224 protein-coding genes, 1 tRNA gene, 1 pseudogene and 1 riboswitch (2 of these 227 cut by a window edge) are annotated in these 230,686 nt (G+C 62.7%); of the genes and pseudogenes, 107 read left to right on the top strand and 119 right to left on the bottom strand.

Annotated elements, in window-relative coordinates:
• On the bottom strand, nt 1–314 hold the 5' portion of the coding sequence (locus G9U53_RS20545; RefSeq protein ID WP_007727618.1) for an FAD:protein FMN transferase. 499 nt of this gene lie to the left of the window's left edge; only the first 314 of its 813 coding nucleotides appear in the window; the start codon lies at nt 312–314; its stop codon lies beyond the left edge, outside the window.
• Nucleotides 315–523: 209 nt separating this feature from the next.
• Here G9U53_RS20545 and G9U53_RS20540 point away from each other — a divergent pair, with 209 nt between their 5' ends.
• Together G9U53_RS20540 and G9U53_RS20535 are read left to right on the top strand one after the other, a co-directional pair.
• Complete coding sequence (locus tag G9U53_RS20540; protein WP_156423122.1) at nt 524–670, top strand: hypothetical protein; 147 nt, start codon at nt 524–526, stop codon at nt 668–670.
• Between the two features lie 566 nt (nt 671–1,236).
• Nucleotides 1,237–1,680 (top strand): helix-turn-helix transcriptional regulator, encoded by a 444-nt coding sequence (locus G9U53_RS20535; protein ID WP_003946341.1) that lies wholly within the window; start codon nt 1,237–1,239, stop codon nt 1,678–1,680.
• Between the two features lie 26 nt (nt 1,681–1,706).
• Here G9U53_RS20535 and G9U53_RS20530 read toward each other — a convergent pair whose 3' ends face one another.
• From G9U53_RS20530 to G9U53_RS20520, 3 genes and pseudogenes are all read right to left on the bottom strand, one after another.
• Nucleotides 1,707–2,525: an ABC transporter permease gene (locus G9U53_RS20530; RefSeq protein WP_058037875.1), complete on the bottom strand. Its 819-nt coding sequence runs from the start codon at nt 2,523–2,525 to the stop codon at nt 1,707–1,709.
• A pseudogene (locus G9U53_RS20525) lies at nt 2,485–3,334 on the bottom strand (ATP-binding cassette domain-containing protein). Before G9U53_RS20525 ends, G9U53_RS20530 begins: the two are co-directional and overlap by 41 nt.
• Before the next feature lies 1 nt (nt 3,335).
• Nucleotides 3,336–3,806, bottom strand: a complete 471-nt coding sequence (locus G9U53_RS20520) for a MarR family transcriptional regulator (RefSeq protein ID WP_058037873.1) — start codon at nt 3,804–3,806, stop codon at nt 3,336–3,338.
• Between the two features lie 125 nt (nt 3,807–3,931).
• Between G9U53_RS20520 and G9U53_RS20515 the strand changes: the two genes are divergently transcribed.
• Nucleotides 3,932–4,435 (top strand): hypothetical protein, encoded by a 504-nt coding sequence (locus tag G9U53_RS20515; protein WP_007727629.1) that lies wholly within the window; start codon nt 3,932–3,934, stop codon nt 4,433–4,435.
• 3 nt (nt 4,436–4,438) lie between these two features.
• On the opposite strand, the gene G9U53_RS20510 is transcribed toward G9U53_RS20515, so the two are convergent.
• On the bottom strand, nt 4,439–5,761 hold the full coding sequence (locus G9U53_RS20510; RefSeq protein WP_003946361.1) for an NAD(P)/FAD-dependent oxidoreductase: 1,323 nt from the start codon (nt 5,759–5,761) through the stop codon (nt 4,439–4,441).
• Nucleotides 5,761–6,513 (bottom strand): SDR family oxidoreductase, encoded by a 753-nt coding sequence (locus tag G9U53_RS20505; protein ID WP_019744767.1) that lies wholly within the window; start codon nt 6,511–6,513, stop codon nt 5,761–5,763. Before G9U53_RS20505 ends, G9U53_RS20510 begins: the two co-directional genes overlap by 1 nt.
• 82 nt (nt 6,514–6,595) lie before the next feature.
• On the opposite strand from G9U53_RS20505, the gene G9U53_RS20500 reads away from it, so the two are divergent.
• The 3 genes from G9U53_RS20500 to G9U53_RS20490 are packed head-to-tail and all read left to right on the top strand — an operon-like array spanning nt 6,596 to nt 11,033.
• A complete protein-coding gene (locus tag G9U53_RS20500) occupies nt 6,596–8,005 on the top strand; it encodes an NAD(P)/FAD-dependent oxidoreductase (RefSeq protein WP_042449247.1) in 1,410 nt (469 codons plus the stop codon).
• A gap of 29 nt (nt 8,006–8,034) precedes the next feature.
• Entirely contained in the window at nt 8,035–9,564 is a 1,530-nt protein-coding gene (locus tag G9U53_RS20495; protein WP_058037872.1) for a carboxylesterase/lipase family protein, read from the top strand.
• Nucleotides 9,561–11,033, top strand: a complete 1,473-nt coding sequence (locus G9U53_RS20490) for a carboxylesterase/lipase family protein (RefSeq protein WP_058037871.1) — start codon at nt 9,561–9,563, stop codon at nt 11,031–11,033. Before G9U53_RS20495 ends, G9U53_RS20490 begins: the two co-directional genes overlap by 4 nt.
• 7 nt (nt 11,034–11,040) lie before the next feature.
• On the opposite strand, the gene G9U53_RS20485 is transcribed toward G9U53_RS20490, so the two are convergent.
• Together G9U53_RS20485 and G9U53_RS20480 are read right to left on the bottom strand one after the other, a co-directional pair.
• Nucleotides 11,041–11,466, bottom strand: a complete 426-nt coding sequence (locus G9U53_RS20485; protein WP_003946354.1) for a hypothetical protein — start codon at nt 11,464–11,466, stop codon at nt 11,041–11,043.
• Nucleotides 11,463–12,053, bottom strand: coding sequence for an XRE family transcriptional regulator (locus G9U53_RS20480; protein WP_003946400.1), 591 nt, complete (start codon nt 12,051–12,053; stop codon nt 11,463–11,465). The genes G9U53_RS20485 and G9U53_RS20480 overlap by 4 nt, the downstream gene beginning before the upstream one ends.
• A gap of 166 nt (nt 12,054–12,219) precedes the next feature.
• On the opposite strand from G9U53_RS20480, the gene G9U53_RS20475 reads away from it, so the two are divergent.
• The 6 genes from G9U53_RS20475 to G9U53_RS20450 all read left to right on the top strand — a co-directional run bounded on the left by G9U53_RS20475 (nt 12,220) and on the right by G9U53_RS20450 (nt 18,182).
• Entirely contained in the window at nt 12,220–13,005 is a 786-nt protein-coding gene (locus G9U53_RS20475; protein ID WP_030534888.1) for an aldolase, read from the top strand.
• Between the two features lie 33 nt (nt 13,006–13,038).
• Entirely contained in the window at nt 13,039–13,941 is a 903-nt protein-coding gene (locus tag G9U53_RS20470) for a dihydrodipicolinate synthase family protein (protein WP_058037870.1), read from the top strand.
• Between the two features lie 59 nt (nt 13,942–14,000).
• Nucleotides 14,001–14,861 carry an SDR family oxidoreductase gene (locus G9U53_RS20465; protein WP_058037869.1) on the top strand — a complete coding sequence of 287 codons (861 nt, stop codon included), beginning with the start codon at nt 14,001–14,003 and terminating at the stop codon, nt 14,859–14,861.
• Nucleotides 14,861–16,669 (top strand): DEAD/DEAH box helicase family protein, encoded by a 1,809-nt coding sequence (locus tag G9U53_RS20460; protein WP_058037868.1) that lies wholly within the window; start codon nt 14,861–14,863, stop codon nt 16,667–16,669. Before G9U53_RS20465 ends, G9U53_RS20460 begins: the two co-directional genes overlap by 1 nt.
• Before the next feature lie 199 nt (nt 16,670–16,868).
• Nucleotides 16,869–17,345, top strand: coding sequence for a nitroreductase/quinone reductase family protein (locus G9U53_RS20455; RefSeq protein WP_003946395.1), 477 nt, complete (start codon nt 16,869–16,871; stop codon nt 17,343–17,345).
• Nucleotides 17,346–17,402: 57 nt separating this feature from the next.
• Nucleotides 17,403–18,182 (top strand): DUF427 domain-containing protein, encoded by a 780-nt coding sequence (locus G9U53_RS20450; protein WP_047272578.1) that lies wholly within the window; start codon nt 17,403–17,405, stop codon nt 18,180–18,182.
• A 30-nt stretch (nt 18,183–18,212) separates the two neighbouring features.
• Here the strand turns inward: G9U53_RS20450 and G9U53_RS20445 are convergent, their stop codons facing one another.
• On the bottom strand, nt 18,213–19,445 hold the full coding sequence (locus tag G9U53_RS20445; protein ID WP_165639119.1) for an MFS transporter: 1,233 nt from the start codon (nt 19,443–19,445) through the stop codon (nt 18,213–18,215).
• Nucleotides 19,446–19,517: 72 nt separating this feature from the next.
• Between G9U53_RS20445 and G9U53_RS20440 the strand changes: the two genes are divergently transcribed.
• Nucleotides 19,518–20,393: a LysR family transcriptional regulator gene (locus G9U53_RS20440; protein ID WP_007727651.1), complete on the top strand. Its 876-nt coding sequence runs from the start codon at nt 19,518–19,520 to the stop codon at nt 20,391–20,393.
• Here the strand turns inward: G9U53_RS20440 and G9U53_RS20435 are convergent.
• The 4 genes from G9U53_RS20435 to cobF all read right to left on the bottom strand — a co-directional run bounded on the left by G9U53_RS20435 (nt 20,386) and on the right by cobF (nt 24,495).
• Nucleotides 20,386–21,252, bottom strand: coding sequence for a DNA-formamidopyrimidine glycosylase family protein (locus tag G9U53_RS20435; RefSeq protein WP_050655571.1), 867 nt, complete (start codon nt 21,250–21,252; stop codon nt 20,386–20,388). The genes G9U53_RS20440 and G9U53_RS20435 overlap by 8 nt on opposite strands.
• A 40-nt stretch (nt 21,253–21,292) precedes the next feature.
• Nucleotides 21,293–22,468, bottom strand: a complete 1,176-nt coding sequence (locus tag G9U53_RS20430; protein ID WP_007727655.1) for a GGDEF domain-containing protein — start codon at nt 22,466–22,468, stop codon at nt 21,293–21,295.
• 43 nt (nt 22,469–22,511) lie between these two features.
• Nucleotides 22,512–23,678 (bottom strand): GGDEF domain-containing protein, encoded by a 1,167-nt coding sequence (locus tag G9U53_RS20425; protein ID WP_223304416.1) that lies wholly within the window; start codon nt 23,676–23,678, stop codon nt 22,512–22,514.
• Nucleotides 23,679–23,754: 76 nt separating this feature from the next.
• Nucleotides 23,755–24,495, bottom strand: a complete 741-nt coding sequence (gene cobF, locus G9U53_RS20420) for a precorrin-6A synthase (deacetylating) (RefSeq protein ID WP_003946376.1) — start codon at nt 24,493–24,495, stop codon at nt 23,755–23,757.
• An 86-nt stretch (nt 24,496–24,581) separates the two neighbouring features.
• On the opposite strand from cobF, the gene G9U53_RS20415 reads away from it, so the two are divergent.
• The 5 genes from G9U53_RS20415 to G9U53_RS20395 all read left to right on the top strand — a co-directional run bounded on the left by G9U53_RS20415 (nt 24,582) and on the right by G9U53_RS20395 (nt 28,727).
• The gene (locus G9U53_RS20415) at nt 24,582–25,382 is read left to right on the top strand and encodes a thymidylate synthase (RefSeq protein WP_003946427.1); all 801 of its coding nucleotides are present in this window, start codon (nt 24,582–24,584) and stop codon (nt 25,380–25,382) included.
• 2 nt (nt 25,383–25,384) lie between these two features.
• Nucleotides 25,385–25,876, top strand: a complete 492-nt coding sequence (locus tag G9U53_RS20410) for a dihydrofolate reductase (RefSeq protein ID WP_003946393.1) — start codon at nt 25,385–25,387, stop codon at nt 25,874–25,876.
• A gap of 84 nt (nt 25,877–25,960) precedes the next feature.
• Entirely contained in the window at nt 25,961–26,293 is a 333-nt protein-coding gene (locus G9U53_RS20405; protein ID WP_003946336.1) for a cupin domain-containing protein, read from the top strand.
• A 19-nt stretch (nt 26,294–26,312) separates the two neighbouring features.
• Nucleotides 26,313–27,008 carry a hypothetical protein gene (locus G9U53_RS20400; protein WP_165639118.1) on the top strand — a complete coding sequence of 232 codons (696 nt, stop codon included), beginning with the start codon at nt 26,313–26,315 and terminating at the stop codon, nt 27,006–27,008.
• Nucleotides 27,009–27,035: 27 nt separating this feature from the next.
• Entirely contained in the window at nt 27,036–28,727 is a 1,692-nt protein-coding gene (locus G9U53_RS20395) for a GAF domain-containing protein (RefSeq protein WP_042921348.1), read from the top strand.
• Nucleotides 28,728–28,730: 3 nt separating this feature from the next.
• Here the strand turns inward: G9U53_RS20395 and G9U53_RS20390 are convergent, their stop codons facing one another.
• The 7 genes from G9U53_RS20390 to cycA form a co-directional block, all read right to left on the bottom strand.
• Entirely contained in the window at nt 28,731–29,369 is a 639-nt protein-coding gene (locus tag G9U53_RS20390; protein WP_003946380.1) for a response regulator transcription factor, read from the bottom strand.
• A gap of 76 nt (nt 29,370–29,445) precedes the next feature.
• Entirely contained in the window at nt 29,446–30,339 is an 894-nt protein-coding gene (locus G9U53_RS20385; RefSeq protein WP_003946389.1) for a universal stress protein, read from the bottom strand.
• Nucleotides 30,340–30,697: 358 nt separating this feature from the next.
• On the bottom strand, nt 30,698–31,738 hold the full coding sequence (locus tag G9U53_RS20380) for an LLM class F420-dependent oxidoreductase (RefSeq protein WP_007727670.1): 1,041 nt from the start codon (nt 31,736–31,738) through the stop codon (nt 30,698–30,700).
• A 176-nt stretch (nt 31,739–31,914) separates the two neighbouring features.
• Nucleotides 31,915–32,808, bottom strand: a complete 894-nt coding sequence (locus G9U53_RS20375; RefSeq protein ID WP_007727672.1) for a universal stress protein — start codon at nt 32,806–32,808, stop codon at nt 31,915–31,917.
• 141 nt (nt 32,809–32,949) lie between these two features.
• Nucleotides 32,950–34,455, bottom strand: coding sequence for a glutamate-cysteine ligase family protein (locus G9U53_RS20370; RefSeq protein ID WP_165639117.1), 1,506 nt, complete (start codon nt 34,453–34,455; stop codon nt 32,950–32,952).
• Nucleotides 34,456–34,580: 125 nt separating this feature from the next.
• Nucleotides 34,581–35,351: a M23 family metallopeptidase gene (locus G9U53_RS20365; protein ID WP_003946431.1), complete on the bottom strand. Its 771-nt coding sequence runs from the start codon at nt 35,349–35,351 to the stop codon at nt 34,581–34,583.
• Between the two features lie 122 nt (nt 35,352–35,473).
• Nucleotides 35,474–36,937 (bottom strand): D-serine/D-alanine/glycine transporter, encoded by a 1,464-nt coding sequence (cycA, locus tag G9U53_RS20360; protein WP_165639116.1) that lies wholly within the window; start codon nt 36,935–36,937, stop codon nt 35,474–35,476.
• Between the two features lie 142 nt (nt 36,938–37,079).
• Between cycA and G9U53_RS20355 the strand changes: the two genes are divergently transcribed.
• A complete protein-coding gene (locus G9U53_RS20355) occupies nt 37,080–37,796 on the top strand; it encodes an HAD family hydrolase (protein WP_165639115.1) in 717 nt (238 codons plus the stop codon).
• A gap of 7 nt (nt 37,797–37,803) precedes the next feature.
• On the opposite strand, the gene xylB is transcribed toward G9U53_RS20355, so the two are convergent.
• From xylB to G9U53_RS20340, 3 genes are all read right to left on the bottom strand, one after another.
• Complete coding sequence (xylB, locus tag G9U53_RS20350) at nt 37,804–39,201, bottom strand: xylulokinase (protein WP_047272588.1); 1,398 nt, start codon at nt 39,199–39,201, stop codon at nt 37,804–37,806.
• A 24-nt stretch (nt 39,202–39,225) separates the two neighbouring features.
• A complete protein-coding gene (locus tag G9U53_RS20345; RefSeq protein ID WP_003946343.1) occupies nt 39,226–39,543 on the bottom strand; it encodes a WhiB family transcriptional regulator in 318 nt (105 codons plus the stop codon).
• A gap of 69 nt (nt 39,544–39,612) precedes the next feature.
• Complete coding sequence (locus tag G9U53_RS20340; protein ID WP_030534904.1) at nt 39,613–39,843, bottom strand: DUF3263 domain-containing protein; 231 nt, start codon at nt 39,841–39,843, stop codon at nt 39,613–39,615.
• Between the two features lie 194 nt (nt 39,844–40,037).
• Here G9U53_RS20340 and G9U53_RS20335 point away from each other — a divergent pair, with 194 nt between their 5' ends.
• Together G9U53_RS20335 and G9U53_RS20330 are read left to right on the top strand one after the other, a co-directional pair.
• Nucleotides 40,038–41,225: an ROK family transcriptional regulator gene (locus G9U53_RS20335; protein ID WP_003946405.1), complete on the top strand. Its 1,188-nt coding sequence runs from the start codon at nt 40,038–40,040 to the stop codon at nt 41,223–41,225.
• Between the two features lie 267 nt (nt 41,226–41,492).
• Nucleotides 41,493–42,794: an MFS transporter gene (locus tag G9U53_RS20330; protein WP_007727683.1), complete on the top strand. Its 1,302-nt coding sequence runs from the start codon at nt 41,493–41,495 to the stop codon at nt 42,792–42,794.
• A 46-nt stretch (nt 42,795–42,840) separates the two neighbouring features.
• On the opposite strand, the gene G9U53_RS20325 is transcribed toward G9U53_RS20330, so the two are convergent.
• From G9U53_RS20325 to G9U53_RS20285, 9 genes are all read right to left on the bottom strand, one after another.
• On the bottom strand, nt 42,841–43,641 hold the full coding sequence (locus tag G9U53_RS20325) for a crotonase/enoyl-CoA hydratase family protein (RefSeq protein ID WP_037125543.1): 801 nt from the start codon (nt 43,639–43,641) through the stop codon (nt 42,841–42,843).
• A gap of 65 nt (nt 43,642–43,706) precedes the next feature.
• Nucleotides 43,707–44,711 (bottom strand): LLM class F420-dependent oxidoreductase, encoded by a 1,005-nt coding sequence (locus G9U53_RS20320; protein ID WP_231917386.1) that lies wholly within the window; start codon nt 44,709–44,711, stop codon nt 43,707–43,709.
• Nucleotides 44,692–45,093, bottom strand: coding sequence for a nuclear transport factor 2 family protein (locus G9U53_RS20315; protein WP_021345212.1), 402 nt, complete (start codon nt 45,091–45,093; stop codon nt 44,692–44,694). The genes G9U53_RS20320 and G9U53_RS20315 overlap by 20 nt, the downstream gene beginning before the upstream one ends.
• The gene (locus tag G9U53_RS20310; RefSeq protein WP_030534908.1) at nt 45,090–46,811 is read right to left on the bottom strand and encodes a class I adenylate-forming enzyme family protein; all 1,722 of its coding nucleotides are present in this window, start codon (nt 46,809–46,811) and stop codon (nt 45,090–45,092) included. The genes G9U53_RS20315 and G9U53_RS20310 overlap by 4 nt, the downstream gene beginning before the upstream one ends.
• 13 nt (nt 46,812–46,824) lie before the next feature.
• The gene (locus tag G9U53_RS20305) at nt 46,825–48,108 is read right to left on the bottom strand and encodes an ABC transporter substrate-binding protein (protein ID WP_003939841.1); all 1,284 of its coding nucleotides are present in this window, start codon (nt 48,106–48,108) and stop codon (nt 46,825–46,827) included.
• Between the two features lie 58 nt (nt 48,109–48,166).
• Entirely contained in the window at nt 48,167–49,255 is a 1,089-nt protein-coding gene (locus G9U53_RS20300; protein ID WP_030534909.1) for a branched-chain amino acid ABC transporter permease, read from the bottom strand.
• On the bottom strand, nt 49,252–50,148 hold the full coding sequence (locus G9U53_RS20295) for a branched-chain amino acid ABC transporter permease (RefSeq protein WP_165639114.1): 897 nt from the start codon (nt 50,146–50,148) through the stop codon (nt 49,252–49,254). Before G9U53_RS20295 ends, G9U53_RS20300 begins: the two co-directional genes overlap by 4 nt.
• A gap of 3 nt (nt 50,149–50,151) precedes the next feature.
• Nucleotides 50,152–50,865, bottom strand: a complete 714-nt coding sequence (locus G9U53_RS20290; RefSeq protein ID WP_003939931.1) for an ABC transporter ATP-binding protein — start codon at nt 50,863–50,865, stop codon at nt 50,152–50,154.
• Nucleotides 50,862–51,665: an ABC transporter ATP-binding protein gene (locus G9U53_RS20285; protein ID WP_003940309.1), complete on the bottom strand. Its 804-nt coding sequence runs from the start codon at nt 51,663–51,665 to the stop codon at nt 50,862–50,864. The genes G9U53_RS20290 and G9U53_RS20285 overlap by 4 nt, the downstream gene beginning before the upstream one ends.
• 114 nt (nt 51,666–51,779) lie before the next feature.
• On the opposite strand from G9U53_RS20285, the gene G9U53_RS20280 reads away from it, so the two are divergent.
• From G9U53_RS20280 to G9U53_RS20265, 4 genes are read left to right on the top strand one after another with little or no spacing between them, the layout of a single operon-like run.
• Nucleotides 51,780–52,367: a nuclear transport factor 2 family protein gene (locus tag G9U53_RS20280; RefSeq protein WP_042451074.1), complete on the top strand. Its 588-nt coding sequence runs from the start codon at nt 51,780–51,782 to the stop codon at nt 52,365–52,367.
• Nucleotides 52,364–53,134 (top strand): SDR family oxidoreductase, encoded by a 771-nt coding sequence (locus G9U53_RS20275; protein ID WP_042451076.1) that lies wholly within the window; start codon nt 52,364–52,366, stop codon nt 53,132–53,134. The genes G9U53_RS20280 and G9U53_RS20275 overlap by 4 nt, the downstream gene beginning before the upstream one ends.
• Entirely contained in the window at nt 53,131–54,186 is a 1,056-nt protein-coding gene (locus G9U53_RS20270) for a dihydrodipicolinate reductase (protein WP_058037864.1), read from the top strand. Before G9U53_RS20275 ends, G9U53_RS20270 begins: the two co-directional genes overlap by 4 nt.
• Complete coding sequence (locus tag G9U53_RS20265) at nt 54,183–55,841, top strand: long-chain-fatty-acid--CoA ligase (protein ID WP_058037863.1); 1,659 nt, start codon at nt 54,183–54,185, stop codon at nt 55,839–55,841. The genes G9U53_RS20270 and G9U53_RS20265 overlap by 4 nt, the downstream gene beginning before the upstream one ends.
• Before the next feature lie 74 nt (nt 55,842–55,915).
• On the opposite strand, the gene G9U53_RS20260 is transcribed toward G9U53_RS20265, so the two are convergent.
• Genes G9U53_RS20260 through G9U53_RS20250 form a run of 3 tightly spaced genes read right to left on the bottom strand, consistent with a single transcriptional unit; the run spans nt 55,916 to nt 59,442 of the window.
• Nucleotides 55,916–56,647: a hypothetical protein gene (locus G9U53_RS20260; RefSeq protein ID WP_136470733.1), complete on the bottom strand. Its 732-nt coding sequence runs from the start codon at nt 56,645–56,647 to the stop codon at nt 55,916–55,918.
• Nucleotides 56,644–58,161 carry a carotenoid oxygenase family protein gene (locus tag G9U53_RS20255; RefSeq protein WP_165639113.1) on the bottom strand — a complete coding sequence of 506 codons (1,518 nt, stop codon included), beginning with the start codon at nt 58,159–58,161 and terminating at the stop codon, nt 56,644–56,646. The genes G9U53_RS20260 and G9U53_RS20255 overlap by 4 nt, the downstream gene beginning before the upstream one ends.
• A gap of 48 nt (nt 58,162–58,209) precedes the next feature.
• Entirely contained in the window at nt 58,210–59,442 is a 1,233-nt protein-coding gene (locus tag G9U53_RS20250; protein WP_030534916.1) for an acetyl-CoA acetyltransferase, read from the bottom strand.
• Between the two features lie 123 nt (nt 59,443–59,565).
• Here G9U53_RS20250 and G9U53_RS20245 point away from each other — a divergent pair, with 123 nt between their 5' ends.
• From G9U53_RS20245 to G9U53_RS20225, 5 genes are all read left to right on the top strand, one after another.
• Nucleotides 59,566–60,777, top strand: a complete 1,212-nt coding sequence (locus G9U53_RS20245) for an acetyl-CoA C-acyltransferase (RefSeq protein WP_081558258.1) — start codon at nt 59,566–59,568, stop codon at nt 60,775–60,777.
• The gene (locus G9U53_RS20240) at nt 60,774–61,697 is read left to right on the top strand and encodes an SDR family NAD(P)-dependent oxidoreductase (RefSeq protein WP_058037860.1); all 924 of its coding nucleotides are present in this window, start codon (nt 60,774–60,776) and stop codon (nt 61,695–61,697) included. Before G9U53_RS20245 ends, G9U53_RS20240 begins: the two co-directional genes overlap by 4 nt.
• Nucleotides 61,694–62,518, top strand: a complete 825-nt coding sequence (locus G9U53_RS20235) for a DUF1295 domain-containing protein (protein ID WP_081558259.1) — start codon at nt 61,694–61,696, stop codon at nt 62,516–62,518. The genes G9U53_RS20240 and G9U53_RS20235 overlap by 4 nt, the downstream gene beginning before the upstream one ends.
• Nucleotides 62,515–63,381 carry an acyl-CoA thioesterase domain-containing protein gene (locus G9U53_RS20230; RefSeq protein ID WP_054827295.1) on the top strand — a complete coding sequence of 289 codons (867 nt, stop codon included), beginning with the start codon at nt 62,515–62,517 and terminating at the stop codon, nt 63,379–63,381. The genes G9U53_RS20235 and G9U53_RS20230 overlap by 4 nt, the downstream gene beginning before the upstream one ends.
• A 72-nt stretch (nt 63,382–63,453) precedes the next feature.
• Complete coding sequence (locus G9U53_RS20225; protein WP_223304418.1) at nt 63,454–64,461, top strand: helix-turn-helix domain-containing protein; 1,008 nt, start codon at nt 63,454–63,456, stop codon at nt 64,459–64,461.
• Between the two features lie 9 nt (nt 64,462–64,470).
• Here the strand turns inward: G9U53_RS20225 and G9U53_RS20220 are convergent, their stop codons facing one another.
• Nucleotides 64,471–65,850: an LLM class flavin-dependent oxidoreductase gene (locus G9U53_RS20220; protein ID WP_165639134.1), complete on the bottom strand. Its 1,380-nt coding sequence runs from the start codon at nt 65,848–65,850 to the stop codon at nt 64,471–64,473.
• Nucleotides 65,851–66,092: 242 nt separating this feature from the next.
• Here G9U53_RS20220 and G9U53_RS20215 point away from each other — a divergent pair.
• A tRNA-Arg gene (locus G9U53_RS20215) sits at nt 66,093–66,168 on the top strand.
• A gap of 49 nt (nt 66,169–66,217) precedes the next feature.
• Entirely contained in the window at nt 66,218–67,180 is a 963-nt protein-coding gene (locus G9U53_RS20210; protein WP_165639112.1) for a formylglycine-generating enzyme family protein, read from the top strand.
• A gap of 1 nt (nt 67,181) precedes the next feature.
• On the opposite strand, the gene G9U53_RS20205 is transcribed toward G9U53_RS20210, so the two are convergent.
• Both G9U53_RS20205 and G9U53_RS20200 read right to left on the bottom strand, forming a co-directional pair.
• Nucleotides 67,182–68,099, bottom strand: a complete 918-nt coding sequence (locus G9U53_RS20205; RefSeq protein ID WP_165639111.1) for a TauD/TfdA family dioxygenase — start codon at nt 68,097–68,099, stop codon at nt 67,182–67,184.
• A 30-nt stretch (nt 68,100–68,129) separates the two neighbouring features.
• A complete protein-coding gene (locus G9U53_RS20200) occupies nt 68,130–68,798 on the bottom strand; it encodes a TetR family transcriptional regulator (RefSeq protein ID WP_030534932.1) in 669 nt (222 codons plus the stop codon).
• Between the two features lie 205 nt (nt 68,799–69,003).
• Between G9U53_RS20200 and G9U53_RS20195 the strand changes: the two genes are divergently transcribed.
• Complete coding sequence (locus G9U53_RS20195; protein WP_165639110.1) at nt 69,004–71,340, top strand: arylsulfatase; 2,337 nt, start codon at nt 69,004–69,006, stop codon at nt 71,338–71,340.
• Between the two features lie 73 nt (nt 71,341–71,413).
• On the opposite strand, the gene G9U53_RS20190 is transcribed toward G9U53_RS20195, so the two are convergent.
• The 4 genes from G9U53_RS20190 to G9U53_RS20175 all read right to left on the bottom strand — a co-directional run bounded on the left by G9U53_RS20190 (nt 71,414) and on the right by G9U53_RS20175 (nt 75,302).
• Complete coding sequence (locus G9U53_RS20190) at nt 71,414–72,916, bottom strand: DUF4173 domain-containing protein (protein ID WP_347570819.1); 1,503 nt, start codon at nt 72,914–72,916, stop codon at nt 71,414–71,416.
• Between the two features lie 108 nt (nt 72,917–73,024).
• A complete protein-coding gene (locus G9U53_RS20185) occupies nt 73,025–74,020 on the bottom strand; it encodes a HAMP domain-containing sensor histidine kinase (protein WP_050654680.1) in 996 nt (331 codons plus the stop codon).
• Nucleotides 74,017–74,703, bottom strand: coding sequence for a response regulator transcription factor (locus G9U53_RS20180; protein WP_003940586.1), 687 nt, complete (start codon nt 74,701–74,703; stop codon nt 74,017–74,019). Before G9U53_RS20180 ends, G9U53_RS20185 begins: the two co-directional genes overlap by 4 nt.
• A 65-nt stretch (nt 74,704–74,768) precedes the next feature.
• The gene (locus tag G9U53_RS20175) at nt 74,769–75,302 is read right to left on the bottom strand and encodes an NlpC/P60 family protein (protein ID WP_020970417.1); all 534 of its coding nucleotides are present in this window, start codon (nt 75,300–75,302) and stop codon (nt 74,769–74,771) included.
• A 250-nt stretch (nt 75,303–75,552) separates the two neighbouring features.
• Between G9U53_RS20175 and G9U53_RS20170 the strand changes: the two genes are divergently transcribed.
• Nucleotides 75,553–76,662: a serine hydrolase domain-containing protein gene (locus G9U53_RS20170; RefSeq protein ID WP_165639109.1), complete on the top strand. Its 1,110-nt coding sequence runs from the start codon at nt 75,553–75,555 to the stop codon at nt 76,660–76,662.
• Between the two features lie 5 nt (nt 76,663–76,667).
• Here the strand turns inward: G9U53_RS20170 and G9U53_RS20165 are convergent, their stop codons facing one another.
• Complete coding sequence (locus G9U53_RS20165) at nt 76,668–77,891, bottom strand: erythromycin esterase family protein (RefSeq protein WP_165639108.1); 1,224 nt, start codon at nt 77,889–77,891, stop codon at nt 76,668–76,670.
• A gap of 108 nt (nt 77,892–77,999) precedes the next feature.
• On the opposite strand from G9U53_RS20165, the gene G9U53_RS20160 reads away from it, so the two are divergent.
• On the top strand, nt 78,000–78,722 hold the full coding sequence (locus G9U53_RS20160; RefSeq protein ID WP_064443874.1) for a MerR family transcriptional regulator: 723 nt from the start codon (nt 78,000–78,002) through the stop codon (nt 78,720–78,722).
• 4 nt (nt 78,723–78,726) lie between these two features.
• Here the strand turns inward: G9U53_RS20160 and G9U53_RS20155 are convergent, their stop codons facing one another.
• Nucleotides 78,727–79,374 (bottom strand): TetR/AcrR family transcriptional regulator, encoded by a 648-nt coding sequence (locus G9U53_RS20155; RefSeq protein ID WP_165639107.1) that lies wholly within the window; start codon nt 79,372–79,374, stop codon nt 78,727–78,729.
• Between the two features lie 80 nt (nt 79,375–79,454).
• Here G9U53_RS20155 and G9U53_RS20150 point away from each other — a divergent pair, with 80 nt between their 5' ends.
• Nucleotides 79,455–80,993, top strand: a complete 1,539-nt coding sequence (locus tag G9U53_RS20150; RefSeq protein ID WP_242692603.1) for an MFS transporter — start codon at nt 79,455–79,457, stop codon at nt 80,991–80,993.
• On the opposite strand, the gene G9U53_RS20145 is transcribed toward G9U53_RS20150, so the two are convergent.
• Nucleotides 80,893–83,175, bottom strand: a complete 2,283-nt coding sequence (locus tag G9U53_RS20145; protein WP_003940540.1) for an ATP-dependent DNA ligase — start codon at nt 83,173–83,175, stop codon at nt 80,893–80,895. The two genes, G9U53_RS20150 and G9U53_RS20145, sit on opposite strands and share 101 nt — an antisense overlap.
• Before the next feature lie 131 nt (nt 83,176–83,306).
• Between G9U53_RS20145 and G9U53_RS20140 the strand changes: the two genes are divergently transcribed.
• Together G9U53_RS20140 and G9U53_RS20135 are read left to right on the top strand one after the other, a co-directional pair.
• Nucleotides 83,307–83,579, top strand: a complete 273-nt coding sequence (locus G9U53_RS20140; RefSeq protein WP_050654722.1) for a WhiB family transcriptional regulator — start codon at nt 83,307–83,309, stop codon at nt 83,577–83,579.
• 65 nt (nt 83,580–83,644) lie between these two features.
• Nucleotides 83,645–84,550 (top strand): transporter substrate-binding domain-containing protein, encoded by a 906-nt coding sequence (locus G9U53_RS20135; RefSeq protein WP_165639106.1) that lies wholly within the window; start codon nt 83,645–83,647, stop codon nt 84,548–84,550.
• Between the two features lies 1 nt (nt 84,551).
• Here the strand turns inward: G9U53_RS20135 and G9U53_RS20130 are convergent, their stop codons facing one another.
• From G9U53_RS20130 to G9U53_RS20075, 12 genes are all read right to left on the bottom strand, one after another.
• Complete coding sequence (locus G9U53_RS20130) at nt 84,552–86,207, bottom strand: substrate-binding domain-containing protein (RefSeq protein WP_165639105.1); 1,656 nt, start codon at nt 86,205–86,207, stop codon at nt 84,552–84,554.
• Nucleotides 86,208–86,326: 119 nt separating this feature from the next.
• Nucleotides 86,327–86,758, bottom strand: coding sequence for an SRPBCC family protein (locus G9U53_RS20125; RefSeq protein WP_003939735.1), 432 nt, complete (start codon nt 86,756–86,758; stop codon nt 86,327–86,329).
• Nucleotides 86,759–86,831: 73 nt separating this feature from the next.
• Entirely contained in the window at nt 86,832–88,469 is a 1,638-nt protein-coding gene (locus tag G9U53_RS20120; protein ID WP_007727752.1) for a cation acetate symporter, read from the bottom strand.
• Complete coding sequence (locus G9U53_RS20115; RefSeq protein ID WP_003939976.1) at nt 88,466–88,828, bottom strand: DUF485 domain-containing protein; 363 nt, start codon at nt 88,826–88,828, stop codon at nt 88,466–88,468. Before G9U53_RS20115 ends, G9U53_RS20120 begins: the two co-directional genes overlap by 4 nt.
• Before the next feature lie 162 nt (nt 88,829–88,990).
• Nucleotides 88,991–90,742: a cation acetate symporter gene (locus G9U53_RS20110; RefSeq protein WP_165639104.1), complete on the bottom strand. Its 1,752-nt coding sequence runs from the start codon at nt 90,740–90,742 to the stop codon at nt 88,991–88,993.
• A 10-nt stretch (nt 90,743–90,752) separates the two neighbouring features.
• The gene (locus tag G9U53_RS20105) at nt 90,753–91,124 is read right to left on the bottom strand and encodes a membrane protein (protein WP_003939880.1); all 372 of its coding nucleotides are present in this window, start codon (nt 91,122–91,124) and stop codon (nt 90,753–90,755) included.
• Complete coding sequence (locus tag G9U53_RS20100) at nt 91,121–91,951, bottom strand: LytTR family DNA-binding domain-containing protein (RefSeq protein WP_202425847.1); 831 nt, start codon at nt 91,949–91,951, stop codon at nt 91,121–91,123. The genes G9U53_RS20105 and G9U53_RS20100 overlap by 4 nt, the downstream gene beginning before the upstream one ends.
• A gap of 12 nt (nt 91,952–91,963) precedes the next feature.
• Nucleotides 91,964–93,181, bottom strand: coding sequence for a histidine kinase (locus G9U53_RS20095; protein WP_165639103.1), 1,218 nt, complete (start codon nt 93,179–93,181; stop codon nt 91,964–91,966).
• Nucleotides 93,178–93,564 (bottom strand): MmcQ/YjbR family DNA-binding protein, encoded by a 387-nt coding sequence (locus G9U53_RS20090; protein ID WP_165639102.1) that lies wholly within the window; start codon nt 93,562–93,564, stop codon nt 93,178–93,180. The genes G9U53_RS20095 and G9U53_RS20090 overlap by 4 nt, the downstream gene beginning before the upstream one ends.
• A 4-nt stretch (nt 93,565–93,568) precedes the next feature.
• Entirely contained in the window at nt 93,569–94,786 is a 1,218-nt protein-coding gene (locus G9U53_RS20085; protein WP_030534944.1) for a lipase family protein, read from the bottom strand.
• A 15-nt stretch (nt 94,787–94,801) separates the two neighbouring features.
• The gene (locus G9U53_RS20080; RefSeq protein WP_003939739.1) at nt 94,802–96,448 is read right to left on the bottom strand and encodes a Na+/H+ antiporter; all 1,647 of its coding nucleotides are present in this window, start codon (nt 96,446–96,448) and stop codon (nt 94,802–94,804) included.
• 121 nt (nt 96,449–96,569) lie between these two features.
• Complete coding sequence (locus tag G9U53_RS20075; protein WP_003940164.1) at nt 96,570–96,761, bottom strand: antitoxin; 192 nt, start codon at nt 96,759–96,761, stop codon at nt 96,570–96,572.
• A 180-nt stretch (nt 96,762–96,941) separates the two neighbouring features.
• Between G9U53_RS20075 and G9U53_RS20070 the strand changes: the two genes are divergently transcribed.
• Nucleotides 96,942–98,084 carry a GGDEF domain-containing protein gene (locus G9U53_RS20070; protein WP_003940053.1) on the top strand — a complete coding sequence of 381 codons (1,143 nt, stop codon included), beginning with the start codon at nt 96,942–96,944 and terminating at the stop codon, nt 98,082–98,084.
• Between the two features lie 6 nt (nt 98,085–98,090).
• On the opposite strand, the gene G9U53_RS20065 is transcribed toward G9U53_RS20070, so the two are convergent.
• From G9U53_RS20065 to G9U53_RS20055, 3 genes are all read right to left on the bottom strand, one after another.
• A complete protein-coding gene (locus G9U53_RS20065; protein WP_003940410.1) occupies nt 98,091–100,595 on the bottom strand; it encodes a cation-translocating P-type ATPase in 2,505 nt (834 codons plus the stop codon).
• A 76-nt stretch (nt 100,596–100,671) separates the two neighbouring features.
• Nucleotides 100,672–101,787 carry an MBL fold metallo-hydrolase gene (locus G9U53_RS20060; RefSeq protein WP_030534946.1) on the bottom strand — a complete coding sequence of 372 codons (1,116 nt, stop codon included), beginning with the start codon at nt 101,785–101,787 and terminating at the stop codon, nt 100,672–100,674.
• 62 nt (nt 101,788–101,849) lie between these two features.
• Nucleotides 101,850–102,581, bottom strand: a complete 732-nt coding sequence (locus G9U53_RS20055; RefSeq protein WP_003940192.1) for an enoyl-CoA hydratase — start codon at nt 102,579–102,581, stop codon at nt 101,850–101,852.
• Nucleotides 102,582–102,693: 112 nt separating this feature from the next.
• On the opposite strand from G9U53_RS20055, the gene G9U53_RS20050 reads away from it, so the two are divergent.
• Together G9U53_RS20050 and G9U53_RS20045 are read left to right on the top strand one after the other, a co-directional pair.
• Nucleotides 102,694–103,797 carry an NAD(P)-binding domain-containing protein gene (locus tag G9U53_RS20050; protein ID WP_083056939.1) on the top strand — a complete coding sequence of 368 codons (1,104 nt, stop codon included), beginning with the start codon at nt 102,694–102,696 and terminating at the stop codon, nt 103,795–103,797.
• The gene (locus tag G9U53_RS20045; RefSeq protein WP_063315929.1) at nt 103,794–105,236 is read left to right on the top strand and encodes a phospholipase D-like domain-containing protein; all 1,443 of its coding nucleotides are present in this window, start codon (nt 103,794–103,796) and stop codon (nt 105,234–105,236) included. Before G9U53_RS20050 ends, G9U53_RS20045 begins: the two co-directional genes overlap by 4 nt.
• Before the next feature lie 4 nt (nt 105,237–105,240).
• On the opposite strand, the gene G9U53_RS20040 is transcribed toward G9U53_RS20045, so the two are convergent.
• Nucleotides 105,241–105,750, bottom strand: coding sequence for a hypothetical protein (locus G9U53_RS20040; protein ID WP_083056934.1), 510 nt, complete (start codon nt 105,748–105,750; stop codon nt 105,241–105,243).
• A 378-nt stretch (nt 105,751–106,128) separates the two neighbouring features.
• Here G9U53_RS20040 and G9U53_RS20035 point away from each other — a divergent pair, with 378 nt between their 5' ends.
• The 6 genes from G9U53_RS20035 to G9U53_RS20010 are packed head-to-tail and all read left to right on the top strand — an operon-like array spanning nt 106,129 to nt 111,761.
• Entirely contained in the window at nt 106,129–108,975 is a 2,847-nt protein-coding gene (locus G9U53_RS20035; protein ID WP_242692601.1) for an ATP-binding protein, read from the top strand.
• A complete protein-coding gene (locus tag G9U53_RS20030; protein ID WP_083056930.1) occupies nt 108,972–109,388 on the top strand; it encodes a roadblock/LC7 domain-containing protein in 417 nt (138 codons plus the stop codon). The genes G9U53_RS20035 and G9U53_RS20030 overlap by 4 nt, the downstream gene beginning before the upstream one ends.
• Before the next feature lie 5 nt (nt 109,389–109,393).
• Nucleotides 109,394–109,768, top strand: a complete 375-nt coding sequence (locus G9U53_RS20025; protein WP_003939996.1) for a DUF742 domain-containing protein — start codon at nt 109,394–109,396, stop codon at nt 109,766–109,768.
• Entirely contained in the window at nt 109,749–110,336 is a 588-nt protein-coding gene (locus tag G9U53_RS20020; RefSeq protein ID WP_003940118.1) for an ATP/GTP-binding protein, read from the top strand. Before G9U53_RS20025 ends, G9U53_RS20020 begins: the two co-directional genes overlap by 20 nt.
• A gap of 40 nt (nt 110,337–110,376) precedes the next feature.
• Nucleotides 110,377–111,171 (top strand): MHYT domain-containing protein, encoded by a 795-nt coding sequence (locus G9U53_RS20015; protein ID WP_003939865.1) that lies wholly within the window; start codon nt 110,377–110,379, stop codon nt 111,169–111,171.
• A 53-nt stretch (nt 111,172–111,224) separates the two neighbouring features.
• Entirely contained in the window at nt 111,225–111,761 is a 537-nt protein-coding gene (locus G9U53_RS20010) for an AAA family ATPase (protein WP_083056926.1), read from the top strand.
• 12 nt (nt 111,762–111,773) lie between these two features.
• Here the strand turns inward: G9U53_RS20010 and G9U53_RS20005 are convergent, their stop codons facing one another.
• A complete protein-coding gene (locus G9U53_RS20005; RefSeq protein ID WP_042451126.1) occupies nt 111,774–112,232 on the bottom strand; it encodes a GNAT family N-acetyltransferase in 459 nt (152 codons plus the stop codon).
• A gap of 56 nt (nt 112,233–112,288) precedes the next feature.
• Nucleotides 112,289–112,915 carry an XRE family transcriptional regulator gene (locus G9U53_RS20000; protein WP_007727793.1) on the bottom strand — a complete coding sequence of 209 codons (627 nt, stop codon included), beginning with the start codon at nt 112,913–112,915 and terminating at the stop codon, nt 112,289–112,291.
• 39 nt (nt 112,916–112,954) lie between these two features.
• On the opposite strand from G9U53_RS20000, the gene G9U53_RS19995 reads away from it, so the two are divergent.
• Entirely contained in the window at nt 112,955–113,977 is a 1,023-nt protein-coding gene (locus G9U53_RS19995; protein ID WP_242430702.1) for an NAD(P)/FAD-dependent oxidoreductase, read from the top strand.
• A gap of 9 nt (nt 113,978–113,986) precedes the next feature.
• On the opposite strand, the gene G9U53_RS19990 is transcribed toward G9U53_RS19995, so the two are convergent.
• From G9U53_RS19990 to ctaD, 3 genes are read right to left on the bottom strand one after another with little or no spacing between them, the layout of a single operon-like run.
• Nucleotides 113,987–114,427 (bottom strand): DUF5313 family protein, encoded by a 441-nt coding sequence (locus G9U53_RS19990; protein WP_223304421.1) that lies wholly within the window; start codon nt 114,425–114,427, stop codon nt 113,987–113,989.
• 34 nt (nt 114,428–114,461) lie between these two features.
• On the bottom strand, nt 114,462–114,935 hold the full coding sequence (locus G9U53_RS19985; protein ID WP_003939892.1) for a MarR family transcriptional regulator: 474 nt from the start codon (nt 114,933–114,935) through the stop codon (nt 114,462–114,464).
• A 45-nt stretch (nt 114,936–114,980) separates the two neighbouring features.
• Nucleotides 114,981–116,735: a cytochrome c oxidase subunit I gene (gene ctaD / locus G9U53_RS19980; protein WP_046379038.1), complete on the bottom strand. Its 1,755-nt coding sequence runs from the start codon at nt 116,733–116,735 to the stop codon at nt 114,981–114,983.
• Between the two features lie 202 nt (nt 116,736–116,937).
• On the opposite strand from ctaD, the gene G9U53_RS19975 reads away from it, so the two are divergent.
• On the top strand, nt 116,938–118,089 hold the full coding sequence (locus G9U53_RS19975; RefSeq protein WP_007733403.1) for an NADH:flavin oxidoreductase: 1,152 nt from the start codon (nt 116,938–116,940) through the stop codon (nt 118,087–118,089).
• A gap of 64 nt (nt 118,090–118,153) precedes the next feature.
• Here G9U53_RS19975 and G9U53_RS19970 read toward each other — a convergent pair whose 3' ends face one another.
• Nucleotides 118,154–119,002, bottom strand: coding sequence for an aldo/keto reductase (locus G9U53_RS19970; protein ID WP_037128502.1), 849 nt, complete (start codon nt 119,000–119,002; stop codon nt 118,154–118,156).
• Nucleotides 119,003–119,132: 130 nt separating this feature from the next.
• Between G9U53_RS19970 and G9U53_RS19965 the strand changes: the two genes are divergently transcribed.
• The 3 genes from G9U53_RS19965 to G9U53_RS19955 all read left to right on the top strand — a co-directional run bounded on the left by G9U53_RS19965 (nt 119,133) and on the right by G9U53_RS19955 (nt 122,412).
• Nucleotides 119,133–119,729, top strand: coding sequence for a class I SAM-dependent methyltransferase (locus G9U53_RS19965; RefSeq protein WP_064687575.1), 597 nt, complete (start codon nt 119,133–119,135; stop codon nt 119,727–119,729).
• Between the two features lie 66 nt (nt 119,730–119,795).
• Nucleotides 119,796–121,427 (top strand): ABC-F family ATP-binding cassette domain-containing protein, encoded by a 1,632-nt coding sequence (locus G9U53_RS19960; RefSeq protein WP_030535395.1) that lies wholly within the window; start codon nt 119,796–119,798, stop codon nt 121,425–121,427.
• A gap of 145 nt (nt 121,428–121,572) precedes the next feature.
• Entirely contained in the window at nt 121,573–122,412 is an 840-nt protein-coding gene (locus tag G9U53_RS19955) for an aldo/keto reductase (RefSeq protein ID WP_165639100.1), read from the top strand.
• Between the two features lie 12 nt (nt 122,413–122,424).
• Here the strand turns inward: G9U53_RS19955 and G9U53_RS19950 are convergent, their stop codons facing one another.
• The 3 genes from G9U53_RS19950 to G9U53_RS19940 all read right to left on the bottom strand — a co-directional run bounded on the left by G9U53_RS19950 (nt 122,425) and on the right by G9U53_RS19940 (nt 123,905).
• Nucleotides 122,425–123,000 carry a TetR/AcrR family transcriptional regulator gene (locus G9U53_RS19950; protein ID WP_007733408.1) on the bottom strand — a complete coding sequence of 192 codons (576 nt, stop codon included), beginning with the start codon at nt 122,998–123,000 and terminating at the stop codon, nt 122,425–122,427.
• A complete protein-coding gene (locus G9U53_RS19945) occupies nt 123,001–123,414 on the bottom strand; it encodes a VOC family protein (protein WP_064073992.1) in 414 nt (137 codons plus the stop codon).
• A gap of 74 nt (nt 123,415–123,488) precedes the next feature.
• Nucleotides 123,489–123,905: a hypothetical protein gene (locus G9U53_RS19940; RefSeq protein ID WP_083056918.1), complete on the bottom strand. Its 417-nt coding sequence runs from the start codon at nt 123,903–123,905 to the stop codon at nt 123,489–123,491.
• 109 nt (nt 123,906–124,014) lie between these two features.
• Between G9U53_RS19940 and G9U53_RS19935 the strand changes: the two genes are divergently transcribed.
• The 6 genes from G9U53_RS19935 to G9U53_RS19910 all read left to right on the top strand — a co-directional run bounded on the left by G9U53_RS19935 (nt 124,015) and on the right by G9U53_RS19910 (nt 129,625).
• On the top strand, nt 124,015–124,338 hold the full coding sequence (locus G9U53_RS19935) for a helix-turn-helix transcriptional regulator (RefSeq protein WP_003940147.1): 324 nt from the start codon (nt 124,015–124,017) through the stop codon (nt 124,336–124,338).
• Nucleotides 124,331–124,876: a hypothetical protein gene (locus G9U53_RS19930; protein ID WP_003939943.1), complete on the top strand. Its 546-nt coding sequence runs from the start codon at nt 124,331–124,333 to the stop codon at nt 124,874–124,876. Before G9U53_RS19935 ends, G9U53_RS19930 begins: the two co-directional genes overlap by 8 nt.
• A gap of 43 nt (nt 124,877–124,919) precedes the next feature.
• Nucleotides 124,920–125,816, top strand: a complete 897-nt coding sequence (locus G9U53_RS19925) for an ATP-binding cassette domain-containing protein (RefSeq protein ID WP_003939757.1) — start codon at nt 124,920–124,922, stop codon at nt 125,814–125,816.
• Nucleotides 125,813–127,006: an ABC transporter permease gene (locus G9U53_RS19920; RefSeq protein WP_007733417.1), complete on the top strand. Its 1,194-nt coding sequence runs from the start codon at nt 125,813–125,815 to the stop codon at nt 127,004–127,006. Before G9U53_RS19925 ends, G9U53_RS19920 begins: the two co-directional genes overlap by 4 nt.
• A gap of 94 nt (nt 127,007–127,100) precedes the next feature.
• The gene (locus G9U53_RS19915) at nt 127,101–128,588 is read left to right on the top strand and encodes a carboxyl transferase domain-containing protein (protein ID WP_003940141.1); all 1,488 of its coding nucleotides are present in this window, start codon (nt 127,101–127,103) and stop codon (nt 128,586–128,588) included.
• A complete protein-coding gene (locus tag G9U53_RS19910) occupies nt 128,585–129,625 on the top strand; it encodes a hypothetical protein (protein ID WP_054781220.1) in 1,041 nt (346 codons plus the stop codon). Before G9U53_RS19915 ends, G9U53_RS19910 begins: the two co-directional genes overlap by 4 nt.
• A 4-nt stretch (nt 129,626–129,629) precedes the next feature.
• On the opposite strand, the gene G9U53_RS19905 is transcribed toward G9U53_RS19910, so the two are convergent.
• Entirely contained in the window at nt 129,630–130,901 is a 1,272-nt protein-coding gene (locus G9U53_RS19905) for an MFS transporter (RefSeq protein WP_073512675.1), read from the bottom strand.
• A gap of 178 nt (nt 130,902–131,079) precedes the next feature.
• On the opposite strand from G9U53_RS19905, the gene G9U53_RS19900 reads away from it, so the two are divergent.
• The 3 genes from G9U53_RS19900 (at nt 131,080) to G9U53_RS19890 (ending at nt 134,745) form a co-directional block, all read left to right on the top strand.
• Nucleotides 131,080–132,996, top strand: a complete 1,917-nt coding sequence (locus tag G9U53_RS19900; protein ID WP_003940009.1) for a propionyl-CoA synthetase — start codon at nt 131,080–131,082, stop codon at nt 132,994–132,996.
• Nucleotides 132,997–133,088: 92 nt separating this feature from the next.
• Nucleotides 133,089–133,934, top strand: coding sequence for a mycofactocin-coupled SDR family oxidoreductase (locus tag G9U53_RS19895; RefSeq protein ID WP_165639099.1), 846 nt, complete (start codon nt 133,089–133,091; stop codon nt 133,932–133,934).
• Between the two features lie 301 nt (nt 133,935–134,235).
• Nucleotides 134,236–134,745, top strand: a complete 510-nt coding sequence (locus G9U53_RS19890) for a hypothetical protein (RefSeq protein WP_235808376.1) — start codon at nt 134,236–134,238, stop codon at nt 134,743–134,745.
• 7 nt (nt 134,746–134,752) lie between these two features.
• Here G9U53_RS19890 and G9U53_RS19885 read toward each other — a convergent pair whose 3' ends face one another.
• Entirely contained in the window at nt 134,753–135,139 is a 387-nt protein-coding gene (locus G9U53_RS19885; protein WP_003939752.1) for a DUF1304 domain-containing protein, read from the bottom strand.
• Between the two features lie 87 nt (nt 135,140–135,226).
• On the opposite strand from G9U53_RS19885, the gene G9U53_RS19880 reads away from it, so the two are divergent.
• Together G9U53_RS19880 and G9U53_RS19875 are read left to right on the top strand one after the other, a co-directional pair.
• Nucleotides 135,227–135,811, top strand: coding sequence for a TetR/AcrR family transcriptional regulator (locus tag G9U53_RS19880; RefSeq protein WP_165639098.1), 585 nt, complete (start codon nt 135,227–135,229; stop codon nt 135,809–135,811).
• 57 nt (nt 135,812–135,868) lie between these two features.
• Nucleotides 135,869–136,489, top strand: coding sequence for a GNAT family N-acetyltransferase (locus G9U53_RS19875; protein WP_165639097.1), 621 nt, complete (start codon nt 135,869–135,871; stop codon nt 136,487–136,489).
• Here the strand turns inward: G9U53_RS19875 and G9U53_RS19870 are convergent.
• A complete protein-coding gene (locus G9U53_RS19870; RefSeq protein WP_050654696.1) occupies nt 136,447–137,037 on the bottom strand; it encodes a TetR/AcrR family transcriptional regulator in 591 nt (196 codons plus the stop codon). The genes G9U53_RS19875 and G9U53_RS19870 overlap by 43 nt on opposite strands.
• Nucleotides 137,038–137,150: 113 nt before the next feature.
• On the opposite strand from G9U53_RS19870, the gene G9U53_RS19865 reads away from it, so the two are divergent.
• From G9U53_RS19865 to G9U53_RS19855, 3 genes are all read left to right on the top strand, one after another.
• The gene (locus G9U53_RS19865) at nt 137,151–138,389 is read left to right on the top strand and encodes an MFS transporter (RefSeq protein WP_063315920.1); all 1,239 of its coding nucleotides are present in this window, start codon (nt 137,151–137,153) and stop codon (nt 138,387–138,389) included.
• A 134-nt stretch (nt 138,390–138,523) separates the two neighbouring features.
• On the top strand, nt 138,524–138,970 hold the full coding sequence (locus tag G9U53_RS19860) for a hypothetical protein (RefSeq protein ID WP_054800647.1): 447 nt from the start codon (nt 138,524–138,526) through the stop codon (nt 138,968–138,970).
• Between the two features lie 156 nt (nt 138,971–139,126).
• Nucleotides 139,127–139,495: a VOC family protein gene (locus G9U53_RS19855; protein ID WP_003939994.1), complete on the top strand. Its 369-nt coding sequence runs from the start codon at nt 139,127–139,129 to the stop codon at nt 139,493–139,495.
• 4 nt (nt 139,496–139,499) lie between these two features.
• Here G9U53_RS19855 and G9U53_RS19850 read toward each other — a convergent pair whose 3' ends face one another.
• Nucleotides 139,500–140,846: a deoxyribodipyrimidine photo-lyase gene (locus tag G9U53_RS19850; RefSeq protein ID WP_165639096.1), complete on the bottom strand. Its 1,347-nt coding sequence runs from the start codon at nt 140,844–140,846 to the stop codon at nt 139,500–139,502.
• Between the two features lie 10 nt (nt 140,847–140,856).
• Nucleotides 140,857–141,444: a TetR/AcrR family transcriptional regulator gene (locus tag G9U53_RS19845; RefSeq protein WP_064073988.1), complete on the bottom strand. Its 588-nt coding sequence runs from the start codon at nt 141,442–141,444 to the stop codon at nt 140,857–140,859.
• A gap of 76 nt (nt 141,445–141,520) precedes the next feature.
• Between G9U53_RS19845 and G9U53_RS19840 the strand changes: the two genes are divergently transcribed.
• Nucleotides 141,521–141,898, top strand: coding sequence for a DUF952 domain-containing protein (locus G9U53_RS19840; protein WP_064073987.1), 378 nt, complete (start codon nt 141,521–141,523; stop codon nt 141,896–141,898).
• Here the strand turns inward: G9U53_RS19840 and G9U53_RS19835 are convergent.
• Nucleotides 141,895–142,890 (bottom strand): ABC transporter permease, encoded by a 996-nt coding sequence (locus G9U53_RS19835; protein ID WP_165639095.1) that lies wholly within the window; start codon nt 142,888–142,890, stop codon nt 141,895–141,897. The genes G9U53_RS19840 and G9U53_RS19835 overlap by 4 nt on opposite strands.
• A gap of 89 nt (nt 142,891–142,979) precedes the next feature.
• Between G9U53_RS19835 and G9U53_RS19830 the strand changes: the two genes are divergently transcribed.
• From G9U53_RS19830 to G9U53_RS19820, 3 genes are read left to right on the top strand one after another with little or no spacing between them, the layout of a single operon-like run.
• Nucleotides 142,980–143,555, top strand: a complete 576-nt coding sequence (locus G9U53_RS19830) for a TetR/AcrR family transcriptional regulator (RefSeq protein ID WP_007733449.1) — start codon at nt 142,980–142,982, stop codon at nt 143,553–143,555.
• A 40-nt stretch (nt 143,556–143,595) separates the two neighbouring features.
• On the top strand, nt 143,596–144,300 hold the full coding sequence (locus G9U53_RS19825) for a response regulator (RefSeq protein WP_003939853.1): 705 nt from the start codon (nt 143,596–143,598) through the stop codon (nt 144,298–144,300).
• Entirely contained in the window at nt 144,297–145,640 is a 1,344-nt protein-coding gene (locus G9U53_RS19820) for a HAMP domain-containing sensor histidine kinase (RefSeq protein ID WP_003939972.1), read from the top strand. Before G9U53_RS19825 ends, G9U53_RS19820 begins: the two co-directional genes overlap by 4 nt.
• A 4-nt stretch (nt 145,641–145,644) precedes the next feature.
• Here G9U53_RS19820 and G9U53_RS19815 read toward each other — a convergent pair whose 3' ends face one another.
• Complete coding sequence (locus tag G9U53_RS19815) at nt 145,645–147,921, bottom strand: bifunctional SulP family inorganic anion transporter/carbonic anhydrase (RefSeq protein ID WP_064073985.1); 2,277 nt, start codon at nt 147,919–147,921, stop codon at nt 145,645–145,647.
• 324 nt (nt 147,922–148,245) lie between these two features.
• On the opposite strand from G9U53_RS19815, the gene mgrA reads away from it, so the two are divergent.
• The gene (gene mgrA, locus G9U53_RS19810; protein WP_007733451.1) at nt 148,246–149,277 is read left to right on the top strand and encodes an L-glyceraldehyde 3-phosphate reductase; all 1,032 of its coding nucleotides are present in this window, start codon (nt 148,246–148,248) and stop codon (nt 149,275–149,277) included.
• 13 nt (nt 149,278–149,290) lie between these two features.
• Here mgrA and ppk2 read toward each other — a convergent pair whose 3' ends face one another.
• The gene (gene ppk2 / locus G9U53_RS19805) at nt 149,291–150,256 is read right to left on the bottom strand and encodes a polyphosphate kinase 2 (protein ID WP_003940295.1); all 966 of its coding nucleotides are present in this window, start codon (nt 150,254–150,256) and stop codon (nt 149,291–149,293) included.
• A gap of 210 nt (nt 150,257–150,466) precedes the next feature.
• On the opposite strand from ppk2, the gene G9U53_RS19800 reads away from it, so the two are divergent.
• Nucleotides 150,467–152,884: a lysylphosphatidylglycerol synthase transmembrane domain-containing protein gene (locus G9U53_RS19800; protein WP_007733454.1), complete on the top strand. Its 2,418-nt coding sequence runs from the start codon at nt 150,467–150,469 to the stop codon at nt 152,882–152,884.
• Nucleotides 152,885–152,893: 9 nt separating this feature from the next.
• On the opposite strand, the gene G9U53_RS19795 is transcribed toward G9U53_RS19800, so the two are convergent.
• Together G9U53_RS19795 and G9U53_RS19790 are read right to left on the bottom strand one after the other, a co-directional pair.
• Nucleotides 152,894–153,184, bottom strand: coding sequence for a hypothetical protein (locus tag G9U53_RS19795; RefSeq protein ID WP_042451185.1), 291 nt, complete (start codon nt 153,182–153,184; stop codon nt 152,894–152,896).
• A gap of 11 nt (nt 153,185–153,195) precedes the next feature.
• Nucleotides 153,196–153,420 (bottom strand): flavin reductase, encoded by a 225-nt coding sequence (locus G9U53_RS19790; protein ID WP_230587458.1) that lies wholly within the window; start codon nt 153,418–153,420, stop codon nt 153,196–153,198.
• A gap of 192 nt (nt 153,421–153,612) precedes the next feature.
• Here G9U53_RS19790 and G9U53_RS19785 point away from each other — a divergent pair, with 192 nt between their 5' ends.
• Complete coding sequence (locus G9U53_RS19785; protein ID WP_165639094.1) at nt 153,613–154,824, top strand: low temperature requirement protein A; 1,212 nt, start codon at nt 153,613–153,615, stop codon at nt 154,822–154,824.
• A 10-nt stretch (nt 154,825–154,834) separates the two neighbouring features.
• Here the strand turns inward: G9U53_RS19785 and G9U53_RS19780 are convergent, their stop codons facing one another.
• The 7 genes from G9U53_RS19780 to G9U53_RS19750 form a co-directional block, all read right to left on the bottom strand.
• Nucleotides 154,835–156,073, bottom strand: coding sequence for a helix-turn-helix domain-containing protein (locus G9U53_RS19780; protein WP_054188867.1), 1,239 nt, complete (start codon nt 156,071–156,073; stop codon nt 154,835–154,837).
• A 106-nt stretch (nt 156,074–156,179) separates the two neighbouring features.
• Nucleotides 156,180–157,577 (bottom strand): dihydrolipoyl dehydrogenase, encoded by a 1,398-nt coding sequence (gene lpdA, locus G9U53_RS19775; RefSeq protein ID WP_063315914.1) that lies wholly within the window; start codon nt 157,575–157,577, stop codon nt 156,180–156,182.
• A gap of 6 nt (nt 157,578–157,583) precedes the next feature.
• On the bottom strand, nt 157,584–159,101 hold the full coding sequence (locus G9U53_RS19770; protein ID WP_003940555.1) for a 2-oxo acid dehydrogenase subunit E2: 1,518 nt from the start codon (nt 159,099–159,101) through the stop codon (nt 157,584–157,586).
• A 2-nt stretch (nt 159,102–159,103) separates the two neighbouring features.
• Nucleotides 159,104–160,153: an alpha-ketoacid dehydrogenase subunit beta gene (locus G9U53_RS19765; RefSeq protein ID WP_007733466.1), complete on the bottom strand. Its 1,050-nt coding sequence runs from the start codon at nt 160,151–160,153 to the stop codon at nt 159,104–159,106.
• A 10-nt stretch (nt 160,154–160,163) separates the two neighbouring features.
• The gene (locus G9U53_RS19760; RefSeq protein ID WP_042451488.1) at nt 160,164–161,087 is read right to left on the bottom strand and encodes a thiamine pyrophosphate-dependent dehydrogenase E1 component subunit alpha; all 924 of its coding nucleotides are present in this window, start codon (nt 161,085–161,087) and stop codon (nt 160,164–160,166) included.
• A 236-nt stretch (nt 161,088–161,323) separates the two neighbouring features.
• Nucleotides 161,324–161,785, bottom strand: coding sequence for a hypothetical protein (locus tag G9U53_RS19755; RefSeq protein ID WP_003940038.1), 462 nt, complete (start codon nt 161,783–161,785; stop codon nt 161,324–161,326).
• Between the two features lie 63 nt (nt 161,786–161,848).
• Nucleotides 161,849–162,415 carry a hypothetical protein gene (locus tag G9U53_RS19750; RefSeq protein WP_042921673.1) on the bottom strand — a complete coding sequence of 189 codons (567 nt, stop codon included), beginning with the start codon at nt 162,413–162,415 and terminating at the stop codon, nt 161,849–161,851.
• 253 nt (nt 162,416–162,668) lie between these two features.
• Here G9U53_RS19750 and G9U53_RS19745 point away from each other — a divergent pair, with 253 nt between their 5' ends.
• The 4 genes from G9U53_RS19745 to G9U53_RS19730 all read left to right on the top strand — a co-directional run bounded on the left by G9U53_RS19745 (nt 162,669) and on the right by G9U53_RS19730 (nt 165,845).
• Nucleotides 162,669–163,325, top strand: a complete 657-nt coding sequence (locus tag G9U53_RS19745) for a hypothetical protein (RefSeq protein ID WP_003939689.1) — start codon at nt 162,669–162,671, stop codon at nt 163,323–163,325.
• Complete coding sequence (locus tag G9U53_RS19740; RefSeq protein WP_242692600.1) at nt 163,318–163,749, top strand: hypothetical protein; 432 nt, start codon at nt 163,318–163,320, stop codon at nt 163,747–163,749. The genes G9U53_RS19745 and G9U53_RS19740 overlap by 8 nt, the downstream gene beginning before the upstream one ends.
• A 144-nt stretch (nt 163,750–163,893) precedes the next feature.
• Nucleotides 163,894–164,571: a response regulator transcription factor gene (locus G9U53_RS19735; RefSeq protein ID WP_003939990.1), complete on the top strand. Its 678-nt coding sequence runs from the start codon at nt 163,894–163,896 to the stop codon at nt 164,569–164,571.
• Entirely contained in the window at nt 164,568–165,845 is a 1,278-nt protein-coding gene (locus G9U53_RS19730; RefSeq protein WP_065455309.1) for a HAMP domain-containing sensor histidine kinase, read from the top strand. The genes G9U53_RS19735 and G9U53_RS19730 overlap by 4 nt, the downstream gene beginning before the upstream one ends.
• A 64-nt stretch (nt 165,846–165,909) precedes the next feature.
• Here G9U53_RS19730 and G9U53_RS19725 read toward each other — a convergent pair whose 3' ends face one another.
• The 3 genes from G9U53_RS19725 to G9U53_RS19715 all read right to left on the bottom strand — a co-directional run bounded on the left by G9U53_RS19725 (nt 165,910) and on the right by G9U53_RS19715 (nt 170,074).
• Nucleotides 165,910–167,625 carry a glycerol-3-phosphate dehydrogenase/oxidase gene (locus G9U53_RS19725; protein WP_042451209.1) on the bottom strand — a complete coding sequence of 572 codons (1,716 nt, stop codon included), beginning with the start codon at nt 167,623–167,625 and terminating at the stop codon, nt 165,910–165,912.
• 48 nt (nt 167,626–167,673) lie between these two features.
• Nucleotides 167,674–169,182 (bottom strand): glycerol kinase GlpK, encoded by a 1,509-nt coding sequence (glpK, locus tag G9U53_RS19720; protein WP_007733474.1) that lies wholly within the window; start codon nt 169,180–169,182, stop codon nt 167,674–167,676.
• A gap of 64 nt (nt 169,183–169,246) precedes the next feature.
• On the bottom strand, nt 169,247–170,074 hold the full coding sequence (locus tag G9U53_RS19715) for an MIP/aquaporin family protein (protein ID WP_003940085.1): 828 nt from the start codon (nt 170,072–170,074) through the stop codon (nt 169,247–169,249).
• Between the two features lie 239 nt (nt 170,075–170,313).
• Between G9U53_RS19715 and G9U53_RS19710 the strand changes: the two genes are divergently transcribed.
• Nucleotides 170,314–171,297 (top strand): sugar-binding domain-containing protein, encoded by a 984-nt coding sequence (locus G9U53_RS19710; protein ID WP_007733475.1) that lies wholly within the window; start codon nt 170,314–170,316, stop codon nt 171,295–171,297.
• Here G9U53_RS19710 and G9U53_RS19705 read toward each other — a convergent pair.
• Complete coding sequence (locus tag G9U53_RS19705) at nt 171,232–172,035, bottom strand: TetR/AcrR family transcriptional regulator (RefSeq protein WP_165639093.1); 804 nt, start codon at nt 172,033–172,035, stop codon at nt 171,232–171,234. The two genes, G9U53_RS19710 and G9U53_RS19705, sit on opposite strands and share 66 nt — an antisense overlap.
• A gap of 93 nt (nt 172,036–172,128) precedes the next feature.
• On the opposite strand from G9U53_RS19705, the gene G9U53_RS19700 reads away from it, so the two are divergent.
• Nucleotides 172,129–173,082, top strand: a complete 954-nt coding sequence (locus G9U53_RS19700; protein WP_058037822.1) for an ATP-binding cassette domain-containing protein — start codon at nt 172,129–172,131, stop codon at nt 173,080–173,082.
• Nucleotides 173,079–173,840 (top strand): ABC transporter permease, encoded by a 762-nt coding sequence (locus G9U53_RS19695; RefSeq protein WP_165639092.1) that lies wholly within the window; start codon nt 173,079–173,081, stop codon nt 173,838–173,840. The genes G9U53_RS19700 and G9U53_RS19695 overlap by 4 nt, the downstream gene beginning before the upstream one ends.
• Before the next feature lie 92 nt (nt 173,841–173,932).
• Here G9U53_RS19695 and G9U53_RS19690 read toward each other — a convergent pair whose 3' ends face one another.
• The 5 genes from G9U53_RS19690 to pdxH form a co-directional block, all read right to left on the bottom strand.
• Nucleotides 173,933–174,295 (bottom strand): FKBP-type peptidyl-prolyl cis-trans isomerase, encoded by a 363-nt coding sequence (locus G9U53_RS19690; RefSeq protein WP_003940440.1) that lies wholly within the window; start codon nt 174,293–174,295, stop codon nt 173,933–173,935.
• A 70-nt stretch (nt 174,296–174,365) separates the two neighbouring features.
• Entirely contained in the window at nt 174,366–175,664 is a 1,299-nt protein-coding gene (locus tag G9U53_RS19685) for a citrate synthase (protein ID WP_003940509.1), read from the bottom strand.
• Between the two features lie 358 nt (nt 175,665–176,022).
• Nucleotides 176,023–176,970: an aldose 1-epimerase family protein gene (locus tag G9U53_RS19680; RefSeq protein WP_003939677.1), complete on the bottom strand. Its 948-nt coding sequence runs from the start codon at nt 176,968–176,970 to the stop codon at nt 176,023–176,025.
• Nucleotides 176,971–177,011: 41 nt separating this feature from the next.
• Nucleotides 177,012–178,277, bottom strand: a complete 1,266-nt coding sequence (locus G9U53_RS19675; RefSeq protein ID WP_021332219.1) for an MFS transporter — start codon at nt 178,275–178,277, stop codon at nt 177,012–177,014.
• Nucleotides 178,274–178,987 (bottom strand): pyridoxamine 5'-phosphate oxidase, encoded by a 714-nt coding sequence (pdxH, locus tag G9U53_RS19670; RefSeq protein ID WP_007733483.1) that lies wholly within the window; start codon nt 178,985–178,987, stop codon nt 178,274–178,276. Before pdxH ends, G9U53_RS19675 begins: the two co-directional genes overlap by 4 nt.
• A 244-nt stretch (nt 178,988–179,231) precedes the next feature.
• On the opposite strand from pdxH, the gene G9U53_RS19665 reads away from it, so the two are divergent.
• The 4 genes from G9U53_RS19665 (at nt 179,232) to G9U53_RS19650 (ending at nt 183,524) form a co-directional block, all read left to right on the top strand.
• Nucleotides 179,232–180,359, top strand: coding sequence for a citrate synthase 2 (locus G9U53_RS19665; protein WP_003940025.1), 1,128 nt, complete (start codon nt 179,232–179,234; stop codon nt 180,357–180,359).
• Between the two features lie 63 nt (nt 180,360–180,422).
• On the top strand, nt 180,423–181,544 hold the full coding sequence (gene serC / locus G9U53_RS19660; protein WP_007733484.1) for a phosphoserine transaminase: 1,122 nt from the start codon (nt 180,423–180,425) through the stop codon (nt 181,542–181,544).
• A gap of 200 nt (nt 181,545–181,744) precedes the next feature.
• Nucleotides 181,745–182,686, top strand: coding sequence for a septation protein SepH (sepH, locus tag G9U53_RS19655; protein WP_030535368.1), 942 nt, complete (start codon nt 181,745–181,747; stop codon nt 182,684–182,686).
• A gap of 52 nt (nt 182,687–182,738) precedes the next feature.
• On the top strand, nt 182,739–183,524 hold the full coding sequence (locus tag G9U53_RS19650) for a hypothetical protein (RefSeq protein ID WP_165639091.1): 786 nt from the start codon (nt 182,739–182,741) through the stop codon (nt 183,522–183,524).
• A gap of 20 nt (nt 183,525–183,544) precedes the next feature.
• Here G9U53_RS19650 and G9U53_RS19645 read toward each other — a convergent pair whose 3' ends face one another.
• The 3 genes from G9U53_RS19645 to G9U53_RS19635 are packed head-to-tail and all read right to left on the bottom strand — an operon-like array spanning nt 183,545 to nt 185,247.
• On the bottom strand, nt 183,545–183,805 hold the full coding sequence (locus G9U53_RS19645; RefSeq protein WP_030535366.1) for a DUF2537 domain-containing protein: 261 nt from the start codon (nt 183,803–183,805) through the stop codon (nt 183,545–183,547).
• A complete protein-coding gene (locus tag G9U53_RS19640; RefSeq protein ID WP_003939731.1) occupies nt 183,802–184,608 on the bottom strand; it encodes an RNA methyltransferase in 807 nt (268 codons plus the stop codon). The genes G9U53_RS19645 and G9U53_RS19640 overlap by 4 nt, the downstream gene beginning before the upstream one ends.
• A gap of 48 nt (nt 184,609–184,656) precedes the next feature.
• Entirely contained in the window at nt 184,657–185,247 is a 591-nt protein-coding gene (locus tag G9U53_RS19635) for a TetR family transcriptional regulator C-terminal domain-containing protein (protein ID WP_037128521.1), read from the bottom strand.
• A gap of 70 nt (nt 185,248–185,317) precedes the next feature.
• Here G9U53_RS19635 and G9U53_RS19630 point away from each other — a divergent pair, with 70 nt between their 5' ends.
• On the top strand, nt 185,318–185,866 hold the full coding sequence (locus tag G9U53_RS19630) for a hypothetical protein (RefSeq protein ID WP_003940103.1): 549 nt from the start codon (nt 185,318–185,320) through the stop codon (nt 185,864–185,866).
• On the opposite strand, the gene G9U53_RS19625 is transcribed toward G9U53_RS19630, so the two are convergent.
• From G9U53_RS19625 to G9U53_RS19615, 3 genes are all read right to left on the bottom strand, one after another.
• On the bottom strand, nt 185,850–187,157 hold the full coding sequence (locus tag G9U53_RS19625) for an MFS transporter (RefSeq protein ID WP_007733487.1): 1,308 nt from the start codon (nt 187,155–187,157) through the stop codon (nt 185,850–185,852). The two genes, G9U53_RS19630 and G9U53_RS19625, sit on opposite strands and share 17 nt — an antisense overlap.
• Before the next feature lie 104 nt (nt 187,158–187,261).
• Nucleotides 187,262–187,693 (bottom strand): MarR family transcriptional regulator, encoded by a 432-nt coding sequence (locus G9U53_RS19620; RefSeq protein ID WP_003939901.1) that lies wholly within the window; start codon nt 187,691–187,693, stop codon nt 187,262–187,264.
• 65 nt (nt 187,694–187,758) lie between these two features.
• Nucleotides 187,759–189,213 (bottom strand): NCS2 family permease, encoded by a 1,455-nt coding sequence (locus tag G9U53_RS19615; protein WP_003940242.1) that lies wholly within the window; start codon nt 189,211–189,213, stop codon nt 187,759–187,761.
• A 102-nt stretch (nt 189,214–189,315) separates the two neighbouring features.
• On the opposite strand from G9U53_RS19615, the gene G9U53_RS19610 reads away from it, so the two are divergent.
• Together G9U53_RS19610 and G9U53_RS19605 are read left to right on the top strand one after the other, a co-directional pair.
• Entirely contained in the window at nt 189,316–189,573 is a 258-nt protein-coding gene (locus tag G9U53_RS19610; RefSeq protein WP_007733492.1) for a DUF2530 domain-containing protein, read from the top strand.
• A 90-nt stretch (nt 189,574–189,663) separates the two neighbouring features.
• Nucleotides 189,664–190,704, top strand: a complete 1,041-nt coding sequence (locus G9U53_RS19605) for an iron-siderophore ABC transporter substrate-binding protein (RefSeq protein ID WP_165639090.1) — start codon at nt 189,664–189,666, stop codon at nt 190,702–190,704.
• On the opposite strand, the gene G9U53_RS19600 is transcribed toward G9U53_RS19605, so the two are convergent.
• The 3 genes from G9U53_RS19600 to G9U53_RS19590 all read right to left on the bottom strand — a co-directional run bounded on the left by G9U53_RS19600 (nt 190,694) and on the right by G9U53_RS19590 (nt 194,814).
• The gene (locus G9U53_RS19600) at nt 190,694–191,245 is read right to left on the bottom strand and encodes a phosphatase PAP2 family protein (RefSeq protein WP_007733495.1); all 552 of its coding nucleotides are present in this window, start codon (nt 191,243–191,245) and stop codon (nt 190,694–190,696) included. The two genes, G9U53_RS19605 and G9U53_RS19600, sit on opposite strands and share 11 nt — an antisense overlap.
• 6 nt (nt 191,246–191,251) lie before the next feature.
• Nucleotides 191,252–193,924 carry an ATP-binding protein gene (locus tag G9U53_RS19595; protein ID WP_165639089.1) on the bottom strand — a complete coding sequence of 891 codons (2,673 nt, stop codon included), beginning with the start codon at nt 193,922–193,924 and terminating at the stop codon, nt 191,252–191,254.
• Nucleotides 193,925–193,992: 68 nt separating this feature from the next.
• Nucleotides 193,993–194,814, bottom strand: coding sequence for a DUF3027 domain-containing protein (locus G9U53_RS19590; RefSeq protein ID WP_030535360.1), 822 nt, complete (start codon nt 194,812–194,814; stop codon nt 193,993–193,995).
• 38 nt (nt 194,815–194,852) lie between these two features.
• On the opposite strand from G9U53_RS19590, the gene G9U53_RS19585 reads away from it, so the two are divergent.
• The 3 genes from G9U53_RS19585 (at nt 194,853) to G9U53_RS19575 (ending at nt 197,941) form a co-directional block, all read left to right on the top strand.
• Nucleotides 194,853–195,683 (top strand): glutaminyl-peptide cyclotransferase, encoded by an 831-nt coding sequence (locus tag G9U53_RS19585; RefSeq protein ID WP_207624415.1) that lies wholly within the window; start codon nt 194,853–194,855, stop codon nt 195,681–195,683.
• Between the two features lie 69 nt (nt 195,684–195,752).
• A complete protein-coding gene (locus G9U53_RS19580) occupies nt 195,753–197,447 on the top strand; it encodes an MFS transporter (RefSeq protein ID WP_223304424.1) in 1,695 nt (564 codons plus the stop codon).
• A 26-nt stretch (nt 197,448–197,473) separates the two neighbouring features.
• Nucleotides 197,474–197,941, top strand: a complete 468-nt coding sequence (locus G9U53_RS19575; protein ID WP_223304425.1) for a DUF2771 domain-containing protein — start codon at nt 197,474–197,476, stop codon at nt 197,939–197,941.
• A gap of 88 nt (nt 197,942–198,029) precedes the next feature.
• Here the strand turns inward: G9U53_RS19575 and G9U53_RS19570 are convergent, their stop codons facing one another.
• A complete protein-coding gene (locus G9U53_RS19570; protein ID WP_007733502.1) occupies nt 198,030–198,443 on the bottom strand; it encodes a cold-shock protein in 414 nt (137 codons plus the stop codon).
• A gap of 215 nt (nt 198,444–198,658) precedes the next feature.
• Between G9U53_RS19570 and G9U53_RS19565 the strand changes: the two genes are divergently transcribed.
• On the top strand, nt 198,659–198,886 hold the full coding sequence (locus tag G9U53_RS19565; RefSeq protein ID WP_003940194.1) for a hypothetical protein: 228 nt from the start codon (nt 198,659–198,661) through the stop codon (nt 198,884–198,886).
• 33 nt (nt 198,887–198,919) lie between these two features.
• Nucleotides 198,920–199,309: a YccF domain-containing protein gene (locus tag G9U53_RS19560; protein ID WP_003939919.1), complete on the top strand. Its 390-nt coding sequence runs from the start codon at nt 198,920–198,922 to the stop codon at nt 199,307–199,309.
• 94 nt (nt 199,310–199,403) lie between these two features.
• On the opposite strand, the gene G9U53_RS19555 is transcribed toward G9U53_RS19560, so the two are convergent.
• On the bottom strand, nt 199,404–200,801 hold the full coding sequence (locus tag G9U53_RS19555; protein ID WP_058037816.1) for a YncE family protein: 1,398 nt from the start codon (nt 200,799–200,801) through the stop codon (nt 199,404–199,406).
• Between the two features lie 384 nt (nt 200,802–201,185).
• Nucleotides 201,186–201,406: riboswitch (cyclic di-AMP (ydaO/yuaA leader) on the top strand.
• A gap of 8 nt (nt 201,407–201,414) precedes the next feature.
• Between G9U53_RS19555 and G9U53_RS19550 the strand changes: the two genes are divergently transcribed.
• A complete protein-coding gene (locus tag G9U53_RS19550; RefSeq protein ID WP_003939675.1) occupies nt 201,415–201,978 on the top strand; it encodes a transglycosylase family protein in 564 nt (187 codons plus the stop codon).
• An 83-nt stretch (nt 201,979–202,061) separates the two neighbouring features.
• On the opposite strand, the gene G9U53_RS19545 is transcribed toward G9U53_RS19550, so the two are convergent.
• A complete protein-coding gene (locus G9U53_RS19545; protein ID WP_019744939.1) occupies nt 202,062–202,250 on the bottom strand; it encodes a hypothetical protein in 189 nt (62 codons plus the stop codon).
• A gap of 60 nt (nt 202,251–202,310) precedes the next feature.
• Here G9U53_RS19545 and G9U53_RS19540 point away from each other — a divergent pair, with 60 nt between their 5' ends.
• Both G9U53_RS19540 and G9U53_RS33970 read left to right on the top strand, forming a co-directional pair.
• Nucleotides 202,311–204,635, top strand: coding sequence for a helicase-associated domain-containing protein (locus G9U53_RS19540; protein WP_165639088.1), 2,325 nt, complete (start codon nt 202,311–202,313; stop codon nt 204,633–204,635).
• Nucleotides 204,636–204,722: 87 nt separating this feature from the next.
• Nucleotides 204,723–204,848, top strand: a complete 126-nt coding sequence (locus G9U53_RS33970; protein ID WP_007733507.1) for a hypothetical protein — start codon at nt 204,723–204,725, stop codon at nt 204,846–204,848.
• Nucleotides 204,849–205,272: 424 nt separating this feature from the next.
• On the opposite strand, the gene G9U53_RS19530 is transcribed toward G9U53_RS33970, so the two are convergent.
• Together G9U53_RS19530 and G9U53_RS19525 are read right to left on the bottom strand one after the other, a co-directional pair.
• Entirely contained in the window at nt 205,273–205,923 is a 651-nt protein-coding gene (locus G9U53_RS19530) for a TetR/AcrR family transcriptional regulator (RefSeq protein ID WP_165639087.1), read from the bottom strand.
• A 54-nt stretch (nt 205,924–205,977) separates the two neighbouring features.
• Nucleotides 205,978–206,289: a hypothetical protein gene (locus G9U53_RS19525; protein ID WP_003939736.1), complete on the bottom strand. Its 312-nt coding sequence runs from the start codon at nt 206,287–206,289 to the stop codon at nt 205,978–205,980.
• Between the two features lie 242 nt (nt 206,290–206,531).
• Here G9U53_RS19525 and G9U53_RS19520 point away from each other — a divergent pair, with 242 nt between their 5' ends.
• The 5 genes from G9U53_RS19520 (at nt 206,532) to G9U53_RS19500 (ending at nt 213,555) form a co-directional block, all read left to right on the top strand.
• Nucleotides 206,532–207,725, top strand: a complete 1,194-nt coding sequence (locus tag G9U53_RS19520) for an LLM class flavin-dependent oxidoreductase (protein WP_165639086.1) — start codon at nt 206,532–206,534, stop codon at nt 207,723–207,725.
• Nucleotides 207,722–208,798: an alcohol dehydrogenase catalytic domain-containing protein gene (locus tag G9U53_RS19515; RefSeq protein ID WP_030535354.1), complete on the top strand. Its 1,077-nt coding sequence runs from the start codon at nt 207,722–207,724 to the stop codon at nt 208,796–208,798. Before G9U53_RS19520 ends, G9U53_RS19515 begins: the two co-directional genes overlap by 4 nt.
• A 180-nt stretch (nt 208,799–208,978) precedes the next feature.
• A complete protein-coding gene (locus G9U53_RS19510; protein ID WP_003940219.1) occupies nt 208,979–210,637 on the top strand; it encodes a DNA repair helicase XPB in 1,659 nt (552 codons plus the stop codon).
• A 102-nt stretch (nt 210,638–210,739) separates the two neighbouring features.
• Nucleotides 210,740–212,818, top strand: coding sequence for a hypothetical protein (locus G9U53_RS19505; protein ID WP_064687600.1), 2,079 nt, complete (start codon nt 210,740–210,742; stop codon nt 212,816–212,818).
• 74 nt (nt 212,819–212,892) lie between these two features.
• The gene (locus tag G9U53_RS19500) at nt 212,893–213,555 is read left to right on the top strand and encodes a DUF3239 domain-containing protein (RefSeq protein WP_007733514.1); all 663 of its coding nucleotides are present in this window, start codon (nt 212,893–212,895) and stop codon (nt 213,553–213,555) included.
• 9 nt (nt 213,556–213,564) lie between these two features.
• Here G9U53_RS19500 and G9U53_RS19495 read toward each other — a convergent pair whose 3' ends face one another.
• Genes G9U53_RS19495 through G9U53_RS19470 form a run of 6 tightly spaced genes read right to left on the bottom strand, consistent with a single transcriptional unit; the run spans nt 213,565 to nt 219,934 of the window.
• Nucleotides 213,565–214,551, bottom strand: coding sequence for an LLM class F420-dependent oxidoreductase (locus tag G9U53_RS19495; protein WP_165639085.1), 987 nt, complete (start codon nt 214,549–214,551; stop codon nt 213,565–213,567).
• Nucleotides 214,552–214,564: 13 nt separating this feature from the next.
• Nucleotides 214,565–215,797, bottom strand: coding sequence for an MFS transporter (locus tag G9U53_RS19490; protein ID WP_042451237.1), 1,233 nt, complete (start codon nt 215,795–215,797; stop codon nt 214,565–214,567).
• A complete protein-coding gene (locus G9U53_RS19485; protein WP_165639084.1) occupies nt 215,794–217,140 on the bottom strand; it encodes an LLM class flavin-dependent oxidoreductase in 1,347 nt (448 codons plus the stop codon). Before G9U53_RS19485 ends, G9U53_RS19490 begins: the two co-directional genes overlap by 4 nt.
• Nucleotides 217,141–217,171: 31 nt before the next feature.
• A complete protein-coding gene (locus tag G9U53_RS19480; RefSeq protein WP_030535349.1) occupies nt 217,172–218,044 on the bottom strand; it encodes an ABC transporter permease in 873 nt (290 codons plus the stop codon).
• Nucleotides 218,037–218,858: an ABC transporter ATP-binding protein gene (locus tag G9U53_RS19475; RefSeq protein WP_003940477.1), complete on the bottom strand. Its 822-nt coding sequence runs from the start codon at nt 218,856–218,858 to the stop codon at nt 218,037–218,039. Before G9U53_RS19475 ends, G9U53_RS19480 begins: the two co-directional genes overlap by 8 nt.
• On the bottom strand, nt 218,855–219,934 hold the full coding sequence (locus tag G9U53_RS19470) for an ABC transporter substrate-binding protein (RefSeq protein ID WP_099698058.1): 1,080 nt from the start codon (nt 219,932–219,934) through the stop codon (nt 218,855–218,857). The genes G9U53_RS19475 and G9U53_RS19470 overlap by 4 nt, the downstream gene beginning before the upstream one ends.
• A gap of 276 nt (nt 219,935–220,210) precedes the next feature.
• Here G9U53_RS19470 and G9U53_RS19465 point away from each other — a divergent pair, with 276 nt between their 5' ends.
• The gene (locus G9U53_RS19465; protein ID WP_042451242.1) at nt 220,211–221,173 is read left to right on the top strand and encodes a sigma-70 family RNA polymerase sigma factor; all 963 of its coding nucleotides are present in this window, start codon (nt 220,211–220,213) and stop codon (nt 221,171–221,173) included.
• Here G9U53_RS19465 and G9U53_RS34205 read toward each other — a convergent pair.
• Complete coding sequence (locus G9U53_RS34205) at nt 221,149–222,870, bottom strand: FUSC family protein (RefSeq protein WP_165639083.1); 1,722 nt, start codon at nt 222,868–222,870, stop codon at nt 221,149–221,151. The genes G9U53_RS19465 and G9U53_RS34205 overlap by 25 nt on opposite strands.
• Nucleotides 222,871–223,057: 187 nt before the next feature.
• Here G9U53_RS34205 and G9U53_RS19455 point away from each other — a divergent pair, with 187 nt between their 5' ends.
• Nucleotides 223,058–224,236, top strand: a complete 1,179-nt coding sequence (locus G9U53_RS19455) for an acyl-CoA dehydrogenase family protein (RefSeq protein WP_054781686.1) — start codon at nt 223,058–223,060, stop codon at nt 224,234–224,236.
• A gap of 4 nt (nt 224,237–224,240) precedes the next feature.
• Here the strand turns inward: G9U53_RS19455 and G9U53_RS19450 are convergent, their stop codons facing one another.
• Nucleotides 224,241–224,867, bottom strand: coding sequence for a TetR/AcrR family transcriptional regulator (locus G9U53_RS19450; RefSeq protein ID WP_030535343.1), 627 nt, complete (start codon nt 224,865–224,867; stop codon nt 224,241–224,243).
• Nucleotides 224,864–225,520 carry a TetR/AcrR family transcriptional regulator gene (locus G9U53_RS19445; protein WP_007733534.1) on the bottom strand — a complete coding sequence of 219 codons (657 nt, stop codon included), beginning with the start codon at nt 225,518–225,520 and terminating at the stop codon, nt 224,864–224,866. Before G9U53_RS19445 ends, G9U53_RS19450 begins: the two co-directional genes overlap by 4 nt.
• A gap of 183 nt (nt 225,521–225,703) precedes the next feature.
• Between G9U53_RS19445 and G9U53_RS19440 the strand changes: the two genes are divergently transcribed.
• The 5 genes in view from G9U53_RS19440 to G9U53_RS19420 are tightly spaced (each overlapping or abutting the next) and all read left to right on the top strand, a layout consistent with a single transcriptional unit that may run on beyond the window.
• Nucleotides 225,704–227,260: an NAD(P)/FAD-dependent oxidoreductase gene (locus G9U53_RS19440; RefSeq protein WP_165639082.1), complete on the top strand. Its 1,557-nt coding sequence runs from the start codon at nt 225,704–225,706 to the stop codon at nt 227,258–227,260.
• Nucleotides 227,260–228,192 carry a metal-dependent hydrolase gene (locus G9U53_RS19435; protein ID WP_165639081.1) on the top strand — a complete coding sequence of 311 codons (933 nt, stop codon included), beginning with the start codon at nt 227,260–227,262 and terminating at the stop codon, nt 228,190–228,192. The genes G9U53_RS19440 and G9U53_RS19435 overlap by 1 nt, the downstream gene beginning before the upstream one ends.
• A complete protein-coding gene (locus G9U53_RS19430) occupies nt 228,189–229,280 on the top strand; it encodes a PDR/VanB family oxidoreductase (RefSeq protein ID WP_007733536.1) in 1,092 nt (363 codons plus the stop codon). Before G9U53_RS19435 ends, G9U53_RS19430 begins: the two co-directional genes overlap by 4 nt.
• Nucleotides 229,277–229,777: an SRPBCC family protein gene (locus tag G9U53_RS19425; protein ID WP_165639080.1), complete on the top strand. Its 501-nt coding sequence runs from the start codon at nt 229,277–229,279 to the stop codon at nt 229,775–229,777. The genes G9U53_RS19430 and G9U53_RS19425 overlap by 4 nt, the downstream gene beginning before the upstream one ends.
• Nucleotides 229,774–230,686, top strand: the 5' portion of a protein-coding gene (locus G9U53_RS19420) for an aldehyde dehydrogenase family protein (RefSeq protein ID WP_165639079.1). It continues 521 nt past the right edge of the window; 913 of the gene's 1,434 nt are visible here — the first part of the coding sequence; it begins with the start codon at nt 229,774–229,776; its stop codon lies beyond the right edge, outside the window. Before G9U53_RS19425 ends, G9U53_RS19420 begins: the two co-directional genes overlap by 4 nt.

The raw sequence follows: 230,686 nt of genomic DNA, 5'->3' as shown, positions 1-230,686 counted from the left end.
GTCGGGTGCACCGGAGGGATGGATTCGTCCTCGGAGTAGTTGTCGGCAAGCGGATTGACTGCACCGCCGGTCATACGGGCAGCCCACAGCGCCGACCGCAGCAGAGCCGACATACGTCGTGTCACTTTGACCGGAGTTCCCTGAGCGAGGTTGACGGCGTGAATCTCGGCGTCTCCCCGGCGAAGGTCGCAGACCGCTTCGGTTTCGTCGATGGCAGCTGCGATCAACGCGTGCGCAGTAGGCAGCGCAGCGCCCTCGGTGACGTCCACCTCCACGGCGGAATCCCACATCGCCCACTTCTCGACACTGACCATGTCAGTCCTGCCCTTCGAACACACTGTGTTGTAACCAGTATGCGCCGGTCAGCAACCCCCGTGCCATAAAGCGCTTCCGAGGCCGAGGCACACATGCCGCAGGTTGAGCAGCGCACGGCGGGACTGGATGGTAGATCTGTGCGACAGAATTGCCGCCCGGACTGTCGCCCTCCGTGTGCAAGACGTGTAATCCTCCACATGGTTCTGACATGCACCTGACTGCGACGACGTCGACTACTACTGGCGCAGCGGGCAATTCCGATCCGAAAGACGCAGAGTCGACGCTCGACATGTCCGGCCGGGCCGGCTGCGCTTCGAGCCCGGTCCGCCGCAGCAACACGCCCGGGCGGCGCTGATGTCACCGCATGAACCTTATGTCACCGCATGAAAAAGTGGGGACCGACGAGAAGCGCTGTGTTCCAACGTCGATGACATACCAATCGGCCGCTTTCAATGCGCGTCACTTTCGCAGGTGGACACACCTGAGCGCTCACTCTCGAGTGCAGAAAAATACGGGCCCATCACTGCGCGCGAGCGTCGAGCAGAGCACCGAGAAGAAGTCCCGAACACGCGGCGCGCCAACCGCCGGCACGACGACGCCCGGTGCCCGGCGGCAGCGCTTCGCACGTTACAGACCGAGCAGGAATGCATCGACACAAAATGGATAGGACCGGCTGAAAGAACCTGCAGCACAATGGCGTAACCACCACCGTTCGGCTTATACGCTACCGCCGTACACCTTGGCAAAACGAACGGTCAGTACGCGGCGAAAATCACATACTTTACAAAGTCTTTGGAATTTTTCTGCGCCAAATATCCGCAGGTGAAAGGACTTTCGACCAGAGTCCAGAATAACCGTGTCGTCTACTATGTGAAAACTGCGAAGTAGCTGTGACGCTGGGTCACGCTCGAGGGAGGAATTGTGACCGATTCATTCAAGGACCGTTTGAACGCCTTGTACCCGGCCACAGCACCGAGACTCACCAACGCACAAGTTGTGGAAGCCCTTTCGCAACGTGGATGCAAGATTTCGACACCGTACCTCTCGCAACTCCGGAGCGGTGTGCGCACGAATCCATCGGAGCAAGTCGTTTTGGCATTGGCCGATTACTTCGGCGTGGCAGCAGAGTACTTCTTCGGCCCGACACCTCGCCAAGATCCCGAACTGATTCCGGAAGAAGACCGTTCGGTTGTCGAAGAGTTCCACGACAGCGAATTACGTTCTCTGGCCATAAAAGCGGTCGATCTCTCCCCTGAATCGCAGGACTTGCTCTCATCGATTGCGGAGAAACTTCGCTCGTCCGAAGGACTCCCGGCCGTCCCTCCGGATTGCAGCACGTACACCCCACCGTTCACTCGCGACTAGTCCGCAGCGAAGATCAGCGAGTCAGATCAGCTAGTCAAGCGGCCCAATAGTGCCGAAGCTGTGATGATTCCGAGCAGCGCGGCACCGATCAGCACGCCGAAGTCGACGAGGTAGTCGGTCGGCATTCCGATCAGCAGACCGCGCAGCGCTGACACCTCGTAGCTCAGCGGATTGATGCGACTGAGCCACTGAACCCACGTCGGCATGAGTTCGACCGGGTACAGAGCGTTGGACGCGAAGAACAACGGCATGGTGATTGCCTGCCCGATGCCCATCAATCGATCTCGTTTGAGTACGATCCCCGCGATCGCAACCGACAGACAGGCGAAGAACGCCGAGCCGAGGACAACGACAGCCACGACGCCGAGCAGCTTGATCGGGTTCCACGTCATGCTCACGCCCAGCAGCGCCGCTACAACGACTACGACCACGGCCTGGGCGACCGCACGGATACCGGCTGCAAATGCCTTTCCGGTGACCAGCGCGGCTCGTGGCGTCGGCGTCACCATGAGTTTGGTGAGGACTCCCGCGTCACGCTCCCAGATGATCTGGATTCCGTAGAAGATCGCAACAAAAAGCGCGGACTGCGCAATGATGCCCGGCGCGAGAAAGTCGAGATACGGTACGTCGCCAGTCGGGATCGCTCGGATATGACTGAACGTCTGACCGAAGATCACCAACCAGAGGATCGGCTGGATTGCGCGCGTGACCAATTCAGATCGGTCGTGCCGCAACTTCTGAACTTCCACGAGGCGGAATGTGTAAATTCTCGAGAGCAATCGAGCAAGACTGTTGGTAGTGGGATCAGCCCAAGCGGCGCGCTGTGCGACGGGCACTGCGGACATCGTGGAGACCTCCTGACTTGCCGCCGGTGAGGTCGTCGCCGGTGTAGTGACGGAACACGTCTTCGAGAGTGGCCTCCGGCCCCAGTTCGGCGGCCAACGCGCTCGGCTCGCCCACTGCACGAAGTGCACCGTGATGCATCAACGCAACACGATCACACAACTCCTCGGCTTCTTCCATGTAGTGCGTCGTGAGCAGGACGGTCATGCCGTATCGCTTCTGCATCTCCGCCACTCGCTTCCAGACGGATTCGGGCAATGGGATCCAACCCCACCGTCGGTTCGTCGAGCACCAGCAGCGACGGTCGGTTCACCAGTGCCTGCGCAAGTTCGAGCCGTCGCACCATACCGCCGGAGAAGCTCGACGCGAGACGCTCACCTGAATCGAGCAGATCCACCATCTCGAGCGCCTGGTCGACGCGCTCGCGTCGTTCGGACCGCGGAACGTCGTACAGGCGCGCGAACCAGGTCACGTTCTCGCGTGCGGTCAATGCGCTTTCGATCGAGAGCTGTTGTGGCACGTACCCGAGGTAGCGCCGAATGGTCATCGCTTCGCTGCGAACGGAGCGACCGAGAATTCGAATGTCACCCTCTTGCAGAGGAAGTAACGTGTTGAGCAATCTGATCGTCGTCGTCTTTCCTGCACCGTTGGGACCGAGCAGGCCGAAGCATTCCCCCGCGTTGACGACCAGACTCAGGTTGTCCACCGCCCGATGACCGCCGAACTTGTATGTGACCGAGTCGATCTCGACCGCGGGTGCGTCAGGGTCAGGCATGTGCACTGCTCGGCTCCTCCACCACTGCGTCAGCATCTCACTGCCCCCCGCCTTCCGATCCGGCTGCTGCCAGAGCGCTCGCCAATCGAGACAGGGCCGGTAGAGCAGCCTCGATACTTGCCCTGTCCTCTGCGGTCAGAGTCGACAATGCCTGACCGACAATCACACTCCGGCGATCACGCCACACCTCGACGCGGGCGCGCGCCTCGTCCGCGAGCACCAATCGCGCGACGCGGCGGTCGGCCTCGTCGGCAACGCGTTCGATCACTCCATCGTCGACGAGCTGCCGCACCAAGGTGGACACCGTGTTTGCCGCGACACCCAATCGCCCGGCAGCCTCGGCCACCGACAGACCCGGGTTGCGTCGTAGCAGCCTGACGAGTTCGATCTGGGCGCCGGCGAGCGGTCGTTCCGCAAACGGCCGCCCCGACGCCTTCCTCGTGCCCCGGCGCAATTGTCCGAGCGTCTCCAGGACGTCATCCGCAAGATTTGCTCCGCTTCCATCCACAACCTCACAATAGCTCTGTAACAGAGCTATTGTCGAGGAATCCGGACGCCCGGCGTTTTCAGCTCGTCCGCAACGGGTATCCCCGATTGCTTGTCCCGAGCACTCCCGCCCAGAACGGAGACGTCATGCGCAGACAGTGGTTGTTCGCGACAGTTGCGAGTACCGCCCTGATCCTCACCGGTTGCTCGCCCGACGCCCTCGATTCCGGGGACAGCGCAGACAACGTCACTGCCATTTCGACGTCGCTGTCGCCACCCGCCGCCGCTGATGCACCCCTGCTGAAGACCGCCGACTCCCCACTCGGGACGATCGCCGTCGACGGCGAAGGCATGACCGTCTACGTCTACAACCCGGACGAGGAGAACTCACAAGCCGGGTCGTGCGACGAAGCGTGCCTGCGTTACTGGCCGGCGGTCACCTCGGTCACGGATTCGCCGATCGTCGAAGGAATCGACGCTGTCATCGGTACCATCGACGGGCCGGAAGGATCTTTCCAGATCACCGTCAACGGCAAGCCCGTCTATCGGTACCTCGACGACAAGGTTCCCGGCGACATGCTCGGACAGAGCGTCGGCAGCCTGTGGTGGATGATCGACACCGCCGGAAACCCCGTATTCAAGACCGAGTAACCCTCAGTTGTACGGCTGCCGAGCGGTTTCGGGGTCGCCGTACGTGATTGCCCGTTCCCGACGCGTCTTCGACGCCAGGGTTGCGCCCCAGTTCAGCACCGTGCTGGCGCGATTGCGGAACCCCGCGAGGAACGCGATGTGGATGATTCCCCATGACACCCATCCGATGAACCCGGACAACTGGACCGGCCCTGCCTGAAGCAACGCGTGGCGTCGCGAAATGTAGGCCGCGGTTCCAAGATCGCGGTACTTGAACGGTTTTCGGCTGGGCACTCCGTTTTCCACGGTTGCAGCGATCCGGGCACCGGCGTGCCGACCACCCTGCATCGCGACCTCGGCCACCCCGGCAAGTTTGTCCCGCGACATGAGGTCGCCCACCACGTAGACGTTCGGGTGGCCGGGAACGGTCAGATCGGCTTCCACCTCGATGCGGCCACCGCCGACCTGCTTCACACCCAGCGCCGTGGCCAGTGCCTCGGCGAACGGCACTGCTTCGACGCCCGCGGTCCACAGAATCGTGCGGGTCTCGTACTGCCGCTTCTCTTTTGTCTTCTTGTCCGTCGTCTCGATGCTGGTCTCGCACACGTCGGTGACGTGCACGCCGAGGTGAGTCTCGACGCCGATCCCGTCGAGAGTACGTTTGGCGGCGGCCGAGAGCTTGCGACTGAACGAAGGGAGCACCCGATCGTCGCCGTGGAAGAGCAGTACCCTTGCCTCGTCAGGGTCGATGGACCGGAACTCGTTGGTGAGCGCGTGCATCGCCAATTCGCGGATCTGTCCGGCTAATTCGACGCCGGTGGGTCCGCCGCCCGCCACGGCGAATGTCAGCCACGGTCGACGTTCTTCCGCAGTCGGGAGCGATTCGGCCATCTCGAACGCAGCAATGAGACTGCGCCTGATCGCCAAAGCGTCGTCGAGGGTTTTCATGCCGGGCGCCCATTTGATGAACTCGTCCTGGCCGTGGTAGGACTGGCGCATTCCAGCCGCCACGATCAGGTAGTCGTACGGCAATTCGAAGGTCGACCCGTCGAAGCGACTGGCAGTCAGTATCCCGGCGTCGGCGTCCACCGACTTGGCCTCGCCCAGAACGACGTTCGTGTTCTTGTTGTCCTCGAGCAGATGTCGCAGCGGACTTGCGATCTGCCCTTCGGAGAGCAGACCCGTGGCGCACTGGTATAGCAGGGGCTGGAAGACGTGGCTGGTCCCTCGGTCGATCAGAACCACCTCGACGTCGGCCTTCTTGAGCCGTCTCGCTGCGTACAGTCCACCGAAGCCGCCACCGACGATCACTACGCGGGGCTTACCGTTCGAGATGTGGATGCTCATCAGACAAACCTCGCTGTCACGGAGTTGGGCAGGAATCGTAGGGCCGCATCTATCCCTTGCCACTTGAGGCCGGGTAGCGCCGCTCGTGTGGTTTCCTTCTCGATGGCGTCGACCATGGCACTGACGCCTTCGTCCAGACTGGCCATGAGCGCTGCGTCGTCGCCGGCGCCGGCGGACATGTCGGTCTTGATGAAGCCCGGCAGCAGGGTGGTGACCCGAATAGGTGTGCGCGCCAACTCGATACTGAGCGCCTCACCCAGAGCCGCTACCCCGGCCTTGCTTGCCGAATAGGCCGCTTTTGGCCCGGGTAGCCCCCGATCCGCGCTTATCGAGGACACGAGAACCAGGTGTCCGGCGTCCTGCGCGCGGAAGATCTCGAGCGCAGCTTCACACTGCGACAGCGCGCCGACAAAATTCGTCTGCGCTGTTGCAAGATTCGCGTGCGCTTTTCCGGTTCCGATCTTGGCGCCCTTGCCGAGCCCGGCGTTCACGATCACCCGGTCCAGGCCACCCAACTCGTCGCGCAGCTCACCGAAAACCCGGACGACGGAATCGTGTTCGGTCACATCGAGTTCGCGCACTGCGACGCTGATCGACGGGTACTGCGCCACCAACTCCCCTCGCAGCGTGTCGAGACGATCCGTCCGCCGGGCACACAGCGCGAGGTCGCGACCGGCCGCGGCGAATCTCCTGGCCATCTCCTCCCCCAGACCCGAACTGGCACCGGTGATCAAAATCTTCTGCCGCGTCATGGGTGCAACTGTAGCCACCATCGAGCTCTCGTACCCGGCAGTAACCGAGCGAACTCGGACCGATCCGGCATACCGTGGAGCAATGACCGACGAATTCGATGTCATCGTGATCGGCGGTGGGCCCGCCGGCGAGAACGCCGCCGCATACGCCATCGCCGGAAGTAATCGCACCGCCGCAATCGTGGAACACGAACTGGTCGGTGGTGAATGCTCGTATTGGGCCTGTATGCCCAGCAAGGCACTACTGCGCCCGGGGCAGGTCCTCGAGGCGGCCGACGCCTTGCCCGGGATCCCGGCCGGACCGCTGGACGTCGATGCCATTCTGAAACGGCGCGACTCGTTCACCCACAACCACGACGATTCGTCCCAGGTCGACTGGGCAACCTCCGCGGGCATCACCGTGATCAAAGGCCACGGGGTCATCGACGGCGAGCGAGCAGTGACCGTCGACGGGACCCGTAAGCTCCGTGCCCGCCAGGCCGTCGTACTCGCCACGGGAACGACCGCCACCGTCCCGAAGACACCGGGATTGCGCGAGGCACTCCCGTGGACCTCGCGCGACGCCACCAACCTGCACGAGGTTCCGTCGCGAGTGGCGGTCATCGGCGGCGGAGTGGTCGCAACGGAGTGCGCAACGTGGTTGTCGTCGTTCGGCGCTCACGTGACGTTGCTCGTGAGGGGCGATGCTCTGTTGAAATCAGCAGAACCGTTTGCCGGAACGATGGTGGCCGAAGCACTCGGCGCCCGCGGTGTGGACGTTCGACTGAGCACTGCCGTCAACTCGGTCTCACGCCCCGATGCCAAGGACACCGGCGAAGGTCACATCCACGGTGGACCCGTCAGCATCGAGACATCGTCCGGCGTGATCGAAGTCGACGAGGTCATCGTCGCGGCGGGCCGCGGGCCGACATCTGCCGATCTCGGCTTGTCCGTCATCGGCCTCGAGGACGGCAAGTACGTCACCACTGACGATCACCTCTGTGCCCAAGGTGAGTGGCTCTACGCCGTCGGCGACATCAACGGTCGTTCTCCCCTCACCCACATGGGCAAGTATCAGGCGAGAGTCTGCGGAGACGTCATCGCCGCGCGGGCCGAGAGCCGCGGACTCAGGGGACCTCGGTACACGGCGTCGGCGGACAACGGACAGGTCCCCCAGGTGGTGTTCACCTCACCCGAAATCGCCTGGGTGGGACGCACCGAGAAGAAAGCTCGCGACGACGGCTACGACGTCGAAGTCGTGGAGATCGAACTCGCCGTCGCGGGATCTTCGCTGCTGCGCGACGACTACTCGGGGCGCGCGAAGTTGGTGATCGACAAGGCCACCGACGTGATCCTCGGCGCTACCTTCGCCGGGCCCGAAGTATCCGAGCTGGTGCATGCGGCGACAATCGCGGTCGTCGGCGCCGTACCACTGGAAACTCTCTGGCATGCGGTGCCCTCGTATCCGACGGTCAGTGAAGTCTGGCTTCGATTGCTGGAGGCTCGCCGCTGACGCGCTCCCGAAGTACGTATAGTCGCGACATGGCGTCCGACATACTTGTGACCACGGCCGACGGCACCCTGCGCGGCCGCCGGGTGGGAAAACTTCGTGCCTGGCGCGGAATTCCCTACGCCCGGCCGCCGGTCGGAACACTGCGTCTGACGCGACCCCAGCCGGTCACGCCGTGGACCGGAGAACGCGACGCGACCAGGTTCGGCGACGCGTCTGTCCAACACAAGAAGGGGCTGTTGCTCGCGCCCGGGAAGTACCAGCCGAGCAGCGAGGACTGCCTGACGCTCAACGTGCTCGCCCCCGCGAACACCGGCAATACTCCGCGTCCCGTCATGGTTTTCATCCACGGTGGGGCAAACACCATCGGGACCTCGGCCACCGGCTTGTACTCGGGCGTGTCCCTCGTCGAACACGGCGACGTCGTCTACGTCTCGATCAACTACCGACTCGGCGCTCTGGGCTACCTCGATTTCACCCCGTTCTCCACATCCGAGCGCGTATTCGACTCCAACCTCGGACTGCGCGATCAGGTCGCGGCCCTGCAGTGGGTGCAACGCAACATCGCCGCCTTCGGTGGGGATCCTGAAAAAGTCACGATTTTCGGTGAATCCGCCGGAGCCACCGCCGTCACCACCCTGATGGCGACTCCGGCCGCCAAGGGACTCTTCGCCGGCGCTATCGCCGAGAGTTCGGCTCCGGATCTGGTCTCGAGCACGCAGCGATCGCATGCCTGGGGCGCGCGTTTCGTCGAGATCCTCAATTCCGGCCTACCACCCGCGAAGGCCCTGACCTCGGCGACAGCCGTCGAATTGGGCAGAGCCGGAAGCAGACTGGGCGCCGAGGTACTCGCGAACACACCTGGACTACATCCCTTCGGACCGGTCGTCGACGGCGACTTCCTGCCGCGCTCCCCCTTGGACGCATTCAAAGAAGGATCGGCACACCAGGTGCCGATGATCATCGGCACCAACAGACGGGAGGGGACGCTGTTCCCGAAGGTGCTCGACGCACTTCCGACCAACCCGTCGCGCATCGACACCATGTTTGCCCTCACCGATCCCGAGGCCGGGAAGCGCATCCTCGCGACCTATCCCGGCTACCCGGACGAGCAGTCCGCGATCGACGTCGGCGGAGACGTCACGTTCTGGCACCCGTCCGTGGAGTTGATGCAAGCGCACGCACAATCGGCGCCGACGTACGCCTACCGATTCGACTTCGCGCCGACGATGATGCGCTGGCTCGGCCTCGACGCCACACACGGATTCGAGATGTTTGCAGTCTTCGGCATCGGTGACACCCTTGTCGGGCGCGGCCTCACCCTTCCCGGCGGTCGACGCGGACTGCGCGCAGTCACCGAATCTGTTCAGGGACACTGGCTTCACTTCGCCGAGCACGGCTCGCCGCGCGGATCGTGGCCGCGCTACGAGGGGCAGGAGCGTCGGACCATGATCTTCGACGAGATCGTCCGCGTCGAGAACGATCCCAGACGTGAACAACGCTTGGCCTGGGCGGGATACAGCGGTTACCGTAGCCACGGCACCGACATCTCCCTACCGTGACGAGCCCCCTCGAGATCACTCTCGATTCCGGGGTCGTACGCGGGCGCCTCGATCGAGGACTGCGCACCTGGCGAGCAATCCCCTACGCAACGGCCCCGACCGGTCCTCGGAGATTTCGCGCACCGCAGCCGGTCGAGGCTTGGCATGGTGTCCGCCCGGCGGAAGCATTCGGCTCTCCGTCTCCGCAGCGCAAGAGCAATTTCGACGAGAACTCACTCTTCGTCAATGTCGTGGCTCCGCAGGTACCGTCGGATTCGTTGCGACCGGTCATGGTTTTCATTCACGGCGGCGCGTACAACGGCGGGAATCCGTCGACGCCCATGTACCGCGGAACGAGCCTGGTCGAACGTGGCGACATCGTCTACGTCTCGATCCAATATCGTCTCGGCGCGTTGGGCTACCTCGATTTCAGTGAATATTCCACTGCGGAAAGATCATTCGAGACGAACCTCGGATTGCGCGATCAGATCGCCGCGCTGACGTGGGTCCAACGCAACATCGCCGCTTTCGGTGGCGACCCGAACGCCGTCACCGTCTTCGGTGAATCGTCCGGCGCCAACGCGGTCACCACTCTGATGGCAACGCCGGCGGCACGAGGGCTGTTCGCCCAGGCCATCGCTCAAAGTCCGCCGGCTGCTTCGGCATACGGAAAAGAGCGAGCGCACCGTTGGGCACGCGAGTTCCTCGAGATCGCACAGGCTCCGGACGCCGATCCGGCATCGTGGCTGCGCTCCGCTTCGGTGAAGGACCTGGTCGATGCCGGCGAAGAACTTGCGCGCCGCGGCGCGGACGAAGAACCCGGAACGCGGGCATTTGCCCCCGTGGTGGGTGACGACGTCCTTCCCGAACACCCGCTCGACGTGTTCGCCGCCGGACGCGCCCACCCCGTTCCGCTGCTCGTCGGTTCGAATCTCCACGAGGGAAGAATCTTCCCGCGCGTTCTCGACATCTTGCCTACCGACCCGGTTCGGATCGAGAAGATGTTCTCCCACACCACCCCTGAAGTGAAAGCACGTGCGCTCGCGGCGTATCCCACGTATCCGCACCGGTTTGCTGCCGCAGATCTCGGCGGCGACATCACGTTCTGGGAGCCCGCGATACTCTGCGCACAGGGTCATTGCCAGGTAGCTCCTACCTACAGTTACCGCTACGATTTTGCGCCTCGCCTGCTCAGACTCATCGGCATGGGCGCTACCCACGCCACCGAATTGCTTGCGGTCTTCGGGCGTTCGGATGCACTCACCGCGGCCTTGACCGCGGTCGGTGGGCGCCGCGGACTGACTGCGGTGACCTCCACCATGCAGCGCCACTGGATCCATTTCGCCCGCCACGGAGTGCCGGACCGGGATTGGCCCGCCTACTCCGTACCGGAGCGGCAAACAATGATCTTCGACGAGACGTCCCGAGTGGAGAACGACCCGATGGGTGAGCGTCGACGGGCTTGGATCGGCTACGAGCACAGGCGCTGAAGCCCGATCAGAAGAACTGACCTTTCACGAAACCTGCGAGTAGGACGGCAAATCCGCCCACCTCACCGAGGATCAGCAGAAACATCCCGAGGTGCAGGGGCGGACCGGCGGACTCGAACTGATTGTCGGTGTCCTTCATCGCACCGTGAGCGATGTAGCTGAATATCGCTGCGAGAAAGAAGAACACGACCACTGCGGCACTGGTCAGGTTGATCCACGTCGGCCACGCACTGAGTTCGACGAACACCGCGATCAGCAGCGTCGCAAACGAGTACATCAGGGCAGCGCGGTGTGCGATGTCGACATACGGATGGGCGAGGTGATTGTCCGAAGTGGCCATCTGTCGGTATTTCCAGATTCCCAGGCACAGGGAGAGAAGGAAGATCAGACCGGCAGCGAGAAGCGTCAGTGTCGTGTCGATCCCCAGCGTCATCTGCCCACCCCGCAGTGCGTTTCCAGCGAGTCACCGCTGGGTGATCCAGCCGAAGGCTTGTCGTAGACGACAACCAGCACCACCGCACGATCCGCCGACACCGACCGCATCCGGTGCGGCGTATTCGCGTCGAAGTACAAGCTGTCGCCGGCGTCGAGGTGCATCGTCTGCCCGGGGATTTCGAATTCTACGGATCCGGAATGCACGAACACGAACTCCTCTCCCGTGTGGTCCATGAACTTGGGACCCATCACCGAGGCCGGATGAACCACGAACGGCTGCATGGCCTTTCCGACCAGTGAGGGCGCGATCGGATCGTAGACGGAAGACTGCACGGAGTTGGCCGGGTCGATCACGCGGTCCTTCGCGCGCACGATCGTCATGGCATTTCCCTCCATACTGTCCGAGAACAGTTGCCCCACATCGGCGTCGAGCACACGCGCAATCTTGAGTGCCACCGCGATCGACGGGGTACTGATACCCCGCTCGACCTTGGAGAGATAGCTCTTCGTCAGACCGGTCTGCTCGGCCAGGCCCTCGAGCGTCAGACCGGCGCGACGCCGATGTGTTCGCAAAAACGCTGCCATTCGGTTCCCCTCACGAGACTTTGTGTCATCACCTTACCAATACATTGACCTGCGGCGATCAGCGATGCAGGAATCGAAGGTTGCACATTTCCGTCCTATATGACACTTTGTGTCTTATAGGTGACTGAATGTCATTGATTTCCGGGTCCCGAGAAAGGCACACCCCATGACCGACACGATGCATGCGAGCAAGCAGGAACTCATGGCCACCGCCGAGACGAAGATGCTCACCGAAGTAACGACAGGTAGTTGGACTCTTCGACAGAAGATCGCACTGACCTGCCGGGCACTGTCGGACGCCGGCCACGACTCCGGCCTTGCCGGACAGATCTCCGCCCGCGGTGGGCAGCCGGGAACGTTTGTCACACAGCGACTCGGCCTCGGGTTCGACGAGATCACCGAGGACAACCTCCTGCTCGTCAACGAGGATCTCGAAGTCCTCGACGGGGAGGGCATGCCGAACCCCGCCAACAGGTTCCACAGTTGGATCTACCGCGCACGACCCGACGTCAACTGCATCGTCCACACACACCCACTACATGCGACGGCGCTGTCGATGCTCGAGATTCCCCTCGTCGTCTCCCAAATGGACATCGCGCCGCTCTACGACGACTGCGCATTTCTCGCCGACTGGCCCGGGGTTCCCGTGGGAAACGAGGAGGGCGAGATCATTTCGGCTGCACTCGGCGACAAGCGGGCAATTCTGCTCGCCCACCACGGCCAACTCGTCGTCGGCAACACGGTCGAAGAGGCATGCTCTCTCGGGCATCTGATCGAGCGAGCGGCCAGACTGCAGTTGCTGGCGATGGCTGCCGGAGACATCAAGCCGCTACCGCCTCGCCTGGCGAAGGAGGCACACGATTGGACACTGACTCCTCGGCGCAGCGAGGCGAACTTCGCTTACTACGCCCGTCGCGCTCTCCGCAATCATCCCGACACACTGACCAACTGACTTTTGTTTCCCACCAACAGAACTGAGAGCCTCATGAGCAGCACCATCAAGGGAATCGTCGCCTATCCCATCACCCCGTTCGACCGGGACACCGGAGCATTCGACCCCAAGCCGCTACACACGCTCCTCGACAGCATGATCAGCAGTGGTGTCGACGCGATAGCCCCACTCGGCAGTACCGGCGAGAGCGCCTATCTCGACGATGCAGAGTGGGAGACGGTCGCTCGGGAGACTGTCGACTACGTCGACCGCCGAGTCCCCACCGTCGTCGGAGTGTCGGATCTGACGACGGCGGGAGCACTCCGCCGAGCATCGATCGCGGCAGACGCCGGAGCCGACGCAATGATGCTCCTCCCCACGTCGTACTGGCATCTGGGTGAGCAGGAGATTCGTGAACACGTCACCGCGGTGGCCGATTCCGTCGACATTCCCACGATGATCTACAACAATCCGGCCACCACCGGGATCGACATGTCGCCGGAGTTTCTCGTCGATCTCGTCTCCACCGTCGACGGCATCACGATGATCAAGGAATCCACCGGCGACATCACCCGGATGAACCGCATCAACGAACTGAGCGGTGGCACGATCCCCTTCTTCAACGGCAGCAATCCTCTTGCACTGCAATCTTTCTCTGCCGGTGCAAGCGGATGGTGCACGGCAGCCCCGTGTCTGGCCCCCGAACAGGTGGTGCACTTCTGGCGTCTACTCGAATCCGGTGATCGGTCGGGTGCCGCCGCTGTGTTCGAACAGATCGAGCCGCTACTGAAGGTCCTCGTCAGTCGCGGACTGCCGTCGACGGTCAAAGCCGGGTTGGAATCTCTCGGCGTCGACGCCGGCCTTCCCCGCCGGCCCCTGCTGTCCCTCGACGACAACACCAGGACAGCTTTGTCCGACGCTCTGTCGGTGGCTCGCGGTGTAATCGTCGCGTCGTGACCTGACGTGGGAGTGGGTTCCGGCAAGATGGGATGCACACCGACCGAAGGAGGGGCACCATGTCCGTAGATTCACGGTCTGCGAGGATCGCCGTCACCGGCGCGACCGGTCATATCGGCGGACTGGCGGCCCGGTCGTTGGCCGACGCCGGTGTCCCACAGCGGCTGATCGCACGGTCGGTCAACCGATTACCGCAGCTCCCCGGTGCCGATTCGGCCGAGACCACGTACGGGGATCAGAAGCGCGCTCTCGCGGCTCTGGCCGGAATCGACACCCTCTTCATGGTCTCGGCGGCCGAAAGCGCAGATCGTCTGGATCAGCACCGCACCTTCATCGACGCCGCAGCGGAGGCCGGGGTCAGGCACATCGTGTACACGTCTTTCCTCGGCGCTGCTCCGGACGCGACGTTCACGCTCGCTCGCGATCACTGGGTCACCGAAGAACATATCCGCGCTTCCGGGCTCGCATTCACCTTCCTGCGCGACAGCTTCTACCTCGATTTCCTACCCGCTCTCGCCGGTGAAGACGGTGTGATCCGCGGACCCGCAGGGGACGGTCTCGTCGGCGCGGTAGCGCGCTCCGACATTGCTGCCGTCGCTGTGTCGGTTCTGCAGGATCTGGATTCTCATGTCGGACAGACGTACAACCTGACCGGACGGGAGGCACTGACGCTCTCCGAGGCCGCGAGCATCATCACCGAAGTCACCGGCAAGCGGACCACGTACGTCGAGGAAACGCTCGAGGAAGCTTACGAATCGCGGGCGTCGTACAACGCACCCGCTTGGGAACTCGACGCATGGGTGTCGACGTACACCGCAATCGCGCAGGGTGAATTGGCGCTGATCACGGGCACCGTGGAGGACCTTGTCGGCCGGCCTGCGCTCACGCTGCGTGAATTCCTCACAGCAGAAACCGCCTGATGCCACCACGCAAAGCAACCACGGCACGCAAGGCTGCCGCAAAGAAGGCTGCACCGCAGAAGGCTGCACCGAAGAAGGCTGCACCCAAGAGGAACACGACCAGAAAGACCGCCCCGAAGAAGACTGTCGCAAAGAAGAGCTCACGCGCGACGATGCCGGATGTGCCGACTGCCGGCCCTGGTGAGAGAGTCTGGCTCCTCGACGTTCCCTTTCGGACGCCGGCGCCTGGTGCGCAGTTCGTCAAGAAATGGAAGAGCTACGCGTGGGTCGGTGCGGAGTTGCCCGTAGAACTCGCTCCATTCAAGGCACTCCCCTTCTCTTATCAGCAGTGGGTAGAGGACGACATCAATGACAGCACCGGTGAACGTCCCGTTGCTGCACCCAAAATTCCTCGGCCCGAGCAGGTTTCGGGGGCTGCAGCCGTCGTCGATGCCGCTCGCGCCGGCAAACGCGGATTTCTGTTGGCAGACAATGCAGGCCTGGGTAAGACGCTGATCGCAGTGATGTCTGCCAAGACGATTGCCGAGGAGCGCGGCGAAACCAACATCCTCGTCCTCGTCGATCGACCCGCACAGATCACCATTCCGCATTGGCGCTATTCCATCGCCTCGGTGGGCGACGGTGGATTCCGCTGGTTGATCATGTCGCCTGACCAATTGAAGAAGCTGATCGCGCGAAACGGCCGCCCCAAGTACACGTTCGGTGTGGTGATTGCCGACGAGGCCCAGCTGTACAGCAACGACACACAGCGCACGGCGGCATTCGAGAAGGTCGCGCGCTTTTCGAATGCTCACGAGCAAGCGCCGTTCGTCCTGTCCGTGACGGCAACACCGGGACACACGCCGGCCGACCAGCGTTACCTGGCACCGCTTTTCGCGCAGCTGCATTCAGAACCTTCGGAGTACTGGTCCGACCTGGGCGCCAGGCTGGTCGAGTCCGGCCTTCCGCTGGACAAGTCCTACGGGAAGTGGACGTGGAGCGCAGAGGCGAAGGAATCACCTACGCTGCAATCTCGCGCGCTCGAGACCGTGCGTGGGTGGATGTCGAACAGCAAACCGCCCTTGATGATTCATCGACCGACTCCGTGGGGACCTGTTCCGCTCGACGGTATGCCGATCGACCTCACCCATGCCCAGCGCGCCGAGTACGAGACGGAGTGGGCCGAGTACGCCTACGAAATGGGATTGGCCCGCAAGAGTCGCAACATCGCGCGCGGCCGTGCGCTGGTTCTGCGCTACCGACAGAAAGCGGGCATGATCCGCGCCGAGTCGACGGCCCAGTGGGCGCAGGCGCAGGTCAAGGCAGGCAAGCAGGTGTTGGCGGCCGTCGAATTCGTCTCCACGGCAGGTGATCCACTGGTCGAGATGATCGAAGACGCCGGGATCTCGGTGGCAAAACTGTTCGGTGCGGTGCCGGACAAGGAGGGTCAACGTCTGCGGTTTCAACGCGGGGACGCACCGGTCATCGTCTTCAATGTCACGACCTCGATCTCGCTCCATGCCAACGAAGCACTCCCGGACGGCACTCACGCGTCCCCGTTGCCACGGACGGGAATCTTTCATCAACCGCGATACTCAGGGATCGCGGCAGAACAGACGTTCGGTCGGTCGCATCGCGACTACCAGACGTGCCCGTGGGTCATACCCTTCGGCGTGGGCACCAAGGAAGAGGACGTCGCCACGGTCATGTTGCGCAATCTCAATTCGGTCACAGGTCTGAAAGGTGGTGATCGATCCGGTCTGCGGTCGCTGTCCGAACTGCTCGGCGTCGAGTGGCTCGAGCCTGATGTCTTGACCTCGGAGGGTTGATCTTCCAACGACCGTCCAACGCGCACAAACGAACGGTTTCGGCGGTATGCCCCAATTCCACTCCACCAAAACCGAATTCGGCTGACCGCTTCATTCCTTTCGGGACCTTGGGACTCAGGTATCTGTGACCTGACGTGGCAGACTCTTCCGAGTCGAGGTGCACCAGCCTCGAAACAGTGCCGAGAATGCGAGGGGTCCGATGCGCAATATCTACCGGTCATTGATGCGCAATGTCGGCCATACACAATGGTTCTCGGATCTCGGCAAGGATCTGGTTCCGCTCGATCGAGCAGTGCAGAGAGTGTCGGGAGGCAAGCTCTCGCTGGTCGGAGAGAACACCGTGACTCAGCTACTGCTCACCACGACGGGCCGTAAGACCGGCCGTTCTCGCACCACGCCACTCCTGTACGCACCCGACGGCGATGCGTTTGTCGTCGTCGGTTCGAACTGGGGGCAGGATACGCATCCAGCATGGACACTCAATTTGATGGCAAACCCCACCGCGATCGTGACAGTGAAGGGCGTCGAAATACCGGTCGGTGCGAGTCTGGCGGAGGGCGCCACGCGTAAGAAACTGTGGGAGCTCGCGACCACCACGTGGCCGCCGTACGAAACCTACGCCGATCGAGCATTCGGGCGCCAGATCCGCGTATTTCGACTCCAACCTGTCAAATAACTGCTGCCGGGCGCAGGATGGGAAGGACCACCCTGCCGATCTCAGGAGCATTCGCGAATGTCCACAGCACTGACTCACGCAGAAGACACACAGATCACAGCTTCCAACGGGCGGATCGCACTGGAGCCGAACCCCCGCCGAATTCGAGCCTTCTTCGCTGGTCACGCCGTCGCAGACACCACTCGTTCGGTATACCTTTTCGAACGCGGCCGCCTGCCGATGTACTACATCCCCCTCGCGGACGTTCGTACCGAATTCCTCGTCCCGACGTCGACGACCACCCATTGCCCATGGAAAGGTGACGCCACCTACTGGACGATCGAGATCGGGGATCGCCGGGCCGAGGACGCCGTCTGGACCTACCCTGAACAGTTCGACGGTTCCCTGGATCTGAGTGAGTACGTCGCATTCTATTGGGATCGCATGGACGCCTGGTACGAGGAGGATCAACAGGTCTTTGTCCACGCCCGCGATCCATACGTACGTATCGACGCACTCCCCTCGTCCCGCCACGTCCAGGTCTTTGTCGGCGACGTACTGGTCGCCGAGACGAGACGACCCAGACTGCTCTTCGAAACCGGACTGCCCACGCGGTACTACATTCCGAGAATCGACGTTCGCAGCGAGTACTTTGCGCCGTCCCCGACCACCACGGCCTGCCCCTACAAGGGCACTGCGTCGTATCTGTCGTTCACCGGCACAACCGAACTCGCTCCGATCGAGGATCTGGCGTGGTTCTATCCGTTCACTACCGCCGAAGCGTCCGGGATCGACGACCACGTGTCGTTCTATCCCGAACGCGTCGGCAAGATCCTGGTGGACGGTGCCGAAATCTGAAAGGTGCTGGAGCCGAGAAGGTGTGGGTGCCTACCCCACTGCAACAGGGGATTCCGGGATTCGCAGTTCAGCCGTCTCCAGTCGGCGATCATGCACCCACACCATCGCCGTTGCAACGGAGAAGACCAACCAGGCGATGCATACTCCGTTCCAGCCGTACGACTTCCACACCACTGACCCCACCGCCGAGCCCACGGCAGCACCGACGAAGTAGGTGGTCATGTACACGGAATTCACACGCGAACGTGCTTCGGGGACAAGGGCGTAGATCACGTTCTGGTTGCTGACGTGCACTCCCTGCAGCGCGAGGTCGGCAAGGACGATGGCAACGAGAAACCACACCACGTGGGTGGCACCGGCAACAAAGGGAAGCCACGACACCAAGAGAATCGCGATGGCGCCGCCGGTCGCCAGCTGACCCAATCCCCGATCGGCCAGTCTGCCCGCCACCGTCGCCATCAAAGCTCCCGCCACACCGAGTAGTCCGACCAAGCCGATTTGAGTGTCGCTGTAGCCGAATTCGCCGGACAGAAGAAAGGCCATCGTCGTGAAGACGGTGCTGACAGCAGCAAAAGCCAGTCCGCCCATGGCCGATCGGGTTCTCAGGCGCGGCAAGGTCGCAGCCAACTTCCCTACCGAAGCGAGCGTTGCGCGGTAGCTTGCCTTCGGGCGATCTGCGGAATCGGAAGGCAGAGATCGCCACAATGCCACGGCCATCACCACCATCAGCACCGCCGCAACCTTGTATACCGTCGACCAACCTCCCAATCCGGAGAGGACGCCGGCAACGCTGCGCGCCAGCAGGATTCCGATCAGCAGTCCACTCATGATCGTGCCGACCACCTGACCGGACCTCTCAGGTTCGGCCAGCGAGGCGGCAAACGGAATCAGCACCTGGGCGGCGACCGAAAAGACGCCAGCGACAGCGATTCCCACTGCCAGCGTGGCAAAGTTGGGCGCAAATCCGCTGACCGCTTGACCGGTCGCCGCCAGCAGCATGAGCCCTACCGTCAGCTTGCGTCGGTCCACCATGTCGCCCACCGGAACCAGAAGTATCAATCCGAGTGCATACGCGACCTGCGCGATGGTCACCGTCGCGGCCGCTGCGGAGGCCGACACATTCAGGTGATCTGCGATGGAATCGAGGAGTGGCTGGTTGAAATAGTTACCGCCCGCGCACAGGCCCGTCGCTGCAGCCATCAGCAGCACTATCGGTAGTCCGAGCCTCGGACGCGCGTCGCTTGAAATCATGTCGTCAAGCATGACCGCCTACACCGACGCGCGTCCAATAGATAGATATGCATGATCTATCTCCAGAAACGATAGATTGGTGCAATGGAACTACGTCACATCCGCTACGCCCTGGCAGTCGCGGAAGACAGACACTTCAGCCGAGCAGCGTCGCGGTTGCACGTTTCCCAGTCCGCCTTGAGTGCCCAGATCAGAGACCTCGAAAAGGAACTGGGAGTCGAATTGTTCAACCGGAACAGCCGAAACGTCGGCCTGACTGCTGCAGGCGAGGTTTTTGTCGCCCGCTCCCGCGAGGTACTCGGCGCCGTGTCGAGACTCGTCAGTGATGTCTCGGCACGGAGCAACGAGCAAGTGCGGTTGACGGTCGGCACCATCACCTCGGCGGGGCGCGTCGACGTCGGACGCGCGCTGGCAGATCTGACACGGCGCCACCCTGCAATCAACATCACCGCGCGACCGTACGGCAGTGAAGTAGTTATCGAGGGAGTCCGGTCCGGTGCAATCGACGTCGGCATTGTCGGATTGGCCGCAGGTCGCCTACCCAAGAGCTTTGCCGCCGCACCGCTGTGGAGTGAACCCACCGCAGCGTTCGTTGCTCCTGACCATCCCTTCGCCCAGGCTTCGTCGATCAGGCTCGAAGACCTACGCGATCACACTCTCGTGGACTTCGCCTCCGGCAGCGAGGCCCGTGTCCAAACCGACCAAGCCTTCGCCGAATCACAGGTCCCTCGGGGAAAAACACTTGAAGCCAACTCGGTAGACCTGATCTGTTCACTGACCGCCAACGGCCTGGGCGTAGGTTTGCTCCCCCAGTCCATGAGCGCCCTGCACCCCGAATTGGTCTGTATTCCGATCACCGATGCGCCGCATCGGATCGTCCACGCAATCACCGAACCCACCCATTCGTCGGCGCTCGCCCGCGAGTTCGTCGAACTACTCGCAGCGCAGTTCGCTACTTGAGCAGTTTCGACATTCGCCTGTCCGCCAACGGTTTACCGCCGGTCTGGCACGTCGCGCAGTATTGAAAAGAGCGCTCCGCGAACGACACTTCGCGTACGACGTCACCGCACACCGGGCACGGAAGTCCGGTACGAGCATGCACTCGCATCCCCGAGCGTTTCTCACCTTTGAGCCGGGCCGCGTCCTGACCTTCCGAACGCTCGATCGCGTCGGCCAGCGTAGATCGCATCACGGCATACAACGTCGAAATCTGATCCCGCGTCAGCCGCGACGAGGTCGCGAAAGGCGAGAGTTTCGCGGTGTGGAGGATCTCGTCCGAGTAGGCGTTCCCGATACCGGCGATCAACGACTGCTCGACTATCGAGTTCTTGATCCGCGCCGACGTTCCGCCCAGAATCTGTGCGAACTCGGCTTCGGTCACGGCCATCGCGTCCGGCCCCAACCGGGCGATGCCCGGAACCTCCTGCGGATCGTTCACGACCCAGACGGCGAGGCGTTTCTTGGTGCCGGCTTCGGTGAGATCGAATGCCGGCGTCAACCCTTCGGGTGTGAAGAAATGAACGCGCAGCGCCAACGGCCCCTTCCCCGGCTTCGGCGGCGTCGCCGATGGATTGTCCAGCCAGCGCATCCAGCCGGCACGGGAGAGATGCGTGACCAACCACAACCCGTCGCAATCCAGAGCCAGATGCTTCCCGAAGCGGGCGGCGCCCGTGACGTCACGCCCCTGCAGAGCGGTGATCGGCGGATCGAAGGTCTTGAGCACACTCAATGCAGCGATGTCGACGCGTCCCACCACTGCGCCGACCGCGTGCTGACGAAGGAACCCTGCCAGCGCTTCCACCTCGGGTAGTTCAGGCATGGCAACAGACTAACGCCGACCACGGACACTCACAGCGCGCTCAGTCCGTTTCCGTCTGCAGCACCACCGAATGCCCACCGCGTGCCTTCGCGGAGTACATCGCCCGATCCGCTCGCCGCAGCAGAGTCGGGTAGGTGACCAGCGCATCATCCGCTGATTCGAAAGGCCCTGCGATCTTCGCGATTCCGACGCTCATCGCCACCTCGGGATGATCGGGCGAGGTGATCGTCGAACGGAGTAGCTCATGTTCGAGTCGATGGAACGAGCGTTGATCGACCGAATCGACGATGACGAACTCGTCGCCGCCTATCCGTGCGATCAAGGCCGCCGGGCCGGCGCATTCGACCAGTCTCGATCCGACTTTTTCGATCACGGCGTCACCGACGGTATGTCCGTACTCGTCGTTGATGGCCTTGAATCGATTGATGTCGACGGCGGCGACTACCAAGAGCGCCGAGTGCGTGTACGACCGCTCCAGCAACAGTCGCACTTCGTCGGCCAGTCCCCTCCTGTTGAGCAGTCCGGTCAGTGGGTCCAATTGCGAGTTCAACGCGTCGGTGCCGAGGATGGAGAAAATGAACTGACAGGCAAAGGGAATCACGTAGATTGCCGCGCCGACCAGTACTACCAACGCGACCAGAACCGGAGCATCCACATCGTTTTCGACCACCGCCGTACGTGTCACGATGCCGATGACCACGACGAGTACCCACAACATGTGAAGGCTCTGTATTCGAGCATTGTGGAAGAACGCGATGTATCCGCCGATCACCGAGAACATCACGGCGTGTGCCAGTGCTGCAAGTGGATTGGAGTACAGCAGCATTGCGGCCGCTATTCCCACTTCCGAGTAGAGCACAAAGGCGTAAGACCAGGAACGGGAGAGATTGCGCCTCGTCGAGAGGGCGACGGCCATCATCACGGTTATGACCATGATGACTGCGTTCGCGGTGCGCGCGTGCGAAGTGGTCGGTCCCTGTGGACTGAAGCGAGTGAGGAACATGATCACGGTGACCAGCACCAACGAGCAGACGACGAGAAACCGCGAGGCGACGGTCAACCCTTTGTCCGCGAGATAGCGATTGAAGGTGTCGAATTGGTCCGGACGCCGATACCAATCGACAAGTTGAGAAGAGATCAGCCGGAACGCGGGACCCGAGAGCGGTCGTCGAGACGCCACGGCGTCCGAACGCTCAACACTCTCGGCAGATTCCATAGGGTCAGGGTAATCCAGTCAACTCCCCGCAATCAGACAATTTTCACTGTTTGCCGTCCCACATCACAACCTGATCGCCGCCGGCGGCCTTCGCGCGGTACATCGAGGCATCGGCTACTCGAAACAGTTCCGTCAACTCCTCGTCGGAAATAATCGACGACCATTCGGCAGAGGTGATCGCGACTCCGACGCTGGTGGTCACTACCGGATCACGATCGTCGATTCGCAAGTGCCTTCGCAGATTGTCTTCGAACGCAGGCGCTGCGCCGACGTCTATCGTGTCTACCAACACGAACTCGTCCCCACCGAATCTGGCGAAGAGCGCCTTCTCGCCGCCGCACCACCGCAGTCGATCAGCAATCTGGCGAAGTACGAGATCGCCTTCTTCGTGCCCCTGTGAGTCGTTGACGCTCTTGAACGAATCGACATCGACAATCGCGACGACATACGACGACTTGCTCGACGCATGCCCCGTCGCCCCCATTTCGACAACAGCTCGCTGCAGCCCGCGCCGATTCAGAAGCCCTGTCAACGGATCCACGTCCGAACTGTCCGCGTCGGAGCCGAGAAGTGAGAGGACGAACTGGCAGGCGAACGGGATGACCACGATCCCGGTGGCGATGATCAGACACAGTGCGGTGGCCAACGCAGGATCCGCGTAGACCGCAACCTTTCGGCCGACCACTGCCAGAACCACGATGGACAGCGCGATGTGAACCGCCTGGAGTCTCGCGTTGTGAAAGTACGCGATGTAACCACCGATCAGTACGAAGAGCACACACTGGATCAACCCGATGAAAGGGTCGTTGTTCAAGAACACACCGACGAATACGCCGACCTCGCAGTAGGCGACAAAGAAGTACGACCACCGACGCGTGATTTCGGGCAGAAGGCAGAAGAGCACGATCACCGCAATCGTGACGGCGATGATAACGGCGTTGACGACGCTGGTGACGTGGTTGTGCACGCCCGCGTCGCTGAAGCGCAGCAGAGTCATCGCAATGATGACCGTCGTCAGCGAGCCGATGACCAGCAATCGGACAGCTAGCTCCAGGCCCTTCGTGGCGAGGTATCGATTGAAACTGTCGAATTGATCAGGACGCCGATACCACTGAACCAGAAGGTCGAAAGCCGACTTCACAGCTGATTTTTCACGGCCACGCGGCGCGGGCAGAATCGACTGCAGTCGGTCCTGCCCGAACGATGTCATGCGCAGATCATAGGTGCGCAGACCGTCGTTCGGGATCAAGAGTGCAGGATCGAGGCGGCAAATTCAGGGTCGGTTGTCAGCGCCGAACGAGGTACGTATCCATGATCCAACCGTGCTTCTCACGCAACTCCGCCCGGCGAGCGACGATCCGATCTTCGACGTCACGCAGTTTGCCGGAAATCAACTCCTCGTCCGGGGTCCCGAGGTACGCGCCCCACCAGATCTCGGCGTCGTTTTCGCTTACCTGAGTGAAGGTGCAATGCGCGTCGAGCATCACGACGGCATTGTCCACGCCGTCGGGCAATCCCTCGGCCAGTTTGCGGCCGGTCGTGATGTGGATGGGTTCGCCGATTCGGTTCAGGACGATCCGGTGTTGTGCAGCCAGCGACTGCACGCTGGTGATTCCCGGGATGACGGAGTAGTCGAACGAAACTCTCCCGCGAGCGAGCACACGCTCGACGATCCGCAGAGTGCTGTCGTAGAGGGAAGGGTCACCCCAGACGAGAATCGCGCCGACGCCAGGTTCGGCCGCGAATTCCGCTTCGAATTTCGCGGCCCGACGCTCGTGCCAGTCCTCGACAACCCCCTCGTAATCGGTGGGGGTTCGGTCCCGCGGCGGGTCCGTGATCTCGACCACCTTGTAGTCGAGGTGAACGTGCTCGTCGAGAATGCCGGTGCGCAAGTCGACCAGGGCCTGCTTCTCGTCACCCTTTCCGATGATGAAGAAGGTATCGGCCCTGTTCATAGCCTTGATCGCCTGAACCGTCACCTGGTCGGGATCACCAGCACCGATACCGATCACCAAGAGTTCGCGCATGTGCCGAGGCTATATTGCCGTGCGCCTTTATTAACCGCCGGAGGTTAATAAAGGCGCACAGCAGGGCAGGCCCTAGACTGATTCCCGTGACTGTCTCCACTGCTTACGAAGACCTCCTCCGGCTCGTCATGGAGACGGGTACCGCCAAATCCGATCGAACCGGAACCGGCACCCGCAGCATCTTCGGTCACCAGATGCGTTTCGATCTTGCCGACGGCTTTCCGCTCGTCACCACCAAGAAGGTCCACCTCAAGTCGATAGTCAACGAACTCCTGTGGTTCCTGCGCGGCGACTCCAACGTGGCGTGGCTGCACGAGCACGGCGTCTCCATCTGGGACGAGTGGGCCGACGAGAACGGTGAACTCGGCCCCGTCTACGGCGTCCAGTGGCGTAGCTGGCCCACCCCTTCGGGCGAGCACATCGACCAGATCACGCAGACCGTCGAGACTCTGCGCTCCAACCCCGATTCGCGGCGGATCATCGTTTCGGCGTGGAACGTCGCCGACATTCCGCAGATGGCCCTGGCGCCGTGCCACGCTTTCTTCCAGTTCTACGTCGCCGACGGCAAGCTCTCCTGCCAGCTGTACCAGCGCAGCGCCGACATGTTCCTCGGCGTTCCGTTCAACATCGCCAGCTACGCGCTGCTCACCCACATGATGGCCCAGCAGGCCGGACTCGACGTCGGCGAGTTCGTCTGGACCGGCGGCGACTGCCACATCTACGACAATCACGTCGACCAGGTGACCGAGCAGCTCGGCCGCGAACCGCTGCCGTTGCCGACCCTGAAGCTGAACAAGCGCGACTCCATCTTCGACTACACCTTCGAGGACGTGGAGATCGTCGACTACCAGCACCACCCCGCGATCAAAGCCCCGGTAGCGGTCTGACGATGACCGATCGCACAGTCACCCTCATCTGGGCGCAGGCCCACGGCGGCGTCATCGGCGCCGACAACTCGATCCCGTGGCGCGTGTCCGAGGACATGGCTTACTTCAAACGCGTCACCATGGGCCATCCGGTAATCATGGGGCGGCGCACCTGGGACTCCATTCCATCGAAGTTCCGTCCGTTCAGCGGGCGTCGGAACATCGTCGTCACACGCGATCCGCAATGGCACGCCGAAGGCGCCGAGGTGGTCCGCAGTCTGGACGACGCCCTGGCGTTGCCGGACGGTGACGTCTTCGTCGTCGGTGGCGGGCAAATTTATTCGGCTGCACTGCCATTCGCAACGCATCTACTGGTGACCGAGATCGACCTCGACATCGCCGGCGATGCTTTTGCTCCCGAGATCGGCCCCGAATGGAACCTGAAATCCGACGAGCCCTGGCAGACCTCGGAGAAGAGCGGCCTGCGCTTCCGCTGGTTGGAGTACACGCGCTGACCGACTTCCGCCGATAACGAGGCACCTCGCGAGTGAGTCGGTCATACTCCAAGAAGGACATTCACCGCTTCCGAGAGGTCTTCGATGGACAAGAAGTCACTGACCGCTCTCGCTCGCCAACAGTTGAAACTGGCGGGCTCGGCGACCAGCGGTCGCAGTTCACAAACCGTCTACGGCGGCCACCAGCGCAGCCTGCGACAGACGGTGATCGCGCTGAGCGCCGGCAAGAGCCTCGCCGAACACGACAGTCCGGGCGAAGCCACGTTGTTGGTCCTGAGCGGGAAGCTGAATCTTGTGTGTGGGAGTGACCAGTGGAAAGGATCCACGGGTGATTTCCTGACCGTCCCGGCCGACCGGCACAGCGTCGAAGCGCTCGAAGACGTTGCATTTCTACTGACCGTCGCCATGAAGGGCTGAAATCGGTGGTGTCTTCCGCGTGAGCGAAACCGTGATCGAAGTGTCCATCGTCGCAGCCCCGTCCGTACTCTGGCCCGCGCTGCGCGACCCGTCGCTGATTCGACGTTGGTTCGGCTGGGAGTACGACGGACTCGACGACGAAATCAACCAGATCTACTCCACCGCTGAGGCCGACCCCGAAGCGTTGACGCTGAAACTCGGAAACGGTGACCGTTTCTCACTTCGCGAACAGGACGGCAAGACGGTCGTCCGCATCGATCGGCCGGCCAAATCTGCCGACGACGACTGGTACGACGACATCACCGAGGGCTGGACGACATTCCTCCAGCTGCTCAGATTCGCAGTGGAGCACCACGGACTGGCCGAGCGTAAAACCATTTATCTCGACGGCCTTCTGCTCCCCGGTGAGAACGTGGCAAGCGTCCTCGGGCTCACCGAAATCGAATTGGAAGCGGGAAGTCGGTACGCGGTGACAATCGCTCCCGGCGACTATTTCGAAGGCGTCGTCGACTACGTCACCGACCACCAATTCGGGCTGACAGTCGAGGATCTCGGCCCTGGCCTGCTGTCTGTCGCCACCCAGTCGGTGACGGCGCAGCGGCCCGACGGAGGCATGTCCATCCTGCTGACCACCTACGATCTGAGCGATGACGAGTTCGACGAGATCAAGCATCACTGGTCGTCGTGGTGGGAAGGTCGCCGCCAGGAGAGCTGACGTTCGGTGAGGCGATATGCTTCGACCATGGTCGAAGCTTCGGGTCACAGTCCGGCACGTACGTTCGGCGAGTTGCTCGACCGCCTGGGCGATTCCAATGCCGACATACCGACACTCCACCGCCTGCTCGAGGCGGTCCTGGTGGTCGGCTCCGGCCTGGACCTCGACCTGACGCTTCAACGGATCATCACCTCTGCGACAACGGTTCTGGATTGCCGCTACGGCGCCCTGGGGGTCGCGGCGCCGGGGGGCGGGCTCTCGGAATTCGTGTACGAGGGAATCTCCGGGTCCCAACGCGCGACCATGGGACATTTCCCCGAAGGTCATGGCGTGCTGGGTGTTCTGATGAATCACCCGCAGACTTTGCGTGTGGCCCATCTCGGCGACCATCCCGAATCGGTGGGATTCCCCGCAAATCATCCACCGATGGAGAGCTTCCTCGGAGCGCCGATCATGATGCGGGGAAAGGTGTTCGGAAGCATCTACCTGACCGAGAAACGGGGACAGGCCGAGTTCACCCAGGAAGACGAGGTCATTCTCGAAGCCCTCGCCATCGCAGCCGGCATCGCTGTGGAAAACGCCCGACTGTTCGAGCAGTCACGAACTCGTGAAAGATGGCTCACCGCAACATCTGCCATCCGCTCGCGGTTGCTGGCCGGTGACTCGCTCGAGGACGGCCTGCAACTTCTTGCCAGTCGCGTTCGGGACCTGACCGGCGTCGACGACGTGATCGTGGTGATCTGCGAGAACGGCTACGCACAGGTTCACGCCGCGGCCAGCGCTCGGACCACGTCACGTGGAGTCAGAATCCCGGCGACCACTTATCCGTTCGACGTGGTGCGGAGCACTCGAAAGCTACAGGTACTCACCACTTTAGGCGCACTCACCGAACTGGTGCCGTCGGCTGGGAGTGCGGTCGTGGCACCGATGTGCGTCGCCTCGGGTGTAGTCGGCGCGGTCATCGTGGCGTCGAATTCCACCAACACACACTGGGATCACGACGAACTGACCCGGATCGAGTCGATGGCCGAACTCGGCTCCGTTGCAATCGAGTTCGACGAGAAACAAAAGGCGCAACGCCTGTTGTCCGTTCTCGCCGACCGCGACCGCATCGCACGAGACCTGCACGACAACGTCATCCAGCGACTGTTCGCGAGCGGAATGAGCCTGCAGAGCACGCTTCCGGACGAGACCCTCCCGGAGTCGGCGCGCGCGATTGTCAAACGATCTCTCGAACAGCTCGACAAGACAGTCCGCGAGATCCGGACAACCATCTTCGATCTGCAGACTCCGACGGCCACCGATTCGTCGAGCCTGCGCCGACGCCTCCTCGATGTCATCGGCGACGCCACCGCACAGTCCGCGGTGACCCCGAGCGTCCAATTCTCCGGCGCCATCGACACTCTGGTGAATCCCGGGATCCACCAGCACGCCGAAGCCGTGCTGCGTGAGGGGTTGAGCAACGTCCTTCGGCATGCACACGCACGCCACATCACCATCGCTGTCACCGCGGACGTCGAATTTGCGATCACGATCGAGGACGACGGCGTCGGACTCCCCTCCGACTTCCACAAGAGTGGACTGCACAATCTGGAGCGCCGCGCCGAACATTGCGGCGGTACGTGCACGATCGTCAATCACGATCCGAGCGGTGCACGCCTGCTCTGGCGAGTACCGCTCGGTCGCACCAACTCGAATCGACCGAAATCCGGTCGTTAGATCCTAGCGACTGCCGCTACGGATTTCGGTCGCCAGCACCGCAGCCTGAGTACGACGCTGCATGCCCAGCTTCGAGAGCAGACGCGTCACGTAGTTCTTGACCGTCTTCTCCGCGAGGAACAATCGCGCGCCGATCTCCCGGTTGGTGAGCCCCTCTCCGATGAGGTCGAAGACTGCTCGCTCCTGATCGGAAAGTTCGGCCAACGGATCAGCTGTACGGTCGCTGCGGATCCGCTGCATCAGCGCCTCGGTTGCACGACTGTCGAGCAGTGAACCGCCGCGCCCGACTGTGCGGACTGCAGCGACCAGATCGGTTCCGAGAATCTGCTTGAGGACGAATCCCGAGGCGCCCGCCATGATCGCGTCGAGCAACGCCTCGTCGTCGGCGTACGACGTGAGCATCAGGCAGCGGAGGTCGGGAAGCATCGAGCGGAGTTCTCGGCACAGTTCGACGCCGTTGCCGTCAGGCAGGCGTACGTCCAGAACAGCGACGTCGGCGTTGCTCTGCGGTACCGCGGCCAGCGCTTCCCCCACGGACGCCGCCTCGCCCACCACCACGAAGTCCTCGACCCCACCGAGTAGGTCGAACAATCCGCGTCTGACGATCTCGTGATCGTCCACCAGGAATATCCGCGTTGTCATCGAACCCCTCCAAAAGACATCTCACGTCGAACGGTACCGGAGACGGTGGACTCAGAACTCATGGAATGCATTCTCTTCACTTGTTGACGTGCCGGACGATGAGAACCGGGCAATCCGCGGTGTGCAGGAGCGCTCGACTGGTCGATCCGAGGAGCATTCCTGCGAATCCGCCGCGCCCGCGACTGCCGACGACTATCAACTGCGCCGTCTCCGCGTATTCGCTCAGGACTCGGACCGGACGGTCACGCGCGACGACTCTTTCGACGACGACGTCCGGGTAACGCTCGGTGAATCCGGCCAATTGCTCCGCGAGGACAACTTCCTCACCCGTCTGGATGCTGCTCCACAGTGGGTCGTCGGGGGTGGCGCCCAACGAGGGCTGCACACTCACGTCGCTCCACACGTTGACGGCAATCAAGGTGGCGCCCCGCGCGGAGGCCTGCTCGAAAGCGTGCTCGACTGCCTCGATGCTGCTTTCGGATCCATCGACACCGACGACGACGGGGCCCTCGGTCGGCGGCCGACCGTCGAGCGTCCGTCCTCGGACAACTGCAACCGGAGATTCGCCGTGCGAGACAACCGAGACCGTCGCAGAACCGACGACCAATCCGGTGAATTCGCCGTGCCCGCGAGGGCCGAGCGCAATGATGTACGCGCCCTTGGACAATTCGATCAGGCGATCGGAGACGCTGCCGTCGAGTAGTTCGGTGACGATCTCGAGGTCGTCGTCGATGCTTTGCCGCGCGAGAATCTGTGCGCTGTCCAGACGAGCGGTGGCAGTGCGCCGCAGTTCGTCCTTGAAGCTCTCGGCGAGGTAAGGCTCGGAGTAGTAGAAGGCTGGGATGTGCACCACCGTCGCGATGTGGAGCGGTCGACCGAGCGCCACCGCGGTCCTCGCCGCCCAGACGACAGCCGACGACGCCGATTCCGAACCGTCTACCGCTACGACGACGGGTTTGGTTGCACTCATGTTCGTCCCTCCACAATCGACCACAGAATCTCTTCGCCCTCACACTATTGCCCAATGACGGCAAAAAGGATTCATCAGCCGACGCGAGTCCCGAATCGGACATTGGGTGTTCGGGTGGACTGCGGCAACGGCCCCGCCAACATCCCTTTCGGGCGTCAACGAGGCCACCGGTGCCGGATTCGCACGCAAACCCTGGCTACTCGATCCACGTTAGGTGAAGAACCCGACCGGTCAGAAGTGAAAAAAGTCCTGTCAACAAGCGCCCAAAATCGGGTTTCGTACGCAGGAGATCCCGAACCACCTGCTCTGCTGTGCGCCTTTGTTAACCGCCGGCGGTTAATAAAGGCGCACAGCAGGGTCAGTCACAAATCTTGCGGAACTTCTCGATCAGCTGCACTCGGCCGTTGCGGTCGGCCGCCAACGGCGTGACGTTGAGCGTCGTGACACCGGCTTCGGCGAAGGCTGCGACGCGTTCCTTGACGTAGCTCTCGGGACCGATCAACGACACTGCGCGAACCAGTTCGTCCGGCACTGCTGCGGCGGCTTCGTCCTTCTTGCCCGCGAGGTAGAGATCCTGGATCTTCTCGGCGGCCTCTTCGTAGCCGTAGCGCACCGCGAGATCGTTGTAGAAGTTCTTGCCCTTGGCGCCCATGCCACCGATGTAGAGCGCAAGGCTCGGGCGTACCCAGTCGAGCATGTGGTCGACGTCGTCACCGATGGCCAGTGCCGGCGACGCGTACACCTGAAGCTCACCGAGGCTCGGATCGCGCTTGGCCTTGCCCTTGGCGATCGGCTCACCCCACACGCTTGCTGCCTTCTCTGGATGGAAGAAAATAGGTTCCCAGCCTTCGGCGATCTCCGCCGTCAGCTCGACGTTCTTGGGTCCGAGCGAAGCGATCAGGATCGGGATGCGCTCACGCACAGGATGATTGATCAGCTTGAGCGGCTTTCCGAGTCCGGTGCCCTTCTCGGCGGGGAGGGGAACCTGGTAGTACTTGCCCTGGTACTCGACCTTCTCGCGGCGCCATACCTGACGGCAGATCTCGACGACCTCACGTGTGCGTCCCAGCGGAGCGTCGTACTTGACGCCGTGGAACCCCTCGATCACCTGCGGTCCGGAAGCGCCCAGTCCCATCACGAAGCGACCGTTGGAGACGAAGTCCAGGCCAGCCGCCGTCATGGCGGTCAACGAAGGGGTACGGGTGTAGATCTGAAAGATTCCCGAAGCGAGTTCGATGGTCGACGTCTTGGCCGCCAGGTAACCGAGCTGGCTGACGGCGTCGAAGGAATACGCCTCCGGGACGAAGGCGATGTCGAGGCCCGCCTTCTCCAGGTCACCGACCTCTTCGACGGTTTCGGCGAACCCGCCGCTGTAGTTCAAACCCATACCGATACGCACGTTGTAACCCCAATCCTGACGATTGCTGCCGTGTGCGACGCGCACACGAGCAGTGGTACTCCCATCGAACACTTACTCACATCGAACACTACGGAACCTGAGTCCGCATTCATGTGACTACCCCGTTCATATTCGATGACCGAAATGAACGGGGTAATGGGAGAGCCTGTCGAGGGTCAGGATTCTTCGGGGCGAACCACCATGACGGGACACTTGGCCGAAGCGATCAGGGTGTTGCTGGTCGAGCCGAGCAACATGCCGCGGAATCCACCGCGACCACGGCTTCCGACCACGACGAGCTGCGCTTTTGCCGACCAGTCCAGCAGCCGTCCGCGTGGGTTGTCGAGGTATACCTCGCGCCGGACCTTCACGTCCGGGTATTGCTCGGACCATCCGGCCAAGCTCTCGCTGAGTACCGCGTGCTCTTCCTCTTCGAGAGACTGCGGGGCAAGCGCAGCGGCCCTCGGGTCTTCGAATGCCGCACTGCCGAGGTCACTCCACACGTGCAACGCCACCAACTCGACTCCGCGGAACGACGCTTCCTCGAAAGCCGCACCGACGGCCTGGGCGCTCAACGCGCTGCCGTCGACGCCGACCACTACGGGTCCTTCCGAGGGCACCGCACCATCGCGGTCCCGAACGACGATGACCGGACACTTGCCGTGACTGGCCACACCGACCGCGGTATTGCCGAGGACTGCTGTCGCCGCCTTGCCTGACGCCGACGCTCCGACGACTACCCGCCTGGCTTGTGCCGAACTCTCGATCAGCCACTGAGTTGCGCTGCCGATGGCGATTTCGGTGTGAACTTCGAGTTTCGGATCGATCTCACGGGCGAACTGTTCCGCCTCCGCCAAGATCGCTTTTCCGGCCTCTTCGACCCATTCGTACACCCCACCCGCGTCGACGTACGGTCCGCCGAAACCGTAAGGCGCGAAGTCGAGAGCGTGGATGATGTCGAGTCGCAATTCGCGCTGGGCGGCGATTTTCGCGGCCTCGCGGAGCGCTGTGGACGCAGTGTCCGAACCCTCGACTCCGACAACAACACTGTTATGTTCGCGTGAACTCATGTGCCCACCTTCCTGAAGAAGTAACCGAGCCACTTTCACTCTAACCATCCCACTTGTCCGGCTTTTTTGGGGTCGCCCCCTCTTCATTTCGGGGACTTAGGTCCCCGAAACTGTTGACGGATAGGAGAATTAGCAGAGCAATCAGGACCAGGTGTGAACAGGATCTCCCGTCCGCATGTTCTCCACGTAACCGCGGAGCATTCCGGTGAGCGCAGTCGAGCGGTCCGCGCCCGAGGCCTCCGCGTGCGCCACGTGCTCGCGTTGCCAGGCGGCACCGGTCTGCCGATTCATGCACCGCCCTTCGATCACGCCGAGGTACCGATCGCGGGCCGCGGCGGACAATCCGAAGTCGGCCAAACCCTCGTCCGCCAACGGCAGCAGCCTTCGCAGGACCAACTCGTCGGCACCGACCCAACCGATCTCCGGCCAGTACAGGGTGGCGTCGAGTCCGTACTTGGCGCCGATGTGCAGGTTCTCTTCTGCCGCATGGAACGACATGTGCGACCACAGTGGCCGCTCCGCGTTCACCAATGCGCGAACGGTTCCGTAGTAGAAGGCCGCATTGGCCATGATGTCGACGACGGTCGGCCCGGCCGGCAGCACCCGATTCTCGATACGCAAGTGCGGCTTGCCATCCGAGCAGTCGTAGACAGGCCGATTCCAGCGATAGACCGTGCCGTTGTGCATCTGAAGCTCGCTCAACTCCGGAACCCCGCCCGCCGCGAGCACTTCCAGCGGATCGGTGTCCGAGACATCAGGGAGCAGCGCCGGGAAGTACCGTGAATTCTCCTCGAACAGGTCGAGAACCGAATGGATCCACCGCTCACCGAACCACACTCGCGGTCGCACACCTTGGTTCTTGAGCTCGAAAGTTCGGGTGTCCGTTGCCTGTTCGAAGATCGGAATGCGTGATTCGTGCCAAAGCGCCTTCCCTGCCAGGAAAGGAGAATTGGCCGCAAGCGCCACCTGTACTCCGGCCAGACACTGCGCGGCATTCCAGTGCGCTGCGAATTCTTCCGGCGCGACGCGCAGGTGCAACTGCATGGACGTACAAGCCGCCTCCGGCACCACCGAATTGGTGTCGGCCCGAAGGATTTCCACGTCGCCACCGGGTAGCGCGACACCTTCGACGTCGAGTTCGATGTCCTCTCCTCGCGCGGCAAAAATTTGCTCGTTGAGCAATTCGTAGCGCTGGTTGGCGGTGATCCACTCACGATCGAGATGCTCGAGCTGCAGGGTCGGCAGCATCCCGATCATCACCATCTCGGCGTCGTGCGCGTGGATTCGCGCGTCTGCGACGTCGAGGGACGCCCGCAGTTTCTTCTCCAATTCGAAAGTCGCATCACCGGTGAGTGGGCCGGGCTCGACGTTCATCTCGACGTTGAACTGTCCGAGCTCGGTTTGGAAAACCGCAGAGTCGTCGATGGATTCGAGCACTTCACGGTTGGACATCGCGGGCGTCATGTCGCCGGTCACGAGGTTGAACTCGATCTCCATGCCCAACAGCGGAGCGGGCTTGTCGACGGCGTCTCGGAAGTCACCACCGTCGAGCATCTGCTTCATGGCGTCGACGCACGAGCGCACCTTCTTACGAAAGAGCCTACGGTCGGCTCTGGTGAATTCTCGCGCCGTGACCTCTGCACCCATTGCGCATTCCCCCTTCGACGATCAACGTCACTGAAGGCTATCCGTCCGGTGTCACCGACAAACGAGAACTGCGGTGGCACCGGGAAGAATTTCCCGACGCCACCGCAGTTCTCCGAAAGTTTCTTCTACGAGTTGTCGACCCAGGTGACAGCTACGCCGCGAGCCTGCAGCCACGCTGCGGGATCGACCTTTGCGCCGTTCTCGGCAACCTCGAAGTGCAGGTGCGGGCCGGTGGACTGGCCACGGTTACCCACGGTGGCGATCTGCTGGCCGGCGTTGACACGCTGGCCGACGTTGACCTGGTAGTCGTTGACGTGGCCGTACGTGGTGACCGTGCCGTCGTCGTGCTGGACGCGGACCCAGAGGCCGAAACCTGACGCCGGGCCGGCGTCGATGACCTGGCCGTCGGCTGCAGCCAGAATCGGCGTACCGATCGGAGCCGCGATGTCGAGGCCGCCGTGGTGTGCTCCCCAGCGCGAACCGAAGGTGGAGGTCAGCGTTCCGGACACCGGCTGCACGGTACGAGCTGAGGTGCCGGGGTTGATCCCAGCGAGGAACTGCTGTGCCTGCGTGTTGAGGTCGGCAGCAAAATCGGGAAGCTCGGGGATGTCGAGAGCCGGAAGTGCCGCCAATTCAGCCGGAACGACAACGCCCTCGGGAAGCAGACCCTGCGGGATTTCGATGCCGGCGATGGTCTGTGTTGCCGGCGCCGCAGCAGCGGTTCCTGCACCCATCTGGCCTGCACCGACGAGGAGCGCACCGGTAGCCGCAGCTACGACACCTGCCTTGACACCGGCACCAGGGCCAGCCGACGGGGTGCGGTGGCGGCCGCTTGCTGCCTCGGGATCGATCTCGAAGACAACATCGTCATTGCCCGTGCGGTGGTGGTTTCCCACAGTGTGTACTCCGTCAGTCGTCGGCGTGCAGCGTCCTTCTGATGAAGCCCGCTCCTCTGTCTGCCGAAGAATGTAACAGTTTGATCAAGGCGGCCGCCACCGTTACCCGATCTTGACCAAAACTATTTCTCGCCGTTCTGTCGGCTGGCGTCCAGTTCTGACTTGAATGCGTCGTATCGTGCCCGGTGAGCGGGTCGACGCCGGATGATCGCCCATGCGATGCCCAGAACCACGAACCAGATCGGCGTGACGAGAAGTGCCTGCAGGGTGTCGTCCTTGGTTGTCAGTGCCCAGAGGATGAAGACGAAGAACGCGAGCACGACCCAGCACATCACGATGCCGCCGGGCATCTTGAACTTCGACGCCTCGTGCAGGTGCGGACGACGCTTCCGGTACACCATGTAGCTCGCCAGGATGATCGTCCACACGAACATGAACAGCAGCGCCGAAATGGTCGTGACGACGGTGAAGGCCTCGATCACGGAATCGCCCGAGAACAGCAGGATCAACGAAGCCAGCAGGAAGATGCACGAGAACATCAGGGCGTTCGCGGGGACCTTGCGTGAGTTCAGCTTGCCGAGGGCCCTCGGTGCGTCGCCTTCCTGCGCAAGGCCGAACACCATGCGCGAGGTGGAGTAGATACCCGAGTTGGCCGAAGATGCAGCGGAGGTCAGCACGACGAAGTTGATGACAGAAGCAGCGATGCCGAGGCCGGCGAGTGTGAACATGGCGACGAACGGACTCTTGTCTGCGCTGATTTCACGCCACGGAGTCACCGCGATGATCACGGTCAGTGCAACGACGTAGAACAGCAGGACACGAATGGGGATGGAGTTGATGGCCTTCGGCAGGTTCTTCTCCGGGTCCTTCGCCTCGGCTGCCGTCGTACCGACGAGCTCGATACCCACGAAGGCGAACACGGCGATCTGGAAGCCGGCGACGAAGCCCATGAATCCGGTCGGGAACATCCCGCCGTCGTTCCAGAGGTTGTCGATACCGGAGGTGGCACCGTTCGGCGCCGTGAACCCGGAGACGACCATGACGATGCCGACGACGATCAGGCTGACGATGGCGATGATCTTGATCAGCGCGAACCAGAACTCGGTTTCACCGAAGGCGCGAACGGTCGGGAGATTGAGGAGCAACAGCGTCGCGATCGTCAGCAAAGCAGGAATCCACGCCGCGAGCCCTGGCCACCAGTACTTGAAGTACCCGGAAATCGCGATGACGTCCGCGATGCCGGTGACGATCCAGCAGAACCAGTAGGTCCAGCCGGTGAAGAATCCCGCCCAGGGGCCCAGCAGATCCGCGGCGAAGTCGGAGAACGACTTGTACGCCATGTTCGAGAGCAGCAGCTCCCCCATCGCCCGCATGACGAAGAAGAGCATGAATCCGATGATCATGTACACGAAGATCACGGAGGGCCCGGCGAGCGAGATCGTCTTGCCCGATCCCATGAACAGTCCGGTGCCGATGGCACCACCGATGGCGATCAGCTGGATATGCCGGTTGGACAGCTGACGTGAGAGGTGGGGGTCTTCGCCGGACGGCTTCGTCAGGTCTGGTGTATTCGCGTGGTCGGACACGGAGGATCCCCCTCGTCATACGGTTCATCCGGGGCATCGAAATCGTGCCCGTCGGGGGAACCTCGGAAAATGTGCTCTCTCAAAGTACGCGTGCACTGGCTCACATCACGCATCGGAAAGCGGACGCCGATAACCTGTCGAGGTGAACACTGACAGCACGGCCCATCAAGACGGACATATCGCCGCGACGCTGTTCGATTTCTCCGGAACCCTCTTCCGTTTGGAGGAGAGCGACGATTGGACCGAGCACCTCGTCGATCACCAAGGCGATCCGCTCGACGTGCACGCTCAAGCCGAGCTGATGCGTCGGATGACCGCGCCGGTGGGCAGAACCGTGGAGATGGACGAAGCGGGGATCTACGCGTGGGAGAACCGCGACCGGGATCCGAAGTTGCATCGTCAGGCTTACCTCGACGTGTTGAGTAAGTCCGGGGTGCCCGATCCGGTTCGGGCCGAAGCTTTCTACGCCCTGCTGGTCGATCCGGATCAGTGGTCGCCGTACCCGGATACCGGCGAGGTCCTGAAGTCACTGTCGGAGAAGGGCATACGCACTGCCGTCTTGAGCAACATCGTCTTCGACATCCGTCCGGCGTTCGCCGACCGCGGCTGGGACGTCTGGGTCGACGAGTTCGTTCTCTCGTTCGAGGTGGGTGCAGTCAAGCCCGAACCGGCGATCTTCGAGTACGCCCTCGCACAACTCGATGTGGATGCGGCACAGACTCTGATGGTCGGTGACAGCGACATCGCCGACGGCGCTGCCCGTGACGTCGGTTGCCAGTTCGCACTCGTCGATCCCCTGCCGACGACCGAACGCCCGCACGCGCTACTCGACGCAGTGCGGAAGTTCGGGCTTCTGTAGGGAGCGCTCAGACACCTTCGGTGAGTTCGCGCAACGACGCGTAGCGCTCGCGCACGTGGGGAGCTGGTTCGGCGTCGAATCGTCGCTCTTCCGGTTTCGGCCACACCGGCGGCTGCGTGTCCCCGGACAGTGCCCATGCTGCTTGCCTGCATGCCCCTTCGGCGACGTACTCACCCGGAGCAGGGATCACGACCGGCACTCCGAGAATTGCCGGCGCGATCTCACAGAGAGCGCGCGACTTCGCTCCGCCTCCCACGAGGAGAACTCGCTTCACCTCGACGCCTTGACGAACCAGGTCGTCGACGCCGTCGGCCAAGCCGCACAGGAGCCCTTCGATTGCGGCTCGTGCAAAGTGCGCAGGCGTCGAGTTCTGCAGCCGGAATCCGTGCATGGCCCCCGTGGCGTCAGGGCGGTTGGGCGTCCGTTCACCCTCGAAGTACGGAATCATGACCAGCCCGTCGTTTCCGAGGGGCGCCGTCGACGCCAACCGCGACAGTTCGGCGTGATCGACACCGAGAATGGACGCCGTCGCATCAAGAATGCGCGCGCCGTTGAGAGTGCACACCAGCGGCAAGTGCAGGCCGGTTGCGTCCGCGAATCCTGCCACGTTCCCGCCGGGATCGTGCGTGGGGGTGGCCGATACAGCCGAGACGACGCCGGATGTTCCGATCGAGATGATCACGTCACCGGGAACTGCTCCCAAACCCAGTGCGGCTGCGGCATTGTCACCGGTGCCAGGCCCGACAATACCTCCGGAACGTGTACTTCCGATCTTTTCGTTCGGCGATGCAACTCGGGGAACATGCGGGGTTCGACCGCGAAATGCCAACGCCAGCAAATCTTTACGATATTCGCGCGTCGAGGCAGCATAATAGCCGGTTCCACTGGCGTCGCCCGCGTCGGTAACAAGCTCCTCGATCGAGCCGGACCCACCCAACTTCCAGGACAACCAGTCATGCGGAAGACACACCGCGGCAGTGCGATCGGCATTGCCGGGTTCGTGATCTGCCAGCCATCGAAGCTTGCTTGCCGTGACCGCGGCGACCGGAACTACACCAACTGCGTCGGCCCACGCCTTGGGTCCGCCGAACTCTTCGACCAGATCGGTCGCAGCCTTCGCCGACCGAGTGTCGTTCCACAGCAACGCCGGTCTGACAACCTCGCCGCCACTGTCCAGACACACCATGCCGTGCTGTTGAGCTCCGACCGATACGGCTGCGACGTCGCCGAGCCCACCCGCCGCGGCGATTGCACTGTCCATCGCCTCGAGCCAGCATGCCGGATCTATCTCGGTACCGACGGGGTGCGCCGCCCGCCCTTCTCGTACCAGCTCTCCCGAATCGGCATCACGGACAATGACTTTGCACGACTGGGTAGACGAATCGATACCGGCTACGAGGGTCACACTGGCGTCCTTTCCGAAGGACCGTCAGCTCGCGTTGGCGACCGCGGGCATCCGGTTGCTGCGCTTACGCAGCGATCGCACATATTCTGCGCGCTCGGTCTCCGTCATTCCACCCCAGATGCCGTACGGCTCGTGGACGGAGAGTGCGTGTTCGCGGCACTGCTGGAGTACAGGGCACGTCGCGCAGACCTTCTTGGCGTTGCGTTCACGGTTCTCGCGGGCGTGTCCACGCTCGCCGTCCGGATGGAAGTACACCGCGGAATCGTGCCCGCGGCACGCTCCCTGCAGCTGCCAGTCCCACACTTCGGCGGTCGGGTACGGCATCGGAAGGTGCTTGTGCATGATGGCGACCTCAATTCCTTACTCGGGTGACACGGATTCGGGTGACTCTGGGCTGACGCCGGGTCGGACTTATCGACGCCTGACCGATTGGCCGAGTCGATGTGCACAGACCGTTGCGAGTTCGCCGGTGACCGGCGGAGTCAGCGCTACGACGCCGTCGTCGAGAATTGCCTGCAGCCTGCGGAAATACTCGTCCGGGGCGAGGCCGAAGGTTACAAAGATCTCTTCGTCAGGTCCACCGTCGAACTGCTGCCACTTACGTGCGAACTCGACGATCTCTTGTGTATCGGTGCGGCTCATCAGGTTCTCCCCTGTTTGTGCGCCCTGCTTCACAGAAACTGCGACTCGTCTCCTCGGACGCCCGTGGCAGTGAGTCAAGACACAGACTATGCCTACTTCTGCTTTTTCACAAGACCTACTTACGTCTTTTTGTGGACAAAGTATGCGAACTTTCGCACGCTGAAGTTACCGACGAGGAATGCTTGAATAGGACAATGACCCGACCGTCCACGACTCCGGCTACCGCGGGAGAGGTATTCACGCTGATACGCAGCGGTTCCGCGACCACGCGCAGCGAGATCGGGAAGCTCACCGGCCTGTCCAGGACGGCGGTATCGGCCAGGGTTGCAGCACTTCAATCGCTTGGTTTGATCGCCGATGACGACGAGGGCCCGTCGACGGGCGGCCGGCCGCCGTCCACTCTCACCTTCGCGAACTCGTCCGGCGTGGTTCTCGTCGTGGCCATCGGTCGATCGCGGGCACAACTTGCCGTCACCGACCTGGCGGGCACGATCCTCGCGGCAGAAGACATCGACAAGTCGGTCGGGGTCGGCCCCGACGAACTGATGCCCGAAATTGCCGAGCATCTTTCGTCACTACTGGCCCAGGTCCACCGCGCGTCTACCGAGGTCATCGGAATCGGACTGAGCATTCCCGGAACGGTCGACGTCGCCGCGGGAGCAAGCCTCGACTCTCCGATGATGGCGGGATGGGACGGAGTCGCGCTTGCCCCCTATCTGGCATCGGTGACCACGGCTCCGCTGTTCGCGGACAACGATGCCAACGTGATGGCTCTGGCCGAATTGAGCGAGCGACGCGAGAGTGCGCCCAACCTCCTGATGATCAAGGCGTCAACCGGCCTCGGCGCAGGAATCGTCATGGGCGGAGTCCTCCAACGCGGTTCACTCGGAGCGTCCGGCGAGATCGGGCATACCAAAACCGCTGCAGCGCGGGGCATGAAGTGTCGCTGCGGCGACGTCGGCTGCGTCGAAACTGTCGCCAGCGGTTGGGCTCTCGTGCATGCCCTCCGAGATCAGGGCCGAAGCGTCGGTCACGTGCGTGATGTCGTCCGCCTCGCCCTGGACGGCGACAGCGAAGCCCGCCGGCTCATCAGAAGCAGCGGCCGACTGATCGGCGACGTCATTTCCGGCGCGGTCAATCTCCTCAATCCCGAGGTCCTGATCATCGGCGGCGACATGGCCGAGGCGGACGAACTCTTCCTCGCCGGGCTTCGGGAGTCCGTCTACGGCAACGCAACGGCGCTTGCCACCCGAAAGCTTCAGATCGCTTCGGTCAGCCACGGCGCACAATCCGGCATCCTCGGTTGTGCGGTTCTCGTCCTCGACCATCTGCTCAGCGCCAGGGAAATCGATCTGCGGATCGCGGCGTCACTCCACACGTGAGTCGCTGACTTCTCGCACGCTCCGCATCAAACAATCAGACTTTTCCGGCATCGCTTGTGTTGACGCTCACACTTCTGCATAATTCATTACCTACCGATCATTCGGTTGCCGATATCGACGATGAGATCGCGCAGGAACGCTCCGAGTCAGCCAAAAGCATGCACCGAGCACACCGGCAACGTCGCAGATCGAACAGCGTTTCTCCCCTGTTCCGACTTCGCAGTTTCACCGTGTCGGTGAACCACGTGACTGGCAGAAAGTAGCTCGATGACCACAACCAGAACTGGCACCAAGCCCGCCGCGAAGGAATACGACCGCGCCGCGATGGCGTCGATGGTCGGCACCACCGTCGAGTGGTACGACTTCTTCATCTACGCCCAAGCTGCAGCCCTGATCTTTGCCGACCTGTTCTTCAAGCCGATGGGCTCGGCCGGCCAGATCGTCTCCTACGTCACGGTCGGCATCAGCTTTGTCTTCCGTCCTCTCGGTGCCATCGTGGCCGGCTATCTCGGCGACAGGCTCGGCCGCAAACGTGTCCTGGTCGCGACGTTGGCGATGATGGGTGCCGCGACGGTTCTCATCGGCGTGCTGCCGACGTATGCCTCGATCGGAATCTGGGCACCGATCCTGTTGATCCTGCTTCGCGTCGTCCAAGGATTCTCGACGGGCGGCGAATGGGGCGGGGCCGCTCTTCTTGCCGTCGAACACGCACCCACCAAGCGTCGAGGATTCTTCGGAGCGTTCGTACAGATGGGAGTACCGCTCGGAATGTTGCTCGCCACCGGCGTTTTGGCACTGTGCACGTTCACCCTCACGGACGAACAGTTCACCACCTGGGGATGGCGAGTGCCGTTCCTGCTCAGCGTCGTGTTGATCGGCGTCGGCTTCTACATTCGAAGCAAGGTCAGCGAATCACCCGTATTCGCCGAACTCAAGGAACGCCGCACCGAGAGCAACACGCCTATCCGAACTCTGTTCAAGAAACACCCGAAGCAGGTCGTACTCGCGGCGCTGTCCTTCATCGGCACAAACGGCAACGGCTACATGGTGATCGGCGGATTCATCGTCGCGTACGCAACCAAGACCTATGGCCTGGGTAAGACCGAACTACTGATTGCCACGCTCGCAAGTGCCGTCACGTGGGGCGTTTTCACCATGATCGGCGCCTACTGGTCGGATCGACGCGGCCGCACCACGGTGATGAACGTGGGCAACCTCGCAATGGTCCTCTTCGCGGTGCCGTTCTTCCTCCTCATCGACACCGGGAATCTCGGCTGGATCTACGTGGCGATGATCCTGTTCTCGGTCGGACTCGGGCTGTCGTACGGACCTCAACCCGCGTTGTTCGCCGAACTGTTCCCGGCTTCGATCCGTTACAGCGGTGCGTCGATCTCCTATGCGGTAGGCACCATCTTCGGCGGCGCCTTTGCTCCCACCGTCGCACAGTGGCTCCTCGGCAAGACCGGTGGCACCCTTGCCATCTCGATCTACCTCGCCCTGCTGGCGGCGGTCTCGTTCGTCGCCACGATGCTCATCAAGGATCGATCAGGACGAGACCTGATGGTGTGATCGACCTGAATGTGGACGCCCAACGGCGTCGCGATGCCGGAGTTTGTCAGCCGAACTTTCGAAAGGCGAACTCCGGCAACTTCTTCGCAGCATTCGCTGTACGCACGATCTTGTGGTTCTTGCCTCGCATCAGCGCCAGTTGGATCCGCGATTCGATCCAGAACGCGCCGCGAGGCGAGCGGTTCCAGGTCTTGTGCAGCAACGTCTTCGTCGCTGCGACGGCGTCCGGCGAGCGAACCGCGATCTGCGACAGCAGTTCCTGTGCCGGCTTGATCGGATTGTCGCTGACTCCGCTCACGAACCCCCACTCGAGAGCCTGATTTCCGTCGAACAGTTCAGCAGTCATGGCGAGGCGTTTCACGACGTCCATTGCCGCGAGTTCGCGCATCGTGACCGTTCCGGTCATGTCGGGGATCAATCCCCACTTCGCCTCCATCACCGAGAACGTGCAATCGGGGGTGGTGAATCGAAAGTCTGCGGCGAGCGCCAATTGCAGTCCCCCGCCGAAGCAGTGCCCGTGAACGACCGCGATGACCGGCACGGGCAATTCGCGCCACACCCAGCACGCGCGTTGGAAGAGGTTGGTCTTCTGACCGGGAAATTTCGCGAAGGCCTTCGCCATCCGCCTCGGCTGCTTGCCCGCAGAAGCGAAGTCCAACCCGGCCGAGAATGCGTCACCCGCGCCTTGCAGAACCACGCCCCGAATCGAACGATCAGCTTCGATAGTTCGAGCGGCGTCCACCAGGGCGTCGAGCATGTCCAGATCGAGACCGTTGAGTTTCTCCGGTCGGCTGAGCGTCACGTACGCCACCGACTGCACTACCTCGACACGAACGCGATCACTCACGGCTACTCCTTCGGTTAGACATACCCCCGACGAACTTACCTGAGAGTAAGTTCGTCGGGGGTCCGTCATGCCATCTCCGCAAGAAGTTCCATGGTCACTTTGCCGGCAGGATCCGAATCAGTGGATGAAGGCACGGCCACGACGGAGTCCACTCCCGCCGCTCGGTACGCCTCGAGTTGCTCGCGGGCATCGGCCGGAGTCCCGACGATTCCCACCGTTGCCACCATCGCGTCCGAGACCTGGCTCAAGAGCTCGCGCGGCGCGGCCCCGGCCCTGGCTGCCTCGATCACATCAGCGAAGCCCGCGCGGACGAACATGTCCGAGTACCCCGGAGCAGCCAGATACGGTACGAGCCCGCGTCGAAGTTGATCGATCGACACCTGTGACGGTCCATTCTCGGCGACGGCAGCCGGTGCCCACACCGACACGAAAGGCATGCCGGTTTCCAACTCGGCAGCGATTTCCTTGCACCGTGTGATCAGGCGCCCCGCTTGCTCCGGGCTGACCAGATTGAGCACCAGTTCGTCGCCCAACTCCACCGCGGCCCGAAGCGCCTTGTCCCCGAATGCCGCAACGATCAGCCGGCCGCCCGGCGGTTGAAGTCGCAGCCGGTATCCACTGGTCCGCATCACCGTGCCGGCGACTTCACCCCGCTCGCCGTTCATGAGCGCTCGCACACCGCGGGCGGACTCCGCAAGTGCACGTGCCGCCCCGGATCTGCTTCGCCCATGCCATTTCTCGACCACGACAGTGCTGGAAGTACCCAACGCGATCGATACGTCACGCCCGGTCAGGTCGGATACCGACGCCGCCCCGATCGCGATCATCGCCGGATCACGAACCGTCACCGCGAGCGGGCCGACCACTAGTTCGGAGTGCTCGAATCCGGTGCCGACTGACGTCGCCAGAGCAAAGGCGTCGTACGTCGCCATCTCCCCCACCCACACTCGGCCGAACCCGAGTCTGTCGGCGAGGCGTGCAGTAGCGGTCACCTCCTGCGGCGGACGGTCCTGCCACAACCCCAGGGAGATGTCGATGGTCGGCAAACCTCTACTCGAAGTCGGAGACAAGACCCATTCCCTCCAACAGTGTCGGACGGTCGTAGTACTCGAGCCACTCGGTGATCCGTCCGTCTGCCATGCTGAGGATTCCGACAACAGGAACGACGCCATGGGTACCGTCGAAGTGGAAGTCGTCCACTCGCTGCACAAATACCCTTCCGTCGATCACGCCGAGAGACTCGATCTTCAGTGTGATCCGTTCACACTTGCTTGCCAGTAACGCAATTCGGCCCGCAACGGCCTCCTTGCCGACAAGAGGTTCCTGCATGACGCTGTGGAGCACACCGTCCTCGGCGAACAAGTCGACGACGCGTGTCCAGTCCATGACGTCCCACGCCTGGAACATCTCACGCGCCAACGCAAGCTTGTCACTGTCGTTCATCACACTCATGCCACACTCTTCTGTCGAAGCTCACGCTTGAGGATCTTTCCGGTCGAATTGCGCGGCAGTTCTTTCCGAATCTCCAGCCGCTCGGGAAGTTTGTACGACGCAATGCGCTTGTCCTTCAGGAACGCGACCAGAGCGTCCAGCTCGAGTTCCGTCTCGGGCCGCAGCGTGACCACTGCTGCGACGCGCTCACCGAGTACTTCGTCGGGGTCGCCGATGACGGCCACATCCGCGACGGCCGGATGCTCGGCGATCAATCCCTCCAGTTCGGCTGGGGCGATGTTCATTCCGCCGCGGATCACGAGGTCCTTCCCCCGGTCCAGGTAGCGGAGAAACTGCCCGTGATCACCGGCAATCTCGAAGATGTCTCCGGTGCAGAGGAATCCGCGTTCGTCGAACGGAGACGGCCGATCGCCGAGATAGCCGGCAAAGACCGTCGGTCCGCTGATTCGCAACTCACCCGGGTGCCCGACTTCGGTGATGTCCTCGCCGGTGACCACGTCGACCAAGCGCACGTCCATCCAGTCGGAGATTCTGGTGCTCCAGCGAAAGTTCTCGACACCGAAGCGGGGGAAGTACCGTGCGCGGTCGTCCGGATCCGGCATGTCCGCAGGCGAGGAGAGCAGACTGATGCCTTCGTTGGATCCGAAGAAGTTGATGACTCCGATTCCGTATCGCTCCTGCCATCCCCGGACCATCGGAGGTTGCAGTGGCACCGAACCCGAACCGATCCGAGTCAAGCTCGACAGGTCGACCGCCGCGAGCATCGACTCGTCGGCGAGCAGCATCCACAACAGCGCAGGCGGCGCTACCGTGTACGTCACGCGCTCGGCCTCGATCTGCCCGAGGAAAACTCGAAGATCGAACGGGTGGTGCTGTACCAGTACACATCCCGTGCGGAGCCACGGCAGGAACATTCCGTTGATTCCGGCCATGTTGACCATCGGGAACGGGTTCAGCAAGACGTCGCCGACGCCGATGTCGGGAGCGTCGATCGTGGCCCAGCAGATGGCCAGCCACTCGTAGTGCGAACGTGGGACCCCCTTCGGTTCGCTTTCGGTCCCGGAGGTCCAACAGATCGTCATCGCATCGTTGGGGTCGTTGGGATCTTCGGTGATTCGGACATCCAATTCACTGCGCTGTGTTTCGGTGGCCGCCCGAGGACTCAGCCCCACGACACCGGCCGGCAACTGGGCCGGAAGCTCGGATGCGGGAGCGTAGGCGAACACCGATCTCAGAGAGGGAATCCGGGATCTGATTGCAGCGATCTCCGTAGCAGGGAGTCGGTCACCAAAACTGGGTACGGTGACAAATGCTGCAAACGCCGCCTGGTTTGCCATTCCTTCCACTTCACGTTCGCGGTACTGCATGGGCAATGGCGAGACCACGATCCCCAGAGACCACGCTGCAAGGTAGACCTCGACCAATTCGACGGTATTGGGCATCTGCACGCCCAGAACATCTCCCCGGCCCAAACCCACCTCGGAGAAGCCGGCAGCGAGCGCGATGACTTCGCTCTCCAGTTGGTTCCAACTGAGGCGTCGCGGATCTCCGCCGGACAACTCGCTCCGGTTCGCCGGATCAACCACGGCAAGTTCGTCACCGCGTACCCGCACCTGCGCCCGGAACACCTGATCGATCGTCTCGTCGGACCACCACCCCTTCGAGGTGTATTCGTCCACCTTGACGCGAGGGTGCAATCCCCTGTGTGCCTTGTTCATTCGCGTACTCGTTTCAGTTCTCGTAACGGCCGGAAATGTCGATCACGTCGCCTTGCTTCTCGAACGCCTGGGTAGCGGCGTTCCACTCGAACGGCTGGAATGCCAGGATTCCCAATGCATGGTCCGCGGTCATCGTGAATTTGATTCCGTCGATGAACATCGGCGGGTGGTAGTCCTGCGTTCGTGCGGCACTCATGATGCTGGCGCGTGAGAGTCCGTCGGATGACTCAGAGGCCCGAGTGAAGTTGTCCACCAACAGGTCACCGATGGCCCAGCCGTTCACGGTGTAGCTGTTGGTCGGGGAATCGGCACCGTGAGCAGCCGCACCGGCCAGGTAGTCACGTACCGCCGCGTCATCCTTGTAGAGGGCGTTGTTGGGATCCTTGAGCCACACCATCACCTGCTGCCCGTCGGCAGCATCACCGGCGGGCGCATACAGCGTCGCACCGTCGACGCAGTTCGACGGTTGAATCACGGTGTCGGGCTTCCATCCGACACGTCCGATCGCCTGGGTGATCGCGAGGCAATCGGTGGTGACACCGGCCACCACCAATACCTCGGCGCCACTGGCTTTGAGGGTCGATGCCGCCGTCTTGGGGTCGGTCAGCGCCTCTTCGGCTGCGATCTCGAAGTTCGTTCCTTCGATCGCGGACTTGAAGCCGTTGGCGATCCCTTGTCCGGACTCGGTCTGGTTCGTGGCCAAGGCAACCTTGGCGCCGCTCGGATACTTCTTCTTCAGGCTTTCGACCACTACCTCCATCTCGACGCCCGGATCCGGTAGATACTCCGTGGTCCACGGAAAGTCTTCGATCACCCGGAACTCGGGCATGCCTGCCTGCGCGAAGAGCAGTGGAACACAGGCAGTGGTCTGGTCGTCCGCGATGGCGTTCAACTGGCCTGCTCCGAACGTGCCCAGAACGTCGACCTTGTCCTTCTGAATGAACTCTCCGACATTGGCTTTGGCGCGCTCCGGGGAGAAGGCATCGTCCTTGACCACGACGTCGAGCTTGACGCCGCCGACGCCGCCGGCCGCGTTCTCGACCTCGAACCGTGCTCGCATTCCTTCGATCACGTTGCCGACCGCGTCGGCGAGCGGGCCGGACGTCGGCCCACTCCACCCCACCGTGAGTTTGTCGGTGATCGGCGCCGCGGCACCACTGGGATCGCTGCAGTCGTCGACCGATACTGCTCCGGCCGAGGTCGACGTGTTGCTCTCTGCGTCGGAGTTACCTCCGCAGGCCGAAAGGAGTAGTGCCGCAGCGGCGATGACTGCGGGAATCGTGGTCTGCCTTTTCATATCGTCCAGTTCCTTGCTGTGAGTTGAGAGAAACGAGAGTGGGCGAGGGAGACGGCGCTCAGGTGCGGGGTTCACCTTCGCGATACTTGGGATGATCTGCGGGAACCACGAGGACAAACCGTCGGAGAACGCTGTTGATCCGGCCGACGATTCCGTCCGGCATCAAGAACACGATCGCGATCAGCACCGCGCCGAACACCACTCCCGACACGGGGCCGTCGGTGACGCTTCCGGTGTAGTACGGCAGGAACACCACTGCCGTCGCCCCGACGATCGGGCCGAATTGCGTTGCGATTCCGCCCAACACCAGTCCGGTGATGAACTCGATCGACTTCATCAACGAAAAGGACTCGGGTGAGAGCGCGCCGATGTACATCGTGAACAGCGAACCTGCCAGACCGGTGATCGCGCCGGAAAGTCCGAAAGCGAGAATCTTGACCCGCGCGACGTTGATGCCGTTTGCACTCGCCGCAATCTCGTTGTCGCGCACCGCAACCATTGCCAAACCGAATCGACTCTTGACGAGATTGCGGATCAGGAGCATGACCACTGCCAGCGTCACTACCGAAACCCAGAAGATCCAGAGATAGGTGTCCGCGCGGGTCAAACCCGTCCATTTCGGCGGGACCAGAAGATTCGCACGAACGACCATGCCGGCCGCGCCACCGGTGAGATCCCCGGTCTTGCGGATCACTTCGGGAAACGCCACAGCGACGGCGAGGGTAACGAGGGCCAGATACAGCCCTTTGATCCGCAAGGAGGGAAGCCCGACGAGAAGTCCTAGTACGAAACACAATACGACTGCCATCGGGATTGTGGTCAACGGCGAGTATCCGCGATCGACGATCAGAACGCCGGTCGTGTACGCGCCGAGGCCGAAGAAGGCAGAATGGCCGATCGACAGAAGTCCGGTGTACCCGCTGACGATATTCAGTCCGGCGATGGCAATCGCGATGATGAAGACACTCGTGAACTGCCCTACGCGAAACGGCGCGCTCTGCGACACGAGGAGCAGGGCACAGACGGCAGCCACCAGCAGAACCAGTTGGAGTATCCGGTACGACGTCGATCCGGCAACCACCACGCGCGGCTGCCTGACTGCCTTTTCGGCGACCGCGGGTTCATTTCTCTCGGCAAGCGTCGTCATACCCGCTCCAGTTTCTTGGTACCGAACAGTCCATTGGGTCTGACGAAGAGGATCACCACGATGATCAGTAGCGCGGATGTCTGCTGCAGCGAACCGCCGATGACCGAAATGTAGCCGCTGAGCATCGATTCCAGAACACCGATCGTCAACCCACCCACAACTGCGCCGACAAGACTGTCCAGACCGCCGAACAGCGCTGCCGCAGATGCTGCGATGAAGATCGGGAACATGGTCGTGAGGCCGAGTTGTTGCGGCGAGAGCGGAGTGACCAGGACACCGGCCAGTGCGCCGATCGCTGCCGCAACACCCCAGCCGATTGCGAGTATCCGGCTGGTCGGAACTCCGGCGAGAGTGGCAGATTCGGCATTGTCCGCGACGGCACGCATGTGCAGACCGACTCTCGTCTTGCGAAAGAGCAAGGACATCAACACAAGTAGGACAACGAGCGCAACCAGTACGCCCAGTGCGACGCCGTACACGCGCGCGCCGCCCACCGAGATGTAGTCGGTGGGACCGTTGGGAAACGGGCTCGGCATGATCTTCGTTTCGCTCCCCCACAGCATTCCGGCCAACGAGTTGAGCCCGGTGAACAATCCCAGTGCCACTATCAGCACTGCCATGTCACTTCTACGTTGAACCGGCCGGATGAGCAGACGCTCCATCAACGCCCCGAGCAGGAAGCCGAGAGCGAGAGCCGCTCCGATCGCGGCCCAGATCGGCCAGGACATCGTTGTGAGCCACCACGCCACGAAGGTTGTGAACAGGGCCAACTCGCCCTGAGCGAAGTTGATCGTGCCGGTGGCACGGAACACCACCACGAGTGCCAGCGCGAGAATTGCGTAGATCGAGCCGTTGGTCAATCCGGAGATGAGTCGTTCGAGAAAGAGTGTCACCGTTTACTCCTGGTACCCGAGATAGGCGCTGCGCACGACGTCGTCCGAACGAAATTCCTCGGGCGTGCCGGCAGCGACGATGGTGCCTACGTCGAGCAGGAAGACCTTCGACGCGAGTTTCATCGCGAGATCGGCATTCTGTTCCACGATCAGCAGTGCAGTTCCGTCGCTCCGGTTGATCGCACCGAGCGTGTCGAACAATTCGGCGATGACGATGGGCGCCAGACCCAGGCTCGGTTCGTCGCACAAAAGAAGGGTGGGACGGCTCATCAATGCCCGCGCGACCGCGAGCATCTGCTGTTCACCGCCTGACAGCGAACCTGCCAACTGTGTGGACCTCCTCGCGAGCACCGGAAATGTCTCACACCACCGCTCGATGTCGGCCTCGATCTCCGCCTTGTCGTTGCGAAGCGCAGCGCCGACGAGCAGGTTGTCACGTACCGACAGTTGACCGAGAGTTCCACGGCCCTGTGGGACAAGGCTGACGCCGGCGGCCACGGCGCGTTCAGGTTTGGATCCGAGCGGCGAACCGTTGAAGGTGATCGTTCCCTGGTGCGGAATCAATCCGGCAAGCGCGCGCATCATGGTGGTCTTGCCGGCACCGTTCGCGCCGAGAACAACAGCGACCCCGCCGGGTTCCACGTCGAGCGACACCCCGTGCAGTACATTGCCTCGCCCGTAACCGGCATGCAGATCATCGACGCTCAGCAGGCTCATGCCGCTCGCCCCAGATAAGCATTGATCACGGCGTCGTTCTGCTGGATCTCCGCCGGAGTACCTTCAGCGATCTTGTGGCCGAAGTTCAGTGCGACAACGTGATCGGAGATACCCAGCACCAATCCCATGTGGTGTTCGACCAGAAGCGCTCCGAAGCCGAAGTCGTCGCGGAGCGAGACGATCAGTTCTCCCAACTCCTTGACTTCGCTGTGTGTGAGCCCGCCGGCGGGCTCGTCGAGCAGAAGCAGCGAAGGCTCGGACATCAATGCTCGTGCCAGTTCGACGCGCTTGAGTGTTCCGAACGGAAGGCCTGCTGCCGGCGCGTTCGCGACGTCGACGAGTTCGAGGCGTTCGAGCAGGTACCAGGCCTTCTCTCGCAGTTCTCGGACTCGGGCGCGCGCTGGAGGCCAGCCGAGAAGCCCGCTCGCCAGTCCGAAGCGGCCCCGAGACGATCCGCCGACCATGGTGTTGTCGAAGACGCTCATGCCGCTGAACAGTGCGAGATTCTGGAAGGTCCGAGCGATCCCTGCAGATGCCAATGCATAGGGCCGCAATCCCAAGAGGTCGGTTCCTTGCCAGGTGATGACACCGCGACTCGGTTCGTAAATCCTTGTGATGCAGTTGAACAGCGTGGTCTTACCAGCGCCGTTCGGCCCGATGAGTCCGCAGATCTGGCCGGCGTGGACGTCGAAGCCGACGTCGTCGAGAGCCGTGACTCCGCCGAATTCGATCGATACATCGGAGAGCGTGAGTACGACCGGGTCATTCGCAGGTTGTGCGGGTGGTGTGTTTCCAAGCATTGGTTTCACCTCCTCGTGACACTTCAATTAACAGTGTGATAGAGATTACTACAGTAAACAGAGGCACTCCGTCAACGTGCGGCCCCCGATCCGGAGCCGAGAAGGGACATCATCGTGAGGTCCAACAACATTCACGCAGTCGACAGCGGCGGGGGCCCAGACGTCAGGGACTACAGCCGGGTCGACGCTCTCGTCGCCAAGCAGGAAATCTACGAGGTTCTGGCTCGTTTCCTCCGAGCTGCCGATCGCGGAGACGTCGAGGACGCCAGGCGGTGTTATCTACCCGGCGCAACCGAAGACCACGGGGGTGTCTTCACCGGCACCGCCGACGACTACATCGACCACATCGCCGGGGCCATCACTCACCCACGGTCACTGACGACCCACGCAATGACCAACGTCCTGATCGAACTCGACGGGGCCACAGCACACGTCGAGTCCTACGTGCTTGCCTTCGCGCGAATCAAGCACTCGGACGGCATAGCCGACACACTCACCGCGGCGCGCCTGATCGACCGCTTCGGCTACGAGGACGGCAGGTGGGGAATCCGCCACCGCGCACTGCGGTGGGACTGGAACCACGACATGGCCACAGCCGAAGGCTGGATCTTCGGGATGCTCGCGCCTGAAACGTCTTTGAAGAAGAGCAAGAAATTTCCCGACGACCTCATCTACACACGGCAGACACAGGAGCACTCATGACAAGGTTTCGCGGAACGCCGATAGAGGGCGCGACTGTCCTCGTCACCGGCGCCAATCGAGGGCTCGGCTTGGCCTTCGTCCAACAGGCGAAGTCGATGGGTGCCGCCAAAATTTATGCAGGGGTGAGAAATCCCGACGAGGCGCCCGCCGAGCTGCGATCCACCGGAGCACACATCGTCGAACTCGACGTGACCGATCCAGGACTCGTCGATGCAGCGGCCAGGGCGTGCGGTGACACCACAGTGGTCGTCAACAATGCCGGACTGTTCACCGGGAATCGGTTGATCGAGGCCGACGACCAAGCGGCTGCGCGAGCCGAGATGGAGGTCAACTACTTCGGGCCTCTGACGATGATCCGCGCCTTCGCGCCGGTACTCGCCGCCCGCGGCGGAGGATCGATAGTCAACGTCCTGTCGGTGGCCGCAATCGCTCCGACCGCCTTCATGGGTGGCTATTCACCGGCCAAGGCGGCTGCTCTGTCGCTCGGCGGCATCGCTCGCGCCGAACTCGAACCGCACGGCATCACCGTCACGTCGTTGATCGTCGGCAGCGTCGATACCCGCATGGCGTCACATGTTCAGGGCCACAAGGAAAATCCTCTGGACATCGCCGCGACCGGACTCGCCGCCACGCAACGCGGTGAGTGGACGTGCGACACAGATTTCATGGCAATCGATGCCCGTGCGCGTCTGGCACGCGACCCGATTCGGTACGAACGCGGTCTGGGCAAGCTCCTCTTCGCCGGCGAACTGACCACTCGATCATGAGCGATCCGATTCGTGTTGCCCAGTGGGCGACCGGTGCCATCGGCAAGACAGCGCTACGCGGAATCATCGATCGTCCCGACCTCGAGTTGGTCGGCCTGTACGTGTACAGCGACGCCAAGGCGGGTCGAGACGCCGGTGACATCGCCAGACGAGCACCGACGGGGGTGATCGCTACACGCGACGTGGACGAGATCATCCGCTCGCGCCCACAGGTTCTCATCCACAGTCCGCGTTTGCAGATTCCGTACGAACGCCACGACGACGATCTGTGCCGTCTGCTTCGCGCCGGGATCAACGTGATCACGACGGCCGGGCAGCACTTCCCCCGCGCACACGGCACCGAACGCGAGCACATGTTCGCCCAAGCATGCAAGGAAGGCGATTCGACGCTCTACGGGGTCGGCGTGAGCCCAGGTGTCATCGGCGAGCGATTGGCGTTGGCGCTGACGGGAACATCGATCGAACTCGACCGAATTACGATCGACGAGGTGCTCGACGCTCGCGGCATGCCTGACCCCGACTTCGCGTTCACCGTCATGGGAATGGGTTCGCCCCCGGAGGAACTGGACGGAACCGGGCCGTTGCCCTCGCTGTACGCGTCGCTGTACCTCGAGACCATCGCGTTCATGTGCGAGCGCCTGGGCGTCACCTACGACGAGGTCGTGTCCGATCACAGGGTCGTTCCGGCACGTACGGATCTCGACGTCGCCGCCGGACGCATCGCCGCGGGAACCGTCGGAACCACCGAATGGCGCTGGCACGCAATGGTCGACGGAAAGCAGTTCCTCACCCTCGCCATCATCTGGACCATGGAACCTGATCGCGACGAATACGCGGGACGGGACCAATGGGAAGTCCACCTCTTCGGCAAACCCGAGATCGTGATGACCGTCAACCTGGTCGAACCACAAGATCCGAACAGTCGCACAACAGCCGGTCAGTTCATCACTGCAGGCCCGGCACTACGCGCCGTCGAGCATGTACTCGCTGCTCCCGTCGGCATTTTCGAACCCCCTGTCTTTGCCCCCTTCAGATTGGAGCATTCAGCATGACAACTCAGCCGACGGCCGTAGGTTCGACTGCCACCCGTGAACCTGCCACCCGTGAACCTGCCGTCCGTGAACCTGCCGTCCGTGAACCTTCCGTGAACGCGCTCCTGCCCGACGGTCGCCCCGTGCAGAATCTGGAAGACTTGCTGCGCAGCCGGGCGATTGCCAGTCCGGAGAGCACCGCCGTCATCTCCGATGACGGGCGTACCAGTTTCCGTGAACTCGACATCGAAACAAATCGTGTCGCGAATGCACTTCTGCGCGATGGTGTTCGACCCGGCGACCGGGTGGCGTACATCGGGGCCAATGCACCGTCTTTCCTCTCCGTCCTGTACGGATCTTCGAAGATGGGCTCGATTCTGACGGCCGTCAACAATCGGCTGGCACCGGGCGAGGTCGGCTACATCCTGAGCAACAGCGAGCCGACCGTCGTCGTACTCGGAGCAGGCGATGAGGGCCTCTCCGACGTCGCCGCGGCGGTCGGTAGCGTCCGGACCGTCGTCACGGTGGATGGCGCCGGAAACTCGATCTCGTGGAACGACTGGCTTTCCGGTGTCGGCGACGACGATCCGGGGTCGTCGCGCCGCCCCGACGACACAGCGCTGATCTTCTACTCGTCGGGAACCACCGGTCACCCCAAGGGAATCGAACTCACCGGCGCCAACCTCGGCCGTGCCCTCGCCACCATGTATCACCTGCTCGATCTCGACACCGACTCCGTGGCTATGTGCCCGGTTCCGTTCTTCCATGTGGCCGGACTGGGTCTCGCCCTGGTCACGACGCTCGGCGGTGGCGCTCTACTGCTCGAGACCATCGCCGGACCTCTCGAACTCGTCGCGCTGATGCAGGAGTACAAAGTCACGCATGCGGTCGCCGTTCCCGCGGTGATCAGCGTCCTGACCTCCCTTCCGGCTGTGCGCGAGGCAGATTGGAGTGCCCTGCAGTTCCTGGTCTACGGAGCCGCGCCGATGCCACTTCCCCTGTTGCAAGACGCGACCGAGGTCTTCGGGTGTAGTTTCCTGCAGGCATACGGACTCACCGAGTCGACCGGCGGCGTCACCATGCTGACCCCGGAAGATCATCGGGCGACCGACGAGTCGACCGCGCATCGGTTGAAGTCCGTCGGGCAGCCGATGTTCGGAGTGCCCATCCGCATAGTCGATCCCGTGACGCTCGAAGACGTCCCGGTCGGTACCCGCGGCGAGGTCGTCATCGGCGGCGCTCACGTCATGAAGCGTTACTGGCGTAACGAAGCAGCAACTGCGGCCACCATGTTGGACGGCGACTGGCTTCGCACCGGAGACGGCGGATCGTTCGACGAGGACGGCTATCTCTACCTCCACGACCGCCTCAAGGACATGATCGTCTCCGGCGGTGAGAACGTCTATCCGGCCGAGGTGGAGAGTGTTCTCTCCGGGCACCCCGGCATCCGCGAGGTCGCGGTAGTCGGCGTTCACTCCGATCGGTGGGGTGAGACTCCCCTTGCCGTGGTCGTTCGAGCTGCTGATTCGGATGCAACCGAAGCGGAGATCATCGAGTGGTCACGCGAGCGACTGGCTCACTTCAAGTGCCCCAGTGCAGTTCGGTTCATCGAGGAGCTGCCACGCAACGCTAGCGGGAAGCTGCTCAAGACTCGTTTGCGACAGGACTTCGCTTGAGTCCATGACACCAATTCGGGGCCGGTCGCTTCGAGCGATCGGCCCCGAATTCTGTCGTTCGATGTGAAGCACGCTCAGCGTGGGTGAATCCGGAACTCCACGCCGCCGACACTCAGCCCGGGCTCGACGGCAGACGCGCCGCTCGACGCCGCCAGATCGATTGCAGTGAGCATCGACCGCTCCCCCGGAACGAACGACACGACGCGTGATCCCAGCCTGATCGAGAGTGGTTGCGCCGAGACCGGTTTCTTTCCGAACACTTCGGCCCACAGCGTCGCCGTCCTGGCCGGATCGGGCGAGGACACGTCGACGCCGAGGATGTCGTCGACCCAGGGATCGAGGGAAACCTCCTTCTCCGTCTCATCCCAGAACCACTCGTCGGCGTCGGGAATCTCGTCGAGTTCTACGAGCAGTCCGAGATCACCGGGATGAAGTTGGACGATCCGGTGACCGTAGGCCTCGAGATCTGCCACCGTCCGAACATCGGCCGCAGCTGCACGTTCCAGATAGGGCTCGATGTTCGAAACCTGGATCGAGAGTGCATAGCCGCCCTCCCCTCCGCCCTTGCGGATCCATCTCGCCAGCGAGACCGTCTCGTCGAGCGGCGCGACGATCTCGAGAAATGCCTGCGGCCCGACGGCCAAGGTCTCGTCGGCCAAACCGATGTCTTCGAGCAGTGGATCCGCGAATCCTGGTGCCAGATTCAATGCTTCGCGCAATTGGTGACCGGTCTTGTCCACGTCTCGTGCACCGATCACCACCTGTCGCAGGATCTCCCACGTGCCCGCGTCGTGCGTGCCCGTCACAGTCCGACCGCTTCGGCGGCGGTGTCGGCACTCTGCCAGCGTCGGAGCTCGGCACCCGGAGCCCACGTCGAGTGCGTACCACTCGAAATTCGTTCGGGAAGGCGAAGTTTACACAACGGTCCGTCTCCGACGCGGGCAGCGTCGAAGATCAAGCAGAAGGACGCATCCTCGTTCATGTCAGTGGTCAACGTGATGAGATAGCCGTCGTCTTCGGCGGTACCACCCACGCGCGGCGCCATCGAAGTCTCGCTGCCGTACACACCGTCACCGAAGGAGAATCGTTCCTCGTTGCCCGTCAGCAGATCGTGTTTGACCAAGCCGTCGAACAGGAACCACGACGGTTTACCCGAAGCCGCATAGGCGTATCGGTACTTCTCGCCCGCGAAATTCCCGTTCATCATGCCGAATTCGGTGATCGAGTCACTGAGTTGCTCTTCACGCGTGGCTCCGGTGACCAGGTTCAAACGCCAGCGGTGAAGCCGGGTCTGCATACGATCGAGAGCGAGGAAACGGAAGGCGCGCTCCCACTGATTGCCCATACCGTTGTCCGACGGTTCCGGATCACCCTGGTAGAAACCGTCCAGAACAATCTCGTCGCCCTCTTCGTAGGCGTTCACGAAGTGCAGGACATAGGTCGGATCGGCTTCGAACCACTTGATGTCAGAGGTATTTCCGCGGCGTGGGATGACTCCGAGACGCAGCGGGATATCGGGATGGAAATTCGCGACGTGCGCGCCCTTCTCCAGCAGAACCGGATCCCAGAACAAGGGGCAGTCGTTGAGGATCGCGTAGTTCTCCGTGAAGGCCATGTCGTGCGGCAAGCGCGGACCGGGAAGTGGGACGTCGACGTAGTGGACCAACTCGTTGGCCGAGTCCACGACGCCGTAGTGCATGTACGGCGCTTCCTTGCTGTAGTTGAAGAACAGCATTTCTCCGGTCTTGTCGTCCACCTTCGGATGCGCGGACACACCCCATTCGAAGGGGAACTTGCCGTTCCAGCTTTCCTTGCCGAGTGTCTCCGCCGACATCGGATCGAGACGATACAGATCTCCGCACTGGTAGAAGCTGGTGAGAGCAGTCCCCCGGTGAACGACGACGTCGGTGCTGGACGCGTCCTTCATCCGGGTGCGCGCACCCTTGCCGCCCTCGGGGCGACTGAGTTTGGGAGACTCGGCAAGCCCGGCCCACAACGCAGCGCCGGCGTCCTGCTCGGCCGCCAAGCCGTCGGTACGTACGAATCGGTTGCGGTAGAACGACTCTCCGTCGCGAAAGCCCACGATGTGAATCATGCCGTCACCGTCGAAGGGGTGATACGCCTTCATCGAGGGATGGAGCGGATTCTCGGTGTTACGCAGGTAGACACCGTCGAGGTCTTTCGGAACCTCACCGAATACGACTTCGAGGTTGTCCGCTTTGAACTCGGTGGTCTGGGGTTGCCACGGGCCGGTGCGATACGGGTGATCGTCATCGGTGGGAAGGGTGGACAACAACTTGCCTACGATTTCGACGTCCATGGAATTCTCTTTTCGACTGATGGGGAAAGGCTGGGTTGGGCTGCACTTTCAGGAAACTGCGTCGACGACAAAACTGACGGTGGTGGCCGTACTTCCACCGAAGTTGAGCGTCGCAAAGCGGCTCGCACCCTCGACTTGGAAACCGCCGGCCGTTCCCGTCACCTGATGGGCCGCGTCGAGAAGCATTCGAACACCACTGGCACCCACCGGATGACCACCGCCGATCAGACCGCCGCTGGGGTTGATCGGTAGCTTGCCGCCCATGGCGATATCACCACTCTCGATGGCTTTCCACGACTCGCCGGGCGCGGTCAGACCGATGTGGTCGATCGCGAGATACTCACTCGCCGTGAAACAATCATGTGTTTCGATCCCGTCTATCCCGGCCAGGTCGACTCCGGCCCGGGAGAAGGCACCCATCACCGCATCCCGAACGTGTGGCATCACGTAGGGATTATCGGCGTCGCGGGCCAGCTTCTGCTCGAGACCTAAACCAACTGTCCGGTGACCCCAGCCCGCGATCTGGGCCAGCGGAGTCGCCGCGGCATCAGGATGCTCTCGGAGGTACTTGTCCGTCACCAGCACAACCCCGGCGCCACCGTCGGTCACCTGACTGCAATCGAATCGTCGAACACCACCTTCCACAACGGGATTGGTGGTGTCGTCACCACCCGCATTTCCGAGTAGATCGGGCACCGCCCAACCGCGTGTCTGCGCGTTGGGGTTGTTCTTCGCGTTTGCGAAGTTGATCTGCGAGATCGCGCGAAGGTGAGATTCGTCGATCCCGTAACGCCGCCCGTACTCCTTCGACACACGGTCGAACATGTACGGCCACATGAATTTTGCTTCCTGACCTTCGTGTCCGACCCAGGCTGCAGCGCCCAGATGGCCAGCCGCGTCATCACCCGGAACCGTCTTCTCCAGTTCGATACCCATCACCAGAGCCACGTCGTAGTTGCCGGCGCGCAGGTCTGCCATCGCTGCAAGTACAGCGATACTGCCCGATGCGCACGCCGCCTCGTGCCGAGACGAGGGCACACCCCACAGGTCTGGATGCACGGTGGCGGGCATCGCGCCCAGCTGACCTTGGCCGGCAAACAATTGCCCGAAGGCATTACCGACGTGGATCACCTCTATGTCGGTGGCAGGAACCTTCGCCGCATCCAGGGTGTGGTTCACCACCTCTTCGGCAAGGTTCGCGAAATCGAGTTCCTCACGGGTGAAGTTCCGTGCGAAGTCGGATTGGTACCCGCCGAGAATCCAAATGTTCGAAACAGTCATGACCTCTCCCCTTGCCGATCCGGCCTCGGTGACGTCACCGAGATACCCGCGCAACGGCGGTTGTAATTTCACCGCAACCGTACTACAACTAGCAGAGTAACTCTACTAATTGAAGGGTTGAAAATGACTGATGCTTTTGTCCTCGACTACGTGCGAACGCCGCGCGGTCGAGCATCGGCGCGAGGCGCCCTCCACGAACACAGCCCAGTCGATCTTGTCGTCCACCTGGCCAAGGCTTTGCAGGGTCGAACGAACCTCGCCGCAGAACAGATCGACGACGTCGTTCTCGGTTGCGCATCGCAGGTGGACGAGCAGGGCGCGAACATCGCTAGAACTGCCGCACTCCTTGCCGGTTGGGGCGACTCCGTCCCCGGCGCAACCCTCAACCGATTCTGCGCATCCGGCGTCGACGCAGTTGGCCAGAGCGCGGCCCGCATTCGCGGCGACGACGTGTCCCTCGTCGTGGCCGGTGGCGTCGAAAGCGTCTCCCGGACTCCGATGTTCAGTGATCGCGGACCGCTGTGGACCGATCCGGCAACTATCGCGCAGATCGGTTCCATCCATATGGGTGTTGCCGCCGACTTGAATGCCACGATCGAGGGGTACTCCCGCGACGAGTTGGATGCGTACGGCGTCGAAACCCAGCACAAGGCTGCCGAGGCCTGGCGCAACGGCGCATTCGAGCGGTCCGTTGTGCCTGTCCCCGGCAGAAATGGTGAAGCCGGAATCGCGCACGACGAACTGGTCAGGGCAGAGACGACGGCAGAGGGACTCGCCGCGCTGCCTCCGGCCTTCGAAGGGCTCGGCGCCGCCGGTCAGGATGCACTCGCGCTCGCCGCCTACCCTGAGGTCGGCAAGGTCGAACACCTGCACACCGTCGGATCCTCTCCCGCCATGGCCGACGGCGCAGCGCTCCTACTCCTCGGATCCGAGAAAGCCGCGGCGAGAGCCGGCTTGACCCCTCGCGCACGGATCATCGGATCCGCCTCGACTTCGGTGAATCCGGTCCTCATGCTCACTGCGGGTCAGAGCGCCGTGGAGGCAGTCATCGCGCGAGCCGGGCTTCGTCCACAGGACATCGACGTGTTCGAGTTCGCAGAGGCCTTCTCCGCGCTCTGCCTACGGTTCCGCCGCGATCTTGACGCCGGGCCGGACCGCATGAACCCCAACGGAGGCACGATGGCGATGGGCCATGCATTCGGCGCCACCGGAGCAATTCTCGTCGGCGCATGTGTCGACGAACTGGTACGGAGCGACGGACGCTACGGTGTGGCCGCGGTCAGCGGCGCAGCCGGTGTCGGAGTCGCGGTGCTCGTCGAACGGATCGCCTCATGACCGTCAGTTCACTCTCCGGCCGCGTTGCCGTCGTCACGGGAGGGGGTAAGGGCCTCGGCCGTGCCGTCGCACTGCATCTCGCGAGCCGAGGGGTCACGGTGATCGTCAACAATCGGAATCGCACACTCGACGGGAGCGGCCGAGGGCCTGCAGATCAGGTCGTCGACGAAATCCTCGAAACCGGTGGACAGGCCGTCGCCAACCACGACGACGTCACCGACCCCGAGGTCGGCCGAAAGTTGGTGGACGACGCTCTCACTCGGTTCGGACGACTCGACTTCTGCATCACCAGCGCCGCGGTCAGCGGTCCACAGATGCTTCATCGCACCACCGCCGAGAACCTCAGCACCGTCATCACGACAAACGTCGTCGGAACCGCACTGGTCGCCGCCGAAGCCTCCCGAGTGATGCGCGAAGCCGGATTCGGGCGCATCGTGATGATTGCCTCGACCGCAGGACTGCACGGAGAACCCACCGTGTCCGCCTACGCCGCCAGCAAGGGTGCCGTCATCGCATTGGGACGCACCGCAGCCGGCGAAGGTGCGAGTCGCAATGTGTTCACCAATGTCGTACTGCCCTATGCCACTACGCAGATGACCGAATCCGGAATGGATCCACGATTCATCGACATCATGGGTGCCGACCTGGTAGCCCCGGTGGTCACCGCCCTCGTCGATCCCGAGTCCACGACCAACGGGCAGGTGATCGTCACGGCAGGCAACGGGGTGCGTTCGGCCGACGCCGTCGAGGGCTCGACCGAATTCTTGCCCACCACCACAGAACTCGATGCCAAAGCGCTCGACGCGCTACTCGTGACCAGCCGACTCGGCGCTCCTCACACCTATCCGAGCGCACAGGAAGCCTTCGCGGACTTCGCTTCCGAACTGCTCGACCACCACAATCAGAAAGCGCGCGCATGACCGACATCCCAGTGGGCGACCTTGCACTGAACTTCGGTGTGAGCGCACTCGCCGTCCTCGTCTTCATCGCAGTCGTGATGGCCGTCGCCATCCGGATGAACAATCACTCGATCATCGACATCTGCTGGGGGCCTGGCTTCGCCGTCGTCGCCGTCGTCTCGTACCTGACGTCCATCGGGTCGGACGGCAACGATCTGCGTCGCCTCGTCGTGCTGGCTCTGACCGTGGTCTGGGGAATGCGACTCGGCCTCTACATCGGCTTCCGAAACCGTGGGCACGGGCAGGACAAGCGCTATACTGCCCTGCTCAAACATCAACAGGGACCGCTGGTTCCGTTCCTGATTCGCAAAATCTACGGCCTCCAGGGCGTTCTCATTCTCGTGGTGTCGCTGCCCGTCCAGTTCGCGATGTACGAGTTTCGCGCCCTCGGAGTCCTCGGCGCGATCGGCATCGCGGTCTGGACCGTCGGCTTCGTCTTCGAATCGGTTGGAGACTACCAACTTTCCCGCTTCAAAGCTGATCCGGCCAATGCCGGGAAGGTGATGGACCGTGGGCTCTGGGCCTGGACCCGCCATCCCAACTACTTCGGTGATGCATGCGTCTGGGTCGGACTGTTCATCCTCGCGCTTGGTGATCCATTGGCGCTGATCACGATCGTCTCTCCGATCGTCATGATCAAACTGCTGGTGAGCTACAGCGGTAAGGCCCTTCTCGAACGCGGCATGCGCAAGAGCAAGGGGCAGGCCTACGACGACTACGTCGCCCGGACCAGCGGATTCTTACCTCGTCCACCCCGTCCGGCACGAAACCACGCGTCGTGAGCGCCCCCACGAGTGGTCTCGCCGACGTCTTCGATCTGGAATCGACCGGCCCGGACCGGTGGCAAGGGTCGAACGACGGTGTTCGGCTGCCTCAGCTGTTCGGCGGCCAACTGGTAGCCCAGTCGATTCTCGCAGCCGGGCACACGGTTACCGACGGCAAAGCGATCAGTTCCGTCCACACCCACTTCCTTCGCCCGGGGTCGACGAATCGCGCGACCGAGTTCTCGGTAGATCGCCTTCGGGACGGAAAACGCCTGTCCACCAGAGGCGTCGACGTCCACCAGGACGGACGACTCGTCTGCCGTTCGACGGTCTCTGCCTCCTCGATCGACGAGGGCATCACTCACAGTCGCGCAGTACCTACCGCACTCCCGCCCGCTGAGTGCGTGACGTTGCAGGAGTTGGCCGAGGCAGACGGCGGGCTGGGAGAGGTGTGGGAGGAGTTCTCCGCCATCGAGATTCGTGTGTCCCCCATCGATTCGCAGGCCCCCACGACGCATTCGGCGGCGCCTCCGCGCAACATCTGGATGCGTTCGGCTCAGCGGCTGAGCGACGATCCGCTGATTCACGTGGCTGCTCTCGCCTATGCCAGTGATCTGATGCTGATGGCAACCGCGCTGACTCCGCACGGCTACGACATCGGGCAGGAGCACTCGCTCGACACGGACTGGACTGGTGTGTCCCTCGATCACACGATGTGGTTTCAACGCCCTGTGCGGGCGGACGAGTGGCTGCTCTTCGAGCACTCGACCCCCACAGCTCACACCGGCAGAGCAGTAGTGAATGCCGCGGTCTTCGATCAGTCCGGACTCCAGATCTGCCAGATCACTCAGGAAGCGTTACTCATTGCCCGCACCGAGTGATTCCCGACTCTTTCTGCAGACCATTCGGTACGGTCTCGCGGTGCCGCAGGGTGCGCGGCCTATGATTTCGGGGTGGTACGAGTGAATGCAGCCGGATCTTCGACACCCACCGCGTCGGCGGGCGTCACCGAGTTGCCTGCCGGCGGTCCGAACGCACTGGCCGTCACGCTCGGGTTGTTGGGGGACGAGTGGAACCTCTGGATTCTGCGATTCGCCCTGTTGGGGTCGCGGCGATACAACGACTGGCTCGCCCTCGGGGGAATCTCCAACTCTGTATTGTCCTCACGGTTGGCGGTCCTGACGGCCGGCGGAATGCTCGAGCGTCGTGAGTATCAGCAGAACCCGCCCAGGCACGAATACTCGGTCACCCGCAAAGGGCAGTCGATCTGGCCCGTCCTGATCACCATGTGGTCGTGGGAGAAGCAGTGGGCGCCCAATGAAACCCAGCCGCTTCCACCACTGCGGCACAGCACCTGCGGAAACGACTTCACCCCGATCCTGCGCTGCAAGGAGTGCGGCGAGGACGTGGACGTACGATCCCTGGACTCCCAAATGGGTCCGAGTGGGGACTTCTCACGCAGTGTCCCGGAAGCAACATCGCGGCGACGCTCCACCAAGTCCGAACGCCGTCCGGAGATTCTGGCTCACACGATGGAACTTGTCGGCAATCGCTGGTCAGCGGCGATCATCGGTGCAGCTTTCCGAGGCGCTCGCCGCTACGGAGAGTTCGCCGAGATCACCGGTGCACCACCGGCGATAGTCGCGGATCGCTTGAAGCACCTCACCGAGATCGGTGTGATGGAAACGCGTCCGCTTCCGGATCGCCCACAGTGGTCGGAGTATCGACTCACCGCCAAGGGCACGGCGTATTTCCCCGTGGTGATGTGCATGATCTCCTGGGGTCAGCGTTGGTTCAGATCCGCGGACGGCCCGGACATCGTTCTCCATCACAAGGCCTGCGGTAAACGGTTCGAAGCACGCTTGGGTTGCAGTGTGTGCGGTGAAGAGTTGAGGTCTTCGGACATCGAGGCCGTCGACCTCACCACCTCGGTTCACGTACCCGGGTCCGGCTGGTCCTGAGGTCCCCGCTCAGCCGGCAGTGCGGATCCGGTCGAAGCTCCGGCCTCGGTGTTCGAGCGGCAGCCTGTCCCCTCGCCCGAACAGTTTGTTGCGCAGCGTTCCCTCGTCGTAGTCGCTCTGGTAGGCACCTCGTTTGGTCAGCTCCGGAATCACATGCTCCACAATGTCTTCGAAGGTTCCGGGAGTCACCGCGTACGCGAGATTGAAACCGTCGACGTCGGTCTCGGACACCCACTCCTGCAATTCGTCGGCGACCTCCGCGCCGGAACCGACAACGATCGGGCCGAGCCCGCCGATGCCCGCCCACTCCGCGATGTCCCCCACCGTCCATTCGCCACCTTTCTCGTCGGCCTGACGAAACGATGCGACCGCGGATTGAATGGCATTGCTCTCGACGTTCCCGATCGGCTCGTCCGCTCGGTATCCGGAGAGGTCGATTCCCATCCACCCCGAGGTGAAAACGAGCGCGCCTTCACTACTCGCGTAACTGCGGTAGTCCTCGAGCTTCGCCTGGGCCAACTCAGGGGTTCGGTCGGTGATGATCGTCAACAGTGTGTAGATGCGGGCCGAGTACGGATCTCGCCCGACCTTCGTCAGTTCGTTTCGGATTCGAGCAACGGTGTCTTTGAGAATCGCCTTTGTCGGTGCACCCACAAAGATCGCCTCGGCATTCTCAGCGGCGAACCGCACCCCACGAGGCGACGCGCCGGCCTGGAAGATGACCGGCGTCCGCTGCGGAGAAGGTTCGGAGATGTGGATGCCCGGAACCGTGAAGTGCTTGCCTTCGTGCTCGATCGGATGAACCTTGGCGGGGTCTGTGTAGACCCCGGTGGTTCTGTCACGCACCACCGCGTCGTCTTCCCACGACGTTTCCCACAACTTGTAGAGAACTTCGAGGTACTCGTCCGCGTGGTCGTAGCGATCGTCGTGCTGGAGTTGGTCGTCCTCGCCCATGTTCCGCGCGGCCGAGGGGAGGTATCCGGTGACCACGTTCCACCCGATTCGCCCGTTCGTCAGGTGGTCGAGGGTGCTCAAGCGCCGAGCGAACGGGTAGGGATGCTCGAAAGCTGTACCTGCGGTGATCCCGAAGCCCAAGTGCTCGGTCACGGCAGCCATCGCCGACGCCAGCAGTAGCGGGTCCGAGACCGGTACCTGCGCGCCCTGCCGCAGCGCTGCGTCGTGATTGCCGCCGTACACGTCGTACGTTCCCAACACGTCGGCCAGGAACAGCCCGTCGAATCGTCCACGCTCGAGGAGCTTCGCCAACTCCGTCCAGTACGTCAGATCCGTGTACCTGGACGACTGGTCCTCCGGGTGGCGCCACAGACCTGGCGATTGGTGGGCGACGCAGTTCATGGCAAAGGCGTTGAATCGGATTCTGCGGGTCATTCCCGCACGATGCCGTGCCTGCTCCGCGGTGAACACCATTGCGATCAGTGCGATCGGTTCGGCTCCTGCTTGCACCCGGCGATACCGTCGACTTCGCGACCTCGTCGGCGGGCCGCTACACTGACTAGCGCAGCTGTGACGCCCGAGGCTTCGTGCCGACAGGTCGAGCGGATGCAACAGCAGTATCGGGAAGCGAAAACCCCGGCAGCACAGGGTTTTCAGTGCTTGTCGGTACGCTCCCCGCCCTCGTAGCTCAGGGGATAGAGCATTCCTCTCCTAAAGGAAGGGTCGCAGGTTCGAATCCTGCCGAGGGCACCAGGTGGGACTCTCCCCACATCGGCGCGACCAACGTGCCATTCTTGAATTCATGACGACGCCTCACTCCACGGCTACTCCCCCGAAGAACATGTCTTTGATCGCGGGTGGGACGTACTGGATGGGCTCCGAAGATTTCTATCCGGAAGAACGCCCAGCTCACCAGGTCACCGTCGACGGATTCTGGATGGACACGACGGCGGTGACGGTCGCCGAGTTCCGACGCTTCGTGAAGGCAACCGGCCACGTCACCACTGCTGAAATCGCCCCGGATGCCGCCGACTATCCCGGCGCCGATCCAACCCTCCTCGTCCCGGGATCGTTGGTCTTCACTTCGCCACCCGGCCCGGTTTCACTTGACGACTACACCCAGTGGTGGTCGTTCACTCCCGGCGCCGATTGGCGCCATCCCGAGGGCGCCCACAGCAACATCGGGGGACGTGAACGGCACCCCGTCACCCACGTGTCGTACTTCGACGCCCAGGCCTATGCCGCGTGGGCCGGCAAGGAACTCCCGACCGAGGCCGAGTGGGAGTTTGCCGCCCGCGGCGGACTCGATCGCCAGGCCTACGTGTGGGGCGATCACGACTCTCCGGGCGGGCGGCCCGGTGGCAACGTGTGGCAGGGCCAGTTCCCCTGGGAGAACCTGCTCGAGGACGGTTACGAGCGCACCGCTCCGGTCGGAAAGTTCCGGCCCAACGGCTACGGACTGTTCGACATGGCCGGGAACGTGTGGGAATGGACGGCCGATCACTACACGTCCGACCACGCCCACAGTTCCAAGAACGTCGCGCCGGCCTCGTCGTGCTGCATTCCTCGTAATCCCCGAGCGGAGTTCGCCACGGAGGCGTTGGCGGGCGAACCCTACGCACGACGGGTGATCAAGGGCGGCTCACATCTGTGTGCACCGAACTACTGCTTGCGCTACCGCCCTGCCGCGCGGCAGGGCGAATCCGAGGAGTCCTCGACCTGCCACGTCGGCTTCCGGTGCATCATCCGCATTCCGCAGACGTAGATCAGAAGGGCACGTCCCCCAGGATTGCCACCCGCTCCATCACGCGGCGATGAGGGAAGTAATCACTCGCTGCGTAGTGCTGGGTAGCCCGGTTGTCCCAGAAGGCAATGGAATTCGGCGCCCACTTGAAGCGGCACTGAAAGTCCGGGACCTTGACCTGCGCGAACAGCAAATTGAGCAGATCGTTGCCTTCGACAGGATCCATGTCCGGAATGTGGGTGGTGAAGAGGCTGTTGACGAACAGCGTCTTCCGCCCTGTCTCCGGATGCTTACGCACCATCGGGTGCAGGACCGGCGGGTACTGCTTCTTCATCTGTTCCAACTTCTCCGGGCTCATGCCGCGTCCGAAGGACGGCACGAAATCGTGGATGGCGTCCTTGCCGTCGATCAATTCCTTGATCTCGTCGGGGAGGCAGTCGAAGGCGTTACCCATATCAGCCCAGAGCGTGTCACCACCGGCAGGCGGTACGTCGATCGCCCGAAGTACTGAACCGAGCGGCGGCGTCTTCGTCCAGGTGACGTCGACGTGCCAGATGTTCTCGGTTCCTGGACTGTCCTCTCCGCGTTCGAATCTGACGACTGCCGGAACCTCTCCCTGTGGGAGAAGTGGATGGACCTCGAGTTCGCCCCAATGGGCAGCGAAGTCACGATGATTCACGCTCGAAATCGGCTGGTCACGGAAGAACACGACCTTCCATTCGAGCAGGGCCCGACGCACATCCTCGATCTGCTCCTCCGACGGATCACGCAGGTCGATGTCGCTGATCTCGGCACCGATGAACGGTGTGACGGGTGTCAGAGTAAACCGCTCGTACGGCCTCGATTCAACGCCTTCCGGGTTTCGCCTCATTCCGCGTGGTCCGAATTCGATTGTGTGATTGCCGATTTGGACTGTTCGTGAGGATGTAAGGGTAGCCATCGAATGACTCCGTCCTGTCGTGTCGTGGGGTCACACGTCAGTCGACGCGTGCACCCGCTTTGCTCGTGTGCGTTTGTGTGCGCTTTGGGGCGCGGTCAGTGCTCCTACCGCGAGATCGACCAGATGATCCACCGTCGTATCGAAATCTGCCTGCACAACCGGGTTTTCGTCTTCGCGGCGCTGCTCGAAGATTGCCAGAGCGGAGACGCTCATGTTGAACGTCAGATCGATCCGTTCGACCGCGACGCGGCGAGATAGATGCGGCAACGCCCGCGTCAACCTGACGACAACTTCGTTGATCCCCTCGCTGACCTCGCGGAACTCAGCACTCTGCGTATCCACCGACGGTGAGATTCGGGCAATGAACCTCGCATAGTTGGAACCGTCGACCGTCGCCAGAAAATCTGCCAGCGGGTACAGAAAGGCTTCGACCAAAGCACGGACCAAGTCGGTCCGCCCACTGGCGTCGATGTCGTCGAGATACGTCAGTCGCGCTGCGTTGATCTGATCCATCCGATGCCGGAATACGGCCAGCACCAGACCGTCTCGCCCACCGAAGTGATACTGAACTGCAGAGTTGTTGCGCTGCCCGGCCGCAGTCGCCACGTCCCGCATGGACACTTCGTGAATACCTTGCTCGGCGAACATCCGCTCGGCGACGGCGATCATGGCGTTCTTGGCATCCAACGAGGCGGGCATACACCGACCATATAAGTCACTGTCTTAATTCCGCAAGCCCCATCCCCTGTGCGCGGTTAGGGAGTGCAGGGACTCCTTAACCACTCACGGGGGTAGTTGTCCCAGTCAACGAGACATACGCCGCCAACTGAATTCCGATCGATACGCTCCAGATTAAGACGACTGCTTAATCCGCCCGGTTTTGCACACGCCAAGGAGCCTGCTGGTGAATCGCCATTCCATTCCGATCATTCCCGAGACGCCGAACGTCGCGGCCGCCGTGTACTACCCCGATCAGAATCCCCCGTACACCCGCCCGGAACCGCTTCGCCCGCCGGCCGGGGCCCCGAACGTGCTGCTGATCATGATCGACGACGTCGGATTCGGCGCACCCTCCGCGTTCGGTGGCCCGTGCCGCACCCCCACCGCCGAGCGTTTGGCCGAAACCGGCGTGAAATACAGCCGATTCCACACCACGGCTCTGTGCTCGCCGACGCGTGCCGCCACACTGACCGGGCGCAACCACCACAGTGTCGGTATGGGTGTCATCTCCGAAATGGCCAACGCGGCACCGGGATACAACGGGACCCGCCCCGCCTCTGCCGCCACGGTCGCACGCGTCCTACAGGGAAACGGCTATGCGACAGGCGCTTTCGGCAAGATGCACCAGACCCCGACGTGGGAGACCACCGCTGCCGGGCCGTTCGATCGGTGGCCGGTCCGTGAGGGTTTCGACAAGTTCTACGGTTTCCTCGGTGCCGAGTCCGACCAGTTCACCCCGGTTCTCTACGAGGACTTCACGATGGTCGACTTACCCAAGACACCACAGGAGGGTTACCACCTGTCAGAGGATCTCGTCGACCACGCGATCGAATGGATCGAGGGCGTCAACACGATGGACCCCGACAAGCCGTGGTTCTGCTATCTCCCCTTCGGCGCGTGCCACGCTCCACTCCAGGTTCCGGACCGATACCTGAACAAGTACGTCGGCGAATTCGATCACGGGTGGGATCGCCAACGCGAGATCACCCTCCAAAAGCAGAAGGAACTGGGCGTCGTCGCTCCTGACACCGAATTGGCCCCGTGGGCTCCGGGGCTCCCACACTGGGACGAACTCGGCGACGACCAGAAGAAGGTCTCGGCCCGTCTGATGGAGTTGTACGCGGCATTTCTCGAGCACACCGACGACGAGGTAGGCAGGCTCGTCGACCGGTTGCAGGACATGGGTGTACTCGACAACACTCTGGTGCTCTACATGATGGGTGACAACGGCGCTTCCGCGGAAGGCGGAATGGAGGGCTCGTTCAACTACCTCGCCGGCCTCAACGGTTACAAGAGTGCGACATCCGACGTACTGGCGCGCTACGACGAATTGGGGACCGAAACCAGCTACCCGCACTATCCGGCGTCGTGGGCTCTGGCTCTCGACACCCCGTACCAGTGGGCCAAGCAGGTTGCGTCCCATTACGGCGGTACCCGGAACGGCCTGATCGCCCACTGGCCCAAGGGGATCGACAAGCCAGGCATCAGGGAGCAATGGCATCACTGCGTCGACATCACGCCGACGATCCTGGAAGCTGCCGGTATTCCGGCACCGTCCAGCGTCGACGGGGTGACCCAGAAACCGATGGAAGGCGTGGCGATGAACTACACCTTCGCCGAGCCCGACGCCGAAGAGCGCCACACCACACAGTATTTCGAGATCTTCGGCAACCGCGGAATCTACGATTACGGTTGGACCGCAGTCACGGCCCACCGCGCACCCTGGCTGATGGCCACTCACGGCCTCGAGCTCACACCGATGAGCGAGGACCGTTGGGAGCTGTACGACACCTCGGTCGACTGGTCGCAGGCCCGCGATCTCGCAGACGAGCATCCCGAGATCCTGGCCCGGCTCAAGGAAAAGTTCCTCGTCGAGGCGGCCAAATATCAGGTGCTGCCGCTGGACGACAGAACGGTCGGTCGCCACGCCACCGCGGAATCACGACCCCCGCATCCGATGATGGGCCGCAAGACCCTCACTCTGTACCCACACATGAACGGTCTGGTCGAGAAAGCCGCGCCGACGTTCTTCAACCGCTCATACACGCTGACCGCGAGTCTGGGTAGCGTCGCCGACGGCATGCTGGTCAGCCTCGGTGGCCGGTTCGGCGGATTCGCTTTGTACATACTCGATTCCGTCCCCGTCTACTGCTACAACTTCAGCGGCGGTGGTCGGACCTTCGTGCGTGGGCGCAACCCGCTGGCACCCGATGCGCGCGAGGTGTCCGTCCACTTCGAGTACGACGGCGGCGGAATCGGCAAGGGTGGAACCGCAACCCTGAGCGTCGACGACGAGGTGGTCTCCGAGGGCCGGATCGAGAAGACCACTCGGGCGATCTTCAGCATGAACGAGCAGCTCGACGTCGGCATCAACCGGGGAAGCCCGGTCGCGGAAGAGTTCGCGGACAAGGGCACGTTCCGCTACGGCGGCAAACTCCACAGCGTGACCGTCGACTTACGATCCACCCGAGATGTGGTGTCCGCAGAGGAACGGGAGAAAATCTCACTCGCCGTGCACTGATCGACCAGGCGACGCTCGCCGATTGTGCAGCCGCGCGCGATATCTGCCGTGCGGCTGCACAATCGCCCTGCGTCTATCCGACCGTGTACATCTGCAGGCACGGCCCCACCGGGCGAGCTTCCAGGATGTCGCGGGCCTTCTCACGCGCTGCGTTGAACTCCCAGGGCGCAGTGGTGCCCGGCACTCCGAATCGATATCTGCTCAAGGCACATGAACGCTGCGGTTCCGGTAGACGATCCAAGGCAGGTACCGCGTCCACGGAGAGCCCGCGTAAGTAGGAAACGTCGATGCTCTTGCCGCCCTCGAACCGTTCCATGTTCTTTTGCGCGATGTACGCGTCGGGGTTGAACACCGCGAAGGCCAGCAGTGCGACGGCCGAAGTGGCGAGAACAGCTGTGGGCAGCCACTTCCCGGACATCCGAATACCTGCGACGAGCAACAACACGAACACGAAGCCAAGAAGCAGCTCTGTCGCGAAGACGCTGACCCGGAGCACCGTGAAACCGTACTGATTCTCGTACAACCACATCCGGTGCACAGCGGACGCCACGATCACCAGGCTGAAAACACACAGGGCACCCAGCAGTCCGCGGGCAAGACGCCTCGATCCAGCGTCGCGGCGGTCGATGTACCGCACTGCGACGGCGATGACGAGCAGCGTCAGCACGGTAACCGCCATGAGCTGCCAGAAACCCTCACGCGCATAGTCCGCATAGGTCAGTCCATCGGTCACCTGTACGTGCTCGTCTCCCCCGAACAGCGTCTTCGTCTGTACTGCAACAAAACCGAGGAACAGCACGTTGAGTACTCCGAGCGGGACCGCCCACTCCCACATCGGCAACGGCGTCGCCTGCGCAGGTGCAAACGCGTCCACCGTCGGCGTTCTGCGGCGCAGATACACCGCAACCAGCGTGCCGAACGCCATCACGACGCCGGCAAAGATCCGTGCTCCCGGGTTCGACACCGAGATGGCAGGAGCGAAGCCGCCGAAGATCTTCGCGAACTCCGGATCCGCACTCACGAACAAAGATCCGAAAATCAGCAGGAGAAGAATCGATACTGCGCTTACGACGACAACTCGCGCCGCCGGCACCCGCGGAGCAGAGCGGGTAGCAAGTTTTCGACGACGAACGAAGTTGACCGTCCGGTGGGGTGCCCGCCAGGGAGCGACCGTTCCCAGAAGTATTCCGGTCCACGTCCGCCCGCCGATCAGAGTCCACGTGAACAGAACCCACGCAGCTACGACGCAGAGGAACACCAACCACTCCGCACCGCGAACGGCGGCAACACCCAGCAGTGCGAGCATCCCGATGGCGGCGACCCACTGCGTCACGGTCATCCGCGGCGGCGTCAGAATCCCGAAGACGATCACCACACTGGCACCCACGATCACGTACGCGATACTCGCGAACCCTGGGTCGAGGATCAGGGCCGCAAGCACCCCTACTGCGGCCGCGCCGAGGAGCATCGAGCGGGTGGCCATCGAAGTGCGATCGGGACGCCAGAACCGGCTGGAACGCTTGGGTTTTACGGCCGGCATCGGCGGTTTCGGTGGAATTACTATCGGAGCGCTCATGTGATCTCCTATGTGTCTGGTTCAATTTTTCAGGGTCGGAAGTACAGACGAATGCCGATGAAGACATGCGCCATCGCGAGATCTCTCGATCTCGTCAGGGACTTTGATTCAGTTCTGCGGCAGCACTACTCGAATGCAACAACCCGACGGGGCATCGACGACGGCAATCCTGCCGTCATGTAATTCGACCGCCCACTTCGCGATCGCGAGGCCGAGTCCGGTGCCTCCGTCGGTCGAGCCGCCGCGGATGAAGCGGTCGAACACTCGCTCACGGGCCTGTGGTTCGATGCCGGGGCCGTCGTCGTGGACGTCGAGCACCAACTCCCCCGCGCTGCCGGTACGTACTCGGATGACAACTTTGGTGTCGACGTTCCCGTGCTGAACCGCATTGTCCACCAGGTTGGTCACCACCTGGTGGAGGCGATCCGGATCGGCGACCACGGACAATTGTGGAGGCTTGACGTCTATCTCGATGTCGCCCGCACTCACACTCGACAGCTCGCGTAAGAACGGCTCGACCTCGAAACGGCGGCGTTTCAACGGCATTGCGCCACCCTCGAGTTTCGAGAGATCGAGAAGGTCGGCTACCAGCGCGCCCAGTCGTTCCGTTTGCCGCAGCGCCGATTTCATCATCGCCGGATCCGGTTCTTCGACACCGTCGACGACGTTCTCGAGCATGGCTTGCAAAGCGGTGATGGGCGTGCGCAGTTCATGGGAGACGTTGCCGATCAACTCGCGGCGGTACCGGTCGTCGGCCCCGAGGTCCTCGGCCATCCGATTGAACGCATGGGCGAGTTCGCCTACTTCGTCTCTGGAAGTCGCTCGTACTCGCCGCGAATAGTCGCCGCGCGCCATCGCCTTCGCCGCGGCCGTCATCTCGCGAAGCGGTGACGTCATACCGTGTGCGAGCACCTGAGTAACGCCTAGAGCGACAACCAACGCCGTCAGTAGAGCAAAACGAAACGGTTGTTGCGACGTCAGCCAGAAACCACCCGCGGCGAACACCAGTGCTGCGACAACCAGGAGGCCGACCTTCACCTTGAAGGACCGCATCGGGTCCAGCGGCCGCGGCCACCGTGCAAAGAGTCGGTCGACGCCGCTCATCGCGGCACGTCCCAGGCGTACCCGACGCCGTGAACGGTCCGGATCACGGAAGGTCCGAGCTTGCGTCGCAGTGCCTTGACGTGGCTGTCGACGGTCCGACTGCCCGCTCCCTCACCCCAGCCCCAGATCTCCTCGAGCAGCGACTCCCGCGGGATCGCGGCTCGCGGCCGCTCCGCCAGATAGGCGATGAGATCGAATTCGGTGCGAGTCAGGTGAACTTCTTGCGCATCACGGCGCACTCGACGTTCGGTCAGGTCGATCACGACGTCACCGAACTCGAGGAGGTCGGCCACCGGGCGAGCAGCGTGCTCCGCGCGATCCGCACGCCGAAGCAGAGCCTGCACCCGGGCGACGAGCACACGCATGCTGAACGGCTTGCTCAGATAGTCGTCGGCCCCGACGCCGAGACCGATCAGCATGTCCGTTTCATCGGCGCGAGCGGTCAGCATCAGCACAGGCACCGGGCGCACGGCCTGGATGCGGCGGCAGACTTCGAGTCCGTCGAATCCCGGCATCATCACGTCGAGTACCACCAGGTCTGCGTCCATCTGCTCGCAGCGGGCCACCGCGCTGGGACCGTCGAACGCCAGCTCGACGTCGTAGCCCTCGGCACGCAGCCTCGCCGCGATGGACTCGCAGATGCTGACCTCGTCGTCGACCACGAGCACTCTTCGCTGACTCATGGAACTGACTGTATTCGGCCCTCGTGGATGAACCTGGGAGGACTTGTGAAGGTTCTGTGCAGGTTCTAGAACCTGCGGATGTTATTGATCGGCAGATCCGCCAGGGGCGTCAGTCCGGTCGGAACACCAACTCCGTAGGCGTTGAACACCATTCCGAACCCAGCGTAGATGCCGACGTGCGTCGCACCGGGGTAGAAGGTGATGACGTCGCCGGGGGCGAGGGCCCACCGGGGAACCGGCTGTCCGACGTTGGCCTGCTGTTGGCTGGTCCGTGGCAGATTCACGCCGGCCTGCCGAAACGCCCATTGCACCAGCCCGGAGCAGTCCCACGAGTTCGGCCCGACGCCGCCCCACTGGTAGGGCTTTCCGGTCTGAGTGCTCGCCGCTGCCAGCGCGATCAGCCCTGCCGGACTCGGAATCGGAAGGGCGGCTGATCCGCTGCTGATGCTGCCCGTGCTTCCCAAGCTTCCGGAACTCCCGCTACTGCCACCGCTACCGAGGCTTCCCGGGTCGGCTGAGGCGGGGGCAGCGGAGAGCAACAGGACACTTCCGGTCAGCAAAGCCGCGACCGTTCCCGTGCGGAGTGTCGACTTCTTCATGCATCCGTCCTTCGTGGGAGTCGTTTCGGCGCGCGGCAGCGCACCTCGATAGCCGTGAACTGGTAAGACACGTGAAAACAAACACTTCGTTCGGATGTTAACGGCGTGGACGTGGTGTTCGGACAGGAATGATTGATCCGATTTGTCGGTTTTGAACAAACGGGCCTTACGTCCCGGGCTGGCAGAAGATCAGGGAATGATGGGGGATTTCCTGGATCCCGCGGCACGACAAGGTCCATAGATTCGACTCATGCGCCCATACCTGCTCGTCGCCGCGGTCATCATCGGAGCCACCACGGCACTCGTCGGTTGCTCGACGCTCCAGCGCGCAGTGGAGATTCAATCGGATCTCGACGGACTCACCAGGTCGGGTGTCGTCGGGTCGATCGCAACACTCGACGACGGCACCACGACGGCTGTCATGACCAGCGGCGTGCCCAACCGGACCAACGGCGATTCGATCGGCAAGAATGATCGCGTCCGGATCGGAAGTGTGACAAAGACATTCACAGCTTCGCTCGTTCTGCAGTTGGTCGCCGAGGGCAAGGTCGACCTCGACGCACCGATCGAGCAGTATCTCCCGGGCCTACTGCAAAGCAGTGACATGGACGGCAGTGGCATCGACGGTAGCGCGATCACCGTGCGGCAACTGCTGCAACATCGCAGCGGCCTTCCCGAGTTCGCCGGAGAACCCGGCGCCGACGAATGGATTGCAGCAAACGAGAACCGAACGCTGACGCCGTCCGCCGCGGTCGCCATCGCCCTCGGCAAACCGGCGCAATTCGTCCCCGGAACGTCGTTCGTCTACACCAACACCAACTACATCGTTCTCGGAATGCTCGTCGAATCCGTGAGTGGCCGCAGCTACGCCGATGAACTCCGGTCTCGGATACTCGATCCGCTGGACTTGGAAGACACGTACCTCCCGCCGGCCGGTGAGCTCGACATCAGGGGCGATCACCTGACGGGCTATCAGGATCTCGACGGTGGCCTGACCGACGTTTCCCGCACGGAACCGTCGATCCCCTGGTCTGCCGGAGCGATGGTCTCGACGGGCACAGACCTGAACGCCTTCTGGCGCGCGCTACTCGACGGGCAGGTGGTGCCGGCCGAGCAGCTTGCCGAGATGACCACCCCTCAGGTCGGCGCCACCGAAGCCGAGGGGCTCGGGTACGGGATGGGCGTCGGCGCCACCGAACTTCCCTGCGGCGTCACCTATACCGGCCACAGTGGTGGGATCTACGGGTACTACACACTGTCCGGTGCGACGCCGGACCGCGCGTTCACTGTGACGCTGACGTCGACGCCGAAGGACCAGCCGGACACCGTCGCGATACTCTCGCACGCACTCTGCCCTTGACGCTGTTACCAGTATTGATGACGTTTTCCATCAGTGTCCGCGACGAAAATGACCGCGTCGGCGCCGTCCAACTCCGAAGGTTTCAGCGGCAGATGCCCTGGCAGGATCGCCTCTCCCGCGGTGACGGACAGGTCAAGTGCTGCGCGAAGTGCGGGGGTCGGAAACAGGGCACGCCGACTGGTCGCATCGGCCAACGCTCCCTGCAGAGTGCCCGGATCACTGTCGGGGTTGGCGTCGGTTGCCACGAATACGTAGCGCTCTCCGAGGACAAGTCCGACAAGTGAGCCGGCGCTCCCCCAGCTGACCACGTCGCCGTAGACGGGCATGTCGGACGGCACTCGCAGGAGATGGGCATTGTGTGCGAAGAGCAGGATCGGCCCGCGTCGCTGCTCCTGGGCGACGACGGCCAGCAGGTTCTCGGCCATCATCTCGGCACGGAGACTGAGCAGAGTGCCGATACGATCAGGAGCGGAACTCGCCATCGCGGCGTGGTAGCGCAGAAGACCTACAGCGGTGCGTGCGTGTGCGAGGGCCAGGTCGTATCCGCCCGGGTCGGCGGGCCGCAGCACAGGTGCGGCGCGCCGCAGGACGCTGGCGAGGTCGTCCGCAATGATGCGCAGGGCACGAGCCTGATCGGAGTTGCCGACGGACGCAGCCGGTTCGAACATCGCCGCCGGGTTGGTCCAGTCGGGGTCCTGCCCGAGCAGAAGGTCGATGTCGTCGAACGAGTGCGGCCGCATCGCAGCGGGCAGGAAGTCACCTGCTGCAGACAGCGCGCCACGTGGGCTCGGTGCGCCGGAGTACTCCACCGGAGCGTCGAAGCCGTAGAAGCGAACTCGGTCGGCCGGAGCGCGGCCGTGGTTGTACTCGCGTAGCCATTCGACGAGTTCGCGGTTTCCCGGTACCGCACCGAATCCGTGGCTGAAGCCTGTGGCGAGCACCTTCTCGATGTCCGCCTCTCCCCCGTTCACGTAGTCGTTCACGAGCAAAGCCGCAAAGACATCTGTTTCGAGCACGATCGACCGATATCCTCGTTCGACCAGTTGGCCGAGAAGTTCGTTGCGCAGCAACGGAAAAGCCTTGATCCCATGAGTCGGCTCGCCGAGAGCGAGCAGAGCCGGCACCTCGGTTCGCGCTGCGAGCAGTTCGTCGACGGCACGACCAAGACTTGCCGCGTCTTCGAGTTGGCGGCCGAACTCACTCAGCGCTGGGGCAGTGGACATGATCATCCCTTTCGAAGGTGGACTGCCTTCGACAGTATCGTTGAAGATTCCGGTTAAACTTTTACCGGCAATTACCTGGGGTATGACGTGAAAAGCCTCAATCGGAGGTGATCAGTGCGGCCCATCGACCTTGCCCGTGAACACGGGTTGTCCGCACAGGCGATCCGCAACTACGACGATGCCGGCATCCTCCCTCCGACCGAGCGCAGCACTTACGGCTACCGGCGATACACCCCAGTGCACGCGCAAGCCCTGCGCACTTTCCTCGCATTGCGCGGCGGTCACGGGCACCAGCGGGCCACGGAAATCATGCGGGCAACCAACCAGGGCGACACCGAGTCCGCCTACCGCCTGATCGACAGTGCGCACGTGACGCTGCTCGCCGAGCGAAAAACTCGCACCGAGGTAGCCACAGCGCTGGGGACTCTGTCCACCATGGCACCGGCACTGGTGCACGGTCCAGCGCTGACGGTGGGTGAGCTGGCGCGCCGTCTCGGCGTTCACCCGGCGACACTGCGCACGTGGGAAGAGCATGGCATCCTGCGCCCCGAGCGCGAACAGGCAACGGGTTATCGCGAATACGGTTCGGAGTGTGTGCGCGACGCCGAGATCGCACGGCAGCTGCGGCGCGGTGGCTATCGGCTGTCGCAAGTCGCCCAGTTTCTCGATTCGCTGCGCGAGGCCGGCGGAGCAGACGCATTGTCAGCGTTCCTCGAATCCTGGCAGGACCGGCTGACCACACGCAGTCGCAACCTTCTCGCCGGCGCGGCTCAGCTCGATGCCTATCTCACGATGCTGGATCAGACCTCGCCTGGTTGCCGATCAGCAAACGGTTGAGGCGTCAGTTCACAAGCCGCGCAAGGCTCCTCACCATCTCACCGACGGTGTCGGTCGACGGCCACGGGAATTCCGGAAGATCGGCCCGCAACATCACCTGTCCGTGCAGCGAAGTCCAGATCGATACCGCATCGACAAAAGTGTCTGTGCTGGCCGACCTCCCAGCGGCGACGCACGCGTCGAGGTTGGTCACCAGCGTGTTGAAGGCGGCCAGTCCTCGCGTATCCGATTGTGGTGACTGACCTTTCGGCCTGGACCACCCGAACAAGACCCGATACCGAGCGGGCTCGGAAATGCCGAACTCGACGTATGCCGAGCACCCGGCATACAGACCCTCGACCGGGTCGGGGTGTGCGGAAACGGCGTCGGCCACGGCGAGATGCAACTGCTCCAGCGATTCGGAGACCACCGCTTCGACAATGGCATCGCGATCGGAAAAGTGTCCGTAGATAGATGGTGCGGATATCCCGACTTCGCGAGCGACTGATCGGAGCGTCACCGCCTGATCCGATCCGGTGCGGGCGATGAGCGTCGCCGCTGCGGCGACGATCTCTCCGCGGAGCCGTGCGCCGCTTCCTCTCGGATTTCGGGCGCGAGTACTCCGAGAACCACCCGTCCCAGTTTCATCGGCATCTTCGGAAACATCACTCACCCGACAAACTTTACACATGTAAGGCGTGGGGGTACGTTCTCATCACTAAACATTCGTAAGGTTACATTCGTAAGGACATGATGAATTCCCTCGAACCCACTGACCGGCGACGATGGGCAGCACTGGGCGCCCTCTGCACATCCCTCGTCGTAGTCACGATCGACAACACCATCCTCAACACCGCTATCCCGACCCTTGCCCGCGAACTGCGGGCGACCACCGTCGACCTGCAATGGATCACCAACGCATACACATTGGCGTTCGCCGCCTTGCTCATCACGGCAGGTGGACTCGGCGCGAGATTCGGTCACCGTCGGATACTTCTGACCGGCCTCACCTTGTTCGCCCTCGGGTCAGCCTTCGCTGCCCTCTCTCACACGTCAATGCAGCTGATCGGATGGAGAACAGTGATGGGGGCAGCCGCCGCACTGGTCATGCCGGCGACGCTGTCACTTGTCGTCTCGATGTTCGCCCCGCACGAGAGAGGCCGGGCGATAGGAATCTGGTCTGCAACCGCCGGACTGGGAATCGCGATCGGCCCCGTGGCCGGTGGCGTACTTCTCGAACATTTCAGTTGGGGAAGCGTCTTCTGGATAAACGTCCCACTGGTCGCCGGTGTGATCGCCGCGACGGTTTTTCTTGTGCCCCCGGCAAGAGGGATCACGAAGGGTTCGTTCGACATCCCCGGACTCCTGCTGTCCGCCGGCGGACTGGCTTTGATCGTGGATGCCCTCACCCAGGCAAGCCTTCGCGGATGGTCGTCGCCCGTCACGGTGCTGGAGATCGTCAGCGCAACAGCACTTCTCGCCGGATTCGTCTGGTGGGAGCTGCGGGCCTCGGCGCCGATGACCGACGTGCGCATCTTCACCAGTCGAGTGTTCAGCACCTCCAATGCCATCTTGGCCGTAACATTCTTCGCCCTTTTCGGAGTTCTCTTCACGTACACGCAATACCTCCAATTAGTTCGTGGTTACGGTCCATTGGTCGCCGGCGTCGGTGCAGTTCCGTTTGCGATAGTGATGGCGACTGTCGCCTCCAGCAGCGATCGTATGGTCGGCCGATTCGGCGTGCGCAGTTCGATCGCGACCGGTCTCGCAGTCATGTCCGCGGGACTGTTGGTCCTGTCGATCGCAGCAGATAGGTACGCACCGTTCGGAATCCTGGCTGCGATCATGGCACTGGTCGGCGCGGGGATGGGGTTGGTCATGGCTCCGGCCACAACCACGTCGATGTCTTCGGTTGCGCCCCAGCAGGCTTCGATGGCCAGTTCGATCAACAGCGTCGTGCGAGAGTTGGGTGGAGTTCTGGGCGTCGCCGTCATCGGGACGGTCGTAGCCACCGTTTTCCGGTCCCGCTTCGAACCCGGAGTCGGCACTTCCACAGCCGATCCGGCGCAGATCCATGCCGGCGCTCCCCCCGCGAGTGCCTTGACCGACGCAGCGAACCAGGCTTACACCTCGGCGATGAGTACCGGAATCCAAATCTGTGCCGCAGTCGCGTTCGTCGGTGCGTTGGCCGTCATTGCACTGTTTCCCGCACCACGTCGCCCGGTTTCTTGTCCTCCCGCAGACCTCGCCAACTCGGATGACGCAGACGCTCGGTCTTCGTCCAATCCATGAACCGCACCTCACCGACGAGTTCCGGCCTCACCCACACCGCACCCTTGCGGTCATCTGCTGGAAGTTCCTCCCCGAACGGACTTTCCTTCTGACGCAGCGGTTCCAGTGTCGCAAGTAAAGACTCCAAGTCGCGATCACTGAAGCCGGTACCGACGCGCCCAACGTAGGTCAATCCATCCTCACCCGGAATTCCCATGAGCAGCGCCCCGATCCCCTGTGCTCGATTGCCCTGCCCGGTGCGCCACCCTCCGATCACCACCTCTTGAGTGCGCCAGTTCTTCACCTTGATCCAACTCGACCCACGCCGCCCCGGAAGGTAGACCGATGCACGACGTTTGGCGACAATCCCTTCCCATCCGGCATCGGTACTCACCTCCAACGCGTTCTCCGCCGTGCCCTCGATCTGTGGAGGTACCTCGAGCTCACCGACCTTGCCCGCCAACGCATTCAACACGGTGCGCCGGTCCGAGTAGGATTTCCGCAGCAAAGACACTCCGTCGAGGTACAGAAGATCGAAGGCCAGGAACACCGGCTCCCCACCTCGCTGGAGAAGACCGAAATCGGTGACCCCCGCGTCGTTGTACGCCACCACTTCACCGTCGAGAACCACGTCATGACCGTCCAGCACCTCGGCCAACCCGGCAAGGGAGGGATAGTCCCCGGTCTTGTCGTTACCCGCGCGACTGCGAAGTGACATTGTGCCCGAATGATATTCGAGAATCACTCGGATCCCGTCCCACTTTCCTTCGAAAGCCCACTCCTGCGAGTCGAGACCTTCGAGCGTTCCAGCGGTGGCAAGCATCGGCTCGAGATTCTTGGGAAACTCCGTTCCGAAACTCGCGTTCTGATCCTTCATCAGATGCATCAACCACTGGTCACCCTTCGTCCGGATCAGCGCGAAGCGTCCCTGCACCCGTTTCCCACTCAGGCGCACGATCACCTCGTCTTCACGCCACTTCTCGGTCTCGTACGTCCCGGAATCCCAAATCGTCATCGAACCGCCGCCGTACTCCCCCTTCGGAATCGTGCCCGAGAACGTGGCGTACTCGAGCGGGTGATCCTCGGTGTGCACGGCCAACCGATTCTCTCCGGCACTGGTCGGCACGCCCTTCGGAACAGCCCAGGACACGAGCACACCATCCCGCTCCAGCCGAACGTCGTAATGCAATCGTCTGGCGTGATGTTCCTGAATCACAAAGGTATTGCCCGCTGTCTCCTTGGTCACCGCAGCAGGGATCGGCTCCGGCGTCCGGTCGGCCGACCGCTTGTTGCGATAGTGCGTCAACGTGTCGGCTACAGCCGCCGAGACCGGCGGATCCAGATCGCCCAGCAGATCACCATCGGATTCGACGCGCTCCAGAACCTCGTCGAACAACAGATGTCGTAGTTTCGGATCGTCGAGTTCGTCCCAACTGCGCGGCGCGGCAACATAGGGTTGATCGCGACCGCGCATCGAGTACGGCGCAATGGTTGTCTTGGCTGCGTTGTTCTGACTCCAGTCCACGAAAATCTTGCCTGCCCGCACATTTCGAGCCATCGTCGCGGTGACGAGATCCGGGTGAAGCTTCTCGAGTCCGGTGGCGATCTGCTTGGCGACAGTCGACGCACCGCTGCCGTCCAAGGCTCGATCCAGTGGAACGTAGAGGTGAATTCCCTTGCTACCACTGGTTACCGGATAGGCAGTCCACCCCAGAGTTGCGACCAGATCTCGAATCGACCTCGCCACCTCGGCGCACTCGGTCAATCCGACGCCTTCGCCCGGGTCGAGATCGAATACCAGTCGTGTCGCCGGACCACGCTCGGAACCGTCGAATCGCCATTGGGGAACGTGCAATTCGAGTGCGGCCTGCTGCCCCAGCCACGCCAGGGATGCAACGGAATCGAAGACCGGGTAAGTGACGACACGATCAGAATGTTGCAGCGACGCACGCGTGAGCCACTGCGGGGCAGACGACGCCAGGTTCTTCTCGAAGAAGGACTGACCGTCCACGCCATTGGGCCAACGCTTTCGAGTACCCGGTCTACCGACGACATGCGGAAGCATGACTGCGGCGATACGGGTGTAGTAGTCGATGACTTCGGCCTTCGTGGTGCCGCTCTCGGGGTAGAGAATCTTGCCCAGATTGGTCACGGACACCGTTGTGCCATCGAGCGTGATCTGACCCCGATCCGTCGTTGCCATCTCCTCATTGTGCTGGATAGCACTGTGTCTGGATAGCGCTGCGTCTGGCAGTAGAAATCTGATGGATCGGAAACCTGCCGCTGTGCCAGGCCACGGGCAAGACTGGATTCTCGATGGGAGAGGAGACCACGATGACAGTTCGCAGTTCCGTGGAGCCGTTGGTGGACAACAACTGGCGGATGTTCGCCACCTGTAAAACAGTGGACCCGGCGGTGTTCTATTCGCCGGGTGAAGAGCGCGGACGCAATCGGGCTGCACGGGAGAGTTCCGCGAAGCAGGTGTGCTTCCGCTGCCCGGTCATTCGGGACTGCCTGACCTTTGCACTCGACACCGCTGAACCACACGGAGTATGGGGTGGGACGACACCGTCGGAGCGCCTTGCACTACGACGCTCAGCTGCGTGAACTCCGCTCACACGAGACCCCCGTCACGTCCGTACCGGACAAACAGGCAAGATGGCCTTGTGCCTATGACACGACGCGCTGTTGCCGTGACCGCGATCTTCGCTTGCTCGATCTTGTTGGGCTCGTGTTCGTCGCAGCCGGAGGCAACTGCGGCAGCGGACACCACGACCACGGTTCCCGAGGCATTCACCAAACTGCCCTCGACCACCGCCGTGGACAAGTGCGGACCCCAGAGCGGGACCACCCTCGAAGACGGTGTCTTGACCATCGCCACCGATTCGCCGGCGTACGCGCCGTGGTTCGTCGACAACACTCCGTCCAACGGCAAGGGCTTCGAGGGGGCGGTGGCCCGGGCCGTCGTCGACAAACTCGGGTACAACGCCGATCAGGTTCGCTTCACCACGGTCGCCTTCAACGACGCACTGAAACCAGGCCCCAAGGATTTCGACTTCGACGTCAATCAGTTCACGGTTTCCGGGGATCGCCGCGAGAACGTCGACTTCAGCTCGCCGTATTACGCAGTGGCGCAGTCGGTGATCGCCTCGCGCGGGAGCAAAGCCGCTGAGGCAAAGAATCTTGCGGATCTGGCCGGCTACCGTTTGGGCGCTCAGACCGGTTCCACCAGCCTCGCGGCGATCACCGACACGATTGTTCCGACCACTGCGCCACGCGAGTTCGCGACCACGGACGATGCGAAAGCTGCGCTGGCCGCGGGCGAGATCGACGCATTGGTCGTCGACATCCCGACCGGATTTCACATCACCGAGAACGAACTGCCCGGGTCGGTCATCGTGGGTCAGTTTCCGCGGCCCAACGCGGTCACCGAATTCTTCGGGTTCGTGCTCGAGAAGAACAGTCCTCTGACGGCGTGCGTCTCTGCCGCCGTGGATGCGCTCTACGCCGACGGCACCCTCGAGAGACTCGCAACCGAATGGATCACGGACAGCGCCGACGCGCCAGTCCTCGAGTAGTTCAGCCGGCGCGCCCACTGATCGCGCCGACGAAGACCTTCGGGATGTCTGCCGGTGTCGGAGCGAAGTGGCTGTTGCCGCCGGTGAGAGCCGAAATCTGCTCGAGCACATCGGTATCGGCGTCATCGGTGACACCGATGGTGATGATCGGTACCGGCCGCGTCGGGTCCTGCTCGCGAGTCAGGGTGTCGAGAAGTTCCTGCAGCGAGATACTCGACGGATCATCGTTCGCACCGTCGGTCAGTAGAATCACCGAATTGATCGAGGCCGGATCGTAGGTCTGTTGCATGGACCGATACGCGGCGAGAACGCTGTCGTACAAACCTGTTCCGCCGCCGACGATCGAAGAGAGGCTGTCGATCCGAGACAGCAGTTTGCTCCGATGATCCGTGTCGCCTTCAGTTGCATCCATACGGGCGACAGGTTCGAGTTCGCGGTAGTCCGTGCCCTCGCCGAGGTCTACGGAGAATGCCCAGAGACCCAATTGTGCGTTGGCGGGAAACATTCGGATCGCAATGTCACCGGCCTGTGCAGTCGCGGCCATTCGAGTGACCCCGTCCTGCATGTAGTCCATGGACCCCGAGACGTCGACAACTGCCAGTGCACGGGAAGGCCTGGACAGAATCTCGTACCGCGCAAGCGCTTTGGCGACCACAGTCGGATCGGACGGCACCAGCGAGCCAACTTTTCCCACTCCACCGGCGACCGGCGGGGCCTGATCCGCGCCGCGGAACCCGAGGCCGGCAAGTACGGAGCGCCCGGTGTCCGATGTCAGCGCTGCCGCCAGCAGTTTGCCGGCGTCGACCGCCGCCGACGAGTCTGCACCCACACTTGCCATCGGGTAGTCCATGAAGACCGAACCGGACGACGGTACCGACGCGGTGAGTCGACTGTCCGCATGTGCGGCGAGATAAGCCTCGAAGATCTGCTCGGTCGTCACCGCGGTCCCGCCGTCCGCGTCCACGGTTTGGATGCGTCCGGTCGAACCGGTTTCCTTCAGATTTCCGTACTGCGCTTGCGCCACCGGGACCAGGGCTGCCGAAATGGACGTGAGGTCCCCGCCCCGCGACTGGGCCTCGGCAAAGGCTGCCACGATCGGTGCGCTGGAGACGGCACTGGTGAGGGGATCGCCGATGTGCAGTGCTGGAGCGCCGAGGACATCCGTCCAAGCGGCGGGTGCCTCGCTACCCGGCGCCGAGACAGTGACAACAGGGGTGGACGCGACCGAGTTGCTGATCCGGCGAATCTCCTGCCCGCTCGCCGAAACCTTGTCCAACCATTCGCTCGAATCAGGGATCCACAGTGCGGGCGCCGAACCGTCGGCGATCGCCGCGACGGTGAGCACGGGATCTTGCGGCGTCACGCTGAGCGAGCTGCACCCGAGTTCCGTAGCGGGGATGGCAGCGGCGACAGCTTCGAGTCCCGAGGCGATCGACGGATCGGCCGCCACGGTCACGGTCTCCGGGTTCTCACAGCTGGTTGCCGTCGCCGCTGTGACAGCACTCGCACCGAGTTCTCCCTTGTCGCTGACGCTTTTGAACGTCACGGCGAATGCTGCGGTGCCACCGACTGCGACTACTGCCAAGAGTCCGATCAGAACCTGCACGGATCGAGGCATGGACGCAGGTGGTGCGCCGTACCCATGACGAGACGACATTGATCGAATCCTTTCCGGCGGGACCCGCATCAATAACCAACCGATGCCCGGTTTATCCCGCCGAAAAGAATCCTATCTCATGTTAGCGGTGAAGTAGCTCGATGTGGAAATCTCCACAACTAGGTGTAGATCTGGACAAACTGGGCCAGCGACTTCTCCACATCGCCTTTGAGCGCCCGCGCCACACTCGAACCGATCGGGCCGAACAACGGCGCGCCGCCCAACTCGACTGTCAGCGCGAGTTCCGACCCGTCGCCCTTTGCCTTCACGTCGAGTTCGAGACCGAGCTTGACCCCGCCCTTGCCGTCTCCCTTGAGCGAGATCGCCTTCGGGACGTCGTACTTCTTGATGGTCCACCGAACGCGGTTGCGCAGGCCCTTCACAGTCACGACCGAGCTGATCTCGGTGCCGACACCCAGTTGTTCGGGAAGTTCACTGCGCCATCCGTCGTGAACCACGAGCCAGTTTTCGTATCCACTGAGATCGGACGCCTTGTCCCACACTTCCTGAGGAGGAAGCGGAACGTCGATTTTCACTGTGAGCTTTGCCATGGCAGAACAATAAGCCCCGTGCGCCTTTTCCGTAACCAGAGGTACCAGAAAGACGCACGGGGCTTTGCCCCTCTTAGTGGCTGACAGCCTTTTCGACGCCGACGCCGGTGAGGGAGCGAACTTCCATCTCCGCCTGCTTTGCCGGATCTTCGATCTTGTTACGTCCGATGTACGTACCGACGATGCCGAGGACGAATGCCAGCGGAATCGAGACGATGCCGGGGTTCGAGAGCGGGAACCAGGCGAAGTCGGAGTTCGGGAACATCGACGACGGCTTACCCGACACCGCCGGGGAGAACACGATCAGCGTCAAGCAGCTGATCAAACCGCCGTAGATGCTGAAGAGCGCACCGGTGGTGTTGAACTTCTTCCAGAACAACGAGTAGAGCAGGGTGGGCAGGTTCGCCGAGGCCGCCACTGCGAAGGCGAGAGCCACCAGGAAGGCGATGTTCTGCCCCATCGCCATGATGCCGAGAACGATGGAGACGAGTCCGATGACCACGACGGTGATTCGAGAAACTCGAACCTGCTGCTCCTCGGTTGCGTTGCCGCGCTTGATGACACTGGCGTAGATGTCGTGAGCGAACGACGCCGAAGCAGTGATCGCGAGACCGGCAACGACGGCGAGGATGGTCGCGAACGCCACCGCGGAGATGATGCCGAGGAAGATGGTGCCACCGAGCTCGAAGGCGAGAAGCGGAGCGGCCGCGTTCTCCTTACCAGGCGCTGCCAAGATCTTGTCCGGTCCGACCATGCTGGCCGCGCCGTAGCCGAGAACCAGTGTGAACAGGTAGAAGGCACCGATCAGCGCGATCGCCCAGGTCACCGAGCGGCGAGCTTCCTTGGCAGTGGGCACCGTGTAGAAGCGCATCAGCACGTGCGGCAGGCCCGCCGTGCCGAGCACCAAAGCGATTCCGAGAGAGATGAAGTCGAGCTTCGTCATTCCGGAAAGACCGTACTTGGCACCGGGCCCGAGGATGTCGCGTCCCTGCACACCCTTGGTGGTGGAACTGTTGACCATGTCCTGCGCATTGGCGAGCAACTGAGAGAAGTTGCCGCGCACTGCCCACAGAACGAGTACGAACATGATTCCGGCTCCGGCAACCAGCAGAACTGCCTTGACCATCTGTACGTAGGTGGTGCCCTTCATGCCGCCGACCAAGACGTACACGATCATCAGCACACCCACGATCGCGACGACGATCGACTGTCCCACCTTGCCGTCGATGTTGAGCAGCAGCGCGACAAGTCCACCGGCGCCGGCCATCTGGGCAAGAAGATAGAAGAGGGAAACGGCCAGAGTGGACAGGGCCGCCGCCATGCGCACCGGACGCTGCTTGAGTCGGAAGCTCAGCACGTCGGCCATCGTGAATCTGCCCGTGTTCCTGAGCAATTCGGCGACCAGGAGCAGTGCAACCAACCAGGCGACAAGGAAGCCGATGGAGTACAGGAAGCCGTCGTAGCCGTACACGGCGATCGCACCTGCGATACCGAGGAACGATGCCGCCGAGAGGTAGTCACCGGCGATGGCGAACCCGTTCTGCGGGCCGGTGAACTGCCCACCACCGGTGTAGAAGTCGGACGCCTTCTTGGTGGTCCGGCTGGCGCGGATCACCAGCGTCATGGTCACGACGACGAAAGCGAGGAAGATCGCGATGTTGAAGGCTGGGTTTCCTACGTCCGTTCCGGACGCGGCGAGTGTGGTGATCACTGTGCGGGACCTTCCAGTTCTTCACGGATGGCGGCGGAGCGGGGATCGAGCTCACGACCGGCGAACTTCACGTACCACGCGGTGATGGCGAAGGTCGTGACGAATTGCCCGAGGCCGAGGATGATGCCGAGATTGATGTTGCCGAGGACCTTGGTGGCCATGAAGTCGTGGGCATAGGTAGCCAGGACGACGTACACCGCATACCAGAGCAGGAAGAATGCAGTGATGGGGAAAACGAACTTGCGCAGACGCGTTCGGAGTTCCTGGAATTCGGGACTCGCTTGCATGTCTATGAATGCCTGGGCATCCGGGGTGCGTCGCTCTTGCGGCGACCCCTCACTGATTTCTGCTGTGGACACTGCCGGCTCCTCGCCTCGCGTGTGAAGTGAACTACGCACAGACGTTAGTGAGATCGGAGTCACATGAAGACGCTGTGGCGCCAGTCACACGGTGAGCAGTCGCGCGCTGCGCCGAACGGTCAGGCAGGCGCGACCAACGGCAGAGGGTTCGGGCGGTGAAAGTCAGGGTTGGCGGAGATCGCCTTCGCGATCGGAGCCCATTCCGAGCCGTTCCGGGGCGTGCATCCGCGTGAAGATTCGCGCAATATCTGCCGGTATCTGCTTCGACGACACCTTGCTCACGACGATCATCGTGAGGAACGCCAGCGGCACGCTCACCGCGGCCGGGAACGCGAAAATGGCTGCCGGCCAGCCACCGAGGACGTCCTCCGACAAACCACCCAGGACGGCGACAGTAGCGGCAGTGCCCGCAACACATCCACCGACAACCATCCCCGCCCCCGCGCCGACGGCAGTCAGACCGCGCCACCAGATACCCAATACGAGCAGTGGGCAGAGCGTCGACGCAGCGACTGCGAACACCAAACCGACGGTTCTCGAGAGGTCGACCGACACCACCGCCAGCGACAGCACGAGAGGAACGACCCCGGCCAGTAGCGCTGCAATACGGAAGTCTCGAACTCGCCCACGGAGAACGTCGGTACTGACGACGCCCGCGATGCTGACGAGCAATCCGGATGACGTCGACAAGAAGGCGGCAATGGCACCGGACGCGACGAGGGCTGCCAGCAGTTGTCCGCCCCACCCCGAGAACACCGAGCCCGGCAGCAGCAGCACCGCCGCGTCGGAGGTGCCGGTGATCAGAAGTTGCGGAACGTACAGGCGAGCGAAGACGCCGAGGAGTGTCGGAAACAGGTAGAACACGCTGACCAGACCGACAACGGCGAGCGACGTCAGACGGGCTGCCCGGCCGTCGGGGTTGGTGTAGAACCGGACGAGAACATGAGGAAGGCCGAGCGTTCCGAGGAAGGTCGCGAGCATCAGCGAGTACACCTGGTACATCGGGTGCGGCCCACCGAAACCCCAACCCGGGGTGATCCAGTCAGAGTTCTGCGCGGGCGCTCCGGCGACGACAGGGACGGCGGCTCCCGCGTCGAGGACCATGGACATGCCTTCACCGAGAGTGTGCTCCCCCGGCCCCAGGGTCATCGTGCCTTCGACCGCTCGCCCGTCGACTGTGCCGCCGCTGACCGTCACCGGCTCGGACACCTGGACGACGACGTCGGTGGTGATGTCGACGGTCGTCGCAGTGGTGACCGTCGGCGGCATCGACGCGCCGACGTCGTGGTGATCGCCGAAGAAGTAGAAGGTCAGTGCCACAGCGGGAATCGCGACGGCAGTCAGTTTCAGCCAGTACTGGAAGGCCTGAACGAAGGTGATCGAGCGCATCCCGCCGCCGACGACGTTGGCGATGACGATGACCCCGACCGCTACGCCGCCGATCCAACTGGGAACCCCGAGCAAGATATTGAGCGTCAGTCCCGCGCCTTGGAACTGCGGGATCAGGTACAGGATGCACACCATCGCGACCACGAGCATCGCGAGCTTGCGCAATCGCGGTGAGCCGAGACGGAACTCGGCGAAATCGGGGACGGTATACGCACCGGAACGCCGAAGCGGCGCTGCGACGAACAGCAGCAGGGCGAGGTATCCGGCGGTGAAGCCGATGGGATACCAGAGTGCGTCGGCGCCGTACTTGGCGACCAGCCCCGCAACACCGAGAAACGAAGCAGCAGAGAGGTACTCGCCGGAGATGGCCGTCGCATTCCACCGCGCACTGACGGTTCTGGACGCGACGAGAAAGTCCGAGGTGGTACGAGCGAGCCGAACGCCGTAGATTCCGATAGCCACCGTCGCGACAGCTGCTGCCACGATGCCGAGCACCGTCAACACCGGGATAGGTTGTCCTCCCACAGTGCCGCGCTCAGTCGTCCACGATGTCGTTGAAGTCCTGCTCGTTTCGCTCCGCACGACGCACGAACACCCAACCGGTCGTCAACAGCAAGGGATACACGGCGCCGCCCATCACGAGCCAGGGCAACCGGATGCCAAGGACCGCGACCTCCGAGAGCGTCGGGAAGAGATGCGTCAGAAGCGGCACCGCACACAGGAGCCCGGCTGCCACGACGGCAAGGCGAATCGCCAGTCCCAACTGCGCGCGAACGAGACCGCGGATCATGGCGTCACCGACTTCGGTCTGTTCCTGCACCTCCACCCGTGTTCGCACGATCCGTGCGCCACTACGTTGCGCCAACACAACGCGCTCACGCTGCGGAGGATCGGACTGCGACGTCACCGCGACAACCAACTCTGCTTGGGCGCACGAACCAGTCGATCCTTGAGTTCACGGGTGTGTCTGCGACTGACCGGAAGCTCGACGGGAGGTTTGTCACCGTGCGGGCGCAGACAGACCACCAATCCACTGCCTACTGTTCGGATGCCGGTGACCAGCGCCAGAGATACCAGGTAGGAGCGGTGCACACGCAAGAAGCCCGCGTCGGCCCAGCGTGATTCGAGCGTCGAGATCGGGATGCGCACCAGGTGCGACTTTCCAGCGGTGTGCAAACGCGCGTAGTCCCCGTCGGCTTCCACCCACTCCACCGAGGAACGCTGAACGAGCGTCGTGACACCGCCCAGTTCCACCGGGATCACCTCGTCCGTGGGCGCAGCTTCGGGTTTGCTCTCACTCTTGGTGCGCCCGGCCAGCCCCACGATCCGCTGAACGGCCTGAGCGAGACGCTCCTCCCGGAGCGGTTTGAGTAGGTAGTCGACGGCGCCGAGATCGAATGCGTCAACCGCTCGATCGTCGTGCGCTGTCACGAACACCACGGGCGGTGGCGTCGCGAAATTGGAGAGGATGCCGGCCAGTTCGAGACCGTCGAGTCCGGGCATGTTGATGTCGAGAAACACCGCGTCGATGCTTCCACCGCGCAGTATCCGCAACGCTGTCGTCGCATCCGATGCCGTGTGAACGTGCGCCACCGAGTCCTCGGCGCGCAGCAAGAAGGCCAGCTCGTCGAGGGCTGGTTTCTCGTCGTCGACGGCAAGGACGGTCAGCTGGGCATCAGTGTCAGTCTCGTTCACAACAGGTCCATGTTCCCACGACGGTTTCAGCCTGATCATCGAAGGCGAGAATCAGACGTGAATACCCTGCTTGAACTTGGGAACACGCATGCTGACCTTCGTACCGGCACCCGGCGCTGTCTCCACCACGAGTCCGTAGTCGTTGCCGAACGCGGCACGAAGTCTGTCGTCGACGTTGGCCAAACCGACGTGAGCAGCTTCTCGTGCGCTGGGTCGCCCCGATCCCGACTCGATGGCGTCGAGCGAACCGGAGCGCAGTAGTTCGGGGTCCATCCCCACACCGTCGTCCTCGACGCTGATGATGCAGTCCGGTCCCTCGTCCGCAGCCACGATGCTCACGGTCCCGCCCTCCGGCTTACTCGAAATGCCGTGACGAACCGCGTTCTCGACCAGCGGCTGGAGGGCAAGGAAAGGAAGAACCACGTTGAGCACTTCGGGTGCTATCTGAAGGCGGACGTTCAGAGCCTCCCCGAATCGCGCGCGTTCGAGGGTCAGGTAACGATCGATGTTGCGCAACTCGTCGGCAAGCAGGGTGAACTCACCCGCAGATCGGAACGAGTACCGCGTGAAGTCCGCGAACTCGAGGATCAGTTCTCTGGCCCGCGCCGGATCGGTTCGAACAAACGATGCGACCGTGTTGAGCGCGTTGTAGATGAAATGAGGACTGATCTGTGCGCGCAGGGCACGCACTTCGGCTCGATCCAACAGGGCTCTGGACGCGTCGAGGTCGGCGAGTTCGATCTGACTGCAGGCATATCGTGCCACCTCGGTGACCGCTCCGAGCATTCCCGGCCACGGGTCCTCGCTGGTGACGATTCCCAGTACGCCGACCACGCCGATGTCCTCGATCAGCAGGGGCTGAGCGATCAGCGCTCGCACATGGTGATCGCTCGGTCCGCGCACCAGGTCCGAGTGCGTGACGAGTACCCGGCGTTCGCCTGCGATCGCACGAATGGCGGCGTCGTGGAATTGTTCGGACAACGCTTCGTGACGGCCGTCCCACGCCAACAGGTTTCCCGACGCGTCTGCCAGGCCCAGACCGGAGCCGCCGGTCAGCTCACGTAGGTGAGGCGCCGCCTCGGCGGCCGAATTCTCGTCGAGTCCACGCCGAAGTGGCCGCGCGGCAAGCGAAGCCGTATGGAGAGCGGCATGGACGGCACGTTCGGTGGGGGTGGTCACCTCACGTCTGGTGCGCATCCACACAGCCGTCAGCGCCCCGGCCACTGCGAGAATCAGCACGCTGAGAAGCGCGACCACGGCCGGACTCACCGCGAGTCCTCGTCCAGTTTCCGTATCAGTGTTTTCGGAGCCACCGTGCGGTGCGCATCTTCGACGACGTCGGCTACGTCGTTCCAGAATTTCTCGTCCTCGGTCTCGTCGGCACTCGGAACGTCGAGGTACACGCCGATCCATCCCCGGCCACCCACGTACGGAGGGACGAAGAACCTCGACGGGTCACGACTGACCCAATCTGCCTGCGCCCCAGGTGGGGCCGCGGCCCAGATCGCGACGCGATCGTCGTGGTGGTGATCTGCCATGGTGACGAACTGCGGCGCCTTGCGCACGAACCACGACGCTTCACCGTGGCTGACCCGCTCGGTCGCCTCCGGCAATGCCAGTGCAAGAGCGCGGATTCGCTCCAACGGCGTCATCGATTCACGACCCGCAGGTATTCGGTGCCGGAACACCTGCAAATCGATCCTTCACCCACGCGACAGCTCCCGGCACAGCGGCGCCGTCCGCATGACCTTCACCCGGTCGCGCCTGGAATTCGATGACGTCACCGTCGGCGCAGGCGCGTTCGACTGCCGCCTCGGTCCATTCCGGACGGATCAGGTTGTCGTTGGTACCGACGACTACGTACATCGGACCGCTCGCGCGTTGACGGGGAAGAGCAACATCGCTGAGCCACGCGTGAATTCGGTCCGCATCCTCGGCGGTGGCCGGCCGCGTGTCGGCGGGCGTCACCTTTCCGACCAGACCCAACTTCTCCGTCGCCCGAGAGGTCAGGCACGAGGTGAGCAGGTCGTAGTTCTGCTCGAATGCGCCGCGCACGTAGTCGGTTCGTTCGAGGTCCGGATGGGTGAGGGACAGCCCTTCGAGTACATAGGGCAGCAGCAGTTGCTGAGGCAGTGACAGATTCACCTCGGAATCACTCGAGATGATCGGCGAGATGTCCGCTGCCGGGGACAGGTTTGCTGCACCGACGAATTCGAGTCCGTCGCCGTAGGTGTCGGCTTCCTCGGCTGCTGCCCAGGATGCCTGCCCGCCTTGGGACAGCCCCAGAGTTGCCCAACGAGTCGAGGTGTCCGGAACGACGTTGCGCGCCGCTCGAACCGCGTCGATGACGTTGAACGCCGCGGTGTCCGGTTGCAGGTAAGGATGCGGGTCCGGAGTGCCGAGGCCCTCGAAGTCGGAGACAGCGACCACGTATCCCGAGTCGAGGAACGGCGCGACCAGGCCGATCGTGCCGAACAGGGTCGGCGAGGCCGACGGCGCGCAGTCGTCCGAAATACCCGTCGTGCCATGGCCGATGGAGACGATCGGCCAACCGCCCTCCGGCGGAGTTCCAGGCGGCGTGAACACCGTTCCCGACACCTGAGTCTCTCGGCCGTCGATACCGGAGGTGGAGCCGTACAGGATTTTCACCGCGCTTGCTCCGGACGCCGCCACTTCGGCTGTGCTGGTGAAGGGTTCACTGTCGAACACGACGCCACGTTGCGCACTGCTCTCGACCGACGGGGTTGTCGTGGTCGAGGTGTCGGTGACGGAGACATCCGGCGAGGCATCCGATCCGCAGCCGACGCTCACGAGAAGTGCGCTCGCCACCACGACTCCCCAGACTGCGCGAACCCTCGAACTCCGAACAGTCATACGCAGTGTTCCCCTCTATTTGCCCGCACCGCTACCTGCTCGGCGACGCCTGACACGTTCCTCTGCTGCGGCCTCTTCGATGTCGAGTCCTTCCAATACGGTACGCAATACCTCGTCGTCGAGATCTCCGTCGTCACGTGCGGCGATCAGCGCAACTCGTTGCGAGCGCAGTGACTGATGCCGGAACTTGTCGAACAGAGCTCCCGCATTCCACAAGGCGGCCTCGCGATCGGCGTCCTCGTCGACCTCCTGGAGTTGAAGCCTCGCCTGCATCGAGCGTCGTACGCGTTCGACGATCGCCTGCAGTTCCTTCCCGTCGATCCCCGGCGGAGGGTGCGCGGCCGCGTCTGCCAACGCCTTCTCTCCCGCCTTGCGAGAAATGTTGCGGGCCAACTCCATCTGTTCCTGCGTGCGCAACTGCTCGTAAGGATCCGCGACGTCGAGGCGACGGATCATGAACGGCAAGGTAGATCCCTGGATGAGCAATGTCCCGACCGCGACGATGAACGCGATCGCCTGGATGACGCCGCGTCCGGGGAACGGCTCGCCGGACGAGAGTGCAAACGGGATACCGCCGGCCGCAGCAAGAGTGACGACGCCGCGCATTCCAGCCCACGAGACCACCAGATTCTGTTTCCACGTCAGTTGATTCTCGCGATCACGGCGCAGGGTTACACCGAATCGCACACGCGAGTAGCTCAGGAACAGCCACACCGGCCGAATCACGATGACAACGGCCAGGACTGCGAGACCGTACGCGAACACGTGAAGCACCGGAAGTCCGTCGGCGACAACATCGTCGATCACAAAGCTCAGCTGGAGCCCCATGTATGCGAAGACGAACATCTCGAGAAGAGTGTCCAGGCTCGACCACACCGAGCGCTCCTGCAATCGCGTCATGATCGACGCGTCCGTCGAATAGTGCCCGATCACCAGACCAGCGACCACAACGGCCAGAACACCGGACGCGTGTAGTTCTTCGGCGGCCAGGTAGGCAGCGAACGGAAGCACCAACCCCAAGCCGGTTTCCAGTGGAGAGTCGTACATGCGGGCACGAACGAACTTGACGACAAACGCGAGCACCAAGCCGACGACAACGCCGCCGATCACTTCGTACGCGAAGAACAACAGGGGCGAATCGGTGGCAATTCGCGTTCCGGTCACTGCTGCGACGGCGACGGTGAAGAGCGTGAGCGCGGTGGCGTCGTTGACGAGCCCCTCGCCCGTCAAGATGGCGATCACCCGTTTCGGGAGCCCGAGCTTCTGACCGACCGCCACCGCGCTGACGGCGTCGGTCGGCGCGATCACGGCCCCGAGCACCAGGGCGGCGCCGATCGTGAACTCGGGCACCATCCATTCGGCGAAGAAGGCAACCACGAACGCCGTCACCAACACCATTCCGACGCCGAGGCGCAAGATCGGGGCCAAGTTGCGTTTGAAGGTCGCCACCGAGAATTTCAGAGCGGCCGAGTAGAGAAGCGGCGGCAGGACCACACCGAGAATGACGTGGGGATCGAGTTCCGGCCGCGGCATACCGGGTATGAAGGATGCGACCGAACCTACCGTCACCAAAACCAGCGGAGCCTGCAGGTTTCGTCGATTGGACAGCCCGGTGACTGCGATGGCGGCAATGACGACCAGCAGAATCCAGGTGAAGTTCACGCGTTCATTCTGCCCGCCGACCCTGGGAGTTCACCCAGCGGACGCACAGAAGCCCGCAACCTTTTCGGTGACGGGCCCCTGAGCAACGGTGCTACCGAAAAACGGTATGCCGAATGCGGTATTACTGCTTTTCGGGAACAGCCTTCTTGGCGGCCTCAGCTGCCTTGTCGATCTGATCGCCGTACTTGTTGCCGGTCTTGTCGTCGGCGATGTCGGCGACCTTGTCGATAGCGTCGTGAACCTTGTCGGAGTTCTCCGCTGCGAGCTCCTGGCCCTTTTCGACCAATCCCTTGACGTTGTCCAAGAAACCCATGTCCGTGTCCTCTCCCGGTGCTGACGCACATCCTTCGGCGGAATCGTTCCTCCGCGCCCTTCGATTCTCACAGGTCGACGGCCTCTGCGCCAGAAAGCAGGTCCGTGCGTTCGAGCCGTGCGCAACTCGAGGTAGCGTTAACCCGCCAATAGCTGATTGACCACCCATCGACATCGACAGGTGCCCGGTTTGAATGCAGGACTGCGCGGGACGGGGAGCGACCCCTACCCCACGCGTGAACTGCTGTCCCGGTGGTGGTCGGATCGCACCGATTACACCTGGCTCCCCCGATTCCTCGACACTCGCGGGCTGACCGTTCCCGGCCGCAAGTTAGTCGCGGTGTGGTGTTTTCTCTTCGCCCTGATCGCGGCGACCATGCAGTTGAGCCGCTTCGGTTCCGACACCGCCCTGGCGCGGTCGATCTTCGCCCTCGGAACTATCAGTGGCGCCTATGCGGGCTACCGCTGGGCGCGTAACGAATCGTGGCCAACTTGGCGACAATCCGTGGCCTTTGTCGTCTGGGCCGACCTGTGGCTCGCCGTCACTCTCTTCTTCGCCGTACGCACCGCTTTCGTCGGAACCATCGGCTGCATCCTGTTCATCATGATCGGCTTCTATGCGGCGATAGTTCACAGCCCTCGCGTTGCCATCAGCCACATCGGTTGGGCTCTTGCTGTCTGCACGACGCTCGCTGCCATGGCGATGTCCGAGCCGGTCAACGACGACTGGGTGGTCGTGAATCTCTATCTGATGGTTGCCGGTGTGGTTTTCTCCACCGCGTGGATTCTGCAGATCGTCTGGCTGCGCCTGACCGACGACGCACGCAACGCCCACCGGGACTACCTCACCGCGACACTCAATCGCCGCGGACTCCAGGACGAGGCACAGCATCTGCTGCGCAGTGATCGAACGCAGGCTCTGATCGCACTACTCATCGACGTCGACTCGTTCAAAAACCTCAACGACACGCACGGGCACGTCGCGGGCGACGACGCGTTGACCGCTGTCGCCGACCGCCTCATCGCTGCCGCCGGCCCCGATGCGGTGGTGGCTCGAATCGGTGGAGACGAGTTCGTCGTCCTGCGCGGAGTCGATCGAGGAGATATCGAGCAGGTCGCCACCGAGATACATTCGGCGGTTTCGTCCGACTCCGATCCCTATCCTGTGTCCGCCAGTACCGGCGTCAGTGTCTATCTGAGTCCCGAGACGGACTTACCGGATCGGGCTGTCAACGAACTGATCGAGCACGCAGACAATGCGATGTACCGAGCCAAGAAGCGGGGCGGCGATCGCATTGCCTGGGTGCAGATGTTCAGGCGCTGAAACTACTCACTCACTGTGGGCATGGTGATGCTCGCCGGGCAGGTCGTCGGGTGTCGCGAACATCTTTCGTTTCTCCCCGTGCAGGCGTGCGCTGATCCACCACGAGAGTTCCACGAGTACAACGCCGATCGCGCCGAGGGTGATCGCGAGCGTCGTCGCAGCGACGTTGCTCGGATCCAGTTTGAAGAACTCGCGGGTGAACGGCAGCGCGAACAGGATGAGGTATCCGGCCACCGACCCGCCGATCAGAACGAGCTTCCACCAGACGTACGGCCGAGCCACGACGGCCAGAACCCACACGGCGATCATGATCAACGTGATGAGCGCACTGGTTCCGGCCTGGATCTTCTGGGTTTCCGTCTGGTCCGGGCCTTGGTAAGCCAATACGTAGGAGATGAACGTGGTGATGCCGATGATCAGGCCCGACGGCAACGCCAGACGCATCACGCGCGAGACGAAACCGGTTCGCGCGCGCTCGTTGTTGGGTGCCAGAGACAAGATGAAGGCCGGGATACCGATCGTGAACCACGCTGCGATCGTGACGTGGCGGGGCAGGAACGGGTACGGCAGCGGTTCGAAGTCGAAGACCTGGGACAGGACGCCGGTGATGCCGATCAGGAACGCAAGCACCACCGAGTAGACGGTCTTGGTCAGGAACAGATTCGACACACGCTCGATGTTGCCGATCACTCGGCGGCCTTCCGCGACGACGTACGGGAGCGTCGCGAACTTGTTGTCCAGCAGCACGATCTGGGCCACGGCTCGGGTAGCCGGGCTGCCCGAACCCATCGAGACTCCGATGTCGGCGTCCTTGAGGGCGAGCACGTCGTTGACGCCGTCACCGGTCATCGCGACGGTATGTCCGCGAGACTGCAAGGCCGCGACCATTTCCCGCTTCTGATCCGGTCGCACTCGACCGAACGTCGTTGCTCCGTCGAGAGTGTCCGCCAGCTTTTCCTGATCGCTCGGCAGCTCTCGCGCGTCGATGGGACGGTCGCCGCCTTCGAGTCCGAGGGATCCGGCAACGGCGCCGACGGAAACCGCGTTGTCGCCGGAAATGACCTTGACCGCGACCTTCTGGCTGGCGAAGTACTCCAACGTCTCCTGGGCGTCCGGGCGCACTTTCTGCTCGAGCACGACCAGAGCTTCGGGGGTGACGGTGCCAGGGGCGTCGGCGTCGTCGACGGGGAGGTCGCTGCTGCCGAGCATGAGGACACGAAGTCCGCTCGAACCCACTTCCTCGGCCTTGCGGGCCATTTCCGAGTCGGGATCGAGCAGCACGTCCGGGGCACCGAGTACCCAGTTGCCGTGACTGCCGTACGACTGGCCGCTCCACTTCTTCGCCGAGGAGAACGGCGCCACCGCTGTCGCTTCGCCCCACCCGGAGTCGTCGGAGAGAGACTCGCGAATCGCCAGGACACTCGCGTTGGGGCGAGGGTCGGACGCGGCCATCGCGCTCAACGCGGACTTGACCGCAGTCTCCCCCGATCCACCCGGTGCGACGTCGACCTCGGACAGGCGCATACCGTTCTCGGTCAGCGTTCCGGTCTTGTCCGCGCACACCACGTCGACACGAGCCAGACCCTCGATCGCCGGCAACTCCTGAACGAGGCACTGGCGCTTGCCCAACCGGATCACACCGACCGCAAATGCAATGGACGTCATGAGCACAAGGCCTTCGGGAACCATCGGAACCAGAGCTGCCACCATGCCGTTGAGTGCCGGTCGGATCGGCAGGCCGATCGTGAAGAGCTGATTGAAGATGATCAGCGCACCCGCCGGAATCATCAGGTAGGTGATGAACTTCAGGATCTTGTCGATGCCGCTGCGCAGTTCGGAATGCACGAGGGTGAACTTGCTCGCCTCTTCGGCCAGCTTGGCCGCGTATGCATCGCCGCCGACCTTGGTGGCGCGGTATGCACCGCTGCCCGCGGCAACAAAACTGCCCGACAACACTTGCTGGCCACTCGCCTTGTGAACCGGATCGGCCTCACCGGTGAGCAGCGATTCGTCGACCTCGAGTGCAGCCGAACTGACCACCTCACCGTCGACGACTATCTGGTCACCGGATCCGAGTTCGATAATGTCGTCGAGCACAACATCTTTGGGCGCCATCGCCACGGCGACGCCGTCACGCCTGACCATGGGCTTGGCCTGACTCACGATGGCCAGAGCGTCGAGCGTGCGCTTGGCGCGGATCTCCTGGATGATGCCGATACCGCTGTTCGCGATGATCAGCAGTCCGAACATACCGTCGATGATCGAACCCGTCGCGAGCACGATCACCAACAACACGGTCAGGATCGCGTTGATGCGAGTGAAGACGTTGCCGCGAATGATGTCCTTGACCGAGCGGGACGCCCGGTCCGGTACATCGTTGGTTTGTCCCGACGCGATCCTTGCTGCAACCTGATCGGCGGTCAGACCGCGGGCGACGTCGACGTCGTCCGGCAATCGCTCAGGCGCTACCGCCACTGCTGTCTCTTCTGAACTGGTGTGCTCGTGAGCCATGGTCAAAGATTACGCACCCGGAGCAACTAATCAGGGTGCGACTCGACAGGCAACCACGTCCGCGACACTTCGCCGCTCAGCCCAGCGGTATCCACCACTTCGACGGCGGTGTCGGTGACAACGCGTCGATCCTGCCGCCCGGCATCGGGACCGACACTGTTGTGCCCGCATCTGCAGCCGACTCGTCGAGGCGAATGATCGGCTCCGACCACGAGTGAAACGCGAGGTTGAACGTCGCCCAGTGAATCGGGACGAAGACACCGCGCGACCCGTCGCCCTTGTTGAGGTCGATGTGCGTCTGCACTGCCTCTTCCGGATTCATGTGGATGTCCGGCCAGCGCACGTCGTACGCACCGACGGGGAGAAGCGTCAGATCGAAAGGCCCATAGGTTTCACCCAGCTGTTCGAAACGTGATGTGTATCCGCTGTCACCACCGAAGAAGACCCGGTGCTTCGGCCCGGCGAATACCCACGACGCCCACTGGGTCGTGTTCCGGACAAGGCCACGACCGGAGAAGTGACGAGCCTCCGTGCACGTGAGGACCAGGTCGCCGATCTTGGTCGACTCGTCCCAGTCCAGTTCCACGATCCGGTTCTCGGGCACCTTCCAGTGCCGCAGGTGCGCACCGATACCGATCGGCACGACGAACGGAGCGGTCTGTGTACGAGTCAGGGTCTTGACCGTAGCCATGTCGAGATGGTCGTAGTGATCGTGAGAGATGACTATCGCATCCACTGCAGGCAGTTCGGTCAAAGCCACCGGAGTGGGGTGCATGCGTGCGGGACCTACTGTGGCCGAGGGTGATACGCGTTCACTCCACACCGGATCGGCGAGAACGCGGTAGCCGTCGACCTCGACGAGAACGCTCGAATGGCCGTACCACGTCACCGCCGCGTCGCCGGCTGCCGCCGGTGCCAGCGGAGTGGCCAACGGAATCGGCTGACGCGGCCGACCCGTCGACCCTCGCGTGGCCATCGACTTGAACATTCCGACATCGGTGCCCGGAACCAGTGTGCTGCTGGGCTCCGAGTTGTGGAACTGGCGGTCCCGGTATCGCGGGGACATCGCCGCATACGGTTGCACCGTGTTTCGCGAGGCCCCGATCTGCGTCGGGATGCCCCATGCGGCTCGCGCCACCCACCCCGTCGCCGCGGCAACAGCAGCAACTCCGAGAACCGTCGTCTTCTTCATTCAGACGAGCGTAGCCACTATCTGCCCTGCGTGCCCGGCGCCTGTTTTCCCTGCAACCAGCTTTACTTACCCTTGAATACGGGAGGGCGGTTCTCGATGCGGGCAGCGCGGGCTTCCTGGACGTCCTCGCTGAGCCAGGCGGCGTGAAGCGCGTCGAGCTGCTCGGGAGACTGCTCCTCCATGGTGCCGTCGTCGTTGAGAACCATCTTCATGTGCCGCAACGACAGCGGTGCGAGATTCGCGATGCGGTGTGCCCATTCCTGAGCGTCGTCGAGGGTTCCGATTTTGTTGGCGAGGCCGCGAGTGAAGGCTTCTTCGGCGCCGATCTGTTCGATGCCGAGCAAAATGGTGCGCGCGGGACCGCCGCCGACCAGCGACGCGAGCCGACGCATCGTCCACTTGTCCACCGAGACACCGAGGGTGGCGGCCGGGATTCCGAAGCGAGCGCTCGGCGCCACGACGCGAAGATCCGACGCGATGGCCAGTTGCGTGCCCGCGCCTATAGCCGGACCGTTGACGGCAGCGATGACGGGGATGGGCGCCGTGTCGATAGAGCGAAGCATCTCGAACAGGCGATCGGTGAAGCCCTCCATGTAGACGTCGCCGGAGAGGTCCGCGCCTGCACAGAACGCCGATCCCTCACCGGTGATGACGACGACGTGCGCGTGCTCGGCTACCGCCGCGTTCATCGCGTCCCGTATTGCGATGCAGAGTTCCGCGCTGAGCGCATTACGACGCTCGTGACGCTGCAACTCGATGGTCACGACGTTGCCGTCACGGGAGAACCCGATCATGTCCGCTCACTTTCGTTTCTGGAAGGCTCGACACAGGGATGTTCCGAGGCGCCGATACCGTCCGCATACTTCTCTGCAGCTAAGTTCTGTACATCAGGAGGTTAGATTACCGATGAGTACAGACGACCTTGCCGCACAGCAACCACACCCGGTTGACGTGGTGGTGATCGGCGCCGGACAGGCCGGACTCTCCGCCGCGTACTACCTGCGCAAGTTCGGAATCGAGCCCGAATCGGGGTTCGTGGTGCTCGATCATGCGTCGGGGCCGGGCGGGGCGTGGCAGTTCCGTTGGCCGAGCCTGACACTGAGCACCGTCAACGGCGTCCATGACCTCCCGGGAATGTCCTTCGCGGAAACCACCGGTACAGACGCCGAACAGGTGCCTGCATCGGTGGCGGTCCCCCACTACTTCGAACTGTACGAAAAGCAATTCGAACTTCCCGTCCACCGCCCGGTACACACGCGAGTGGTGTGTCCGAGGGAAGAGCGCCTGCGGATCGAGACCGACCGGGGAGTATTCGCGACGCGAGGCTTGATCAACGCGACGGGGACCTGGGAGCGGCCCTTCGTCCCCCACTATCGCGGGGCCGAGTCGTTCCGTGGCCGACAATTGCACACGAAGGACTATCGAACCGCTGCCGAGTTCGAAGGCAAACATGTCGTCGTGGTCGGCGGCGGGATCTCGGCTGTCCAACTGCTCGACGAGATCTCACGCGTCACGACCACTACCTGGGTGACGCGGCGCGAACCCGAGTTCCGCGACGAGCCGTTCACGCCGGACATCGGCCGCGCTGCGGTTGCCATGGTCGAAGATCGTGTACGACGCGGCCTGCCACCGGGATCCGTTGTCTCGGTGACCGGCCTCCCGGTAACGCCTGCCATCCGGGCAGCGCGAGAGCGTGGTGTGATGAATCGACTGCCGATGTTCTCCGAAATTCTTCCGAACGGCGTGAAGTGGGCCGACGGTACCGTCGCCGACGCCGATGTCATCTTGTGGTGCACCGGTTTTCGTAGCTCACTCGATCACCTGGCGCCGTTGCACCTGCGCGGACCGGGTGGCGGAATCCCGATGACCGGGCGCCTCGCCACGCAGGTCGAAGCCGACCCTCGCGTGCACCTGGTGGGATACGGACCGTCGTCGTCGACGATCGGAGCCAACCGCGCCGGCCAAGCGGCAGCGCGCGAACTGACCGCGTACCTGGGAATCGGCGAATGAACAGAATCCTTGTTCCGGGCGAAACCTGCTGGCGCATCGAACCGGCGGACAATCTTGCCTGCATCGTCGACGCCGCTGACTACTTTCATCATGCGAAGTCCGCAATGCTGCAAGCTGAAAAGCGAATCATGTTGATCGGCTGGGACTTCGACACGCGCATCAAACTCGAACCAGGCGAGCAGACTCTCGACGGCCCCAACCGGTTGGGAATGTTCCTCCGCTGGCTCGTCCGCGAGAAACCCGACCTCGAAATCCTCGTACTCAAATGGAACATCGGCGCGTTCACCGCAATCGGCCGCGGCATGACTCCCGTCTTCGTGTCCAACTGGCTGACCGACGAGCGCCTACGGTTCGAGATCGACGGCGCCCACCCGGTTGGTGCGGCGCACCATCAGAAAATCATCGTCATCGACGACGCTCTGGCGTTCTGCGGCGGCATCGACATGACTGTGGACCGCTGGGACACCTCGGATCACGTCGACCGAAACGATTATCGAATCACGCCCAGCGGAAGGCGTTACGGCCCTTGGCATGACGCAACCACGGCGGTCGACGGCAATGCGGCTGCGGCCATCGGCGAATTGGCGCGGGCACGCTGGAAATCCGCAACCGGCGAGGATCTGACACCGGTCAAGAGCACTGCGACTCCGTGGCCCGTCAATTTGGCTCCCACCTTGCGGGTGGTCGACGTAGCCGTCGCCAGAACATTGCCGGAACTCGGCGAGCGCGCGGAGGTTCGTGAGATCGAGGCGCTGTATCTCGCGGCCATCGCCGGCGCCGAACACACGCTGTACATCGAAAGCCAGTACCTCGCATCACGCACGCTGGCCGAGGCGATTGCCGCGCGTCTACGTGAGGCCGACGGGCCGGAAATCGTTCTGGTCATTCCCCGCAATGCCGATGGATGGCTCGAACAAAAGGCGATGGACGGGGCACGCCACGACCTGCTGCATTTGCTGTGGTCGGCCGATACCCACGACCGTTTCGGTGCGTTTTATCCCGTGACCTCTTCTGGCGCACCTATTTACGTACACGCCAAGGTTCTCGTGATGGACGATCGGCTCCTGCGAATCGGGTCGTCGAATCTCAACAACCGTTCGATGGGCTTCGACACCGAGTGCGACATCGCCGTCGAATCCGACGACGACGCAGATGTCGAGTTGCGCGCCTCGATCATCGGATTGAGGCGCCGGCTACTCAGCGAGCACCTCGACGTCACCGAGGAAGAAGTCGACGACGCGTCGGGTGAGCAGTCACTGTTGTCGACGGTTCGCGCTCTCTCGACCTCCGACGCTCGCAGTCTGCGCGAATTCGACCGGAACACAGTCGACGGCGAAGACCACGTGCTCGCTGAAAATGCACTGATGGATCCCGAGCGCACGCCGCCCAGACTGAGCGATCGAATCGAAGGATTGCGCCGCCTGCTCGGCAAACGCTGAGACTCTAGAACACGCGCACGCAGTGCCCGGTTGCCAGCGCGAGTTCGACGAGCGTTGCACCGTGAACACTCGGGACGAGCGCGAGGAGAAACGTATCGCTGTCGCTGTCGAGCCAGGCAAGTGAAACGCCCGTATCGGTGATGTTGTCGCCGATACGGGCGAGAAGCGATTCGAGTCCAGCAGCTCGATCGAAGGCCACGACAAGACTGTCCGCCCACTCCCACGATCCCGCCGGCGCCGACGTGAGCACTCGCAGCTGACCCAGAACCTCGGCAGCATCCTCGTTCCAGTCCACCCAGACCAGGCGTTCTTGTTCGTGCAATGCGTCGACGAGAGCAAACCACGCCATTTCCGGGTGTGGCTTCTCGAGCGTCTGTGAGTACAACTCGTTCTGCACTTCGACATACCGTTCCGGTTGGTCGATCGCGAGAGTCACACGATCGATGACAACAGCGCTGTCAGGGGCGAGCAGTTCGGCGATCGCGCGCAACACGTCGCGAGCAGTTCCACTCACTATGGCTCCAAGTTCAATTCGGTCATCGGTGCGGTTTCCACATTCTGACATGCGTGTGCACCTCGTTCGGACGTGTCCTCGATGTCGGGACACGAGCCAGATGCTTGCCGTGAATTCCACGAATTCCCGGGCAGCACCGCTCGCCGAGCTACCAAATTGGACTTTCCGGCTATCCCATTCGCCGCACTTGTCCGTTTACCCTTTCACCTGGCCTTACAATCCGGATATAGTCATCGGCGATCCGAGAAGCCAACTGGGATGTAGCGAGCCAGCGAACAGTCTGTTACCGTTCAGCTAACTACCCCTTCTGGTCAAACCGGATCGAAGGGGTTCGGGCAATGACCCACGGGGGGTTGACGTGAAGGGGCCATGTTCCGCATGAAACACGATTCACACACGACAACCTCTTGGTGGTCGATCGGCGAATGGCGCCTGGGATGGAAGGTCATCGCCGTTCTCGCATTGCCGATGATCGTCGCCGTCGTCCTCGGAGCCCTTCGCGTTCAGACGGAACTCGAAGAAGCCGCACAGCTGAGTTCCTCGTCCGAGCGCGCCCTCGCTGTGCCCGCCGCGATCAATCTCGAATCCGCGCTGTACGAGCTCGCCGAAGCCGCATCGGCACGCGCTGACACCGGCCCCGCCACACAAGCGGTTTCGGACGCAATGGATCAACTGGTCGACGCCGCGCGCGCGTTCCAGTCCGACGACGATCTCAACGACCAAGTGACTTCGGCGCTCGCAGAGAGCCGTTCCATCACGGAGGAGGTCGCCGCCGGCGCGGTGGCTCCCGCACGCTTGGTTTCGCGGGTCGGCGAAGTCTCTCGCGCACTCTCGAGCACCTTCACCAGCGTCGTCGAGCATTCTCAGCGTCCGGCGCTGCGCGAAGAGGGTGGCCGACTCTCAGCACTCTGGGATGCGCGACGAGCACTGGCCGAACAACGAATCCTCTTCGGGTCAGGTGATCCGGACCAGCAGGCTCGTACCTCGATGGTCAGTGCCGCCGGTGCCGAACTGGTCGCTCTGAACAACATTCTCGCCATCGACGGGAGCAACGACACCGTCCGGACCCTCAGCAACTCTGCTCAGAACCGGATCAACGCACTCGGATCAACCCCGTCGACCTCTCCTCTGGGGAGCCGCGTCGGTACCGATCTGAAATCCGGAAACGACCAGTACAACAGCCTGACCGACACCACCGTCACCGAGTTCGGCGATACCGTCACCGCTGAATCCAATGCAGCACGAACCGCAGCACTTCGTGACACTGCAATCGTGCTCGGCGCGGTCCTGCTGGCACTGGCCATCGCCCTCGTCATCAGCCGATCGCTCATCGATCCGATCCGTCGGCTGCGATTTGCCGCATTGCAAGCAGCACGACGCGGACTCCCCGACGCGATCGAACGAATTCGCGCAGGTGCCAGTATCGACGACGTCGACTTCGCCCGTGTACCGATCCGCACCCACGAGGAAATCGGCGAGCTTGCACGCGCGGTGGACGACATGCACGGTCAGGCCATCACGCTGGCCGGCGAGCAGGCCACCCTGCGGCGCCAGGTCAACGACATGTTCGAAACGCTGTCGAGGCGTAACAAGTCCCTCGTCGACCAGCAACTCGGTTTGATCGAACAGTTGGAGCAGGACGAAGACGACCCTCGTCGCCTCGAGAATCTGTTCCGGCTCGACCACATCGCCGCGAGAATGCGTAGAAACGGCGACAACTTGTTGGTTCTCGCCGGAACCGATGTACGCCGCGCCAGAACCGCCTCCGTCGCTCTCGGCGATATCCTTCGTGCGGCGGTATCAGGCGTCGAGGAATATCGACGCGTCGAACTCGGGCAGATACCGCCCGGAGTCGTCACCGGTCATGCTGCCCCGGACGTCGTTCACCTCATCGCTGAACTGCTCGACAATTCTCTGCGGTACTCCCCACCGGAGACCACCGTCTCCATCAACGCTGCCCGCACCATCGACGGCTCCATGATCGTCGAGATCGCAGATCTCGGTATCGGCATGTCGCCTGCCGATATCCTCGATGCCAACGAGCGCCTCGCCGCCGGCGGCGAGATGAGCGCGGATACAGCGCGTCGCATGGGTTTGTTCGTCGTGAGCCGAATCAGTCGTCGCTACAACATCTCTGTGCGCCTGCGCCCGACGGCAACGTCGTCGACGCACAGCGGCATCACCGCAACGGTGCTCCTACCGACGTCGATACTCGATTCTTCTCGGGGACCCGAGATCCGCACGCCGCGAACCGGACCCGTGCCCACGCTCGATCGGACTCCGCCGCCCGCACCGTCTGAACCGTCCTGGTCAAAGCCCGTCCCGACCGAATTGGCACCCCCGCAGCCTGCGACCAGAAGTTTCGCAGATCTCCCGCGTCGAACGCCCAGCAACAGCACCGACCGGACTGAGACGTTCGCCCCGATCACACCGCAATCCATTCCCACGACAACAGCGCCTTCGGGGTTGCCACGTCGCACTCCGGGCACAAGTGGAGTACCGGCGGTCAGTACCTCGACTCCGACCACTGCTGCACCCGCCACCTCCGTGTCGTCCTTCGCTCCTCTGCCCGATCCCGAAGGCACAAGCGCATCGACGTCCCTTCCCGTGCGTACTCCTTCGCCGGAATTCACCTCGCCGGCACAGGGTCCCGAGATCCCGGTGGGTCCACACCCGTCGACAACCCCGCCGCCACGGCACCGGCTCTCAGCCCCGACGCCGACAAATACTGCGGCGTTCTTCTCCTCGCGCACCCGTGACGGGCTCTCTGCTCGCGCATCGGCGCGCGCTGACGGCGCGGGAGACGGCAACTCGAACGGCGTACTCGCTGCCCCGACCACGATGCCGATTTTCGCCCGGATGGTGTCCGAGTGGCTCGTGGACCCGACGGCGGAGACGTCAGCTGCTTCCACCGGCAGTGCGTGGACCACCGACGCGGATCAAGGCTGGCTGGCCGCTCGGACCTCGTTCGAGATGCCGGTCACCAAGATCGCCGATTCCGGACTTCCCATTCGAGACCGCGGAGCCCGCCTGGTTCCCGGCGCAGTCGGGAGAGGTGGAACGACACAGCGCCATGCATCCAATCCGGCGGACGTCCAACGTGGTTGGAGCAGTTACCAATCCGGAGTACAACGAGGGCGTCGGCGCGCTGCCGACCATCAGCTCGATGGCGGACAGTCTTTCGAATCGTCCACGATGTTGCACAACGATGAAGGAGAACAGTGAACACTGTCGGAGCCCAAGAGACTCCCCGCGCACTCGACTGGCTGGTATCGGCTTTTGCCCGAGACGTGCCGGGTGTGAGTCACGCGATCATCGTCTCAGCCGACGGGTTGTTGACGGCCTCGAGCACACATCTTCCGCTCGATCGGGCCGATCAATTAGCCGCTGTCACTTCCGGACTCGCCAGCCTGTCCGCGGGGGCGTCACGCCTCTTCGACGGTGGAGCCGTCATGCAGTCCGTCGTCGAGATGGAGAACGGCTACCTGCTTCTCATGGGCGTCGGTAGTGGCGCTTACCTTGCCGCTCTCGCTGTCGCCGGATGCGACATCGGCCAGATCGGTTACGAAATGGCGACTCTCGTCGATCGCGTCGGCACCACCATGGACATTGCCCCGAGAACATCGCCGGGTATTTGAGTTCGATGCCTCACCATCAATCCGAGTACGACGACGCCGAACCGAGCTTGGTCCGGCCGTACGCGCTCACCGAAGGTCGGACCCTGCCGTCCATCGACCTCCCACTCGAAGCGATCATCGCGACGATCGAAGACGTGGTCTCGAACAATCTTGCACCGCAGGATATTCGTGCATCGATCGTCGCACTCTGCGAGCAGCGGATCTCGGTTGCCGAGATCGCTGCCCACCTGGGTGTTCCGATCGGAGTCGTGCGGGTACTGGTCGCCGACCTCGTAGTAGCCGGATCACTGGAAATACATGCCACTCTGCGAAGCGACGCATCTCGAGTCGAGCGACGCGAACTGATCGAAAGGACCCTCAGTGGACTTCGGGCACTCTGACTCATCGTCTCGCGTGAAATCGACAAAAATCGTGATCGCCGGGGGTTTCGGTGTTGGCAAGACAACACTTGTGGGGACCGTCTCCGAAATCGTCCCCCTTCGCACGGAGGCCATGGTCACCGACGCCAGCGACGGTATCGACAATCTCGGATCCACTCCCGACAAGAGCACCACGACGGTCGCGATGGACTTCGGGCGCATCACTCTCGCCGACGACCTGGTCCTCTATCTGTTCGGAACCCCGGGACAGCGCCGCTTCTGGTTCATGTGGGACGACCTGATCACCGGTGCGATCGGTGCGGTCATTCTGGTCGACACGCGTCGCCTGGAAGACAGCTTCGCCGCAGTCGACTTCTTCGAGGCGCGAGGCCTCCCGTTCATCGTGGCGGTCAACCGTTTCGACGGCGCACCAATCCATTCGGCGAGCGATCTCCGCCAGGCGTTGGCTCTACCCAACCGGGTTCCCATGATCGAGATCGACGCCCGAAACCGCGAATCAGCCAAACGCGCGCTGATCGCCGTCACCGAATACTCCCTCGAACGACTTGCAGCTGAAGCAGTCGTCTAGATGAATCACCAGATGCGAATCGTCGCCGAAAGGAACTGGCATGTCGGATGAAATGCACCATTTCTCGATGGGAATCTGGCTGCTCGGACTCGCCTACGTCGTGTCCGTGGTCGGGTCGGTAGTCGGCCTGGCGTGCACCAGGCATTCAGCGTCGGCGACGACAACCGCCACACGCATGCGATGGCTCGCCATGGCTGCCTTGTCGATCGGTGGCGTCGCCATCTGGCTCATGCATTTCATCGCCATGCTCGGCTTCGCGGTCCCCGGCAGTCCCATTCGATACAACCTCGGATGGACCGTGATCTCCGCGATCATCTCAGTAGGGGCCGTGTTTGTCGGCCTGCTGATCATCGGGACCGAATTTCGCTGGACGCGGCTTCTGATCGGGGGCGTGGTAACCGGTCTCGCCGTGAACATCATGCATTACACGGGTATGCGCGCCTTGCGCTTTCAGGGCGAGATCCACTACGACCTGCTCTTCGTTGCACTGTCGGTTCTCATCGCAGTCGTCGCCGGAACCGCTGCACTGTGGTTCACCATGGTGCTCGAGTCCACGATTCTGCGTTTTGTCGCCGGAATCATCATGGGCATCGCCGTCGTCGGTATGCACTACACCGGAATGGCCGCTGTCGAGGTTGTTCACGACGCGGCAGCCCCGGCGCCACAGGGACTCGAAGTGTTCTCGTTCCTCTTCCCTGTCTTCGTTCTCGGCCTGCTGGCGTTGGCAGTTCCGATTGTCGCAGTGCTGACAGCACCCAACCGTGCGACGGCACGAATGGAATCCGCCGCCGACGATCTGGCGTTCGAAGCACGAGAGTTCGCGATCTCGAACTGAGCAGAGTACGGGGCGAGTTCACGTAAATCGACAACGCCCCGTACATTTCGGGGATGGTGGATGCCGGACACAACCCCCAGCCATCGACCCGCGCAACGCTGGTCGTGATCGGTGGTTTGCCGGCCACCGGCAAGTCGACGATCGCGCGGGCGCTTGCGCAGCGTCACCAAATCCCCTTCGTGCGGATCGATACCATCGAACAGGCGCTGATCCGCAGCGGTATCGCTGACGCGTCCGGGACCGCCGGATACATCACCGGATACGCGCTCGCCGCCGAACAATTGCGACTGGGACTTTCGGTCGTGGTCGAATGCGTCAACCCCGTCGAGGCGACACGAAACGCCTGGTCCGCTACCGCACAACATAATTCGGCGCGCCTGCTCGGTGTCGAGGTCATCTGTTCGGATCCCGACGAGCATCGCAGACGCGCTGAACGGCGAGTCGTCGACATCCCGGATCTCGTACTACCGACGTGGCAGGAAATTCTGGATCGAGACTACGAGCCGTGGACTACGGAACGGCTGGTGCTCGACACCGCAATCATGGACCGCGACAGTGCAGTACGACGCATCACAGCCAAGATGCTGTAGCGTGCGAGCTGCTCACAAGGTGAGAACGAAGAATGCGCTGTTCGGGTCTTCGCGGTAGTTCCCGAACGGTGGACAAGGCACGAACCCGAATTTCGCGTACAACCGGCGAGCTGGATCGAAGAACTCTTGCGTACCGGTCTCCAATTCGAGTTGCCGGTAACCTCGCTGTCTCGACTCGTCCACGACGTGTTGAAGAAGTCGCGTTCCCACGCCACGCCCCCTTGCTGCCGATGACGTTCGCATCGACTTGATCTCGCCGCCCGCCGACGACCGTTCCTTGAGTGCGACGCAACCGAGTAACTCGTCACCTTCGCTCCACAGCGTCCACATGGTCACAGAGCTATCCATCAGCCCCGTGACGTCCAGCGCGTGAACGCTGTCCGCGGGCGAGGTCGCGTGCATGTCGGCGAGATGTTCGGTGAGTAGAGCACGGACCGCATCCCGACTCAGGTCGTCAATTTCGATTCGCACAGATCCTCACTGTCCTCTTCGCTTCCGGCAGTACCGAATGAAAGTATGACTGTCCTTCACTTCGCCGAAGGCCTGGCCCGAACGTGGATGCGTTCTCCTTGGGGGCCGAACAGACTCAGTACCTCGACCGGGCCGCGCCCGTCACTGCCGAACCAATGCGGGTTTCGGGTGTCGAATTCAGCAGCTTCACCCGTACCCATCACGATGTCGTGATCGGCCAACACCAACCGCAACCTCCCCGACAGCACGTACAGCCATTCGTAGCCGTCGTGCACTTGGGGATCCGGTTCCGTCTGGCTTGCCGGGATGGTCATCTTGAATGCCTGCAACCCACCCGGTTGCCGAGTCAGCGGCAATACCGTTCGCCCACTGACGCTTCGAGGCGCACTCTGGATGCGTGGATCGGCGACCTGCGGTGCCGCCACCAGTTGGTCCAACGGCACTTGGTGGGCAAGCGCGATCGGAAGCAGCAACTCCAAGCTCGGGCGACGCTCCCCCGCTTCGAGCCTCGACAGGGTGCTCTTCGAAATACCGGTGGACTCGGACAGCGCTGTGAGCGTGACGTTCCTCTGTGTACGAATGCGTTTGAGGCGCGCGCCGATCTGCGAGATGGCGGCATCGATGTGCGGACCGTTGACATTCATGGTGCCGAGTCTGACGACGATTCCCAGAAATGGCAACATTAGTTGCTGATGAACCTCCTCCGCGAGCAATCTGTGCTCATGCGAACACACACTGAAACTGAGATCCTCGACGCCGTGATCGTCGGCGGTGGCGCCGCCGGACTCAGCGCAGCCCTGGTGTTGGGTCGTGCTCGGCGCTCGGTCGCCGTCATCGATTCCAGCAAACCGCGCAACGCACCGGCAGCACACATGCACGGCTTCCTCTCGCGCGACGGCATGGCGCCACGTGAGTTGCTCGCCGTCGGACGCAGCGAATTGCAGACGTACGGAGTGGAATTGACACAAGATGACGTAGTCGACATCTCCTGGTGCGGTATCGAACCCGGCTTTGTCGTCGAACTTTCAGGAGGCACGACGCTCGAAACTCGTACTGTGCTGGTTGCCACCGGCCTACGGGATTCACTCCCGAAAATACCAGGCATCCAGGAGCTTTGGGGGCAAAGCGTGCTCCATTGCCCGTACTGCCATGCGTACGAGATCAGCGACCAACCGATCGGCGTTCTCGGCGGCGACGCTCGCGAGATGTCACTTCACCAGGCGTTTCTACTCCGACAGTGGTCGTCGGATGTGACGTTCTTCCCCGACAAGATCTCGCTCACCCCCGACGAACGCGCGCGACTGGCTGCCCGAGGAGTGACGGTTGCCGACGGATCGGTATCTGGATTGATCGGCGAGAGAGGCGAACTGAGGGCCGTCGAACTCGACAACGGCCAACTTGTTGCGCGCTCAGAACTGTTCGTTGCGCCGCGTTTCGTTCCGAACGACGCACATCTGACGCGACTCGGCTGCAAAACCAGCCCCACGGGATTCGTGGCTGTCGATCGTTCCGGCGCCACCAGTGTTCCTGGTATCTGGGGCGCCGGCAACGTCGTCGACCCTCGCGCTCAGGTAATCAATGCTGCGGCTGCAGGTTCGACCGCGGCAATCGCGATCAACGGATATCTGGTCGAGCAAGATGTCGAATCGGCTCTTCGTTCGACCGAGCCGGAAGGGGGCTTCTCGGCGACCGTGGAGCAACGCGTCTGCGAGTTGAACGGCGGCAGCGCCCTCCACAGCTTGTGACCGAGGCGTCTACGTCGCGGGGCCGCCGTGCAACTTCTCGTAGGCGGCCTTCTCGGCGTCGTGGCGCGAGATCTTCTTCGGGTTCTCGAGGTCGGAAGGCAAACCGTGACGCTCGAGGCGGCGCGACCTGTTCTGAGCCATGTAGGAGACCGAATAGAACAGTGCCAGAAGCACTCCGAGCAGCACCATCGATGCCCGCAGGGCCCACGGCCCGGGGAAGAGCATGAAGGCCGCGAAGACGGGAATGAACGGCACCATGCTTCGGATCAGGTGACGCGGCACGGCCCAGTCACCGATCAGGTCGTTTCGTACCCAGTCCTGCATCGAATCGGGCAGCTTGCGCCCCACTGAATAACCCAACCACTGAAGAGGATTCGGGCTCGTACGTTGCTTTTTGGAAGTCACGGAAGTCACCTGTTCGGTACGCATCGACGGTACTGACGCAGTCATCACGTTTCTTTCGGATGCAGTCATCACATTTCTCTCATTGGTCCAAGGCTCCGGCGCGGAGCGCGGCCTCGTTGACCCGCGTCAGAACGTTGTGGAGTTCTTCGAGTTCGGCGAGGCTGACGCCGAGCTTCGCGACAACCGCCGGCGGGATCTTCTCCGCCTCCGCGCGCAGTGCCACACCGGCTTCGGTGAGGTCCACGTCCAGTTGCCGTTCGTCGGCGCGGCTACGGGTTCGCGTGATCAGCCCGGACGCCTCGAGTCGCTTGAGGAGCGGCGACAGCGTCGGCGAATCGAGTTGCAGTGCCTGCCCGATTTCCTTGACCGCCATCGGCGACTTTCCCCACAGTGCCAGCATCACCAGGTACTGGGGATGCGTGAGGCCCATCGGCTCGAGCAGTGGCCGGTAGACGGACAGCACCGCCCGGTTCGCGACCGCAAGTGCAAAGCACACCTGCCGGTCGAGAGCCAGCGGATCATCCATCTGCGTCTGCGGAGCCTTCGTCGTCATGAATCCGATGTTATCAGATTAATTAGTGCAGCAACTATTATTGCACTAATCAATCTGGCGACGATCGTCACTCTTCTCCAACGTCGACGTGGGTTGCCCGGTGAGACCCACGTGCGCTTCCGCCCTCATTCGCTCCACCATGTGCGGGTAGTGCAGCTCGAACGCCGGACGCTCACTGCGGATGCGCGGCAACTCGGTGAAGTTGTGACGCGGCGGCGGGCAGGTGGTTGCCCACTCCAGCGAGTTTCCGTAACCCCACGGATCGTCGACGGTGACAACTTCGCCGTAGCGGTAGCTCTTGAAAACGTTCCAGATGAACGGAAGCGTCGAGGCACCGAGCACGAAGGCAAAGATCGTGGACACCGAGTTCAGCACCGTGAACCCGTCCGAGGGCAGGTAGTCGGCATAGCGACGCGGCATCCCCTCGCCGCCGAGCCAGTGCTGAACGAGAAACGTGCCGTGGAAACCGACGAACGTGGTCCAGAAGTGCCACTTGCCGAGACGCTCGTCCATCATGCGACCGGTCATCTTCGGGAACCAGAAGTAGATACCGGCGTACGTGGCGAACACGACCGTACCGAAGACCACGTAATGGAAGTGGGCGACGACAAAATACGTGTCGGTGACATGGAAGTCGATCGGCGGGCTCGCGAGAATGACACCCGACAGACCACCGAAGAGGAAGGTGATCAAGAAGCCGACCGAGAACAGCATCGGCGACTCGAAGGTCAACTGCCCCTTCCACATCGTGCCGATCCAGTTGAAGATCTTCACACCTGTCGGCACGGCGATCAGGAACGTCATGAACGAGAAGTACGGCAGGAGAACAGCACCCGTCGCGTACATGTGGTGAGCCCACACCGCGATCGACAGAGCTGAAATCGCCAGTGTCGCATAGACCAATCCGGTGTACCCGAAGATCGGCTTACGGCTGAAGACCGGGAAGATCTCCGAGACGATGCCGAAGAACGGCAGCGCGATGATGTACACCTCGGGGTGACCGAAGAACCAGAACAGGTGCTGCCACAACAGAACTCCACCCGACGCCGGGTCAAAGATGTGCCCACCGAGATGACGGTCGACGAACAGACCCATGAACGCAGCGGTCAAGAGCGGGAACGCCATCAAGATCAGAATGCTGGTGATGAAGATGTTCCACGTGAAGATGGACATCCGAAACATCGTCATACCTGGTGCGCGCAGGCAGATCACGGTGGTGATCATGTTGACCGCACCGAGAATGGTGCCGAGGCCACCGACCGTCAGACCGAAGACCCACAGGTCGGCGCCGACGCCGGGACTGTGCACCGCGCCCGACAACGGGGTGTACGCGGTCCAACCGAAGTCGGCAGCGCCGCCCGGCGTGAGGAATCCGCCGAGAACGATGAGACCACCAAAAGTGAAGAGCCAGAATCCGAATGCGTTCAGACGCGGGAACGCCACGTCCGGGGCACCGATCTGCAGCGGAAGTATGTAGTTCGCGAAGCCGAAAACGACGGGCGTCGCGTACAGCAGCAACATGATCGTGCCGTGCATGGTGAACAACTGGTTGAACTGCTCGTTCGAGAGGAACTGCATCCCGGGGACAGCCAGTTCCGCACGCATGAACAGGGCCATCAGGCCGCCGATCAGGAAGAACACGAAAGCTGTGATCATGTACATGATCCCGATCTTCTTGTGATCGGTGGTCTTGATCATGTCGAACATCCACGACCCCTTGGGATCACGGCGCTTCGGGTACGGCCGCTCCGGAATCGGCTCCAACTCTCCGGTCCGCTCGTCCGGCACCGTTGTCGTCATGCTCGCGCGTCCTCTTTCGTGCTCGATACCGCCTCAAGAACTTTCCGCACGACCATATCGCATGTTAATAGTTAATGCACAAACTAAGTGTGGCCGACGTGAGCAACTATCGAAAACCGAACGTACGCAACCTTTTGCAGATTTCGGTGAGATAAAGTCAGGCGGCGGAATAGGTCGAGGGTCCGCCGCGTTGAACAAACCCGTGACTCTTCCCGACACATCGACAGCACCCGAGGCCTCCGCGTTGCGCGGCCTCTTCGAGCCTTTCGAGGTCAAATCACTCTCGTTGCGTAACCGTTTCGCCATGGCCCCGATGACGCGCGCCTTCTCGCCGGACGGAATCCCCGGCGCCGACGTAGCCGAGTACTACCGTCGTCGCGCAGCAGGGGGTGTCGGCTTGATCATCACCGAAGGCACGTACATCCCGGACCCGGCAGCCGGCCCGCACACCCGCGTACCGCGCATCTACGGCGATTCGAGCCTGGGTGGCTGGAAGTCGGTCGTCGACGCCGTCCACGCCGAAGGCGGATCGATCATTCCTCAGCTGTGGCACCTCGGAGTCGAACGCGGCGAGAACTCACGCCTGAACCCCGAGGTCGAAACCGTCAGCCCCTCCGGCCTGGCACTGGACGGCACCCGCCTGGGACGAGAATTCACCACCTCTGACCTCGACGACTTGAAGCAGTCGTGGGTCGACGCCGCACTCAACGCGAAGAACACCGGGTTCGACGGTCTCGAGTTGCACGGAGCACATGGCTACCTGCTCGACGAATTTCTCTGGGCGGGAACCAATGTCCGAACCGACGGCTACGGCGGATCACTCGAGGCCCGCACCCGTTTCCCGGCCGAGGTCGTCGCCGCAATCCGAGAGGCCGTCGGGGACGAGTTCGCGATCGTCTACCGATTCTCGCAGTGGAAGTCCGGCCATTACGACGCTCGTATCGCCCAGAGCCCGGCAGAACTCGGCCGCATCCTCACTCCCCTGGTCGACGCCGGCGTCGACGTTCTGCATCCGTCCACGAGGCGTCATTGGGAACCGGCATTCGCTGAACTCGACGGTGAAGACGGCACACTCGGCCTCGCCGGTTGGACGAAGAAGCTGACCGGGTTGCCGACCATCACCGTCGGTTCGGTCGGACTCGATTCCGTGTTCACGACGGCATTCACCGGCGAAGCTGCATCTGCTGTCACCGGACTGGAGCGTCTCGAAGCTCAGTACGAGAGGGGTGAATTCGACATGGTTGCCATCGGGCGCGCGCTGCTCGCCGATCCCGAGTGGGTCGAGAAGCTCCGCACCGGACGCGCGGACGAGCACATCGCATTCACCGCAGAACATCGCACACACCTGAACTGACCTCGCACGACAAAACGGCACTCCCGCAATTGTGGGAGTGCCGTTTGTGGGTCTGCCGGAAGTACTAGCTGCCGAGCGTGACCGGGTCGGGGCCGATGCGGCCGGCCGGGTCGTCGAGAGCACCGATCGCGTTGATCTGTTCCGGTGTCAGTTCGAATCCGAAGACATCGAAGTTGGCGGCGATACGTTCGGGGGTCACCGACTTCGGAATCACCACGTTTCCGATCTGCAGGTGCCAGCGAATAATCACCTGAGCCGCGGTGACGCCATGAGCGTCGGCGATAGCGGTGATGACGGGGTCGCCGAGAACGGTTCCCTGTCCGAGCGGGCTCCACGCTTCCGTCGCGATTCCCTTGCCGGTGTGGAAGGCGCGCAGTTCGGCTTGGTTGAACTTGGGGTGAAGCTCGATCTGGTTGAGGACCGGCACCTCACCGGTTTCACCGATGACACGCTCGAGGTTCTCGATGGTGAAGTTGGAGACACCGATGGATCGAACCCGTCCGTCGGCCTTGAGCTTCTGGAATGCCTTGAACGTCTCGACGTACAGGTCCTTGGACGGAACCGGCCAGTGGATCAGGTACAGGTCGAGGTACTCGAGACCCAACTTGTCGAGGCTGGCGTCGAATGCCGCAAGCGTCGAGTCGTAGCCTTGGTCGTCGTTCCACAGTTTTGTCGTGATGTAGAGGTCTTCGCGGGCGATGCCGGATTCGGCGATCGCGCGGCCGACGCCCACCTCGTTGCCGTAGATCTTGGCGGTGTCGATACTGCGGTAGCCGGTCTTCAGGGCTGTGGAGACGGCCTCCTGCGTCTCGTCGTCCGGAACCTGGAACACACCGAATCCGAGTGCGGGGATCGTCTTACCGTCGTTCAGAACAATGGTCGGTACAGAGGTCACATCGTTGGTCTCGGTCATATGTGGATCCAACGCGCGAGGGCCGGGAGGCATTCCCCGCCGAACCTCCGGGCAGTGCCCTTGTACCGCCCGAAATGCCGGTCTACCTTGGAAGACAAGTATTGGAATCGCCTCGAGAAAAGAGAGAGCGATGAATCTTTCATATCGTCTCGCCTACAAGGTCGGCGTCACTCCGTGGGAGCACACCGGGCACGGGTTCGACGCTCAACTGTCCGGCCTTCTGGATGCGATTCCCGTCCCGGAAGGTGGCCGTGCACTCGATATCGGTTGCGGCACCGGACGCCATTCCATCGAGCTGGCGCAACGCGGGTGGCACGTCACCGGCGTCGACGCCGAACAGGAACCGCTGGACAAAGCGCGCATACGCGCGCGTGAAGCACACGTCGACGTCCGGTTCCTCCACGAGGACGCGGCAGACCTGCACATTGCTGTCGACGGCGGGCACATGCTGGTGCTCGACATCGGCTGTTTTCACGGGCTCACCGATCATCAACGACGGGACTACGGGAGATCCGTAAACGCGATCACCGCACCCGGGGCGTCCATGGTGATGTTCGCATTCGGACCGGGGCACCGTTGGCCGATGCCACACGGCGTCTCGGAGGAGGACGTCATGCGAGCATTCGACGGTTGGTCGATGGCCTCGAGCATGGCCGCGGACGTGAGTGAATCGCCACTTCCGGTCCGTGCGGCACATCCGTGCTGGTATCACCTGGTCCGTGGCTGACTGCTGTGCGCCTTTATTAACCGCCCGCGGTTAATAAAGGCGCACAGCACCGGGGATACTTCTCAGGTGACTGCAACACTACGCATCAGCGGCCTCTCTGCTTCCCGGGGAGAACGCACCCTGTTCTCCGACCTCGACCTCACCGTTGCCCCCGGCGACGTCATCGGCCTCGTCGGCGCGAACGGCGCCGGCAAGTCGACGCTTCTCACCGCACTGGCCGGAATCGGAACTGCCGACGTCGAAGGTTCGATCATCCTCAGCCCGCCGGATGCTGCGGTCGGTTACCTCGCGCAGGAACCCGATCGCATCGAGGGTGAGACCGTCCTCGAGTTCCTCGGCCGCCGCACCGGCGTCGCCCACGCCGAGGAAGTCATGAACGCCGCAGCCGAAACCCTGGCCGAAGCCGAAGAGGATCTGTACTCCCCGGCTCTCGAACGCTGGCTCGCTCTCGGCGGCGCCGACCTGCTCGAGCGCGCCGAGAAGGTGGTCGAAGAACTCGGTCTCGGAGTTCCACTCGATGCTCACATGACGGCATTGTCCGGCGGTCAGGCCGCGCGCGCCGGCCTCGCGTCACTGTTGCTTTCGCGCTACGACATTCTCTTGTTGGACGAGCCCACCAACGATCTCGACCTACGCGGTCTCGAGCAGTTGGAGCGATTTGTCGCCGAGACGCGCGCAGCACTGGTTGTCGTGAGCCATGATCGCGAGTTCCTCTCGCGCACCGTCACCGGAATCGTGGAACTCGATCTGGCACAACAGGACATCGCCGTGTACGACGGCGGCTACGAGTCGTACCTCGCCGAACGCGAGATCGCCCGCCAGCACGCACGCGAGGCGTTCGAGGAATACGCAGGCACCCGCTCCGATCTCGAAGATCGCGCACAGATGCAGCGCAACTGGATGGAACACGGCGTCCGCAACGCGCGTCGTAAAGCCAAGGACAACGACAAGATCGGACGCGGATTGCGGACCGAGTCGACGGAGAAGCAAGCCGCGAAAGCCCGCCAGACTCAACGCCGCATCGAGCGACTCGAAGTGGTCGAGGAACCGCGCAAGGAGTGGGAACTTCGTATGGAGATCGCGGCGGCGCCGCGGTCCGGATCCGTTGTCGCGACCACGAACGGCGCCAAGGTAACTCGCGGTCAGTTCACGTTCGGTCCGGTCACGACGCAGATCGACTGGGGTGATCGGATTCTCGTCACGGGCGCGAACGGGGCAGGCAAGACCACCCTCCTGAACGTCCTGCTCGGCAAACTCGTCCCGGACGAGGGCATCGCGTCGCTGGGTTCCGGTGTCGCGATCGGTGAGATCGATCAGGCGCGTGGATTGTTCGAAGGTGATCAACCAGTCGTGGAGGCCTTCGGTGCGCAGGTTCCGGACTGGCCCGATGCCGATGTCCGCACTCTCCTCGCCAAGTTCGGCCTGCGCGGACACCACGTACTCAGATCTGCCGCTTCCCTGTCCCCCGGCGAGAGAACAAGGGCTGCACTTGCTTTGCTCCAGGCTCGCGGCGTGAACCTACTGGTACTGGACGAGCCGACGAACCATCTCGACCTTCCGGCGATCGAACAGCTCGAGCAGGCAATGGAGTCGTTCGAGGGAACCCTCCTTCTGGTCACTCACGATCGACGCATGCTGCAGTCCACCCGAAGCACGCGCCGGTGGCGAATGGAGAACGGACAGCTCTTCGAGGAGTAGCCGATCGACTCTGCTTGCGCAGACAACCCGCGTGTGCAACTATTTATCAGGCGCACGCAATAGTTGCATGCGCGGCATAGGTGGCCCGCGGATGACATGATCCCCCGTCGAGCTGCCACATCCCAGTCCCGAAAGGCACTCTTCAATGTTGTCGATCCCCGACCGCACACTGACTCACGGAACCACCGGCGAGCCGATCACCATCCCGCAACTCGGGTACGGCGTTTTCCAGGTACCGGACGCACAGACCGAAGAGGTCACTGCCGCAGCTCTCGAGATCGGCTACCGCCACATCGACACGGCCGCGATCTACGGAAATGAAGCCGGAGTCGGCCGCGCCATCGCAGGTTCGGATATCCCTAGGTCAGAGCTGTTCGTCACCACCAAGCTGTGGAATGACGATCAGGGCCACGACCGAACACTCGCCGCTTTCGACACCAGCCTCGACAAGCTCGGACTCGACTACGTCGACCTCTATCTGATTCACTGGCCCGCGCCGGCAAAGGGCCTGTTCGTCGAGACCTGGGCGGCATTAGAGCAAATTCTCGCCTCCGGCCGCACCCGTGCGATCGGCGTGTCCAACTTCCTGCCCGAGCACCTCGAACTGCTGGCCGAGCACAGCTCGATCACCCCGGCCGTCAACCAGATCGAATTGCACCCCAGACTGCAACAGCACGCGTCACGGGAGTACGCGCGAAGTCGCGGCATCGAAATCGAGGCTTGGAGCCCATTGGGACAGGGAACCATCCTCGACGACCCGGCCATCGGGAAAATTGCTGCAGCACAAGGCAAGAGCCCGGCACAGATAATTCTGCGTTGGCATCTCGAACAGGGTCACACCGTTCTGTCGAAGTCGGTCACGCCTGCACGCATGCGCGACAACGCCGCAATCTTCGACTTCGCACTCGATGCCGACGAGTCAGCGGCCATCGCAGCGCTGAACACCGACAGCCGTGTCGGGCCTGATCCAGTCGAATTGAACTGAATCGAAACGGCTTCAAGAATTTTCGTGGGGAGTCAACGTCAGCAGCACAGAATCGACGGACTGCTCGGCCAGGAGCGCGTCCAGCGGTAAGTGACGGAACAACGCTCGGTAATAGATCGGCGACGCCAGCGCGTCCAGGACGAAATCCAGGTCGAAGTCGCTCCGTATGTCGCCGCGTAGGCGCGCCGATTCCAGCACTGCCGCAGTGGAATCGCGTCGTGGCTGAAAGAATGCCGACTGGAAATCCCGCGCCAATTCCGGGTCCGCCGCCAGATCCGCGACCAACGCGGGCAGGATCCGCCCGACTACCGTTTCGCTCAGCCCCACAACCAATGTCGTGATGCCGGCGACCAGGTCTGCCCTGAGATCGCCGGTGTCCGGCGTTGGATCAGTGCCGATGTGCGCCACGACGACGTCCACCACCAGATGCCGCTTCGACGGCCATCTCCGGTAGATGGCGGGTCGATGCACGCCCGCTCTCGTCGCCACCGAACCGATCGACAGCTCCGCATATCCGTTCTCCCCCAACAACTCCAGGGTTGCCGCCAGAACGGCGTCGTCGATCCGCTCGTCGCGGGCGCGCACCATCTACAGCACCGGCCGCGGCATGAGCACCAGACGCCAGCCGTCGGGATCTTCGAAAGTCATCCCCGCATTCTCCTCCCAGTACGGATTCTCGGCGCCAACGGGTTCGTGCCCTGCTTCCCCCAACCTCTGAACTACCTCGTACATCGCCGACTCGCCGGCGAAGTAGAGCACCAACAGGTTGTCCTGCGTCGGCGCCGGGCACGAGCTTCCGTCTTCGTGGGTCGTGAATTCGAGGTGATAGTTCGAATCCGGCAGACCCAGCATGATTCCGTCGTACCCGGCATGACCGGAGAACCGGTAGAGCTCTGGCAATCCCAGACAGTCGCGATAGAACGCAATCACGTCGTCGAGCCTGTCGGTGGGTCGCGCTACGCGCACTTGCACTACTGCGAGGTCGTTCGGCCAAGTTGTCATTCCAAAACAGTACAGTACGTACCGTAATGTTTCGAGAAAATGGCTGCCAGCCTCCCGACGGCAGCTCGCTTCAACTACAAGCGATCATTCTCCGGAAACGCCGCCTTGGGCATGAACTTCGGCCTGGCGAACAGCACAGACAGTTTAGTGGGCTGCGACTCCACCGGGCGATCGGACCGGTACAGCAACGCCTGCTGCGGGGTACTCACCCATTCACTGGCGAAGATCTCACCGAGGCGCGAAACCGGCACGTGCGACCCGTCCTCGAGTCGAACGGTGACGTCCGCCCCGATGTCCGACTGGCCGTACACGACCCACCACGATTCGCCTTCCACATCCCCCGGAGTGTGCTGCCCGATACCGATGACTGCACCCTTCTCCATCGGATCGCGCCAGACCGCTTCGCGCCCTTGCGGTCCCACGCAGTAGCTACCATCCTCGCACACCTGCACGACCAGGCCGGACTCTTCGAGCACCAACTGTTCGACCACTATGCCAAGCCCCTTCCGTTGCCCGAACCTTATCCGCCGGCACGCCCCAGAAGCGGAACAATCGCGGTTCGTGTTGACAAACTGTTGGGTTTTTACAACACTTTGATGCATGAGCCCAGTCCGGCGGGGAGACGCGCTCCCCATCTTCAATCGCATCGGAGTGCTTCGCGCCGAGCGGAAGATGAGCCGGGCACAGCTTGCGCAACTCGTCGACGTGAATCCGCAGACGGTGGGGGCACTCGAACGCGGTGACCACTACCCCAGCCTGGATCTTGCATTCCGAATCTGCTGGGTGTTCGACCTCCCGGTGGAGGCGGTGTTCTCCCGGACGGAGTTCGGGCCGCTGTCGACGGAGGTCTACCGGAATGCACCGTCGACGGAGGTCTACCGATCTGACCGCACTACCGAGGGGAGTGAAAAGCCAAGTGCCTGAATCAAATCTGATCGACCGCTACCAGGCCCACCGCACTCGGCGGTTCCTGCAGAACGAGGAGACGTTCCGACATTGGCTCCCGAATTGGCGAACCCGTCGACGTCGGCGCGTACTCGTCGTCGCCCTGGCGGTCCTGTTCACCACGATGGTTGCCGTCAGCACAGCATGCCTGTTCAATCCGCTCTTCGCCGTGGCATGGCCGGTCCTCACCCTGCTGTTCCTGCCGACGTGGTCCTCACTTCAAATCGTGTCGGGCCGGCAAGGGGATGCTCCGCGGCAGGCGTTGGACGAATGGGAGATCCAGCAACGCAACGACGCTCGCTCCGTCGGGCTCAGCGTGACCCAAACGTTGGTCTTCATTGTCGCCATTTTCCTCATTTTCACCTCGTCGGTGCAGTGGAATGTAGAGAGGCTGCCTTACACGGGAGGTTTATTGGCACTGACTGCAATGCTGATCGGCGCGTGCACGCCCGCGATGATTCTCTCGTGGACCAATCCAGACCCGGATCCGATTGATTCGGAAGAGTTCGATCTCTGACCCGTATTACCGAAGCGCACCACTCGACCGATGGGAAGGACCCATGTCAGCCACCCTCACGATCGACGGCATCTCGAAACGCTACGGCGACGTCGTCGCACTCGACAACCTGAGTTTCGAAGTGCGCCCAGGCGAGATCTTCGGATTCGTCGGCAGCAACGGCGCCGGCAAGACGACCACGATGCGCATTGCGCTGGGTGTGCTCGGAGCAGATTCGGGAGAAGTTCGCCTCGGCGGCAAACCTGTCGACCTCGACGTGCGTCGCACTATCGGATACATGCCGGAGGAACGCGGCCTCTACCCCAAGATGAAGGTGGGAGCGCAACTTTCCTATCTGGCCGAGCTACACGGACTCTCGAAGGCCGACGCGCACGCGGCCACTGAGCGGTGGACCGAACGTCTGGGCATCGCCGAACGCGTCAAGGACACCGTCGATTCCCTGTCCCTCGGTAATCAGCAACGTGTGCAGCTCGCGGCGGCGCTGGTTCACGACCCATCGGTACTCGTTCTGGACGAACCGTTTTCGGGCCTTGACCCCGTAGCGGTCGATGTCATGAGTGACGTGCTGGTCGAGAAGGCTCGCACCGGCGTTCCCGTAATCTTCTCCAGCCATCAGCTGGATCTGGTGGAGCGCCTGTGCGATCGCGTGGGCATCATCAGCCGCGGCAGCATGCGAGAGATCGGAACCGTCGACGAGCTACGAGGCAAGGGCGACGGCCGAATCGAAGTCTTCGCCCCTGACGCGCCGGTCGGTTGGGCACACCATCTGATCGGTGTCACCACACTGAGCCACCTCGACGGCCGAACGCTCCTGAGCGTCGACGGCACGGCCGACGATCAGCAGATCCTGCACGCAGCATTGAAAACCGGACCGGTGCACGAGTTCACGCTACGACGTCCGTCACTGACCGATCTGTTCCGAGAGGTAGTAGCCGCATGAGCAACCAGTTGAGCGGAGGTCGAGCCATCGGGTTGGTCGCCCGACGCGAATTCATGACGCAGATCTCGAAGAAGAGTTTTGTGATCAGCAACGTCATCATTCTGGTCGCGATCATCGGCGGCATCATCGCCTTCTCGCTCTTCTCCGGCGGCGACGAGGACAAGTCGAAGATCGGCTTGGTCGGCAACCAATCACTCAGTGCCACGATGGTGTCCATCGGCGACACCCTCGGAAATCCGGTGACGGTAACGGAGGTTTCCGACGACGGCACCGCACGTGATCAAGTCAAGGACGGCGACCTCGACGTGGCCGTGATCGCTGGATCGGGCGGCGGCGTCACTGTCGTGACCAAGAAGGAAGTAGCCACGAATCTGCGGGCCGTCATCGAGAGTTCCGTTGCACAGCAGGCACAATCGAATGCGCTTTCCGCTGCGGGGATCGACCCGGCTCAGCTCGCCGAAGCCACGTCCACCGCAGTGGTCACCATCGATGCCATCGATCCCCCGGATCCCGAACAGGGCCAACGTATAGCGATGTCGATCGCTGCTGTGGTGCTCCTGTACATGCAGATCCTGTTGTTCGGAACGTACGTGGCGATGGGCGTCGTCGAGGAGAAGTCCAGCCGTGTCGTCGAGTTGCTGCTCTCCACTCTCCGTCCACTGCAGTTGTTGTGGGGCAAGGTTCTCGGAATCGGTGCTGTCGGCCTGATGCAGATGGCTGCCTATGCCGTCGCGGGCGTCGCCACCGGACTGGCGACGGGCGTCCTGACCGTGACGGGCACCGCAATCGGCGTTCTGTTCGGCACTCTCGGGTGGTTCATTCTCGGCTTCCTCTTCTTCGCCGTGCTGTACGCCGCGGCCGGGTCCATGGTCTCGCGACAGGAAGACGTCAACGCCACCGCGATGCCTCTCGCGCTGCTCGTCATGGCAATGGTCAGCGTGGCTTTCGTTTCGGTGAGCAATCCAGAAGGAACCCTGAGCAACGTGTTGAGTTGGATTCCGCCGTTCTCGGCAATCCTCATGCCCCTGCGCATTTCCGCCGGTGTTGCTTCTCCGTTCCAGATCGTGGGAACGATTCTGCTGATGCTGGTCGTGACTGCTGCGCTGTCGATGATCGCGGCAAAGATCTACCAGCGCTCCATCCTTCGCATCGGCAAGGTCGTTTCGTGGAAAGAGGCGTTCGGACGCTGATTTATCCGGCGCACAACTGACGCCACACGATCACGGCAGCACCCCGCCCAGGTAGGTTCATCCTGGACGGGGTGCTGCTTACTTGGAGGACGTTGTGCGAATCTCGGCCGAAGAACTACTCACTGCGGTACTCGATCCCGAGAGCTTCGTCTCTTGGGACTCCCCGCCCGTCGACGTCGGACCTGGCGCGAAATACGCGGAAGACCTGGCGAAGGCCCGCGAGAAGAGCGGAGTTGACGAGTCCGTCGTCACCGGTGTCGGTACCGTTCGGGGACGTCGGGTCGCGGTAATTGCCTGTGAATTCAGCTTTCTCGCCGGTTCCATCGGAGTCGCTGCGGCCGAGCGGATCGTGACCGCCGTCGAACGTGCTACGGCAGAACAACTCCCGCTGCTGGCCTCGCCAACCTCCGGCGGAACGCGGATGCAGGAGGGCACCGTGGCGTTCGTTCAGATGGTGAAGATCGCTGCGGCAGTGGCTGTTCACAAAGCGGCACACCTGCCCTACCTGGTTTACCTGCGCAATCCCACCACCGGCGGGGTCTTTGCCTCGTGGGGATCCCTCGGCCACATCACCGTCGCGGAACCCGGTGCTCTGGTGGGATTCCTCGGACCCCGTGTCTACGAATCCCTGTACGGCGAAAAGTTTCCCGACGGTATCCAGACGTCCGAAAACTTGTATCGCAACGGCGTTATCGACGGCGTCGTACCCGTCGACCGCCTCCGTCTGCTGGTCAACCGAGCGTTGTGCGTGCTCACCGATCCCCCGGCCCCGGCGGCCACGGACCCGATTCCCTCACCCGAGATTCCCGATGTTCCCGCCTGGCAGTCGGTGATGCTCTCGCGCCGGGCCGATCGACCCGGCATCCGGCAGTTGCTCCGCCATGCCGCAACTGAACAGGTACCGCTCAGCGGCACCGGGCAGGGTGAAACCGACAAGACGATCTTGCTCTCGCTCGCCCGCTTCCGGGGCTTTCCGTGCATCCTGCTCGGCCAGGACCGCAGTGGCCAATCCGCGCTCACCACGATGGGACCGGCCGCGCTCAGGGAAGCGCGACGGGGCATGAAACTTGCCGAAGAACTACAACTCCCGCTTGTCCTCGTGATCGACACATTGGGCGCGTCGCTGTCCAAAGAAGCTGAAGAACGTGGACTGGCCCCTGAGATCGCCCGTTGCATCGCCGACCTCGTGACGCTGAAGACCCCGACAGTGTCGGTGTTGCTCGGCCAGGGAACAGGCGGCGGGGCGCTCGCGCTGCTGCCCGCCGATCGGGTACTCGCGGCACAGAACGGGTGGCTCGCTCCCCTGCCGCCGGAAGGCGCAAGCGCGATCGTCCATCGCGACATCAGTCACGCACCGGAGATGGCGGCAGCGCAGGGCATTCGTTCGTTGGATCTGCTTCGAGACGGCGTGATCGACGCGATCATTCCCGAAACGCCTGACGCGGCCGACGAACCCGTGGAATTCTCCAAGAGGGTAGGGGCTGCGATAGCGCACGAACTCTTCGTGCTTGCCGAAGAGTCGGACACCGATCGCCAGTCCTCCCGTATCGCGCGCTATCGAAACCTGGGAGTTCCGCAATGACGACGAAGGACCGGAATGCGCTGACGCTGCCGCACAGTTACGACCGCGCGGCACTCGCTCGTTTCGAATTGTTCCTGTTCGCGGGCATCGCCACCGTGCTGATCACCCGCGCATATCTGGCGGCAACGGGCTATCCCCAGATCGGGGGCGGCGCCCTCCACATCGCACACGTTCTCTGGGGCGGATTGCTGATGGCCGTAGCCATCGTGGCGACCGCCATCACCGAAGGCTCTCGCACGCGTGACCTGGCCACGCTCGTCGGCGGAATCGGGTTCGGTCTCTTCATTGACGAGGTCGGAAAATTCGTCACCGCCGACGTCGATTACTTCTACCAGCCTGCCATCGCGATCATGTACGTCGTCTTCGTTCTCTTCTATCTTGCCGCGCGCGAGGTGGTGATTCGGCGCGGAATGAATGATCGTCATCGGCTCGCCATCGGGGCGCGAGCGCTCTCGGACCTCGCTCTCGGTCAGCTAGACGAGATCCAGTACAACCACGCCCTCCGCGTACTCGACGGCGTCGAAGACCGCAGCCTCACCGACCTCGTCGATTCGATCAAAGCCGGCCTGCATTCACGGACTCCGCCGACCGGCGGTATCGAATCGAAGATCACTCGTGGCCGCAACGCGTTCTTCCACCGTGCCGAGGAACTGCTCCGGCACCGGGTCGTCCGCCGACTGGTACTGACCCTGTTCGTACTGCAGGCTCTTCTGGCGATTGTCCAGGTGATCTACGCGTTGGTTTCCGAGAACGTCGTCGAGGCCGACGACGTCTCCGACCTGGTGGTCCAGATCTCCACCGTCGCAACCGGAGTTCTTGTGGTTCTGGGAGTGTGGTTCCTCTTCCGCGGTCCGTACCTGCGAGCCCTGAGACTCCTGCGTGCATCCCTCATCGTGAGTCTCCTGGTGACGCAGGTCTATCTGTTCACGCAGGACCAGTTCGGCGCGCTTTTCGGTTTCGCAGTGTCACTGTTCATGCTCGCGACACTTCGCATCGCGATTCGAAGCGAAGAGTCCGCCGCAGCTCTACCGCAGTAATCCTCTACCGCAGTGGGACCGCAGGCCGACTCGGTAGATCGCGGATCCCGCGGAGCGGGCTGAAGAGCAGGACCAATCCGCACGGCGCGATCAGGCAGGCCATGATCCACATCGTCCCGCGCGGTCCCACTGCGTCGCCGAGATAGCCTGCCGTCAGCGCACCGAGCGGAATGCTGCTGTGCAGCAGGAACATACTCGTTGCCACCACTCGTCCGAGGCGGTCCGGCGGACAGTAACTTTGACGGAAACTGCCGAGCACCACGTTGCACGACACGACGCCCGCAACCATCACCATGCCGCCGATGCAGAACCAGAACAGGCCGGCACCGTACGTCGTCAGAGGTGCTAACAGGATGAACGGTCCCGTCACCAACTGACAGATGAGAACGCTTCGGGCAGTGCCGAATCTGCGGCCGAGCGGGCGCGCGATCATCGATCCGACAATTCCGCCCACCCCGGCAATCGCCAGGAGAAGCCCGAGCCCGAACTCCCCCACGCCAACCGTCTTTTCCAGGAACACGATCTGGATCGTGGAGTACCCGGTGAGACCGAAATTGAGCAGAGTGCCGTAGACGACGATCGACCGCAGATACGGATCACCGGCGACGAATCGCAGTCCGAGCGCAATCTGCCGTCGCAACGGTTCTCGCTGATTCTGTCCGCGATGGACGGTCTCCTGCACACGAATCAGCCAGATGCACACGAAGCAGAAGGCGAACGTGAACGCGTCGACAACCAGACCGGCCGCGAGCCCGACAGTTGCAACCACCAGCCCACCGACGCTTGGGCCGATCACCCGAGTTGCGGCCTCGGCGCCCTGAATCTTCGAGTTCCCTTCGACAAGATCCGCTTCGGCGAGCACCGTGGGGAGATACGAGTGATAGGCCGCCTGGAAGAAGACGGTGGCTGTACCGGTGAGCAGCGCGACCAGGAGCAGGTGGCCGTATGTCATCGCCTCCAGGAAGCCGGCGATCGCGAGGCTCGCGAAGAACAGCGCGCACGCAGCGTTCGCGATCATCATGATCGGGCGCCGAGGCAGCCGGTCGATCCAGGCACCGGCTGGTAGTCCGACGATCAACCACGGCAACCACACTGCTGATGCCAGCACACCGATCTGGAAGCTACTCGCGTCCAGTTCGCGAAGCGCGATCAGCGGCAGTACGACGGTCGTGACACCGTTTCCGATACCGCTGACTGCGTCGCCGGTCCACAGAAGTCGGAAGTCACGCAGAGCGAGGACTCCCCAGAAGCCTGCGCGTTGCGCTGCACCTGTCACATCGATCCCCCCTTTCAGTCCCTGCCCTATCCCACCCCTGCGCGCCACTGGCCGACGGGACAGGCCCGCCCGGCGCAAAGGGACGGTACCCGCACCGCTACTGAGGCGCACCGCACTGACGGTGACCTAAGGTGTTTCAGGTCACCGGTAAGCGAAGTTCACGAGAGGACACACGTCGATGAGCTCTTCCGAGCAGGCGTCCCACACCACGTATGCCGACGCATATCGCGAGAGCATGGATCAGCCGGAGAAGTTCTGGCTCGACGCTGCGCGGGCCGTCGACTGGGATGTCGCGCCCACCAAGGCTCTCGACGACTCTGCCGCGCCGATCTATCGCTGGTTCCCGGATGCTTCGCTCAACACCAGCTTCAATGCCCTCGATCGGCACGTCCGCGACGGCCGCGGCGATCAGACCGCGTTGATCTTCGACTCCGCGATGGTCCCCACCAAGGCCACGTACACCTACGCCGAATTGCTCGAGCAGGTCTCACTCTTCGCCGGCGTCTTGAAAGATCAGGGTGTGGTGGCGGGCGACCGCGTGATCATCTACATGCCGATGATCCCCGAGGCTGCGATCGCGATGCTCGCGTGTGCGCGAATCGGCGCGGTGCATTCGGTGGTGTTCGGCGGCTTTGCGGCCAAGGAGCTCGCAACCCGTATCGACGACGCCGGTCCAGTGGTGCTCGTGACGGCGTCCGGCGGCCTCGAACCCGGACGAACAATCGAGTACCTGCCGATGGTCGAGAAGGCTCTGCAACTGTCCGCCACTCCCGCGCACACCGTGATCGTGAAGAATCGCGAGCAGATTCCCGGTGCAGCTTCCGACTACAAGTCAAGTGCCGCAGCCTGGTTCGACTGGGACGAGCTGATCGCCGACGCCACCCCGGCCGACCCGGTGTCGGTCGCCGCGACGGATCCGCTCTACATCCTCTACACCTCGGGAACGACCGGTAAGCCCAAGGGCGTCGTCCGGGACAACGGTGGCCATGCCGTTGCGCTGACGTGGACCATGAAGAATCTGTACGACATCAGCCCAGGACAGGTGTGGTGGACCGCCTCCGACGTCGGCTGGGTGGTCGGCCACTCCTACATCGTCTACGGACCGTTGCTCGCCGGAGCCACGACGGTCATGTACGAAGGCAAGCCCGTCGGCACCCCCGACGCCGGTGCGTTCTGGCGCATCATTTCCGAATACAACGTGTCGGCACTCTTCACCGCTCCGACAGCGATCCGCGCGGTCCGCAAGGCCGACCCGGACGCAAAAGAGCTTGCCAAGTACGACATCTCGTCGCTCGACACACTGTTCGCGGCCGGCGAGCGCTTGGATCCCGACACCTACGAGTGGGCTACTCGGATTCTCGATCGCCCGGTGGTCGATCACTGGTGGCAGACCGAAACCGGTTGGGCCATCTGCGCGAACCTGCGCGGCCTCGAACCGATGGAGATCAAAGCAGGCTCACCCACCGTCGCCTGCCCCGGATACCGCGTCGAAATCGTCGACGGCAAGGGCGAACTCGTGGGTCCGGGCACCGAGGGCAACATCGTGATCGGCCTGCCGCTTCCTCCCGGAACACTCGCCGGACTGTGGCGTGACGAGGACCGGTACGTGAAGTCCTACCTGTCGACTTTCGAAGGCTATTACCTCACCGGCGACTCCGGGTACATCGACGAGGACAACTACGTCTTCGTGCTCGGACGAAGTGACGACGTGATCAACGTTGCCGGACATCGCCTTTCGACCGGAAGCATGGAGGCCGTCGTCGCCGGCCACCCGGCTGTCGCCGAATGCGCGGTCATCGGCATTCACGACGAACTCAAGGGGCAACGGCCGAGCGGTTATGTCGTGCTCAAGTCCGGCGTCGACATCGATCCCGAAACACTCCGACAGGAACTGGTCGCCCGGGTGCGAGACCAGATCGGTGCCGTCGCCACGTTCCGGGACGTCACCGTCGTCGCCGCACTACCGAAGACTCGTTCCGGCAAGATCCTCCGCAAGACCATGCGGCAGATCGCCGACAACGAGGAGTACACGGTCCCGTCGACCATCGAGGACGCGAGCGTATTGGACGAGTTGTCCAAACTCCTTCGCGGATAAGGATTCAGCGAATTCCCCTGTCCGTCTGCCTCCGGACGTAGCAGTATGAACACGTTCCAGTTTCGGCGATTCACACGGGCAGGGGAAGTTCGATGGGCAATTTGGACGGTCAGGTCGCATTCATCACCGGAGCGGCGCGTGGTCAAGGGCGCGCGCATGCCGTCAAGCTCGCGTCCGCGGGCGCGGACATCATCGCGGTGGATCTCTGCGCGCCGGTCGCAACGGCGGGGTACGACATGGCCACCGAAGCCGACCTCGCCCAGACCGTCGCCCTGGTCGAAGCTCAGGGCCGGCGTATCGTCGCATCCGTCGCGGACACTCGCGACCTCGATGCCCTGAAATCAGCGGTCGACGCCGGAGTCGAGAAACTCGGCCGACTGGACATCGTGATCGCCAACGCGGGAATCGCGGCGTCGGCGAAATTGTCCTGGGACCTGAGCGCCGAAGAGTTCCGCGAGCTGATGGACATCAACGTCACCGGCGTCTGGTTGACGACCAAGGTGTCGATTCCGCACATCATGAACGGCAATCGAGGTGGATCCATTGTGTTGATCAGCTCGATGGCCGGGCTTCGAGGCGTGCCGGGGATTGCACATTACTCCGCGTCCAAGCACGCCGTTCGGGGGTTGGCGAAGTCTCTGGCAAACGAACTCGGCTGGGCGGACATCCGAGTCAACTCCGTACACCCGGGCAATGTGCGAACGACGATGATCGACAACGAACCGATGGTTCGTGCGTTCCGTCCAGACTTGGAGAATCCTGTCCTCGCCGATACCGCTCCGATCATGTCGAAGCTGAATCTGCTGCCCCACCCGTGGGTCGACCCCGAAGTGATTGCGGATGCGGTGTTCTATCTGGTGGGGCCGGCCGGGCGCGGGATCACCGGCATCGCGTTGCCGATCGATCTCGGCACCTCGGAAAAATTCGCCGGCGGCTGAAGGCCCGAACTGATGCAGAATTGCCTCTGCCGGATGGGTCTCGAGCACCATCCGGCAGAGGCAATTCCGGCTTGATCAAGCCTTCGTAGCAACAGAACAAGTAGTCGACAACCTCATAGGCGCTCCTCGTCTGGTGTGGGAAAAACCGTTGTGGGATGCGCAACAAACCCAAGACCCAGCGTAGAAGCATTTGGCCGCAAACGCGCGTCATTCGGCACTATTTTTTTGGATTCGGGCATACTGGGCAACGCTCCCACCACGTATTATGGACCCGAGTTCACACTTACAGGGGGTAGGCACAGTGACGGTCAAATACGCCGTAATGGACCCGATTCACGGAAAAGTCGAGATCTCGTTCGATGTCGACACGGGGGTCGTCGACGTCCGAAACGGCAACTCACACGCTCTGTTGACGCGTCGAGTCGATGCCCCGCGCCGTGAAGGCACACCCATCGGAACGCGCGCCGCCGCCGACTTGTTCTTCACTGTCGGTGGCGACGAAGTCGAACTCACTGTCGGCAAAGGGTTTCTGTCCCGTCGCTCGTACTCTGTCTCGGCACTCGTCGACGGCGTGAGTTTGAACTTCGCCCCAGTCGACGACGCGAACAGTGCATTCACCCGCGACGGATTGCGGATCGGGCACTTCTCCAAGAACGAGGAATCCGATCCCAGACAGACCGACGCAGTCTGGTCGAGCACGCCGAGCAACGACGAACTTGTCATCGGTTACGCCCTGGCCGAAGCCTTCGATTGCGGAGCACTCAACGGTGCTTTTGCGTTGATCGAATCACTGGTGCTCGGCGGCGGATAGAGACCACTCAGAGCAGGTGGATTACCAGCAGAACAACGGCAATAGCTGGGAAAAGCATCTGTACGACGGCTGCGCGGGCTTTGTCGGGAGACGAGAGAATCAGCACCAATCCCGCGGCAACCATCGATCCTGTGCCTGCCAGTACGAGGGCAATTCCGACCGACGCGGAGCCGGTCGCCGCAATCACGATGCCGACCGCCGACACGATCGCCAAGAAAAGGTTGTAAAAGCCCTGGTTGAAGGCGAGCGGCTGCGTGGTGATCGCCTCTTCCTCGGACTTCACGCCGAACGTGGCGCGGGTCTTCGGGGCCGTCCAGAGAATCGATTCGAGGACAAAAATGTACACGTGCACTGCTGCGGCCAGTCCCGCGAAGATGTAGCCGGCGACGTTCATCGGTGAGCTCCTGTTGCTTCGAGTGAATTCTGTATCGTTCGGTCCAATATATACTGGACCAAACGATACAGAAAGAGCGAGGCTTTGATGGGCAGATCACAAGAATTCGACACAACAGCCGTGGTCGCTGCCGCTTTGGACGTTTTCTGGGCACGCGGATACGAAGGCGCCTCACTCGGCGACCTCGAATCCGCGACGGGGCTGAGTCGGTCAAGTCTCTACAACTCGTTCACCAACAAGCGCGGATTGTTCGACGCCGCCGTGCAGCTGTACCTCGAACATGTCATCCGGCCACGTCTGCGCAGCCTCACGACAAATCCCGGGGCAGACGCCGTCGACGACTACCTTTCCTCGCTTGCGCACGCGATCGGCACCATGACCGCCGACTCACCTCGGCGCGGTTGCCTACTTCTCAATACGGCTGCCGGACTCGGCGCGCACGACGATGCGGCGGCCGCAGTGATCCGCGCGTACCGCCGAGAACTCGCCGACGCGATCAACAGTGGATTACACGCCGCGTTTCCAACCGAGACAGACGCCACGCTCTCAGATCGCACTCGAATCCTTCTCTCCTGCACGGTAAGTGCATTGGTACTCGCACGAGTTGACACCGAAGAGGCCATCGCAACTCTGGAATCTGCGCGCCGACTGAACGCAGAGTGGCAGGGATAATGACCGGAAAGCTCACGCCATTGCCCGCCATCAGGCGGGTAGGCGATGATGCTTCACGTGCCCAAGTTGACCACGCCCGCTATCGCCGCTGGATATCTCCGGGGAATGGACCAACCCTCGATCCGCGTGGGGACTTTCGCGATTCTCCGACCCTGGACCCGCGACGACGCACCGGCCGTCATGGAAGCCTTTCGCGATCCGTCGATTCAGCGTTGGCACATCCGCCGCGCCGACTCGATCGACGAAGCACGGGGTTGGCTCACCCATTGGAGAGACGGGTGGGCAAGCGAATCCGAATGCCATTGGGCGATCGCCGCTCCCGAGACAAATGAACTCCTCGGTCGAATCGCAGCAAAGGGGGTGAATTTGTGGGACGGCACTGCCGAGCTCGCGTATTGGGTGACCCCAGCGGCGCGCGGCCGCGGACTGTGCACCCAGTCTGTAACCGCACTGTCCGAGTGGGCATTCCGCGAAGTAGGGTTTCATCGATTGGAACTCGCACACTCGATCCACAACCCACGATCGTGCCGAGTCGCCACCAAAGCAGGGTTCAGCGAAGAAGGTGTTCGACGAAGCTCCGCCAGGCACGCCGACGGCTGGCACGACATGCACGTCCACGCCCGACTACGTAGCGATCAGCCTTCGGCAACGACCCGCGCCGCGAGGGCAAGCGTCTGATCCACCAATTCCGCAACTCGCTGCGGCACGACCGGTTCGAGGTCGAACAGAATTCGGTAGATGATCGGCGCCACTACATGGTCGACCACCGAATCACCATCCACGCCGGCAGCTTCCGGCCAACGCGCGAGGATCACGTCGATCTGCGTCCGACAGAAGAAGGCACACTTGAACTTCTTCGTACCGTCCGGTGCATGCGTCTGATCGTCGCTCATCAACACGTCACGCAACGAAGCACGACCGACAGGCGCAGACATCTCCTCGAGGTACTCCTGCGCCCAAACCGTCAGATCCCCTCGGAGCGAGCCCGTTTCACGCGGGTCGGCGTCCGGGCGCAATCTCTCGATCGAGACGTCGGCAAAGACTTCGTTGATGTCACCCCACCGCCGATAGATGGTCGACGGGGTCACTCCCGCATCGGTCGCGATCATCGGCACCGTGATCTCGGCTCGATCACGCTGTTCCAACAACTTGCGCGCCGACGCATGCACGGCCTGTTGGATGCGCGCACTACGGCCACCGGGGCGCGGACCTGCGGACGGACTCATAAATCCAATACTAACGCAAAGATGTTGCATTAGGCTACGGCCAGGCGTAGCGTCCCAAACGCAAAGTATTTGCGTTTGAAGTCTTCACCACCCGCACGGGAAGCGCTACGACAATGACAACGACCGTTTCACCACAGACCGAGAGCACTTCACGCCCACGCCTTGGGCGAGGCGTCGCTTTCACACTCATCGCCGTCATCATCGCCACGTTCCTGGGCGCATCCGCGACCCCGACACCGTTGTACGAGCACTATCAACAGTTGTGGGGATTCTCCTCGCTCGCGTCGACGCTCGTGTTCGGCATCTACGCTCTCGCATTGCTCGCCACGCTCCTGACCGCCGGATCCCTGTCCGATCACATCGGCAGGCGCCCGGTCCTGCTCGGAGCACTCGCGCTCGAGGCAGTCTCGCTCGCGCTGTTCGCCTCGGCCGACGGTTTGACCATCCTGCTCATCGCCCGGGTCGTACAGGGTGTTGCCACCGGCGCTGCAATCAGCGCTCTGGGTTCGGCATTGATCGACCTCGAACGCACTCCGGGCCGAGGATCGATCATCAACAGCGTCGCTCCGACGATGGGGCTTGCAGTCGGAGCAGTGGGTTCGAGCCTCATCAGCGAGCACCTGCCCCGGCCCACCAGCACTGTCTACCTGGTCCTTCTCGTGCTTGTCATTCTCGAGATCTTCGGAGTATGGGCCGCTCCCGAGACTTCGGGCGGACGCCCCGGAGCCTGGCAGTCCCTGCGCCCCACACTGGCCGTTCCTCGTCAGGCGCGCACGATGATTGCCCTGACCGCACCGTGCCTGATCGCGGTCTGGGCGCTGGGAGGTTTCTACCTCTCACTCGGACCTGCATTGGCGCGCAACGCACTTGACGTTCACAGCTCCCTCATCGGTGCCGTCATGGTCGCAACACTGACAGGATTCGGAGCGGCAGCAGTACTCACCTTCCGCAAACTCGGCGGCCGGACCGTGATGCTGATCGGAACCACCGCCTTGGTGCTCGGGGTGGCCGTCACACTCATCGGTGCTGAAACATCCTCTGCCGTATTGATTCTGGTCGGTACGGCTGTTGCAGGTATCGGCTTCGGAGCAGGATTCCAAGGAACTATCCTCACCGTCATGCCGCTGGCCGAGAACCACGAACGCGCGGGTTTGTTGTCCACCGTCTACGTCATCGCATATCTGGCCAACAGTCTTCCCGCCTTGCTGGCCGGCTACCTGGTCGGCAAGGTCGGATTGGTGGATACGACGCGTGGCTACGGAGCACTCGTCATGGTGCTCGCGGCGGCCGCACTGATCGGACTGCTGGTCACCGGCGAGCGAAAGGTCGAAGCCGTCTCGGTGTCGGAGTAGGTGTCCCCCGATCGGTGGACACACCGTTCCGCCTGCACAGGGTCCGGGGAGTGGACATACGACATCGATCTGCTCCGACATAGTTGTCTTCGAGAGAGCCAACCGAACGCTCACCCGGACAAAGGACACCGACGATGACGAACCCACGCTACGTAGTTGCCGCAATCACAGCTCTGGCCGCCGGCGCCCTCACTTTGGGATTGAGCGGAATCGCCAGTGCCGGAACCCTTCCCACAACCGGCAACAGCATCACGATGACGATCAGCAACGACACCGAACAGACAATTCATCTCGAAGGCGCCGACAACCCTTACGGACAGTGGATGCAGAGCCCACGCCAGTCGCTCGCGCCTCACGAGACCGAGATCGTCACGGCATACAACCAGGACCCGCGCGGCCTGACGGTCGACGTCGTCTATTCCACTCCCGACGGCGGACAAGCAGTCTTCATGGCCAACGACTATCCGCAGTTCGACACCGACGGAACTCGCACCACCGACCCTGATCACTACTTCATCTCGAGCTACATCGACGGCTACTACCGGAACCTGAGCGTCGGGTACCACCTCAGTGTGGTGTGACTGCAGCAGTCGTCATAAGTAATCCATCTGCCACTCAGACGCACTTGTTCTTGGACATTCGTCCGGCGCGCGGGGATTGTTGAACGCAGCCCCGCACGACCAGGCACACGCCCCGCTGCCGGTGGCCCGAAAATCAACGGGAGAGGGAAAACCACAGTGCGACTACCCAACCAGTTTCTGATCTACGTCAGCGATGCCGCCTCCGCAGCAGCGTTCTACGGCGAATTGTTCGACGCGAAGCCTGAGGTCCTCAGCCCTCGGTACATGACCTTCGACCTCGGCGGCGGTGTGGTCCTTGCACTGTGGAGCGGCAAGTCCCGCGACCTCGATCCCGCGACACCGCGCAATTTCGAAGTCGGCATCTTGGTCGACGGTGGGAGCAACGAAATTCGGGCGATCCACGACGAGTGGGTGGCCAAGGGAGTCGAGGTCGTCGAAGAACCCAACGAAGATGTCTTCGGTCTGACGTTCGTCATTTCAGATCTGGACGGAAACCGCGTCCGCGTAGCGCCCGCAGATCACTGAGCACTCAGCCTTTGATCTCGCCGTACCGGCGCAAGGCCTCCTCACGCTCGTGCGCGTGATCGACGATCGGGTCCGGGTAGTCGACTGGGCGCATCGCCTTCAACGAGTGGACGGCCTTCCCGGGAACATCGCGAAGTTCGGGGACCCACCGACGGACGTATGTGCCGTCGGGATCGAACTTCTCCCCTTGCGTGATCGGGTTGAAGACGCGGAAGAAGGGCGAAGCATCCGTACCCGACCCGGCAGTCCACTGCCACCCGTGCTGATTGGAGGCCAAGTCACCGTCCACCAGTTGCGACATGAAGTACCGTGCGCCGCGCCACCACGGAATGTGCAGGTCCTTCACCAGGAATGACGCGACGATCATTCGGACCCGATTGTGCATCCAGTTCTCGGCGGCGAGTTGCCGCATGCCGGCATCCACGATCGGGAAGCCGGTCTTGCCTTCACACCAGGCCGTGAAGGCGGCGTCTGCGTCGACTCCCCCGTCGTGACGTAAACGGTCGAACTTGTCGTCGTAGTTCTTCCGCGCGCTGTCGGGGCGCTGAAACAGGATGTCTGCGTAGAAGTCTCGCCAAGCAAGCTGGCGACGGTACGCCTGAGCGCCGTCTCCGAGTCGCTTGGAGAGATCTGCCAACATGGTTCTCGGATGAATCGTGCCGTACTTGAGCGGGATCGACATCCGACTCGTGGTGTCGAGGTCGGGTCGATTTCGTTCGTCGTCGTACCGGTCAAGATCGTTCTCGCAGTATTCTTTCCACTGTTCGAGCGCACCGGCCTCACCGACGACATCGCTGACGGTGCCGGACGGCGCGGGGATACTCACCCGGCGCGGGCCACCGTCCTTCTCGCTCGGATCGAACCAACGGACCGTCCCCGCATCGGTCGACGCGGGGCCCCGCCAACCATGTTCCATCCACTGACGGAAGTACGGCGTGAACACCTTGTACGGATCACCGTCCGCCTTGGTGACGCGTCCGGGCGCCACGGCATATGGTGACCCGGTGGCGATCAACTCCACCTTCTCGGCCACGGCCGCGTCGCGCCGTCGGCCGTAGGGCCCGTAGTCGGCACTGATGTGAACTTCTTCGGCGCCAACGGATTCCGCCACGCGGGGCACCACGTCTGCCGGATCACCTCGAACAACCATCAATCGTCCGTCGAGCTGGTCGTCGAGTGCCGACAAGTTGGCGAACAGTTGATTCTGGCGGGGTGAGCCTGCCGGTCCGAGCAACTTCTCGTCGAGGACGAACAAACCCAACGTCTGTCCGCCGGCATCCGCCGCTGCAGTCAGAGTCGGAAGATCACCGACCCTCAGATCGCGTCGAAACCAGATCACAGAGTTACTCACCCAGTCGAGCCTACCGATCAGATCTCAGAACGCATCCCACCGCGCGGGCCGCCAGTTGCGCCGCTCTTTCGACTGTCGGTTCGGAGGTGAGCCCGAGCAGTCGCCGCCGGTGCTCCTCCCCGAGCAGCAAGGTGTACAACTGATCCGCGCACAGCGCAGCCTTCTGGCCGTGCTGATCGATCAATATCTTCTCCAGAAAGGCAATCGACTTGGCCGGGCCGGATTCGTAGAACGCTGCGGCCAATTCAGGGAACTGCACTGCCTCGCCGATCATCATGCGGTGCAGCGCAATCGAGTTGTCGCTGTGCAGGGCGATGACGATGTCCACTGCAGCGGCGAGCAGGTCGGACTGGCCCTCGCCGGCATTGTCGACGTACGCGTGCTGACGCGCAACCGCAGCTGCAAAGACCGCAGACTTGTCGCCGAAGTAGCTGTACACGGTGCGCTTGGCGACGCCGGCCACCGTGGCAATGCCCTCGATGGTAGTTCGGGCGAACCCGACATCTCGAAACGAGTCGACAGCGACGTCGAGAATCTCGTTGCGTCGTTCGGCGCGCTCGGCGTCACTGGTTCTCCCACGTCTGCGCGGTTGCTCCATCAAGTCCCCTGTTACCGTGCCGGTAAATTAATGCTACGTTGACGTTTCATTAATTCGAATACTACAGGAGCACTGCATGACCGGACAACGACTCGTCCACGTCGCTATCGCCGACGACTGGGAAGCATGCAAGCGTTTCGGTGAGTACGAGGTCTCGACGCGCGGAATCAGTTACGACGAGGCAGGATTCATTCGCGCAACGACCCCGGACGCACTCGCTTCGGTGCTCGATCTGGTGTTCGGCGACCTCACATTGCCGCTGGTCGTCGCCGTCATCGATCAGGACGCTCTGACCTCCGCGGGCATCGACGTCGAATGGGAGGCGGAAAAGCCCCGAATCCTCCGACCTCTACCGATGGACGAGGACACCGTGGTCGCCGAACTGGCCGTGGAACGCGTTGACGGGGTCTGGCCGATTCCCGACCTGACCCCGTACGCAAGCTACGCCGGCTAGACCAGCGCAGCCTCCGGTTCGATAACCGGCGCAGACGCCTTCTTCCGGCCGGCAGCCACGCACAGCGCGATCCCGACGGCAATCCAGCACACCAGCACCAGAAGTGGCGTGGTGGCGCCATGGCCGTCGAAGAACGCCATCGAACGGACGGATGCTCCTGCGGCGCCGGGTGGGAGCAGCTGCCCCAATGCGCCCCAGCCTGCGGGCAACCACGCGGCAGTTGTCGCCATCCCCGAGAGTGGGTTTCCGATGAACATCATCGTGACGGCGCCCAACGCGAACCCCTTCATCCCGAGCAGGGATTCGAGCCCCAAAATGGGAAGCGAGATGGCCGAAATACCAACGGCGAGTGTGAGCGCGGTGAGCAGGTAGTTTCCGTCAAGGCTGCTGGTACCGAACTGCAGAATGGCAGTCAGGGCAAAACCCGCGACAACCGCGACGCCGGCAGCGCCCAACACTCGCTTGACAATGCTGCGCGGAAACAGCTGCACGAGAACAACAGCAGGCATGATTCCACCGAACACCAAGGGCAAGGCCAATGCCGTGAGCCCAGCACCGGTCGGGTCGTCCGCCGTCAACGGCACAACGTCTTCGACGGGAACCTTCACCCCCGAACTCTCCGCGAGCCCACTGGCCAGACCGGTCAAGGTTTGGGCGATCGGGGTTCCGCCTGCGGTCGCGATCAACACGTGAGGACCGTTGGCATCAACGGCGATTCCGCCGACCACGTCGCGATTCCGAATCGCGTCACGCAGGGCGTCGGCGTCAGCGAATTCTCGAGTATCGAAGGCGCCTTGCTTACTCGCCTCGAGCGAGGTGCTGATCTGTTCGGTTGCCGCAGCTGGACCGGTGATGCCCAACTTCAGTTCGTGCGGGCCACTGTTGACCGAGGGCAGTACGAAGGCAAGCAGCATCAGCCCGATCACGGCGGACAAGCCCAACACCACAGCCACCAACTTCTTGCGGTCCCGTGCTTCGACGTCGGCGTTCATAACTACCCTCCCTAAGTGGAAGTTTTTCCTCCACTATTTGTGGAAGATATTCCTCCGGTTATGATGAACTGTCAATACCGGAGGTGGATGTGCGAGCCGATGCACGTGAACGCAGAAACGCAATAGTCGACGCCGCACGAGCGGTGTTCACCGAGCGCGGGCACGACGCGCCGCTCGATGCAGTCGCAGAACTCGCGAAAGTGGGCATCGCCACGCTGTATCGAAACTTTCCGACGCGCGAGGACCTCGTGACCGCCGTTGCCGTCGCAACACTGACCGATGTCCGCGAGGCTGCCGACATCGCACTCACGGCAATGTCCACCGATCCGATAAACGCGTGGCACACGCTGGTGGACCGCCTCGTGGAACTGCGCCTGGGTGCGCTCATTCCTGCACTGGTGGAACGCAGTTTCACCGAGCTGGCGCCCGAAGTTCTGGCGGTGCGTGAGGTGACGAAAACGAAGATGACCGCGACGATCGGCGCCGCTCAGAGCGCCGGACTGGTTCGCGCCGATCTGCAACCGCTCGAATTCGTAATGGCTCTGGCCAAACTGACGCGCCCGCAAATCGAGTTGTCCGACGAGGCCATGCCGAACCTGGTCCCGCGGTTGGTCGCGGTGTTCATGGCCGGTCTGCGTCCGGACGGTACCGACTTGCCGGTCTGATCGGCGAAACCCGACGTACCAGGCAAGGCACAATGGGGCTGTGACCGAGATACCGAAAATCCTCGTAGTCGACGACGACGCAGACGTCCTGACCTCACTCGAACGCGGATTGCGGCTCTCGGGATTCACCGTACTGACGGCGGTGGACGGCGCCGACGCGCTCCGAGTGATCTCCGACAAGCGACCGGACGCGGTAGTCCTCGACATCAACATGCCGGTGCTCGACGGCACCGGTGTGGTGACGGCGCTTCGTGCCGCCGGCAACGAAATCCCGATCTGCGTGCTCAGTGCGCGCAACTCGGTCGACGATCGCATCGCCGGGCTCGAATCCGGTGCAGACGACTACATGGTCAAACCGTTTGTTCTTGCCGAACTGGTTGCCCGGATCCGCGCAATGCTCCGTCGCAGCAACACTCCGGCCGGCGATCACTCCGAGGGTACGAATACCCTGCGGGTCGGAAACCTCGACATCGATCTCTCCGGTCGCCGGGTTCGTGTCGACGGCAAGGAAGTACCGCTCACCAAACGCGAATTCGAGCTACTCGAAGTGCTCGCACACAATTCCGGCATCGTGCTCACTCGCGAACGTCTCCTCGAACTGGTGTGGGGCTACGACTTCGTCGCCGACACGAACGTCGTGGACGTCTTCATCGGCTATCTGCGTCGAAAGTTCGAATCCGGCGGTTCACCTCGTCTGCTGCATACCGTTCGCGGCGTCGGGTTCGTGCTTCGGGAGAACCCGTGAAGCGTCGCCGCTTCTCACTACGAACTCGCGTTGCCGCGGCCGCGGCACTGGGGGCGACGTTCATCGTCATCGCACTCGGTGTGGTCGTTGCACTGGCTATCGCACGAAACAATTTGGCGCAGTTGGACCGTCGATTGGAGACGGCATCGACGGTCATCGTGGCCAATGCGGCTACAGCGGGACCTTTTCTCGGCGCGTTCGGAGACGGCGGCGCCTTTTCCGTGACCATCCGCTCCGACACCGACGGAACCGTCAAATCCAGTACCCCGACGCGACTGCCCGAACTACCGGTCGGCTCGGCGACCGTCGACGTGGACGGTACGAAGTACCGGGCATATACCGCCGAGGCCGACGGGATCAATGCCCTTGTCTCGCTGGCGGTTCCCTATGCCGAAGCGCGAGACATCACAGTCGACCAACAGCGACAGGTTGCGTTCTTCGGCGTCGGGGCCGTAGCGGCCGCAGCTGCGTTGGGATGGTTGTTCGGTGGCCCGGCGGTGCGCCCCCTCGTGGAGTTGACCCGCCGGATCGCCAGGCGCGATCCCGATCTCGCCACCGAGGTTTCCGGAATCCGTGAAGCGGACGAGCTTGCCGCAGCAGCAGAATCGATGCTCAGCGACGTCGCTCGAGCGCAAGCCGCAACCAACTCCGCCCTTGCCGCCGCCCGAGATTTTGCGTCCGCCTCGGCTCACGAACTCCGAACTCCGTTGACAGCAATGCGAACCGACATCGAAGTGTTGTCCATTCACGACCTCGATCACGAACAAAGACGCGAGATCCTCACAGATCTGGCCCGCGCGCAGGGCCGCGTCGAGTCAACTCTGAGAGACCTCGAGCGCCTGGCGAAGGGTGAACTCTCGACGGCCGAGGATTTCAAGGACACCGATTTGACCGAGGTCTGCGACATCGCCGCCGACGACGCACGCCGACATCATCCTGGGCTCGACGTCGGCGTCGTCACGGTGGATTCCCCACTCCCCTATTGCATCCGGGCCCTTCCCGGCGGAATCCGGTTGATCCTCGACAACGCGATCACCAATGCAGTCCGCCACGGCGGCGCGAGCGCGGTGCGCATCACCCTCGCTCGCCCGGCCGATTCACCAGACACCGTCACGATCACGATCGACGACAACGGTTGCGGAATACCGGCCGAGGAACGCTCGAGCGTGTTCGAGCGCTTCACTCGCGGATCGACGGCAGGCAAGACAGGCTCCGGTTTGGGCCTGGCGCTGGTGGCGCAGCAGGCGGCCCTGCACGGCGGACGGACGACATTTCACGACAGTCCACTCGGCGGGGCTCGCCTGCTGGTCGAACTCAGGGATCAGCCCGGACCCGAATAGCCCTTCAGGTCTCGATCAACTGGCCGATCCCCGACGCTGTCACTTCGATGACCCGAGCCGAGCCGATGTCGAAGAACAGTCCGGCGATACGCAGGCGACCATCCACACGGGCCTGACCGACGAGAGGATGGCGTTCGAGAGTCTGCAATTGGACTGCGACATTGACCATTCCGAGCTGATCGACCTCCGAGAAACCTGCCTCGGCCGCAGCACGCGCGACCGGATGGCCACTCGTATAGGCCTGCAAGCTCGTCTCCGCATGCCGCAGCCATTCACCGACGACTCCCGATTCCGACGGACCGTTGGTCAGGAGTGCTTGCATCGCGCCGCAGCCCGAATGTCCGCACACGACCACCGAACTGACACCCAACTCGTCGATCCCGAAGGCCAGTGCCGCTTCCACCGACGTATCGCGGCCGCCGGCAGGAACCAGGTTTCCGACATTGCGCACGGTGAACAGGTCACCGGGGCCACTGCTCGTGATGATGTTCGGCACCACTCGCGAATCTGCGCAGGTGAGGAAAAGGGAGTCGGGGTTCTGCCCGTCGCGCAACTGATCCATGTGCGGCCGTATCGCTTCGGCGCGATGGCGATGATAGTTGGACACCCCGTCGAGAATGGGCCGCAAGGCCGGCGGGCTGCTCAGATTCCTCCCCGAAGCCTGTGGTTGCCAACTGCCCCACGGCGCGAGCAAGCCGCGCAGGTCGGTGACTGCGGCGCCGCGCTTCGGCGGACCGGTGGTCGCGCTCTCCATACTCACCGAGCCGACTTCGTCGATGATCACCGAACCACCTGCCAACTCGTACTGCCTCGCCCACTCTTCGATGACGTCGAAGACGGCATGGTCGAGGAAGTCGACTGACAGCTCGACGGTGACGTCCGACCGCGGTGGGATTCCGGCGAGCACCGACGTCAGCTTGGGCAGCACCAGGAAGGTGCACGAGCCTTCGACCAGGACGCGCCACTTCCCGGAATCGTTGTCGCCCAACTCTTCTGCGGTGACAGTTGCGCGGATGACACGCCACACCAGGAGGGCGATGGCCAGCGCCAACCCGATCAGGACGCCCTCGAGCAGATTCAAGAACACGACGCCGACCACCGTGATGCCGTACACCCACAGATCACCGGTCCGTCGCGCCAACCGAATGTGCGCCAGCTTGACCAGTTGAATACCGATGACAATCAACAGTCCGGCCAATGCAGACTTCGGAATCTGCTGGACCAACCCGGCGAGCGCAGCCGAGAACAGCAGAATCCACAGGCCGTGCATGATCGACGACGCGCGGGACTTCGCCCCGGCCTCGACATTGGTCGCACTGCGCACGATCACCCCGGTGACCGGAAGGCCGCCGATGGCCCCGGACACCATGTTCGCGGTGCCCTGGCCGAGCATCTCGCGATCGAAGTTCGACCGCGGGCCCGAGTGCATCTTGTCCACGGCCACGGCCGAGAGCAGACTCTCCACACTGGCGATCAGGGCGATGGTGAGGATGCCGGTTGCGACGCCGAGCCACTGGCCGTCGGGCAGAGCGGGGAGGCCGATCGAGTCCAGCAAAGATCCGTCGAGAGCAATACGCTCGACGTCGATCGGCAGCGCCAGCGAAGCGAGAGTTGCCAATACGATGCCCACCAACGCCGCCGGAACCTTGCGGACACCGGCAGGGAGATAGCGCCACCCGAGAAGGGTGGCGATGACGACGAGTCCGATCATCAGGTCCTCGACATGCAAGGCACCGATCTGTGCGGGCAACTGCCGTAGATTGTCCAGCGCCGAGCTGGCCGAGCTTCCACCCAACAACACGTGAACCTGTTGTAGCGCAATGGTGATGCCGATACCGGCGAGCATCGCATGCACCACCACTGGAGCAATAGCCAGCGCCGCACGGGCAATTCGGCTGAGCCCGAACACGATCTGCAGAATTCCGGCGCCGACGGTGATCAGGCAGGTGACTTTCCACCCGAACTTGCCGATCAGTTCGGCGACCACCACGGTCAGGCCGGCTGCGGGACCACTGACTTGCAGCGGTGAACCTCCCACAGCTCCGGCCACCACTCCGCCGACGATTGCGGCGATCAGACCTGCCATGATCGGCGCCCCGGAGGCGATCGCAATTCCCAATGACAGGGGAAGCGCCACCAGGAATACGACCAGCGACGCCGGCACGTCGTATCTGATCAGTTGCTCGAGATATCGCCTGCTTCCACCACCCGGCGGAGACGAATCCCCCACGACGCTCTCGTCTGCGGATGATTGTGCGTGCACTACGGACTGCGTCGACATAGATCTCCTCGCCGGACCCCGGATCCGGCTGCTGGGCAACATGTTCGAAGCGAATCGGCGATCGGTATCGCCGATCGACTGTGACCATGGTAGCCGCGATTCCTTACCGTTCCCTTAGATGCGAGCCCAGACGTGGTCGACGTCACCGCCGCCCGGCACTGTGACTCGAACCTGAACATCGGTCCAAAAGATCGATCGAATTGCTTTAAACCGCAAGCATTTTGACTGACACACCTCCAGCGGCCGGCACACCTGAGCGCCGTCGGCGATAATGGTCGGGAGTGAACGCTCAACCGCAAACACAACGATGTGAAGGCAGGCACCATGTCCGATCAGTACGTCGCCGCGCAGGACCGCTACGAAGCCATGCCGTACCGCCGAACCGGTCGGAGCGGTCTCAAACTCCCGGCCATCTCGCTGGGCCTCTGGCACAACTTCGGCGACGACGTACCGATCGAGAACCAGCGCGCAGTTCTGCGGCGGGCATTCGATCTCGGAATCACCCACTTCGATCTTGCGAACAACTACGGTCCCCCGTACGGAAGCGCCGAGACGAACTTCGGCAGGATCCTGCGTGAGGATTTCTCTTCGTACCGCGAGGAATTGGTCATCTCGTCCAAAGCCGGCTGGGACATGTGGCCCGGCCCCTACGGATTCGGTGGTTCCCGCAAGTATTTGCTGTCGTCCCTCGATCAGTCGCTCGGACGACTCGGCGTCGACTATGTCGACATCTTCTACAGCCATCGCCCTGACGCCGAAACTCCGATCGACGAGACCGCAGGCGCCCTGATCAGCGCTGTCCAGCAGGGCAAGGCCCTGTACGCGGGTATCAGTTCGTACTCGCCGGAGCGCACCCGTGAAATCGCCGCACTGCTCGCCGCTGCGGGGGTTCCGCTCTTGATCCACCAGCCGAGCTATTCGATGCTGAACCGCTGGATAGAGCAGGACCTGCTGTCGGCTGTCGACGATCTCGGCGTCGGCGTCATCGCGTTCTCACCGCTCGCTCAAGGCATGCTCACCGATCGCTATCTGAACGGCGTCCCCGAGGATTCCCGTGCAGCTCAAGGTAAGTCACTGGATCCGTCGTGGTTGACCGACGACGCTCTCACCCACATCCGCGCGCTCAACGACATCGCGGCAGACCGCGGCCAGTCGCTGGCTCAGCTGGCACTGAGCTGGGCACTCCGCGATTCGCGGGTCACCTCGGTACTGATCGGTGCGTCCAGTGTCGCCCAACTCGAAGCCAACGTCGGCGCGCTCGACAATCTCGAATTCAGCGCAGCCGAACTGGCCTCCATAGATCAGCACGCCAAGGACAGCGGCATCAATCTGTGGGCAGAGGCCAGTTCGATCTGAGCGATCACCTGCGCTAGAGCTGAGGCAACTCCACGTTCACGTGCTCGCCCTCTTCGAATACGGCCGACGCCGGCCCGACGATCAAGGGATCCGGAGTACCGACAGCCCGGTGATCCTTGTTGGGATAGTCGAAGCTGGCGAGCACGTGACGCATCGCCTCGAGGCGAGCGCGCTTCTTGTCGTTGCTCTTGATCACCGTCCAGGGCGCATCCCCGGTATCGGTGTAGAAGAACATGGCTTCCTTGGCCTGGGTGTAGTCGTCCCACTTGTCGAGCGAAGCCAGATCGGTCGGTGAGAGCTTCCACTGACGCACCGGGTCCGTTCGGCGGGCCGCGAACCGCGCCAACTGCTCTTCGCGGCTGACCGAGAACCACAGCTTGTGCAGATGAATCCCGGAGTTGACGAGCATCCGCTCGAAGTCCGGGGTCTCTCTCATGAACTCGAGATACTGCGTCGGCGTGCAGTAACCCATCACTCGTTCGACGCCGGCGCGGTTGTACCAGGACCGGTCCATCATCACTATCTCGCCGCCGCTTGGTAGGTGTGCGACATAGCGTTGGAAATACCACTGCGTCCGCTCGATGTCGGTGGGCTTCTCGAGCGCGACCACGCGGGCTCCACGGGGATTGAGATGCTCGGTGAATCTCTTGATCGACCCGCCCTTACCGGCAGCATCGCGACCTTCGAAGATGATGAGCACCTTCTGACCGGTTTCCTTGACCCACAGCTGCAGCTTGAGCAACTCGATCTGCAGACGCCGCTTCTTCCGCTCGTACTCGCGGCGCGACATCTTCTTCTCGTACGGATAGCCCTGCTTCCAGGCATCCGCGAACTCCGAAGGCTCCAGCACGCCGAGCTTGTGCTTGAGACTCGACAGCTCGTCGATCTCGGCCGCGTAATCCTCGGTGACGGAAATTCTGGTCGACGGGGTCGGCAGGTCAGGAACCCGACCGTCCACACCGCTGGCGTCGGGGCTCATGAATACGCACTCCCTGTCGTCGAAATGAACGAACGTCCGGAAAGTGAATTTTACGCGCCGAAGCCCGCTCCCGCGGGTCCGAAGAGAATGTTGCTTGGCATCGAGGAGGTAACGACAGGTCCGGCTTCCCAGTCGCCGAACCCTCACGCGGTACCTTGATCGAGGTAACTGAGACGGTCGGTAACCCCGAGAGAAGAGAGTTCTGGCGAGATGCGAGTAGACGGACGGGAGATCCCGGTAACGGGAAGCCTCCTGCCACCACTGCACCGCCGTACGAGCGACATCATGCGGGTTGCGATCGCTGCTGTGCTGCTCGGCGGCGTGATCGCGGGATCTCTGATCACTCGAAGTCAGTGGGACGCCCTCGAAACGTCGGTGTCCAACATCGTCGGTGTTCTCTCGCCGAGCCTGTCCGACACTGTGTACCTGCTCTACGGCATCGCAATTCTGGCGCTACCGTTCGCCATCCTGATCGGCCTGATCGTCGGGCGCCGGTGGAAGTTGCTGGCCGGATACGCCGCCGCCGGCCTGTGCGCCGGTGTCGCGCTGTCCTTCACCGGAACAGGCCTGGCGGCACCGAAATGGCACCTCGACGTGCCGGACCGACTCGACGCCACCTTCCTGTCTCAATTCCTCGACGATCCGCGATGGATCGCGATGCTCGCGGCGGTGCTCACCGTCTCGGGCCCGTGGCTTCCGAAGAAGTGGCGACGAGCCTGGTGGACGCTGCTTCTGCTCTTCGCTCCCATCCATCTGATCGTCAGCTCGATCGTTCCCGCACGATCGATGCTGGGTCTCGCCGTCGGTTACCTGATCGGCGCGGTGATCGTTCTCGCCGTCGGCACCCCTGCCCTCGAAGTGCCGTTGGACTCGGCAGTACGCGTACTCGCGCGGCGCGGTTACCGCGTCACCGCGTTCCGCGTCGTGAGTCCCTCGGGAATCGGGCCTCTTGTCATGTCCGCAGCCATCGATCAAGCACCGGACGACGAACCTTTCGACGAACTCGTCGTCGAGTTGTACGGACAGAACCAGCGAAGCAGCGGAGCAATTCGACAGACGTTCCGTTGGATCTCGTTCCGGAACCGTGAAACTCCGCCGCCCTACGGATCACTTCGTCGCGCCGTCGAACACCGAGCGCTCATGGGTATCGCGTTCGCCGACATCGGTCTGGCCAGTTCCAAGGCCGTCGCAATCTCGGTACTCGATCGCGGGTGGGAGATGTACGCGCGCCCGAGTCCTCGTGGCATCCCCCTTGCCGTCGCCGTCGAGAACCAGGCGGGCGAGGAAGAATCCACCAAACTGATCGACGCGCTGTGGCAAACACTGCATACCGCTCACGTGCACCAGATGGCGCACGGCGACCTGCGCGCTTCCGAGATTCGTGTCGAAGGCGGAACCATCCTCTTCGGCGGGTACGCGTACTCCGAATTCGGCGCCACCGAAGTTCAGATGCAGTCCGACAACGCACAACTTCTCTTCGCCACCGCATCATTGTTCGGGGTCGATGCAGCGGTGGACGCCGCGATTCGAGCGCAAGGCGCAGACACGATTCTCGCCGCCTCCGGCCGATTGACCACCGCTGCATTGCCCAACCGAATTCGGCGAACGGTCACGGATTCCGCAAAACTGATGACCGAGATCCGAGACGAGGTCGGTGCCAAGAACGGGATCGAAAAGGTCGCTCCCGCACAGGTCACCCGATTCAGTCGCAACCAGCTGATCCAGCTCGTTCTGCTCATCGGTCTGGTCTACGTCGCCTACCCCTTCATCAGCCAGGTCCCCGCGTTCATCACCGAACTGAAGACGGCCAACTGGTGGTGGGCACTGCTCGGCCTCGGCGTCTCCGCACTGACGTACGTCGGCGCGGCTGCGGCCCTGTGGGCCTGTGCGTCGTCGATGGTCAGTTACCGCAACCTCTTGATCATGCAGGTGGCCAACACCTTTGCGGCGACGACAACTCCGGCCGGAGTTGGCGGGCTAGCGCTGAGCGTGCGGTTCCTGCAGAAGGGCGGGCTCGGTACCGTCCGCGCAACGGCCGCAGTCGCGCTGCAACAGACGGTTCAGGTGGTCACCCACGTCGGCTTGCTGATCTTCTTCTCGATCGTCGCCGGACGTGATACGAACCTCTCGCACTTCATCCCGGGATCCACTGTTCTGTACCTGGCGGGCGGCGTAGCACTCGGAGTTCTCGGTGCATTCATGTTCATTCCGAAACTCCGTGGGTGGCTGCGCGACGATCTGCGTCCTCAGATCACCGAGGTGTTGGGTGAACTGAGCCAACTCGCGCGAAACCCGACCCGCTTCCTCATCATCGTGGGCGGCAGCGCCGCAACAACTCTGGGTGCCGCCCTGGCTCTGTGGGCGAGCGTCGAAGCATTCGGCGGCGGAACGACGTTCATCACCGTCACCATCGTGACGATGATCGGTGGGACGCTCGCCTCGGCGGCTCCGACACCGGGTGGCGTCGGAGCCGTCGAGGCCGCCCTCATCGGTGGTCTGTCCGCATTCGGACTGCCGGCAAGTATCGCGGTCCCGTCGGTCCTGCTCTACCGAGTGCTGACCTGCTGGCTCCCTGTGTTCTGCGGTTGGCCGACACTGCGGTGGCTGCAGAAGAACGACATGGTCTGAGCCGTTCCGCTACTTTTGGCGAACGACGTGAGCCTGCAGTGCTTCACCGTCCTCGTCCACCCAGCCTTTGCTCTGGGCGTAGTCGACCATCGCGGCAACACCTTCGACGTCCGTGGTGCTCTCGCGAACTCGGGCTACCGAGATGAATGCACTACCACCGCTGACGTATCCGTAATCCTGAAGGCGCAAGAGTTCGTCCAGTTCGGCTTCGGAGATGTCGGCACTCACCTCGACGTGAAAGGCCTTCAGGTTGTCCACATCGTGGATGCTGACGCGGCCGTCGTCCACCAGTACATACATGGCTCTCCTTCCTAGAGCACTGACGTCGGTGCGTGCGTACCGAATACACGCCGGTGGTAGGTCAGTGGATTCGACTCGCGGTGCTCGACCTCGTCCACCGATCCTGTCACGATCTTGTGATCACCACCGTCCACAGTGCACACGATCCAGATGGGAGCGTCCGGCAGTCTCGGTGAGCACACGTGCGCCATGGCTTCTCGAAAACACAACGCCCGGTTGCCCTGTGGGACATTCACGATGTCAGCCCTTGTCTGCCAACTCTTGTGCGTACTTCTTTGTCATGTGGTCGACGGCGTCGACTTGCGCCTTCGCATGCCCCTCCCTGACGGCGCGCGCGTGAGCGCGGACAGCATAAACACTACTTCGAAAAAACGGACAACTTCGCCGCCTACCAGCACTGTTGATGCCGATAACCGATACTGAGCTGTATGTCGGAACTCGGAAATGAACCAGACTCGAAGCAGAAGGCGGTGCTCGAGCGACACGCGTCGTGGATCGAATTGTTCTTCGACCTCGTCGTGGTTGCCGGTATCGGTCAGCTGGCTCACCTGCTCCACGGTTCGCCGGCGTGGTCGGATGTCGCGCTCTACGCGTTGCTCTATCTCGCGTTCTGGACCGCGTGGGCGACGTTCACGATGTACGGCAACGTTGCCGGTGACCGTGTCCGGATCCCGAGCATGCTGATCGCCATGTTCGGACTGGCCGTCATGATGGCGGCCGTGGCCGGCATCCACGACAACCATGCGCTGGCCTTCGCTGTCGCCTACGTGGCCGTACGTCTGCTGGCGAGTCGGGTGTGGCACAACGGCCAGATAGTCGTGGACTGGCCGATCGCCCAGATGTCTCTCGGTGTGATCCCGTGGATCGTCTCGTTCTGGTTCGAGGGCGAAACTCGGTTCTGGCTCTGGACCGCCGGTGTGGCCATCGACCTGCTGATCATGTTCGTCGTCTCCGGCAGCGCGATCATGGAAGACGCGCAGGAAAAGCTCGACCGCATCATCAAGGTTCGGGGGTTCAAGGACGACCGGATGCCCGAACTCGAAGCCCTGCACTCCGATCGGGCTCACCTTGCCGAGCGCTTGGGCCTGTACGTCATCATCGTGCTGGGCGAGGGTGTGATCCTCGTGATTTCTGCGGCCTCGAAGCTCACCTGGGACTCGACGGTGGTCAGCCTCGCAGTCGGATCGTTTGTCCTGCTCTCGGGCATGTGGGCTCTCTCGCTTCTCTACGGCCACGCCGGTGTTCCGCACCTGCAGCCCGAGAAGTTTCCCGCTCGCATCGACATGGCGCTGCACTGTTTCACCACCGGCGCTATCGCGGTTCTGGTCGCGGGGCTCGGAGCGGCAACCGAACACGGTGCGGAGCACACGCCCGCGAACCTGCGGTGGTTGTTGTGCGGAAGCATCGCAGTCTATTTCGGAATCAGCCTGGTGGCAGGGCTGTTCGCGCGATCGGACCGACGGTGGCTGCTCGGCTGGGCGCTCCCGTGCACCGCCGTCCCCATCGTCATGGGCATCGTCGGCACGCACATGAGCGCCACGTGGATCATCTGGGTGCTGGTGGCCACCGTGACCTGGCAGAACGGCTACGAGTACGCGCAGGTGCGGCGTTCGCGCCGCTCTGCTGTGCGCCTTTATTAACCCCCCGCGGTTAATAAAGGCGCACAGCAGGGGCGGTTTTTACCCTCACCGCCGGGTCGAAGCGATAGGGCTGAGCCAACAGGATTCCGGCCAATCGCTTACGCAACCTCGACATCTCGGCCCGGACGGTCACCGTCTTGCGTGGATCGCCGAACAACTGTGAGGCGAGCTGCGAGGCCGTGAGGCCCTCGGGCGCATGTGTCAGAGCCACGAGGATCTGCGAATGGCGCGGGCTGAGGTCGATGCTCCAGCTCCCCATTGCCGAGGAGTACCGCAATTCCATCGCATTCGGATCTTGCACATCCAATTCGACTTCGGCACAAACCGTTCCGGACGCCGGATCCATCTGAGGGCGGACGAGCCAACCACCCGGAAGCGGCTCGCACATACATAGTCCGAGCGACGGGAGCCAATGCTCGCCGCTGCTCATCACTTTCGGCAGTGCGATTCTGTAGATCGGCGCCATCGAGTCCACCGCCGCGACCCAGCCACTGCGGTCCACGACCACTGTCGGCTGACTCGCGCGAGCCAGCGTCGATACCGAGATCATCCGGAGCTGATCCAATCCGATTCGATGCTTCTCCCGCAGTGCGGATTCCGCCAGCCTGGCCACACTGTCCACCAGAGCGAGAGTCGACGGGTGGACCGTGTCTGCTGCGCCGGCGACGTTCACGACGGCGATGGCCCGGCGACTACGCGGATCTCGAACCGTCGCCCCGGAGCAGGTCCACGGATGCTGCGAGCGCGAGTAGTGCTCGGCCGAGAACACCTGCACTGCCGAACCTGATGCCAAGGAAGTGCCGATCCCGTTGGTACCAACAGCTTCCTCCGTCCACGACGCACCCTCGATCATCCCGAGCCGTTCGGCCCGATCCAGCATTCGACTGGACCCGTGTCGCCAGAGGATACGTCCGTAGCGGTCCGCCACCACGATCAGATTCGCGTCGTCCGGGCCGACGAGTGGTGCCAGACCGTGCACCGCCTCGTCGAAGATCTCCGCCATGCCGGCTGCGCGTCTGCCTTCTTCGATCTCGGATTCGCGGCCCGTCTCGGTGATCGAGCACCGGTCCGGATCGAGTCCGAGCGCACGCAAACGCGACCACGAATTCGCGATGACGGAGCGCGGACGCGCAGGCGGCTTGCGTCCCGACATCGTTGCTTCGTAGACGGATTCGAGAACACGTGCGTACTGCGCCGGGTCTTCACCACTGGCCAGGGCCGGTTCGAGTCGATTCGTTTCGCCGATCACACTCCAGTCCTATGTGACGGGGTCATCGAAAGCGAGCGTTGCACCCGGTTGCAGAGTTGTTCGCGTGCGTGAACGAAAGGACGGCGTTCACGCACGCGAACGGTGCTCACGCGTTGAGGGGTCTCCCCAGCGCCGAGAGCACAGACTCGTGCATTGCCTCCGAGAGCGTCGGATGAGCAAACACGACCTCGGCGAGATCCTCGCCGGTGGCTTCGAGGGATCGAGCGATACCGAAACCCTGAATCTGCTCGGTCACATCCGGACCGACCATGTGCGCGCCGAGAAGTTCCCCGGTATCGGCGTCGAAGATCGTCTTGACGAAGCCTTCGGCCTCGCCGATCGCCAGTGCCTTGCCGTTCGCCTGCAGGTCGAAGTGTCCGACCCGCAGCGCGCGACCAGTACCGGCGCACTGCTTCTCCGTCAGACCCAGGCTCGCCACCTGTGGGCGGGCATACGTGCACCCCGGAACGTAGTCGCGATCGAGCGGATGAACGTCGGGCACGCCTGCCAACTTTTCGACGCACAGGACAGCTTCGTGGCTTGCCTTGTGCGCCAGACATGGAGCGCCCGCGACGTCACCGATCGCATAGATCCCGAAAGCGCTGGTACGGCACCACTGGTCGGTGACGATCGCACCGCGCTCGATCTCGACGCCCAGAGCCTCCAACCCCAGATCCTCGACGTTGCCGGTGATTCCGGCCGCCACCAACACCCGGTCCACGGTCAACGACTCGACACCGTCGCTCGTCTGCACATTCACCTGGACGGCGTCGTCGCCGACGGTCACCGCCGACACCGAGGCTCCGGTGTGAATCGTGATGCCACGCTTCTCGAACTGCTTGCGAACGAAGGCCGAGATCTCTTCGTCCTCGACCGGCATGATGTGTGGTGCCATCTCGACGATGGTCACCTCGGTTCCGAGATCGCGGTACAGGCTGGCGAATTCGACTCCGATCGCACCGGACCCGATCACGAGCAGCGACTTCGGCAGTTCCTTCGGGACGAGCGCGTCGAAGTAGGTCCACACCCGATCACCGTCGGGGGCAACGCCGGGAATCGAACGCGGCCGGGCACCGGTTGCAATGATCACGTGGTCGGCTCGATGCGTCTGTCCTCCCACGGATACGACGCCTTTGTCGACCAACTTCGCGGCGCCTGAGATGACGTCGACGCCGTTCTTCTTCATCAGATAGGCAACACCGCCGGACAACCTCTCCGAGACCCCTCGGCTGAACGACACCAACTTCGAGATGTCGAACTGGACAGACGCCGAACTGAATCCGTATGTGTCGAGTTCACTCAAGGTATGCGCGACGTCCGCGCCGTGCAGCATCGCCTTGGTGGGGATACAACCCCAGTTGAGGCAGATACCTCCGAGGCGATCACGTTCTACCAGCGCGACGTTCAACCCCAACTGGGCAGCCCGGATCGCCGCCACGTAACCACCGGGGCCGCCACCGATGACAAGAACGTCGTACTGATGCGACGTATTGTTTTCCACCACAGCCCCTTACACCAACATCAGCGCGGGAGAAGCGACAAAGCGCTGGAGCTCCCGAAGGAAGGTCGCACCCAGGGCTCCGTCGATAACCCGGTGATCGCACGAGAGGGTCACGGTCATCACGGTCCGGGCAGAAACACTGTCACCGACCACCACCGCGCGCTTCTCCCCCGCACCTACGGCAAGGATCGCTCCCTGGGGCGGATTGATGATCGCGTCGAATGCCTTGATCCCGAACATGCCGAGGTTGGACACCGTGAAGGTTCCGCCCTGGAATTCTTCGGGACGAAGTTTGCCGGTCTTCGCCTTGGTGGCCAACGAGAGCACCTCACCCGAGATGTCCGCCAACGACTTGGTATTCGCGCTACGCACGATGGGCGTGATCAGGCCGGTCGGAAGTGCAACTGCCACCGAGACATCCGCCGACGCGAATCGAAGAACCGATTCGTTCGCGGCATCGAACTGGACGTTCACGTCCGGCACCTTCATCAGTGCAGCGGCGCAAGCCTTCACGATGAAGTCGTTGACCGACAGCTTGACCGCCGGGACGGTCGAATTGATCTCCTTGCGCAGAGCGAGAAGCGCATCGAGCTCGAGGTCTGCGGTGAGCCGGAAATGGGGTGCCTGCTGCTTGGACGCCTGCAACCTACCGGCGATTGCCGATCGCATGGGGGTGAAAGGAATTGTGTCGTACTCAGGTTCGGCCGCAACAGATTCGGTCTCAGCCGCCGCCTCGGGCAGGAGCTGCGCGGAACGAGCGGCGTCGTGCACGTCGGCGACGCAGACGCGCCCCCGCGAACCCGTCGGACGACAGTCATGCAGGTTGACCCCCAGTGATCGGGCAGTTCTGCGTGCGACCGGGGTGGCAGGCACGGCACTGTCGTCGGCGGTCGATCGCAGCGGGAGGCCGGATCTCGCGGCCGGCACTACCGGCGCAACAGTGCCACCGGCGTCACGAATCGCGTCGTCGATGTCGCGGACACTGATCCGCCCGAGGGGACCGGTACCCACTACGGCGGCGAGATCGATTCCGAGCGATTCCGCACGTCGGAGTGCGCGAGGACTCGCAAACACATCGTCCTGCGTCGTGCCTTGCAGAACGCTCGGTACGACGGTGGAACCGGTTGGTGCAGGTTTCGGTGCAACAACCACCTTCGCAGCCGGTGTAGCCGCAGGTGTCACGGGAGCCGCCGGCGCAGCAGCTGGGGACGGTGCCGGCTCTTCCGCCGGCGCGGTTGCGCCGCGGGCGGCGAGGAACTGCTCGATCTCCGCATCCGTCGCGGACGCATCGGCGGACACACCGATCACGGCGCCGACGGGCAGAGTCTGCCCCGGTGTGCCGACGATCTTGCGGAGAACACCGTCGAACGGCGCCTCCAGCTCGTTGGTGATCTTGCTGGTCTCGATCTCACAGATCAACTGGCCCTTGGTGAACGAGTCACCTTCCTCGATGAGCCACGCGTTGACCAACCCCTCCTCCATGGAGAGCCCCCATTTGGGGATGTCGATAGCTTTGATGTCAGCCATGATCAGGCTCTCACCAGCTTGCGAACCGACTCTTCGATGCGCGCCGCGTCAGGCAGCCAGGCAGTTTCGAGGGTCGGGGAGAACGGAACCGGCGTGTGCGGCGGCGTGATCAGTTCGATCGGCGCTTTCAGGTAGTTGAATCCCTTGGTGGCGATCAGCGCGGCTACGTCGTGCCCGAAACCGCAGCGGGCGGCGGATTCGTCGACGATCACGACGCGTCCGGTCGATGCGACGGATTCGAGGATGCCGTCCTCGTCCAATGGTGAGACGGTACGAGGATCGACAACCTCGACCGAAATACCCTCGGCGGCCAGCTTGTCTGCTACGTCGTTGGCGCGGTTCACCATTGCGGACAACGCGATGATCGTGACGTCGTCGCCCTGCCTGGTGTAGTTGGCGACGCCGAACGGAATCGCGTACGGCTCGTCCGGCACTTCGTCCTTGAGGTCGTAGAGAACCTTGTGCTCACAGAAGACGACGGGATCGTCGTCCCGGATAGCCTGGATGAGAAGGCCTTTGGCGTCGTAGGCATTGGACGGAGCGACTACCTTCAGACCAGGCACCGCCGCGAACACGTTGTACGGAGACTGAGAGTGCTGCGCAGCGGCGGAGAACCCTGCGCCGATCATGCCTCGCACCACCAGCGGGGTTCTGGCCTTGCCACCGAACATGTAGCGGAACTTGGCAGCCTGGTTGTAGAGCGCGTCGTAGGAGACTCCGAAGAAGTCCATGAACATCAGCTCGGCGACCGGCCTCAGTCCGGTCAGTGCGGCTCCGGCAGCCATTCCGATGATCGCGGATTCGGTGATCGGGGTATCGATTACACGCTCCGATCCGAACTCCGTCCACAATCCCTTGGTGACACCCAGGACACCGCCAAATGCCTCGATCTTCTTCGTCTCCAGATCGGGATTGGTACCGGCATGCCCACCCCGTACGTCCTCACCGATGAGAACGACGCTCGGGTCGCGTTGCATTTCTTGGGCGATGGCCTCTTTGACGGCCTCGCGGTAGGTCTTCTTCGACACGTTCTCGGCTTCCACGCTTGTCATCTCGGGCTCCTCAGTACGACACGTAGACATCGGTCAGCAGATTCTCGACGGGTGGATACGCCGCGGCACGCGCCTTCGCTACCGCCTCGTCCACCAGCACTCGCGACTGCTCGTCCACCGCGTCCAGATCAGCGGTGCTGACCTTCTTCACATCCACGCTGCTACGGAAATTCTTGAGCGGATCCTTGGTTTCCCGTAGTTGCGCAACCTGTTCCGCCGTGCGGTACAGCTGCGCGTCACCTTCGAAGTGGCCGTGCCAACGGAATGCCGCCGCCTCGATCGTGGTGGGGCCGCCGCCGATCCTGGCGCGCTCGGATGCTTCCGCCATTGCGTCGTAGACCGCGAAGAAGTCGGTGCCGTCCACCTTGACGGCAGGCATGCCGAAGGATGCGGCGCGCGCGGCGATGTCGGGTGCACCAACTGCGTAGTCGGTTCCGGTGGCCTCACCGAATCCGTTGTTCTCGATCACGAAGACGATCGGAAGATCCAGCACCACAGCCATGTTCATCGCCTCGAAGACGGTTCCCTGGTTGGATCCACCGTCACCCGTGAACGACGCTGCGATGACACCGTTTCGAAGCGTCTTACCACTCAGTGCTGCACCGATCGCCAACGACGGGGCTCCGCCGACAATCGCGTTGGCGCCGAGCATTCCCACGGACAGGTCGGCGATGTGCATCGAGCCGCCCTTACCGCGACACAGGCCGTCGTCCTTGCCGAAGATCTCGGCCATCATGCCGTTCAGATCGCAGCCCTTGGCGATGCAGTGCCCGTGACCGCGGTGAGTGGATCCGATGTAGTCGGCGTCGCTCAGGTTCTCGCACACTCCCACCGCGATGGCTTCCTGGCCCGAGTAGAGGTGAATGAAGCCGGGGATGTCACCGGTTGCATTCTCTTCGTGCAGTCGATCCTCGAACGCACGAATGCGCGACATCTTCTCGTACGCCTTCAGCAATGCATCCCGGTCCAGCCCCGAATGAGGCTTGGCGCCGGTCTTTTTCGATCCTGGGGTTGTCGGCTTCTGCGCCGTCCGTTGAACCACAGTCACACTCCTCGTTCTCGATCACTCGTCGCCATGCAGTGTCGTGTAGGTCACGGGCGAAGGGAAAGAGTTGCGTGAGGTTGCCGGGAGTTGCGAAGGGTTGCAGCTGTTGACTTTCGAGCGTTGATTCAGGCGCCGCTCAGGCTGCCGCGTCTGATCTTGGCCAGCGCGCGGTGTTGGGCGAGTTCGACGGCGCTCGTTGTCGTTCTCAGTGACAGCGCCGTCTCGCGCACGTCGAAGCCGACAACGATGCGAGCTACCAAGACGTTGCGTTCTGCGGCCGACAGATCACCGAAGGGCAGAGTGAGTCGACTGGAGGCGGGTAGCGAATCGATTTCGCGACTGATCGCGTCGTACAGATGCGCGAGGAACGCTTCTCCGGCACGTCTACGTCGCCGAATGTCGGACAGGACGGATCGGCAGATACCGACGGCAATACGATCAGCGTCGAGCGGTCGCAGTTCGGCACGACAGCGCCTCGTCACCAGAGGCACGATGCGTTGAAGGAGTTCTGCAATCGCGTCCCGATCCCCTCGGGACGCATCGTCGGCAACACTGTCGATCGAACGTCCACCTGCCCTGCTTGTCATTCCGATCTCCCCCTGCTTCGGCTCTTGGTCGAATTCCCGACTACTGCTCAGGTTTTGAAGTCGCTAGGGGCGTATCGGCTCGGGGCAGATCCCGGTTTGTTCCCCGATGATGTTGATCTCGGCGTTGGAACGAGGGTCAGCGCCGTAGTTGATCTGGTCGGTGCACTTCTCGGAGGGCTCGACGGCATCGGGCGGGAGCGGCGCCGGGCATGAACCCATCTGCTCTCCGATGCTGTTGATCTCCGCATTCGAACGAGGGTCACCCACATAATTGATCTGATCGGTGCACTTGGTCGACTCGGTAGCCGGACCAGGGGCCGCAGGGGCAACCGCGCTGGTCGAGACCGGGGTCCAGGCCGGCGCTGCTCCGCCCGCCGGGACTCCGGGGGTGGATGCGTCCGTACCGCCGCCCACCGAGTTCGAGCCTTCGACTGTCTCCGAAGTGGTCGCTGCGGTCAGCGGCGGTGGGGTCGTAGACGCCGCAACCACCGATGTAGTCGTCGGTTCGTCTCCTGGAGCGCTGTTGTCATCACTCGAACACCCTGTCATCGCGCACATCACCCCGATCGTCAGTACGGCGAGCAGCACTCGCAGACGCCGAGTCTTGTTGGTCAGCAATAGTTCAGGCATTTGCTCTCACACTCCTCGATACGCGGATCAGCTCGTTCCGCCCAAGCGGTGAACACCGACGTGACTCACTCTAGGAGCCTGATTCCATCGGTTTCGTAACAGAATTCCGTCGGTCGCGTACCAACTCTCGACGGTCCAGAAATTCATACGATTACGTAACGGTGGGTGGCAAAACTCCGATATCGAGATCACCTGTGATCGTATGAAAACGCACATGCCGATGAGAGGGTTCGCAGCGGCCGGGGAGGGGAAAGTGTTGTATCGGAGTGACATCTGCGGCGGTCGATCAGACCGTACTCGCAGCCTGTTCGGTACAGCGCTCGCGGCAGCAACCCTCGGAGCGTCCGTGATCACCGGCTGCGCGTCCACCCAGGGCGTTGTGATCGAAGGCGATGTCGCTTCCACCGGGTTGCCCGTCACACAACCTGCAGACCTGGCCAGACGGGTTGCCGAAAACTCGAGGTTGGGCCGGGCGCTCCTCGACGATCCTGGGGTGTCCGAGGGAGTGAAGACAGAACTTCGGTCGTGCCCTGACTGGTATCCGATCTCGGTCGGGTCCATCCTTCTCGATCCAGGCGCACCGCGTATCGTGCCGGAGACCGAACTCGTCGTCATGAATGTGTATCCGTGCCAACCGGCCCACCAACCCGGGACCGGAGTGTCGATTTCGGTCAACCTTGCCGGCTACGTCTACCGCAGCGGCAAGGCCGGTTCGAGTGAAGACGATCCCGAACTGGGTGAGCGCCTGTTCTCCGTCGAAGAGCGCGGAAAGTTCATCGTCAGCGGTCAACGCGCCGCGAGTTTGTCTGTCCTGGAAACGGATCCGCGGCCACCGGAGTTCGAATGTTGCCCCCGTCCACCGCTTCGGACCGAGTTCCACTGGGATGGAATGGAGTTCATCCGTGATTGATCGCCGTCGCCGCGCGATGCTCGCCGGTGTTTGCCTGCCGGTCGCGTTTGCTCTCGTCTCCTGTTCCACCGAGCCTGAATCAGAACCCACTCCGAATATCGCAGCATCACTCGACCCCTCGGATCTCTCACAGGGCTTGAGCATCGATCCTGTTGCCCTCCTCAGAGCAGACCCGGAAGTGTCCGATGCGGTCAAGGACAGTCTCCGACTGTGCGGTGATGCGAACTTCCCCTTCGAAATCCGGTACTCCCCCGTGACAGGCGCCGTTTGGCAAGATGCCGTCGTCAATGTCTTCACCTGCGAGTCTGTCGGCATCTGGGGACGACCGGCCCCACCGGTCAGCTTCATGGTCGCCGGATTCGTCTACCAGATCGACGAATCGGGCGCTCACAAAGTCTTCGGAGTGCAAGACCCAGGACGCTAAGTCGTCGGCTCAACCGGAGGATTGTCGGTCATGGTCGACCTGTGCAAAGACCCCGGCATTCCGGAGTTCTGTCAATCGTCGACTGCATACAAGTGGACCGGTGAAGGGTTTGAGAGTGTTCCGTTCCCATGAAAGCGAAGGCCGATGACCGATCCGTTGATTTTGCTGGTCGAAGACGACGCTGTCATACGCGAAGCAACGCAATTGAATCTCGAACGCAACGGGTTTCGGGTGATCACCGCATCGGGTGGGTTGACCGGAATGGATATGGCGGTCGACGCCAAGCCGGATATCGCCGTCCTCGACGTGATGCTTCCCGACCTGAACGGAATCAGCCTGTGCCGACGCATTCGTGAGGAACTGTCGGTGCCGGTCATCATGCTGTCCGCGCGCGACGACCCGGTCGACATCGTTCTCGGATTGGAAGCCGGTGCCGACGACTACGTCACCAAGCCCTTCGACAGCGGTGTCCTGGTGGCCCGTATCCGCAGTGTGCTCCGGCGGGTCGAATCCCATTCCGGTACGGAGAAAGACATCGTGACTCTCGGCGATCTGGAGATCGATCGCGAGTTGGTGACCGTCACGCGTTCGGGCGCCGAAGTGGCTCTCACGCCCACCGAAATGAAGCTGCTCCTGGTCATGGTGAGTGTGCCGCGCAAAGTCTGGTCTCGCTCCGAACTGCTCTCGGACGTCTGGGATTACGACTGGGGCGGCGATACGCGCATCGTCGACGTTCACGTTCAGCGATTGCGCACGAAGATCGGCTCCGAACAGATCCGGACCGTCCGGGGGTTCGGCTACACGATGGACAACCATCGGTGAGATCGCGGGATCTCGCCGCCAAGCTCCCGTCCACCGGGAGGCGGTTGTCGTTTCAGTGGAAGATCGCGGCGGCCATCACGTTCGTGATCGCAGTCGCCTCGATCACGCTCAGTACCGTGATGCATCAAACCTTTTCACACAACCAAGAGGATGCAGCGCGGGCGGCAGCTGATCGCAATCTCCAACTGGTGCTGCAGGACGAAACGGGCAGCATGCGTGCGCTGTTCCGCGCCACCACAGATGGTCTCGACGTTCCGGAAGAGTTGCGTCAGGCCGTGGTGGGCGGCAAACGTGCCACCTACCTTGTCGACAGCGGGGACCAGCCATTTGTCTGGGCTGCTGCCGACGTCAACACTCAGGTGGTGGCGATTCGCGTCCCGTACACCGCGCAGCGGGAATCGATCGCCAGCGTCGATCGGACACTTCGCAACGCCACCATCGCAGTGATCGCAGCGGGTGCCGTCCTGGGTGTGCTGCTTGGACTCGCGATGTCGTATCGATTGCGCTCGGCCGCCCGTGCGGCTCGCAAAGTGTCTACCGGAGCGGACATCCGCGTCCGCTCGGTCACCTGGTCGCTTTTCGACGACGAGATCACCGAGCTGGCGGATGCGGTCGACGCGATGTCCGATGCTCTACGGGGACAACTGGACGCCGAAAAGCGCGTGACAGCCAACATCGCGCACGATCTCAGGACGCCCATCTCCGGACTGGTCGGCGCCGCAGAGCTCCTGCCACCCGGTAGGCCAACCGAATTGGTGCGCGACGGCGTCCATAAACTCAGGAGGCTCGCCGAGGACGTCATCGAAGTGGCACGCCTCGACACCACCTCCGAGCAGGCAGACATCCAATCGGTGGAACTGGCGCCGGTGGTGCGTCACGCGATTTCCACCACAGGAGTCGAGTGTGAAGTGAGTGTTCACGGCACCCCCGTGTCGTACACCGACGCGCGCAGACTGGAGCGGATCATCGCCAACCTGATCTTGAATGCTCGCAATCACGGAAAGTCGCCGATCAATGTCCACGTCGACCACTCCCGCATCACGGTCCGAGATCGGGGCGTCGGGTTCACTGAAGAGTGGCTTCGCCAGGGGCCGAAGAGATTTCAGACCAACTCCGTCGAACGCGGCCCGAACTCAGGCCTGGGCCTCGGCTTGACGATCGTAGTGGGACAAGCGGCGGTCATCGGCGCTCGTATCGACTTCGCGAACCATCCGAACGAGGGCGCGGTTGTGACGATCGACCTCCCTGAATGTTCGGCAGACGAGTTCGATTGACACCGAGGCAGTTCGGTCGATCGGCCGGGACACAGCGTCCCGGCCGATCATTGGTGTCCCGGACTCAAACCTGTCCGACAGTGACTCCGGTGCGAACGTCCGGTGCACCGAGGCGCGCCGCATCAGCTGTGAGGTCATCGGGCTGCTCCTGAGATTCCCGCTCGGCTGCGACGCGCAACCGGTAGTGCTCGATCTCCTCGGCGATGTGCTCGGGAGTCCAACCGAGCACCGGCGCAACCAGTTCCGCCACTTCGGCAGCTGCCGCATCGCCGCGATCGGTAACCTCGATGGAGATGCGGGTACGACGGGTGAGGATGTCGTCGAGATGCTGCGCACCCTCATGGCTCGCAGCGTAGTGGATCTCCGCCTTGAGGTACTCGGGGGCGGAGTCCAACGGCTGCCCCAGTTCCGGTCGCGCCTCGACGAGTTCGAACAACTCGTCAGCCAGAGTGCCGTACCGACCCAGTAGGTGCTCGATGGTCGAAACGTGCAGTCCCGTGCGCTCAGCGGTGAGATGCCGATTGTTGTGCGCGGCAAAGTAGCCGTCGGCACCCACAAGTTGGATACGCTCGGTGCAGGACTTCGGCACCTTCTGTTCCAATCCGTGCACCGCGGAATCGACAGCGTCCTTGGCCATCACGCGGTAAGTGGTGTACTTGCCACCGGCGACCACCGTCAAACCTCGGACCGGACTCGACACCGCATGCTCACGCGAGAGAGTGCTGGTCGAATCCGATTCGCCGAACAGCAACGGACGCAACCCCGCGTACACACCGACGACGTCCTCGTGCGTCAACTCGTCCTGAAGGAGCTTGTTGACATGTCCGAGGATGTAGTCGATATCGCTTCGGCTCGCTGCCGGATGGGCGAGGTCGAGGTTCCAGTCGGTGTCCGTCGTACCGATGATCCAGTGGCTTCCCCACGGGATCACGAACAGCAGACTCTTCTCGGTCCGCGTGATGATTCCGGTCGCAGAGTTGATGCGGTTTCGCGGGACGACCAAATGCACACCTTTCGAAGCGCGAACCTGGAATTGTCCTCGACCACCTACCATTTCCTGAATCTCGTCAGTCCACACACCGGCGGCGTTGATGACCTGACGAGCACGGATCTCGAACGCGCGACCCGTTTCCAGATCCACGGCCTTCACCCCGACTACGCGGTCCTCCTCACGGAGAAAGCCGATTACGCGGGTGCTGTTGACGCACAGCGCACCGTACTCGGCCGCCGTGCGCGCCAGCATCATCGTGTGGCGGGCGTCATCTACCTGACCCTCGTAGAACTTGACCGAACCCCGGATAGCAGAGCGCTTTCCGGACGGGAACGATTCGAGAGTCTTCTTCTTGCCCACATGCTTGTGGTGTGAGGGAACCCCGCGGCCTGCGCCCATCACGTCGTAGACGCCGATGCCCAGACCGACGTACGGCCGGTCGATCAACTTCTCGAGTGGGTAGATGAACGGCACCGGCTTCGCGAGATGCGGGCACAGCGAATTCAGAACCAGCGACCGCTCACGCAGTGCCTCGAACACGAGCGCAAAATTGAACTGCTCGAGGTAACGCAGTCCGCCGTGGAACAGCTTGCTCGACCTGCTCGAGGTTCCGGACGCGAAGTCGCGAGCCTCCACCAAGCCCACCTTCAGACCGCGAGTTGCGGCGTCGAGCGCGCTACCCGCTCCGACCACGCCACCGCCGATAACGAGGACGTCGAGTTCGGTTTCTTCCAACTTCTTCAGCGACTCCGCCCGCGAGGACGGACTCAATGCTTGTGCTGTGCTCATGAAAACTGTTCCTTCACTTGAAAATAGGTAGAAATGGGGGCGCCGCGATCAGTCTGCGTCGACCCAGTCGAGTGTCCGAGTGACGGCTTTCTGCCAGCCTGCATACAGGCGCTCACGCTCGGCCGAATCCATCGACGGCGTCCAGCTCTTGTCCTTCGCCCAGTTGCTGCGAATGTCGTCCTCGCTCTCCCAGTACCCGACCGCGAGACCAGCGGCGTACGCAGCGCCCAATGCCGTGGTCTCCGCAACGACAGGGCGGATCACCTCGACGTCGAGCAGATCGGCCTGGAATTGCATGAGGAGTTCGTTCGCGACCATTCCGCCGTCGACCTTGAGAACCTTCAAGTCGACACCCGAGTCGAGGTTCATCGCCTCGATCACCTCACGACTCTGGTACGCAGTCGCTTCGAGCACCGCCCGGGCAAGGTGTCCCTTGTTCACGAACCTTGTCAGACCGACGATCGCACCGCGTGCATCCGCGCGCCAATGCGGTGCAAACAGGCCCGAGAACGCGGGCACGAAGTACGCGCCACCGTTGTCGTCCACAGAGCGCGCGTTCACCTCGATGTCGGCCGCGTTGTCGATCATGCCGAGGTTGTCCCGAAGCCACTGGACCAGCGAACCGGTCACGGCGATCGATCCTTCCAGTGCGTAAACCGTTGGCTGCTCACCGATCTTGTAACAGACCGTCGTCAACAAGCCGTTCTTGCTCATCACCTTTTCGGTGCCGGTGTTGAGGAGCACGAAGTTGCCGGTTCCGTAGGTGTTCTTCGCTTCTCCGGGCGAGAGGCAGGCCTGACCGAAAGTCGCTGCTTGCTGATCGCCGAGGATTCCGGCGATCGGCACGCCGGACAACGTTCCGCGTTCGCGCACGAATCCGAAAGTTTCGGACGAGCTGCGAATCTCGGGGAGCATCGATTCGGGGATGCCCATGTCGGCGCAGATCGCCGAATCCCAAGCGAGAGTGTCGAGATCCATCAACAGAGTGCGCGACGCGTTGGTGGGGTCGGTAGCGTGCACTCCGCCGTCGACGCCGCCGGTCATGTTCCACAGCACCCAGGTGTCCATCGTGCCGAAGCACAACTCGCCTGCTTCGGCCTTCTCACGCGAGCCCTCGACGTTGTCGAGAATCCACTTGACCTTGGGGCCCGAAAAGTACGTGGCCAACGGCAATCCGGTGACTTCGGTGTACTTCCTGGGGCCGTCTTCGCCGGCGAGTGCAGTACAGATTCGATCGGTGCGTGTGTCCTGCCAGACGATGGCGTTGTAAACGGGCTTTCCGGTTGCTCGTTCCCAGACCACTGCCGTCTCGCGCTGATTGGTGATGCCGACGGATGCGATGTCGGCCGCGGTCAGATCTGCGTTGGCCAAGGCGCCCGCGGTGACGTTGCGGACGTTGTCCCAAATTTCGATCGGATCGTGTTCGACCCAGCCTGCCTGCGGAAAGATCTGTGTGTGCTCGTGCTGTTCGACAGCGACTACGTGCCCACTGTGATCGAAGATCATGCATCGCGTGGAGGTGGTTCCCTGGTCTATCGCGGCTACGAACTGCGCCATCGTGCTACCCCTTTGGTGTCGAAGAAAGTGCGAAAGATTTACTGTCAGAGATGATGATTCGCCATCAGGCCGGTATCGTGGCCGGCTCCTCGGCTGCCTTCTCCACCGACTCGTCAGGCAGGAATCGACCAATCAGCTTGTCGTAGAGGAACACCCCGATCGGAGCGCCGATCAGCGGCCCCACGATGGGCACCCAGAAATACAGGCTCCCGTACTGATCTCGCCAGGCGCTGCCGTAACCGGTGAGATACGACGCCAGCCGCGGACCGAAGTCACGGGCCGGATTGATGGCGTAACCCGCGTTGGTCGCCCATGCGAATCCGATTGCCACCACGATCAAACCGACGACGAAGGGCGCAAGATTCGCGAGCGGCGGAGTTCCCCGAGTATCGGTCACCGCAACGATGAGGAACAACAGGATCGCCGTGCCGATGATCTGATCTATCAGCGCTGATCCCAGACTGACCGGGAGCGTTCCGTTTCCGGGCATCGTCGAGAAGATCGTCTGAGTCGCCGTTGTGTGTCCGGGATCGATGGCATTGAGCATGTCGTTGTAATTCCACCGGACGATCAGGGCCGCGACAAAGGCTCCAGCGGTCTGCGCCAGCGTGTAGGGCAGGACCTTGCGCCAGGAGAATCCCCGGAAGATCGCAAAGGCGAAGGTTACTGCGGGGTTCAGATGAGCACCCGTCACCCGGCCTGCGACATAGATGCCGAACATGACGCCGAGTCCCCAGGCCCACGCGATACTGTCGTGTCCGCCGAGACCCCCACCGCTCCCGCCGGACACAACCTGCGCCACAACTCCGACGCCGAACAAGATCAAGATCATCGTTCCGGCGAACTCGGCTGCCAACTCGCCTGGAAGCCCTAATCGCTTGGCTTTCTCCATCCCCACCCTCACTTCGTTGTGATGCATGTCATAGTTTGGATTGCTGCACCCGTAGCGTAAAGCCCTTTGCACATTCACGCATAGCTCGTGCACATATGTGCAAATACCCCATTTGCGCACCGTAACGCGGGTAACAGACACACTTCTGGGACTTTGCGTGATCGAGCGCCTCGGCCTGGGCCTACTCGGATAGGATTCGGTTCAATGCTCTTGCACGTACGTGCAGACAGGACGAACCCATGGAAACTCCCACTTCGGACTCCGCTACCTCCGATCCGGCGGACCCGCGCATCGCCGACGCAGTTCAGGCCGCACGCCTCTACTACTTCCAGGACCAGACCATGGCTGCCATCGGCCGCGACATGGGGGTGTCCCGATCCACCGTCTCCCGATTGATCACCTACGCGCGCACCTCGGGTCTCGTCGAGATCAAGATCAGCACCCCGCACGGCCAGGCTCCTCGCATCGAACGCGAGTTCTCGGAACGGTACGGAGTGCGCGCCCACGTGGTGACCGTGCCGGAACTGGTGGGAGATCTCGAGCGACTCGAAAAGGTCGCAACCTTTGCCGGACGCCTGCTGGCGTCGTTCTTCGACAGCGACATGGTGATGGGGATCGCCTGGGGAACCACTCTCAGTGAAGTCAGCAAGCACCTTGCCCCCAAACGCACGTACAACTCGTACGTCGTGCAACTCAACGGCGCCGCGAATACTCGCACCACCGGGATCTCTTACGCCAGCGACATCATCAGAACCATCGCCGACGCCTACGGTGCTCTGCCACAAGGATTTCCGGTGCCTGCCTTCTTCGACTACCCGGAAACTCGGGAGCAACTGTGGCGCGAACGAAGCATCAAACGCGTCTTGGACATGCAGAAGCGAATGGACCTGGCAGTCTTCAGCATCGGCGTACCGGGCGGCAACGTACCGAGTCACGTCTACACCGCCGGATACCTCGAACCCGATGAAGCAGAAGCACTTCGACGCGACGGAGTGGTCGGCGACATCGCAACCGTCTTCTTCCGGTCGGACGGGAGCTACCGCGGAATCGAACTCAACGAGCGCGCGAGCGGCCCGCGACTGGACCTTTTCGAGAAGGTCGCCAGGCGCGTGTGCATCGTCGCCGGAACAGCAAAACTGCCGGCCCTGGAGGGAGCACTACGGGGCGGGCTGATCACCGATCTGATCATCGACGACGTCAGCGCCACCGCGCTGGTGTCCTGACCGCTGCACCAGCTTCTCGATTCCGTCGAGAAGTAAGCCGAGCGAGAAACTGAAATCGAAGGCATCGTCGCCGGCGGCCTCACCCTCCGGGCTGCCGTCCTCGAAGCCGCCTTCCTCGATTGCTGCACTCAGGTAGGGGAATCCCTCCCGATTGATGACACGAGCAATGAGAGCGCCGTATGCGACGTCGTCGTCTGCCGACTGCGCTGAACGAGAAGCCAGGTCAGCCGAGAATCGAGCGCGGCCGATGACGAACAACGACACGTTGGTCACCACCTGGAACTTCGACGCGGCGCTCAGGGCGACCCCGTCGAGGGCGCTCAGACCCGCGTCGAGCCACGCCATGTTGTTGGGCCCGGTCGGTGGAGCCGTGATGGGCAGCTTGAGCCACCACGGTCGACTCAGCATCGTGGCGTACTCCTGATTCGCCCACGCCTCGAGCTTGACGCGCCAGGTCACGCCGTCGGGAATTGCCGGCGGCGGCCCGATCACCCGATCCGAAATCAGTTCGATCAGTTCGTCTTTGCTTGCCACGTAGCGGTAGAGCGACATGGTCGTGAACCCGAGCGCTTTGGCCACGCGGCCCATCGACAGAGCGGTGACGCCTTCTGCGTCGGCCAATTCGATCGCGGTGTCGAGAATTTGCTCGAGACTGAGCCCCTTCTTCGGACCCCGCGTTCCCGGCTGGTCCAGTCCCCAGGCCAGTTCAACTGCTCTCGGTAGCGCTCCGCGATCCATAAGCTCCCACTCTTCACTCTTGCCATCATCCTAGAACTGTGTACGCTATAAACACGAGTTTATGACATACACAGTTCTTACTTGGAGGTCTCGATGTCAGGAACGATCCCCGCAATCTCGGTCCGCGGACTCCGTAAGCGCTACGGCGATCAACAGGTACTGGCTGGACTCGACCTGTCGGTCCCGGCCGGATCGGTGTACGCCCTCCTCGGCGCGAACGGCGCCGGAAAGACCACGGCCGTAAGAATTCTCACCACCCTCATCCCCTTCGACGGAGGTGAGGTCACGGTCGCGGGGCATTCACTGCCCGGAGATCCACAGAACGTTCGGCGACGCATCAGCGTGACCGGGCAGTACGCAGCCGTCGACACCTTGCTGACCGGATTCGAGAACCTCACCCTACTGGGCGAACTGAATCACCTGGGCCGGAAGAACTCCCGTCGCCGTGCCGAGGAATTGCTCGACCAGTTCGTTTTGACGGACTTCGGCGACAAACGCGCCGGCAACTACTCGGGCGGCATGCTCAGACGACTCGACATCGCAATGAGCCTCGTCGCCCGACCGGACGTCGTCTTTCTCGACGAACCCACCACCGGCCTGGACCCGCGAAGCCGCCACGACATGTGGTCGATCGTTCGAGGACTCACAGCGTCAGGCGTCACCATCTTCCTCACCACCCAATACCTCGACGAGGCAGACGAATTGGCCGATACGGTCGGCGTGCTGAGCGGCGGCCGCATCGTCGCCGAGGGAACACCGGACGAACTCAAACGCCTTGTTCCCGGCGGCCACGTCGCACTGCAATTCGAGAACCTGGCCCAACTCGAACTCGCCGCGGCATCACTGCCGCAGGCGCATTCGAATGCCGAGACCTTGACCCTGCACATCCCTTCCGACGGGGCAGTTCCGTCGATCAAAGCGATCCTCGACTCGATCGACGATCCGTCGATCACCGTCGAGAAGTTCTCCGTTCACACTCCGGATCTGGACGACGTGTTCTTCGCGCTCACCGGATCAGGCCAACCCGAGATTGCGAGCGTTCGATGACCTCCACCGTTGCAATCGATTCCGCGGTGATGCTCCGCCGGAATCTCAAACACGTTCTGCGCAGTCCGGATTCGATGATCACCGCGATAGCCCTTCCGGTCATGCTCATGCTGCTGTTCGTCTACGTCTTCGGCGGCGCCATCAACACCGGTAGCGAGTACATCGACTACGTCGTGCCAGGAATCATCCTTCTGTGCGCCGGTTTCGGCGCCTCGACCACCGCGGTCAGCGTCTCGAGCGACATGAAGGACGGGATCATCGACCGTTTCCGGACCTTGGCGATCTCTCCGTCGTCGGTCCTGACCGGTCATGTACTGGCCAGCGTCGTCCGCAACGTCCTGACTACGGCGATCGTGGTCGTCGTTGCGCTGATCATGGGATTTCGCCCGACAAGCGATCCGTTGCGCTGGCTCGGCGTCGCCGCTGTGATCGTCGCCTTCGTCTTTGCCATGTCGTACCTCTCGACAGCTTTGGGACTCTTGGCCCAGAACCCGGAGGCTGCAAGCGGATTCACCTTCGCCATCATGTTCCTGCCCTACGTCAGCACTGCTTTCGTACCGGCTGAGACCATGCCGTCCTGGCTGCAGGGGTTTGCCCGGCACCAACCGGTGACTCCGATCATCGAGACTGTGCGCGGACTCCTGATGGGCACGCCGATCGGGAACAGCGCGGCCATCGCCCTCGCGTGGTGCCTGGGCATCGCCGCCGTGGGATTCGTGTGGTCCAACTGGCTCTACCGACGAAAGACCGCGAGCTGACCACACAAGAAAGCCCCACACCTGACGGTGCGGGGCTGCTTGTGCTGTGCGCCTTTATTAACCGCGGGGGGTTAATAAAGGCGCACAGTGGATTACTTGGCGTCCAGCAGATCGATCACGAAGACCAAGGTCTTGCCGGAAAGCTGGTGCCCTGCACCGGCGGGGCCGTATGCCAGCTCCGGCGGAATGGTGAGCTGACGGCGTCCGCCGACCTTCATGCCCGGGATGCCGTCCTGCCAGCCCTTGATCAGGCCACGAAGCGGGAACTGAATGGACTCGCCACGGCTCCAGGAAGAGTCGAACTCTTCGCCGGACTCGAACTCGACACCGACGTAGTGAACGTCGACGGTGCCACCGGGAACGGCTTCGGCGCCTTCTCCGACAACCAGATCCTTGATGACCAGATCGGTCGGCGCGGGGCCTTCCTGGAACTCGATTACGGGCTTGCTACTCATGGGTCCTCCTCGTTGAGGCGAAATGTTGGGTACAGAAGACTAGCGGGTGGTGATATCGCTAGGTCACGCGTCAGCGGGACGTGATGTCTCTGTAGTCACGCTCGGTGTAGCCGGTGTAGATCTGGCGCGGGCGGCCGATCTTCGTAGCCGGATCCTCGTGCATTTCACGCCAGTGCGCAATCCAGCCGGGCAGACGGCCCATGGCGAACAGCACCGTGAACATGCGCGGCGGGAAGCCCATCGCGCGGTAGATGAGGCCGGTGTAGAAGTCGACGTTCGGGTAGAGCTTGCGCTCGATGAAGTAGTCGTCCGTGAGGGCGGCCTCTTCGAGTTGCATTGCGATGTTGAGCAGTTCGTCGTCGCCGCCGAGCTTGGCGAGGATGGTGTGCGCGGTTTCGCGGACCAGCGCAGCGCGCGGATCGTAGTTGCGGTAGACGCGGTGCCCGAAGCCCATGAGCTTCACGCCGTCTTCCTTGTTCTTGACCTTGCGGACGAACTCGGCTGCGGTGCTGCCGCTGGCCTTGATCTCGTCGAGCATCTCGAGCACTGCCTGGTTGGCGCCGCCGTGCAGCGGGCCCCACAGTGCGTTGATGCCGGCCGAGACGGAGGTGAACAGGTTGGCGTCCGACGAGCCGACCATACGCACGGTCGACGTGGAGCAGTTCTGCTCGTGGTCTGCGTGCAGGATCAGCAGCATGTCGAGTGCCTTGGCGACCTCGGGATCACCCTGGTACGGCTCGGCGGGGAAGCCGAACGTCATACGCATGAAGTTCTCGACCAGGTTCAACGAGTTGTCCGGGTACAGGAACGGCTGTCCGACGGACTTCTTGTACGCGTACGCAGCGATGGTCGGCAGCTTCGCGAGAAGACGGATGGTGGACAGTTCCACCTGCTCCGGATCCTCGGGATCGAGCGAATCCTGGTAGTACGCCGACAATGCGTTCACTGCGGACGAGAGAACCGGCATCGGGTGAGCGTTGCGCGGGAATCCGTCGAAGAACCGCTTGAGGTCCTCGTGAAGCAGGGTGTGTCGACGGATGCGGTCCGTGAAGGACTCGAGCTGGGCGTCGGTCGGCAGTTCGCCGTAGATCAGCAGGTAGCTGACCTCGATGAACGTCGACTTACCTGCCAACTGCTCGATGGGATATCCGCGGTAACGCAGGATTCCCTTCTCACCGTCGATGTAGGTGATTGCAGAACTGGTGGATGCAGTGTTCACAAAACCGGGGTCAAGGGTGGTGTACCCCGTTGTGGCCAGCAGCTTTCCCAGCTCGATGCCGTCATTGCCCTCTGTTGCCCTGGCAATGGACATCGTGTACTCACCACCGGGGTAAGTAAGCGTGGGCTTTGTGTCATTGTCAGCGGGCACGAAGGATCCCTCTCAAGCTCGAACCAACGAGTAACTACATGCGATCAACTAGAAACTAGTCGCACGGGAGAGATCGTGCCGAAGGAGGGTCGCTCCACGGCTATTTTTCGGGTACTCACGAACCCGACATACCCACCGAAACTGAAACATGTTCCAGTCTGGACTTTCCCACTCGCGTGACCGGTACTCCAGTCTACGGAATCGCGCATTTACCCACACTGATCTGCAAATCTCGGCTGCAATTCGCAAATGGGAGCAACGTCGGACCTTCCGGACCACTGACACGGGGTACCGAAAACCGATCGTTATCGGCTGATGCCTACTTGGTGTTACACGATCCCACGGCATGAGAGCCGGATCACAGCGCCTTGATGCCCCAGCTACCCGTCCACGTCTGACCCGGATGAAGCACCAGGAGATCGATGCCCGAGTTGAAGGCGTCAGGCGGGCAGGTCATCGGCTCCAAAGCCAATGCGCGCCCACGGTCGGGATACCCCTTGTCGTTGGCGGGATCTGCGATGAAGGCCTGAATCCACGGGAACTCGCGGTTGGTCCACAGGGCAGTGCCCGTTCCATCCGGAGCCAGCAGCTCGTGTTGCGTGCGACCACTGCCGTCGACGACGTCCAATGCGCTGTACGGAGTGTCCAACTGCACCCCGGCAAGCAGTCTCGGTGTCCGGAAGTCGTAGTCCGTACCGGCGACTGCCTGCGAATACGCGTTCGGCAGCATCCTCGCCGGATCGATCGGCAACCGCGTGCCTGCTGCCAGATGCAGAGCACATTCGTCGAGCGGAAAGTCGCCGGCGCGAATGAAGGTGTGCATTCCGAGCCCGAACGGCGACGAGGTCGCACCCTTGTTCGTGGCCGTGTGCGTGACGGTCAGTCCGTCGGCACCGACCTCGTAGGCGACCGTCAGCTGCAACGGATAGGGCCAACCCTTGTGAAGTCCCACGTCGACCGACAGTTCGACGCGCTCGTACGTGTGGTCCACGAGGCTCCAATTGCGACGCCGGACGAACCCGTGGCTCGCGTTCCCCAGCGCAGGTTCGGTGATCTCGAGTTGATGCTCGATCCCGTCGAACATGAAGTGCCCGTCGCGAATTCGGTTGGGCCACGGCGCGAGAACCAATCCGGCCGACAGCGGTGGCTTCGATCCGAGTGCCCAGGTCTCGGTCAGCGCGCGCTGACCGTTCGGTCCTTCGTGATCGAGTAGCCGCAACCCGGCACCGGCCGCGGCGATCTCGGCTCGATAGCCTCCACCACGGATCTCGAACCCTCCCCTACCCGTGCTGTGCGGCGCAGTCATACGTACCAGTTTCCACCACGAGCGACCGGTTAACCAGGACGTCAGACGGCGCGTCCCACCTTGTAGCGAACGAATGCCGGAAATGCGAGGGCAGAAAGGACAACACCGACAATCACCAGGAAGCCGCCGCCCGCTGCCGCGACACCGGTCCCGAACAGGAAGGCTGCACCGCCGTGCAGCACGTCACCGATACGCGGACCACCTGCCACGACCACGATGAACACGCCCTGCAGTCGTCCGCGCATGTCGTCGGTTGCCACTTGCTGGAGCATCGTGCTGCGGAAAGCCGCCGAGACCATGTCGACGGCTCCGCCGAATGCCAGGAATGCGACCGCCACCCAGAGCAGAATCACACTGGAACCGGGACTCGCGAAGTACACGGCAACGCCGAAGCCGACCATGGACAGCCCCCACAGCGCGATGCAGACCAGAACGGCTCGCCCCTGGTACTGAACCCGTGGCAACCAACCCGAGAAGACTCCGCCCAGAACGGCTCCCACCGACATCGCCGCGAACAGCAGTCCCAGCGCAAAACCGCCGCTGGCGGGGTCACCGAAGGATTCGTGAGCGATCTCCGGGAACAGTGCTCGCGACATCCCGAACACCATCGCGATGATGTCCACCACGAACGACGCGAGCAGAACCTTCTGCGTCGCGAGATACGTGAAACCGCCGAGGACCTCGCTCAATCCGGCTCGCCGAGACGTTCCGGTCGGCGGAATCGCTGGGAGCTTCCATACCGCCCACAGTGTGGCGAGAAGAAAGATCGAGTCGAGCAGGTACAGCAGTTGCAGACCGGCCGACGGTATGAGGACACCCGCCAGTAGCGGGCCGGCTATCGCACCGAACTGCACGACAGTCATGTTCAGCGAGTTCGCGGCCGGTAACTGCCTGCCCGGAATCAACCGAGGGATGATCGCCGCTCGCGTCGGCTGGTTCACCGCGAAGAACGCCTGTTGAACCGAGAACAATCCGAGCACCAACCACACGTTGTTCACGTTCAGGGCAGCCTGGATCCAGAACAGCACCGACGTGACGCCGAGTCCGATCGAGGTGATCATCAACAGCCGTCGTCGATCCATGACGTCGGCCAGTGCGCCGCCCCACAGACCGAAAACGACCAGCGGGACCAGACCGAAGATTCCCGTCAGACCGACGTAGGCCGAGCTTCGGGTGATCTCGTACACCTGTTGCGGTACGGCGACCACGCTGAGCTGAGCGCCGATGACGGTGACGATGCCGGCCGTCCACAGCCGTCGATAGTCGCGATTCTCGAGCGGAGTCGTGTCCGCGAGTAGCCGGCTCACGGCTGGAGACGGACGGCGGACCACTGTCCGTCGACGAGGCTCGTGCGAACTCGATTGTGCATGCGGTTCGCGCGTCCTTGCCAGAACTCGACGGACTCGGGCCGAATCAGAATCCCGCCCCAGTTCGGTGGCACCGGAATCTCACCGTCCACGCCGAATCGAGCAGCGACCTCACGCAGTTGCTCGTCGAGATCGGCACGCGAGTCGATCGGACGAGACTGCGACGACGCCCACGCGCCGAGCTGTGAACCTCGAGGCCTGGTTCGCCAATACTCCTGCGTCAGTTGAGCACTCACCCGCTCGGTGGTGCCGCGGACGATCACCTGCCTGGCAAGGGTCAGCCACGTGAAGTTCGCCGACGCGTACGGGTGGGCGTCGAGGTGACGAGCCTTGTCGGATCCGTAGTTGGTGAAGAAGAGGACGCCGTCCTCGCTGAGCCCTTTGCAGAGCACGGTGCGCGACGCCGGACGGCCACCGTCGTCCACCGTCGACAGAGTCATGGCGTTGGGCTCCGGCGCGTCAGCTTCGACGGCGTCCACGAGCCATTGGCGCATGAGGGGCAGCCAACCGGTTTCGACAACCGAAGTATCCAATTCCGCACTCATGCGGTCCTCGACGGACTCCGATTCGCTGCCTGCTTGCGGATAGCCCACACGCATGGCCGCGAGTTCGTTGTCCACCGCCTGCGGGTCCTGACGTTCATTCGACACAGCCGAGAACGCTACTCCCGGGTACTCACTGGCCAACGGCTACGCGGCACGCGCTAAAGTTTGCCGTGGCTAGACCCGACCCGGACCGCGAGCCGCACCAGCGACAGCGCCGAATCGGGACGAGACGATTGCGCAGTACAAAACACGGTGCGTGCTCATCCCTGCGAGCACCGAGGCGCAGTCACTGAAGCTGAGGCAGTGCGACTGTAGACCTGGCGCACTCGAACGAGGAGAGTCCACGAGAATGGCAGCGAGCGCAGCAATACCGGACGATTTTGTGAGCGGACTCGAAGGCGTCGTCGCCTTCACCAGCGATATCGCAGAACCTGACAAGGACGGCGGCGCACTGCGCTACCGCGGAGTCGACATCGAAGACCTGGTCGGCCAGAGGGTCACCTTCGGCAACGTATGGGCCCTTCTCGTCGACGGCCGCTTCGGCCCCGGCCTCCCGCCGGCCGAGCCGTTCCCCCTCCCCATTCACACCGGCGACGTCCGTGTCGACGTTCAGGCCGGACTGGCGATGCTGGCTCCCATCTGGGGCTACCAGCCGCTCCTCGACATCGATGACGAGACCGCCCGCGACCAGCTCGCCCGCGCATCCGTCATGGCGCTGTCGTACGTCGCGCAGTCCGCTCGCGGCATCTACCAGCCGGCAGTCCCGCAGAGCCGCATCGACGAGGCCAAGACCGTCACCGAACGCTTCATGGTTCGCTGGAAGGGTGAGCCCGATCCGGCACACGTCGAGGCAATCGACGCGTACTGGGTCTCGGCAGCCGAGCACGGCATGAACGCCTCCACCTTCACGGCCCGCGTCATCGCCTCCACGGGCGCCGACGTCGCGGCTTCGCTTTCCGGCGCCATCGGCGCGATGTCCGGCCCGCTGCACGGCGGCGCACCGGCCCGCGTTCTTCCGATGATCGAAGAGACCGAGAAGACCGGCGACGCCCGCGCACTGGTCAAGGGAATCCTCGACCGCAAGGAAAAGCTCATGGGCTTCGGACACCGCGTCTACCGCGCCGAAGATCCCCGTGCACGCGTGCTCCGCGCCACGGCCAAGCGCCTCAACGCTCCCCGCTACGAGGCTGCCGCAGCTCTCGAGCAGGCTGCACTGGCAGAACTGCGTGAGCGTCGTCCCGATCGCGCGATCGAGACCAACGTCGAGTTCTGGGCCGCCGTCATCCTCGACTTCGCCGAGGTTCCCGCGCACATGATGCCCGCCATGTTCACCTGTGGCCGCACCGCCGGCTGGTGTGCACACATCCTCGAGCAGAAGCGTCTCGGTAAGCTGGTACGCCCGGCCGCCATCTACACCGGCCCGGCGCCCCGTACTCCGGAGTCGGTCGAGGGCTGGGACCAGATCAGCCACGCGTAGTACCCCGCTCGAATTCGCCAATCACGGTAGTACAGAACACAAGTGAAGGAACAGAAAGAAGCGATGACCTCCACACCGATCATCCCCGCCGACCTCAAGCCCGCCGACGGACGCTTCGGCTGCGGTCCTTCCAAGGTTCGCCCCGAGCAGCTGCAGTCCCTGGTCGAGGTGGGCGCTTCGGTGTTCGGCACCAGCCATCGTCAGAAGCCGGTCAAGAACGTTGTGGCCAGCATTCGTTCCGGCCTCGCCGATCTGTTCTCACTGCCCGAGGGCTACGAGGTCGTCCTCGGCAACGGCGGAACCACTGCGTTCTGGGATGCGGCCGCATTCGGCCTCATCCGCGAGAAGTCGCTGCACCTGACCAACGGCGAATTCAGCTCCAAGTTCGCTTCGGTCGCCAAGGCCAACCCGTTCATCGGTGACCCGATCGTCGTTTCCGCCGATCCGGGCAGCGCACCGGTGCCGGTCTCCGACCCGTCCGTCGATCTCATCGGCTGGGCGCACAACGAGACCTCCACCGGTGTGTCGATCCCCGTCTCGCGTCCCGCGGGTTCGGAGAACGCACTGATCGCCATCGACGCCACCTCGGGCGCCGGCGGACTTCCGGTCAATGTCGCCGATTCCGACGTCTACTACTTCGCTCCGCAGAAGTGCTTCGCTGCAGACGGCGGACTGTGGATCGCGCTGATGAGCCCGGCCGCCCTCGAGCGCGTCGCGGAGATCAAGGATTCGGGACGCTGGACGCCTGACTTCCTCTCGCTGCCCATCGCCGTGGACAACAGCTCCAAGGATCAGACGTACAACACCCCGGCCCTGGCCACCCTCTTGCTCTTCGCCAACCAGATCGAGTGGATGAACAGCAACGGCGGCCTCGACTGGACTACCGCTCGCACCGCGGATTCGTCCTCGCGCCTGTACAACTGGGCCGAGGCCAGTGAGTTCGCAACGCCGTTCGTCGCTGATCCGGCACACCGCTCGCAGGTTGTCGGCACCATCGACTTCAACGACGACGTCGACGCTGCCGAGGTGGCAAAGATCCTGCGCGCCAACGGAATCGTCGATACCGAGCCGTACCGCAAGCTCGGCCGCAACCAGCTGCGCGTCGGCATGTTCCCGGCCATCGACCCCGATGACGTCACCGCTCTCACCAAGAGCATCGACTGGGTCGTTTCTCAACTCGGCTGATTTTCACATTTGCTTCACCGCTCGGCCCCCGGCATGACGTCGGGGGCCGAGCGTCGTTTGCGCCAGGCCTTGTGAGCTACCACACCGGTGGGCGGATCCGAGGTCATCTCGCCCTGCGTGTCCTGCCGAGTCCATGGTCACGAATGAATTACAGTTGAGCGCGGCGCAAAGTCGCGAGCCGGCGCGATAAGGAGGTCAATGTGCGAGAGCTTCGAGTGATCGGACTTGAACCCGATGGATCGCATGTGGTGTGCGCAGATGCTGAAACCGGCCAGAAATTCCGGCTTCCCGCCGATGACAAACTTCGTGCAGCTTCCCGCGGAGACGTGGCTCGACTCGGCCAGATTGAGATCGAAATGGAAAGCCAACTCCGTCCCCGCGAAATTCAGGCGCGCATTCGTTCCGGTGCTTCCGTAGAGCAGGTCGCCGAAGAAGCGAAGATCCCCATCAGCAAGGTCGAGCGCTTTGCGTACCCCGTTCTGCTCGAGCGCTCCCGCGCCGCGGAAATGGCGCAGGGCGGACACCCGGTGCGCGACAACGGTCCGACAGTTCCCACCCTCTCCGAAATCGTGACCCACGCATTCCGCGCCCGCGGCCACAGTATCGACGAGGCCACCTGGGATGCCTGGCGCGACGAGGACAATCAGTGGGTCGCGCAGTTGCAGTGGCAGGCCGGCCGCACCACCAACGCCGCGCACTGGCGCTACCAGCCCGACGCGCACGGCGGAACGATCGTCGCACTCGACGACGCGGCATTCGACTTGATCGATCCCGACTTCGGTCGCCCGCTCCGCGGCCTGGTACCGGTGGTCTCGAACGAGCCGCAGCAGCTCGAACTGTCCCGATTCGACGTCGAACCGGTGGCGGAGATCGAGCCCGAGCCCGCAGCAGTTTCCGAGCGGACAGCAGTTTCCGAGCGCACAGTAGTCCCCGAGCGGACGGTGGTGGCGGAACGGATCGTGGCGCCCGAACCGATTGCTGTCGAGCCGGAAACCGTCGTCACCGAAGAGGTTCCCGAACCCGCACCGGATGTGACCCCGAAAACCGCTCCGCAGCAGACGCAGACCAAGGACAAGCGCGGACGGCCTGCTCTTCCCTCGTGGGACGACGTACTCCTCGGGGTCCGCAGCAGCGGTCGCTGACCCGAAGGAAAGTATTCTTCTTTCGAGCGAGGCTGAGGAGAGAGGGCTGCCGGTGGCTGCACGGGTATCGACGATCTGGTTTCTGGGCGGCGCAGACGCTCGCACCGAATTGAGCAGGTACCCACAGCCGGATCAGACCGAGGCCCTGAAAATCGCCATGTCGCTGTACCCGGACAAGGAGTTCGAGTCGCTCGGGCCTCAGCCGCTGTCGATGGCCGCGACGGTGAGCCCCGGCTACGTCTTCGTCGGCGCGTACGGTCGAGTGAGTGTCGTCTGCAGCTCCGAACTCAGCACCTTCGTCCCCTCGAAACTGCCTGATTCCTGGCACCTTTCGGCAGAGGGTGGCTCGACGCTGTTGATCAGCTCCGTCCCCGAAACCGCGCAGGGTTCGTTTGCACTGTGGGAGGACGGCGAGCTACGACGCTCGTTCAGTGCCATCCCGATCGACATCGTCGAAAATCTGGGGATCCCACAGACCTGGGAACTGGAATTCTGGGCCGGCAACCATCCCCTGCGTTACCCGCCCGGGATCCTGCCTGATCCGCAGTCACTTCCGTTCCACCCGCAACAGTTCGCGGAGTCCGCCAACCTCGAGTGGCTGGGATTTCGATACACCGGCGCGCCGCGAGAACACGAACTCGACACAACGCAGATTCTCCTGTGGGGCTTCAAGATTCACCGACCCGGCGAGGCACCCAAACCTGCACCCCCAGCCCCCGCGCCGATGCCCGAGCAGGCGCAGACAGAGGTACCCATGCCCGAAAACATGCCGCCGATCCACGACGCACCGGTGGCCAAGCCGCGCGGCCGCCTCGCTCGGTACTTCGGCTTCAAGTAGCGCCGAGCAGCCTCACAGGTTCACGCGGCTATCGCTGCGATCCACCCGAGCGGTACGCCGGCTACCGCGCCGTAGACCACCCATCGCCAGACGGGGACGGCTCGCCAGCGCCAGACGGTCGGCGCAAGTCCGCCTACCGCAATGACATTGACGACAACCGCCAGGAGCACGTTCACGTTGCCCAGCGCGACACAGAACGCCGCGACGGCACTGGTCGAGAGCATGGCTGCGAACACCGACACCGCGATTCCGGTGAACCAGGGCGTGCGGTCCTGAGTCACCGGCCGGTCCTGACACGTTCGTAGAAGGCCATCGCCGCTGCGGTCGCGACGTTGAGCGAGTCGGTGCCGGGTGCCATCGGTATCTTGGCACGAATGTCGGTGGCCCGCATCGCATGTTCGGTCAAACCTGGCCCCTCGGCGCCCAGCAGTAGCGCTACCTTCTCCCCGGTCATCGCTTCGGCCAAAGTGACCGCTTCCGGATTCGGAGTCAAGGAAATGAGCTGAAAACCGTTGCCACGCAGCTCATCCAAGTCGTGTGGCCACTTTGCCACATGCGCGAAGGGCACTCGCAGCACGTGCCCCATCGACACACGGACCGACCGCCGGTACAGCGGGTCGGCACAACCCTTCCCGAACAGAACTGCATCGACACCGAGCCCCGCCGCGTTGCGGAACATCGAGCCGAGATTCTCGTGATCGTTGACGCCTTCGAGGACCACGACGGTCTTCGCGTCCTTCAACACGTCCGAGACCGCGAGCGGTGCCGGGCGCGCTGCTGCAGCGAGGACGCCGCGGTTGAGGTGAAATCCGACGACCTCGGCCATCACTTCGGCGCTCGTACGGTAGAACGGCACGTCCACACCGTCGAGATCGTCAGCGAGCTCCAGGAGCCGTCGTTCGACGCCGAGGAGACTGATCGGCTCGAACCGCGAAGTCAGCAGTCGCTGAGTGACGAACACTCCCTCGGCGATGACCAGTCCCTTGCCCTCCGGGAGGTCGGGGCGCCGATCCGAAGAGTTGAGATCGCGAAAGTCATCCAGCCGGGGGTCGGCGGGATCTGAGATGTCGATGACGTGAACCACGGGTCTATCGTGCCGTACGCACCGCGAGCCCCCACCACTACTCCCGACCTAGCGCAACAGCGTGACAAAATGCGCGTCGAGCACCTGGCTGATCACCTCTGGATTGGTTCGCTCGGGATTGTCGACGCCGTGCGACGCGAGCCCGTCGGCGAGCGCATGTAATCTCATCGCCTCGATGTCGACCGAGGCACCCGGCCGTAGAAAACCCGCTCGATGCGCCGCTTCCACGAACGAACGAAAGTGCTCGAACAAGGTCCGGTCTGTCTCGTCACGCACGGCCGTCAACGCCGAATCGGTCTGGGCGGCAGCAGCAAAGGCCTCCCAAACCTGCATTTCTTCACGCCGATCTTGGTCGAGGGGAACGAACTGATCGGTGAACTGACGGATCGCGCGGCGGATGTCGGGATCGAAGTCGATGCCGGCAATCCTTTCCTCCACCCGGACGGTCACGAGCGTCATCGCGAACAGCAAGAGTTCGGACTGCGTCGCGAAGAAGTGCCGTAGCGACCCCGTCGACATCTTCGCCTCGTCCGCGACCGCCCGGACGCTGGCGCTCGCCACACCGTCTCGACGGATCACACGCCACACGGCCTCGGCGATCTCTTCACGCCGCTCATCCGGACTGCTACGTTTCACCACTTCACAAAACTAACACAGCTGTGCTAGTTTTCAATCACTAACACAGTCGTACTAGAAATGAGCTGATGTCATGATCGTCCACTTGATCATCGCGTGCGAAATCATGTTCTGGGTGTTCATCGCCGCAGGTCTCGCGGCCCGCTATCTACTGCGCCGCAAAACGCTGGGCGCCGCACTGCTCATCTGCGCGCCCCTGGTGGATGTCGTACTGCTCGTCGCCACAGCCCTCGATCTTCGTGGCGGTGGCGAGGCGAACTTCACCCATGGGCTTGCCGCGGCCTACATCGGATTCTCCGTCGCGTTCGGACACAGCCTCATCTCCTGGGCCGACGCCAGGTTCGCCTACCGATTCGCCGGCGGCCCGGCTCCCGTCGCACCACCCAAGTACGGGAGTGCGCGAGCACTGCGCGAATGGCGCGAGTTCGGCAAAGCCGCGATCGCCTGGGCCGTCGCGTGCGGACTTCTCGGCGCGGCCATCTTCCTCGTCGACGACCCCACCCGCACTGGAGCCCTCGACGGATGGATCAGCAAGCTGACAGTGGTACTCGCAATCTGGGGAGCAATCGCCCTGAGCTACACGGTGTTTCCCAAGCGTGAGAAGGTCACGGCGCGCGGCTAGCCTCGACTGCCTGTTCGGTCGCGTCGCATACGATCACCGGACGCAGGACGAAAACCGGCAGCCTGCCACCGTCTTCCGGTCGCGCAAGACGAAGTTTCAGCCCTTCGCTGCGTAGCAGGTACACCCCGGCCACAGTGCCCGAGACGAGCGAGATCACTCCGCCCACGATCAAGGGCGCACGTGGGTCCACGGAGTCGGCGAGCCAACCCAGCAACGGGCTTCCCAGCGGTGTGCCACCGAGGAAACTGAGCATGTAGATACCCATCACCCGCCCGCGCATCTCGGAAGGCACCGACATCTGCAGGATGTTCATCGCGGACGTCGTGAACGTCAACGTCAGTGCGCCCGTGGGGATCAACATCAGCGCCACCAACGCGTAGGTGGGCATCAATCCCACCGCGACCTCGAACACACCGAAAGCCACGGCGGCACCGAGGAACGTCCGCAACCGCGGCGCTTCCTTCCGTCTTGCGGCGTACGCAGCGCCGGCAAGGGTGCCCACGGCGAGCGTCGTGGACAGCAATCCGTAACCGTCGGCCTCGAGGCCGAACGTGTTGCGCGCCATCACCGCCAGGCTGATCGCGAAGTTCAGGCCGAAGGTCGAGACCATGAAGACCGACACCATTATCACGCGAAGGTCCTTGCGGCCCCATACATATCGGAACCCGTCGCGCACCTGCCCCTTGGTGCGCGGGGCCGGTTCCGACGGGATCAACTCCTTCTTGTTCATCAGGTAGAGCGCGATGAGCACCCCACCGAATGTCGCGACGTTGAGCAGGAACACCCACCCTGTTCCGATCAGGTTGATCAGCACACCCGAGATGGCCGGACCGACGATGCGGGCCGTGTTGAACGTCATGGAGTTGAGCGCGATGGCGTTGGACAGGTGCTCCTTGCCCACCATTTCGATGGTGAACGATTGACGCACGGGTGCGTCGAGCGCCGAGACACAGCCGAGGGCAAAGGCAATCAGGAAGACATGCCACAACGCGACGAGCCCACCGACGTCCAGCAGGCCCAACACGAGTGCGCATACCGCACTCGCCCACTGCGTGAAGATCAGGATCCGACGCTTGTCGTACCGATCGGCAAGCACCCCACCCCACACCGACAAGAACAGCGTCGGGCCGAACTGCAAGGCCATGACGATGCCCACCGCCAGCGCGTTGCCGTCCGAGAGCGTCAGTACCAGCCAGTCCTGGGCGATGCGTTGCATCCACGTGCCGACCAGAGAAACGATCTGTCCGGAAGCCCAAAGGCGGTAGTTGCGGTTGTGGAGCGCGGCAAACATGCCGGAATCGGGGTCTCGGGGCACCCCACTATCTTGCCCCTCGAGTAATTCGTTTGGGCAACGACCTCTAGGTAGCGGAGCTACGCGACCTCTAACTCACGGAGCTACTCCGTCTTGTTGACCATCTCGGTGATGATCTCGACGGCACCGCGCAGCGTCGCGAGTTCTTCGCCACCCAGCCCGGCCAGCTGCTCGTTCATCCACGCCTCACGCGCATGGGTTTCGTCCGCGAGCAACGCCTGCCCGGCGTCGGACAGATTCACGATGATCTGACGACCGTCCGTGGGATGCGGCGAGCGCTCGACCAGACCGAGCTCGGCGAGAGAAGCAACAACGCGCGTCATCGACGGCGGCTGCACTTTCTCACGTGCTGCGAGTACGCCAGGAGTCATCGGGCCGTACTGATCCAGGCTCGCCAAGGCGGACAGTTGCGTCAGCGATACCTGAGCGTCGACTCTGCGGCCGCGCAGATGCCTGGTGAGACGCACTACAGCCAGGGAAAGATCGCTGGCCAGCGCACGAGTTTCGGTGGTCACGCGTCAGACAATACGTCAAGAGCTGGCCGGTAGCTCACGTAATCGAATACCGGTCAACCCTGATTTCACGTAAGGGCGTCGGTAATGGGTCCGACAGTGAAGTAGGCCACAAAAAGTGCCGCCACGATCCAGAGCAACGGGTGGATCTTCTTGATACCACCGCTGGCAGCGTGCAGGACCACCCATGAAATGAAGCCGACGCCGATGCCGTTGGCGATCGAGTAGGTGAACGGCATGACGATCATGGTCAGGAACGCCGGGAGAGCAACCGAGAACTTGGTGAAATCGATGTCTCGGACCTGCCCGATCATCAGCGCACCGACGACGACGAGGGCAGGCGCAGCTGCCTCGATCGGCACGACGGAGTAGAGCGGCGTCAGGAACATCGCGACGAGGAAGAGCAGTCCGGTCACGACGTTTGCCAGGCCCGTGCGGGCGCCTTCGGCGATACCCGACGCGGATTCCACGAACACGGTGTTCGACGACGCCGAAGCGCCACCGCCCACGATCGCGCCCGCGCCTTCGACGACAAGCGCGCGACCGACGTTGGGGAGGTTTCCGTCCTTGTCGGTCAGGCCGGCTTCCTTACCGAGACCCGTCATCGTGCCCATGGCGTCGAAGAAGTTCGCCAGCACGAGAGTGAAGACAAGCAGGCTGGCGGCCAGAACACCGATGCGGGTGAATGCGCCGAAGATGCTGACGTCGCCGACCAGGCTCAGATCAGGCATACCACCGAGCATCTCCGGGATCGCGGGGATGCTGAGGTTCCAGCCCTTGGGGTTGGTTCCGAGCGAGGGTCCGACGTCGGCAACTGCCTCGATGATCGCGGCGAGGATCGTCGTGACGACGATGCCGATCAGCAGTCCACCACGAACCTTGCGCACGACCAGAACACCCATGAGCAGCACACCGAAGATGAACACCACGGTCGGCCACGAAGCGATCGAGCCGTTGATTCCGAGTCCGACGGGAACCGTCGTACCGGCGGCATCGGGGATACGGCGGACGAATCCGGCGTCGACCAGTCCGATGAAGGCGATGAACATGCCGATACCGGCCGCGATCGCGGACTTCAATGCCGAGGGAATCGCATTGAACACCGCAGTTCGGAAACCGGTGAGTGCCAACAGAACGATGATCACACCGTCGATGACCACCAGGCCCATCGCCTCGGGCCAGGTGACCTGAGGTGCGATTGTGACGGCGAGCAGGCTGTTGATGCCGAGACCCGCGGCGATGGCAAACGGATAGTTGGCAACGACACCGAAGACGATGCTCATCAGGCCGGCAACCAGAGCGGTGACCGCAGCCACCTGGTTGACCGGAAGGATGTTGCCGAGAACGTCGGTCTTCGCTGCAGCGTCGTCAGCCGAGAAACTGCCGAGGATCAGGGGGTTGAGGACCACGATGTAGGCCATCGCCACGAAGGTGACGACACCGCCGCGAATCTCGGTCGAGATCGTCGACCCTCGTTCGCTGATCTTGAAATAGGTGTCGAGGATCTTGCCGGGTGCCGCCATGTTTGTTCTTTCCCCATCGCTGTAGGTCGCCGTGTGCCGGCGCACATGAAGCCGGTCGCACTAGGGAGAGTAGGCCACCGGGGTACGGGTAGCGTTAATTTTGTGACGGAGACTCGCAACACAACAGGCCTGATCGGCAAATTGTCCGCACCCGCGCCGGCACTGATCATCGGCACCGCGTTGTGGGTGATCGCCACGATCGTGGTCGCGGTGAGCGGCGATCGTTGGTCGGATGCACTCCCGATCTGTTACGCGGGTATCGGAGTCGGCTTCCTCGGCTTCGCTCTGTTCTCCATTCAACGACGCGCAGCTGTGCGCGGTGACAAGGGCGCACAACAGGGCGCCGGTCTGGTCGACTGAGCAGGTCGATTCATCCTTTCAGTATGGTAAGCCTACCCTGCACTCCAGTGTCGGTCTTAGCTTGTCAATGCTGAAAGGAACCACGTAGCCGTGAAGATCTCGCACCGAAATCGTTGGAAAAGCCGAGGACGTTGGACGAGACTGACATCCGTTGCTGTGGTCGCCCTGGTCGGCACAGCACTCGTCTCCTGCAGTTCGAACGACGACGCAGCAAGTAGTTCGTCGAGTTCCGGTGGTGGCGCCTTCCCCGTCACGATCGATCACGCTTTCGGCAGCACCACGATCGATTCCGAACCACAACGGATCGTCACCGTCGGTTACAACGACGAGCAGGCTCTGTTGGCTCTGGGCATCAAGCCCGTCGGAATGGTCAACCAGTACCCGGGCGAACCGGACGTCAACCGCACGTGGCCATGGGTCACCGGCCCTTGGGGCGGAACCGAACCGACCGTCGTCGGCAGCAATCCCGAAACCACGATCAGCGTCGAAAAGATCGCTGCGCTCGAGCCCGACCTGATCCTCGCGCTCTACTCGAGCATCGACAAAGACCTGTACAGCACACTTTCCGCGATCGCCCCGACCGTCGCGAAGGATCCGGCCTACGGCGACTACGCAACTCCGTGGCAGATCACGACGAAGACCGCAGCGAAGGCAGTGGGTCGCGAAGCCGACGGCGAGAAGTTGGTCGCCGATATCGACAGGCAGTTCGCCGACGCCAGAAGCGCTCACCCGGAATTTGCAGACCAGACCGCGGTGATCATCAGCGTCGACGCGCCCCCGGAGTTCTACGCCTTCTCCTCCGAGGACGCCCGCGGACGGGTTCTCGGCAGTCTCGGATTCAAACCTGCTCCCGCGGTCGAGGCCTTGATGAACGGTGAGTTCTACGCGCCGATCTCCACCGAACGACTGGATCTTCTCGACGTGGACCGTCTCGTTGTCATCGGCAATCCCGATGCCGCACAGGCGGTCCGAAACAACCCTGGCTTCCAGCAACTCGACGTGGTCAAGGACAATCGCGTCGTCTACGTCAACGACGATCAGGCTCCGCAGGTCGGTGCGGCCTTGACCGCAAGCTCGGCACTGAGCTTGCCGTGGGCCACGAGCCAACTACTCGCCGAGCTCACGAAGTAACCAGCGCCCGGCGCTTTCTGATCTGCGCGGTTCCCCAGATCCACACCCCGGCCCACATCATCCCGAACGCCCAACCTGCCAGTACATCGGTCATCCAATGGGCAGCCAGGTAGACGCGGGAGAATCCGACGGCGATCGTGTACAGGCCGAGGCTCGCGAGCATTGCCATCTTCGCGAGCCTCGGCAAGGCAAGACGAAGGATCACGGCGGCAACCGAAGTCGCGAGGATCGCGCTCATCATCGCGTGGCCCGACGGGAACGAATACGAATCGATTTCGATCAACCGCTCCGGCAGGGGTGGACGGGTTCGCGTGAAGATGCGCTTCAATCCGCTCATCACGAGCAGACCGGTCAACATCGATCCGGCGATCAGCAGAGCTTCGGTGCGTAGTCCCCGGACCAGAAGCACGATCGTGAGCAGCGTCGCGATCAGCCACGACGCGAGGGTTCCGCCGCTGTCGGTGATGACGTCGACGACGTCCACGAGCCACGCCGTCCGCTGACTCACTGCGCTGTCGAGTACCCACTGATCAAAAGACATCTGCCCTCACATTCCTTGCGGCAGAGTCCACGTACGCATCACGTGATGAACGCCGTCCGAGTCCACCCACCACGGCACGATCACCGTCGTCTCGACCGCCCCCGTCAGTTCCACCGACAGTTCGTGATGGATCACTACCTCGCCGCTGGGTACCTCACGGCCGAGGGCTGCGAAGCCGAGAACTGCCTGCGGTTCGTTCGCCCACGTCGTCACGACGCCGGTGCTGCTCACTCGTCCATAGACTGACGTGGACGCCGTCGCGACGTCGAGCAGATCTGCCAGTGCGTCAGCTGTCTCGAAGCTGCCGAGCACGACTCGTTGTGCAGGTAGTGCTGCTCCCAGCCACGGTCGGTCGAGAACAAGGGCGTCGCCGGGATCGACCAGATCGCCGGAAAGGCCTCGCACGAACGGAGGCAGGTGCAGTTCCTCCAGGTCGAGAACCCGTCGCTGCGCTGCCTCACCCAGCAGTCGGTGCGTCCGCGCGACGACGGCGGAGGCCGGCATCCGTAGTGGGTCGGCAAGCCGATCGAGCAGCAGCTGAGCCAGTTCCGGATCGTCGACGGTATCCGATGCCAGCAATCCGGAGAAGAATCCGGCGTCGGGGTGTTCGGCAGCATCGAGCAATCCCTCGAAGGTGCGATCGCCCGGAGCGCGCAGCAAGCCCAGCACCTCACCGCCGAGTTCGGCATTCGAACGCAACCACCACGCCGTGTATCCACGACGGTCGGTGAGCAGCGCCCGCGTCGCCGGCGACTCGACCAGCAGCGACAACGCCTGCGGCCAGCGGTCTTCGTCCACGAGGTCGAGATCGCGCACGGCTTCGATGTATTCGGGGTCCTCGTCGAGGGTGTCCCACCATGCGTCTTCGGCGTCGAGATCGTGATCGGGGCCGGAAGGCAATTCCTCACGGACCACCGTGAAACCCCACCCGACACCGACTACCCGTAGCGCCTGCTCCCCCACCCGCTGAACAAAATCAGCGTCGACGATGCCGAAGGGAGAATCCTCGACCAGGACGCTTGCAAGGGGAGCTCCCGGAAGCAGAAGTTGGTCGGCGGACCGCAATTCGCCTTCCGAATCAGGAAGCAGCACTTCACCGATCCACGACGGCAGCGCCCCTGGCGCCACGTGGGCCGCCAATCCGAGCACCACTTGCGCCAACTCCGTCGCTACCGAATCATCTTGGTCCGCAGCATCTTCGATCAATGCGCGCAGCGCCGGATCGGACAGCAGGTCGGTGGCACTCGCGGTCTGCGCTCCCAATCGAGACAGCAACGGGTGAACCGCGACGGGATGAACCAACCTCGTCCACTCCACCGACGGCGCGTCTTCGCCCAGTTCGACGCCGACGACGACGGTCCGCGGCCCGGTCACCGTCCGTCCGTCGGAGAGCGGAACCGGCAGTGTTCCAAGCTCTTCCACCGCAAGAGTGTCGATCACCAAGGGCTCGAGAGCCGAATAGAGTCGATTCCACCACTTCGGTTCACGTTCCGAACCGCTGAGCAGTTCCGCGATGCGCGCGAGCCCGATGCGGTGCGTCGACACTGCCGCGAGTGCTCGCTCGTGCTTGGGGCCGGAGAGCTCGGGGACAACCAGGCCGCCGATGATGTCGGTGAGCAACTCGGCAAGGTCATCACCGAGCCCGGGCACCACGGATGCTCGCTGCGGCGCGCGGTCGGGTTCACCGACCACCGGAAGCCACTCGTTTTCCTGCAGCTCCTTCAGAAGCGCTTCGCGCAGAAGCGAATCGGTTTCGCTGCGGGCAAAGGCAGGGATCGGGACGAGTGCCGTTCGCTGCCGAGGAGGTAGTGCAGCAAGGAACTTCGCGTACCCCTCGGCAAGCGGAGCGATCGGTGCAGCGGGCATGAGGCGTCGCCGATCGGGTTGCATTGCAATGTCGGCAATGATGATCGCGGGGATCGACAGTTCCTCGTCGGATCGCGTCGGCGCCCGCAGGACGTCGTCTGCGACCGGCTCGACGACCCCGTCGCGGACGGGCACCAACCATCGTGCGTTCGGCGCGGTGTACTGCCACCACGTGCGATCACCGATAGCGATCTCGACGAGGCCGGAATCCAGCACCCGTTCCGATCGCCGAAAAGTCTTCTCACCCAGACGAATTGATCCGAGAGCTGGCAGTTCGAGGAGCAGGTCGACAGCCTCACGTGCCATCTGCGAAAGCAGCGCTGCGGCATCGACGTCCGGCCGAAGCGTCAGCACCACTTCCGAATCGGCACCGTCGCTCGGCAATTCGCCAGAGGGCCACACCAAACGAAGTACGGGGACACCGGTTTCCGGCACGGGGAGTTCGCGAGACTCGATCTCGCGCAGAGTGTGCGAGGCGGAGAATCGAATCGATCCCGTCGACGAGCGCAGTTCCACCTCGTCACTGACCGAGAGAACTGCCGAGAATCCGACGCCGAACCGTCCCGTCACACCTTCGTCGGCGTCGACCTTGTTCGACGCGCGCAGCGCGGTGAGCGCATGTACACCGGGTTCGTCCAGTGGACGGCCCGTGTTCGCCACCGTCAGCGTCCGACCGTCCACGTCCACCCACAAAGAGCCCTCGACGCCCTCGCGTGCAGCTGCATCGGCAGCGTTCTGCGCCAGTTCGGTGAGCAGACGGTCGCGGTACCCGGCCTTCGCGAGGTCGGATTCCGCAGCCGCGTCTTCACGCAATCGCGTCGGAGATTCCGACCACGCGCGCAGCGTCGCCTCGCGGAGTGCGTCCGTACCGAACGGATCTTCTACTCGGTGGATACCGAATCCTCAACTGCAACAGCGCTCGACGGGCGAGCGGGCACCGCAATCAGCTCGACGGCCCCGTCGTCGAATGCGTCGAACTGCGGCGAGCCCGCACCGAGCGGCAGGCTGGTGTCCGAGTGCGCGCCACAACCGTAAGACACGCTGACCACACGGCCGTCTGCGGAGAGTTCGTTTCCGCACACACCGAACGCTGCGTGCAGCGAACCGGCGAGTGGAAGGAAGAATCCACACAGTCCACACGTCGACGGCGCGGCCTTCGCCATCTCCGACTCCGGGCCGAAGTCACCGTCGAACCAACGCTGCGCGGCATCGAGTCGGCCCTCGCGGCTCATGACCTGTTTGCGGCCGAGCCCGATTTCGAGAGCTACCTCGTCGACTTCCGGGTCACCGGTGGCGACGTAGCCGGGAACGAGGCGAGGATCCTCGGCCGGCGGGGCGAGTAGGTCACCGACGGACAGATCGCCGGGACGAATCCGCTGATCCCATGGCAGCCATTCCGGCGCAACCAACGCGTCGGGACCCGGCAACAGCGCCAACTCACTGATCGTGGCGTGGGTGTCCTCCGGTCCGGCAGCGACGACAACCGCCCACTGCCAACCGCGGTATCCCGGAATGTCTGCTGCAAATCGATGGGTGGCGGCAAATTCGTCCTCCGACGTCACGCCGAGGTATGCCCCCACACCGCCTTCATGCAGGTCGACGACTGCCTTTCGGGCAAGCTCGACCGCATCGGCCAGTACTGGGCGCGGCACTGCACGCTCTGGAGAAGTAGCAACACTCACTCCTCCAGTTTGCCGCACCACCGCAAGTCCGCAACGCACTGGGCTGCCATGCTGGGCAGATGAGTAGGTCACACGCCAATTCCGTGCGCACTTTTGCAGTGGTCGCCGTGGTCGCGTCGGCCTTGGCGGGGTGCTCCGATTCCCGCGGCGCTCCCGACAACCTCACGTCCGAAACCGGCTCCGTCGAGATCGTTCGAGTGTCCGCGCACGATCCCGACGCGTTCACGCAGGGCCTCGAGATCGACGGAAACCGGTTGTACGAAAGCACCGGACGCGTCGGGCAGTCCTGGGTGCGCTCGAGCGAGATCTCCGACGAGCAGTCCCCCGCTTCGGGACCGGAAGTTGCGCGTGCCGATCTCGACCCGCCGTTGTTCGGTGAGGGCATCACGGTTGCCGGAGACACACTGTGGCAACTCACCTGGAAAGACGGCGTTGCCATCGCCCGTGACAAGGACACCTTGACCGAACGGGGGCGGTTCCCACTCGACACCGAGGGATGGGGAATCTGTTCGCTCGGGGATCGGATTGTCTCGAGCGACGGTTCGGCCACGTTGACCTTTCGCGATCCCGAAACCTTTGCGCCGATCTCGACCGTCGACGTCACCAGATCTTCGGAGTCCGTCGGCAAGCTGAACGAATTGGAATGCGCCGAAGACGGCTCCGTCTACGCCAATGTCTGGACCACGGACACCGTCGTCCGAATCGACCCGTCGGACGGCAGCGTCACGAACGTGTACGACGCTTCGCCGCTACGCGAAGAACTCGTCGCGGACGGATCGACCAGCACCGTCGACGTTCTCAACGGCATCGCGCAGATTCCCGGTACCGATCGATTCCTGCTCACCGGCAAGTATTGGCCGCAGATGTTCGAAGTCCGTTTTGTTAACTGAGTCCGACATGACACAGGACTCGCAGGGGTGTGCGTGGTAGCCGCGCCGACACTAGGACAGAATTGAGTGGTGACCGGACCGCGCGAACCCTACGACCCCGAAACTCGGCGAATCCACGACGAGCCGGAGGGGCAACAGGTGCACCCCGGTTACGACAATTACCCACCCGCGGCCCGCCCGGACAATTACCCACCTTCGGCCCGTCCCGCTGCCCGTCGCACGCCTTTGCCACCGCTGCATCCGATTCCCGAATCGCGGGGAGACTCCGAATCCGCGGCCGGTTCGAAGACGCCGGGGGCGGACGCTCCCAAGGCTCCACCGATGCCTCGCAAGCTCACCGTCACTCGCGTCGCAGCGATGCGCAGCCGCGAACTGACGAACAAGGGCATCGCGACCTTCCAGCGCGCGGCGAAGGCCGACGGCGCGGACAAGTCCGGTCTGACCGCTCTCACCTACGCGGTGATGACGAACAACGCGACCGACGCGGCGATCTCCGTCGCTCTGGCCAACACGCTGTTCTTCTCGGCCGCGACGGGCGAGGACAAGACCAAGGTCGCGCTCTATCTCCTGATCACGATCGCACCGTTCGCGGTCATCGCACCGCTCATCGGCCCCATGCTCGACCGGTTGCAGCGCGGACGCCGCATCGCACTCGCGTCGTCGTTCGGAATCCGGACGCTCCTCGCGGTGATCCTGGTCTTCAACTTCGACAGTTGGATCCTCTATCCGGCCGCGCTCGGCATGATGGTGCTCAGTAAATCGTTCTCGGTGCTCAAGAGCGCAGTGACACCACGCGTCCTACCACCGGAAATAGACCTGGTGCGCGTGAATTCGCGTCTGACGGTCTTCGGGCTGATCGGTGGAACGATCGGGGCCGGCGCTGTCGCAGGTGCGCTCGCGCTGGCTTTCGGTTCCACCGGCGCCTTGTGGTTCGCGGTCGCCGTCACCGTGTTCGGCGCATATCTGAGCATGCGAATCCCGTCGTGGGTCGAGGTCACCGAAGGTGAGGTTCCCGCGACCATCACCTACCACCCGGACGAAGCGCATCACGCCGGCAGCGCCCCACCGCAGCCGGACGCCAAACCTGCCAAGGTCCGTCAGCCTCTCGGACGCGCCGTGATCATCGGACTCTGGGGCAACGGCACCATTCGCGTGCTCACCGGCTTCCTGACGCTCTACATCGCGTTCGTCGCCAAATCACGCACCGATCACGAGCCGCTCCAGCAGGCCATGATGCTCGGCCTGGTCGGCGCAGCAGCCGGTCTGGGTAACTTCGCCGGAAATGCCACGGGTGCGCGCCTCAAGCTCGGCCGGCCTGCCTTGATCGTGCTCCGGTGCACTGCGTCGGTGTGGATCATCGCGGTGATCGCAGCGCTGACGGACAACCTCATGACGGCAGCGCTTGCCACGCTCATCGCATCGGCCGCCAGCGCACTCGCCAAGGTCTCACTCGACGCGTCACTCCAGCACGACCTGCCCGAGGAATCGATCGCGTCCGGATTCGGTAGATCCGAGACGGTTCTGCAGCTGAGCTGGGTACTCGGCGGCGCATTGGGGGTTCTGCTTCCGACCGAATACTGGATCGGGTTCACTGTTGTATCGGTGTTCCTGACGATCGGGCTTCTGCAGACCTTCCTGAGCTACCGAGGAAGCAGCCTCCTGCCCGGCCTCGGCGGGAAGCGACCCGATCTGGCCGAACAAGAAGTGACCGAAGTGATTTACACCGGTAAATCCAACCGAGGACAAGGAAGTACTCCGCAGTGATGATGCGCTCGAGAACAAAGAAGATCGTGGCAGCGATCAGTGTCCTGATGGTGGTGGCACTGGTTGCTTACGTCTCCGTTCTTTTCGTGATCATCAAGAACATCAACGACGACCCCGACAAGCTACCGGTCATCACTGCATACGCACACGGCAAGACGATCGAAACGAACCCTGCCGGTTTCTGCACCATCGACCTGTCCCAGTGCGCCCAGGTGGGCGACATCTACGCACTCGACGTTCCAGCGGGCTACCCGCTGCAGCTGTCGTTGTCGACGGACGTCTCGGATGCGCAGTGGGCACTGCTCGCCGTCTACGAGGATGCCGACGGCAACCAGACCGGTGAGCCCCGAGTCTTCGAGCCCGGCGAGGCCCTGGCAGTGACGGTCGAGTCTTCGAGCGATCCCGTCAAGCAACTCGTCGGCGTCGAAATCCACCTCGCCGTCGGTGAGGGAAGCGAACAGGGACTGCTGATCTGGTCGATCAAGACCGCCTGATCCCCGGAACGTCGAAAATGCCCTGCACACCGATTGGTGTGCAGGGCATTTTGTTTCGAAGCCGTGTATGGCAGCTCGTATCGAGCGATCAGGTGTCGAGCTCGCGAGCGACGGCCCGGACGACCTCGGAGATCCGCTGAGCGGTCTTGCGGTCCGGGTACTTGCCGTTGCGCAGATCCGGCTGGACCTTCGCCTCGAGCAACGTGATCATGTCCTCGACCATGCCGTGCAACTGATCAGGGGTGTGCTTACGCTCGACGGGCTCACGACGCGTCGCCGTCGCGCCGCGCAACGACGGCGCCGGCTCGAGTACCTTCAGGCTCAGTGCCTGCGGACCGCGGCGGCCCGCAGCCATTCCGAACTCGACGCGCTGGCCGGCCTTCAAGCCTTCGACGCCCTCGGGGAGAGCGGAAGCACGGACGTAGACGTCCTCGCCCTCTTCCTGCGACAGAAAGCCGAAACCCTTTTCGACGTCGTACCACTTCACCTTGCCGGTCGGCACCGCGTTCACCTGCTCATCACTCGACTGGGGCGTCTGCCCCAATGTGCTCGGGAGGCTCTCGGAAGAGCCTCATGGCCTTGCTCGCATCGCTTCCGGTGGAAGAATGCAAAAGAACGCGCCCCACACTTGCTTCAGCGGGGCGCGCAGTCTGTTAACAGTCTACCTGTGACGAACCCGGGTCGGCACCCAGGTTTACAGGCACTATCCTCGTAGGTGTGGACCCTCAACCGAACCCGCGCACTTCCGGCACCGGAAACGGTCTGTTCCGTACGGCGATGGCACTGTTCATCGTCGGATTCCTGGCGATCGTGGCCATCTTCGCAGTCCATATCTTCAGCGACACCCCACCCGGCCTGGCGTTGTACCTGGTAGCACTCGCGTGCCCGATCGGCTTCCTCCTGGCCATCGTCTACACGCTCAGATCCGGTCGACGGGTGCGCTGATCACTCCCGCCTCCAACCGAAAGGTCACTGACCATGAGAATCCTCCTGAACGTGATCTGGCTGGTCTTCGGCGGCTTCTGGCTGGCGTTGGGTTACTTCGCCGCAGGCATCATCTGCTGCATCCTCATCATCACGATTCCCTTCGGAATCGCGGCATTCCGCATCGGCATCTACGCACTGTGGCCGTTCGGTAAGACCGTCGTCGACAAGCCGACCGCTGGTGTCGGTTCGATGATCGGCAATGTCATCTGGGTGATCATCGCCGGTATCTGGTTGGCGATCGGACACATCGTCACCGCCGTCGCGATGGCGATCACGATCATCGGAATTCCGCTCGCGGTCGCGAACCTGAAGATGATTCCGATCTCGCTGATGCCGCTCGGCAAGGAGATCGTCGACGTGGACCGGGTGAATTACGCATAGTCGTGGACCGCGTCGATTACGCATAGCGGGCCCGCGGACCGAAGAACCCGACCACAGCAGTTGCTGTGGTCGGGTTCTCTCGTATCAGGTCGGATCAGCGCCCGAGGCTACCGAGTCCGGGAAGGTTACCGAGCGAACCGGTTCCCGTTCCCGGGTTGCCCGGATCGACGGGGCCGACCGGCCCCTCGGAGACCACGATGGTCACGCTCGAAGCACGCGAAAGCACGCTCTTCGCAGTGACCTCGACGGTGACGCTGCCGACAGCGGTGGGGGTACCCGAGATGGTGCCGTCCTGTGCGAGGGACAGTCCGCCGGGCAGAGTGCCACTGGTGAGTGCAAAGGTTGCGCGCGCATCGGCGGCAGTGAGCTTGTGCGAATACGCCTTACCTACCTGAGCGGCAGGCAATTCGACGGTCGCGGGTAGCGGGTACGCAGCAACGACTGTCACCTTGCCCCCGTTGGTCGTCGACGCGATGGCGCCGGTCGAGGTGTCGAGCGCGAGGTTTTTGACCTTCTCCAGTGCCGGAACCTTGGTATCGGTCAGAGCGGTGGTGGCGCGGGTCGTCAGATCGACCGACCACAGGTGTCCGTTCATGACGTCCGCGACATATGCAATGCCTGCCGCAGCGTCGACGACCACGCCGTTGGGAATCGCAGTCGGAGACAGCGTGGTCTTCGACAGAACCGCGCCGACCGGGGTGATCGCCCACAGGTTGGTTGCCCGGGTGTCGGTCATGTAGATGTTGCCGGTGTTCGTGTCGACATCGACGTCGACCGGGTAGAGGTTGTCGGCACGCACGATCGACTTGAGTGCTCCGCCCTTGCGTACGTCCGCCTGCCACAGCGTGCGGCCGTAATTCTCGTCGAAGAAGTTGGTGTCCGCGATGTAGAGGAAGCCGCGGACACTGTCGAAGGCGAGCTTGGTCGGCGTTGCCGACTTGTGGACCAGAATGCTCGACACGGCGTCGGCGGCGTTGGGGTCGACGACTCGGATGTTGCCGGACTTGTAGTCCGAGAAGTACGCGCGGTGTGTTGTGGGATCGACGACGACATCGTTGATCTGCGGACGCGAGCCGTCGGGGTTCTTCTCGCTCAGCGTGACCGTCTTTTCGACCTTGCCGGTCTTCGTGTCGACAATCGAGATCGCGCCGCCGTAGGAGGAGGACACGTATGCGCGTCCGAGGCCTGAGTCGACGGCAAGTGCCGACGGGTAACCGACGACGCCGTCGATGGTGCCGACGGACTTGCCGGTGTTCGTGTCGACGACGGACAACGAGCTGGTCGGTCCGCCGTACTGCGTGATGTATCCGCGGTGGGTTGCCGCGTCGACGACGATGTCGCCGGGCTGGGTTGCGGAATAGCTTCCGACAACACCGTGTGTCGGATCCTCGGGTGAGGCGTGTGCAGCGGGAGCAGTGACGGCCAGGCCGACAGCAGCAGCGGCAACGGCGAGTGACGCGGTGACCGCACGCCGACGGTATTGCAGTTTCATGAGGGGTGCCCTACTTCTTTGGAAGACTCTGCGAAACCTGCCCAAGCGAGGCAAGTCAGGCAAACCTAACCTAAGTTTCAAAGTCGATGTTGAGACACGGGCCACAACCTTGGGTCCGGATCGACGCACCTCTCAATCGCCCGAAATTCTATTTCCGCATAACGTGTGACCTTGCTCACATTACGGATGGATAACGGAACGGACACAACCGGACATTCACTCGGGCACCCCCACCTACCTGGGAAGAGTCTCCTGCGCTTTGTGTGACGCGTTGTACGTCTTTCGCCACGCCGCGTTATCAAATGGTGACACGAGCGACTCGAGCCGTTACCGTCGTTTTCGGCCGGGAAACTCGGCCACCTCCGGCCCGCCGCGCCAAGCCTTGTCCCGCGGGTACCGGACTTCCGACAGAGCATTCCAGGGACGAGGACGGGGGACCCAAAGTCCTCTGTGAGAACAGAAAAGTTCTCCAGTGGACACCGGTTCGATCGCAAGACCGAATCTTGGGGTGAAGCCAGACCCTTTCCAGCCAGGAAAGGCGAGGCCGGGCGACCTCTCAGCCCGAACCCGACAGCTGACCTCGCAGGCGCGTGTGGAGAGGATTTCGACCATCATGAGCGGACGCCATCGCAAGCCCACCACCACCGGCCGCACTGTCGCCAAGGTCGCCGTCACCGGCGCCATCATGGGCGTAGCAGGAATTGCAGCCACCGGAACCGCAAACGCTGCCCCCGACTCCGACTGGGATCGTCTCGCCCAGTGTGAGGCCGGCGGAAACTGGGCCATCAACACAGGCAACGGTTACCAGGGCGGACTGCAGTTCTCCCCCAGCACGTGGAACGCACACGGCGGCGGACAGTACGCAGCCACCGCAAACCAGGCCACTCGCGAGCAGCAGATCGTTGTTGCCGAGCGTGTTCTCGCAAACCAGGGTTGGGGCGCATGGCCGTCCTGCTCCTCCAGCCTCGGGCTGAGCAGCGGCGCCACCGAGCGTTCCGCTCCGGCCACGACGGCTCCTCAGGCAGCTCCGGCTCCGGCGCAGCAGGTCGCACAGACCGTTGCACACCCGGTCGCCGACGCCATCGATCAGGCAATCGCATTCGCCGAGGCCAACGGCATCCCGGTCGACCCGCAGATCCTCGCAGTCGCCGACACCGCGAAGTCGTTCCTCAAGTAACACCGGCAAGACTGTCCGCTCGGACGCTCGAACATCAAGAAGGCCCGCACCGATTCGGTGCGGGCCTTCTTCGTGTCGAGTTGTTATCGGTTGATGACGGTGTGCGGGTGTACGTAAGGAAGTGACTCCACCGGAACCGGAAAGGTGGTGTCCTCGCCGAAGGGTGAAAGTCCACCTGCGCGGGTCGATGACAATTCGGTCACTGCGTGATCTCCGTCTGCAGTTTCCGGCCATCCTGGATCTACATAGTGTTGCTTCGAATTGTTGGCCACGAAGTCATTTTGACAGGACGCCGTTACGCCGTACAGACCAGGTCTCTAATCTGATACCTGATGACCGAAACACGTGGCACCCCGGCGGGCAGTTCCGCAGCCGAAAGTCTGACCGATTGGCTCTCGGCGCGCAGTGACGCCGAGTTGACGGAGTTGCTGCGTCTGCGCCCCGATCTGGCCGTACCGCCGCCGAGCACGATGGTGGTTCTCAGCGGTCGGGCACAGCAACGCGCGTCGGTCAGCCGAGCCGCGGACGAACTCGACACCCTCGATTTCGGTCTTCTCGAATTGTTGGCACTGGCCGGCGCCGAGGAAACTCCGATGACGCGGGCGGAGCTCAACAGTGCGATCGCCGAACGCGCCCTGACCGGCAAGGGCAAGGTCACCAAGAAGGCCGTCGACAAGTCTCTGTCGAAGATGCGCGCGTCCGCCCTCATCTGGGGTGTCGATCCCATCAGCGTCGTCCCGGCAGTCATCGGGATGATTCCGTGGCGTGTGGGGCGCGCCCTCGAACCTGCCGAGGCAATGACCGAGACCGAGATCTCGGCTGCGCTCAACGCTCTGGACACCCGCGAGCGGGATCTCCTCGAGACACTCGCCAACTCCAGCCCGATCGGTCGCACCCGCGACGCTGCCCCCGGAACGCCGCCTGAGCGCCCGGTTCAACGACTGCTGGCGGCCGGCCTGCTGCGGTGGCTCGACGAGCAGACCGTCGAGCTTCCGGCGACGGTTCGTCAGGTCATCCGCGGCGAGCCGGTTTTCGATCCGACGACGCTGACCGCACCTGTCATCGGGGGCGACAAACTCAAGCCGGCGGACGTGAACGCCGCAGCAGCCGGCGAGGCGCTCGAGTTGGTACGCCAATGCGAGAACGTGATCGCTGTTCTGGGCGCAGCGCCGGCCCCCGCACTGCGAGCCGGTGGGCTCGGTGTTCGAGAACTACGACGCGTGGCCAAGACGGCCGATCTCGACGAAGCGCGCGTGAGCCTACTTGTCGAGTTGCTCTCGGCAGCCGGACTCATCGCCAGTGGAACACCAGATCCGGCGCCGGTCTCGGACAACGCGGACGAATACTGGACGCCCACGCTCGCGGTCGACGGCTGGCTGAACGCGTCCACAGCGCGACGGTGGGAGGTCCTGGCGTCCGCCTGGGTCGACGTACCTCGAGTCCCGTGGATGATCGGGCTGCGCGATTCCACCGACAAGCCGATCGCGGCGTTGTCCGAGGAGGGCCGCGCTCCGGCGGCTCCGCGAGATCGTCAGGCCATTCTCGGGCTGCTCTCCGAACTCGACAGCGGCCAGACCGCGTCGGCCGTCGAGGTAAGTCGGCTGCTGGCGTGGCGCCGCCCGCGATGGAGCGGGCGCCTGCGGACGTTCGCGATCGAGCGGACTCTGGACGAGGCCGCCGCTCTCGGGCTGGTGGCCCGCGGCGCGTTGTCGTCACCTGGACGAGCCTTGCTGCACGGCGGGGACGCCGAAGCCGAAATGCAGTCCGCGCTACCCGAGCCCATCGACTACATCCTGGTCCAGGCGGATCTGACTCTGGTTGCGCCCGGCCCGCTGGTACCGGACCTGCTCGAGCAGGTGAGCCTGGTCGCAGACATCGAGTCGGCCGGATCGGCGTCCATGTACCGCATCAGCGAGGACAGCGTGCGTCGTGCGCTCGACGCCGGTCTGACGGCCACCGAACTGCATGCGATGTTCGCTTCGAAATCGAAGACTCCTGTCCCCCAATCACTTTCGTATTTGATCGACGATGTCGCCCGTCGACACGGACGACTGCGTGCCGGAGTGGCGGCGTCGTTCATTCGATGTGAGGACGCGTCACTGCTGGCGGAGGTCCTCGCATCCGCAGTGGCCGAGCCGTTGGCACTGCGCGCCTTGGCTCCCACCGTCGCGATTTCGCAGGCCCCTCTCCGCGAAGTCCTGACCGAGCTGCGAGCCGCCGGATTCGCGCCGGCAGGTGAGGACTCCTCGGGCACGTTGGTCGATCTCCGCCCACGTGGGGCACGTGTACCCAACCGTCGCAGCCGACCGGCGTCGAGGATGCCGGCGAGCCCGTCGGCGGATCAGCTGGCGTCGTTGGTCCGCACGATGCGGGCCGGAGACCGTGCTTCCGACCCCGGCCGCGGCGGAGTGCGAACGGACGGTTCACGGGAGAACAACGCCGCCACCATCGCCTTGCTGGCCACGGCGGCCCGAGACAATTCGAGCGTCAACATCGGCTACGTCGACGCCCAGGGGGTCGCGACGCATCGCATCGTCGACCCCGTCAGCGTTGGCGGCGGACAGCTGGACGCCTTCGACCCCGCGAGCGGCGCGGTTCGCCGTTTCACGTTGCACCGAATTACTTCCGTCAGCCCCGTCGACTCCGGAAAAAAGTAGCAGAAAAGAAGCAACTGGCTTTTTTCTGTAAATGAAGTATGGTCGAGGTCAGTTTGTGATTGCCACTTCGAAAAATGAGGAGCGACAATGGCTGACAAGGCGCCGGGTAAGAACATGAAGAAACCCGCCCAGTCGATCAAGGAACGCCGCGCGGAGAAGCGGGCGAAAACTGCGGAGTCTTCCGAGTTCATCCGTAAGCGGAAGCGGAGCTGACAGCAAAGTCCAGAGAAGACGAGCTGATTGCGAAGCTGACCAATGCCTGCCTCCACCGACACCCTCGTGCACCTGCACGAAACGTTCAACCTGTTCAAGTCACGTAATCGAGGAACTGACGCACGCTCGCGCGGGTACGCAGCGGGCATGACCCTCGCTTCACTCTGCGTCCTCGACGAACACGCTCGGCAATCCGGAATACTTCTATCGGATTTACCGCAGAAAGAGAATCAACCATCGTGAAAAGAACAATCCATACCCTGGACCGCATTCAAACGAGACTCGAATCGGAGCTTGATTCCACTCCGGGTGATTCCGAAAAGAATATCGGTTACCGGTCCGGAATTTCCGAAGCTATTACTCATGTAATGGAAATGCGGAAGTCAGTGGTCGCGCAGAAATAGGAGACGCATCGATTAGGCGCTCACCCCAATAACTGCCGCACACCACCCACCAGAAAGACGACCTGGTCCTCGTAGAAGTCGGCAAGCCGCTCCGGCGCGAGCGGCTTGCCACTTCCGCTCCAATCGTCCGCCCGGCTCAACGCCTGAAGGAAGCCCATCAAGGCAATCGCCCAGCGAGTCTCGAGCCGTTCGGGATCGGTAGCAGGAAAAGTACGACGGACCTGGTCGAGAAGATGTTCACGCAGGTGCAGCTCGGTCGCCTCGAGGGCTGGATGGCCCGGTCGTGACATCTGCGGCTGCGAGATCTGCGTGACGATTCTGATCCATCGCATTCCCCGCGTGCGATGGCGAAGGAGCAATGCCTTGTAGGGCGCAGTGGCGGCCCGTACCAGCGCCTCGACCGTCGGCGGCGTCTTGTCGGCGGAGAGGGCGTCGACGTTCGCGCTGATCTGATCTCGCACCGACGTTCCCATGTCCGACAGCACCGCTGCGACCAGATCGTCCTTGGTTCCGAAATGGTAGTGGACCGATGACGGCCCGAGACCGGCCGCGGCGTTGACCGAGCGCAGCGAAACTGCATCCAATCCCTCTGTCGCGAAAAGCCGTTCAGCAGTTTTGAGCAAACGCAGACGCGTCGCGTCGCCTTGACGGTTCTGCCGGGAGTCGGTCATACGAACGAGCTTCGCACGGGCTCGACAAACGTCTCAACCGTGGCGAACGCGGAGTCAGAGTGATTCACGGTGTGCTCGCACCCTGTTGTCGCGATCCACCCAGCCGTGGGCGCGTGCGTAGTCCACCATCGCGGAGAACTTCTGTCTCCACTCGGTGTTTCCGATCCGGGCAGCGACGGCTTGCTCCAAGTGGCCGATGTCGAGCCAGACGTGATCCCCCTCGAGTTCCCCCCACGGTTCCAGTACCCGACTCAGAGTCTCGGATCGATCGTCGCCGCCAACGACGACCGAGAGACTGGTGAAGTCGTCGACACTGTTCAGTTCGACGGTCGAGGAGTCGGGGGTGATTGTGACGTCCAGTTGCATACCTCTTCAATACTCCTTCGGAAAGTACTTGGTTCAGTACTCCTTCGGAAAGTACTTGGTTCAGTCGATCGACTTGCAACAACGATATCCGACGTCATTGCACCAGATAACGTTGAACCACAGGTGATTACAAATCTCCCACTGTGCGGGAGGCTCAACTTATTGGATCAGTTGATCCATGTTAGACATCTCGATCAGAGCGAGTGATCCAAATCACTCCCCTGTCGACAGGAGTTGTCATCGTGTGGTCCGCATCGTCCATCCGCTTCGGAGCCTTCCTCGCCCCGTACCACCCGCTCGACGCCGATCCCGCCCTGCAACTCAGACGCGATATCGACCTCATGACACACCTGGACCACCTCGGATTCGAAGAAGCGTGGATGGGTGAGCATCATTCGACCGGCGCCGAGATCGTGCCTGCCCCGGACATGTTCATCGCGGCCGCCGCAGAGCGAACCGAGCGCATCCAGTTCGGCACAGGCGTGACGTCTCTGCCCTATCACCACCCGTTGATCACGGCCGACCGCATCACTCAGCTCGATCTGCAGACCCGCGGACGGCTCATCTTCGGCACCGGCCCGGGCAAGATCCCCCTCGATGCACACATGATGGGCATCAACCCGTCGGCCCAGCGTCGTCGCCAGGGCGAAGCGCTCGAGGCCATTCTCGCGTTGCTTCGCGGCGAGGTCGTCAACATGGAAACCGACTGGTTCACGTTGCGTGACGCACGCGCACAGCTACCCACCTACCGCGCGGACGGCATCGAGACCGTGACAGCGTCCACGATTTCCCCCAACGGTTCGGTGCTCGCAGGCAAGAACGGCCTCTCCCTGCTCTCATTGGCGGCGAGTTCACCCAGCGGCTTCGACGCACTGGATCGCAACTGGGATGTGTACGAGAAGGTCTCGGCCGAACACGGCCACCGCGCCGACCGAGCGACGTGGCGTGTGGTCAATCCGATGTTCATCGCCGAGACCCGAGCCGAGGCCGAGCGCGCCGTGAGCCGGCGGATCGGATCGATGGCTTCTTACGTGAATCGACAGACCGGCCAGAACCCGGCCTGGGCAGATACACCTGCCGGAATCATCGATCAGTGGCGAAACGACACGCTCGGCGAGTTCGGTCAGGCGATCATCGGTACCCCCGAAGATGCGATCGCACAGATCGAGCGTCTGATCGAGAAGACGGGAGGGTTCGGCACGTTCTTGATCCTTCACGTCGACATGGCGAGCTGGGAGGACACCAAACGCAGCTACGAATTGTTCGCCTCCGAGGTGGTCCCGCACTTCCGGAAGCGAAATGTCGGGCGTCAGGCGAGCATGCAGTTCGCCGAGGACAATCGCGAATACCTGATCGGCGGGCTGGTCGGAGCGATCACCAAAGCCCATACCGACTACTACGGCCGGCCGGCCGAGACGGGAGCCGTGCGCGCATGAGGGCCGTCCGTTTCCAGCAGGGAGAATTCGCGGTCACCGAGATCGCCGACCCGCCGCCGTTGGCACCCCATCAGATCCGCATCGACGTCGTCGCCTGCGGGATCTGCGGCAGCGACCTGAGCATGTCGAAGGACCCGTGCCGATTCGTCGAGGTCGCGCACGACGGGGGCTACCCGCTCGCCACCTTCGATCCGGACGCGCCAGTGGTGCTGGGGCACGAATACGCGGGTATCGTCTCCGAGACCGGTTCTGCAGTAGACGATTTCGCGATCGGCGATCGGGTGGCCGGCATCGGCTTGGCCACCGACACCGCTACCGGGATCCCGACGATCATCGGCTACTCGAACGAGTACCACGGCGCGTTCGGCGATCACATAGTCGTCGACGCGTTCTGGGTCCGCAAAGTTCCCGACCACCTGTCACTCGAGCACGCCACACTTGCCGAACCTCTCCACGTCGGCGAGATGCATCTCCAACAGTCCGGCCTCACCTCGGCCGATTCGGCGCTCGTCATCGGTTGCGGAACGATCGGACTGGGCGCCATCGTCGCCGCGAAAGCGCGCGGAGCGCAGATCGTCATCGCGTCGGAGCCCTCCCCCAAACGACGCGAGCTCGCCGCGAAGATGGGCGCGGACATCGTCGTCGATCCGGCCGAGCAGGATCCGATCGAACTGTGGAATCGAATGATCGCCGAAGGCAACCAGCTTGTCGGCCAGGCCGCGAACGGAGTTCTGATCGCCTACGAATGCAGCGGGCGGGCGGGAGTCATCGGAGAACTGATGCACACTCTGCCGTTCAACTCGCGGATTCAGGTTCTGGCTGCGCCGTTCGGCGACGAGACGATCATTCCCGTCGTCGGGCAGTTCCGGAGGATCTCGATCAACTTCGGTCACGGTCCTTACGAGAATGCCTACGACATCACCCTGCAGAGGCTCGCCGACGGCGAGATCGACGCCGAAGCGATCATCACCGGCAGGGTCGGTCTGGATGGAGTCTCGGACGCTTTCGCAGCTCTGCGCGCACCCGACGAACACGTGAAGATCCTCGTACTACCCGCGGGCCTCCCGGAATAGCGGTCGATCCTGCCCTGTTGACGTAGGGGTGCTCGCACTCGGGCACCTCTACTTCGGGCTGTGCGAGCGTCGCCTGTTGGCGTCTGCGCCCCGATACCAGGACAATGGCAGGGTTGGCGTCAGCCGACAACGCGGCGCAACGCTCTGTGGCTGCCGCGTTTGTTTCACTAGGAGGATTCCGTGACCGACGGACCGTTGATCGTCCAATCCGACAAGACGCTGCTGTTGGAGGTCGACCACGAGCGCGCCGGCGATGCCAGGCAGGCAATCGCCCCCTTCGCGGAACTCGAACGGGCCCCCGAACACGTCCACACCTATCGCATCACTCCCCTGGCCTTGTGGAATGCCCGCGCCGCCGGACACGACGCCGAGCAGGTTGTCGACGCGCTCGTGTCGTACTCACGATTCGCGGTTCCACAACCGCTGCTGGTCGACATCGTCGACACGATGGCCAGGTACGGACGCTTACAGCTGGTCAAGAGCCCGGTGCACGGCCTCATCCTGGTCAGCCTCGACCGCGCAGTCCTCACCGAGGTGATGCGACACAAGAAGATCTCGCCGATGCTCGGTGAGAAGGTCGACGACGACACCGTGATCGTCCACCCGAGCGAACGCGGCCGCCTCAAGCAGATGCTGCTCAAGGTGGGCTGGCCGGCCGAGGACCTCGCCGGCTATGTGGACGGCGAAGCGCACCCGATCGATCTCGCTTTCGAAGAGGGCCACTGGGAACTGCGCGACTACCAGCAGATGGCAGCGGATTCGTTCTGGGCCGGCGGCTCGGGCGTCGTCGTGCTGCCGTGTGGCGCCGGCAAGACGATGGTGGGCGCCGCAGCGATGGCAAAGGCCAAGGCCACCACCCTCATCCTCGTCACCAATACCGTTGCCGGTCGTCAGTGGAAGCGTGAGTTGATCGCGCGTACATCGTTGACCGAGGAAGAAATCGGCGAATACTCCGGCGAGCGCAAGGAGATTCGGCCGGTCACGATCGCGACCTACCAGGTGATCACACGTCGCACGAAGGGCGAGTACAAGCACCTCGAACTTTTCGACTCCCGCGACTGGGGACTGGTGATCTACGACGAGGTCCACCTGTTGCCCGCGCCCGTCTTCCGGATGACGGCAGATCTGCAGTCGCGCCGCCGTCTCGGCCTGACCGCAACGCTGGTTCGCGAGGACGGCCGCGAAGGCGACGTCTTCTCGCTCATCGGCCCCAAGCGCTACGACGCTCCGTGGAAGGACATCGAAGCGCAGGGCTGGATCGCGCCGGCCGACTGCGTCGAGGTGCGAGTGACGATGACGGACGCCGAGCGCATGTCCTATGCCGTCGCCGAACCGGAGGAGCGCTACAAACTGTGCTCGACGGCTCACACGAAAATTGCGGTCGTGAAGTCGATCCTGGCCAAGCACCCCGATTCTCCGACTTTGGTGATCGGTGCGTATCTCGATCAGCTCGACGAACTCGGCGAAGCCCTGAACGCCCCGGTGATCAAGGGATCCACCAAGAACAAGGAACGCGAGATCCTGTTCGATCAGTTCCGTAACGGTGAGATCCAGACGCTGGTGGTGAGCAAGGTCGCGAACTTCTCGATCGACCTTCCGGAGGCATCTGTCGCCGTGCAGGTTTCGGGAACCTTCGGGTCGAGACAGGAAGAAGCGCAGCGACTCGGACGCCTACTGCGACCCAAGCACGACGGCGGTCAGGCTCACTTCTATTCGGTGGTTTCCCGCGACACTCTCGATGCGGAGTACGCGGCACATCGTCAGCGATTCCTCGCCGAACAGGGCTACGCCTATCGGATCACCGACGCCGATGACCTGCTCGGACCTGCCATCGGCTGAGCATTTCTGCAACACGTTGCAGAATCAAATGGACATACGTCCAGTTATCTGTAGAGTGTCCCCTGTCACAGTCGTGTCCATCGGCCGGGGGTCACCAGCACCATGCGCTCAGTTCCACGTCTACGGGGTCGGCTCGCCGGAACCATCTCGCTGCTGACTGCCGCCGTCGTCGTCGCCGCGACCGGCGTCAGCGCCGCGGCACCGAGTCCTGCTCCTACTGCGCAGAACTCGGTGTACGCACTTGCGAACGGTTGCTTCGCGCTGCGCACCGAGTCTGGTGATTTCGTCCGTCGTGACGGGTCGGCGTACCTCACCGACGTAACGAAAGCCGCAGACGCCGAACCGTTCCGACTACATGCGGCCCAGTTGGGTCGATTCATGCTGTACGGCCCGGACGGGTCGATGCTCTCGCACGACGGCGCGGACTCGGTACTCGCCACTTCCGAAGCAACTCCCTCCACCGACTGGACCGTGATGTCCACCGGTGAATCGTTCGTTCTGACCGCGACCTCGAACGGCCGTCAACTGATCTCGCGCGACTTGATGCTCACGATGTCCGATCCCGGTGACGTTCCCGAATCTGCGTTCACGCTGATCCCGCGCGATGGCTGCGCCGATTTCCCCGAAGCGGAGGTGGGCGCAAACGGCGTTCCGGGAGAAATCGGACCGAACGGTGAAGTCACCGGATTCATCGACACACACGTGCACATGAACGCTTCCGAGTTCATGGGCGGAAACCTGCACTGCGGCCGACCTTTCGATCCTCAGGGCGTCACCGCAGCGCTCGTCGACTGCCCGGACCATCAACCTGACGGGATACCGGCGCTCCTCGAAAACGTTCTGTCGTACGGCAATCCCTTCGAAACTCACGACACCACCGGCTGGCCGAGTTTCGCCGACTGGCCGGCGCACGATTCACTGACGCACGAGCAGACGTACTACAAGTGGGTCGAGCGGGCCTGGCGCGGCGGGCTGCGAATCTTCACCAATCTCTTTGTCGCCAATCGTGTCCTGTGCGAGCTGTATCCGAGTAAACGAAATCCCTGTGACGAGATGGAGACCGTCCGGATCCAGGCGCAGCAGACACGCGAACTCCAGGACTACATCGACGCCCAGTACGGCGGTCCCGGCCGGGGTTGGTTCCGCATCGTGAGCTCCCCTGAACAGGCCAGGCAGGTGGCCGCCGACGGAAAGCTGGCCGTCACCCTCGGGGTGGAGGTGTCCGAACCCTTCGGTTGCTCTGTGCGCAACGGTATTCCGCAGTGCACCGAGGACGACATCGACCGCGGCCTGGACGAGTTGTACGACCTCGGTGTCCGGCAGATGATCGTCACGCACAAGTTCGACAACGCCCTCGGCGGTGCCCGTTTCGACGGCGGCGTCACCGGAGTGGCCGTCAATATCGGCAACTACCTGGGCACCGGGGAGTTCTGGCAGTCGGAACCATGCACCGGCGTTGCCGAGGACAATGTGCTGCCCACCAAGGTCGACGGCGCACAGAATCTTCTCGCGGTACTCCCACCCGGAGTGACGCTTCCGGTGTACCCCTCTGGTCCGCAATGCAATTCGCACGGCCTGACCGACCTCGGCGCATACACGATCCGAGGTTTGATGGACCGAGGGATGATCGTGGACATCGATCACATGAGCGTCAAGACCGCCGAAGCGGCTCTCGATATTCTCGAAGCTGCGAACTACTCCGGCGTCGTTTCCAGTCACAGCTGGAGCGACCCGAGCCTGTACAAGCGGATCTACGCACTCGGCGGATTTGTCGCCCTGTACGCCGGGCAACTCGACGCATCGGACGAAAAGCCCGAGGAGCGTGGGTTCATCGACCAGTGGCGGGACGCACGGGCGATGCGAAGCGAGAACTACTACTTCGGTTTCGGCTACGGCGCCGACACCAACGGCTTCGGGCCGCAGGCCGCACCGCGCGGCGACGCCGCAGAAAATCCGCTGCAATATCCGTACACCGCCTTCGACGGCACGGTCATGGACCAGCAGCGCGCCGGCACCCGGGTTTTCGACGTGAACACCGACGGCGTGGCGCAGTACGGGATGATTCCCGACTGGATCGCGGACATGCGTATTGCTGCGGGCGCCGACGGCGACACCATCATCGAGGACATGAGCCGCGGCGCCGAGGCTTACCTGCAGATGTGGGAGCGCGCGCGAAACTAGCTACGCTGGTGGACGGTCCCCGGGCGATCGGGGGCCGGTCCTAGATCGTCCGGCACCACCCGAAGGAATTTTTCGTGGCTGACTTCCAGTTCACCGTCGACAAGGCTCATGCCAAGTCGGTCAACGACACACTGGCCGATGTACGCCGCCTGCAGATTTCTGCGGTGATCTTCGCGATCGTCCTCGCCGCGGTCGGGGCCTGGTTGATCAGCATGGGCGAGGTGTGGTCCATCATCATCGGCGCAGTCCTCGCCATCGGTGCGGCCAGTTCCCTGTGGGTTGCCGTGTGGGCACCTCGCAAGGTGGGAAGCGTCGAATCTCTGTATGCGGACAACCCACTGGTTCCCGCGATCGTCACCGAGGTTCACCCTCGAGCGGCGACCTTGACGGCATTGATCGACATCGCGAAGCCTGCGGCCGGAGCACCGCAGTACGCGCTCGTCAGCCGCAACGTTCGACTCAATCCGAAGTGGCGAGTCGGCGACCGCATTCCGTCGGTCGCACTGCGTTCGGATCGTTCCACCCGCAGCAAGGCTGACACGTGGCAGATGGTCAGTCCCATGCCGATCGAGTGGGGGACCAAGGACTCGGCAGTGCTGGCACGCGCGATCGCTGCTGTCAGTGCGAGCGAGTGGAACTTCCTGCAGAGCCGGATTCCCGATTCCGAAGAAGTTCGCACCCACCCCGATCGCCGGGTTCTGATCAACCCGGCCGATCTTCCTGACTCGCTGCGCTAGCCCCAACGGTTACGCGAGCGCGGGCAGCACTTCCTTCTCGAACATCTCGATTCCCGACGTGTCGTACGCGGCCTCGGGGAAGTAGAAGATTCCGTACTCGAGTCCCTGCGCCGCGAGCGCCGACAGGTTCTCGATGATCTGCTCGGGCGTACCCACGGCAGGCATTCCGCGGAACGCATCGAGCGACGCATCGGCGGCAGCTTCGCCGACCAACGGCGTCAGTCGGGCCTTCAGTGTCTCCAACCGCTGAGCCACCTCGGATTCCGTCGCGCCGATGGCCACGTTGTAGTTGGCCGAACGGACGATGGCGTCGAAATCGCTACCGACGGTGTCGCAGTGCTTCTTCAGGATTTCGGACTTGTGCGCGAAGCCGGCCGGGGTGCCGTCGAAGTTCGTGTACTGCGCGTACTTGGCCGCGATCTTGAGTGTGACCTTCTCGCCGCCACCGGCAACCCAGATGGGAATTCCGCCCTCTTGCAACGGAAGTGGACGGCACAGCGCTCCGTCGACCTGGTAGTACTTGCCGTCGAGCGTCGCGCTGCCGGTCGACCACGCCTGCTGCATGATCTGGATTCCTTCGTCGAGGCGGCCCAGACGCTCACCGGCAGAGGGGAAGCCGTAGCCGTATGCGCGCCACTCCTGCTCGTACCAGCCGCCGCCGATGCCCATCTCGACGCGTCCACCCGTGATGAGATCGGTGGTCGCGGCGACCTTGGCGAGGTACGCCGGGTTTCGGTAACTCATGGCGGTACACATCTGGCCCAGTCGGATACGCGAGGTCGACGCACCGAGTGCGGCCATCAATGTCCACGCCTCGTGAGTCGCTTCTTCCGTCGGCTGGGGAACGGTGTGGAAGTGGTCGTAGACCCACACCGACTCCCACGGCCCTGCCTCCGCGCGCAGCGTGAAGTCTCGCATCACCTCCCACTGCTTTGCGGGGTCGATGCCGACCAGGTCCAGACGCCAGCCTTGAGGTACGAACAGTCCGAATCGCATGTAGCGAGCCTACCTACAGTTTCCCGACGCGCGACCGGGGTGACACCCGCGGAGAGTAGACCGGAATGAAGCGGAACATCATCGCCGCGCCGGCGAACGACGTCGCGCCCAGAGCGGCGAATGCCCACCCGAGTGGGAGCACCGCGGCGAGTAGACCGATCGCGAGCGGCCCACCGAACATGCCGGTGTCGTGAGTCAATCGCCATGCAGCGAGGAACTCGGCGCGTTCTTCGGGCGGGGCGATATCGGCACCGAGGGTCATGATCACGCCGTTGCCCAGCCCGTTGCCGATCCCCATCACGACAGCGACCACGGTCAATCCCACTGCACCCGTCGAGAACGGCAACAGTAGGTACGACACACCGATCACCGTCAGCGAAGGCACCGCGACCAGCCTGCGGCCGTATCGGTCCATGATGTGTCCGGCCGGGTACGAGCACAGCAGGTCCACGGCCGCACCGATACCGAAGATCACACTCACCTGGGCTGCATCCAATCCGAGGTGCAATGCCCACAATGGAAGAACGGCCTCACGCGAAGCGCGGGCGGCGCCCATCAGAAGGGAGCCTGTCCCGAGCGTCGACAGAGCGGCACGATGACGGCGAAGGATCTCCGGGAGCGTGACGTGTCCGTGATCGCTGTTGCCTGCCTGCACCTTTCGTGGCGGGTCCGGAACGCGGGCCATCAGCGCCCCGGCGAGCACGACGCCCACCAACTGGACAAGGAATCCTCCGCGCGCTCCCACCAGGAGAATCACGCCGGCCCCGATGAGCGGTCCCAGGAAGAAACCCAACCGCCACATCGCAGCGAACGACGACATTGCTCGGGCCCGTAGACCGAGTGGCACGGTCTCGGCGAGGTAGCTCTGCCGCGCAAGGCCCCACACCGCATTCGCCAATCCGGTCAACAGTGCGCCGATACCGAGCATCCACGGAGTCTGTGCAAGGAGACAGATCACCACTCCTGTTGCACCCAAGGAACTTCCGCCGATGATCGACCTGCGCTCACCGAAACGCGACACGATCCGGCCGGCGGGGAGGTCACCGAGTACGGCGCCCAAACCACCGAGTGCAACGATCAGGCCGGCGACGGCAACCGAGGCACCCAGGTCGCGCGCGGTGACGGCCATGATGGGGGCAGCCGCACCCTGACCGATCCCGAAGATGGCCGCCGGTACGAAAACCGTTGTGACCAGTGGCTTGAGACCGGCAATCGCCGGCTGTTCCTTGGGCAGTGTTTCCGTCACGCGCTCACTTCTGCCGCGTCAGCGGCCCGCGAGAACCGATTCGCCGGACGATCGAGGCCGTAGTGACCTCGCAGGGTGGATTCCGTGTATTCGGTCCGGAAGAGCCCACGCGCCTGCAGAATCGGCACGACCCGGTCGACGAACAACTCGAGCCCTCCGGGCAGATAGGGCGGCATGATGTTGAAGCCGTCCGCGGCGCCCTTGTCGAACCATTCGGTCAACTCGTCCGCGACCTGCTCCGGTGTCCCGGCAAATGTCCGATGCCCACGGCCACCGCCGAGTTTGCCGATCAGTTCACGGACGGTGAGGTTTTCGCTCTCCGCAAGGTCTTTGACGAGCTGGTATCGACTCTTGTTTCCTTGGATGCGATCGATGTCCGGCAACGGGGGCAACGGGGCATCCAGCGAATGCTCGGTGAGGTCGACGCCCACCATGTTCGAGAGTTGGCGCAGCGAGTACTCAGGTGAGATGAGATCCGTGAACGACTGCTCCAGTGCCTTGGCTTCTTCTTCCGTACCCGCGATGAAGGGAACGATGCCTGGCAGCACCTTGATCTCGTCGGGACTACGCCCGTACTTGATCAGCCGCGCTTTGAGATCGTTGTAGAAATCCTGCCCCTGCTCGAGTGTTCGTTGAGCGGTGAACACGGCCTCGGCATACTTCGCCGCGAAGTCCTTACCGCTCTCGGAGGAACCGGCTTGCACGAGCAACGGACGTCCCTGTGGAGACCTCGGCGAATTGAGCGGGCCAGCCACCGTGAATCGTTGACCGTCATGGTCGATGCGATGGACACGATCAGGATCGGCGAAGATTCCGGTCTCTTCGTCCAGGACAACTGCCCCCTCTTCCCAGCTGTCCCAGAGTCCGAGCGTCACGTCGAGAAACTCCTCGGCGCGCTCGTAACGACCGCTGTGCGTCGGTACCGCATCGAGGCCGAAGTTCGCGGCCTCGTCGGCGCCGGCCGACGTCACGATGTTCCACCCGCCTCGTCCACCACTGATGTGATCGAGGGAAGCGAACTTCCTTGCGAGAGTGTACGGATCGCTGTAACTGGTCGACGCGGTTGCAATCAGTCCCACCTTGTCGGTGGCCGCAGAGATCGCCGACAGCAAGGTGACGGGTTCGAAGATCGCCTGGGTGTTGTACTTGACCCGCGGGCCGACTGCTAGACCGTCGGCGAAGAACACCGAGTCCAGCTTTCCACGCTCGGCGATTCTCCCCAATTCCTGGAAGTGCTTGACGTCCAGGAGGTTGGCCGCGTTTGTGCGTGGGTGGCGCCACGCCGCCTCATGATGGCCGACGCCCATCAGGAAGGCGTTCAGATGAAATTGTCGTTCGGACATGAGTTCGCAGAATCTTTCCGTGAATGTGTGGTCAGGTGGTGACGCGCCAGCGCGAGAGCCGACGTTCGATCAGGACCAGAATCGCGTTGATTGTCAGACCCAACAACGAGATCGCGACGATGCCCGCGTACATGTTCGGGATCTGGAAGTTGAGTTGTGAAGCGGTGATCAGATACCCGAGACCGGCTTTGGCCCCGACCATTTCGGCGGCGATCAGCACGAGAATCGACGACGCGGCTGCCATGCGGATACCCGTGAAGATCGTGGGAACAGCGGCGGGCAGAACCACCTTCTGAAACAGCCGAATCGAGGAGAACCCCAGCGAGGCAGCGGACTTGATCAGCAGCGGATCGACCGTGCGCACACCCGAAATGGTGTTGAGCAGGATCGGGAAGGTGCAGGCGTAGATCACCAGGGCGATCTTCGATTCCTCACCGATTCCGAGAATCAGCACGAAGACGGGAAGCAGCGCCAAGGCTGCTGTGTTGCGGAACAATTCGAGAATCGGGTTGAGGAAGTCGGAGACCGGGCGGTACCAGGCGATCGCAATTCCCAACGGAATCGCGATCGCGATGGCCACGAAGAAGCCGGTCAGCGCACGCGTCAGACTGGCGGAAACATGCTCTTGCAATTGTCCGTTCTCGGCGAGGGTGAAGAATGCGGACACAACTTCGGTGAAGGGCGGGAGGAAGACCTTGTCCACCAGCCCGAGCCGAGGTGCCGCTTCCCAGATCCCGAGGAAGATCGCGATCGCAATCGACGGCTTGGCAATCCGCCAGGCGGTGGAACCAATGTAGCGCGCCGCCTTGCCGCCGGCCTGGCTCCGCTGCGCAATGTCAGGTGTTTTGTCGGCCAACGGTTTCGGAGTGGCGACCACCTCCGGCGTCGCCAATGCGCTAGACATGTGCAACCTCCTTGGCAGGATCGAGTTCGCCGGCCCGAGCGCGCTCGACTTCACCGTGCAGTAGCGTCCAGATCCGGTGCCGGAACACTCGGAACTCCTCACCTGATCGCACGTCGTCGCCGGACCGGTCGATGTCGATGTCGACGATCGTCTTGACGCGCCCTGGCCTCGACGTCAGTACTGCAACACGTTGCCCGAGGTAGATGGCCTCGTCGATTCCGTGGGTGATGAACAGGATCGTCTTGCCGGTGGCCTTCCAGATGCGCAGAAGCTCGTCCTGCAGCGACTCTCGCGTCTGTGCGTCCAGCGCTGCAAATGGTTCGTCCATCAGCAACACTTCGGGGTCGAATGCCAGGCTGCGGGCGATCGCGACTCGCTGCTTCATTCCACCGGACAACTCGTGCGGATAGCGATCCGCGAAACCTTGCAGACCGACCAGTTCGAGGTAATGCTCGGCGAGCTCGCGTCGCTCGCTCTTCTTCACGCCCTTCGCTTCGAGTCCGAACTCGATGTTGTGACGTGCAGTTCGCCATGGAAGCAGCGCGTATTGCTGGAAGACGATTCCCCGATCCAAGCCTGGGCCCGTGATCTGCTTGCCGTCCAGAAGGATTCGACCGGAAGTGGGCGAACTGAGTCCTCCGAGGAGGTCCAGCAGAGTCGACTTTCCGCAACCACTCGGCCCGACGAGGACCAGGAACTCCCCCGGCGCCACGTCGATGTTGATGTCCTCGACCGCGGTGAAAACTTCGTCGGTCCCACGAATGTCGAACTGTTTGGTGACGTGCTCGAGCCGTAGTTTCGGTTCTGTGCTCATTTTGCTGCCTCCAGTGCCTGTCCGTCAGCGCCGCTGTCGGGTGAATACGTTCCGTTGGCGTACGGGTTGAATTCGTTGGTGTAGATGTCCGACGGCTTCAACTTTCCTTTTTCGAGTTCGCCGTTACGGGTGAGCCAGTCGATCCACGTGCTGATCTCGGTATCGGTGATCGTTCCGCCGGGACCGGCGACCCCCGGGCTCTTCCAGTAGCTGATGAGCTTGGTGTCCTCGTTGCGTCCGCGGCTGTTGATGATCGACGTCAGCTTCGCGATCACTTCTTCTCGTGGGTGCGTCTGCGTCCAGCGGATGGCCCTCGCTGTTCCCTGCACGAAATCGGCGACCGCCTCCTTGTTCTGCGCGATGTAGTCGTCACGGAACACCAACGTGCCGTAGGTGAACGAGCCGAACAGCGATTCGTCGGTGAACAGCTCGCGAAGGCCACCACGTTCGAGCGCGGAGTCACGGAAGACCGAGCCGAGGGTGGCGACGTCGATCTGTCCCTGCCGCAACGCTTGTTCCGTGTTGACCGGCGGAACCACGATCAGTTCCACCTGCTTGATCTCGTCCGGTGTAAGCCCCTCCCGCGCAAGCCATTCACGCACGACGAACTCGTGGTGCGCACCGAGGGTGTTCATCCCGACCTTCTTGCCGATCAGGTCCTTCGCCGATTTGATCGGACTGTCGTCGAGAACGTAGTACCCGTTGAAGCTCTCCTTGTCGGAGCCGTAGTACCCGATGACCGAGGTGATCGGTGAACCCGCGGAAGCCAACTTCACCACCGCCCCGTTGAACGCTCCGCCGAACTCGGTTTGACCGGTCGCTGCGTTCTGAATGCTCTGAGGGCCGCTGGTCGTATCGCCGATCCAGTTGAGCTCCACGTCGTTGAAGTAGCCGAGGTCAGCGGCCAGTTCGGGGTAGATGACCTGTCCGGTGCTGCCCTCGTACCGCAGGACGGTCTTGCCGTCGGCGGTCTTGACCACTTCGTCGGAGGAGCCCGAGCAGGCAACGGCAAAACTGGACAGAGTGACAAGAGCGACGACCGCGGCTACCGAGCGCGCGAAACGAGGGCGAATCATGAAGTTGCTTCCTGTAGAAGATGATTGGTTCAGTTCTCGGCTACACCTGTCCGGAGCGCCGTGTGCGGCACTCGGCACAGGCAGGTGTGGGAATGTCAGTTCAACGACAACAGTTGAGCGACATGAGCGGGAAAGACCGAAACACGTGAGACTCCAATGAATGTGCAGACAGGATCGAGCCGTGAGCAGTGCCGAAACCATACGTCGGCACCCACTACCTGGGTCAACGGTTACATTCATGCCGGATTTAATGTGTGAGGTCAGTATCATGAGGGCATGCTTTCGCCGACGACTGCGCAGGACTTCGAGCAACACCGTGGCCACCTGACGTCGGTAGCCTACCGTCTCACCGGAAGTTTCAGCGACGCTCAGGATGCGGTGCAGGAAGCGTGGATACGGCTTCAAGTTGCCGAAAACACGCGAGGCGACGAATTGCAGATCCGCGAACTGCGCGGATGGCTCACCACAGTTGTCGGCCGAATCTGCCTCGATCATCTCAAATCGGCCGCGGTCAGAAGAGAAAGCTATGTCGGACAGTGGCTTCCGGAGCCGATCGTCACGCCCGTCGACGCCACCGCGGGCACACCCTCAGCGACACCCGATCCGCTGGAGTACGTCGTGAGGCAGGAACAGAATCGTTTTGCTGCCCTCGTCGTCCTGGACACCCTTACTCCCGCTCAACGCGTTGCCTTCGTCCTGCATGACGGCTTCGACGTGCCCTTCGCCGAGGTTGCGCGCATCCTCGACATCGAAGTGGCCACTGCCCGTCAGTTGGCCTCGCGGGCCCGTAAAGCCGCAGCGTCGGCGCCGGTCCCGGTCAGTAGCGAGGAGCATGCTGCTGCCGTCGAGCGATTGGTGACGGCTATCGCGAGTGGAGATCTGAACGCCGTGATAGGTGCACTCGATCCCGATGCCGTCCTGATCGGTGACGCAGGCGGAACTACCCGCACGGCTGTCAACATTGTGCGCGGCAGCGATCGTGTCGCGCGGTTCTATCTGGGATTGGCCCGCAAGTACGGACCGGCAGCGGTGTTCTCGATGTCACCGGTTCTCGTCAACGGACAGCTCGGCGGTGTATTCGCCGGCTCACCGGGGGACGACCAGTACCCGCAGTTCGCCGCTCGCGTTGCCGGCTTCACTGTCCGCGACGGAGTTGTGTGCGCAGCCTACGACATTGCGAATCCAGCCAAGTTCAGCGCTGTGCCGATGCTCGATCACACCGAACCCGAACGCAAGTAGCGAGACTCCCATTCCTCGAGGTGTGATCTGGACACCTGCGTGCCGAACCACAGTCGGTGCAGTACATCCGATCCCAGATGGTGCAATTCGGTGTGCGTCCTCCACTGCTGCGACGCCCACTCGGGTTCGTTGTGGGCGGCGTCGATCCCGGCCATCGCGCTACCTCGCAGTTCGAAGTCCAGGTCCCGTCGAAGCTCCGAAAGCTCCGACCAATTCGCCTGTGGTGCATAGTGCCTCGCGCGAATTTCGGTCAGTAGCTTGAACAGGACGCTACTCGCCCGTTCGTCGACCCAGATCAGAGTGCGTCGATGCGCACCGCGCCCCACCGTCCACAGGACCACCAACGCCACGACGACGCCGATTGCCGTCTCGAGCATGCGGCTGAGGATCAGATGTCGGACGGTCCCGTGCGCACCACCGGCCGCGCCGAGGAGAATCGCGAGGGCGGTGATGAAGATGACGGCTATCCCGTAATTCCGCACCAGGAACAGCTCGATCCCCGCCATCAGGACTGCAAGTACCGCCACCAACCACAGACCGGTCGGACTCCAGGCGTAGATGGCACCCAACAGAATCAACCCGAGGACGGTTCCGCCGATGCGGTGGATTCCGCGATAGGTGCCCAGTATTCGATCCGGTCCTTGATGAAGGACCATCGCCGCGGCGATCACCGCCCAGTCCGGGCGATCGATGCCGAGCAGGACGGTGAGGGTTCCCGCCGCCATACAGGCAATGGACAGCCGAAGTGCCGTCACCGACGCTCGGCTGGACGGGTTGCAGGCGCGGAGGAACCGATATCGGATCGTCGGGTCGGGCAGAGGCGGGTGGGCCCCGACCTCGTCGACGTCGAACGCGGGGTCCGCCATGAGCTCCGGATCGTGGTCGTCGGAGATCGCCCTGGCCATCGAGATCTGCGCTCGTTCAAGTTCACGGGTCAACGGGTGGTCTTTCCCGACGATTGCGCCGCGGTAAAGGCACTGCCACGCGTCGTGCAGCCGAAGTGCTGCAGCGTGGCGTTTGTCTCGCGTGAGTTCGGGTGGGGCGTACCTCGCCTGAGCGTCCGTGTACTCCGCAACGGCCGAGACGGCTGCCTGCACAGCGCTGCGTTCGACAGCTCTCGGTGCCCACAGGATTCCCGTCATCGAGACGACCACCGCGCTGATCCCACCGATTGCCGTCCACATCGCGACCTCGACCGGCGGCTGACCGGGAGTGGCGATCACGGAACTGATCTCGGTGGTGAGCAACAGAAAGAACGCGCCCGGTGGACCCAATCGAAGCGCGTCGACGGTGAAGGCGCAGGTCGACACCACGACGGCCATGATCAGCACGACAAAGACGAGCAGCACCGTCGGCGCTCCCTCGGCGATGGCTCGGTGGACGGGCTCACCCACCGATGCCCCGACGAAGGACAGGATCGTCAGCGCCGTCGCAGCGATACCGACTGCCTTCCACCTGCTCCGGTACGGACGACCCTCACCGTAGATCGATGCAAATGCACCGAGGCCGACCAGGAGCGAAGCAGACCCGAATCCGAGCAGTGTGGCGATGGCCGCCGGAATCGCCAGGGCTAGGGCGACGCGAACCGCTCCGGGGTACCTGTTTCCCACCGGCGGCAATCCGAACAGGACGCTGCGCGCCGGCCGCGGAGCCGGGAGGTTGGACTCGTGACCCGCTGATGTTTCTTCGGGGTCCACTGCCCATCCTTCGCGCCGGCCTGTTCGTGTCTGTGTCGTCCCATTCTTGCGGGCGGCCGACGTGGAATTCGAGGCGGGTCCGGAGGTCGATTCGACCACCCCTTTATTGACACTATGTCAACAGTGTGGATGATAGGTGGAGTCGGATCCGCTCGCGGGTCGCACTTCATCGATCGGGAGAATCACGATGACGCAAGGATCTACCGCAACCCGGACCGCAGAACGACGGTCCCCGTGGATGGACGACGAATTGGAGGCCGTGGCCGACCTGGCAAGGAACTTCTTCGCCAAACACGTCACACCGCATCAGAAACGCTTCGCGTCCCAAGGTTTTCCCGACAAATCCGCATATCGAGAACTCGGGGCGCTCGGGCTCGCCGGCATGTCGATCCCCACCGAGTACGGCGGCGGAGGAGGAACTTTCGCGCACGACGCCGTGCTGTTCCACGAGCAGGTCATGGCGGGTGATCATTCACTCCAACTCGGCGTGCACTCGGGAATCGTGCCGCACTACCTCAATGCCTACGCCGATCACGAGCACAAACTGCGCTGGCTACCGAAGCTGGTGAGTGGCGAGTGGGTGGGCGCAATCGCCATGACCGAGCCCGGCACCGGATCCGACTTGCAGAACATCACCACCCGAGCCGTCCGCGACGGTGACGACTATCTGATCAGCGGCGCAAAGACCTTCATCTCCAACGGTCGCAATTGTGATCTGGTGATCATTGCCGCCAAGACCGATCCCAGCCTCGGAGCGCGTGGAGTGTCGCTCATCGTGGCCGAGGTCGATGACAACACACCGGGTTTCGAGCGCGGGCGAATACTCGAGAAGGTCGGACAGAAGGGCCAGGACACCACCGAGCTGTTCTTCGACCGCTTGCGGGTGCCTGCAACAAACCTGCTCGGGGACCGCGAAGGCACAGGGTTTGCCCAGCTGATGCAGCAGCTACTGCCTGAACGATTGATCTGCGGAGTTGCAGCCACTGCGGCAATGGAGCGTGCAGTCGCCCTCACCGTCGAGTACACCAAATCCCGAAACATGTTCGGGCAAACGCTCTTCGATCTGCAGAACACGCGCTTCGAACTTGCCGAGTGCGCGTCCATCGCTCGTATCTCACGAACGTTCATCGACGACTGCATCGTCAAATACCTTGCCGGGCAGCTCGATGCGACTACCGCCGCGATGGCCAAGTACTGGCTCACCGATCAGCAGTGCGCCGTGATCGACCGCTGCGTGCAACTACACGGCGGGTACGGCTACATACTCGAATATCCCATCGCTCAGATGTATGCCGACGCTCGTATTCAGCGAATCTACGCCGGATCGAACGAAGTCATGAAGGACCTCGTGGCGAGATCACTCTGAGCAATCAGGAATCCGCCTCGCACGCCGGCAGAACGTCACGCACGATGGCGAGCAAACTGCGTACCAGCAGAAGGTGCACCTGTTCGCGGTCGAGCGCTCCCGTCACCAACCACTGCTTACTGGCGGCCTTCGCCAAGCCTCCGTACGCCACGATCATCGAATGAACAGCAGCCTCACTGCCTTCACTCGGTCGGATCTCGAGCGCATCCATCATGCGTCGCGCAGCAACGTCGTCAGCATCCTGCAGGATCCGATCCATCTCGGGATCACGGCGGAGGTCGTCGGACATGACTGTCGAGATCCACATGTCGCGATGACGCCAGGCGACGTCGAGCCACCGATCGATCACGGCTCCGATCCGCTTCTCCTGGCTCGCCGATCGCGGAATGCGGTCCACCGCCACTTCGGGAATGAAGACGAACCGCCGCACGACGTCGAGATACAACTCCCGCTTGGAGCCGAAGTAATGATTGAGCAGCGGACGTCCGACCCCAGCCGCCTTGGCCAACTCGGTCATCGAGACGTCGGCAAAAGACTTCTCCTCGAAAACCTTTGCCGCGCTGACAATGATCTGCTCACGCCGGTCTTCGGGACCGAGACGCCTTCCGCCTGTGGCCGACGCGGACGTCATTCTTTTCTCGCAGGCGTGCTGTTGACCGTCGCCTGCGCCTCGACCATGAGCGAAATGTGCTCCACCAAACGCTTTCGAGAGATCTTGGAGGACGGGGTGTGCGCCTGATAGATGAACGCGAGGGCACCGAACAGCCCCACTGAATTGAGTTCGGAGTTCGCGGAGTCGGTTGCCTCGCCGCCGTACATCAGCTCGAGCGACGCGGAAATCGGATTCGTGAACTCCGCCATCAATTCTCGCCCTCGATCCCACAGCGCAGGTTCCGCCTGAGATTCGACGAACATGATGCGTCCACGTCGAGGATCTTTGAATACGTAGTTGGTGAAGGCCTTCACCACGTGGCGGATCAGGGCCGACGGTTCGGAAGGCGCCGCCTCGAGAGCGTCCAGAATAGTGTCACGCGCACCGAGAACGACCTCGTCGAGCACGGCGACCAGCAGTTCGTCACGGTTGGCGAAGCTCTCGTAGAAGTACCGTTCGGTCAGCGCGGCCTCGCGGCAGGTCGCACGCATGGTCGCGGCGGCCGCTCCCTCGGTGCCCATGATCTGCAACCCGGCTTCGATCAGCTGTGTCCGGCGCGCGGCGCGGCGATCTTCCGGTTCCTGCCCACGCCACCTGCGCGGGCCGGTGCGCCGAGCCTCGGTATCCGTCATGTCCCCATGTTCTCACTGACCGGCAGCGCTCTCGACCTCAGGTTATCGCGGCGACCTCCGCAAGCGAACTGACATCGCCCGATGTCAATCAGTTGAATTCTGACATCAACCGCTGTTGACATCACTTGATGTCAGACTTACTCTTCGTTCAGTTGTTCACGCACCAATCAGGAGGCGTCACACATGGTCGACATCGACCCAACCTCGGGGCCATCGGCCGGTGACGAGGAAACTCGAACTCGCCGAACACGAGTCGTCGTCATCGGAGCCGGTTTCGGCGGCATCGGAACGGCTGTCCGCTTGAAGCAGTCCGGGATCGACGACTTCGTCGTTCTGGAACGTGGCGCGGAGCCCGGGGGGACCTGGCAGGTCAATACCTACCCCGGTGCACAGTGCGACATCCCGTCGATTCTGTACTCGTTCTCGTTTGCGCCCAATCCGAACTGGACGCGGCTGTATCCGCTACAGCCCGAGATCTACGACTATCTCCGGGATTGCGTCCATCGCTTCGGACTGGCCGGTCATTTCCACTGCAACCAGGACGTGACAGAAGCTTCGTGGGACGAGCAAGCCCAGATCTGGCGGGTACACACTGCGGAAACCGTGTGGGAGACACAGTTCCTGGTCGCGGCCACCGGCCCGTTCAGTGCCCCCGCCACACCCGACCTTCCCGGGCTCGAATCGTTTCGTGGTCAGATGTTCCACACCGCGGACTGGAACCACGACCACGACCTTCGCGGTGAGCGGATAGCCGTGGTCGGCACCGGTGCCTCTGCGGTGCAGATCATCCCCAGACTGCAACCGCTCGCGGACACGTTGACCGTGTTCCAGCGGACACCGACGTGGATCCTGCCGCACCCGGATCAGCCGATGACCGGCTGGCCGAGCGCTCTCTTCGAGCGGGTGCCGCTCACCCAACGACTGGCACGCAAGGGACTCGACCTGCTCCAAGAAGCCCTGGTACCCGGATTCGTGTACAAGCCGTCACTGCTCAAAGGGCTGGCCGCACTCGGCCGAGCACACCTTCGCCGGCAGGTGCGGGACCCGGAGCTTCGCGCAAAGCTGCTCCCCCACTACGCATTCGGATGCAAGCGTCCGACGTTCTCGAACACCTACTATCCCGCGCTGGCGTCACCCAATGTGGAGGTGGTGACGGACGGAATCGTCGAGGTGCAGGAGCGCGGAGTCCTCACCGCGGACGGCGCCTTCCGGGAAGTCGACACCATAGTCATGGGAACCGGCTTTCGTATGGGAGACAACCCGTCGTTCGACATCATCCGGGGCAAGGACGGCCGCAGCCTCGCGCAGACGTGGAACGGCAGTGCCGAGGCCTTCCTCGGCACCACCATCAGCGGGTTTCCGAACTTCTTCATGATCCTCGGCCCCAATTCCGTGGTCTACACCTCGCAGGTCGTCACGATCGAAGCGCAGGTCGAGTACATCGTGAGCTGCATTCTTCAAATGGACGAGCGCGGCATCGGCAGTATCGACGTCCGGGCAGACGTGCAGAGAGAGTTCGTGCGCGCGACCGACCGCCGACTCGCCACCAGCGTATGGAACGCCGGCGGGTGCAGTAGTTACTACCTCGTCGACGGCGGCCGCAATTACACCTTCTATCCCGGATTCAACCGATCCTTCCGCACCAGGACCAAACGAGCCGACCTCGCTCACTACGCGCAAGTACAACCCGTCTCGTCCGAATCACTCACCACTGCCCGAGAAACCGTGAGGAGCCGATAATGCTCGGCATCAACGCCTTCCGAGGCACACCCGTCGTCGCACCGTCCGGCGCGCGCCGCTACACCGACGAAGCACATGCGATCGCCGCCCGTGACGTCGAATTCGACTGGGACGGCGTACCACTGCATTACGTGCCGAACGAACCGATGGTCACCCACGTCATCAACTTCATGCATCTCGTGTTGCCCGAGGGAGAGCGGGCCATGTCCGCAACGCTCGCCGAAGCGCTCCCGCTCATCGAGGACTCCCGCCTGCACGAAGAGGTGGTGGGATTCGTCGGCCAGGAAGCAACACACGCGTCGTCGCACAAAGGTGCACGCGAGCATCTTGCGGACCTCGGCATGGACATGAAACCGATGTCACGCCGGATGGACTGGCTCGTGGACAAGATATTGGGCGACAAAGGATTGACCGGAAAAGCCAAGCACGCCTGGCTCTGTGAACGTCTCGGCTTGTTTGCCGCGATGGAGCACTACACGGCGGTGGTCGGGGAATGGCTGCTCACCGATCCCGCCCTCGAAGATGCCGGCATGCACCCGACGATGCTCGACATGGTCAAGTGGCACGGCGCCGAGGAAGTCGAGCACCGCAACGTGGCCTTCGACGCCTACATGTACGTGGACGGTAGCTACGCCCGCCGCGTTCGCACGGCGCTACTCGCCAGCTTCACGTTGTTCGTGTTGTTCATCGCCTCGATGAACTACCTCTTCCGGCAGGACCCGTCGAAGGCGAAGGGCCGCCTGTGGCCTCTGCAACTGATCAGCGCCACTCGCCGCGGCCTGGTCCCGAACATGAAATTCCTGATCACCGAGATTCCTCCGTATCTGCGGCCGAGCTTCCATCCGTCCCAGATCGGGGACATGGACGTAGCCATGCGCTACCTCGCTCGCTCACCTGCCGCCAATCGTTCTTCCGAAAAGAGTGAAGGATGAACAAGACGACTGCCGACCGTCCTCACGACGCACAAGACTTCACACCGACCCGGTCGTTGAGGATTGCCGCACAGGCGACGAGCGCATACCGTCGAATCTTTGCGTCAAGTCCTGCAGCGCAGATACTTTCGCGTCCCAACCCGGTCCGCTACAGCGGATTCGACATGACGCTGGACGTGAAGTCCGTCCGGTTCGAGTGCGCAGACGTCCTGAGTGTCACCTTGACCCCGAGGGAAGGAATCACCCTGCCGTCGTGGATTCCCGGCGCTCACCTAGACGTCATTCTCCCCTCGGGAAGGCAACGACAGTATTCGTTGTGCGGAGACCCCGACGACTTGACCTCGTATCGGATCGCCGTCCGGCGGATCGACGAAGGCGGGGGCGGCTCCCGCGAGATACACGAGTCGCTGAAACCCGGAATGGTTGTCGACGTACGAGGGCCGCGGAATGCATTTCCTTTTGTCACTGCTCCGTCGTACCTCTTTGTTGCGGGCGGAATCGGGATCACTCCGATACTTCCCATGGTGCAACGCTGTCACCGCCGCGGAGTCCCGTGGCGATTGGACTATCTCGGACGAACTCGGGCAGCTATGCCATTCCTGAACGAGATCGAGGAGTATTCCAGCGGCCGGGTAACCATCCGACCCGACGACGAGCTGGGTCCGACGGATATCGGAACACTCGTCGCTGCTGCGGATCCAGGTGCCGCGGTGTACACGTGCGGACCGGTTCCGCTGATGAACACGGTGCGTGCGGCAACTTTCGCCGCCAACCCGACCGGATCGGTGCACAGCGAGAGGTTCTCCCCACTCCCGGTAGTCGACGGCAAGGAGTTCACGGTGCATCTGGCGCGCACCGGACTCACCGTCGATGTGGGCGAGTCCGAAAGTGCATTGGCTGCAATACGACGCGTACTTCCCGGAGTAGCGTATTCATGCCAACAGGGCTTCTGCGGTACATGCAAGGTCCGGGTGCTCTCCGGGACCGTCGAGCATCGAGACACCCTCCTCACCGAATCCGAACGTACTGGTTCGATGTTGACCTGTCGATCACGTTCCACCGGTGGGTCTTTGGTGGTGGACCTGTGAAGGGAAAATTCTCTCTTTCTGCGGCCGACGCAGCCTTCAGCCGCTCCGCTCCGCTGGTGATCACTCACCGGATCGAATCCGAAGCGACATGTGAAAGCTTGTGGCAGACGTTGACCTCGGACGGAGCGCTCACGTCGTGGGCGCACGGGATCACCGGAGCCGACTGGACCTCGGACAGACCATTCGGCGTCGGGACTACGCGAACCGTGCGAGCCGGCGCTTTTGCTGCACTGAACGAGCGATTCTTCCGCTGGGACGAGGGGCGCCGGATGTCGTTCTACGTGGAGTCGGCGTCACTTCCGGGGTTCAAACGCTTCGCTGAAGATCTGGTGTTGGAACCGACTTCGACTGGCAGCCGCCTCACCTGGACGTTCGCTGTGCAAGCGCAGCCGTGGTTCGCCCCCATTCTGACTCTGTCCCGACCGATCCTCCAACGCGTCACCCGCGGCTGGGCCGACGGCGCCGTCCACCACACACTTCAAGGAACTCCACGATGACGGCGACCGAGATCGACACGACCACACAGGCGTCCGACGACACAGTGACACAGGCAGTGCGCGACGCCCGTACTGCTTCCGAATGGTGGGCAGAACTGACATTCGAGCAACGCGCTCGTCGACTGGATCGGTGGCGAGGAATCATCGCTCGTCGCGCATCCGAACTCGCCGACGTCGTGCACCGGGACATGGGCAAGCCGCACCCTGACGCAATGCTCGAAATCGCCATGGCACTAGAACATCTCGCGTGGGCGTCGAAGAATGCCCGAAAGGTATTGGGCAGGCGCAGCGTCCGCTCCAGTTTGTTGACGGTCAATCAGGCCGCCTCGGTGGAGTATCGACCTCTCGGGGTGATCGGTGTGATCGGTCCGTGGAACTATCCGGTCTTCACCCCACTCGGTTCGCTCTCGTTCTCGCTGGCTGCAGGCAACGCCGTGGTCTACAAGCCGAGTGAGTTCGCACCGGCAGTCGGGCAATGGTTGGGCCGCGCCTTCGCCGAGGTCGTCCCTGAACATCCTGTGCTGCAGGTCGTCACGGGCGATGGTTCGGTCGGCGCGGCACTGTGCCTGGCCGGTGTCGACAAGATCGGGTTCACCGGATCGACCGCGACGGGCAAGAAAGTCATGGCAGCGTGCGCCGAGACCCTCACACCGGTGTTGATGGAATGTGGTGGTAAGGACGCGCTCGTCCTTGATGCCGACGGAAATGTCGGTGCCGCCGCGGATGCTGCGGTGTGGGGAGCATTGTCCAACTCCGGTCAAACCTGTCTGGGCGTCGAGCGTGTATACGTGCACGAACATGTCTACGGCGAGTTTATCGACAAGACAATCACTTTGGCTGCCCGAGTTCATGCGGGTCCGGGTGCCGAAGACAAGATCGGTCCGATCACCATGCCCTCGCAAGTGGCTG

The sequence above is a fragment of the Rhodococcus sp. D-46 genome (assembly GCF_011290655.1).
GTDB classification, from domain to species: Bacteria; Actinomycetota; Actinomycetes; order Mycobacteriales; family Mycobacteriaceae; genus Rhodococcus_F; species Rhodococcus_F qingshengii.
This window is presented reverse-complemented; position numbering and strand designations above follow the sequence as displayed.

Bases quoted from the DNA above. Each gene is read 5' to 3' on its own strand.
- G9U53_RS19600 (WP_007733495.1), bottom strand. From the start codon at position 191,245: ATGTCTTTTGATCAGTGGGTACTCGACAGCGCAGTGAGTCAGCGGACG.
- G9U53_RS20075 (WP_003940164.1), bottom strand. From the start codon at position 96,761: ATGGGTTTCTTGGACAACGTCAAGGGATTGGTCGAAAAGGGCCAGGAG.
- G9U53_RS19900 (WP_003940009.1), top strand. From the start codon at position 131,080: ATGAGCTCTTCCGAGCAGGCGTCCCACACCACGTATGCCGACGCATAT.
- G9U53_RS19550 (WP_003939675.1), top strand. From the start codon at position 201,415: ATGAGCGGACGCCATCGCAAGCCCACCACCACCGGCCGCACTGTCGCC.
- G9U53_RS19485 (WP_165639084.1), bottom strand. From the start codon at position 217,140: ATGTCCGAACGACAATTTCATCTGAACGCCTTCCTGATGGGCGTCGGC.
- G9U53_RS20150 (WP_242692603.1), top strand. From the start codon at position 79,455: ATGAATTCCCTCGAACCCACTGACCGGCGACGATGGGCAGCACTGGGC.
- G9U53_RS19770 (WP_003940555.1), bottom strand. From the start codon at position 159,101: ATGGCTGACATCAAAGCTATCGACATCCCCAAATGGGGGCTCTCCATG.
- G9U53_RS19950 (WP_007733408.1), bottom strand. From the start codon at position 123,000: ATGGTGCGCGCCCGCGACGAGCGGATCGACGACGCCGTTCTGGCGGCA.
- G9U53_RS20190 (WP_347570819.1), bottom strand. From the start codon at position 72,916: ATGAGCGCTCCGATAGTAATTCCACCGAAACCGCCGATGCCGGCCGTA.
- G9U53_RS20510 (WP_003946361.1), bottom strand. From the start codon at position 5,761: ATGAGCATCCACATCTCGAACGGTAAGCCCCGCGTAGTGATCGTCGGT.
- G9U53_RS19695 (WP_165639092.1), top strand. From the start codon at position 173,079: ATGACCTCCACCGTTGCAATCGATTCCGCGGTGATGCTCCGCCGGAAT.
- G9U53_RS19785 (WP_165639094.1), top strand. From the start codon at position 153,613: ATGTCGGAACTCGGAAATGAACCAGACTCGAAGCAGAAGGCGGTGCTC.
- G9U53_RS20310 (WP_030534908.1), bottom strand. From the start codon at position 46,811: ATGAACAAGGCACACAGGGGATTGCACCCTCGCGTCAAGGTGGACGAA.
- G9U53_RS20050 (WP_083056939.1), top strand. From the start codon at position 102,694: ATGAGTACAGACGACCTTGCCGCACAGCAACCACACCCGGTTGACGTG.
- G9U53_RS20015 (WP_003939865.1), top strand. From the start codon at position 110,377: ATGTCGGATGAAATGCACCATTTCTCGATGGGAATCTGGCTGCTCGGA.
- G9U53_RS19815 (WP_064073985.1), bottom strand. From the start codon at position 147,921: ATGTCGACGCAGTCCGTAGTGCACGCACAATCATCCGCAGACGAGAGC.
- G9U53_RS20130 (WP_165639105.1), bottom strand. From the start codon at position 86,207: ATGTCGTCTCGTCATGGGTACGGCGCACCACCTGCGTCCATGCCTCGA.
- G9U53_RS20270 (WP_058037864.1), top strand. From the start codon at position 53,131: ATGAGCGATCCGATTCGTGTTGCCCAGTGGGCGACCGGTGCCATCGGC.
- G9U53_RS20475 (WP_030534888.1), top strand. From the start codon at position 12,220: ATGACCGACACGATGCATGCGAGCAAGCAGGAACTCATGGCCACCGCC.
- G9U53_RS20220 (WP_165639134.1), bottom strand. From the start codon at position 65,850: ATGACCCGCAGAATCCGATTCAACGCCTTTGCCATGAACTGCGTCGCC.
- G9U53_RS20250 (WP_030534916.1), bottom strand. From the start codon at position 59,442: ATGACTGTTTCGAACATTTGGATTCTCGGCGGGTACCAATCCGACTTC.
- G9U53_RS19705 (WP_165639093.1), bottom strand. From the start codon at position 172,035: ATGGATCGCGGAGCGCTACCGAGAGCAGTTGAACTGGCCTGGGGACTG.
- G9U53_RS19495 (WP_165639085.1), bottom strand. From the start codon at position 214,551: ATGCGATTCGGACTGTTCGTACCTCAAGGCTGGCGTCTGGACCTGGTC.
- G9U53_RS20180 (WP_003940586.1), bottom strand. From the start codon at position 74,703: ATGAGTCAGCGAAGAGTGCTCGTGGTCGACGACGAGGTCAGCATCTGC.
- G9U53_RS19955 (WP_165639100.1), top strand. From the start codon at position 121,573: ATGTTGTCGATCCCCGACCGCACACTGACTCACGGAACCACCGGCGAG.
- G9U53_RS20405 (WP_003946336.1), top strand. From the start codon at position 25,961: ATGGACAAGAAGTCACTGACCGCTCTCGCTCGCCAACAGTTGAAACTG.
- G9U53_RS20145 (WP_003940540.1), bottom strand. From the start codon at position 83,175: ATGGCAACGACGGATCGGGGTCAGATCACGCTCGATGGCACAACGGTG.
- G9U53_RS20305 (WP_003939841.1), bottom strand. From the start codon at position 48,108: ATGAAAAGGCAGACCACGATTCCCGCAGTCATCGCCGCTGCGGCACTA.
- G9U53_RS19925 (WP_003939757.1), top strand. From the start codon at position 124,920: ATGTCAGCCACCCTCACGATCGACGGCATCTCGAAACGCTACGGCGAC.
- G9U53_RS20185 (WP_050654680.1), bottom strand. From the start codon at position 74,020: ATGAGCGGCGTCGACCGACTCTTTGCACGGTGGCCGCGGCCGCTGGAC.
- G9U53_RS20340 (WP_030534904.1), bottom strand. From the start codon at position 39,843: ATGAGCCGCACCGATACACAAGAGATCGTCGAGTTCGCACGTAAGTGG.
- G9U53_RS19710 (WP_007733475.1), top strand. From the start codon at position 170,314: ATGGAAACTCCCACTTCGGACTCCGCTACCTCCGATCCGGCGGACCCG.
- G9U53_RS19840 (WP_064073987.1), top strand. From the start codon at position 141,521: ATGACCGGACAACGACTCGTCCACGTCGCTATCGCCGACGACTGGGAA.
- glpK (WP_007733474.1), bottom strand. From the start codon at position 169,182: ATGGCGCAGTTCGTAGCCGCGATAGACCAGGGAACCACCTCCACGCGA.
- G9U53_RS20010 (WP_083056926.1), top strand. From the start codon at position 111,225: ATGGTGGATGCCGGACACAACCCCCAGCCATCGACCCGCGCAACGCTG.
- G9U53_RS19530 (WP_165639087.1), bottom strand. From the start codon at position 205,923: ATGACCGACTCCCGGCAGAACCGTCAAGGCGACGCGACGCGTCTGCGT.
- G9U53_RS20175 (WP_020970417.1), bottom strand. From the start codon at position 75,302: ATGAAGAAGTCGACACTCCGCACGGGAACGGTCGCGGCTTTGCTGACC.
- G9U53_RS19725 (WP_042451209.1), bottom strand. From the start codon at position 167,625: ATGAGCACAGCACAAGCATTGAGTCCGTCCTCGCGGGCGGAGTCGCTG.
- G9U53_RS19700 (WP_058037822.1), top strand. From the start codon at position 172,129: ATGTCAGGAACGATCCCCGCAATCTCGGTCCGCGGACTCCGTAAGCGC.
- G9U53_RS20370 (WP_165639117.1), bottom strand. From the start codon at position 34,455: ATGGGTGCAGAGGTCACGGCGCGAGAATTCACCAGAGCCGACCGTAGG.
- G9U53_RS19970 (WP_037128502.1), bottom strand. From the start codon at position 119,002: ATGACCGAGACCAACGATGTGACCTCTGTACCGACCATTGTTCTGAAC.
- G9U53_RS20330 (WP_007727683.1), top strand. From the start codon at position 41,493: ATGACCACAACCAGAACTGGCACCAAGCCCGCCGCGAAGGAATACGAC.
- G9U53_RS19430 (WP_007733536.1), top strand. From the start codon at position 228,189: ATGAACAAGACGACTGCCGACCGTCCTCACGACGCACAAGACTTCACA.
- G9U53_RS20060 (WP_030534946.1), bottom strand. From the start codon at position 101,787: ATGAAGAAGACGACGGTTCTCGGAGTTGCTGCTGTTGCCGCGGCGACG.
- G9U53_RS19555 (WP_058037816.1), bottom strand. From the start codon at position 200,801: ATGAAACTGCAATACCGTCGGCGTGCGGTCACCGCGTCACTCGCCGTT.
- G9U53_RS20035 (WP_242692601.1), top strand. From the start codon at position 106,129: ATGAAACACGATTCACACACGACAACCTCTTGGTGGTCGATCGGCGAA.
- G9U53_RS19795 (WP_042451185.1), bottom strand. From the start codon at position 153,184: ATGTATGTACTGGTGGACGACGGCCGCGTCAGCATCCACGATGTGGAC.
- G9U53_RS20140 (WP_050654722.1), top strand. From the start codon at position 83,307: ATGACAGTTCGCAGTTCCGTGGAGCCGTTGGTGGACAACAACTGGCGG.
- serC (WP_007733484.1), top strand. From the start codon at position 180,423: ATGACCTCCACACCGATCATCCCCGCCGACCTCAAGCCCGCCGACGGA.
- G9U53_RS19480 (WP_030535349.1), bottom strand. From the start codon at position 218,044: ATGTCTAGCGCATTGGCGACGCCGGAGGTGGTCGCCACTCCGAAACCG.
- G9U53_RS19585 (WP_207624415.1), top strand. From the start codon at position 194,853: ATGAGTAGGTCACACGCCAATTCCGTGCGCACTTTTGCAGTGGTCGCC.
- G9U53_RS20100 (WP_202425847.1), bottom strand. From the start codon at position 91,951: ATGATCAGGCTGAAACCGTCGTGGGAACATGGACCTGTTGTGAACGAG.
- G9U53_RS19630 (WP_003940103.1), top strand. From the start codon at position 185,318: ATGATCGTCCACTTGATCATCGCGTGCGAAATCATGTTCTGGGTGTTC.
- G9U53_RS19680 (WP_003939677.1), bottom strand. From the start codon at position 176,970: ATGACTGCGCCGCACAGCACGGGTAGGGGAGGGTTCGAGATCCGTGGT.
- G9U53_RS20025 (WP_003939996.1), top strand. From the start codon at position 109,394: ATGCCTCACCATCAATCCGAGTACGACGACGCCGAACCGAGCTTGGTC.
- G9U53_RS19870 (WP_050654696.1), bottom strand. From the start codon at position 137,037: ATGAGTCCGTCCGCAGGTCCGCGCCCCGGTGGCCGTAGTGCGCGCATC.
- G9U53_RS20440 (WP_007727651.1), top strand. From the start codon at position 19,518: ATGGAACTACGTCACATCCGCTACGCCCTGGCAGTCGCGGAAGACAGA.
- G9U53_RS19715 (WP_003940085.1), bottom strand. From the start codon at position 170,074: ATGGAGAAAGCCAAGCGATTAGGGCTTCCAGGCGAGTTGGCAGCCGAG.
- G9U53_RS19995 (WP_242430702.1), top strand. From the start codon at position 112,955: ATGCGAACACACACTGAAACTGAGATCCTCGACGCCGTGATCGTCGGC.
- G9U53_RS20385 (WP_003946389.1), bottom strand. From the start codon at position 30,339: ATGAGTGCAACCAAACCCGTCGTCGTAGCGGTAGACGGTTCGGAATCG.
- G9U53_RS19935 (WP_003940147.1), top strand. From the start codon at position 124,015: ATGAGCCCAGTCCGGCGGGGAGACGCGCTCCCCATCTTCAATCGCATC.
- G9U53_RS20165 (WP_165639108.1), bottom strand. From the start codon at position 77,891: ATGATCATGTCCACTGCCCCAGCGCTGAGTGAGTTCGGCCGCCAACTC.
- G9U53_RS19505 (WP_064687600.1), top strand. From the start codon at position 210,740: ATGCGCTCAGTTCCACGTCTACGGGGTCGGCTCGCCGGAACCATCTCG.
- G9U53_RS20505 (WP_019744767.1), bottom strand. From the start codon at position 6,513: ATGACGCGGCAGAAGATTTTGATCACCGGTGCCAGTTCGGGTCTGGGG.
- G9U53_RS19835 (WP_165639095.1), bottom strand. From the start codon at position 142,890: ATGAACGCCGACGTCGAAGCACGGGACCGCAAGAAGTTGGTGGCTGTG.
- G9U53_RS19470 (WP_099698058.1), bottom strand. From the start codon at position 219,934: ATGATTCGCCCTCGTTTCGCGCGCTCGGTAGCCGCGGTCGTCGCTCTT.
- G9U53_RS19760 (WP_042451488.1), bottom strand. From the start codon at position 161,087: ATGTCGCGCATTCGTGCGTTCGAGGATCGACTGCACGAAGAGAATGCA.
- G9U53_RS19735 (WP_003939990.1), top strand. From the start codon at position 163,894: ATGACCGATCCGTTGATTTTGCTGGTCGAAGACGACGCTGTCATACGC.
- G9U53_RS20125 (WP_003939735.1), bottom strand. From the start codon at position 86,758: ATGGCAAAGCTCACAGTGAAAATCGACGTTCCGCTTCCTCCTCAGGAA.
- G9U53_RS19985 (WP_003939892.1), bottom strand. From the start codon at position 114,935: ATGACGACGAAGGCTCCGCAGACGCAGATGGATGATCCGCTGGCTCTC.
- G9U53_RS20465 (WP_058037869.1), top strand. From the start codon at position 14,001: ATGTCCGTAGATTCACGGTCTGCGAGGATCGCCGTCACCGGCGCGACC.
- G9U53_RS19445 (WP_007733534.1), bottom strand. From the start codon at position 225,520: ATGACGGATACCGAGGCTCGGCGCACCGGCCCGCGCAGGTGGCGTGGG.
- G9U53_RS19910 (WP_054781220.1), top strand. From the start codon at position 128,585: ATGACGACGAAGGACCGGAATGCGCTGACGCTGCCGCACAGTTACGAC.
- G9U53_RS20390 (WP_003946380.1), bottom strand. From the start codon at position 29,369: ATGACAACGCGGATATTCCTGGTGGACGATCACGAGATCGTCAGACGC.
- G9U53_RS19755 (WP_003940038.1), bottom strand. From the start codon at position 161,785: ATGACAAGCAGGGCAGGTGGACGTTCGATCGACAGTGTTGCCGACGAT.
- G9U53_RS20435 (WP_050655571.1), bottom strand. From the start codon at position 21,252: ATGCCTGAACTACCCGAGGTGGAAGCGCTGGCAGGGTTCCTTCGTCAG.
- G9U53_RS20135 (WP_165639106.1), top strand. From the start codon at position 83,645: ATGACACGACGCGCTGTTGCCGTGACCGCGATCTTCGCTTGCTCGATC.
- G9U53_RS20530 (WP_058037875.1), bottom strand. From the start codon at position 2,525: ATGTCCGCAGTGCCCGTCGCACAGCGCGCCGCTTGGGCTGATCCCACT.
- G9U53_RS20065 (WP_003940410.1), bottom strand. From the start codon at position 100,595: ATGGCTCACGAGCACACCAGTTCAGAAGAGACAGCAGTGGCGGTAGCG.
- G9U53_RS20045 (WP_063315929.1), top strand. From the start codon at position 103,794: ATGAACAGAATCCTTGTTCCGGGCGAAACCTGCTGGCGCATCGAACCG.
- G9U53_RS19525 (WP_003939736.1), bottom strand. From the start codon at position 206,289: ATGCAACTGGACGTCACAATCACCCCCGACTCCTCGACCGTCGAACTG.
- G9U53_RS19865 (WP_063315920.1), top strand. From the start codon at position 137,151: ATGACAACGACCGTTTCACCACAGACCGAGAGCACTTCACGCCCACGC.
- G9U53_RS20265 (WP_058037863.1), top strand. From the start codon at position 54,183: ATGACAACTCAGCCGACGGCCGTAGGTTCGACTGCCACCCGTGAACCT.
- G9U53_RS19920 (WP_007733417.1), top strand. From the start codon at position 125,813: ATGAGCAACCAGTTGAGCGGAGGTCGAGCCATCGGGTTGGTCGCCCGA.
- G9U53_RS20000 (WP_007727793.1), bottom strand. From the start codon at position 112,915: ATGTTGCCATTTCTGGGAATCGTCGTCAGACTCGGCACCATGAATGTC.
- G9U53_RS20470 (WP_058037870.1), top strand. From the start codon at position 13,039: ATGAGCAGCACCATCAAGGGAATCGTCGCCTATCCCATCACCCCGTTC.
- G9U53_RS20245 (WP_081558258.1), top strand. From the start codon at position 59,566: ATGACTGATGCTTTTGTCCTCGACTACGTGCGAACGCCGCGCGGTCGA.
- G9U53_RS20275 (WP_042451076.1), top strand. From the start codon at position 52,364: ATGACAAGGTTTCGCGGAACGCCGATAGAGGGCGCGACTGTCCTCGTC.
- G9U53_RS19440 (WP_165639082.1), top strand. From the start codon at position 225,704: ATGGTCGACATCGACCCAACCTCGGGGCCATCGGCCGGTGACGAGGAA.
- G9U53_RS20205 (WP_165639111.1), bottom strand. From the start codon at position 68,099: ATGGCTACCCTTACATCCTCACGAACAGTCCAAATCGGCAATCACACA.
- ctaD (WP_046379038.1), bottom strand. From the start codon at position 116,735: ATGACGACAACGGTGCCGGACGAGCGGACCGGAGAGTTGGAGCCGATT.
- G9U53_RS19750 (WP_042921673.1), bottom strand. From the start codon at position 162,415: ATGCCTGAACTATTGCTGACCAACAAGACTCGGCGTCTGCGAGTGCTG.
- G9U53_RS19965 (WP_064687575.1), top strand. From the start codon at position 119,133: ATGAATCTTTCATATCGTCTCGCCTACAAGGTCGGCGTCACTCCGTGG.
- G9U53_RS20540 (WP_156423122.1), top strand. From the start codon at position 524: ATGCACCTGACTGCGACGACGTCGACTACTACTGGCGCAGCGGGCAAT.
- mgrA (WP_007733451.1), top strand. From the start codon at position 148,246: ATGTCCGATCAGTACGTCGCCGCGCAGGACCGCTACGAAGCCATGCCG.
- G9U53_RS20375 (WP_007727672.1), bottom strand. From the start codon at position 32,808: ATGAGTTCACGCGAACATAACAGTGTTGTTGTCGGAGTCGAGGGTTCG.
- G9U53_RS20290 (WP_003939931.1), bottom strand. From the start codon at position 50,865: ATGAGCCTGCTGAGCGTCGATGATCTGCATGCCGGTTACGGGCGAGGC.
- G9U53_RS19885 (WP_003939752.1), bottom strand. From the start codon at position 135,139: ATGAACGTCGCCGGCTACATCTTCGCGGGACTGGCCGCAGCAGTGCAC.
- G9U53_RS20335 (WP_003946405.1), top strand. From the start codon at position 40,038: ATGACCCGACCGTCCACGACTCCGGCTACCGCGGGAGAGGTATTCACG.
- G9U53_RS33970 (WP_007733507.1), top strand. From the start codon at position 204,723: ATGGCTGACAAGGCGCCGGGTAAGAACATGAAGAAACCCGCCCAGTCG.
- G9U53_RS19540 (WP_165639088.1), top strand. From the start codon at position 202,311: ATGACCGAAACACGTGGCACCCCGGCGGGCAGTTCCGCAGCCGAAAGT.
- G9U53_RS19895 (WP_165639099.1), top strand. From the start codon at position 133,089: ATGGGCAATTTGGACGGTCAGGTCGCATTCATCACCGGAGCGGCGCGT.
- G9U53_RS20455 (WP_003946395.1), top strand. From the start codon at position 16,869: ATGCGCAATATCTACCGGTCATTGATGCGCAATGTCGGCCATACACAA.
- G9U53_RS20485 (WP_003946354.1), bottom strand. From the start codon at position 11,466: ATGACGCTGGGGATCGACACGACACTGACGCTTCTCGCTGCCGGTCTG.
- G9U53_RS20255 (WP_165639113.1), bottom strand. From the start codon at position 58,161: ATGGACGTCGAAATCGTAGGCAAGTTGTTGTCCACCCTTCCCACCGAT.
- G9U53_RS20300 (WP_030534909.1), bottom strand. From the start codon at position 49,255: ATGACGACGCTTGCCGAGAGAAATGAACCCGCGGTCGCCGAAAAGGCA.
- G9U53_RS19450 (WP_030535343.1), bottom strand. From the start codon at position 224,867: ATGACGTCCGCGTCGGCCACAGGCGGAAGGCGTCTCGGTCCCGAAGAC.
- G9U53_RS20090 (WP_165639102.1), bottom strand. From the start codon at position 93,564: ATGACGCCGTTGGAGCGAATCCGCGCTCTTGCACTGGCATTGCCGGAG.
- G9U53_RS20345 (WP_003946343.1), bottom strand. From the start codon at position 39,543: ATGCACAAGCACCTTCCGATGCCGTACCCGACCGCCGAAGTGTGGGAC.
- G9U53_RS20210 (WP_165639112.1), top strand. From the start codon at position 66,218: ATGACGACGCCTCACTCCACGGCTACTCCCCCGAAGAACATGTCTTTG.
- G9U53_RS20495 (WP_058037872.1), top strand. From the start codon at position 8,035: ATGGCGTCCGACATACTTGTGACCACGGCCGACGGCACCCTGCGCGGC.
- G9U53_RS19465 (WP_042451242.1), top strand. From the start codon at position 220,211: ATGCTTTCGCCGACGACTGCGCAGGACTTCGAGCAACACCGTGGCCAC.
- G9U53_RS19765 (WP_007733466.1), bottom strand. From the start codon at position 160,153: ATGACAAGCGTGGAAGCCGAGAACGTGTCGAAGAAGACCTACCGCGAG.
- G9U53_RS20500 (WP_042449247.1), top strand. From the start codon at position 6,596: ATGACCGACGAATTCGATGTCATCGTGATCGGCGGTGGGCCCGCCGGC.
- G9U53_RS20445 (WP_165639119.1), bottom strand. From the start codon at position 19,445: ATGCTTGACGACATGATTTCAAGCGACGCGCGTCCGAGGCTCGGACTA.
- G9U53_RS19515 (WP_030535354.1), top strand. From the start codon at position 207,722: ATGAGGGCCGTCCGTTTCCAGCAGGGAGAATTCGCGGTCACCGAGATC.
- G9U53_RS20285 (WP_003940309.1), bottom strand. From the start codon at position 51,665: ATGCTTGGAAACACACCACCCGCACAACCTGCGAATGACCCGGTCGTA.
- G9U53_RS19475 (WP_003940477.1), bottom strand. From the start codon at position 218,858: ATGAGCACAGAACCGAAACTACGGCTCGAGCACGTCACCAAACAGTTC.
- ppk2 (WP_003940295.1), bottom strand. From the start codon at position 150,256: ATGAGCCCCGACGCCAGCGGTGTGGACGGTCGGGTTCCTGACCTGCCG.
- G9U53_RS20235 (WP_081558259.1), top strand. From the start codon at position 61,694: ATGACCGACATCCCAGTGGGCGACCTTGCACTGAACTTCGGTGTGAGC.
- G9U53_RS20450 (WP_047272578.1), top strand. From the start codon at position 17,403: ATGTCCACAGCACTGACTCACGCAGAAGACACACAGATCACAGCTTCC.
- G9U53_RS19880 (WP_165639098.1), top strand. From the start codon at position 135,227: ATGGGCAGATCACAAGAATTCGACACAACAGCCGTGGTCGCTGCCGCT.
- G9U53_RS20410 (WP_003946393.1), top strand. From the start codon at position 25,385: ATGACCGATCGCACAGTCACCCTCATCTGGGCGCAGGCCCACGGCGGC.
- G9U53_RS20240 (WP_058037860.1), top strand. From the start codon at position 60,774: ATGACCGTCAGTTCACTCTCCGGCCGCGTTGCCGTCGTCACGGGAGGG.
- G9U53_RS20315 (WP_021345212.1), bottom strand. From the start codon at position 45,093: ATGAGTGTGATGAACGACAGTGACAAGCTTGCGTTGGCGCGTGAGATG.
- cobF (WP_003946376.1), bottom strand. From the start codon at position 24,495: ATGCGCGAACTCTTGGTGATCGGTATCGGTGCTGGTGATCCCGACCAG.
- G9U53_RS19625 (WP_007733487.1), bottom strand. From the start codon at position 187,157: ATGTTTGCCGCGCTCCACAACCGCAACTACCGCCTTTGGGCTTCCGGA.
- G9U53_RS19860 (WP_054800647.1), top strand. From the start codon at position 138,524: ATGACGAACCCACGCTACGTAGTTGCCGCAATCACAGCTCTGGCCGCC.
- G9U53_RS20460 (WP_058037868.1), top strand. From the start codon at position 14,861: ATGCCACCACGCAAAGCAACCACGGCACGCAAGGCTGCCGCAAAGAAG.
- G9U53_RS20480 (WP_003946400.1), bottom strand. From the start codon at position 12,053: ATGGCAGCGTTTTTGCGAACACATCGGCGTCGCGCCGGTCTGACGCTC.
- G9U53_RS19560 (WP_003939919.1), top strand. From the start codon at position 198,920: ATGAGAATCCTCCTGAACGTGATCTGGCTGGTCTTCGGCGGCTTCTGG.
- G9U53_RS20085 (WP_030534944.1), bottom strand. From the start codon at position 94,786: ATGACTGTTCGGAGTTCGAGGGTTCGCGCAGTCTGGGGAGTCGTGGTG.
- G9U53_RS19455 (WP_054781686.1), top strand. From the start codon at position 223,058: ATGACGCAAGGATCTACCGCAACCCGGACCGCAGAACGACGGTCCCCG.
- G9U53_RS20515 (WP_007727629.1), top strand. From the start codon at position 3,932: ATGCGCAGACAGTGGTTGTTCGCGACAGTTGCGAGTACCGCCCTGATC.
- G9U53_RS19435 (WP_165639081.1), top strand. From the start codon at position 227,260: ATGCTCGGCATCAACGCCTTCCGAGGCACACCCGTCGTCGCACCGTCC.
- G9U53_RS19945 (WP_064073992.1), bottom strand. From the start codon at position 123,414: ATGACAACTTGGCCGAACGACCTCGCAGTAGTGCAAGTGCGCGTAGCG.
- G9U53_RS19690 (WP_003940440.1), bottom strand. From the start codon at position 174,295: ATGAGTAGCAAGCCCGTAATCGAGTTCCAGGAAGGCCCCGCGCCGACC.
- G9U53_RS20200 (WP_030534932.1), bottom strand. From the start codon at position 68,798: ATGCCCGCCTCGTTGGATGCCAAGAACGCCATGATCGCCGTCGCCGAG.
- G9U53_RS19615 (WP_003940242.1), bottom strand. From the start codon at position 189,213: ATGGCGGCACCCGGCAAGATCCTCGACACCTATTTCAAGATCAGCGAA.
- G9U53_RS20395 (WP_042921348.1), top strand. From the start codon at position 27,036: ATGGTCGAAGCTTCGGGTCACAGTCCGGCACGTACGTTCGGCGAGTTG.
- G9U53_RS20430 (WP_007727655.1), bottom strand. From the start codon at position 22,468: ATGGAATCTGCCGAGAGTGTTGAGCGTTCGGACGCCGTGGCGTCTCGA.
- G9U53_RS19845 (WP_064073988.1), bottom strand. From the start codon at position 141,444: ATGGAGCAACCGCGCAGACGTGGGAGAACCAGTGACGCCGAGCGCGCC.
- G9U53_RS19990 (WP_223304421.1), bottom strand. From the start codon at position 114,427: ATGACTGCGTCAGTACCGTCGATGCGTACCGAACAGGTGACTTCCGTG.
- G9U53_RS20055 (WP_003940192.1), bottom strand. From the start codon at position 102,581: ATGATCGGGTTCTCCCGTGACGGCAACGTCGTGACCATCGAGTTGCAG.
- G9U53_RS19800 (WP_007733454.1), top strand. From the start codon at position 150,467: ATGCGAGTAGACGGACGGGAGATCCCGGTAACGGGAAGCCTCCTGCCA.
- G9U53_RS20170 (WP_165639109.1), top strand. From the start codon at position 75,553: ATGCGCCCATACCTGCTCGTCGCCGCGGTCATCATCGGAGCCACCACG.
- G9U53_RS20425 (WP_223304416.1), bottom strand. From the start codon at position 23,678: ATGACATCGTTCGGGCAGGACCGACTGCAGTCGATTCTGCCCGCGCCG.
- G9U53_RS19665 (WP_003940025.1), top strand. From the start codon at position 179,232: ATGGCAGCGAGCGCAGCAATACCGGACGATTTTGTGAGCGGACTCGAA.